Raw genomic sequence first — 227,864 nt, 5'->3', positions numbered from 1 at the left:
CCAGCGCCAACTGGCGGGTATAGGGGTGGAGCTGTTCAGAGAGCGTGCGGGCCGTATCGCCGGCTTCCATGACTTCGCCCCGACGAAGAATGGTGATGCGATCCGCCATCTCGGTGACCACGGCGAGGTCATGCGAGATCAGGAGCAGGCCCATGCCGCTCTCCGCGACAAGGTCGCGCAAGAGGGTGAGGATTTGCGCCTGCAGCACCACGTCGAGCGCCGTGGTCGGCTCGTCGGCGATCAGCAGCTTCGGCTTCAGCGCGCAGGCCATGGCAATGACGACGCGCTGGCGCTGGCCGCCGGACAGTTCGTGCGGATAGCGCGACAGCGGGAATTTTGCCGACGGCAAGCCAACCCGGTCGAGCGTTTTTCGCGCCCGCTCTTCCGCCTCGGCACGTGTTGCCTTGGCATGCCAGCGTATGCCTTCGGCGACCTGCTCGCCGATGGTCTTGAGCGGGTTCAGCGCGGTCATCGGTTCCTGGAACACCATGCCGATATCGTCACCGCGCAGGGCGCACATCTGATCCTCGCTTGCCGCAAGGATGTCGATACCGTCGAAGGTGACGCGCCCGCTGGCACGCGCGGCATATGGCAAGAGCCGCATGACGCTCAGAGCCGTCATCGATTTGCCGGAGCCGGATTCGCCGACCAGCCCCATTACCTCGCCGGGCGCGATGGAGAACTCGATGCTCCGGAGGATCGGCGTGTCGCCGATCGCCAGCGACAGATTGTCGATTTCCAGAAGGCTCATCGTTGCCGCCGCGATTTCGGATCGAGGATGTCGGCGATGCCGTCGCCCAAAAGGTTCAGCCCAAGCACGGTGATCACGATCGCCATGCCGGGAAAGATCGCCATCCAGGGCGCCACCACCATGCGGGTCTGGGCGTCGAACAGCATGCGGCCCCAGCTCGGCATCGGCGGTTGGGCGCCAAGGCCCAGATAGGAAAGCCCGGCCTCGGCCAATATGCCGAGCGCGAACTGGATAGTGCCTTGCACCAGGAGCAAGGTGGCGATGTTGGGCAGCACATGTTCGATGGTGATCAGCGCCTTGCCCTTGCCCGCGGCGCGGGCGGCGAGGATGAATTCGCGCGGCCAGATCGCCAAGGCGCCGGCGCGGGCGACGCGAGCAAAGACAGGGATGTTGAAGATGCCGATGGCGATGATGGCATTAACGGCGCCGGGGCCGAAGATGGCGGTGATCATGATGGCCGACAAAAGCGCAGGGAAGGCGAAGACCAGATCGTTGACGCGCATCAGCGCCTCGTCGACGAGGCCGCCGCGCGCCGCGGCGAAAGCACCGAGCGGCACGCCGATGCCCATGCCGATGCCGACCGCGACCAGCGCTACCGCGATCGAATTGCGGGCGCCGACCATGATCATCGACAGGATGTCGCGGCCGAAATGGTCGGTGCCGAACCAGTGCGCCCAGGACGGCGCCAGCGTCTTGTCGGATATCACCAGCCGGGTCACGTCATAGGGCGTCCAGAGATAGGAGAGGATCGCCACCGCCGCCACGAACAATGTGACGACGAAGCCGGCAAGAAACGAGCGGTTGCCGAACGCCTTGACGAGGATGCCGCCCAGCGTCTCTTCGGGGATGTCCGGATGCAACATCATTGCCGGCTTCGGAGGCGCGGATCGACGACGGCATAAGAGAGGTCGACGACGAGGTTGACGGCGATGACCGCGGCGACCAGCAGCATGACGACGCTTTCCACGACGATCAGGTCGCGCTGGGTGATCGCCTGGAACACCAGCCGGCCGAGGCCGGGCAGGTAGAAGACGTTCTCGATGATGATGGTGCCGGCGAGCAGGAAGGCGAATTGCAGGCCCAGAATGGTCAGCACCGGGATCATGGCGTTGCGCAGTGCGTGCCGCCACAGGACCGCGCGATAGGGCAGGCCCTTGGCGCGGGCGGTGCGGATATAGTCCTCGTTCAGCACCTCGATCAGTGCCGAACGGGTGACGCGTGCCAGGATCGCGGCCTGCGGCAATGCGAGCGCCACAGCCGGCAGCAGCAGTGATTTCAGCGCCGGCCAGGCACCGGCCCCCCAACCGGGAAAGCCGCCGGCCGGAACCAGCCGCAGCCAGACCGCGAAGAGATAGATCAGCATCAGCGCGAACCAGAAATTGGGAATGGCGACGCCGAGCTGCGCGGCGCCCATCGCCGTCGTGTCACCCATCCGCCCGCGATGGTTCGCTGAAAACAGGCCGACCGGGATGGCGATGAGGGTGGATAGGGCGAGCGCGATCAGCGCCAGCGGCAGCGAGACGACGAGACGCTCGCGCACGAGGTCGATGACCGGCACCGAATAGGTGTAGGAGCGGCCGAAATCCAGGCAGAGCAGGCCGCCGGCCCAGTGCAGGTAGCGCCAGGGCAGGGGCGCGTCGAGGCCCATCTGGTTGCGCAGCAGCTCAACCTGGTCGGCGCTGGCATTCATGCCCAGCATCAGCCGCGCCGGGTCGCCGGGCAGGATCTCCAGCACCGCGAAGACGACCATGGAGGCCAGCGCCAACGTGGCGGCGGCGATCGCGAGACGCCTGAGGAGGTAGGCGGTCATCGCTTGATCGGCCAACAGTCGAAATCGGCGCTGCCCCTCATCTGCCTGCCGGCATCTTCTCCCCGTATAGAGACGGGGAGAAGGACGCCTTCGCAAAGGATTTCGCCAATCTTCAGCGTTGCAGAAAGGGTGCCGAGGTTGCGGCCAGCCCCCTTCTCCCCGTCACTATACGGGGAGAAGTGCCCGGCAGGGCGATGAGGGGCGGCGCAAACCTGAAGCGATCGTCCTGCGGCTCGGGTCAGGCAGCTTGGCAGGGCAGAGGGGGGTGCGGAGCGCAAACGTCGCCTCTTGGCCAACGGCTTCACTCGTTCCACTTCACCTTGATGAGATCATTGGCCTGGATCGGCGCGTTTTCCCACAGGCCCTGCAGCTTGGCGTCCCAGACGCCGACCTTGGGCAGTTCGTAGAGGAAGCCGACCACGGCGTCGTCGGCCAAGATCTTCTGTGCCTGCCCCAGCAATTCCTTGCGCTTGGCTTCATCGGAGGTGACGTCCAGATCGGCGATCACCTTGTCGAAGGCCGGATTGTCGTAATTGAAGTAATAATCCTTACGCGCATAGATACCGATGTCGTTGGGCTCGGTATGGGAGACGATGGTCAGGTCGTAGTCCTTCTTGGTGAACACCTGGTCCAGCCACTGCGCCCATTCGACCGGGATGATCTCGAGGTTGATGCCGACGTCACGGAGCTGCGAGGCGATGATCTCGCCGCCGAGCCTGGCATAGGTGGGCGGCGGAAGCTTCAGCGTCGCCTTGAAGCCATTCTCCAGGCCTGCTTCCTTCAAGAGTTCCTTGGCCTTGGCGACATCGTGCGGATAGCGGCCGGTGAGGTCGACGTAGTCCTTGTTGGCCGGCGACATATGCGAGCCGATCGGCAGGCCGAGGCCGGCCGAGGCACCGTCGATGATCGCCTTGCGATCGAGCGCGTAGGAGATCGCCTGCCTGACCAGCAATTTGTCGAAGGGCGGCTTCTTGTTGTTGATCGACAGGATGGTTTCGCCTTCGGTCGAACCGATCACCACCTTGAAACGCGGATCGTCCTTGACCTGCGCGAGACTGTCGGGATCGAAGAATGGGAACGCCTGGATATCGCCGGAAAGCAATGCCGGTACGCTAGCAGCGGCATCGGGCACGATGCGGAACTCGACCTTGTCGAGGTAAGCCGGCGTGCCCCAATAGCTGTCGGATTTCACCAGCGTGATCGAGGATCCCTTGGCCCAGCTCTGGAATTTGAACGGGCCGGTCCCGACCGGCTTTTCCTTGTTGGCGTCAGCGGATTTCGGCGAGACGATGACAGCATCGCCCCAGCCCATATTGTAGAGGAAGGATCCCTGCGGGTTCTTCAACGTCACCTTGACCGTTGCCGGGTCGACCACGTCGACCGTATCGATGGCTGCGAACAGGGCTTTTTGCGCATTGACCGAATTGTCGGCGCGGGCGCGGTCGAGCGAGAATTTCACGTCGTCGGCGCTGAAGCCGGCGCCATCGTGGAATTTCACGCCGGTGTGCAGCTTGAAGGTGTAGGTCTTGCCGTCGTCGGAGATGGTCCAGCTTTCAGCCAAATCCGGCAGGACCTCGCCATTTGGCCCGATGCGGGTCAAGCCTTCGAACACGTTGGCGTAGAGAACCTCGTCGATTGCCGCGGCCGCGCCGGCGGTCGGATCGAGATGTGGCGGTTCGAGCGGGATGCCAATGACCAGATCGGTTCGCGCCGCCAGCGCGGGAGTGCCGACGGCCAGCGCCAGGACGGCGGCGGCCAGGATGGTTTTCCACAATTTCATGGTGCTACTCCCCGTGTGGTCAAACATGCGCTCAAACCGGGCGAATAGAAGCGTGATTTCGCACGGGAGTAAATTGCGTTTCGTGCCGCGCGGCGGCGTAGCCGGGAATGTTTTTCTCCGGACGGCCGCATTGATCGTTGGCTCTCGCCCGTGCGGCGCTATCGGGCGCCGCGCAGCAGCATGTTGAGCCCGAACGCCATCACCTTGGCCGATTCCACCATATCCGAGATCCCGACCCATTCGTCCGGCCGGTGGGCGAGATCGAGAATGCCCGGGCCATAGGCGATGCAATCATAGACATGGCCGATGCGGGCAATGTGCTTCTGGTCGTAGGTGCCGGGTGAAATGACGTAGTCGGGCTCGCGATCGAAGATCGCGTGGATGCCTTGCGCGATTGCCTTGACGACGGGAGCGTCGCGTTCGGTCATCAGCGGCAGCACCTCCATCAGGTCACGGATCTCGTAGTCGAACTTTTGCCGATCACGCTTCAGCCGCTCGAGAATGCCGGTCACCTCGCCCTTGACCGTGGCGATATCCTCTTCGAGCAGGAAGCGGCGGTCGATGGTCAGCCGGCAGGAATCGGGCACGTTGGGCGAGGGCAGGCCGGGCCGGAAATCCTCGGTCTGGCCGCCATGGATGGAGTTGATGTTCATGGTGGAACGCTTCGCCCCTTCGGGCACGACCGGCATGCGCGTCATCTTGCGGTCAAGCGCGGGGAACAATTCGTCCTCGAATGCCTGCAGCACGGCGCCCATATGGCGCACCGCATTGTCGCCGAGGAACGGCATCGAGCCATGCGCGATCTCGCCCTTGGTCTCGATCTCGGCCCACCAGACGCCGCGATGGCCAAGGCAGATGCGGTCCTTGTTCAGCGGTTCGGGAATGATGACGTGGTCGACCCTGGGTTTCGAGAAATAGCCGAGCCTCGCCAGATGCGCGACACCGCCGAAGCCGCCGGATTCCTCGTCGACCGTGCCTGATATCTCGATGGCACCGGGAAAATCGGGAAATACCTCCATGAAGGCTTCGGCCGCGATGATCGAGGAAGCCAGGCCGCCCTTCATGTCGCAGGCGCCGCGGCCATAGACCTTGCCGTCCCTGACGACGCCGGCGAAGGGATCGACGGTCCAGCCGTCGCCGGCCTCGACGACATCGATATGCGAGTTGAAGTGGACGCAGGCGCCGGGCGAGCGGCCCTCGAAGCGTGCGACGACGTTGACGCGCGGGTAGCGGTCGGTGTCGCCGGGCGTGCCTTCGGCGCGGATGAACTCGGTTTCGAAGCCGCTCTTCTTCAGCCGCGCGCCAAGAAATTCGGCGCATGGCCGGTACGCTTCGCCGGGGGGGTTGATGGTGGGAAAACGGATCAACTCGGCGGTCAGCGCGACGAGATCGTCGCGCCGGTCATCGATCGCTTGGAAGAGTCGCTCGTTCATGGCCCGAGTTGAGCAACGATCGGCGTCGTTTTGCAAGTCCGCTGGCAATTGGGCCGTTGCGGCGTGTCGTTACGGCAACTCTTGCGGGAATTCGTTCAAATTCGCTGCTTTGGATTGGCGAATTGGTCAAGGGTATATGTTATGCCGTTCACCTGTCATTAAAGAGATGAAAAACGACGTGAAGGCAGGCAAGGGGCAATCAAAGGGGTTTGATCGCATGAAAAAGACAGTTCTCATGGCAGCAGCACTTGTCACGATGCTGTTGGGTGTTTCGGTGCAGAGCTGGGCAGCCAGCCTCATTGCAAATATAGACGTGTCGTCGCAGACGATGACGGTCAGGTACGGCCAGGACGTTTACCGGTGGAGCGTGTCCACGGCTCGGTCCGGCTACTTCACGCCACGCGGCACCTACCGGCCGCAGCGAACGGCCCGGATGTGGTATTCGCGCAAATACGACATGTCGCCGATGCCTTATTCCGTGTTCTTCCACGGCGGCTATGCCATCCACGGAACGGGCGCGGTGAGGCAGCTCGGCCGACCGGCGTCGCATGGCTGCGTGCGGCTGCATACGGCCAATGCGGCGGCTTTCTACTCGATGGTGCGAGAAGTCGGCTTCGGCAACACGCGCATCGTCGTGAGGAACTGACTGCTAAGCCGGCCACTGTGCCGGAGGCGCATCGGACGGATTCAGGCTAGGCGCTTCGGGTCTTTGCCTTGCGTCGCTTGCGGCTGATGTCCCATCTCTTGTGGAACCACATCCACTGGCCGGGATCCTCGCGCACCCAGCGCTCGACCACGTCGTTGAGGAGCTGGGTGGTGGCGCGCACGTCGACACTGCCATCGGCGGTGCGGGGCAATGTCAGCTTCTCTTCTATCTCGAGCCTGAAGCGATTGCCCGGCAGCCTGACGCAGCGCGCCGGGTAGACGTCGCAATCATAATGACGGGCAAGTGTGCCGAGCACGCGATTGCTCTGGCAGGGGCGGCCGAAGAATGTCGTTTCCAGGCCGCCCGTGAACTTCTGGTCGACAAGGACCCCGATATTGCCGCCGTTTTCCAATACCGAGGCGAGCGCGAACGAAGCGCCCGCCATCGAGGGCAGCAACGATCCCATGGTCGCGCGGCGCGTCGAGAGGATGTAGTCAGCCAGGTACGGATTGTTGGGCGGGCGAAACAGCGCGGTGATATTCATGCCGAAAGTAGCCGCCGCCACCGGCAGCAATTCAAAATTGCCGAGATGTCCGGTGAAGACGATGTGCGGCTTCTTTTCGGCCGCGATCTCGACGAAATGGTCTACTCCCCTGACCTCGACACGGCCGGGACTGGTGGCGGCTGGATCGTAGTCGAACAAGGCGTCGAGAAAGATGTATTCGGCGGCGAGACGCGCCATGTTGCCCCACATGTCGGAGGCGATGGCCTGGATCTCGGCTTCGCTCTTGTGCGGATAGGCCTTGCGCAGATTCTCGACGGCCACATTATGGCGTCCGACCCATGGACCGATGCGGCGGGCGACGCGGTCGGCGAAATTCAGCGCGCTGTCGGGGGGCAGCAGGCGCAGCACCGAGATGATGATCATCGCAATGCGCGCGACCAGCCAGTGCTCGAACCGGCGCAATTGCCGGCCGTAGCGGAACATCAGGTCGCGGCGAAGCTTCTTCAACACAGAAGTCAGGGCCTAGACGACGCGTAGGATGATCTTGCCAAAGACGTCGCGGCCTTCCATGCGCTTCAGCGCGGCGTCGATGTCGTCGAAGCCGACTTCGGTATCGATGACGGGTGCGACCTGTCCCGCCGCCATCTTCTGCATGGCGTCAGCCATGTTCTCCATGCGGCAGCCGAAGGAGCCGAGCAGCTTCAACTGCTGCTGGAAGAGCTGCATCAGATTGACCTGCGCCGACACGCCGGACGTCGAGCCGCAGGTGACGAGCCGGCCACCGCGCTTCAGGCACAGCATCGAGCCGGCAAAGGTGTCGGCGCCGACATGTTCGAAGACGACGTCGACGCCCTTCTTCTTGGTCAGCTTGCGCACGACGCCCTCGAACCGGTCGTCACGGTAGTTGATGACATGATCGGCGCCGAGCGCCTTGGCCTTGTCTATCTTGTCGTTCGAGCCGACCGTGGTGATGACCGTGCAGCCCATCCGCTTCGCCAGTTGGATGGCGGCCGAGCCGATGCCGGATCCGCCGGCGTGGACAAGGATCGTCTCGCCGGGCTCGAGCCTGGCATTGTCGAACAGCATGTGTTCGACGGTGCCGAAAGTGACGGGGGCGACAGCCGCGCCGATCTCGCTCACGCCTGGAGGGACGGGGACCAGCAGGCGCGCCGGCAGGTTGATCTTCTCCTGCGCGAAGCCGTCGAGGTGGAAGCCATGAACGCCCGAGACGTGTTCGCAAAGATTGTCGCGGCCTTCGCGGCAGGCACGGCAAAGGCCGCAGGTGCGCGCGCCGTAGATCGAGACCAACTGTCCCGGCAGCAGGCCGGAAACGCCGGGACCGACGGTCTCGACCTCGCCGGAGGCTTCCGCGCCGACGACCAGCGGCAGCTTGCGCTTGGCGAAAGCCATGCCGCGCCAGCCCCAGACGTCAATGTGGTTCAGCGCCACTGCCTTGATGCGCAGCGTCACCTCGCCGAGCGCGGGCGGCGGCGGGGGCGGCAGGTCCACCGTTTCAAGACGGCGGTCCTCGATAAGTTGCAGTGCGCGCATGGAGCCTGTCGGTTCTGTTCTAGCGGAAGTGGCTCGCTTAGACCGGTTCCCGCGCCATGACAAGGCAAGTGTTCTGGCCGCCAAAGCCGAAGGAGTTCGAAAGCACGGTGCCAACCTGCGCATTGCGCTTCTTGTTGGGCACGACATCGAGCACGATCGCCGGATCGGGATTGTCGTAGTTGATGGTCGGCGGAATGACGCCTTCGCGCATGGTCATGAGAGAAAACGCCGCTTCCACCGCGCCGGCGGCGGACAGCGTATGGCCGATCATGGACTTGTTGGACGAGATCGGCATCGAGCCGATCCGCTCGCCGAACACCGTCGACAGCGACAGGTGCTCCATCTTGTCATTTTCCGGCGTCGAGGTGCCATGCGCGTTGACATAGTCGATCTCGTCCTCGCCCAGGCCGGCATCGGCGAGGGCGGCGCGCACCGCCGCGATGGCCGGCGAACCATCCGGCTTGGAGCGGGTGCGGTGGAAATCGTCCGCCTTTTCGCCGCAGCCGCGCAGAATGCCCAGAACGCTTGCTCCACGGGCGAGCGCTGCCTCCAGCGATTCCAGCACCAGAGCGCCGGAACCTTCGGCCAGCACGAAGCCGTCGCGGTCCTTGGAGAAGGGCTTAGAAGCCTTTTCCGGGATGTCGTTGTGGGTCGAAAGCGCCGACAGCAGCGAAAAACGGATCAGCGCCTCGGCGGTCGCCGAGCCGTCCGCGCCGATCGACAGCGCCCGGTCGCATTCGCCTCTGCGGATTGCCTCGACCCCAAGCTGGATGGCCGTTGCACCGGAGGCGCAAGCGGTCGACAGCGTGATCGGCAGGCCGCGCGTGCCGAAACGGTCGGCGAGCCGGTCGGCGATCGACCCGAACTGCGTGGTCTCGAATGTATCGAGCTCCTTCAAGCCGCGCGCCACCCGAAGCAGCCTTTCGGCACCGGCGTCGTGCTTGTCGGAATTATAGAGCGCGAACCGCTCATGCCAGTCGAGTTCGACCGGCGGCGAGGCCAGAAACAGCGGTCCGCCGAAGTCGCTGGAATTGAGGCCGGCTTCGGCAACGGCTTCCTGCGCGGCCGTCTCCGCCAGTTCGTATGTGAGGGGGCTGGCGCCCTTCGAGCTCGACGCAAGGAAATCGACCATGCCGGAAATGCGGGTGTTGAGGTGGTCGACAGGGAAGCGGGTGATCGGGTGGATGCCCGATCTGCCCGAGGTCAGCGCCGTCCAGTTGTCTGATTTGCCGGCTCCAAGGGAAGTAACCACGCCGATGCCTGTGACGGCAACGATCGGCCTGCCCATGTGATCTCTGAGATTGGCCATCCGGAAGCCCTAACCTTTGTCGTTGTATGTGGCTGGCCGCTCTATGCGGCGTTGACCAGCGCCATGCCCTCGAATTGGTGGTAGCCGATCGCCGTTGCAAGGACGCTTCTTGGAATGCCTTCGAACGGTTTCTCGGCAGCGGCATCGAAAACGGGGTAGGCGGCCTTACGGTCGACGGCGAGCGCCGCCAGCGCCACGGCGAAGGGAAACTGCGCTTCCTTCATGTGGCCGGTCAGCGTCGCGAAGCCGCGCACCGCGATCGCGGGATTGCTGTCGAACGCCGACTTCTCGGCAGCGGTAGCCGCGTGAGCGCCTGAGGCGCCAGACAGGGAAAGCAAGCCGCCATTCGGCACGGCGGTCTTCTTGAGCAGCGCGGCGATCTCGGAATCGAGCTCGCCCTGCCGCCGCCTGGCACGGCCGGAGACGACCGGGCCGAGCTCGGCATAGATCCTGCGCCCCCGGCTTGCCGCGTGTTCGCGCTGCTCCAGCACCAGGAAAGCGCCGCCGGATCCCGATACCACGCCGCCACCTTCGGCGCCTTGCCGCTGCCAGACGGGCTTCCAGGCGCCGCGATGCAGGTAGCCGGCAAGCTCATAGCCGAGCAACATATCGGAATGTTCGGTCTGGAAGGCGCCGCCCACCAGTATATGCGTCGACTGGCCGGAACGAATGCGCGCGGCAGCCGTCTCGACGGCGGCTACGCCGGCGCCTTCCTCGCCCATGAAGGTCCTGGACGATCCCGTCACCTTGTGGACGATGGAGATGTTGCCGGCGAGCAGATTGGAAAGCTGTGCCAGGAACAGGGTGGGGCGCAGTTCGGTGGTGAGCTTCTCGTTGAGCAGCACGTCACGGTCGTTGCGGCTTTCCGAGGCGGCCAGGATGGCGGCATCGACCGCTTCGTCGCGCTCGCCGCCGCCGGCGGCCACGACCATGTCCATGGTCGTGCAGAGCTCGTCATTGCCCTTGATGCCGGCATCGTCCAGCGCAAGACCCGCGGCATAGGTGCCGAGCCTCTGCCAGGTTTCCATCTGGCGCTGGTCGCCGCGCTTGGCGATCTGCAGGTTCCAGTCGATCTCCGGCAGCGGATGGACGGTGTAGGGCGCGAAACGCTCGGCTTCGAGCACCGGCTTCTGATCCGGCTGAGTGAGCTTGCGCCAGTGTTCATCGGGGCCTTCTCCCAACGAGGAGACAAGGCCAATGCCGGTGATGACGACGTCGCGGGGGCTCATGGATGATCGGGTACGGATCAGGCGGTCTTGGCGGCGACCAGTGCGTCGATCTTGGCGCACAGGTTCTTCATGACAAAGTAATCGTCCGTCGAAGCCTTGCCGTCATTGACTTCTTGGGTCCACTTTTCCAGCGGCACCTTAATACCGAATTCCTTGTCGATGGCGAAGACGATGTCGAGGAAATCGAGGCTGTCGATGCCGAGATCGTCGATCGTGTGGCTCTCGGGCGTGATGGTGTCGATGTCGATCTCGCTGGTGTCGGCAATGATCTTGGCGACTTTGTCGAACGTGGTGGACAAGGGCTTTTCCTTCGGTTGCGGGCGGAATCTGTCCGCATCTTGTTTGGGCGCTGTCTAATCGGTTTTTCCCGGCAGGAAAAGGCCTGATACGCCGGGCGCAGATGGGTAGCGTGCCCAAGAAACGCAAGACGGGCCGCCGGTCAACCCGGCGGCCCCTCCATGGCTGGCGACCGCGGATGATGTTGGCCTCATCGTCGCGGCCCTAGCGCGGCATCTTTTTTGGGTGGTATTTTGGCAACATTACCTCTGTCGCAAGTCCTCATCGCGTGGCTGCTCGCGGATGCGCCGGTCGGCCCCGATTTAGAACGTAACCCGGCCGAGCACACGCAGACCCTCGCCCTGCGGCTCGACGACAACGGCTTCGCCCTCGCGCGGCGAGACGCCGGTCAACGCAGCGATATTTTCCAGATGAGTGACCATGACCAGGTTGTCAGAGCCGGAATAGGCGCGGATTTCCTTCATGATCGCGGCGATCTGGGCCGCCTTTTGCGCCGCGTCGCCCTTCAGCAGGTCGAGCGGCGCGAAAGGCTCCGGCTCGGTCTCGAAGGCGATGCGCGCGGTGTCGAGGCAGCGGCAATAGCGGCTGGACAGCACGCGCTCGATCGGCGCGGCGCGGGCGGCAAGCAAGGCGCCGATCTTGCTCGACTGCTGCTTGCCGCGTGCGGACAGATTGACCTGGGTGGCGCAGCTGTCGATATCAAAATTGGCGGGATCGGTGGTGCCGGTGACCATGGCATGGCGCAAAAGCACGACATGGCCGCCATCGCGCAGCAGCGCCCAGCCGGCATCCGTCGCATGCGCTGCAGCCGGAACGCCAAACAGGAACAACGCCAAGGCAAATCGGATCATCGTAATCCTTCCAGAAGCCGGGCACCGGCCACCCGCATATAGGGATCGGAAAGCAGGTACAAAGACAAGCGAAAGGCCTGCGGTCTCCGCGGTCTCACTTCTCCTTCGTCATCCGCTGCTTCACCAGATCGGTCTTCCGGTCGTGAGCGGGATGGGAAAAGTCCAGCCGCCTTCGGCGATGCCCCGCTTGGCAGAACAAATTCGGGGTCGAAGAAATTCGGGCGCGATTGCACCGCGACCTTGGCTCGCCTATCCCTGGAAAAATGTCTCCGCTTACCGAAACCGTCCTTTTCGTCTTCAGCCTCGTGGCGCTCGGCTACCTCGCCGGGTTCACCGGTTATATGAAGCCGGCGAGCGGCGAGGGGATATCCGATTTCGCGGTCAGCGTTGCGATGCCGCTGCTGTTGTTCCAGACGATGGTGAATGCCGATTTCCACGGGGTGGCACCGTGGTCGCTATGGGGGGCCTATTTCGCGGCGGTGGCAATCACCTGGGCCGCCGGCCATGTCGTTACCACGCGGATATTCGGACGCGACGCACGCGCCGGTGTCGTCGGCGGCGTGTCGTCGGCCTATTCCAATGTTGTCCTGCTCGGCGCGCCGTTCATTCTCGGCATATTCGGGCGGGACGGATTCGAGGTGCTGTCGCTTCTGGTTTCCGTGCATCTGCCTGTCATGATGATGGCTTCGATCGTGCTGTTCGAGATGTTCGGCCGCGGCGGCGGCGAGCATGTGCATCCCGTGCGCGTCGTCCGCAACTTCCTGAGGCGGCTGTTCATCAATCAGCTGATCATCGGCATTCTTTTGGGTCTCGCATGGCGCTTCAGCGGCATCCCGCTGCCCGAACTGGTCATGCGGCTGGTGGACGCGCTGGCCGGCACCGCCGGGCCGGTGGCGCTGTTCGCCATGGGGCTCAGCCTGCGCCGCTTCGGCATATCAGGCAATGTCCGCCCGGCGCTGGCGCTATCAACACTGAAGCTGTTCCTGATGCCGGCGCTGGTTCTGATCTTCGTCTGGTTGCTCGGCCTGCCGCCCTTGACCGCCAAGGTAGCGGTCGTGGTGGCGGCGCTCCCATCCGGCATCAATTCCTATCTCATTGCCGTGCAGTTCAACACAGGCCAGGCGCTGGCTTCGAACCAGATGACCATCGCGACCGCGAGCGCGGTCGTCACCACTGCTTTCTGGCTGGCGGTGAGCGTGCACGTCTTCGGCTGACATGAATAAGACCAGGGTATGAGCCGCTCGGCGTGAGTCCGTTCGACGCGATGTCTCAGCGGTGAAATCAAACCTCGGCTCTCGCCTTGCACTGGCATAACCCCTATATGCCATCTTGCGATTGCTTGCGGGGCTTTCCCTAGGTTAAGAGCAATGGCCCCAGCGCACGGTGCGCTAATCGAAGACATCCAGATAGCGGCCCGTGAGCGCCGAACGGAGGCTAGACCATGCTTCAGAAAACCAGCCATTTCATGCGCCAGGCCAATCTCATCAACGGCGAATGGGTGCAGGCCGACAGCGGCCAGACGGTCGACGTCACCAATCCGGCAACCGGCCTCAAGATCGGCACCGTGCCCAAGGCAGGCAAGGTCGAGACCCGCCGCGCCATCGAAGCCGCCGACGAAGCTTTCAAGACCTGGCGCAAGACCACCGCGCTCGAGCGCTCGAAGCTGCTGCGCAAGCTGCACGATGCCATGATGGACAATCAGGACGTTCTGGCGGAGCTCCTGACCATTGAACAGGGCAAGTCGCTGTTCGAATCGAAGGGCGAGATCGGCTCGGCCGCCTCCTACATCCTGTGGTTCGCCGAGGAGGGCCGCCGCACCTATGGCGATGTCGTGCCGTCGCCATGGGCGGACCGCCGCATCCTGGTCACCAAGGAACCGGTCGGGGTCATCGCCGCCATCACGCCGTGGAATTTCCCGTCCTCGATGCTGGCCCGCAAGCTCGGACCGGCGCTCGCCGCGGGTTGCACCGCCGTGGTCAAGCCCGCCTCGCAGACGCCTTACTCCGGTCTCGCCTGGGGCGCGCTGGCCGAGGAAGTCGGCTTCCCCAAGGGCGTAGTCAACATCCTGACCGGTGCGGCCGGCGAAATTGGCGATGAGATCTGCGCCAATCCGCTGGTCAAGAAGATCACTTTTACCGGCTCGACCGAGGTCGGCAAGATCCTGATCCAGAAGTCGTCCGTCACCGTGAAGAAGGTGTCGATGGAGCTCGGCGGCAATGCGCCGTTCATCGTCTTCGACGACGCCGACATCGACCGCGCCGTCGCCGGTGCGATCACGGCCAAGTATCGCAATTCGGGCCAGACCTGCGTCTGTACGAACCGCTTCCTTGTCCAGGCCGGCGTCTATGACCGGTTCGTCGAGAAGCTGGCTGCCGCCAGCGACAAGCTGAAGGTCGGCTCCGGCCTGGAGGAGGGCGTGCAGCAGGGGCCGCTGATCGACGAGAAAGCGGTGGAGAAGGTCGAGGAACTGATCGCCGACGCGACTTCGAAGGGCGGCAAGATCGTCGCCGGCGGCAAGCGCCATGCGCTCGGCGGCTCGTTCTTCCAGCCGACCGTCATCGCCGATGCGACGCCCAAGATGCGCTTCATGAAGGAAGAGATTTTCGGGCCGGTGGCGCCCGTCTTCAGGTTCGAGACCGAGGAAGAGGCGATTGCGCTTGCCAATGACACCGAATTCGGCCTCGCCTGCTATTTCTACACCGGCGATCTCGGCCGCGCCTTCCGCGTCATGGAAGGGCTGAAATATGGCATGGTCGGCGTCAATGAAGGCCTGATCACCACGCCGGAAGCACCGTTCGGCGGCGTCAAGGAGTCCGGGCTCGGCAAGGAAGGCGGACATCAGGGTATCGAGGATTACCTCGACACCAAATATGTCTGCATCGGCGGCCTCGGCCTCTGATAGACTGTCGCCGGGACAGGCAGGCCTGTGATCTGCCTGCCCCGGCTACGAAACGGGCCGTCTGGATCAACTGACGTTTGCGGGCATGGCAATGAAGGACGGCGAGGTTTTCGGCACCACCCAGGCGGGCGACCCGATTCGCCGCTTCACCATCAGAGGCGGCGGACTTAGCGCCAATATCCTTGGGCTCGGCGCGATCATCCAGGACCTGCGCCTGGCCGGCCACGATGCGCCTCTCGTGCTCGGCTATGATAATCTATCATCCTATGAAACCGACACGGCTTTCTTCGGCGCGGTCGTCGGCCGCTATGCCAACCGCATCCGCGACGGCCGCTTCACCATCGCCGGCAAGCGCTACCAGACCGAGCGCAATTTTCTCGACAAGCACACGCTGCATGGAGGCTCGCAAGGCTTTTTCCATCGGCCGTGGACGGTTTCGCTGCACGGGCGGGACTTCGTCACGCTGACGCTGCACGATCCCGACGGCACGATGGGCTTTCCCGGGGCACTCGACGTCACCTGCACCTACCGGCTGAAGATCCCCGGTACGCTCAGCGTCGAGATATCAGCGACGTGCGAGGAGCCGACGCTGTGCAATCTCACGCAGCATTCCTACTTCAACCTCGATGATGGCGGGACGGGCGACATCCTCGATCACCGGATGATGCTCAATGCCGGCGCCTATCTGCCCGTGGATGGCGAAATGATTCCGACGGGCACGGTGAAGCCTGTCGACGGCACGCCCTTCGATTTCCGCCAGGCGCGGCCCCTGCGCATGGAGACCGAAGGCGAGCAGCTTGCCTACGACCAGAATTTCTGCCTCGCCTCGGCGCGTGGGCCGCTCAAGCAGGCGGCGTGGGTGCAAGGAGCGAGCTCCGGCGTCGAGATGGAACTGTGGACCACGGAGCCCGGCGTCCAGCTCTATACCGGCCAGTATGTGACGCCGCGCACGGGGCTGGAAGGGCGAAACCACAAAGCTTTCTGTGGTTTTTGCCTGGAGCCGCAAATATGGCCGGACGCACCGAACCGGCCCTATTTCCCGCAGGCGACACTGTGGCCGGGCTCGATCTACCATCACGTGACGGAATATCGGTTCCGGCTGCCCTGACCCTCAATCCGTTTCGAATGCCGCACGCAACGTCTCGAATGGCGCCAATGCGCCGCGAACCTGCACCACGCTGGCCGCGACACGGTGCGCGCGCTTTGTAGCCTCCGCAGGGGTGTGTCCGGCGAGACGCGCGGCGAGATAGCCGCCGTTGAAGGAATCGCCCGCGCCCGTGGTGTCGACGGGCGTGGCCACATGGATCGCCTGAACGTCCCGCAGCGTCCCGCTCTCGACGATCAGCGCCGGCTGTTCACCGTTCTTGACCACGACTTCGCCGACCAGTTGCCCGAGCCGCCCAGCCGTTGCCTGTGGCGCTTCATCGCCGAACAGCATCTGCTCGTCCGGGAAAGTCGGCAATGCGATGTCGGTGACGGCGAGCGCCTCCAGGATCGCGGCTTGCGCCTCCTCGCGATCGCGCCACAGCCGTGGCCGGTAGTTGGGATCGAAGGCGATCAGCGACCCCGCGGATCGCGCCTCGGCCACGGCCGATAGCAACGTGGCGCGCGCAGCGGAGTCCAGAATTCCCAAAGTGATTCCGGAAAAGTAGACAAGCGCCTGCTTTTCAAGGCTTTTTGCCAACGCAGCCGGATTGGAGGCAAGCTGCCTGGCAGCTGCATCGCCGCGCCAATAGGTGAAGGAGCGTTCCGCGCCGGTCAGCGTGATGGCATAGAGGCCGGGCCGCGCCCCCGGGATAACAGGGCTTTCGCCAATGCCGATGCCATTGTCCGCGAAGAAGCCGATCTGGTCTTGCGAGAAAGGATCGTCTCCGAAAGCCGAGACGTAGGTCGCTGGCCTTCCACTCAGCGCATGCAGGGCCCACAGCGTGTTGAACGTATCGCCGGCAAATCCCATGCGCCAGTTCGAACCCGTTTGGCCCGAAAGCTCGATCATGCATTCGCCGATCGAGGCGACACCTTTGCCGATCATGATCCATTCCCCTGTTACGATGCTGCTGTAGCTTTTTGGAGAGTAGAGCGCCATGCTTGGCAAGGGCGGTTTTTTCCGTCACCTGCGATTCCAACAGGTTTGGCGGGATGCGATCGGTGCGGCAAAACGTTATCCCCTGAAGAGGAACCGGCTTGGCTTCGATATGGCGTTATCTTTTGGCGGGTCTTGGTCTGGCAGCCTTGCTGGCTGGCATCCTGGCAGTGGTCTATCTGACCGCACCGCGAACCGCGCAGGTTGCCGGCCCGGATATCTCCCGAACCAAAAAGACCGAGAACGGATTGTTCATGGCGAGCTTCGCGCCGGAACGCGGCGTCGTCCGTCAAGGCGAACTGGAAGCCTGGCTGTTGACGTTGAAGACGATAGCCGGGACGCCGGTGGAAGGGGCCGCGATCGCGGTATCGGGAGGCATGCCGCAGCACCGCCACGGCCTGCCGACCAGCCCGCAAGCGACGGACTATCTCGGCGACGGGCGCTATCGCATCGAGGGAGTGAAATTCACCATGAGCGGCTGGTGGCAGCTGCATTTTGCCATCTCCGCGACGGCTGGGTCGGATACGGTCGTCTTCAACGTCGTGCTGTGAGCCGCAGATGAGGCGTCTTGCGCGCTTTTTCGTCTTGATGGCGATGGCCGTTCTTGCCGGCTGCGGCAAGCCGGACTTTTCCGATGCCGAGAAGAAGACCATCGCCTCGCTGGCGCTGTCGAGGCTGCCGGCGCTGAAACCCGACACCACCAACCGGTTCGCCGATGTCCCGGCCGCCGCTGCCCTTGGCTCGACGCTGTTCTTTGACGCCAGCATGAGCCGCGACGGCACGGTGTCCTGCTCGACCTGCCACAAGATCGACCGGCAGTTTCAGGACGGCCTGCCGCAGGCGGTTGGCGTCGGCCGCACGAACCGGCGTACCATGCCGCTCGCCGGCATCGCACGCGATCCCTGGTTTTTCTGGGACGGACGGCGCGACAGCCTGTGGGCGCAGGCGCTGACGCCGCTGGAGAACCCGCTGGAGCAGGCGGGAAACCGTGCCGCCTATGCGCATTACATCAAGGCGCGCTTCGGCGACCGCTATGAGCGCATCTTCGGCCCGCTGCCCGATCTGTCCGACATACCAGCCAATGCCAGTCCGCTCGGCAGCGATGCCGAGAAGGCTGCATGGAGCGCCATGAGCGACCAGCAGCGTGACGCGATAAACCGGGTGTTCGCCAACATCGGCAAGGCAATCGCTGCCTTCGAACGCTCGATCGAGCCGCCGCAGGCCCGCTTCGACCGGTTCGCGCTGGACCTGGCGACCGGCGCCGAGCCGAAAGGCGACGCCGCCTTCTCCCGGGAGGAAATCCTCGGCCTGAAACTGTTCATCGGCAAGGCCAATTGCGTGACCTGCCACAATGGGCCGCGCTTCACCGACAATGGGTTCCACAACACCGGCGTGCCGCCGGTCAACGGGCTGCCGCCGGATCGCGGCCGCGTCGACGCGGTACGCCAAGTTCAAGCCGACCCGTTCAACTGCTTCGGCGCCTATCGCGATGGCGATGTCGGCGCCTGCGGCGAATTGCGGTTCATGGTCAAGGATGCGCCGGAATTGGTGCGCGCCTACAAGACGCCTTCGCTTCGCGGCGCGGCGACGCGGCCGCCCTACATGCACGCCGGTCAGTTTGCGTCGCTCGACGAGGTGGTGGCGCATTATGCCAAGGCTGCCCCCAGTGTGGAGGGGACATCCGAAATTCATCCGCTGGCGCTGTCGGACCGCGAGCGCGCGGCGCTGGTGGCGTTTTTGAAGACCTTGGCGGAATGAACTATCGATCCTTCACAGTCTCCATCGCCACGAAGGTCGAGGTCTGGGCGACATGGGGCAGGGCGGAGATGCGCTCGCCCAGCACGCGGCGATAGGCGGCGATGTCGCGGGTGCGGACCTTCAGCAGATAATCGAAGCTCGACGCCATCATGTGGCACTGTTCGATCTCCGGAACGGCTTGGACAGAGCGGTTGAAAGCGTCCAGCGCGGCGGACCGGGTGTCGGACAGTTTCACCTGGACGAAGGCGACATGGCCTTCGCCCATGCGCTCGCGATCGATAATCGCCTGGTAGCCCCTGATATAGCCGTCCTTCTCCAGCCGCTTCACCCGCGCCTGCACCGGCGTCTTGGACAGGCCGACCTTGGCGGCGAGCTCCGACATGGAAAGCCTGCCGTCGCTTGCCAGCGCCGACAGGATGTTCCTGTCGATGCGGTCCAATTGGTCTTCCCTCATCGAAAATGCAGCCTTCTTCGGGTAGTTTGCGGTGATATGATAGATCGATCGAACTGCAATGTCGATTTCTTCAGACCGCCTGAAAATCGGGACTTGTGCTAGCTTGCGCCATTCGGTCCGGTGACCGCCGGCCCGCTCCCTTGTGCTTGCCAGTAGGACCCGCCATGCCAGCGCTCGACGCCATCCGCCAGCAAATCCGCGCCAACTATCTGCCCGACGAGGATCAGGCCGTGAAGCGGCTGGCCGAGGCGAGCGGCCTCTCGGCGGAGGATCGCCGGGCGATTTCGGCTCGTGCCGCCGATCTGGTGCGGGCAGTGCGCGGCTCGTCCGATCCACGGCTGATGGAGGTTTTCCTCTCCGCCTATGGCCTTTCCACCAAGGAGGGCGTGGCGCTGATGTGCCTGGCCGAAGCACTGCTGCGCGTGCCCGATACCGAGACGATGGACGACCTGATCGCCGACAAGATCGCGCCGCACGACTGGTCGGCGCATTCGGGCGGCTCGAGCTCCATCTTCGTCAATGCATCGACCTGGGCGCTGATGCTGACCGGCCGCGTGCTCGATGAAGGCGAGGGCGGCATCGAAGGCACGCTGCGCGCCATGGTGCGCCGGCTCGGCGAGCCCGTCATCCGCAAGGCGGTGGCGGCGGCTATGCGCGAGATGGGCGAGCAGTTCGTGCTCGGCCGCACCATCGCCGAAGCGGTGAAGCGCGGCCGGCCGATGACGCAGAAGGGTTATCTCTATTCCTTCGACATGCTGGGCGAGGCGGCCCGCACCGAGGCCGATGCGCTGCGCTACCACGAGGCGTATGCCGATGCCATCTCGTCACTCGATGCCGGTTCAAACGGGCCTGATATCCGCCACAACCACGGCATCTCGGTGAAGCTCTCGGCGCTGCATCCGCGCTACGAGGAAGCGCAGAAGGAAGAGATGCTGCCTGTCATGGCCGAGCGGCTCCTTTCGCTGGCGCTCGCGGCGCGCCATTCGCGCATGGGCCTCAATATCGATGCCGAGGAGGCCGATCGCCTCGACCTCTCGCTCGACGTCATCGAGCGCGTGCTTGCCGAGCCGGAGCTTGCAGGCTGGAACGGCTTTGGCGTCGTCGTCCAGGCCTATGGTCCGCGCGCTGCCTTCGTCATCGACTGGCTCTATGCGCTTGCCACGAAATACGATCGCACCATCATGGTGCGGCTGGTCAAGGGTGCCTATTGGGATACCGAGATCAAGCGGGCGCAGACGCTGGGGCTCGCCGGCTACCCCGTCTTCACCCGCAAGGTCAACACCGACGTTTCTTATCTCGCTTGCGCGAGAAAGCTTTTGTCGATGACCGATCGCATCTATCCGCAATTCGCCACCCACAATGCCCACACTGTCGCCGCCATCCTGTCGATGACGAAGAACCGTGAGAGCTTCGAGTTCCAGCGCCTGCACGGGATGGGCGAGGCGTTGCACGAGACGGTGCGTAAGGCCGAAGGCACGCGCTGCCGCATCTACGCGCCTGTCGGCGCGCATTCCGACCTGCTCGCCTATCTGGTGCGCCGGCTGCTGGAGAACGGCGCCAATTCATCTTTCGTCCACCAACTCACCGACGAGGATGTCGAGCCCGAAGACATCGCGCGCGACCCGCTAGAAGCGGTCGAGAGCCAAGGCCCCGCCGCCAATCCCGCGATCCCCCGGCCTGCCGTCATCTTCGGTGCAAGCCGCCGCAACTCGAAAGGGTTCGACATCACCGATCCGGTGACGTTGGCAGCAATCGAGAAGGAGAGGACAGCCTTCGCGGGCCCTAACCGCTGGCACGCCAAGCCGATCACGCGCGCGGCCGGCTATGGCGAGCAACGCCCGGTCGTCAATCCCGCCAGGCCTTCGGAAGTGGTGGGCACGGTCAGCGAAGCCACCGCCAAGCAGGCGGCAACCGCCGTGCGCATCGCCGTCGAAGCGCAGCCAGCCTGGGCAAAGCGTCCGGTTGCCGAGCGCGCGGCCATCCTCAATCGCGCCGCCGATCTCTACGAGGCCAATGCCGTCGAATTCTTCGCGCTGGCCACCCGCGAGGCCGGCAAATCGCTGGCCGACGGCGTCGCCGAAGTGCGCGAAGCGGTGGATTTCCTGCGCTATTACGCGGCCGAGGCGGCCAATGCCGAAGCGGGCACCGAGGCGCGCGGCGTCATTGTCTGCATCTCGCCGTGGAATTTCCCCCTCGCCATCTTCACGGGCCAGATCGCCGCAGCGCTCGTCACCGGCAATTCGGTAATTGCAAAGCCCGCAGAACAGACGCCGCTGATCGCTTTCCGAGCCGTCGAAATGCTGCGCGAGGCCGGCGTGCCGGAAGACGTCATCCAGCTTCTGCCGGGCGACGGCCCCTCGGTTGGCGGGCCACTGACATCAGATCCGCGCATTGCCGGCGTCTGCTTCACCGGCTCCACCGACGTCGCCAAGCTGATCGAGAAGCAACTGGCCGAGACAGCCGCGCCCGATGCCATGCTGATCGCCGAGACGGGCGGGCTGAATGCCATGATCGTCGATTCCACCGCGCTGCCCGAGCAGGCGGTGCGCGATATCCTCGCCTCCGCCTTCCAGAGTGCGGGCCAGCGCTGTTCGGCGCTGCGCGTCCTCTATGTGCAGAAGGATGTCGAGAAGAAGATGCTGGAGATGCTGAAGGGCGCCATGGAGGCGCTCAAGGTCGGCGATCCCTGGGCTATCTCGACGGATGTCGGTCCCGTCATCGACGACGAGGCGCAGGGTTCGATCCGCGATTACTGCACGACGATGGGTTTGCAGGGACGGCTGATCGCCAAGCTCGAAGCACCCAGGGATGGCCGCTTCGTCGCGCCGCATGTGTTTCGGGTCAAGGGTATCGAGGAGATGGAGCGCGAAGTGTTCGGGCCGGTGCTCCATGTCGCCAGTTTCGACGCCGATGAGATCGATGCGGTGATCGCCGCCATCAACCGCAAGGGCTACGGCCTGACGTTCGGTCTGCACACCCGCATCGAGGGTCGCGTGCAGCATTTCGTCGACGGGATCCATGCCGGCAACATCTATGTCAACCGCAACCAGATCGGCGCGGTCGTCGGCTCGCAGCCGTTCGGCGGCGAGGGGCTGTCCGGCACCGGGCCCAAAGCCGGCGGACCGCATTATCTCCGGCGCTTTCGCAAGGGACCGGAGGCAGGCACGCCTGTTGGCGACGGCCACAAGGTGACGGCGACCGAACTCGCCGACAATCTGCCCGATCCCGCGCTTGACGGCTGGTCGACGCGGCCGGACCGCATCGCCATCCTGCGCAAGCACCTGCGAGGCAAAGGTGCCGCGGCGATCGGTGCCGCCGCCGCAATCGATTTCGGCCAGGTCGACCTGCCCGGGCCGACCGGCGAGGCCAATACACTGTCATTGGCGCCGCGCGGCCGGGTGCTGTGCTTGGGACCGGACGGCGACACGCTGCTTGCGCAGACGATCCAGGCGCTCGCCGCCGGCAACGCGGTGCTGGCGGTGGCGCCAGGCGCGCCGGCGGCGCTTTCGGCGCTGACCGGCAAGGGCCTGCCGCTGGCGGCGATCGACGGCCGCCCCGATCCGGTTGAGGCGCGTTCGTTACGCGTCGACGTCGTCGCCTTCTCGGGGACGCCGGAGGCGGCGCGCATCGTGCGCAAGGTGATCGCCGAACGCTCAGGGCCGATCGTGCCGCTGGTCAGCGAAGTGCTCAACCCCGCGGCCTATGCGCATGAGCGGGCCGTCTGCGTCGACACGACCGCGGCGGGCGGCAATGCCAGCCTGCTTGCTGCCGCTTAAGGACGCCTTTCCGGCGGGCGAGGTCGTTTCAGGCGCCCTCGACGACCGAAAAACCCTCGAACTGGGGATGGCCGAGATAGTGGACCTTCGTCGTGCCGACATTCCTGTGGGCCGCGCGAAAATTCTCCGACTTGGTCCAGGCGACGAAATCGTCGTGGCTTGCCCAGACCGTGTGTGAGGCAAACAGCGTATAGCCTTCGGTCTCGTTGACTGGGCCGCGCAGCAGATGGAACTCCCGGAAGCCCTTCATTTCCGCAAGGCTGGAATCACGGTTTTTCCACACGGCCTCGAAATCGGCTTCCGAGCCGTTCTGCACCTTGAAGCGGTTCATGGCGATGTACATGGAGTTCCTTTCGATTTCCTGGACTTAGACGGGTGGTGCCGCAGGATGCCGCGTGCGGCCCCACGCCGTGCTCAGACCCCGAAGGCGATGCCGGTCTTGGCATCTGTCTTGAGTTTTCGCATGCAGGTGTTCGGCTCGACGCCGGTGCCGACGCATTCGGTCGCGCTGTTGATCAGCACGCGGCTGACCTTGGCGCAGTTGGTGCCAGCGAGATCGAAGCGCGTCACCTTGGTCTTGCCGGCCGGCAGGTCCTTGAAGTCGAGCACGGTCAGGCGGTCGACGACGCCGGCGTCGTTGAACAGCGCGATCTCGAACGCCGCCCTGGAAAGGTCGGCGCCGAGATTGTTGGTGACCACGAAGGTCAGGCGGCAGCCCTTTTCAGACGGTTGCGCGCCATTGAGTTCGAGGGAGAGAGCAGGCGCCGGCGCGGACTCTTGTGCCCACGCCGGAACCGCTGCAAGCGACATCGCCAGCGCCGAGGTCAGCAGACGAAGGGATGCCGTCAAGTTCGTCATCATCATCCTCCAAATCGCATCGTTGCCGCCAGCTTCAGCGTTATGCCCGGTTCATAGACCGCGACCGTGGTGCTGCCGTTCAACGGATTGGCGTATTTGACATCGAACAGATTGTCGGCGCGGAAATCAACCTTCAGATTGTCGGTCGCCTGGTAGCTGGCGAAAGCGTTGACCAGCGTATAGTCCTCGGCGATCAGGTTACCCTTGGGCTTGCCATTGTACTGCACCTCGCCGCCGACAGTGAGTTTGTCCTCGAGGAAGCGCAGGCCGAGCTGCACGGTGACCTGCGCGGACGGTATCGTGGCAAGGTCCGCCCGATCGCCTTCGTAGGATATGGTGTGACCATTGATGATGGAGGCGGAAAGTCCGGCGTAGCCCCATGCTGCATCATAAACGCCTTCGATCTCGAAGCCGTTGATCTTTGCCTTGGCGAAGTTCTGGTACTGGAAGCAGATCGGAATGCCCGGCCCGAAGGGGCAGCCGCTGGTCGGATCGAAGGCCGACAGCGTAACGCCGTCAATATAATCGTCGACGTCGTTGTTGAAATAGGCTGCCTTCAGCCGAAACGCGTCGCCGGATTCCAGAATGTCGTTCTGCTTGTAATTGACACCGAATTCGACGGTCTTGCCGGTTTCGGGCTTTAAATTGGGATTGGGCAGGAACGGGAAGCTGACACCCGCCGGATGGTTGCCGCTGATCAGGGTTTCGGTCAGCGAAGGCGACCGGTAGCCCTCCGCGTAGGTGCCGTAGAATTGCAGGCCGGCAAGGCCGGCGCTTTCGAAAGGCGAGACGCCGACGGTGATGCGCGGCGACAGGCGGTCGCCCGACGTTTCGTGCGTGTCGTCCTCGAGGCTGTAATTGTCATAGCGCAGCCCGGCAATGACTTCGAGCCAATCCCAGCTGAGCTTGTCCTGGACGTAGGCGCCAGAAACGTTGCGCTTGCCGGAAGGCGTGTAGAAGCTGTCGCCGCCTGCCGTGCCGCCAGTCTCGACGTCGTCATTCACCCAGTCGCCGCCATAGGTCAGTTCATGCGCGAGGCCGCCTGTCTCGAATCGCGACGTGTTCCAGATGTCGATGGCGGCTGTGCCGACATCGAAGGTCGACGTCGAACCTGCCGGCAACATCACGGGAAGGCCGGTGACGGGATCGAAGCGGCGCTGCGGAACAAGGCCGGTCAGGTCGAGATTGGTCTTGTTGTAGGAGGTGTTGACGTGGAGGTCGAGCCAGCTCCTGTCTTCGTCCGTGACATTGTAGCGAGCCGTGAAGGTGTTCGATTTCAGGTCGACGTCATTGACCGGCATGCCGCCGCTGATCTCGTTCCAGCCGTCGCTCGAACCGACCCAGCCGAGCTTCAGTTCGCTATTGTCGCTCGGGCGGATCGTGGTCTTTAGCAATCCGCTCAGCACGTCGAAGCCGGTGCCCTTGACGGTGTCGCCGTCGCCATCCTTGTAGTCGTCATAATTGCGGTAGACGATATTGCCCAGCGCATCCAAATTGTCGTTAAAGCGATAGGCGCCGGATGCGCTGGTGGTCCAGCCCTTGCCGTTGCTCTCGTAGCGTCCGGTGACGGAACCAGCCCATGTCTCGTCCGGCTTGAGGATGTCCTGGGCGTCCTTGGTGTCGAAGAAGACCACGCCGCCTATCGCGCCCGAACCATAGGTGTTGGCGACCGGACCACGGATGACGTCGACGGATTTGATAAGCTCGGGGTCGACGTAGAAGGTCGATTGGGTGCCATGGTCGGAACGCTGGAAGTTCTGCCGCGCGCCGTCGACGATGATCGCGACGCGGCCGAAATCCTGCAGGCCGCGGATATTGACGCTGGTGCTGACGCGCCTGGCATCGGCCTGCGCCGCGACGCCGGGCACGCCGAACAGCATTTCGTTCGGCGTCGTCGCCATGCGGCGATCGAGCTGTTCCTGGTCGATATGGCTGGCCGAGGCCAGCGATTGGATGGCCGTTTCTCCGGTGCGGCTAATGACCAGAACCTTGTCGAGCAGTGTTGCGCCCGCTGGCGCCGGCTTTTCCTGCTCAGCCTGCTTCGATTGATCGGCCTGCTCTCCCGCCGCCTGTGCTGATTGCTGAGCGTTGGCAGGTGGCACGTATAAGGCAATCGCCGCCACGCCCGCCAGCAAAGCCGCTGCACCGTTCGGCCCCGACCAGCCGCGCCGTTCCCAAATCGCTAACCCCATGTGCCCCAACTCCAAAGTTTCCAGGTTCGATGCGGGCTGGCCTGGGGCTGGCTGGCATTTGTGATCGTATTCGCGTCTTAAATCTTGACTAATTTAATCCGGTATTGCACTGACTAGTAAACATGATTATTCAAGTCAAGAATGAATCGGATTACGCAAAACGCCTAGCCAGACGCCCGGCACAGGAAAGGGACCGATCCACATGAACACGCACAATCCCAACGACTTCCGCTATCGCATCCGCCGTTCCGACGATGCCTCCGCCCGCTTCGACGGCGTTCCGCTGGCGGTGCGGACGCTGTCGAGCAACACGCTGTTCCAAGGTGAGCACGAGATCGGCATCGAGCATCACGGCGCGCTCTACCGGCTCAAGATCACCCGTCAGGGCAAGCTCATCCTCAACAAGTAAGCGTAAGGCAGCAGGACAATGGACCAGCGCGTAAAACCCACCCCGCACGAAATCCGGCGGGCGCGGACGGATAATCCGAAAACGCGCGAGCGCGATCTGGCCGCACAGCTTGGCATTTCGGAGGCTGAGTTGGTGGCCGCGCATTGCGGCGACGGTGTCGTTCGCGTCGAGCCACGCGTCAACGATCTTCTGACCGGCCTCGAAGTCGTCGGCGAGGTGATGGCGCTCACCCGCAACGAAAGCGCCGTGCATGAAAAGATCGGCGCCTACGACAAGGTCGTCACCGGCAATCACAATGCCATGGTGCTGGGCGAGAACATCGACCTGCGCATTTTCCCGAAAATATGGGCGCACGGCTTTGCCGTGGAAAAACGCGACGGCGACGACATCCGCCGCAGCCTGCAATTCTTCGACGCGGCGGGCGAGGCGGTGCACAAGGTGCATTTGCGGCCGGGGTCAAACCTCTATGCCTATCAGAAACTGGTCGCTTCGCTGGAATCGCCGAACCAGGAGCCACTGGTCGCCATTTCGGGGCCAGCCGCCGAGAACGAAGGCGAGGCGATGACAACGACCGCGAATCTCGACGATCTGCGCGATCGCTGGAGCCGGCTGACCGACGTGCATCAGTTCTTCGGCATGCTGAAGACGTTGAAGCTCAGCCGCCGCCAGGCGGTGCGCATGGTGGGCCAGGACTATGCATGGCTGCTCGACAATGATGCGGTGAGAGCCATGTTCAATCATGCCGCCGCGGGCGAGATGCCGATTATGTGCTTTGTGGGAAACCGCGGCTGCATCCAGATCCATTCAGGTCCGGTCAAGTCGATCAAGCCAATGGGGCCATGGATCAATGTGCTGGACGAGACCTTCCATCTGCACCTGCGCACCGACCACATTCATGAGGTCTGGGCCGTGCGCAAGCCGACCAGGGACGACCATGTCACGTCGCTGGAGGTCTACGACGCCGGCGGCAACATGATCATCCAGTTCTTCGGCAAGCGCCATGAAGGAGAGGGTGAGCGCGACGACTGGCGCTTCCTGGCCGAAAACCTGCCGCGCATTCCAAGCCCGACCGCAGCCTGAGGAAACGATGATGGGTCTTCTCACCGGATTGACGGCTGCGCGCGGATCGATGCTTGGCCCGATGCTCGGCTTTTCCCTTGCTTTCGGCGCGCTACAGCCGGCCGACGCCGGCGACGGTGTCTCCGTCTTCGCCGATCCCACAAGGATCGCGTCCATCGGCGGCTCGATCACCGAGATCGTCTATGCGCTCGGCGAGGAAAAGCATCTTGTGGCGCGCGATTCCACCAGCCGCTATCCGAAAGCCGCTCTCGACCTGCCGGATGTCGGCTACATGCGTCAGCTGTCGCCGGAGGGTGTGCTGTCGGTCAACCCTTCGGGCATGCTGGCGCTGCACGGTAGCGGCCCCAAGGAGGCGCTCGATGTGCTGAAGAAGACGAGCATCCCCTTCATCGAAGTGCCTGACCGGTACGACCGTGAAGGCATCCTCGAAAAGGTCCGCGTGGTCGGCAAGGCGCTCGGCGCCGACGCCAAGGCCGAAGCGCTGGCCAGGGAGATCGATGCCAAGCTGCAGGCGGCGGAAAAGCAGACGGCCTCGATCGAGGAGCGCAAGCGCGTTCTGTTCGTGCTGTCGATGCAGGGCGGCAAGATCATGGCGGCCGGCAGCGATACCGCTGCCAACGGCATCATCAAGCTGGCCGGCGGCGTCAACGCGATCGAAGGCTTCTCCGGCTACAAGCAACTGTCCGACGAGGCTGTTGTCACCGCCAGGCCGGACGCGATCCTGATGATGAGCAATGCCGGGCCGCCGGTATCGGACGATGAACTGTTCGGCAACGCATCGATCGCCTCGACGCCGGCCGGAACCGCGCGCAAGCTGATCCGCATCGACGGCGGCTATCTGCTCGGCTTCGGACCACGCACGGCCGACGCCGTCCACGACCTCGCCGCCGCGCTCTATGGCACGCAGATTACGGACTGAGCGGCATGGTCGACCAGTCGATCGCCGGGCCGGCGGAGAGGAAGATGGCCAGCGACGGTGACCGTTCCGGGCGCGCCCGTCTGGTCATCGCGCTCGCCTGCGTCGTGCTTGCGGCAGCGGTATTGCTGTCGCTGACCTCCGGCGCCTCGGATGCCTCCGCCGTCAAGGTCGTCGGCGACTGGCTGTTCGGCGCAGCACCTGGCGACGTGGCGATGAGCGCGCGAGATCGCCTCATCGTCTATGACATAAGGCTGCCGCGCGTCGTGCTCGGCGTGCTGATCGGGGCCGCCCTCGCGGTGTCCGGCGCGGTCATGCAGGGGCTGTTCCGCAATCCGCTTGCCGACCCCGGCCTTATCGGTGTTTCGGCGGGCTCCAGCCTCGGCGCGGCGGCCGTCATCGTGCTCGGCACGACCGTGCTGTCGCCGGTGACCGCCTCGTTCGGCGCGCTGACCCTTCCTCTGGCGGCCTTCGGCGGTGGTTTGTCGGTGACGTTGCTGCTCTACAAGGTCGCGACGCGGCAGGGCCGCACATCCGTCGCCACCATGCTGCTTGCCGGCCTGGCGCTGGCCGCACTTGCCATGGCGCTGACCGGTATCCTGATCTTCATGGCCGACGACCGGCAACTGCGCGACCTGACCTTCTGGCAACTCGGCTCGCTGGCCGGTGCGACATGGCAGAAGATCGGCTCTGTCGGCCCGGTCATCGTGCTTTCGCTGGCGGCGATGCCGTTCCTGGCTCGCGGCCTTAATGCGCTGGCGCTGGGCGAGGCGACCGCCGGCCATCTCGGCATCCCGGTGCAGCGGCTTAAGTACACGGCCATCGTCGGCGTCTCGGCGGCGGTCGGCGCCTCCGTCGCCGTCAGCGGCGGCATCGGTTTCATCGGCATCGTGGTGCCGCATCTGCTGCGCCTGCTGATCGGCCCCGACAATCGCTATCTGCTGCCGGGCTCGGCGCTGCTCGGCGCCTCGCTGCTGCTTTTGGCGGACGCGGTCGCGCGCACCATCGTGGCGCCCGCCGAACTGCCGATCGGCATCGTCACGGCGATCGCCGGAGCGCCGTTCTTCCTCTGGATCCTGCTGCGCAAGCGCGGCGTCATCGACCTGTAGGGGTGTTTCATGATCGAAGCGCGCGATGTTTCGGTGGCGATCGGCAGGAAAGGCATTGTCGCCGGCGTCGATTTCGAGGTCAGGCCGGGTGAGATTTCGGCCATTGTCGGCCCCAATGGGTCGGGCAAGACGACCTTCCTCAAGGCGCTGTCGGGGGAACTCGCGCATACCGGCCGGATTGCCATCAACGGCCGCGAGCTCTCGACGATAACGCCAGTCGAGGCGGCGACGCTGCGCGCGGTGCTGCCGCAGGCGACGACCTTGTCGTTTCCCTTTACTGTGCGCGAGATTGTCAGGCTCGGCCTTGTCGGAGGCCGCTCAGGTGTGCTGCCGGGCGAGGACGAACGCCTGCCGGAACGGGCGCTGGCGCGTGTCGACCTCGACGGTTTCGCCGGCCGCTTCTATCAGGAGCTTTCCGGCGGCGAGCAGCAGCGCGTTCAACTCGCCCGCGTGCTGTGCCAGGTCTGGGCGCCGGTGCTCGACGGCAAGCCGCGCTATCTGTTCCTGGACGAGCCGGTGTCCAGCCTCGACATCAAGCACCAGCTGATCATCATGAACATTGCTCGCGACTTCGCCAGAAGGGGCGGCGGCGTGGTTGCCATCCTGCACGACCTCAACCTGACGGCGATGTATGCCGACCGGATTTTCGTCATGCACCGCGGCCGGCTTGCCGCCACCGGTTCGCCGCGGGACGTGCTGAGCGACGATCTGATCGAAAGGGTGTTCGGTTGCCGCTTGAGGGTCGGAGTCCTGCCAGCCGGCAATATGCCGTTCGTGCTGCCTCAATCAGCGGCCTAGATTCTGGCAGCGGCCTGGATTCTGGACGTTCGCCGCAGGTCCAGCCTGCGGCAAACCGGATCAGGCCGCCGGTGCGCGGCGCTCTAGCAGGTCAATGCCGAGCAGGTTGCGCACGTTCGGACGCGCCGCCACGAGATCGGCGATCGTATAGCGGGCAAGGACCGCGAAGAAGGCGTTGAGCGCCTCGCGCAATGCCGAATTCAGCGCGCAACTGTCGACCAGAGGGCATTCCGCGGCGTCGTTCTCGAAGCACTCGGCCATGGCGAAGCTTTCCTCCGTCACGCGCACGACGTCGAACAGGTTGATCGATTCCGCGGCGCGGCCAAGCCTGACGCCGCCATTGCGGCCACGCACCGTCTCGACAAGGCCGTTCTCGACCAGTGGCTGGAGGATCTTGAACAGGAAAAGCTCCGACACCGAATAGGCGGCGGCGATCTCGGGGATGCGACTCAGCCGATCGGTATTGGCCGCGCAATACATCAGGATGCGCATGGCGTAATTGGTCTGGCGGGTAAGTCGCATCTTGTCCTCACAAAGCGCCGGCGAGCTGCGATCACGCCAGATTTTGAACTTTGCTGGTGCGGCTTTGCTCCGAGCTTTCGGATTCGCCACACTGGCCTCGGCGGAATATGGCCTATACCTTGGAATAATTCCAGACTAGCTTCGCCTAATAGCTGAATATTCCCGTCAACTTTGTGTGCGCAAGGCGGCAAGACGCGGGCCGAATCGGCTGTCACGCGCATTTTCTCGGGCGAAACACCAGAGCGGTCCAGTGATTGGCAGAATGGCCGACCGCCCTAACTCTTTGTTTTCACGCAATTCCCTGGGGAAAGCGCCAGGCGCTTTTCCAGAGAACAGCGTTACACACCTTTCCTGGAATGCTCTAAATAGATCAGAGATCGACGAGGAGCGGCTCTGACATGTCACAATCAGCCACGGCCCTGGCTTCCGGCGGATATGATGCCGACGCGCATGCCAAGATTGTAATGCTGCGGCGGACCAAATTCGTCGCCACGGCGGCACTTGCGCTTTGCGTCGCCGTGTTCGCCCTGGCCAAGTCCTTCGAGAGCACCTATCCCTGGCTCGGCTTCGTCGCCGCTTTTGCCGAGGCGGCGACCATTGGCGGCCTGGCCGACTGGTATGCGGTGGTCGCGCTGTTCAAGCGGCCTCTCGGTCTGCCGATCCCGCACACCGCGATCATTCCCGAGAACCAGAACCGTATCGCCGATAATCTCGGCCGTTTCATCGAAGCCAATTTCCTTGCCCCCGAGCCGGTGCGCGAAAAGTTGGCCGAGGTCGATTTCTCGGCGCTCGTAGCCGACTGGCTGGCCGATTCCGAACGTGCCGCGGGCCTGTCGCGTTTCGTCGTGCGCCTGGTTCCGCAGACGCTTGCCGCCGTCGAGCAATCGGGGCTGCGCGGCTTCGTCACCAGCCGGATGCTGGAGCAGATCGAAAAAGTGCCGCTGGCGCCGTTGGCGGCCGAATTGCTCTCGGCCCTGACCGACGATCGCCGTCACCAGAGGCTGTTCGATGAGTTCATCAAGGTGATCGGCCAGTTCCTCAACGATGAACAGGCGCTGACGACCATGCGCGAAAAGATCCGCGAGGAACTGCCGTCGCTGTTCAACCTGTTCAGGGCCGACGCCTATCTCCTGAAGAAGATCGTCGCCTCGGCCGGTTCGCTGCTCGACGAGGTGAGAGCCGATCCCGAGCACCCGATGCGCGCAGAATTCGATCGTTTCGCACAGGGCTTCGTCGAGCGGCTGAGAACGTCGAAGCAATATGCAAGGCGCGCCGAGAAGCTGAAGCGCGATTTCCTCGCCAGGCCGGAAGTCAAGGCGCTGGCCGGCGACATGTGGGAAAGCCTCAGCCTGTTCATCGAGCAGGATGCCAAGGCGCCGCGATCGATCATCCGCGCGCATCTTGCCAACATGTTCGTCGAGGTCGGCCGGCATCTGGCCGGAGACGCCAAGATCAGGGCCGACATGAACCAGGGATTCGTGGTGGCGCTGTCCTCTTTCGTCGAGAGCCAGAAGAGCGGCGTATCGAAATTCATCGCCGACCAGGTCAAGCGCTGGGACCTGGCGCAGCTGACGCGGTTGGTCGAGATGAATATCGGCCGGGACCTGCAATATATCCGCTTCAACGGCATGATCATTGGCGGTCTGGCTGGCATCGCGCTTTACACAGCTGAGCGGCTGTTTCTCGTCAATTGACGGGCGCACGCCATGCCCTATTCTCATGGACGGGCATCAGCAGTCGCGGCAACAGGGGAGCAGATGAGCATGGCCAAACAACCGGATTCCGATTCCTTCACGGACATGTTCGGCCGGTTCGGCCGTGACCTGAAACTGCCCAATGTCGATGTCGAGGCGATCCTCGCGCACCACCGCAAGAACCTTGAAGCGCTGGAGAAATCGGCGCGGGCAAGTGCCGCCGGCGCGTCGTCGCTGTTCTCCAGGCAACGCGAGATGCTGCAGGACACGCTGCGCGAAATTGCCGACATGACGCAAGGCTACAGAGCGCCCGGCACGCCGCAGGACCTGATGGCCAAACAGACTGAGTTCGCCAGGAAATCCTTCGAGACTACGTTGAAGAATGCCAGCGAAGTGGCCGAGCTGGTCAGGAAATCCGGCACCGAATCGGTCGACATCCTGCGCATGCGCATCAAAGAGGCGATGGAGGAAATCCGCGCCGGCTACGAGAAGAAGTAGCTTGCGTGACAAAGACCGGTTGCCTGCCAACCCTGCGCCAGGCGAAGTTTGTTCGGATGCTCTTTCATCGGCCGCTATGCCTTTACACCATGGGTACCCTCAAATGCCAAGGCCGGGCGAACACGGCTTGACGTAGAGTGATGCCAGGATTCGCATCGATCCCAAGGGGACCGAATCATGCAGGGCGAATTGACAGAGGCCGCCGGTTCGTGGTCCGGAAGCGTTGGAAGCTATCGGGAAAACAGGAATGACCGAAATACGGCCTAAGACGCCGCCGACCTACGAGCAGTTGAGGACGATGTCCGGGCAGGAGCTTGGCGTCTCGGAATGGACGACAGTCGACCAGAACCGTATCAACCAGTTCGCCGAATGCACCGGCGATCATCAATGGATCCATGTCGACCCCGAACGGGCGCGGCGGCAAAGCCCGTTCCGCACGACGATCGCCCATGGCTATCTGACGCTGTCGATCATCGGCGCGCTGGCGCTCGGCATGGGAATCGTGCCCGAGAACACGCAGGCCGCCTTCAACTACGGCTTCGACAAGGTGCGTTTCCTGGCGCCGGTCAAGGTGGGCGCACGCATCCGGCTGCGCACCACGCTGCTGTCCATGGAGGACAGGGGGCCGGGCCAATACCTGATGAAGGCCGCCAACACCGTCGAGATCGAGGGCGAGGAAAAGCCGGCGCTGACGGCCGAGACGCTGGTCATGCTCTATGAGCGCCGCAAGCGGGCAGGGGCCTGAGCGGCATTCGCCCAAGCCCCTGAATTGATCTTCGTCAGGCATTCTCCGCCCGCCGGCTCGGCAAAAGGCTGAGCGCCAGCGCCGCCACCGCCAGTGCCGTTGCCGTCTGGAAGGTCACCTGCATTCCGCTGGCCGCCGCCGCTGACGTCAGCATGCCTTGGCCGATGGCTTCGCGTCCTCCGGCCGATGCGGCGGCGAATATGGCGCCCATGACGGAGGCGCCCGTAATGAGGCCAAGGTTGCGCGACAGATTGAGCAGGCCGGAGATGACGCCGCGTTGACCGGCGCCGACGCTGCTCATGACGGCGGCGTTGTTCGCTGTCTGGAACAGGGCATAACCGAAGCAGGTCACGGTGATGGGGACGACATAGCTGGCGATGCCGAGTGTCGTTATCGCCAGGGACAGGAGGAACGTGCCCGTGGCAAGGCCGAGCAGGCCCGCGACCATCATCCTTTTGGCTCCGAAGCGATCGGCAAGGCGTCCGGCAAGCAACGCCGACAGCGCAGAGACCAGCGGGCCTGTCGAGAGCACCAGTCCGACGTTTGCCGCCTCCAGTCCGAGCCCGCGCGAGAGATAGAACGGCGCAACCACCAAAGTCGCCATCATCACGGTGGCAACGATCAGGTTCATGGCCAGGCTGGCGCTCAGCGAGAGATCACGGAAGGCGGAAAGCTCGACCGATGGGTTTTTCGCCATCCTTTGCGCAGTGGCGAACAGGAAGATGCCGATGCCAGCCGCGACCAGCAGGCCGAGATTGATGAGCCCGAAACTGCCTCTACCCAGTGTCATCGCCAGCGCGTAGGCCGCCAATGTCAGGGCCAACAGGCCCGTGCCCAAACCATCGAAGCCGGCTTGGCCGGTCCACGCCGTCCGGTTGCCGGCAGGCAAAGCACGCCAGGCCATTGCAAAGGTCAGGATGCCGAGCGGCACGTTGACCAGGAAGATCGAACGCCAGCCGAGAGCGGCGATCAGCAGGCCGCCTATGGAAGGGCCGAGCGTGGTGCCGATGGCCGACATGGCGCCGAGCAGGCCCATGGCGCTGCCGGTCCTGGCCTTGCTCACCGTCTCGGCGACAACGGCCAATGTCAGCGCCATCATCAGCGCCGCGCCAAGCCCTTGCACCGCCCGCGCCGCGATCAGCAGCCACAAAGCCGGCGAGAGGCCGCAGAGCACCGACGCCGATGTGAACAGCGCGATGCCGAAAAGCAGCAGCGGCCGCCGCCCGAGCATGTCGGCGAGGCGCCCGGCACTGACGATCAGGATGGTGATGGCGAGCAGATAGGCAATCACGACCCATTGCACCTGTTGGAACGAGGCATCGAATGCCTGCATCAGCGAGGGAAGGCCGACGCTGGCGATGCTGGTGCCGAGCGACGACAGCAGCGTGGCCAGCGACAGGCTCGCCAGCGCCCATCCAGCCGATGGGATTTTCTGTGCGACCGATGCGTGCTCGTTGCGATGTTGCTCAGTGACTGCCACGGCGATCTCCCTTTGTCGGCTTCAGGTAGAAGCTTCGAAGATCTAATCGTTTGCATGATGTGGCGGAACGCGCAGCATTTGCATTCTATTCGTGCGTTGCACGCCACATCAGCGGATTTCGTGCTAGGATCGAACCATGTCGCCGCCCGATCTCAACCTGCTCGTCGCCCTCGATGTCCTGCTGGACGAAGGCAGCGTGGCGCGTGCGGCGACGCGATTACGGCTCAGCCCCTCGGCGATGAGCCGCACGCTGGCGCGGTTGCGCGCGGCGACGGGAGATCCGCTGCTGGTGCGGGCCGGTCGCGGCCTTGTTCCAACGCCACGCGCGCAGGAACTGCGCCAGCAGGTCGGCCGTGTGGTTCAGGATGCTGAAACGCTGCTGCGCCCGGCGACGCTGCTTGATCTGCCGGGCCTGGAGAGGACCTTCACGCTGCGCACCAATGAAAGCTTCGTCGAGGAGTTCGGGCCGCGCCTGATCGCCCGCATCCAGGCCGATGCGCCGGGCGTGCGGCTGCGTTTCGCGCCGAAGTCGGACAAGGACATGGCGTCACTGCGCGAAGCGGCGATCGACCTGGAAGTAGGTGTGGCCGGCGAGACCGGGCCGGAGGTGCGCATCCAGGCGCTTTTTCGCGACCGTTTCGTCTGCGCGGTGCGCAGCGGCCATCCGCTCGGCCAGGGCGCGATGACGCCGGAACGCTATGCGGCTGGCTGCCACATCAATGTTTCGCGGCGGGGCCGCGAAAGGGGACCGATCGACGAGGCCTTGAGTCGGCTCGGATTACAGCGGACGGCCGTGTGCATGGCTTCCGGTTTTTCGGCCGCGCTCGCGATGGCGCGCGCCTCGGAGCTGATCGCCAGCGTGCCCGAGCGGCATACGCAAGGCGCGCGCGCCGACATGCAGACTTTTTCCCTGCCGGTCGACATTCCGGCGGTCACCATTTCCATGCTCTGGCATCCGCGGCTCGATGCCGATCCGGCGCAGCGCTGGCTGCGGAGTTGTGTGCGCGACATTTGCGTGAAGTCCTGATCGCGCAAGCCGCGCCGCAGCCGTCAGCGCGGCATGGCTGCCTCTAGCACCTTGAAAATCCGCTCGTCTTCGCATTGCGCAACGTTGAAGCGCAGGAATCGGCTGGCTGATTGCGACAGGCTGAACGCGTTCCCGGGCGCCAGCACGACATTGGCCGCAAGCGCGCGGCGGGCAACCTCGGCTGCGTCCACTGCATCCGGCAGGCTGCACCAGAGGAACAGACCGGCGGGCTGCTCGATCCAGGGTGTGATCCCGATCGCCTTCAGCCGAGCGCCTGTCTCGATCATGGCGCGTGAGAGCCGGGCGCGCAGCAGGTCCATGTGCTTGCGATAGCTGCCATCCCTGAGCAGGGTCAGCACCAATTCGGCCGCGAGCCGCCCGCCGCCGAAGGTGGTGGCGATCTTGAGGTCGGCCAGCCCTTCCATCCAGTCACGGGGCGCGGCGATGAAGCCGCAGCGTATCGAGGCCGAAAGCGTTTTGGAGAAACTACCGATATGGACGACACGCTCGAGACCGTCGAAAGCCGCGAGCCTTGGGGCAGGAGCGTGTTCGAAATCGGCGAAGATGTCGTCCTCGACGATGGTCAGGTCCGATTGATCGGCGAGCTTGAGCAGCCGGTGCGCGGTGACCGGCGACAGGATCGCGCCGGTCGGGTTGTGGATGGCGGAGTTGGTGATGTAGAGGCGCGGCCGATGCTCGGCCAGCGCCTGCGCGAACAAGTCGACATCCGGTCCCGATGGCGTATAGGGGACGCTGACGACCTTGGCCTGATGGGCACGCAACAGTGCGTGGAAATTGAAATAGCAGGGATCGTCGACCAGCACTGTATCGCCGGGTTCGAGCAGGAACCGGCACAGGAGGTCGATGGCCTGCGTGCCCGATTCCGTCAGCATGATCTGTTCGGGTGAAGCCTCGATGCCATGCGTGGCCATGCGCCGCGCCAGCAATTGGCGCAGCGGCGGCAGCCCGAGCGGCGTGCCGTAGTCGGCAAGGGCCACATCATCGGCGCGCGCCACGTTGCGCAGCGCGCGACGCAGCGCTGCCTGCGGCATCCACGAGGCGGGCAGCCAGCCGCAGCCGGGCTTCAGCATCTCATCGCCCGCTTCCAGCGACTGCCGCGAAACCCAGAGCGGATCGACGGCGCGATCGAGTCGGGGGCCGATCTCGGCCAGCGACAGCGGCGCCAGCGATCCGGCGGCATAGAAGCCGGAGCCTGGCCGGGAACGGATCGCGCCTTCCGCCGCCAGTCGCTCATAGGCCTCGACCACTGTCGATTTGGAAACCTGCATGGATTTCGCGAAGGCGCGGATCGAGGGCAATCGGGCGCCGGGCGTGAGGCTGCGCGCGGCAATTCGCTGGCGGATGGTGGACATGACGCCTTCGACAAGGGTTCCGCTGTTGTCGAATCTCGCTGATACGTTCATCTGTACCTTCCGGCAAACCATTACAGTTTTGTTGAATTGTACTGCATTGTCTCTGGTGACGCCATGGGTATGGGCCCGATAGAGGGCGCAACGGATGGAGTGCCTGCAATGGACAAGACGACGAGCGGCTGGGTGAGCGGATTCATCGGCGTGTTGATTTTCAGCGGCTCCTTGCCGGCAACGCGCGTGGCGGTGATGGATCTCGATCCGACATTCCTGACGTCGGCGCGCGCGGTGATAGCAGCTTTGCTTGGCCTCGCGCTGCTGCTCGTCTTCCGCGAGAAGCGCCCGGAACGTCATGACCTGATGTCGCTTGTCATCGTCGCGTTGGGTGTGGTGGTCGGCTTTCCCTTGCTGACAGCCTTGGCGCTGAAGCATGTCACCTCTGCTCATTCCATCATCTTCGTCGGCTTGCTGCCGCTGGCGACCGCGATCTTCGGCGTGCTGCGCGGGGGCGAGAGGCCGAGACCGGCCTTCTGGCTGTTCTCATGCCTCGGCAGCGCGTTGGTGGGTGGGTTTGCCCTTGCGCAAGGCATGACGGCCTCACCCGTTGGCGACGCACTGATGCTTGCCGCCATCATCGTGTGCGGCCTGGGCTACGCAGAAGGCGCCGCGCTGTCGCGCAGGCTGGGCGGCTGGCAAGTGATCTGCTGGGCGCTGGTGCTGTCACTGCCGGTCATGCTGGTGCTGACCGTGGTCACCCTGCCACCGTCCTTCGCCACGGTCGGGACCAATGCATGGATCGGGCTTGCCTATGTCTCGCTGTTCAGCATGCTGATCGGCTTCGTGTTCTGGTATCGCGGCCTCGCGCAAGGCGGCATCGCCGCCGTGGGGCAGTTGCAACTGCTGCAGCCCTTCTTTGGCCTCGCCCTGGCGGCGTCCCTGCTGCATGAACAGGTCAGCCCCCTGATGGTCGTCATCACGCTCGGCGTGGTGCTGTGCGTATTCGGCGCCAAAAAGTATGCCAGGCGGGATTTGCCACGGCCCGCAACCGGCGCCGCTGGCTAAAACTTCGTCACCACACCGATGCCGATGCCTTCGAAGCCGCCCATCGCCATCAGGGCGGCGGGCGCTTCCTCAAGGCTGATCTTCTTTCCGACCAGAAGCTCGGGTTTCAGCTTGCCGGTGCGGATCATCTCCATCATCGCGGGGTAGCGGTAGGCCTGCATGCCGTGGCTGCCGAGGATTTCGAGTTCGAACGCGATCACCTTGTCCATCGGCACCTGCGGGCGGGCGTGATCGCCCAGCATCAGGCCGACCTGCACATGGCGCCCGCGCCGGCGCAGATTGGCGATCGAATTGAACGAGGTCGTGGGATGACCGAGTGCATCCATGGACATATGCACGCCGCCATTGGTGATCTGCTTGACCGCCTTGACGACGTTCGGGGTCGTCGCCGCGTTGATGGTCGCCACCGCGCCGATCTTCCTGGCGAAGTCCAGCTTCTCTTCGGTGAGGTCGATGGCGATGACATTGGCACCCATGGCGCTGGCGATCATGATCGCCGACAGGCCGACACCGCCGCAGCCATGCACCGCCACCCATTCGCCCGGCGTCACCCGGCCCTGATCGACGATGGCGCGGAACGAGGTGACGAAGCGGCAGCCGAGGCTGGCGGCAGTGGTGAATTCCATTTCGTCGGGCAGGCGCACGAGGTTGGTGTCGGCGTGCTCGATGGCGACATATTCGGCGAACGAGCCCCAGGCGTTGAAGCCCGGCTGGGACTGGTGCTCGCAGACCTGGTGATTGCCGGACGTGCATTCGAAACAATGGCCGCAGCCGACGGCGAACGGGACGGTGACGCGCTCGCCAGCCTTCCAGCGGGTCACCTGCTTGCCGGCGGCTACCACGACGCCGGCCAGTTCGTGACCGGGGACATGCGGCAAGCGGATATCGGCGTCATGGCCCATCCAGCCGTGCCAATCGCTGCGGCACAGGCCTGTCGCCTCGACCTTGATGACGACGCCGTCCGGCGCCGGCTTCGGATCGGGAACGGTCTGGATCGTCGGCGCCTCGCCGAATTTTTCGAAGACGACGGCTTTCATCGGCAACTCCACCTTGCGCGCACTTCGGGAAACGATAGCCGATTCCCTGGCCGGTCAAGCGGAAATCGATTCCGCCAGACAAGTCGGCCGTTTGGGCATACGCCGATGGCGACGCTGCGCGTTGGCGAATGAAGGTTACTCGGCATCGATCTGGTTGTGCGGCGCGGCGTTCTGGAAGGCCGGCAGGGCCATGCAAGCGGCGTTGATGCGCGAGATCGTCGGGTAGGGCGCCATATCGACGCCGAAACGGGCATTGCTGGTGACTTGTGCCGCCAGGCAGATATCGGCCAGCCCCGGCGTGTCGCCGTGGCAGAACGTGCCGGTCTCGGGCGAAGCCCCCAACAGGTTTTCGAGTGGCTTGAAACCCTCTTTGACCCAGTGCCGGAACCAGTTGGCGACATCCTCGTCGCCGGCGCCGAACAGGGTTCGCAGCGCGGTCAGGATACGCAGATTGTTCACCGGATGGATATCGCAGGCAATCATCTGCGCCAGCATCCTGACGCGGGCGCGCCCAACTGCGTCCTTCGGCAGCAGAGGCGGTTCGGGCGTCGTCTCGTCGAGAAATTCGATGATCGCCAGCGATTGCGTCAGCAGGGTGCCGTCGCCCAGGATCAGCGCCGGCACCAGGCCCTGCGGGTTGACCGCGAGATAGGCCGGTTCGAGATGCTCGCCATGGCGCAGGTGATGCGGCACGTAGTCATAGGTCAGCCCCTTCATCTCAAGCGCAATCCGCACCCTGTAGGAGGTGGAGGAGCGGTAGTAGTTGTGAAGGACGATGTCGCTCACGCATTCACCGATTTGGCTGGCCGATGGTCACTTCGATCGTGCCGATGCCGTCGACGCCGCCGGTCATCGTCTCCCCAGGGTTGACCTTGCCGACGCCGGCCGGCGTGCCGGTGAAGATGAGGTCGCCTGGCTGCAATTCCATGCCTTCGCTGCAGATCGAGACGATGTCGGAGATCGGCCAGATCAACTCGGCGAGATCGGCGTCCTGCCGGATCTTGCCGTCGACAGCCAGCCAGATACGGCCCTGGCTCGGATGGCCGGATTTTTGCGCGGGAACCAGAGGACCGCACGGCGCGGAGAGGTCGAAAGCCTTCGACCAGTCCCAGGGCCGCGCCGCTTTCTTGGCTTCGTCCTGGAGATCGCGGCGGGTGAGGTCGATGCCGACGGCATAGCCCCAGACATAATCCAGCGCCTGGGCGCGCGGGATGCGGAAGCCCGGCTTGCCGATCGCGACCACCAGTTCGATCTCATGGTGCAGGTTGGTCGTCAGCGGCGGGTAGGGGATCGTAGCGCCGGAGTCTGCCACCGCATCGGCGGGCTTGGTGAAGAAGAAGGGTGGATCGCGCTCGTCATTGCCGAACTCCCTGATATGCGCGGCGTAGTTGCGCCCGACGCAGAAGATGCGGCGCACCGCAAATCGCTCGTTCGAGCCGGCCACCGCGACCGAGGGCGTTGGCGGAGCGGGGAGGACAAAGGCGGTCATGGTCTGTCTCTGCAGTTGGATGTCGGGCCGCGGGCACCTTCGGCCGAATTGAGAGGCCGGGCAAGGCGTCGCTTTTCATAAAGCATTGGCCGGCCGGCCGTATAAGGAATCCGGAGTTTCCATCACTTTCGCGGCGATGCATCGTCCGCTGGGATAGACTATTTGCCAATAAGTCGGCCATGGTCGCGGGATTATACTGCGGGCGGCAAACCGAAACGAGCCACATGACAGCAGCCACTGACAGCGCCCGGTTCCTGATCATCGACGATCATCCGCTGTTTCGCGAGGCGCTGCACAGCGCCGTGCAGATGGCCTACCCGGAGGTCGACACGGTGGAGGCGCGCTCGATCGCCGAGGCACTCGACCTGCTGGCCGGGACAAAGCCGTTCGACCTTGCCCTGCTCGATCTCAGCATGCCCGGGGTGCACGGCTTCGAGGGGTTGCTGCAGCTTCGGACCCGCTATCCGCGCCTGCCCGTGGTCATAGTATCCGGTTACGAGGAGCCCAAGATCATCTCCGAGGCGCTGTCCTACGGTGCTGCCGGCTTCATCCCGAAATCGGCGCGCAAGAGCGATCTGGCCAACGCCATACGCTCGGTGATGGAAGGTGCCATCTATGTTCCGGAAACTTATGAGGGCCGCCCGCCCGACGCCGACAGCACCGACCGCGCCGACATGGTGCAGCGCCTTTCGACATTGACGCCGCAGCAGTTGCGCGTGTTGCAGATGCTACGCCAGGGCCTGCTCAACAAGCAGATCGCCTATGAGCTGCAAGTGGGCGAGACCACAGTCAAGGCGCACGTCTCGGAGATCCTGCGCAAGCTCAACGTCTACAGCCGCACGCAAGCGGTGATCGAGGTTTCGAAGCTTGATAATGCGGAGCTTTTCAGGGATCAGGCGGGGTTTTGAGGGGCAGGTCTAAGCCAGCAGATGTGCCAGCAGCGCCCTTAGTTGCGCGGGCTTGAGCGGCTTGCGCATCAACTCGATGCCGCCGGCCCGCGCCGCCTTGGCGACGGCTTCGGAACTGTCGGCGGTGACGATCAGCGCCGGCACCGCGCGGCCGAGATAGCGGCGGACCTTCGATATGGTGGCGGTGCCGAGATCGCCGCCGTCGAGATGCTGGTCGGCTATGACGATGTCGGGCACCCAGTCCGTGTCGCCGAGCATGTCGAGCGCGTCGTCGGTCGAGGTCGCGGCGCGCACCAGGCATTGCCAGCGTTCGAGCAACGAGGTCATCGCCTGCAGCACCTCGACATCGTTCTCGACCAGCAGAACCTTGGTGCCGAACAAGCCGTAGCCGCGCGGCCGCTCCAGGCTTGCAGCGCTGGCGACGGCGTCCGCCGTGGCACCGATGCCGACGGGGACATCGATGTGAAAAATCGTGCCGCGACCGACCTTCGAGGAAAACGTCACGGGATGGCCGAGCGCGCCGGCGATGCGCCGCACGATGGCCAGCCCAAGGCCGAGGCCGCCGCCGGCGAGTTCGGCATTGGCAGGCATGATGCCGCGATGAAATTCCTCGAACACCGCCTCGCGCTGGTCGTCGGGAATGCCGCAGCCGGTGTCGGCGACATCGATGCGGATGGCATCGCCGCGGTGCCTGGTGCCGACAAGGACACCGCCCGAGCGGGTGTAGCCCAGCGCATTGGAGAGGATGTTCTGCAGGATGCGGCGCAGCAGCGTGCGATCGGAGCGAACCACGGCGTTGACGGCGCGGAATTTCAGCGACAGGCCCTTCAGTTCGGCCACAGGCTGGAAATCCGACCGCAGCGACGAGAACAGCGCCTCCAGGCTGACGTCGCCAATGTCGGGCTGGACCACACCCGCATCGAGCTTGGAGATGTCGAGCAGCGTGCGCAGCAGGTCCTCCATCGTCTCCAGCGAGCGCTCGACCTGCCGTACCAGTTTCCGGCCCTCGTCGCTGGTCTGCACTTCGGCAAGGGCGGAGACGGACAGATGCGCCGCATTCAACGGCTGCAGCACGTCGTGGCTGGCCGCCGCGAGAAAGCGGGTCTTGGACAGGTTCGCCTGCTCGGCATTTTCCTTGGCGGCGCTGAGGTCGATGTTCGATTGTTCCAGCCGCCGCAAGGTCGAGTGCAGTTCCTCGGTGCGAGCGCGTACCCTGCTTTCCAGTGAGATCGCGGTCTGGAACAGCGAGAAGGCGTTGCCTTGCTGGTCCATCGAGCGCTCGACGCGGCTGACCAGCGCAGCGTTGATCTTCTTCAGCCTGTCGGGATCGTCTATGTCCTTGAGGGGCACGGCAGCGCTCACTCGGCGGCCGGGCGCTCGCCGAAGGCGATGCCGGTGAAGGTCTGGTTGAGATGCATCGACCGGTATTGTTCGCCATAGGTGCCGAAGCCGATGACGTTGTTGACCCGGTAGAGTTCGGAAATCTCGCGAAAGACCTGGCGGTTGCGCGCATCCAGCCGGCGCAGGACACAGTCGAAGCCGATGATCATGTCGATGCCGCCAAGCCTCGCCTCGACGTCGAGCAGAGCCGCGCGGGTCGATTCCACCATGTCCTTGGGTTGGGCGATCGACAGCACGACACCATCGTCGATGGCGCAGAAGAACGACAGCGAGCCGTCCGCATGCATCTTCTGGATGGAGCGGCAGTAATATTCACCGCCTACCTTCACCACCACCGGATGCGAGGCGAAGCTCAGCGGCGTCAGCGTCTGCGCGACGATGCCGACCGAAGCGGCATATTCCTCGGCCGCATTGGTGGCATTGAACTCGCGCACGATGCGGTGATCGGGATCGGACGCGGTGACCACCAGCTTTTCGTCGGTGGGAACGAAATTGTCGGTCTTGAAGACATGGAAAGGGATTTCCGTGGCGACCAGCACGATGATGGCGCTGTCGGAGGTGACGTTGCCGTTGGAGATCAGGCTCGTCGTCTCGAATTTCAGGTCGTCACCGGCGGAACCGCCGAGCAGTGGTATGTCATCGAGGCCCCAATGGATGGCCGAACTCACCGCTTCCTCGGCATAGGACAGTCCGTCGATGAAACAGAGCGCGAAGGTGTTCCTGGTCCGCTCGCCGCCGATGCGCCCATGCAGCGTGCGTCGCAGATCCTCGACATCACCAGTGACCCTGTCCAAGCCCGATGACGAAAGGTTGTCGACCGTGGTGCTGACCGCGGTGAATGAACCCGAAGGGAGCAGCATGGCGAGGATATGGCCTTCCTCGAGGCCCTGCGGCGTGATTTCGCCGGCGGTCGAGCAGCCGGCGTAGTGTAGCGCCGGCGCATGGGCCGCGATTGCGCGCGAAAGGGCGCCGGCCTCGACAAGGCGCTGGGAAAAGAACAACAGGGCGAAGCCGGCCTCGATGGCGGCCGCCTCCGCCGCCACCGCGCGTGCGAAGACGTCCGGGTCGGGCTCGTCCGTGGTCAGCGCCGACAAACCGCATGCGTAGCGCGTCCGTGAAACGGTCAGCGACGTTCTCCCGCATTTCCTCCGACGCTGCCTGTGCGCGGCTGTTTATGTGCTTCTTGCGCGCCAACGTCGAAAGCCATTGTTGCCGCCAATCGGCATTTTGGCAATGGGGCGAGGGCAATGCGTGTTTCGCCCTGCCATGGCCGAAAGTACAATGATCCGGCTTTGCGCTGCGCTGTTTTTTACGGCTTGTGCGGTGTACGAATAACGCATGGCCGAAGCCCACACCGCGTCGGCAGCGTGATGACCAAGGTGATACCCAGGGAGGATTCATGTCGGACGTTTCGTTGATGGTGAACGGAAAACAGGTCCGCGGTGCGGCCGAGGACCGGACGCTGCTGGTTCACTTCTTGCGGGAGAATCTCGGCCTCACCGGCACCCATGTCGGTTGCGACACCTCGCAATGCGGCGCCTGCGTCGTCCATGTCGACGGCAAGGCGGTGAAGTCCTGTACGATGCTCGCGGTGCAGGCGTCCGGATCGAGCGTGGTGACGATCGAGGGACTTGCCAACGGTGCCGACCTGCATCCCGTGCAGGCGGCGTTCAAGGAGCATCACGGACTGCAATGCGGCTTCTGCACGCCGGGCATGATCATGACGGCGGCCGACATGATCAAGCGCCACCCCGAGGGCCTCGACGAAGCGACGGTGCGCGCAGAGCTCGAGGGCAACATCTGCCGCTGCACCGGCTACCACAACATCGTCAAGGCGATCCTCGCCGCATCGGAGGGGATGAGCGGCAAGGTCAGGCAAGCGGCGTGAGATGAACAGTACGGCAGTACGGACCAGAGCCAATTCCCCTACTGCCCTACTGCCTTACTCACCTACTGCCTTACAATTCGGGAGGAATTTCTGATGGGCATTGAAGGTGTTGGCGCTCGCGTGGCGCGCAAGGAAGACAAGCGGTTCATCACCGGCGCCGGTCGCTATGTCGACGACATGGTGGTACCCAGCATGAAGCATGCGGCCTTCGTGCGCAGCCCGCACGCGCATGCCCAGATCGTGAAGATCGACGTCGACAAAGCTCAAGCCATGCCGGGCGTCATCGGCGTGCTGACCGGCAAGGAGCTGAAGGCCGATGGCATCGGCAATCTCATCTGTGGCTGGATGATCCATTCCAAGGAGGGCTCCCCGATGAAGATGGGAGCCTGGTCGCCGCTGGCGGTCGACAAGGTTCGCTATGTCGGCGATGCAGTCGTCGTCGTGGTCGCCGACACCAAGGGGCAGGCGCGCGACGCCGCCGAAGCGGTCGAGATCACCTACAATGAACTCGAGGCGGTGGTGGATGCGACGAAGGCGCTCGAAAAGGGCGCTCCGCAACTCCATCCGGAAGCCGAAAACAATCTGATCTTCGACTGGGAGATCGGCGACGCCAAGGCGACCGACGCGGCGATCAAGGCGGCTTCCCACGTCACCCGCATGAAAATCGTCAACAACCGGCTGGTGCCCAACGCCATGGAGCCGCGGGCAGCGCTGGGCCACTACGACAGGGCGGAAGACCATTATACCTGCTGGACGACCTCGCAGAACCCGCATGTCGCGCGGCTGGTGATGAGCGCCTTCTACAACATTGCGCCGGAAAACAAATTGCGCGTCATCGCGCCCGATGTCGGCGGCGGTTTCGGCTCCAAGATCTACATCTATCCAGAAGAAATCGTCTGCCTGTGGGCGTCCAAGAAAACCGGCGTGCCGGTGAAATGGGTGGCCGACCGCACCGAGAGCTTCCTCTCCGATGCGCATGGCCGCGATCATGTCTCGACAGTGGAAATGGCCTTCGACAAGAACAACAGGATCACCGGTCTCAAGGTCGACACGTTGGCCAATCTCGGCGCCTACATGTCGCTGTTCTCGTCCTGCGTGCCGACCTATCTCTACGCGACGCTGCTGTCGGGCCAGTACGATATCCCGGCGATCCACGCCAATGTCCGCACGGTCTACACCAACACAGCACCGGTCGATGCCTATAGGGGGGCAGGGCGGCCCGAAGCCACCTATCTCATCGAGCGCACGATGGAGACCGCGGCGCGGGAACTCGGCGTCTCGCCGGCGGAGCTTCGGCGGACCAACTTCATCACCACGTTTCCGCACCAGACGCCGGTCATCATGAACTATGACGCCGGCGACTATGGCGCCTCGCTCGACGCGGCGATGGAGGCCGCCGACTATGCCGGCTTTGCCGGACGCAAGGCGGAGGCCGCCAGGAACGGCAAGCTGCGCGGCATCGGCATGAGCTGCTACATCGAAGCATGCGGCCTGGCGCCGTCGGCCGCGGTGGGCTCGCTCGGCGCCGGCGTCGGCCTTTGGGAATCGGCCGAGGTGCGCGTCAATGCCGCCGGCACCATCGAGGTGCTGACCGGCTCGCACAGCCATGGCCAGGGCCATGAGACGACCTTCGCGCAACTGGTCAACGAACGGTTTGGGGTGCCGATCGACAGCGTCTCGATCGTCCATGGCGACACTGACAAGGTGCAGATGGGTATGGGTACCTACGGCTCGCGCTCGGGCGCGGTCGGAATGTCGGCGATTGCCAAGGCGCTGGACAAGGTCGAGGCCAAGGCCAAGAAGATCGCGGCGCACCTGCTCGAGGCCGACGAGGGCGACATCGTCATCGAGAACGGCGCGCTGAAGGTCGCCGGCACCGACAAAAACGTGCCGTGGTTCCAGATGGCGCTGGCGGCCTATACCGCTCATAATTTGCCCGGTGGCATGGAGCCGGGATTGAAGGAGACGGCGTTTTACGACCCGTCCAATTTCACCTTTCCGGCCGGCTGCTACATCTGCGAGGTCGAGATCGATCCGGAGACCGGAACGACCGAGATTATCCAGTTCGTCGCGGCCGACGATTTCGGCAACATCATCAACCCGATGATCGTCGAGGGCCAGGTGCATGGCGGCATCGCGCAGGGCATCGGCCAGGCACTGCTCGAAGGCGCCCACTATGATGCCGACGGCCAGCTTCTGACAGCGAGCTACATGGACTACACCATGCCGCGCGCGGATGACCTGCCTTCGTTCAAGGTCTCGACCTCGAACACGCCGTGTCCGGGCAATCCGCTCGGCATCAAGGGCTGCGGCGAGGCCGGCGCTATCGGCTCGCCGCCGGCGGTGATCAACGCCATCACCGACGCCATAGGAATCTCTGACATCGCCATGCCGGCTTCGCCGTCTACGGTGTGGGCCGCGATCCGTGCGGCGAAGCATTGAAAGGAGAGTGAGTAGTGAATAGTGAGTAGTGAACAAAAACGCGGTTGCCGCGGCAATTGATCACCCGCTATTCACCAAATTACCGACCAATGCTACTCACTAATCACTACTGACTACTGACTATCCACTCTTCACCAGGGAGAGCCTCCAAATGTACGCAGTCAATTACCACCGCGCCGCCTCAGTCGCCGATGCCGCGAAGCTCGTCACGGGCGGCGACGCCAAGTTGCTGTCGGGCGGCATGACCCTGATCCCGGCCATGAAGACGCGGCTGGCGGCCCCTTCCGATGTCGTCGACCTGTCGCGGATCAAGGAGTTGCAAGGGGTGACAGTGTCCGGCAGGACGGTCACGATCGGCGCCGCCACCACGCATTTCGATGTTGCCAGCGACGACAAGTTAAAACACGCCTGCCCGGCGCTCGCGCATCTGGCATCGCTGATCGGCGATCCGGCAGTACGCTATAGGGGCACGATCGGCGGCTCGATCGCCAACAACGACCCGGCGGCCGATTATCCAGCGGCCATGCTGGCGCTAAATGCCACCATCGTTACCAACACGCGCCAGATCGCGGCCGACAAGTTCTTCGTGGGCCTGTTCGAGACGGCGCTGGAGGACGGCGAAATCCTCACGGCCGTCACCTTCACCGCGCCGGCAAAGGCAGCCTATAAAAAATTCCGCAATCCGGCCTCCCGCTACGCCATTGTCGGCGTGTTCGTGGCCAAGGGTGAGGACGGCGTCAGGGTGGCCGTGACCGGGGCCGGCGACGATGGCGTCTTCCGCTCGAAGGAGATCGAGGCCGCGCTCGCGAAGGACTTCGTGGCTTCGGCGCTCGACGGCGTCAAGGTGCCGGCGACCAAGCTGATGAGCGATATCCACGCTTCCGCCGACTACCGTGCCAATCTGGTCGCGGTCATGGCCAAGCGCGCGGTGGCCGCCGCCAACGCCTGATTCCTTCCTGCTCCTGTCAGGCAGGAGAGGGACTTCTCGCCCCTTTTCCGCAGACGGGCGCATTGTGGCAATCTCGCACTTGCACAAAGCAATATTGCACTGCACTATGCCGGCGATCAAACGCGAGCCGGGTTCGGAGTGTTCATCACGACCTGCGACCCTATTCGCATGTTTCAATGCGAAGGGAGCGGCATGACCGACATCTCCGCGACGCATGTTGTGCCGCCAAGATCCGTCGCCGACAGATCCGCCAGGACAAGACTGGCCTATCTCGACGGCTGGCGCGGACTTTCGATCGCGCTGGTGCTCATCGGCCATTTCTTTCCCGTTGCAGGGATCAATCTCGGCGTACTGGGCGTCGAATTCTTCTTCGTGCTCAGCGGCCGGCTGATGGCCGAGATCCTGTTCGTCGAGCGCTACCCGCTGAAGAAATTCTTCAAGCGCCGCTTCTCCCGCATCTATCCCGCGCTGCTGGTGTTCGTGATCGTTTCGATGATTGCGCTGTCGGGCACGTTCGTCGCCTTCAAATGGAAGGCGGCGCTGACGGCGCTGACATTCACCTACAACTATGCCGGAATTCTCGTGAACCGCGCCGGCGCGCTCGACCACATCTGGTCGCTCTGTGTCGAAGAGCATGCCTACATCATCCTGGCAGCGATCAGCGCACTTGTCGCAAGCCGTAGCCGCGTCATCCCGCTGCTCCTGGTGCTGGCGGTGCTGGCCATGGCAAACGGTGCGGTTTCGTACTGGTTCCTGCACATGGACTACGAGACCACATACTGGCGCACCGACGTGCATATTGCGTCGATCCTGCTGTCGGCCGCCATCTGCCTGCTGAAGACCGACGGCAAGCTGCCGGCCCTGTTGAAGGGCCCTTATGTGGCGGTGGCGGCGGCCATCGCGGCGGTGCTTCTGTTCATGGACCCGGTACCAACCCCGATCCACTATCTGGTCGCCGTGCCGCTCCTGGCGCTTGCCGTCAACGCTCTCGATTTCAGCACGAGATTGTTTTCTGGACTGCTGTCGTCCTGGCCTATGGCGACGCTGGGTCTATGGTCCTATTCGCTCTATCTGTGGCAGCAGCCATTCTACAAATTCGTCTATGAGCGAGGCAGCGACCCATGGCTGATGCTGGCTGGGGTCTTTGCCTGCGCGCTCTGCAGCTATTATGTCATCGAGCGGCCGTCGCGTGAGTGGCTGAACCGCAACTGGTGAGTGACGCCGCAGTGTCCCTCCCTTGCGTTGCCTAGCGGCCAAGGTCAGCCTCGCTCGATGCCGCCTGTACGGCAGCTTGTTTGGTAAGTTCGTCCTAATATAGCCAGGGGTTACCTGGCGATCTGCTTGCCGGATAGCCCAATGTCCTTAGACATTGGTATTATGGCAGCTATTCCTTGTTGTCCCGCCCCGTGCTCCGCCTAGTTTATTCGAATCGGAGCATTGCATGGGAGGATGGAATGGCAACGACCAGGGAAAACGCTGGCGGCTGGCTCGACCGCTCGCGCACGATCGCCGAGCCCGGTTTCAGCAGATGGATGGTGCCGCCGGCGGCGTTGTGCATTCATCTTTGCATCGGTCAGGCCTACGCGTTCAGCGTCTTTAACCTGCCGATGTCGAAACTGATCGGTATCACCGATTCGGCGCCCGACGACTGGAAGCTGACCGGACTCGGCTGGATTTTTTCGATCGCGATCCTGTTTCTTGGCCTCGCGGCAGCCTTCGGCGGCGGTTGGCTGGATCGCGTCGGCCCGCGCAAGGCGATGGTCGCGGCCGCCTGCTGTTTCGGCGGCGGTTTCATCGTGTCGGCGCTCGGCGTCACCTTGCATCAACTGTGGATCATCTATCTCGGCTACGGCGTCCTGGGCGGCATCGGCCTCGGGCTCGGTTACATCTCGCCGGTCAAGACGCTGATCACCTGGTTTCCCGACCGGCCGGGCATGGCGACCGGCATGGCGATCATGGGGTTTGGCGGCGGAGCCTTCATCGCTTCGCCGCTTTCGGTCTATCTGCTGAAGCTGTTTTCGACCCCGCAGCATATCGGTGTCGCCGAAACCTTCATCGTGCTGGGCATTGTCTACTTCATCTTCATGCTGATCGGCGCTGTCATCGTCAGGGTGCCGCCCGATGGCTGGCGTCCGGCCGGCTGGACGCCGCCGACGACACAAAACACGATGGTGACAACCGCCAACGTCCATCTCGACGACGCGTTGAAGACACCGCAGTTCTGGCTGTTGTGGGGCGTGCTGTGCCTCAACGTGACGGCCGGCATCGGCGTCCTCGGCCAAGCCTCCGCCATGAGCCAGGAGATGTTCCCGGGACGCATCACGCCGGCCGCCGCCGCCGGCTTCGTCGGCCTGCTATCGATCTTCAACATGCTCGGCCGCTTCTTCTGGGCGTCGACCAGCGACTATATCGGCCGCAAGACGACCTACGCGGTCTTCTTCGTGCTGGGCGTGATCCTTTATGCAGTGGTGCCGTGGACGGGCCAGTCGGGCAACGTGTTCCTGTTCGTGCTGTTCTATGGCGTCATCTTGAGCATGTATGGCGGCGGCTTTTCCACCATTCCGGCCTATCTGCGCGATGTCTTCGGCGTGCGGTATGTCGGTGCCATCCATGGCCGCCTGCTGACGGCGTGGTCAGTGGCGGGCGTGCTGGGGCCGGTCCTGGTCAACTACATCAGGCAGTACCAGATCGATGCAGGAGTAGCGAAGGCCGATGCCTACACGGTCACCATGTACATCATGGCCGGCCTGCTCGTCGTCGGTTTCCTGCTCAACCTGATGATGCGGCCGGTGGATGCACGGTTCCACATGAAGGCCGAACCGGCTGCAGCGTAAGGAGAGTGATCATGGCGCAAGACAACAGCAATTCTGTCAAATTGGTCCTTGCCTGGCTGCTGGTCGGCATCCCGCTGTTGTGGGGGTTCTGGACGACGCTGGTCAGTGCAGCGGCGTTGTTCCAGTAGTGGCAGAGACCTGGAAAGGAGCAGCGCTCAGGCGATGATCCGCCTGACGTAGTAGCGCACCGCCTTCTTGCCGCCATGGATCACCGCGTCGCCGACCTCGGTGAAGCCGAGCGCTGCATGGAAGGCGTCCGAAGCCAGGTTGGGCGGGTCGGCATTGACCTCGCATGTGACCAGTGCATGGCCGGCGCGCGTGGCGTGCTCGAACAGGTCTTGGTAGAGCAGGCGGGCATGGCCGCGGCCACGAGCTTGCGCCGCCACCACGACGCGATCGACATAGACGAAGCGCTCGTAGCGTTCGCGAAACCAGAGAAAATTCGGACTGTCGTACCGAGCCCCTTGATCGAAGGTCATGATGAAGGCTTCGAGCGCGCCGATGCGGCGCGCATAGAACGCCTCGCCAAGCAGGAAAGACAGGCGCTCGGGCTCAAGCCACGACAATTCGGCGGCATGCTCGTTGTTGAGCGCGAGTATGGCCGCTTCGTCGCTTTGCCTGACACGGCTGATCGGGGAGAGGGCGGTCATGCCTTGGCCGCCGCGATCGTCGCTGCCACAAGCGGCGTATCGGTGAGCGTATTGCGATACTCGCGGTCGAGATCGGAGCCACCCATGCCGACCTTGGGATTGCGGTAGCGCATGGCGCTGGGCACGTCCTTAAGGACGGCGAAATGCATTTCGGACAGTCCGGTCCTTTGCCGCACCTCGGCAATGTTGCCGAGATCGAGCCCGCCGCAGCCGAGAATGACGATGCGGTCGCCCCCCTGTCGCACCAGGTCCGCCAGCAGCGACAGGCCCTCCATCGCCGTGTCGCGTTGGCCGCTGGTCAGCACGCGGCCGACCTTGCAACGGATCAGCGCTTCCAAAGCCTCGGCCGGGTCGCGCGTCATGTCGAAAGCGCGGTGACACGTGACGTTAAGGCCGCCGGCGGCCTCCGTCAGTTCGCTCATGCGGCGCTCATCGATGGTGCCTTCGGCGGTGAGGCAGCCGAACACCACGCCGGGCACGCCGAGGTCGCGCAGGGCGGCTACGTCGGCCAGCATCGAACGGTACTCGGTTTCGCTGTAGAGAAAATCGCCGCCACGCGGCCGCACCATGACATGGAACGGCACAATCGCCTGGTCGAGCGCGGCGCGCACGGTTCCCAAGCTCGGCGTGATGCCGCCTTCGACGAGGCTGGCGCACAGTTCGACCCTGTCGGCGCCGCCGGCCTGTGCGGCCAGAAGGCCATCAATGCCCTCGACACAGATTTCGATCAGCGGCGGGCGGGCTTCTTCAGTCAAGGTGTGATCCTGTCCATGATGTTGTGAGAAGCCCGTAGCACCCGCGCGGCGGGCGCGAAAGCAGGAACGGCACGGCGCATTGGACCAGGGGGCATTTCCCTGCTTGACAGTCTTATAACTACATGGTTATGAGTTAACCCATAGCCATCGAGTTATTGATCGCGAGCGGTGGCTCGACGACGACTAAGAGGAGCACGGCATGACACAGACCAAATCGATCGTCGTTGAACGGCTGATTCCGCATTCGGCGGAGAAGATATGGCGTGCGCTGACAGTGCCCGAACTCGTCGCAGAATGGCTCATGCAGAATGACTTCGCGCCGCAAGAGGGGCATCGCTTCACGTTCCGCGCTTCACCGGTACCGGGCTGGTCCGGGGTGACGAACTGCGTCGTGCTGAAAGTCGAGGCGCCACGCCTGCTTGCCTATAGCTGGGGCGACGGAAGCGAATCCGACAGCGGACTGAAAACCGTGGTGACCTGGTCGCTCACGCCTGAGGGCGCGGCGACCCGGGTGCGGATGGAGCACTCGGGGTTCCGGCCGGCCGACGAGCGTGGATATGTCGGCATGGGAAGCGGCTGGCCGCGTATTCTTGAGCGACTTGAGCAGGTGGCTGCGAAGCAAGGCTGAGCGCCGACTCTCCTCGACCAACCGGTCGCCATGGCCGGCGAACCACAACAAGTCTCCCGGATGCGCCGCTTCCGGGCATGGCAAACCGCGCCATGTTCAAAGGTTTCAAACGGAGAAAGACCATGGAAGCCAGGCTCAAGAACCCCGTGATGCTCATCCCCGGCGCCCTGCAGGCGCTGCTGGCGCTGGACAAGTCGACCGAGGCGGCCGATTTGCCCTATGTGACGCGCAAGCTCGTCCATCTGCGCGCCAGCCAGATCAATGGCTGCTCGGTTTGCGTCGACATGCATGCGCGCGAACTCAAGAAGGCTGGCGAGAAGGACGAACGCATCTTTGCCTTGTCGGCCTGGCGGGAGACGCCGTACTTCACCGATGCCGAACGCGCCGCGCTTGCCCTTGCCGAAGCCGGCACAAGGCTGGCCGACAGAACGGATGCCGTGACGGACGAGGTATGGGACGAGGCCGCCCGGCACTATGACGAAAAGGCGCTTGCCGGGCTCGTCATCCAGATCGCCGTGATCAACGCCTTCAACCGGCTGAACGCCACGACACGCCAAATGGTCGGCGCCTGGGGCTAAGGCCGCGCGAAGGCGAGCCGTGCCACGGTGCAATGGCGGCTGGACTCGCGGTGCACCAAACCTGCTTGCCTAGCCCGGCCGGGTCGCGGCCGGCGGCAATTCGAACAGTTTGGCGCCATTTTCCTCGCCGCGTTCGACATAGCCGATGGTGCGAAACCATTTTGCGATTTCCGGTCCCGTGAGCCAACTGCGGGAGTGAATAGGGAGATTGCCGGCGAGCGCCTGGATCTGCCTGATATGCCGCCTGCAGAAACGCACGGTCGCGGCCCTGAAAAAGCCCTCGCGCGCCGCGAACAGCGTGTCCGCGGCGTCGCCATGCTCGTGCCAGGCGACGATTGCTACGGTCCCGTCGCTGTCGACAAGGGCATGGGCGCGGCCCTCCTTCAGGTTCATCATCAGATTGTCGTAGGCGACCTTGCTGTCCTTGCCCGCGGCGATGTATTCGTCGGACATCCGCTTGGACAAATGGCGAAACACGTCTTCCAGATCGCCGACCGTCGCTGTTCGTGCTCTCATTTCTGCTCCTTGAGCCCCGGCAGGGAGTTTGCTCCAGGAAAAGGCATTCACCAAGCAAAGGGATTTCGCGAAAAACCCAACGGGGGGAATCCGGTTCCGCCGGTAAGGCGGGCAACCGGCGTAGCATCGTCAGCCCGGTCGTGCGGAACCGGATGTGAAGAGCTGGGCCAACGCTTAACGCGGCGCGCTCCCGTGGCGAGACAGTTCGAGGAGCCGGAGCAGCGGTGGCTTACTGGCGCAAAACCGTGTTCTTGGTGCCTTCCTCGACCTGGTCGATCACCAGCAGCTTGACCGGGCCTTCACCGATATTGGTGGCCTGATGCCACTGCCCGATCATCTCGATGATGAAATCGCCAGTCTTGTAGGTGTTGCTGTTGCCGGTCTCGACATTGGTGACCTTCAACGTGCCGGCCTCGACATAGGCGTAGCGCGGGAACGGATGCTTGTGCACCGGCAAGGTCGCGCCCGGCGCTATGTCGTAGGTCGACACCAGCACCTGCACGTTCTTCTGCGGCAGCGTGATCGGCTGGCCGGAAGCGGTGGTCGTGCGCGAGGCGAGGGGTGTCACGACGACGGGTGTGCCGCTGCTGTCCAGCGCATGAGCGCCGGTCGCGAACGCCGCAGCCGCCAGCAGCAATGCCGATGCCAGGACTTTTCGCATGATTCCTCCCCAAACCGCCGCATCTATCGCGCCGCGAAGGCCGGTGCGCAAGCATGTCCCTGACGAATCTGATTGGACTCGCTGGCCTGGACGTGGCGGGCGACGTGTCAAATCGCTGCGGTAAGCTGGATCTCGACACGGATCTCGGGCAAGGCGAAGCTCGCCCCGACCGTGGCGCGTGCCGGGGGCTCCACGCCGTCGAGCCATGTGACCCAAGCCTTGTTCATCGCGTCGAAGTCTTCGACATCCCTCAACCAGATCTGCGCGACCAGCAGCTTCGATCTATCCGAACCGACGCTCGCCAGAAGGCGATCCGCCTTTTCCAATATCTCCTTCGTCTGGTCAGACGTGCCGGTTTTCTTGTCATCGGCCGTCAAGCCCGAGAGATAGGCCGTGCCGTTGTGAACGACGATACGGCTAAGCCGTTCGTTCTTGTCGAATCGTTCGATGTTCCCCATGGCGGAGGCCCCTGGTTGCGTTGGTCAAAAGCAGGCCGCCGTACGCAATCCAGCGGTCTGCTGAGCGGGATCAGACGTGCGCGACAGCGGAGCGCTGGGCGTGGGCCTGGAAGAAGCGTTGCGGACGAAACGTTTCCATTTCGTCATGGATTTTGCCGCGCACGACTTCGTCGGCGACCACCTTGCCCAATTGCGGGCCGATGGTCACACCACTGTGCGTTACGGCCATGTAGTGGCCGACGATATCCGGCATGGCGCCGGCACAGGTGTAGCCGTCCTCCGGGAACGGCCGGACCGTCGTGCGAATGGCTTCCACACCTGCGTCGCGGAGCGAAGACAGGACCTTGGTCGCCGCATCCAGGAGCGTCGCCGCCTCGTTCCCGGCAGGGCTGAGCACCTCCGGCTTCTCCAGGGTCATGTCCACCGAGACCTTATGGATCATGATGCGGCCCGCTCCGTCGGGACGGATATCCAGATCGTCGGCATGCAGCTGGCTGCGGAGCGTCAAGGCCACCGGCGGGGTGAAGGCGAGCACGCCTATGGTCGAGGAAAGTGGAATACCCTGGGCATCGCCGAGCCTCTCACTAGACCAGCCGCCGGTGCAGCTCACGACGGCATCCGCAGGGTGTCGGTCTCCGTTCGCCGTCCGAACTGCCCGTACGCGCCCGCTTTCGGTCTCGATCTCGGTCACGCGGGAACCGAGTTTGACCTGTGCTCCCCAGCGCTCCTTCGCCGCCCGCAAAAGCCAGGCCGAGTAGAGCACCGGATCGACCCAGCCTTCTTCCGGATAGTAGGAGATTGGACAATCACCGAAGGCAGAGACATCGATATCGGGCTCCATCTCGGCGACGCGCTTCTTCTCGATCCACTCGACGCCGTAGCCCCATTCCTTCATCTGCCTGAAGTTCTCGAAATAATCGTCCATCGACTCCGGCACTGTTCGCCAATCGAAACTGCCGGTCTGGGTGAACCAGGGAGCGACGCCGAAGTCGCGCTTGAGTTCAAGATGGGCGCGCATTCCCGAGACGTTCAGATCGAAATACGGCCGGGGCTGCTTGGTCGTCGCATTTGTCCAGGCAAAGCTTACCGCCGACGTGCCGCCTGCTATCCGTCCGGCCTCCAGCACGACGACGCTTGCTCCCGCCTTGGCGCATTCATAGGCGGCGGAACTGCCGACGATACCGGAACCGATGACCACGACACGCATAAAGATGACCTCCAAAAATTCCCGGGCTAATGACGTCATCCGATACGAGTAATCTCTGAAAGACGAATCGATGCAAATGCCGCTATATCGTTGAGAGATGTTGCTGGAGTTCTTGACAGTACTGCTGACGCCGCTCTTCTTAATTCGATCGGCGCCTGCGATGTGTTTGCAACCCCGCACAACATCCTCGGTTGCCTGAAAACATTGCAATGGGTGCCAACTGCGGTCAATTGAACTGGTCGCTGCCGTTCATGGCCAAAAGTTATGAACCAATGTCCCAGCCATCTGCGGCTGCCCAGGTCGGCCCATTAGCCCGCACGGGCAACTTCTCGTGCGAAGTTATCAAATTCGGGCGCAACCGTTTGCGAGAGCAATGCTACGCTTATCGGCGCATCGGGGATCGCGGAATGGAAGAGACTGCACGGTGAGTGGCGAGCCGGAATTCCTCCTGATCGACAAGAACGCGATCCGGGACATTTTGAGCCTATCCCTGGCTCTTGAAGCGACCGAGGCCGCACTGCGCAAAACATCGAGCGGCATGGCGCGCCAGCAGATCAGGCGCACACTCGATCTGCCGGGTGCGGCCGGGAGTTGTCTGTCGCTTATGTATGCTGCGCTGGATGACCGGCCGCTGTTCGGGGCGAAGGTGCTTTCCGTGTTTCCTGACAATTTCGCGCATGGGTTCGCGTCTCATCGCGGCGGTGTCTTCCTGTTCGACAAGGATCATGGACGGCCTGTAGCCTTGATCGACGGGGGAGAGCTTACGGCTTGGCGGACCGCGACGGCCAGTGCTGTCGCGACGAGGGCACTTTCGCGCGAAGACAGCACCTCGCTGACACTGTTCGGATATGGCGAGCAAGCGCGCCGGCATGTCGCGGCTATTGCGGACGTCCGGCCGATCCATGCGATCCATGTTTGGGGTCGCGACTTTGCAAAGGCGCAGCACTTCGCCGAGGAGCAGTCAGCCGCCGGATTCCAGGCGAAGGCACATCGCGACCCTGGCGAGGCCGTTCGCGAGGCCGACATCATCTGCACCACGACATCTTCCGAAAAGCCGGTGCTGTGCGGCCAATGGCTTCCGCCTGGTGTCCATATCAATGCGGTCGGGGCGAGCGTCGCTTCATGCCGCGAGCTCGACCTCGACTGTGTGCGCAGAGCGCAGATCTGGGTCGACTACCTGCCTATGGCGCTGACGGCCGCGGGAGAACTGATCGAGGCGATTGAAACCGGCGTGATCGGCGTCGATCATATCCGTGGCGAGGTCGGCGACGTGCTGGCAGGTGCGAAACCCGGCCGCACTGGCGACGATCAGATCACGCTTTTCCGGTCTCTCGGCGTTCCCGCGCAAGACATCGAGCTTGCCAATCTTGTCTATATCTCCGCCCGCAACGCCGGACTCGGCACCTCAATTGATTTCAGGTTGTGATGCCATGCTGAGCTGCCAACGAGATCTCTTCTCCATTCCCCGCGAGACAGCTTATCTGGATACCGCATACATGTCTCCGATCCCGACCGCCGCCGTCGCGGCCGGCGAGGCCGGCGTCAGGGTGAAAGCCGAACCCTGGAAAATGACCATCGCCTCTTATTACGACGAGGTGGAAGAGGCGCGGCAACTCGCCGCATCAATGGTGGGCGCCGATGCCGATGAGATCGCCATTGTGGCCGCCACCAGCTATGGCATGGCTATCGCAGCCGCCAACGTTTTGGTTGCGGCAGGTTCGGCCATCCTTCTGATGGAGAACGAACACACCTCGCACAGATATGTCTGGTATGACCTCGCGCAACGCGCCGGCGCCTGCGTTGATATCGTCCCGCAACCAGCCGACGGCGACTGGACCAGCGCGATCGTATCGGCAATCCAAGACTCGAGCCGTCCCATCGCGGTCGTTGCGGGGACGCTGGTGCATTGGTTCGAGGGCGTGGCGATCGACCTGGAGGCGGTGGCCGCCGCCACACGGGCAGCGGGCGCCAGTCTTGTCGTTGACGGAACCCAGTGGGTTGGCGCGATACCCTTCGATGTCCGGCGCGTCCGACCGGACTTTCTCGTCTTTGCCACCTACAAGTTCCTTCTGGGGCCATATCGCCTCGCATTCCTTTACGCCGACCGGCGTTGGCACACAGAGGGGCGCACTCTGGAGCATCATTCATGGAACCGGATGGGCGGGGACAAATCGGACTTCTACAAGGTGGCCGTGGCCGAGTTTCTTCCCGGCGCGCGGCGGTTCGACATGGGGGAACGCTCCGATTTCGCGGTCCTGCCCATCGCAATCGCCGCAATGAAGCTCATCCGCGGTTGGACCGTCGGGCGCGTGTTTGAGCGCCTGCGTCACCTTAATGAGCTTGTCTGGGCGCAGGCGGAAAGCAGAGGGCTGCCGGTCGCGCGTCCGCGACACCCAACGCCCCATATCGCGATCCTCGACATAGGGGGCCGTCTCGCGCCGAATGCGGCACAAGAGCTGAAGCGGGCTGACGTGCACGTCACGCTGCGCGGCACGAAGATGCGCGTGTCGCCGCATGTCTACAATGACGAAGCCGATATCGGCCGCCTGTTCGAATGCCTGCCGCTCCGCTAGAGGCTTTCAGCGGTGAATGAAAACAGTTCTGTCGGCCTGGCGGCGAGGACCCAGGGCGGTGATTCCTGCCTCTACGCCGTTCATAAAGCTTCGCGTCGTCTGGATGAGATGCTCGGTGAAGGCGTCCGCCGCCGTCGATGCAATGACACCCCAAGGCCGGTAGACGCTGAGGTTCAGATCGAGACGTGGCCGGAAATCCCTGATCTCGATCGGCAGGTCGCGTGCCAGCCACGCCGAAAGCCTGTCGACGACGCTCACGCCCGCCCCGGACGCGACAAGGGCGATGCACGCACTGGACAGGCTGGCCTCTATCTTCAACAGACGTCCCACTCCGCGTTCTTCGCACAAGGCATCGAGCTGCTGCCGCATCGGATCAGCGGAGCCCATCGAGATGAAGTCGAGACCGTCGAGATCTTCTGCCTGCACCACGTCGAGCTCGGCCAGACGGTGACCCGCCGGCATGACGCAAACCGGTGGGGTCGCTGTCAGCGCTCGCCTGACGATTGAAGAATTCTCGTCCGATGCCGTTACGCCTATTCCGATGTCGAGCTGATTGCGGCTCGCCCGCTGCACCACCGTGGCGGAGCTGCGGATATCCAGGGAAATCGACACGGATGGATGCTGTTTTGAGAAGCTCGTGATGATGGATGGCAGCAGCGTGGACCCGAAGGCCGGGAGCGCGCAGATATTCAACCTGCCACTTCGTAACTCGCGTATCTCCCTCGCGGCGCGCGAGATGCCGCGCGCGGACTCGAAAACGCGCTTCACCTCGGCATAGAGCATGTGCGCTTCAGGAGTGGGGATCAGCCGCTGCCGGCTTTTCCTGAACAGCTGGAAATCCGCCTTCTCGCTGAGTTGCTGGAGCATCTTGCTGACAGCCGGCTGCGTGATGTCAAGTGCGTCGGCCGCCTTGGTGGTTGTTCCATGCAGCATGACCGAAGCGAAGACCTCGATCTCGCGAGGCGTAAACTCTGCCTCCTTCGTGACGGTGTCCTTTTCGCCAAATTTCATGCCCGCTTACCTTGCCAGGCAGCTGATCGCTGTGCCGAAACAGCGAGCTGCGAGCGCCAAGATTAATGGGAAGGGCCGGATGTTCCAAGAGGCGCACGAAGGAAGTTTATTCCTGGAGGTTATGAACTTTCAGCGATTTGGCGGAACTGATTTCAGTTGCTTGTCAACATTTCAGCGAGATCGAGCAAACCGGCGTCCTGACCCGTACCTGCGGCCAGTTGCACCGACACCGGAAGCCCGTCAGGAACCGGCAAAGGAATAGCCAACGCCGGCATGCCAAGCATATTTGCCCAGCGGCGGAAGCGGCCGCCGGCCATTCCCCACGGCACCATTTCCCCATTCACCTCGGTGAGTTCGTCGGAAAGCCGCGGCGCCGATCCAGGCGCCGTAGGGATGGCAAGAGCGTCCAGGCCCGCGATTTTCTCCAGAAACCGGCCTCGCACGCCGTTACGGATTTCGATGGCGCTATCATAGGCGCCGGCATGGATGCGAATGCCGCCCTGCAGGAATAAGTGAACCGCGTCGCCGACCATGTCCGGCTTCTGCTCGATTGCATTGCGGTAGATTCGCGCGAACTCACATTGGAGGATTGTCAGTCCCGCGGCAACGAACGCCTCCCTGTCGTCGAAGGTGATCTCGACCGTGCGCACTTCAGGACGATCGAGCATGGTAGCCAACGCGATATCGACTGACGTGTCGACGTGAGCACCAAGCAGTTCGGGGCAGATGCCGATCGTGATGCCCGTTGTCGTTTTGCTGCCCCCGCTTGCCGACGGGGCGAGCCGTTTTCCGGCAAGCGCCTCGGTCATCAGGCGAACGTCCCTGACCGAGCGTGCAAGAACGCCGATGCAGTCCAGCGAAGGCGCTATGCTCATGACGCCCTGTACGGCGATCAGATCATTCGTCGGCTTGTAACCGAACAAGCCGGTTGCAGCAGCCGGGGATCGGTTTGACCCGCCGCTGTCCGTGCCAACCGCTGCCAGGCAAAAACCGGCCGCGACCGCTGCGGCCGACCCGCTGCTCGTGCCACCTGTCCCACGGTCCGGATCAAGCGGGTTGGCGACCTTGCCGAACCAAGGGTTGTCATGACCGCCGACGCACAGTTCGTGCAGGTTCGTCTTGCCGATGATGATGGCGCCGGCCGCCTGAAGATTGGCAATGCATGTTGCCGATTCCGTCGCGACGTGATCCCGAAACAACCGGGAGCCAGCCGTTGTCGGCCAATCCTTGACATCGATAACGTCTTTGAGCGCGATCGGCACGCCATGCAGCGGGCCGCGCCTGTGACCGGATCTGATTTCGCGCGTGGCCTGAAGCGCGGCGTCCAGGGCATCAGCTTCGGCCACGAATATCATCGCCTTGATGTGTTCATTCAGCTCCTGGATGCGCTCGAGGCAGCCCTCCATGATTTCCACGGGCGACAGGCCGGCAGCGATCTTTTCGCTCATCTCCTCGATGGACCGGCAAGGGCTGCTATTCATGTGACGACCTTAGAGCGAACGGGCCGCGGGCCGACTGCATTGCGGCCGGCCATCCCGGAACCGGCCGACGATGCCACATCAGAAATTTGGTGGACAGTCGCGAGCTTATTCCCGTGGACGCGGGACTATCGCTGAAAACTCATAGTCGCGATCAATGGCGGCGTCGTGAACCGTTCAATTCAGCCCTGTCCTCGCACGCGCGGATCAACGAGCGGCGATCGTTTGCCGGTCGCCGGACTGCGTCACTCGAAGGGGCTATCGCTGTCATAACTATTGGTGATGAACCGCACGGCAGGGGGCATTAGATCGAGATCATTTGAACTGTTAGCGTTTTCAAACACCGCCCTGAAAGAAGGTCGACTGAGCCGAATGGCCAAGTTCGCATCGCCGACATCCGAACCAGTCCACGATGCTCGATGCTGCCGGCTGGCCACGGGCCGACGTCGAAAGATCGGCAGATGCCCGGCTACCAGCATCATCATTGCGGAAGATACAAATCCACATAAACAAAAAGGGGAACAATCATGAAAAAGCTTGCACTCGCCTTGTCACTGATCGTGGCGGTATTTGGCGCCGCCAATTCATCGTCGGCGGCCGACGATGTCATCCGTTTCGGTGTCGCCGCGGAGCCATACCCGCCTTTCTCCGTCAAGGATGCCAGCGGCACCTGGCAGGGCTGGGAAATCGACCTGATGAATGCCGTTTGCAAAGAGATGAAGGCGAAATGTGAGATCGTCGATATCGCCTGGGACGGCATCATTCCCGCGCTGTTGGCCAAGAAGTTCGACGTCATCTGGAGCTCGATGTCGATCACGGACAAGCGCAAGGAGGTGATCGATTTCACCGACAAGTACTACTATTCGCCCAACGTGCTTGTCGGCGCCAAGGCGGATACGCGGCAGTTCGACGTGACCAAGCCGGAGACATTCAAGGGGATTGCGGTCGCGGCACAGAGTGCCAGCCTGCAGGCGACCTACATGCAGGATAAGTTCAACGGCATTGCCGAAGTGAAGATCTATCCAACACTCGATGACGAAATCGCGGACATCCAGGCCGGACGCGTGGATCTCATGGCTGCGGCAGGCATCCAGATCCAGGATTTCTTGAAGAAGCCGGAGGGCCAAGCTTATGAAATCAAGGTGACGCTGCCGCATGAGAAAATGTTTGGATACGGCGACGGCGGCGGCCTGCGCAAGGAAGACACCGCTCTGAGGGACCGCCTCAATGCAGCACTCAAGGCGGTGCGCGCCAGCGGCGAGTACGAGACGATCACCAAGCGCTATTTCGATTTCAACATTTACGGCGATTGATCATCTGGTTCAGGCCCGGGGGACGGCCGGCCCGGGGCGGCCGTCGCCATCTTCATTGAACTGGAACGCGCTGTATGAACTCGACCGTGTCTTGGGCAACCTTGCTCAGCTTCGGGGACAAGGGCTGGGGCGACGAATTGCTTCTTGGCGCTTGCCTGAGCCTTGGAATTTCGATCAGCGCCTATCTCGTGGGCCTGACCCTCGGCCTCATGGGTGCGGTGGCCAAGATCTCGAAGAACCGCGTGGCGGTCTCCGCAGCCGTTGCCTATACGACAATCATCCGGTCCGTACCGGACATTCTCATCATATTCCTCGTCTACTATACCGCGACGGACGCGTTGCGCTGGGCCGTGAGCCTGGCGGGACTGACTTCCGAATTCCAGGTCAATGGGTTTGTCGCCGCGACCCTGTCGCTTGGGATCGTTCAAGGCGGCTACAGCACGGAGGTCCTGCGCGGCGCGATCGTGGCCATCCCGCGAGGTCAGGTCGAGGCAGCCCATGCACTCGGTCTGACACGGCGCCAGACCTTCTTCCTGGTCACCGTGCCGCAAATGGTCCCCCTGGCCTTGCCGGGGCTTGGCAATTTGTGGCTGGTCGTCTTGAAGGAAAGCTCACTGGTCAGCCTGATCGGTTTTACCGAGCTCGTTCTCGCCGGCAAGATGGCTGCCGGCGCGACGCGCGATTACTTCATGTTCTATTGCGCGATCGCGTTCGTGTTCCTCGCCATGTCCGGCATATCGGCGATGCTTTTCCATGCCCTCGAAACAGCCACCGTCCGTGGCGGGAGGCGGGGCTAGCGTGACTGAGTTTGGAGCCTACCTTGCCAATCAGCTTCTGGCCGGCGTCGAGGTCACCATAATCCTGTTCCTCGGCTGTGCGGTGGTCGGCAATTTGCTTGCCATCCCGGTTGCACTGGCCCGGCTATCCAACAGCAAATGGCTGCGATATCCAGCGGTTGCGTTTATCCTCGCGTTCCGGGGGACCCCGCTCCTGGTCCAGCTTTACCTCTGCTACTTCGGTATCGGCCAAATTCTCTCGGGGATCCCCTCGATCCGCTACAGCCCGCTCTGGCCCATTTTGCGAGGCGCGGACTTCTATGCGTTTTTTACCCTTTCCCTGAACACCGCGGCCTACTGTGGCGAGATTTGGAGAGGGGCGATACAGGCCATTCCAGAAGGGCAGCGTGAGGCCGGCCAATCGCTTAGCCTGTCGAAAACACGGATCATGATTTCCGTCCTTCTCCCGCAGGCTTTCAGGTTGGCTTTGCCTGCGATCGGCGGCCAGAATATCCTGCTTTTGAAGGGGACCGCACTGGCGTCGACGATCACGGTGTTCGAACTCATGGGTGCGGCGAACCTCGTTCGCGCGCAGACATTTCGGGTCTACGAGCCTCTGTTCGCCGCCGCGCTCGGATATTTCCTGCTGGCGGCATTGATCACTATCGGCTTTGGTTTCTTCGAGAGACGGCTTGCTCGACGACATTGAGCGGAACGGATCGGCATATCGAGCCGCTGCGTGGAAGGCGACGTGACCTTCAGGCCACGCCGAATGCGCCATGGGATCGCGCCGCTTCGATGACCTCGCCAAATCCCATTTTGCCAGCAGCGGCTATTTCGTCGCGGAACTGATCCCACGCTGTCGGTGCCGTTGGCGCGCTTGACCGCGTCGGACAAAAAACTTCTCGGCCTCTGCATGAACCGCAGGGTATTTCTTTAGCGCCTCCTGGTAAGTGGCACCAAGCGGGCACGAGGTGTTCTCGCGTGCCCAAAATGGTCCAAAGTTCTTCAGGGGTTTTGCGCCTGTAGCCCCATCCGGCCTTGCCGCGCTTCTGAATGTGGTTCACGCCGATCGTCATAGCCCAGTGTACCCCGCAGTGTACCTCTGGGAGGCGGAAACCCTTGCAGTGCTTGGGTTTAAAGACATTTCTGGATTAAGTGGCTCCCCGGGCCGGATTCGAACCAGCGACCAACCGGTTAACAGCCGGTTGCTCTACCACTGAGCTACCGGGGAACAGAGGCTCTCATGCGAGTGGCGCAGCCTATAGCAAACCCTTTTCGGCTTTGCAAAGAACCATTTCGCATTTTTCCGAGACTTTTTCGCTCAGGCGTTTCTCGCAATCGGCGGCGTTCGTCCTCATATTAGCCGTCTTGCGAGGGGCGCGGAACCGAATGCGCGGTCGCGGCTTTCGTCAAGTGACATCCTCAAGCCACCAGACGGACCAGCCATTCGAGATGACTGCAGCAGAAGAAAACCAGGCACCGGCGCGAAAGATATCGGTCTTCGGGCGCAAGTTCACCATGCCGCGTTCGCGCGGCCTCAGGATTGCAATCGGCGTGCTTTTGACGATTGGCGGCATTCTGGGGTTCTTGCCGATTCTCGGTTTCTGGATGGTGCCGCTCGGACTTTTGGTGCTCTCCTACGAATTCGCCATGGTGCGCCGCCATCGGCGCCGGTTCGTCGTCTGGTGGGAACGGCGGCGCCGGCCGGATTGATCGGCCACGCCGGGGACCTTGCCCGGCTTCGTCGCGGCGGCCTTTGGGGCCCGAATCAAATCGCAGCGCTATCCTGCGTTCCAGTGCTCGCCTCCTCCGGGGCGTCCTGCTGGCCTGCTCTCAGATCCTCGCTGATTTCCTTCAGGACGGCGGAAGCCGAGGCAAGGCGCGCGCGGTCGCGCGGCGAAAGCCGGCCGGTGCCTTCTATCTTGAGGCAATCCATGGCGTAGCGCACCAGCTCCTCGCACCCCAGCAGCGGTGAGCTGTCCGCATTGTTGGTCGACTCGTCAGGTTTGGCCAGCCGCATGGCGCAGTCCTCCTCGGCCTCAACGCAGCCCGGTGCGCGGAGTTTCTCTCGATCATCCGCCATGCTTAACGGCTTGCTAACGCAGCTCGAACCGCCCTGTCTCGCATTTGGGGCGGGGTGCGGGGACTGGCGCAGGCGAAACCGTCGCGAATGCATTGTCGCCGCTTGACGGCTTTTTCGCCGCAACCTATTGGAACCGGGTGGAACGCCGGGAGTAACGAGGCCTCGTGGCGGAGTGGTTACGCAGAGGACTGCAAATCCTTGCACCCCGGTTCGATTCCGGGCGAGGCCTCCAATCTCCGGGCTCCCGCGCGTCAGCGCAGGGAGCTCGCCGTTCCCGTCTAAATGAACCGCGATGTGGCGCGGCAAGCGGATTGGTTGGGACATGAGCGCTGATTTCTCCGAGCTTCGCGTCAAGATGGTCGATGGCCAGATCCGCACCACCGACGTGACCAGCACGCCGCTGCTCGACGCCATGCTTTCCGTGCCGCGCGAGCTTTTCGTCGACGAACGCCAGCGCAATCTCGCCTACATCGACGAAGACATCCGCATCGCGGACGGCCCCGGCGGCGCGCGATATCTGATGGAGCCTTCGCCGCTGGCCAAGCTGATGCAACTGGCCGAGATCAGTCAGGCTGATTCGGTCCTCGATGTCGGCTGCGGCACCGGCTATGCCTCGGCCATCCTGTCGCGACTGGCGGGCTCCGTGGTGGCGCTTGAAAGTGATTCGGCGCTGTCCGAAACCGCAAAGTCGGTGCTCTCATCGCTGGGCTGCGGCAATGTGACCGTGGTCCAGGGCCCGCTGCCGCAGGGATATGCGGCCAAGGCGCCCTACGATGTCGTCTTCGTGGGCGGCAGCGTTGGCAAAGTGCCGGCGGCGCTGCTCGACCAGCTCGCCGAAGGCGGCCGCCTCGTCGCGGTCGAAGGGCAGGGCAATTCTGGCGTGGCGCGGCTTTTTTTCAAAGCAGGGGGGGTTGTAACCGGTAGACGGGCATTTAATGCGGCAATTAAGCCACTACCCGGGTTCGAACGTGAGCATGCTTTCGAATTCTGAATGATTTGGCCTTGCAGCAGAGGCTTTGTCATGGTCGCTTGCATTTGAACAATCGTTGCTGATCCCAATGGGGGCACTTTGGGCCGAGCGACAGGGAACATTCTGACACGCCGCTCCGGTTCTCTAAGGAGAAGCCGGTGCGGCGTGGTTCCCATGGAAAACGAATGAGGGTTTAATGGTGCCGTCTCTACGCAAGTCACTTTTCACCGCCGTCCTCGTTTCGGCGACCGCGCTTTCCCCGCTGGCCGCCTCGGCCGAAACCATCTCCGGCGCGCTTGCAAAGGCCTATCAATACAATTCCTCGCTGAATGCCTCCCGAGCCGGCGTACGCGTCACCGATGAGAGCGTGGCCATCGCCAAGTCCGGCTGGCGCCCGACCATCACCGGGACGGCCGACACGAATTATGTGAATACCCGTGCCAGCGGCGCCAACGTCAAGACGGGGTCGGCCAGTGTGGCCATCGTCATAAACCAGAGCCTGTTCGACGGCTTCCAGACGAGAAACAATGTGGCGGCAGCCGAATCGCGGGTCAAGGCATCCGTCGAAAGCCTGCGCAACACCGAGGAGAACACGTTGTTGAGCGCGGCCACGGCCTATATGGACGTGATTCGCGACCGGCAGATCGCGGTGCTGACGGAGCAGAATCTGCAGTTCCTGACCGAGCAGGCGCGCGCCGCGCGCTCACGGTTCGAGGTCGGCGAAGGCACGCGCACCGACGTTGCGCAGGCCGATGCGTCGCGCGCTTCCGCCGTGGCGTCGCTCAGCGCTGCCCGCGCGCAGGCGCTGGCAAGTGCGGCGAGCTATCACCAGATCGTCGGTGACGAGCCGGGCAAGCTCAGGCCTGCCTCGCCATTGGCCAGGCTGCTGCCGCCGAGCCTCGATTCGGCGATAGCCATCGCCTCGGCCGAGCATCCGGCGATCCTCGCCACCCAGCATCTGGTCGATGCGGCCGCGTTTTCGGTGAAGTCGTCCGAGGGCGCATTGCTGCCGCAGCTTTCCGCGTCGGCCGGCATTTCGGAGGATTATCTGCATCGCAATCCCGACCTCCAGGGGAGCAACGGCGGTTCGACCTCGGCCAACATCGGTGCGACACTGACGATCCCGATCTATTCGGGCGGCCGCACCTCGGCGGTCGTGCGACAGAACAAGGAATCGCTTGGCGAGGCCCGCATCCAGGTCGATGTCAGCCGCGACCAGGTGCGCCAGGCCGTCGCCTCGGCGTGGTCGCAATACACCGCCGCGCAGCAGAGCGTCGCCGCCAACAGGCAGGTGATCGACGCCGCTCAACTGGCGCTGAACGGTGTCATCGAGGAACGCAATGTCGGCCAGCGCACCACGCTGGACGTGCTCAACGCGCAGGCCACCGTCATCACCGCCAAGATCAACCAGGCAAATTCCGAGCACGACGTTGTGGTGGCGAGTTATGCCATCCTGTCGGCGATCGGCCGCCTCTCGGCCGAGCGCCTTGCGCTGCAGGCGACGAAGTACAGGCCTGAAGAGCACTACAATGCCGTCAAGGACAAGTGGATCGGCCTGCGCACGCCGGATGGCCGCTAAACTCCACAGATTCGAGTAGTTCTCTCGAAGCGACCCGGCGTTCGATCGAAACGCCGGGTCGCTTCGTTGTTTGCGCAACTGCGCCGGCAACCCGTCACATGCTTTTCGACGAATTGCGCTAATCTGTTGAAATCCCACATGTCCCCAGAATGGGGATTCTCGTACGGCGCTCCGTCGGTTACGCTGTCGCCATGATTCGAATCCGGCGTTTACCGGAGCGGAAGTCTGTAACAGGTCACAAGGGCGGCGGATGTGACGATGGCAACGGCAAGCAGCGCACAGCGCGAACCTTCCATGGAAGAGATACTGGCTTCCATCAGGAGGATCATCGAGGACAGCGACAGCGGCCGCAAGCAGCCGGACGATGCCGATGACTTGCGGCAGGATCTGAAGCCGGCGGGCGCCGCTCCCGACGTCGATGCGTTCCGCGCCGAATTGCATGCCGCTCCCGAGGTCAGGAAGCCGGTCACGCTGGCGGAGGTGCAGGCACAGACATCGGCGGCCGAACCAACGGTCGCGCGCATGGAAGCGCCGGAGCGAACCGATCCCGTGGCACCAAGGGCGTCGATGACGCTTGCCGAGGTGAGCGCCCGGATCGCCGCCGAGCCGCTGCCCGCCGAAAGGACCGCCAGGCCCGCGACGCCCGAGGCCGGCGCGGCAAGCGATGCCATCGTCGCCGATTGGCGCCGCGAGATCGCAGCGGTCGGCGAGCAGGCGAAGGCGATACCAGGCATTCGCAAGCCGGTTGTCCAGCCCGAAGCGCCGGTGGACGAGCCGATGCCGGAGCCGGCGTTCGAGCGGACCCCTTCGATCGCCGCCCCGGCGAGCACCGACGAGGCGCGCAAGGCGGCGGATGAAACGCCTGCGGCCCGTCCGGCAATCCTTTCCGAGCATACGGGCCGGCAGGTCGCCGCGGCCTTTGGCGAACTCTCCGACGCCTTTGCCAGCCGCAGCAAGAAGACATTCGACGAGATGGCCGAGGAGATGCTGCGGCCGATGCTGCAGGACTGGCTGGACAACAACCTGCCAACGCTGGTCGAGCGCCTGGTGCGCGAGGAGATCGAGCGCGTGGCGCGCGGCGCGTAATGATTTTCCCGGGTCGCCTTAGGTGGCTAGTTGGACACCGCTGCGCCTTCACCCTGGCGCAGGCACGGTAATCTCAGGATCGGCATGTCGAGGGAGGCGGTGGCCGCAATAATAGCTCCGATGATGGCGATTGCCACGACCACGCCGCTCCACGCTTCATATAGGCCCGACCCAAGCATAGAGCCCGCCAACCTCATTGTTCGAACATATCTCGGCAGTCATTTCGGGTCTTCTCCGGGTTGGACTAGGCCCATGCGGGCCAAATAGGTTTCGAGCTTCGCGGTTCGGTCTGCATCAAGAATCGCCATCACACCGATATATCCGTCCGGCCGGATCAGCACACACTCGCCCGGTGCCAGTGCATAAGCATCGCGAAGGTGTCCCCAGGCATCGATGACATCGCCTTGCGGGCCGATGTGGTGGACATGCAGCCCCTTGAGTGGCCCAACCGTCTCTCTCCCGGCTTGATGAACAAGCAGTGTCCAATGCGGCCCTTGCAGCAATTGGAACAGTCGCCATGGTTGCCCCGCCGCGCCCCTGATTTGGGCATCCGGCGCGCGGTCCCCCGCATGCGGGCCGCTGCCGCGTTCGGCCATTTCCCTGGAGAGCGGCGATTCCGGATAGGCGATATCGAGCTGGCGCACCTCGCGGCCGCGGTGCATTCCACCCTGTTTCTGGGCGTCGAGCAGCCGGGTCGAAAGGCCGAGAACCGATTCTGCGACCGGACGTCGTTCCTGCTCATAGGTGTCGAGCAGGCAATCATCCGCGCCGTCGAGGACGGCGGCAAGTTTCCAGCCCAGATTATAGGCATCCTGCACGCTGGTGTTCAGGCCCTGGCCGCCGGTTGGCGGATGGACATGAGCCGCATCGCCAACGAGGAATACCCGATCGACCCGGTAGCGATCGGCAAGCCGGGCGTTCATCAGGTAGGCCGACGCCCAGGCGACCGAATCCACCCGCACGTCGCCGCGGCCGGTCCGCTCATTAATCAAGCGCCCCAGCTGTTCTGCTGAGAGGTCCACTTCGCCGTCCAGCGGAATGGGTGCCTGAATCTGGAAGAGATCGGTTCCGGCGAGCGGGCAAATCGCGACCATTCGCTCCACGTCACCGTCGTTGAACTGGTGCCACGCATCGCGGTCCAGCCCGGTCAACAGCACATCCGCCACGACCGCACGCACGCCCAGCGTCTTGCCGGGGAAATTCAAGCCGAGCGCGCTGCGTACGAAGCTGCGCCCGCCGTCCGCCCCGACTAGATAGCGTGCGCGAACGGTTTGCTCGCCATTCGGCCCCGCAAGACGTGCCATGACACCGTTCTCACCTTGCTCGAACCCACCAACTCACATCCGTACTCGACCCTATGGCCTAGTTCTGCCAGCCGCTCTCGCATGATCCGCTCGGTGAGGAATTGCGGAATCATTAGCGCGATGGCGTAAGGCTCTGCCGGCGTCGGATCGGGGCGCTCGCCGGTGTCCTTTTCGATATAGCTGCCGTCATCGCCATACACGCGCATCGGCGGATAGACGCCGCCTGCGGCAACGACCCTGTCGAGAATGCCAAGATCTTCGAAAATCTCCTGTGTCCTCGGCTGGATGCCCTTGCCGCGCGAGCCACGGAAGGGTTCGCTCATCTTCTCAATGAGCTGGAAGGATATACCGCGCCGTGCAAGCTCGATCCCAAGCGTCAGGCCAGCCGCTCCCGCGCCGCAGATGAGCACATCTGCCGCAAAACCGTTTGTCATGTCGATCTCCTTGTGTGTAAAATGCACATAATGGAGAGTCGGAGTGGCGTCAATGAAAAACGTGAAAAATACACATATTGGGAGTCATCAGATTCGTGAACTCCACGGAGCGCTGATCGAGATTGCCAGCCTTATGAACCGGCCTCAGCGCGATGAGCAGATGGTAAAGGAGGCCGGAATTGCGCTCGACCGCGCATTGTTTCCTCTGCTGGTCGGGATAGAGCGGCTTGGGCCGATCGGGATAGTGGACCTCGCCGACCGGGCTGGCCGCGATTACACCACTGTCAGCCGTCAGGTGGCGAAGCTCGAAAGCCTTGGCCTGGCCGTGCGCCGGCAGAGCGAGACAGACCGCCGCGTGAATGAGGCTGTCGTCACGCCAAAGGGCAAGGCGATGACCGACAAGATCGACGCAGCACGAGAGAGAAACGCTCGCGCCGTTTTCGAAAGCTGGGACGCACACGACATCGACGAACTCGTGCGGCTCATGCGCAAGTTCGCCGAAGCTTTGAAAGAAAAACCAGAGGACTCCAGCGCGTCCTGAGACGTCGCACTATTCCTCGTTTCGTACGACCCGAGCTGGCATTTGGGATTGGGCGGCGTAGGCGTGCAATGCCTCTCCGGCTGGAGCCGGTGACAGTGCCGACGCCACCAGGGATTGTCGCATACGGGACAGACACTATCTGAACGGTGATCCTCTTTCTGTTGTGCCGGTTGCCGAGGCGGCCCCTACGGTTGACTCGGTCAAAGCCTTCCGATTTACACCGGACCAGCAAAAATCCGACAGCGCGGACCATTTTCCCATGCTTGAAAAGACCTACGACGCCAAAACCGTCGAACCGAAGATTGCCAAGGTGTGGGAAGAGGCCGACGCGTTTCGCGCCGGCGCCGGCGCCGAGGAGGGGGCCGAGGCCTTCACCATCGTCATCCCGCCGCCCAACGTCACCGGCTCGCTGCATATGGGCCACGCGCTCAACAACACGTTGCAGGATATTCTTGTTCGCTTCGAGCGCATGCGCGGCAAGAACGTGCTGTGGCAGCCGGGCATGGACCATGCCGGCATCGCCACGCAGATGGTGGTCGAGCGGCAGTTGATGGAAAAGCAGATCCATCGCCGCGACCTCACCCGTGAACAGTTCATCGAGAAAGTGTGGGAGTGGAAAGCCGAATCCGGGGGCGCGATCCTCAACCAGCTGAAGCGGCTCGGCGCCTCGGCCGACTGGTCGCGCGAACGCTTCACCATGGACGAAGGCCTGTCCAAGGCCGTGCTCGAAGTGTTCGTCACGCTCTACAAGGAAGGCCTGATCTACAAGGACAAGCGCCTTGTGAACTGGGATCCCAAGCTGCTCACCGCGATCTCCGATCTCGAGGTCGAGCAGCAGGAGGTCAACGGCAATCTCTGGCACTTCCGCTATCCCGTCGAAGGCGTGGCCTTCGATCCGGAAAACCCGAAGACCTTCATCATCGTGGCGACGACGCGCCCCGAGACGATGCTGGGCGATACGGCCGTCGCCGTGCATCCGGACGACGAGCGCTTCCGGCACCTGGTCGGCAAGAATGTCGTCCTGCCGATCGTCGGCCGCAAGATTCCCGTGGTGGCGGATGAGTATTCCGACCCCGAGAAGGGCTCTGGCGCGGTTAAGATAACGCCGGCGCATGACTTCAACGACTTCGAGGTCGGCAAGCGCCACAAGCTGCCGGCGATCAATATCCTCACCGTCGAGGCGGCGGTAAACCTCAGGGACAACGAGGATTTCCTCGCCGGGCTCGAGGTGACGCCGGAGCGCCAAGCCGTCTGGGATGAACTCAACGGCCTTGACCGCTTTGTCGCGCGCAAGAGGATCGTCGAATTGATGGAAGAAGGCGGCTTCCTCGACAAGGTCGAGCCGCATCGCCACGCCGTGCCGCATGGCGATCGCGGCGGCGTGCCGATCGAGCCGTTCCTGACCGAGCAGTGGTATGCAAACGCCGCCGAACTGGCCAAGCCGGCGATCGCCTCGGTGCGCGAGGGGCGTACCAAGATCATACCCGCGAATTGGGAAAAGACGTACTTCCAGTGGATGGAGAACATTGAACCCTGGTGCATCTCGCGCCAGCTTTGGTGGGGCCACCAGATTCCGGCATGGTATGGGCCGGACGGGCGCGTCTTCGTCGAGAAGACGGAGGAAGAGGCGCTGAGTGCCGCGATCGAATATTATCTGGCGCTCGAAGGACCCTGGAAGGCCTGGGTCGAGGACAAGCTCGAGAATTTCCAGCCGGGCGAAATCCTGACCCGTGACGAGGACGTGCTCGATACCTGGTTTTCCTCGGCGCTGTGGCCGTTCTCGACGCTGGGCTGGCCGGATGAGACGCCGGAGCTGAAAACCTACTACCAGACCGACGTGCTGGTGACCGGCTTCGACCTGATCTTCTTCTGGGTCGCGCGCATGATGATGATGGGCCTGCACTTCATGGACGAGGAGCCGTTCCACACCGTCTACATGCACGCGCTGGTGCGCGACAAGAACGGGCAGAAGATGTCGAAGTCGAAAGGCAATGTCGTCGACCCGCTCGACCTCATCGACGAATATGGCGCCGACGCGCTGCGCTTCACGCTGACGGTGATGGCGGCGCAGGGGCGTGACGTGAAGCTCGACCCGGCGCGCATTGCCGGCTACCGCAATTTCGGCACCAAGCTTTGGAACGCGACGCGCTTCGCCGAGATGAACGAAGTCGCGCGCAACGACGATTTCTGGCTGAACGACGCCAAGCTGGCGGTCAACCGCTGGATCCTGACCGAGCTGACGCGCGCCGCGCGAGAGGTCACGGACGGCATCACCTCATATCGCTTCAACGAGGCGGCGGGGGCGGCCTACCGCTTCGTCTGGAACCTGTTCTGCGACTGGTATCTGGAGCTGCTGAAGCCGGTGTTCATGGGCACGGACGAGGCGGCCAAGGCCGAAAGCCGCGCCTGCGTCGCCTTCGTGCTCGACGAAATCTACAAGCTCCTGCATCCGATGATGCCGTTCATGACCGAGGAACTTTGGGCGCAGACCGCGGGCGAGGGCAAGGAGCGCGCTTCGCTGCTTTGCCATGCCGCGTGGCCGTCGCCGGATTTCGAGGACGCTGAAGCGGCCGCCGACATCAACTGGCTGGTTGATCTCGTCTCCGGCATTCGTTCCGTGCGTTCGGAAATGAACGTGCCGCCGGCAGCCATCGCGCCGCTGATGGTGATCGGAGCCAACACGCTTACCCGCGAACGGCTGGAGCGCCACGCCGCCGCGATCAAGCGGCTGGCGCGCGTCGGCGACATCTCGCAGGTTGACGCCGCACCCAAGGGCTCGGCGCAGATCGTGCTCAACGAGGCAACGGTCTGCCTGCCGCTCGGCAGCCTGATCGATCTCGCCGCCGAGGCCGCGCGCTTGCAGAAAGAACTGGCCAAGGTGACCGAGGAGATCGCACGCCTGCACAAGAAGCTGTCGAACGAAAGATTCGTCGCCAGCGCGCCGGCCGAGATCGTGGAAGCCGAGCGTGAAAAGCTGGCCGAATACCGCGAGGCGCAGGGCAAGCTTTCGGTGGCGCTGGCCAGGGTTCGCGAAGCGGGTTGAGGGCAGATTCGGGAGACTTTAGGGCCCTCTAAAATGGGGTGGCTTTTTGCCTCGAAACCGGCATTCCGTAGCGTTAATGTTGACGTAAACGGAAGTTTTCGCCCCATTGTTGCCATAATGTAACAATGGGGCATTCGACTGCTCAAAACTGATTATTTTTGGCCTTTTTTGGCCGATTTTCTCCCGTTTTTCTGAGTGAGACACGCCCGGCGAACCGTTTTTCTGCCTCGCTGCGCTGGTCTGCATTTTGTCCGGAATGCGTCCGGTGGACATGTACATGTACGCCCCAAGAATTCGTTGTTGCACCGTTAACCCGAATTGGTTCTAGCTGGATGCACTGACTATTCGGGGAGGACATCCATGAACAATCTGCGTTTGAAAGCACTGCTGGGGGCAGGGTGCTTTTCGCTGGCTTTGCTGGGGACGGCAATGAGCTCGGCACATGCCGGCGGCCTGGAACGTGGCGGCTACGATATCGACCTGCTGTTTGATCCGGCGCCGTTCGCGACGGACGCGGAAGCGACCTATGTGATGCCGGACCGTAAGTACGAGAATGCGCGTGGTCCCGGCGGAGCCAATCTCGGCCTTGGTACCTCGGCCGACGGAGCCGAGGGCTATTGGGTACCGCGCATAGGAATGAAGGCCCAGGTTGTGCAGGGCGTCGACTGCATGGTCGATTATTCGCAGCCTTGGGGCGCGCATACCGCACCAGGTATGTGGAACGGAGCGCTTTCTAACGTCGAGACTGATATCAAGAGCAACAATTACGCCGGCACCTGTTCCTACAAGTTTGATGCTGGCAAGGGCCAGCTCCGCTTTATCGGCGGGTTGTTCTATCAGGACATTTCAGGCTTCAAGGAAAGCTTGGTCGGTTTTACTCCCCTCGGACAACCGCTGCTTGGTCGTGTCGATCTGGAGGCTAACGGTTGGGGCTGGCGCGCCGGCGTTGCCTACGAAATCCCTGATATCGCGCTCCGCGCCAGCTTGGTCTACAATTCGAAAGTCAAGCTAGACAACATTTCGGGCACACTCACCTTACCAGCTATTCTTGGAGGTTCTCGGCCGATCTATGGCGCAGAGGAGTCGATGCCGGATTCGCTGGAACTGAAACTGCAGTCCGGTATTGCGCCTGACTGGCTGGCCTTCGGCTCAATCAAGTGGGTCAACTGGAGCGTGCTGCAGAGCGTTCCGATCTGTCCAACAATTGCGCCTGGGGCGGCTTGCTTCACGAACGGCCCGGGTCAGGTGACGTCGCTCGACCTGATGTATCGTGACGGCTGGACCGTTTCAGGTGGTATCGGCCACAAGTTCAATGATCAATGGAGTGCCGCCGGTCAATTGACCTGGGATCGTGGCACCTCGCATGGCTATGGTGCGCAGACCGATACGTGGACCCTGGGCGGCGGCGTCGCCTATACGCCGCAGCCCAACATCGAAGTGCGGCTCGCTGGAGCGGTCGGCGTTTTGACCAGCGGCCACTCGGGGACATTGGCTGGTGAGAACGGCTATGTTGCAGGCGAGGATGCCAGCTATGATTTCGGGAATGATCTGATCACGGCGATCTCTGGTGGTGTGAAGATCAAGTTCTAAGTCTCTGTAAAATCAAATGAAAGGCCGGGCAATGCCCGGCCTTTTTCGTTCCGGGGCTGTGGCCGAGCCTGTCGGCCCCAGGGCTGCGTTGCAGATAAACCGCACCAGCTCCGCCTCGTGTCGTTGTGATGTTTTGGCAACACTTTCTGAACAACCCCTGCGCTAGAAGTCAGGCCGACGAAATTGCCCATTTCCCGCCATAAACCCGGCGCACCTCGATCTTGTCTCGGGACACGCGCCAAAAGGCTCGGCGATGGGAGCAGGCCGCACCGCCCTCTTGCGAGGAAGATGTGGGGCAAGGAAGAGTATGGACGCCAAAGTCATCTCCAAGGCTAAGCTCCCCAGCCGCTATGTGACCGTCGGTCCGGCGCGTGCGCCGCATCGCTCCTATCTCTATGCCATGGGCCTGTCGGCGGCCGAGATCGCACAGCCGCTGGTCGGCGTCGCCTCCTGCTGGAACGAAGCGGCGCCCTGCAACATTTCGCTGATGCGCCAGGCGCAAGTGGTCAAGAAGGGCGTCGCGGCCGCCAACGGCACGCCGCGCGAATTCTGCACCATCACCGTCACCGACGGCATCGCCATGGGCCACCAGGGCATGAAGTCGTCGCTGGTGTCGCGCGAGGTCATCGCCGATTCGGTCGAGCTCACCATGCGCGGCCATTGCTACGACGCGCTGGTCGGGCTCGCCGGCTGCGACAAGTCGCTGCCCGGCATGATGATGGCCATGGTGCGGCTCAACGTGCCGTCGATCTTCATCTATGGCGGCTCGATCCTGCCCGGCAGCTACCGCGGCCGCCAGATCACCGTGCAGGATGTGTTCGAAGCGGTCGGCCAGCACTCGGTCGGCACGATCGGCGATGCCGAACTGCTTGAAATCGAGCAGGCCGCCTGTCCCTCGGCCGGCTCCTGCGGCGCCCAGTTCACCGCCAACACGATGGCGACCGTGGCCGAGGCGATCGGTCTGGCACTGCCCTATTCCTGCGGCGCGCCGGCGCCTTATGAAATGCGCGATCGTTTCAACTTCGCCTCCGGCGAAAAGATCATGGAACTGATCGCCAGGAACATCCGGCCGCGCGACATCGTCACGCTGAAAGCACTGGAGAACGCGGCGACGGTGGTTTCGGCCACCGGCGGCTCGACCAATGCGGCGCTGCATTTGCCGGCCATAGCGCATGAGGCCGGCATCAAGTTCGACCTGTTCGATGTCGCCCGGATTTTCGAGAAGACGCCATACATCGCCGACCTCAAGCCCGGCGGCAAATATGTCGCCAAGGACATGTTCGAGGCCGGCGGCATTCCGCTGTTGATGAAGACGCTGCTCGACCACGGCTACCTGCATGGCGATTGCCTGACGGTCACTGGCCGCACTTTGGCCGAAAATATGGAGCATATTGCCTGGAATGAACACCAGGATGTGGTCCGCCCGGCCGACAGACCTATTACCCAAACCGGCGGTGTCGTGGGCTTGAAGGGAAACCTTGCCCCCGAAGGCGCGATCGTGAAGGTCGCGGGCATGACGGAGTTGAAGTTCTCCGGCCCAGCGCGCTGCTTCGATTCGGAAGAGGAATGTTTCGAAGCGGTGACGCATCGCAACTACCGGGAAGGCGAAGTTCTCGTCATCCGCTACGAAGGGCCGCGCGGCGGACCGGGCATGCGCGAGATGCTGTCGACGACGGCGGCACTCTACGGCCAGGGCATGGGTGGCAAGGTGGCGCTGATCACAGACGGCCGTTTCTCGGGCGCGACGCGCGGCTTCTGCATCGGCCATGTCGGGCCGGAGGCAGCCGTTGGCGGTCCGATCGGCCTCATCCGGGACGGCGATGTGATCTCTATAGATGCCGTGAACGGCACGATCGATGTGGCGTTGTCCGATAGGGAACTGGCTGCGAGGGCAAAGAGTTGGAAGGCGCGCACGACCGACTATCAGTCCGGCGCGATATGGAAATACGCACAGACGGTAGGTTCCGCCCGCGACGGCGCAGTCACCCATCCGGGCGGTGCGAAAGAAACACACTGCTATGCGGACATCTGAGTTGTTGAGGTCGTCTGTCCTTCCGGCACTGGTCGCGTTAGCGATCTTTGGCGCCGTCGGCCAGGCCATGGCCTTCGACGACAAGGTGTTCGACGACAAGACCGGCGTGAAGCCGCAGTCGAGCCCCTGGGCGGTGTTCCAGTTCGGTTTCTCCGCCTACAAGAACGGCCACAAGGAACAGGCCGCGGAGGCCTATAAATACGCCGCCGAGAACGGCCAGATCGGCGCTACCTGGAAGCTTGCCCGCATGTATGCCGAGGGTGACGGCGTGGCGCGCGACGATTACGAGGCGTTCAAGTTCTTCTCGGAGATCGTCGATCAGGACGTCGAGCCCGGCTCACCGGAAGAAAGCTACGTTTCCGACGCGCTGGTGGCGCTGGGCGACTATTTGCGCAAGGGCATTCCCGGCAGCCCGGTGACCGAGAACGAAGTGGCGGCCCAGGAATATTACATGCGCGCCGCCGCCAACTACCGCAACCCGAATGCCCAGTTCGAGATGGGGCAGATGTTCCTGAAGGGCGAGGGCGGCGTGAAGGCCAGCGTCAAGCAGGCCGGGCGCTGGTTCCAGCTCGCCGCCGAAAAAGGCCATGCCGGCGCGCAGGCGACGCTTGGCCATCTGTTGTTCCAGAGCGGCAAGATCGTGCGCGGCCTGGCGATGATGACGGCAGCACTCGAACGTGCGGCGCCCGCCGACCAGCCCTGGATCCGCGGCATGCAGGAGGAGGCCTTTGCCGCCGCCGGCGAAGCCGACCGCCGCACAGCGATCTCGCTCGCTGACGACATCCTGACCAAGGGCAACAGCGCCGATCAGTAAGGATGATCTCCCCACGAGGAGATCGCTAATCAGACATTAATTCTCGGTCGGCTCCGCCGGCACCATGCTGGGAGCCGGCGCCGAGATCGGCGTCATCCGCCGGTGCGGCGCCAGCCTGTCTTGCGGGCAGCTGTCCCCGACTTTCGTCCATGAGGTGTTGTTGAGCACCATCTCGCAGCGGGCGAGGTGGTTCTTGTCGGCGATCGTCAGACAGGCGACCTGGCCGACCGGGTAGGATTTTCCATTGGCAAGACATTCCTCGGCGGCGAAAGCCGCCGCAGGGACGGCGACAGCGAATGCCAGGCCGATCGGACAAAGGACAAGTCGTATGGTCATGGGAACCCCAGCCGCCATGATGATCTCCCATCATGCGCCTGATTGTGGCGATACGAGGTCCAGCGCGGGCCCGGGGTCTCCCTCAGGCCGGCAGCAAATCGAGATCGATGGCCACCGGCACGTGGTCGGACGGTTTTTCCCAGGCGCGCACATGCTTTTCGATCGAGGCCGATGAAAACCGGTTGGCGGCCTCGGGCGACAGCAGCAGGTGGTCGATGCGGATGCCGTTGTTCTTCTGCCAGGCGCCGGCCTGGTAGTCCCAGAAGGTGAAGGTGTCGCCCGCATCGGTGACCGAACGCACCGCTTCGGTGAAGCCGAGATTTTTCAACCTGCGGAACGCCTGCCGCGTCTGCGGCTGGAAGAGCGCATCATTCAGCCAGTTCTCCGGGAACTTCGCGTCGACAGGTTCGGGAATGACGTTGTAGTCACCGGCCAGCACCAGGGCTTCCTCCAGCCTCAGCCGCTCCTCGGCCCAGCGCTCCAGCCGTGCCATCCAGGACAGCTTGTAGGAGAATTTCCTCTCGTCATCGATCGGATTGCCGTTCGGCAGATAGAGCGAGGCGACGCGCAATGCGCCCTTGTCGGTCGAGAACACGCCTTCGATGAAGCGCGCATGCTCGTCGGCGTCGTCGCCGGGCAGACCTCTGATGACCTCGTCGAAGCGCAATTTCGACAGCAGGGCGACGCCGTTGAAACCCTTCTGGCCGTGGGTTTCCACATTGTAGCCAAGCGCCTCGATCTCGGCGCGCGGGAACTGCTCGTCGACCGTCTTGATCTCCTGCAGGCAGACGATGTCGGGGGCGCTTTCGGTCAGCCAATGGGTGAGATTGCCGATGCGGGCGCGAATGCCGTTGATGTTCCAGGTGACGATCTTCATGGCGGCCTCAATGTTCTTCCGGGGCAAGACGTTCGACCAGGCCGATCGTATTGCCTGCGGGATCCTTTAGAAAGGCCATCCACTCGCTTTCCCCCGCCGGACCGAACTGGCCCTCGGTGTCGCGATGAACAAGCGTTGGAGGCGCGGTGAAGGGAACGCCCGCAGCTTTCGCGCCGGCGTGGAAATCCTCGAGACCTGATATGTCGAGATAGACGGTTCCGGCCGGAATGCCGTCGGTGAACAGCAGCCGCACGCTGCCGGCCATGATGAAGGCGATGCCCGGCGGATCGTAACGCACATGCACGCTCATCCCGAGCACGTCGCACCAGAAGGCCAGAGTCGCGTCGAGGTCTCGCCCGGCCGAGAGCGCGACCTGACGAACCGCGCCAATGGCAGGCATGTTGTTCCTAAATGGAGAAGCTTGTGCCGCAGCCGCAGGAGGCGACCGCATTCGGGTTGCGGATCTGGAACGACTGGCCCATCAGGTCGTCGACGAAATCAATCACCGACCCGCCCATATAGACCAGCGACAGATCATCGATCAGAACCGTGGCGCCGTCCTTCTCGATGGCGACATCGTCGTCGTTGCGCGCGTCGACCAGATCGAACTTGTAGGAAAAGCCGGAGCAGCCGCCGCCTTCGACGGAAACGCGCAACGCCGTCTTGCCGGCCTCGTCCGACACAATCTTGGCGATCCGCCTTGCGGCGGCATCGGTCATCTCGACTTTCATGGCGGTCTTGGCATCCGCGCCCATGGGCGTCACCTTGCTTTCGGTTTCACATGATAGGTATGAAGCGCGAAGGGCCAAGTCAACCGGCCATAGTCTGGCGGCCATAGTCTAGCGGCCAAAGTCAGGCGGCCAAAGTCAGGCGGCATCGACCATGACCAACGAGTTGGGCGACATCGGATTCGGCTATAGGCCCCGCGCGGCCTATGCCAGCGATCCGGCGCGCTCGCGCGGGCGCCTGTTCGAAGAGGTCGAAAGCCCGACCCGTACGCCGTTCCAGCGCGACCGCGACCGCATCATCCATTCCACCGCGTTCCGCCGGCTGAAACACAAGACGCAGGTCTTCATCGCCCATGAAGGCGATCATTACCGTACCCGGCTGACCCATTCGATCGAGGTGGCGCAGATCGCACGCGCTCTGGCGCGGGCGCTGCGCGGCGACGAGGATCTGGCTGAAGCGGTGGCGCTGGTGCATGATTTCGGCCACACGCCCTTCGGCCACACCGGCGAGGACGCCCTCAACGAGAAGATGGCTGATTGGGGCGGCTTCGACCACAACGCGCAATCGCTTCGCATCGTGACAAGGCTGGAAGCGCGTTACGCCGAGTTCGACGGGCTGAATCTGACCTGGGAAACGCTGGAAGGCCTGGTCAAGCACAATGGTCCGCTGACCGATGCCAACGGCAAGGGCCTGAAGGGTCCGGTGCCGCAGGCGATCCGCGACTATTCGGAACTGCACGACCTCGAGCTCGACCGGTTCGCCGGCATCGAGGCGCAGTGTGCTGCCATCGCCGACGACATCGCCTACAACACGCACGACATCGACGACGGCCTGAGGGCGGGGCTGCTGACGCTGGACATGCTGAAGGCCGTCTCGCTGCCGGGCACAATCCTGGAGGGGGTGCGCGCGCGCTATCCCAATCTCGACGAGGTGCGCACCGGCCACGAGCTGATGCGGCGCCAGATTACGGCCATGGTCGAGGACGTGATCAGGTCGACCACCGCCAATCTGGAACGCACCGGGCCGCGGAGCGCCGATGCGGTGAGGGCGGCGGGCGAGACGATGGTGACCTTTTCCGCCGAAATGGCCGTCGCCGAGAAAGAGCTGAAGGCCTTTCTCTACAAGCACCTCTACCGGCACAAGGAAGTCATGCGCGTGCGCGCCGATGCGGAGCGGATCGTCAGGGACCTGTTCGACGTCTATTTCGCCGACCCGCGCGCTATGCCGGACGGCTGGCGCGAGGGGCTCGACCGGGCCGAGGATCGCATCAAGGCGCGCAGCGTGGCCGACTTCCTGGCGGGGATGACCGACACCTACGCGCTGAAGGAACACCGGCGTTTGTTTGACCATACGCCGGATTTGAGCTAGGGCGGGCTCGATTTTGCCGGCCAACAAGCCGGATTCCCTGCAAAGCCGCCAGAGTCATACCCATGAACATCTTCGCCGACTTCACCGCGCGAATCATAAAAGCCGTCGAAGCGCTTGATCTGAAAGACAGTGACGGTGTTTCGCCCGATCTGTCGCGCATCGCCGTCGAGCCGCCGCGCGATGCCAGCCATGGCGATCTCGCGACCAATGCGGCGATGGTGCTGGCCAAGCCCACCGGCCAGAACCCGCGGGTGCTGGCTGAGCGCCTGGCGCTCGCGCTGCGGGACGACAAGGATATCGCGGCCGCCGAGGTTGCTGGCCCGGGCTTCGTCAATTTGCGGCTCAAGGACGGTTTCTGGCAGGCACATCTCACGACGCTTCTGGGCGAGGGCCGCAATTACGGCCGCTCCAGCATCGGCGGCGGCAGGAAGGCCAATGTGGAATATGTATCGGCCAACCCGACGGGGCCAATGCATGTCGGCCATTGCCGTGGTGCCGTCGTTGGCGATGCGCTTGCCAATCTGATGGCCTTTGCCGGTTATGACGTGACCAAGGAATATGTCATCAACGACGCCGGCTCGCAGATCGACGTTCTCGGGCGCTCGGTGATGCTGCGTTATCGCGAAGCGCTTGGCGACGAGGTCGGCGAGATCCCGGCCGGGCTCTATCCAGGCGACTATCTGGTCCCGGTCGGGCAGGCGCTGGCCAAGGAATTCGGCCGGTCCTTGCTGCAGATGCCGGACGAAGAGGCGCTCGCCATCGTCAAGGACCGCACCATCGACGCGATGATGGCGATGATCCGCGAGGATCTGGCGCTGCTCAACGTGCATCATGACGTGTTCTTCTCCGAGCGCACGCTGCACGCCGACAATGCCAGGAAGATCCGCTCGGCGATAAACGACCTGACGCTGAAGGGCCATATCTACAAAGGCAAGCTGCCGCCGCCCAAGGGCGAGAGGCCGGACGACTGGGAAGATCGCGAACAGACCCTGTTCCGTTCGACGGCGGTCGGCGACGACATGGACCGGGCGCTGGTCAAGTCGGATGGCTCGTTCACCTATTTCGCCGCCGACGTCGCCTATCTCAAGGACAAGGTCGATCGCGGCTTCGTCGAACTGATCTACGTGCTCGGCGCCGATCATGGCGGCTATGTCAAGCGGCTGGAAGCGCTGGCGCGGGCGATCGCCGGCGACGAGGTGAAGCTCACGGTTCTTCTGTGCAACCTGGTAAAGCTGTTTCGCGATGGCGAGCCGGTGCGCATGTCCAAGCGGTCCGGCGATTTCGTGACGCTGCGCGAGGTTGTGGAGGAAGTCGGCCGCGACCCCATCCGCTTCATGATGCTCTATCGCAAGAACGATGCGCCGCTCGATTTCGACTTCGCCAAGGTGACCGAGCAGTCCAAGGACAATCCGGTGTTCTATGTGCAGTACGCTTCGGCGCGCTGCCATTCGGTATTCCGGCAGGCGAGCGAGCAGTTGGGAGAGGCCAATTTCGATCGCAACAGTCTGGCGGCTGCCGTGGCGTTGCTGACCGACGAAGGCGAGATCGGCCTGATCAGGAAACTCGCTGAATATCCACGGTTGATCGAGTCGGCGGCACTTGCGCTCGAGCCGCATCGGCTGGCATTCTACCTCTACGATCTGGCCTCAAGCTTCCACGGGCACTGGAACCGCGGCACCGATAATCCGGACTTACGTTTTGTTAAGGTTAACGACCGACAATTGACGCATGCCAGACTAGGGCTGGTGCAGGCTGTTTCGGATGTCTTGACGTCCGGCCTGACGCTGATCGGCGCCGCGGCGCCCACCGAAATGCGTTAGGTTTGACTAAAAAACCTGTCACCTTTTGCCCACATTGCGCTGGTAAGGGCCAACCCTGCGCGACGTCCATGGCGTCCGAATGAGTGCGAGTTCGGGAACAATAATGGCAGACAGAACCCAGCTGAGAATAGCCGACAACAACGACATCGCCAACGATGATCCGTTCGCGGAACTGACCAGGATCATGGGGTTCGACCCGCGCCAGCCGGTCAAGCCACAGGCGCCCGCCCAACCGAAAGCCGCCGCTGATCAGCAGGCGCAGGAGGTCGATTTCGACATCGATCTCGAAAAGGAGTTGATGGGCGACTTCGACTTTGCCGAAGGCAACGCCGCGACGGTCGCCGATGTTGATGAGCCGGCGTTCGACGCCGCCGTTACCGACGGCATGGATGACGAACTCGCCATGGCGTTCGACGACATGCAGCTCGACGATGAGCATGGTGCCGACGACGCTGTTGCCGAGGCCGCGCCAACCGTCGATGCCGCTTTCGATACGGATTTCGACGATGCGGTAGCCAGCTCTCTCGATGGCGTTTCGCCGCTCGATGACGATCTGCCCATGGCGGACGAGCTTGCGGCATCGCTCGATCAGGACTTCCGGCTTGATGACGCGACCGATGCGGCCGAGCCCGCCTTGGCCGCCGAAGTGGCGGAGCCTGTCGCGGAGCCTACCGTCGACCATGAATTCGACGATGGCTTTGCCCTTTCGCTCGAAGACGAACTGATGCTCGATGGTCACGTGGCGGAGCAGCAGCCTGAAGCGGCCGCGGCTCCGGTCGAGCCTCCCGTCGAGGCGGCGCTGAACGCGAACCATGCGGTTTCCGAAGAGGATTTTGGCGATCGCTTTGATGACGCCACGGCTTTCGACGACGGGCTGGCGGATATCGATTTCGATCTGGCTGCCGATCACTCGGTCGCGACCGATGCGCCCGTGGCTGCGGAGACGGATGCGCTTGACGCGCATGACGTGACCGCCGAGACGGCAGATGCGCACGAAATGGAGGACGTGTTCGCCGAGGCGACGGATGCGGAAGGCGAGGCGGCAGACCTGGCCGCCGATGAGCCGCTGGACGATGCTTTCGAGCAGGATTTCAACGACGCGCTTGCCGAAGCGACGGACGAGCCGGCCGCTGAGTCTGTGGCTGCCCCCGTTCATCCGGCCGCCCCGGCTATGGCCGAACCGGTGCATGCCGCCGCCGTCGAGCGTAGCCTTGAAGACGAGTTGAACGCGCTGTTGGGCGCCATGAGCGCGCGCCCGGCGCCGGTGGCCAAGGAGGAGGTCGCGGTTCAGCAGCCTGTCGCCGCGACCGCGAAACCCCACGAAGAACCGACGGCCGGTGACCTCGACTGGAACCTGGACGAACCTGCGGCGACGCAGCAGCATCAGGCGGTCTCGACCGCTGACGTCGATCTTGACGATCTCATGCTCGATGAGCTTCAGGACCAGGACCTCGGCGCGCATGCCACTGTCTCTGAAGACGATGATTTCGAAGCGGAACTCGCCGCAAGCATCGACCTGGCTGAAGGAATCGACCGGGATGAAGACCTCGCCGCGGATTCCGCCGCGCCGGAAACTTTCCGCGACGATCCCCTCGATTGGCTGACGACGCAGTCCACGCCGCCCGAGCCGGCCCGCTCGTGGAGCCGGGTTACGCCGGTCCCGCAGCCGCAACAGGCGAGTTTTACCGCCCAGCCGATGGCTTCGGCGGCCCCCATGGCGGCGCCGGCTGCCGCGATCCCGACCTATCGTGCGGCCGAGCCTGCCGCTTATGCGGCGCCGGCCGCCGCGCAGCGCGAGCAGTCCGCGTTCGATGACGAGATGCCTGACGTCGAGACCGTCGATGTGCCGGAGCGCGTCGTGGCGCTTCAGGATGATCTCGACATTCCGGAATTGCACTTCGAAGAGGACGAGCCGGCCGCGCCCGGCTACGACGATCTCGACGCCGAATTCTCCAATCTGCTGACCGAGATGAATACAGTGGATGTCGCTGCGGCTCCCGCAAACGCCAGCGCGCCCTATGCCGACGACTCCTACAATCCCGGCTTCAAGTCGGGATACGATGCCTTTGAACAGGGCTATGAGGCTCTCAAGCCGGGCTATGAGACGCTCAAGCCGGGCTATGAGGGGCTCAAGCCGGGCTATCAGCCCGAGGCGCGCACCTACGCGGCACGGCCAGCGGAAATGTCTGCCCGCGCGACAGCGCCGGCGGGTTATGCCGACGCCACCAATGGCTTCGACGTCGACGACTTGCCCGGCAGCCAGCCGGTTTCACAGGCCGACGATTTTGCCGTCGACGAGCTCGACTACGATCCCGAGCTGGACGAGGCGATGTCGGTTCCTGGTCTCGCCGAACGCGAGGCCGGCGGGTCGCCGCGCAGGCGCGGCCTGCTCATCGCCGCCATTGTCGGTGCAGTCGTTGTCACCGGAGGCCTCGGCGCCTTCGCGCTGTCTCCGGGCGGCCAGGGCGGCAGTGACGCCCCGGTCTTGGTCAAGGCGGATAACGCACCGATCAAGGTCAAGCCGGAAAATCCGGGCGGCGCCGTGGTGCCGAACCAGGACAACAAGGTCTACGACGCGGTCGCCAAGGGCGCCAAGCCCGCCGAGCCGGTCCAGCAGAAGCTCGTCACCAATGTCGAGGAACCGGTGGATGTGGCGGCGAAGGATCCGGCTCGCGCCGTCGATCTCTCGCCCGACCAGACCGCAGCCGACATGGCGGACGGCGACGGCGGCGATGCTCCGACTGCCGTTGCGGCGCCGGCCAACAACGCCGCGCCCGCAGCCAAGTCGGAGGACCGCATCGCGCAGGTTCTGCAGGATGTCGACAAGGGCGCAAATCCCGACGTCGTCGCCGTGGCGCCGCGCAAGGTTAGGACCATGGTGGTCAAATCGGACGGGTCGCTGGTGCCGCGTGAGGATCCGGCGCCCGCCGCACCGAAAGTGGCTGCCGTGGAGCCGGTCGATCCGGCGCCGCAACATGTCGCGCCGTCGGCTCAGGCCGATGCCGACCAGACCGGCACGGTGGCGCCGGACGCCGCGCAGGCGGACGACGAGCCAGCCCTGAAACCGGTGGCCGAGCCCAAGGCGGAAGCCAAGGCCCAGTCGGCCAACACGCCGGCCAAGGTTCCGGTCGCGCCGCAGCGCCCGTCCGACCAGCCGGTCGACGTGGTCGGCGAGGTCAAGCCCGATCAGGTTGCCTCCATCAGTCCCGCGGCGCCCTCGACCGGCGGCGGTTCGTGGTCGATGCAGATCGCCTCGCAGCCGACGGTCGAAAGCGCGCAGTCGACCTATCAGGATCTGCAGCGTCGCTATGGTGGCGTGCTTTCCGGCCGCACCGCCAACATCGTCAAGGCGGAGATCGCCGGCAAGGGGACTTTCTACCGCGTCCGCGTGCCCGCGCAGTCGCGCAACGATGCCATCAATCTGTGCACCAGCTACAAGGCTGCCGGCGGCAACTGCTTCGTGTCGAGGTAGTCATTCACCTCCCGTGTCGGAGGAGAGCAGTTTGAGAACCGGCGCGGCCTCAACGCCGCGCCGTTTTCTTTTTGCACTTTTCGACGTGATTCCCTTTGGCCGCGGAAGATTCTAGACTCGTCGGCATGACCGAATCAAAATCCATGATCCTCGGCTGTGCCGGGAAATCGCTCACCCGCGAAGAAATCAGTTTCTATCGCAATGAATGCCCGTGGGCCTTCATCCTGTTTGCCCGCAACATCAGCGAGACCGAGCAGATCCGCGATCTGGTCGCCGAGATGCGCGACTGCATCGGACGGCCGGACGCGCTGGTGTTCATCGACCAGGAAGGCGGCAGGGTGCAGCGGCTGCGGCCGCCGCTGGCGCCGAACTATCCAGCCGGCGGCGCGCTCGGTGCGCTGTGGCGCGACGACCATGACGCCGGAGCCCGTGCCGCCTGGCTGATGGCGCGGTTGCACGCTTTCGACCTTCTGCGCTACGGCATCACGGCGGATTGCCTGCCGGTGCTCGACGTGCCGATCGAAGGGGCGAGCGACGTCATCGGCGCGCGCGCCTATGGCAAGGAGCCGCGCCCGGTCATCGAACTCGGCCGCGCCGCGGCGGAAGGCCTGATGTCTGGCGGCGTGCTGCCGGTCATGAAGCATATTCCCGGCCATGGCCGGGCTTTCGCGGACACGCATTTCGAACTGCCTGTCGTCGACGCTTCGATGAGCGAGCTGCAGCGGCACGATTTTGCGCCGTTCAGGGAACTCAACCACCTGCCGATGGCCATGACCGCGCATGTCGTCTACAGCGCGATCGATCCGAAAAACCCGGCAACCACCTCCGGCAAGGTCATCGACGAGATCATTCGCCGCGAGATCGGCTTCGATGGGCTGCTGATGAGCGACGACACCTCGATGAAGGCACTTTCTGGGGATTTCCCGACAAAGGCGGCCTCGATCCTTGCGGCCGGCTGCGATCTGGTCCTTCACTGCAACGGCGTTTTCGAGGAGATGGCGGGCATCGCATCGCGAACCAAAGGGCTTGAGGGCAAGTCGCTTGAGCGCGCAAACCGGGCAATGACCTATATAGAAAAACGCGACGCGGCTGAAGAAACCGAGATACGCGCCGAATTCGCCACCTATTTCGATGCGGTGGCCTGACAGAGGGAAGAACGGGACGTGGCGGAAGCATTGGAAAGCAAGGCCGGGAAGGCCGCACCGATGGACCGCCTGTGGGCCGAAAGCGATGATACCCGGCTGACCGGCGATCCGTCGCTGGTCGTCGACGTCGCAGGATTCGAAGGCCCGCTCGATCTTCTGCTGCATCTTGCCCGCAACCAGAAGGTCGATCTCGCGCGCATTTCCATCCTGGCGCTGGCCGAGCAGTATTTGGCCTTCGTCGAGACGGCGAGGGCACTGAGACTTGAGCTCGCCGCGGACTATCTGGTGATGGCGGCGTGGCTCGCCTTCCTCAAATCGAAGCTTTTGATCCCGAAGCAGCCGGGCGAGGAAGGCGAAAGCGGCGAGGAACTGGCGGCGGTGCTGCAATTCCGGCTCAAGCGGCTGGAAGCCATGCGCGATGCATCGGCGCGGCTGGTCAACCGGAACCGGCTCGGCCGCGACGTGTTCGCGCGCGGCATGCCGGAAATGGTCATCATCGAGAAGCGCAATGCCTATTCGGCGTCGCTCTACGATCTGCTCACCGCCTATGCCCAGCAGCGCCAGAAGCAGGCAATCACCAATGTCACGATCGCCAGGCGCGGCGTCTGGTCGCTCAAGGACGCCCGCGATATCCTGACAAGGCTGATCGGCTCGCTGCAGGACTGGACGGCGCTCGACAGTTTTCTCGTCCGATATCTGTCCAGCCCGGAAGAGCGGCGCACCGCGATCGCCAGCTCGTTCGCGGCGACACTGGAACTGGTGCGTGAGGGCAAGATGGATGTGCGGCAGGACGAGGTGTTCGCGCCGATCTATCTGCGCGACCACCGCGCACCGGCAATCAAGGCAGTCGAGGTGGCATCATGAGCGAACGCGCCAACGCTTCGGTTGTCCCGTTCAAGATGGACAACGAACCGGAGGAGGGCGAGATCGACCAGGCTTCGGTTCAGAATCCGGCCCAGAATCCGGCGCAGAATCCCGCCGAGCGGCTGCATATGGCGGAGGCGGTGCGCATGGCCGAGGCGATCGTTTTCGCCAGTGCCGAGCCCGTCAGCGAAAAGCAGTTGGCCGCGCGCCTTCCCGATGGCATCAACATCGCGCTCGCGATGGCCGAGCTGCAGCAGATCTATGCGCGGCGCGGCGTCAACCTGGTGCGGGTCGGCGATGCCTGGGCGTTTCGCACCGCCGGCGATCTCGCCTTCCTGATGAGCCGCGACACCGTCCAGCAGCGCAAGCTGTCGCGCGCGGCGCTCGAAGTGCTGGCGATCATCGCCTATCACCAGCCGGTGACGCGCGCCGAGATCGAGGACATCAGAGGCGTCGAAACCTCGAAGGGCACGCTGGATACGCTCTTGGAGACGGAATGGGTACGCATGCGCGGCAGGCGCAAAACGCCCGGCCGTCCCGTGACCTATGGCACCACCGAAACCTTCCTCGACCATTTCGCGCTCGAGGAAATCCGCGATCTCCCCGGCATGGAGGAGTTGAAGGGTGCCGGCCTGCTTTCGGGCCGCATGCCTTCGAATTTCTCCATTCCGCAGCCGCCGGCGGACCCGGATGTACTGACCGAGGACGAGGATCCGCTGACGGATATCGATCTCGAGGAACTCGGCCTGCTGACGCCGCGCGTCACGGAAGATTGACCGCAAGCCTCTGTTCCTGGAGGCTTTCCCGGGCTAGATGCGCCGATTGGTAGCGGACCGCATTGCGGAAAATGCGTGACATCCGACACCCTTTCATAAACTCTGTCGCGGTTGTGTTTGAATCCCAACGCGAAAACGCATAGATCATCGCCAGGGAAACCATTCGAGAGAGAGTTGCTATGGGTTCATTTTCGATTTGGCACTGGATGATCGTGCTGGTCATCGTGCTTCTGGTGTTCGGCCGCGGCAAGATACCCGAGCTGATGGGCGACATGGCCAAGGGTATCAAGAGCTTCAAGAAGGGCATGGCCGACGACGACGTTGCCGACGACAAGCGTACCGTCGAACATCGCGCCGACGAAACCGTTTCGGCAGCGAAGGAAAAGGCCAGCAAGAGCTGAGCCAAGGGTTGTTGCTTTTGTGTGTGTCGTTGTCCCAGAACCGCTTCGCACTTTTGGGCGGCATGCATTAGTCGGAACGGATAGCCATGTTTGAAGTCGGCTGGACCGAAATGCTGGTGATCGCGATCGTTATGATCGTGGTCGTCGGGCCGAAGGATTTGCCCAACATGCTGCGCACCTTCGGCCGCACGACGGCGAAGCTGCGTGCCATGGCGGCCGATTTCCAGAAGCAGTTCAACGAGGCGCTGAAGGAAGCGGAGCTCGACGACGTCAAGAAATCGGTCGACGAGCTAAGGGGGCTCAGCCCGGTTGCCGAGATCAGGAAACAGCTCAATCCGTTCGAGCAGGCGGCCGCCGATGTACGTTCCGGCGTCGACGCGGCGATGAAGCCGAAGCCGGCCGTCGATACGGCAGCGCCCGCCGGCTCGGTGCCGCAGGCGGCCGAACCGTTGAAGAACGGCGCGACCACCATGCCGGGGCCCACTGAACCCGATACCGCGCCGGCCGCGCCGATCTTCCCAGTCATGACCGATGAATCGGTGGTGGCGTCTTCAGCGCCGACAGAGCTGGCGCCAAAGACACCTGCGGCAGGGAAAGCGGCCAAGCCCGCCAAGGCTTCGGCGAACGGCGCGAAAGCTTCCACGCCTGCGAAAGCGGCGACCGCCAAACCCGCGCCAGCACCCAAAGCGCCGGCGAAGCCCGTGGCGGCGTCAAAGGCTGCCAAACCGGCAGCAGCCAAGGCGGCGACGACCAAGGCCGAGGCGAAACCGGCTCCAGCGAAGAAGCCAGTGGCCAAAAAGACGGCGGGAGCCGCCAAGTGAGCGTTTCGGACAAGGAAAAGGACGAGATCGAGAAATCCTCGGCGCCGCTGATGGAGCATCTCATCGAGTTGCGCCGCCGGCTGATCTGGTCGCTCGGCGGCTTCTTCGCCGCGTTCCTGGTCTGCTTCTTCTTCGCCAAGAAGCTGTTCAACCTACTTGTGGTGCCATTCAAATGGGCGACGCAATGGGCGGGGCTCGACCCGCACAAGGTCGAGCTGATCTATACCGCGCCGCAGGAATTCTTCTTCACGCAGGTCAAGCTCGCCATGTTCGGCGGCATGGTGATCGCCTTTCCGCTGATCGCCACGCAGATCTACAAGTTCATCGCGCCCGGCCTCTACAAGAACGAACGCAACGCCTTCCTGCCGTTCCTGATCGCGTCGCCAATCCTGTTCCTGATGGGCGCCTCGCTGGTCTATTTCTTCTTCACGCCGATGGTGATGTGGTTTTTCCTCGCCATGCAGCAATCGGGCACCAACGACCAGGTGCAGATTTCGCTGCTGCCGAAGGTGTCGGAATATCTCAGCCTGATCATGACGCTGATCTTCTCCTTCGGCCTGGTATTCCAACTGCCGGTGGTGACCAGCCTGATGACGCGCGTCGGCATGCTGTCATCCAAGGCGCTGGCCGAGAAGCGCAAATGGGCGATCGTCATCGCCTTCGTCGTCGCGGCGGTGCTGACGCCGCCCGACCCGATGAGCCAGATCGGCCTCGCCATCCCGACCATCCTGCTCTACGAGGTCGCCATCTGGTCGGCGCGGATGATCGAACGCAGCCAGGAGCGCGAGCGCCTGGCGCGGGAGAAGCAGCAATCCGAGGAAGAGGTGGCGGAAAAGCCGGCAGACGCATCCTCCACATAGGGCAGGCGCGTCGCCCCTGCGGGCTGCCGGCCTCGGAATCGGTGCGCGGCCCGGTACCGATAGGAATTTTTTCTTGACTTGGTGCCCGCCGCTATGGTACATATTCGGTTATGGTGCTGATTTGCGCCAACGACCCGCCGCCGAGGCGGGTTTTTTATTTCTGGACTGTCGCGCTATCCCTCACCACTCGAAAGCGGGCTCGCGGCCCCTGCCGTCAGCAAGCCCGATCTTGCATCGATCAGAGATGCGGTTTACCCCCTCTGGCCTGAAACGCATCGCGAAACCGACGATGCGTTTCAGGCTATATTCTTGAGCATATCGTAGCGCAAACCGCCGCGCGCTTTGGCGGCAAGCTACCGCAGGAGCTTTCAGACCATGCTTGACATCAAATGGATTCGCGACAACCCGAAGGCCCTTGTCGAGGCGCTGGTCAAGCGCTCGTGGTCGGTCGAGGAAGCGCAGTCCACCGTCGATGACCTGATCGCCAGGGACGAGGCGCGGCGCGAACATGTTACCGAGCTGCAGACCAAGCAGGAACGCCGCAACGCCGCCTCGAAAGAGATCGGCAATGCCATGCGTTCGGGCGATGCCGCCCTTGCCGAAAAACTGAAAGCCGAAGTCGGTGAGATAAAAACCTTCATCCAGAACGGCGAGGCGCGCGAGCGCGAGCTCGACAAGGCGCTGAACGACGCGCTGGCGGTGCTGCCCAATGTGCCGCTCGACGATGTGCCGGTCGGCAAGGACGAGCACGACAACGTGGTCAAGCATATCGTCGGCAAGGTGCCGACCCGCCCGAACTGGGTGAAGGAGCATTTCGAGATCGGCGAAGCGCTCGGCATGATGGATTTCGAGCGTGCGGCAAAGCTGTCGGGCTCGCGCTTCACCGTGCTGAAGAGCGGGCTGGCGCGGATGGAACGCGCGATCGGCCAGTTCATGCTCGACCTGCACACGACCGAGCATGGCTATGAGGAAGTCATCCCGCCGCTGATGGTCAAGGACGATGTTCTTTTCGGCACCAACCAGCTGCCGAAGTTCGAGGAGGATCTGTTCTTCACGCCGCATGGAGATGGCAGGCTTGGCCTGATCCCCACCGCCGAAGTGCCGCTCACCAACCTCGTGCGCGAGGAGATCACCGCGCATGAGAAACTGCCGTTGCGCTACACCGCGCTGACGCCGTGCTTCCGCTCGGAGGCCGGCTCGGCAGGGCGCGACACGCGCGGCATGCTGCGCCAGCACCAGTTCTACAAGGTCGAGCTGGTGTCGATCACCGACCAGGAGTCCTCGCTCGCGGAGCATGAGCGGATGACCGAGTGTGCCGAGGAAGTGCTGAAGCGGCTCGAATTGCCGTTCCGCACCATGGTGCTGTGCACCGGCGACATGGGTTTTGGCGCGCGAAAAACCTATGACATCGAGGTGTGGCTGCCCGGCCAGAACGCCTATCGCGAAATCTCGTCCTGCTCTGTCTGCGGCGATTTCCAGGCCAGGCGCATGGACGCTCGCTACAAGGACAAGGACGGCAAGGGCAACCGCTTCGTCCATACGCTGAACGGCTCGGGCACCGCTGTCGGGCGCGCACTTATCGCCGTCATCGAAAACTACCAGAACGAGGATGGCAGCGTAACCATTCCTGAAGTGCTGCGGCCTTACATGGGCGGGCTGGAAAAGATCGAATCGAAATAATGCGTATTCTCCTGACCAATGACGACGGCATTCATGCCGAGGGCCTGGCGTCGCTCGAGCGCGTCGCGCGCACATTGTCCGATGATGTCTGGGTGGTGGCGCCGGAGCAGGACCAGTCCGGCTATGCGCACTCGCTGTCGATCTCGGAGCCGCTGCGGCTGAGGAAAATCGGCGAGAAGCACTTTGCCGTGCGCGGCACGCCGACCGACTGCGTCATCATGGGCGTGAAGAAGATTCTGCCCGGCGCGCCCGACCTGATCCTGTCGGGCATCAATTCCGGCGCCAACATCGCTGACGATGTCACCTATTCGGGAACCGTCGCCGGCGCGATGGAGGGCGCGTTGCTCGGCATACGCTCGATCGCGCTCAGCCAGGGCTACAGCACTATCGGCGAGGACCGCGTCGTTCCCTACGAGACCACCGAGGCGCTGGCGCCGGCGCTGCTCAAGAAACTCGTCGCGACGCCGCTGCCGGACGGCGTGCTGCTCAACGTCAATTTTCCGAACTGCCTGCCTGAAGAGGTCGCCGGCACGGTGGTCACCTCGCAGGGCAAGCTCGTACACAGCCTGTGGGTCGAGGAACGCCGCGACGGGCGCGGGCTGCCGTACTACTGGCTGCGCTTCGGCCGCGAACCCGTCGAGGGCAAGCAGGGCACCGACCTTTTTGCGCTGCGCAATCGCCTGGTGTCGGTGACGCCGTTGCAGCTCGACCTCACAGCGCATGAGATTCGTGACCAGCTGAGCAAGGCCCTTGCATGAACCTGCCGATCGATGACCGAGAAGGATTTGCCGCCTTCCTGCTGCGCCTGCGCGGCAGGGGGACCGTGCCGAAGGCGCTGATCGCGGCCTTCGAGGCGACACCGCGGCGCGGCTTCCTGGCCGCCCAATTCCATTCCATCGCCTGGTCGGACCGCATGCTGCCGATCGAATGCGGCGAAGCGATCGAGGGCGCGGACATGCAGGCGGCGGTGATCGCCGCACTCGCCATCGAAGTCGGGAATCGCGTGCTCGAGATCGGTACCGGCTCCGGTTATACGGCAGCGGTGATGTCGCGCCTGTCAGGCCGGGTTGTCACCATCGACCGCTACAAGACGCTGGTCGAACAGGCGCGGCAGCGCTTCGAGGCGCTCGGCATCGGCAACGTCATCGCGCGCCAGGTGGATGGTTCCTCCGGTTTGGCCGCAGAAGGCCCGTTCGACCGGATCGTCGCCTGGGCCGCCTTCGACAGCCTGCCGCGTTTCCTGCTCGACCAGTTGTCGAGCGGCGGCATCGTGATCGCGCCGATCGGACCGGAGGAGGGCGAGCAGGTGCTGGCCAAGCTCACCAAGGTCGGCAGCCGTTTCGAGCGCGAGGATATCGGCCTCGTGCGCCTGCAGCCGGTATTGCGCAGCCTGGCGGCCGTTATCTAGGGATTGTCCATGTCAGCCGGCCTGCAACGGCGGCTGCGCGTGCCTCTATATGGGCAGTCTGGGCGGCTTCAAATATTTTAAGAAATTTTGCGTCTGATTCTAAGGGGTTAACCGACCAGTAACATTAACGCGCTTTAATCCTGTCCAGTTGGTGCAGAGTTTGTGCGGGTTAGTGCGATGCAACTCAGTGTTTTGAAGGCAAACAGTCGCAATTTGGCGCGGGGCTGCGCTGTTCTCATGATCGCGGGTGCTGCGGCTGGGTGCAGCTCGCAAGTGTCGCGGTTCAACGGCGTCGACGACGTCTTCACCTCCTCGACAAACAATCAGCGCGCCATCATCAACAAGCAGGATGCCGTGCAGCAGCCCTATCCGGGGGATGTCGCGGCCGCGCCGCTCGATGGCAGCCACACGCAGTCGGTCAGCCGCTCCAGCCTCGAACCGGTGTCGACGCGGCCGCTGCCGCCACCGGTCGCCCAGGCGCAGCCCGCTCCCGCGCTGGCACCCGCCGCCAATCCGGTGCGTGTTGCATCGGCGCCCGCTCTGGTGCGCCCGGCACCGCATGTCGACCGGACGGCGACCGGCACGGTTGCTCCCGCGGCCAAGCCCTTCAAGGATGCCCAGCCCGACGCCAAGGCAGCCGGCACGGCGCATGCCACCGAAATCGTCGTCAGGGACGGTGAAACGATCTCCGGGCTGGCGCAGCACTACAAGGTGCCGGCCGACGTGATCATGAAGGTCAACGGGCTGAGCGCGACCAAGGGGCTGAAGACCGGCCAGAAGATCATCATTCCGGCCTACGCCTATTCCAGCAAGGCCGAGCCCAGGGTTGCCGACGCCAAGCCAGCCAACGGCAAGCGCGACGTGCCGGCCACCGCGCCGGAAAAGGTCGCCGTGCTGCCGCAGCAGCCGAAGCTCAAGGAGGGCAAGTCAGCCGCGCAGGTCGATGCTTCGGCCGCGGCGAACAAGCCGAAGGACAACAAGCCCGCGCCGCAAATGGCCGCCGCCGCGCCCAAGGCCGGCGCCGGCGGCACCTATACGGTGCAATCGGGCGATACGCTTTCCTCGATCGCCAGGAAGACCGGCGTCGGCGTTGTCGCCATCAAGCAGGCGAACGGCATGCAGGACGGCTTGCTGAAGATCGGCCAGACGCTGAAGGTGCCGGCCGGCGGAACGGCCACGGTGGCCGCCGCAAAGCCTGCGGCGGTAGACCCGGTGACGACAGCCACGACGCAGCCGACGGCCAAGACGACGCCGTCGCAAACGCTGGCTTCCTACACGCCGCCGAAGAAAGACGCCAAGGTCATCCAGCAGGCCGAGGATGACGACGCTGTGGCGCCGGACGCCACCGGCATAGGCAAGATGCGCTGGCCGGTGCGCGGCCGCGTCATTTCCGGCTTCGGTTCCGGCAAGGACGGCGTCGACATCGCCGTGCCGGCAGGCACGCCGGTCAAGGCGGCCGAGAATGGCGTCGTCATCTATGCCGGCGACGGCCTCAAGGAATTCGGCAATACGGTGCTGGTGCGGCACGAGAATGGCCTGGTCACCGTCTACGGTCACGCCAGCTCGATCGAGGTCCAGCGCGGCCAGAAGGTCAAGCGCGGCCAGGAGATCGCGCTGTCGGGCATGAGCGGCACGACGGACTCGCCGAAGCTGCATTTCGAAGTGCGCAAGAACTCGGCCCCGGTCGATCCCTCCGGCTATCTCGAATAGTCGGGGCTATTTCGAATAGAATAAAAAAAGCGATTTGCGGGCCGCCTGACCTCCAGTCCGGCCCGCCGGCTCAGCCCGCCCCGCAAGGAGCGGGCTTTTTCAGTTGGTTGCTGGATGCACGTCGTTGTTTTCATGCATGTCTAACCAGGATCAAATTTTGAGTGACATGCTGAACCAAAGAGCAGCCCTCAACCGCGCTAATGGCGCGGGGACACATCACGCCAAATAGCTTTTGGGAGTCTAGACGTTTGCCATTGGCGGGCGCCTGAGCAGCGCCCGGAACCGTCGTGCGCACCACGTCTCCGGTGCCGCAGTCGCTCCCTTGGCGGGGATCGGCGCAAGAGCCGTATTGCGACTCGCGTTATCGAAAATGGTTTATCTGCATTTTAACTAATGTAGAGGAAAGTCATTCTCGACGCTCTGCAAGGAGAGTGGAATGATTGAATCTGTCGAAGAGGATGAACTTCCGTCCGCCAGCCCAACGCATCGCTGGCAATCGCATGTACGAGCAACTGCTTTAATCGTTGCGCCGGTCATTTCGATCGCAAGTGCCGCTTTGGCCGGCTATTTCTCCTATGCGGTGATCAATACCAAGCCGCCCACAGACATGTCCGAGCTGGCCATTTCCATCCTGAAATCAGGTGATGCTTCACCAGAAATGCAGGCCTGGGCGACCGATACACTCGGGATACAAACCGATATTCCCATGGTTCTGGGAAGCATAAAGCCTGTGCGGGAATGAACACGATATAGAAACCGGCGTCCCCGGACGGGTCGGCCACGAAACTTTTGTGGCCGGCTCCTGCCGTCACTCGGTGAGCCGCGCCTAATCCTTCAACGGCTTGCCGAGCCGGCCTGCGAGGTCCTGCGTGAACTGCCAGGCGACGCGGCCCGAGCGGCTGCCGCGTGTCGTCGCCCATTCCAGCGCCTCGGCGCGCAACTGCCCGGGGTCGATGTCGAGCCCATGATGGCTGGCGTAGCCGTTGACCATTTCGAGATATTCGTCCTGCGAACATTTGTGGAAGCCGAGCCACAAGCCGAAGCGATCGGAGAGCGAAACCTTCTCCTCGACCGCCTCGGACGGATTGATGGCGGTGGAGCGCTCATTGTCGATCATGTCTCGCGGCAGAAGATGGCGGCGGTTCGACGTGGCGTAGAAAATGACATTGGCCGGGCGGCCTTCGACGCCGCCTTCGAGTGCTGCCTTCAACGATTTGTAGGAGGTATCGTCATGGTCGAAGGAGAGGTCGTCGCAAAACAGGATGAAGCGGTAAGGCGCGGCCTTCAGCAGCGTCATCAGCTTCGGCAGCGTATCGATGTCCTCCCGATGGATCTCTATCAGCTTGAGCGGGCGGTCGAGTTTCGGCGAGGCGTTGATTGCGGCATGCACGGCCTTGACCAGCGACGATTTGCCCATGCCGCGCGCGCCCCACAAAAGCACGTTGTTGGCGGCATAGCCGGAGGCGAAGCGTTCTGTGTTGTCGACGAGGATGTCGCGCACACGGTCGACGCCGCGGATCAGGCCGATGTCGACGCGGTTCACCTTGCGCACCGGCTCCAGGTAACCCGGATCCGCCTGCCAGACGAAGCAATCGGCTCCGCCAAGGTCGGTTTCGGGCACAGGCGGCGGGGCGAGGCGGCTGACCGCCTCGATCAGGCGGTCGAGTTTCTGGTTCAATGCGTCGATGCTGGTATCGGTCATCTCAGGTCTTTTGCTCTGGTTCCGCGAGGGAAGGTGTGGCCGGGTTCGATCCCGACGGTTTCGAAACTCGCTGCAACCGTTTGTTACAGCGCGATCTTTTGCGAAAACCCGCTCGCGCTTTTCGCGGTCATGCTCTAACACGGGCGAACAGGCCGGAAAAGCAGCCGATTTGCCCGGCCACGCAGTTGCATTGGCAACTTTACCGACTATATTCCGGCCAAATTTCGCGGGGCTGCCAAATCCACTGAGCCGTTTGGCGGCTGTTTTCAAAATTCAGGAGTACCTCGATGTTCGTGACACCGGCATATGCCCAAGGCATTGGGGCTTCTCCCGACATGTTCATCAGCATTTTGCCGTTCGTCCTGATCTTCGTGATCATGTATTTTCTCATCATCCGGCCGCAGCGCACGCAGCTGAAGAAGCGCGGCGAGATGCTGGCGGCCGTGCGCCGCGGCGACACGGTCGTCACCGGCGGCGGCTTCGTCGGCAAGGTGACCAAGGTGATCGACGACCATGAGCTCGAGATCGACCTCGGTGGCGGCACGAAGGTGACGGCGTTGCGCTCGACGATCGCCGACGTGCGCGTCAAGGGCGAGCCGGTAGCGAACCAGAACGCCAAGAAATAACCAAATTCCAGGCGGAGCGATCCGCGGACGGGGCCCTGACAAGCGACGGCATATGTCTCATTTTTGGCGCCTGAAGATGATGCTGACGTGGCTTGCCGTAGCCACGATGACCGTCTTCGACGCGTCCAACCTTTTCGCCGCCAGTCCGCATGCCATGCGGCCCGAGCGGCCTGCCGACAGTCCGGCAGTCGTTCGAGCAGGGCAAGACGGTTCGCATATCCTGCTCCATCTGGTGGTGGCGGATGTGATCGACGGCCGGCTGAAGATTGCGCGTGGCGATGTCCGGGCGCTTCTGATGGAGGCCAGGATCGGCTACACGGGGCTTGCTGTGTCGGGCAGGACCTTGCAGGTGCGCATCACGAATCCGGCTCAGCTTGAGGCGGCAAAGACAGCGCTCAAGACGGTAATGGATGTTGCCCCGGACAGCCGCGTTCAGGAAATGACGCTGGATTCCGGCAAAGCCGGCTTGCTCAAATTCACGCTGACGGATGCGGGTTTGAAGTATCAGACCTCTAACGCGATTTCTCAGTCGATTAAGGTCATCAAAAATCGTCTCCAAGATCTGCGTGTCGCCGGCACGGTGGCCCAACCAGCGGACCAAGACGGCATACTTGTTCAGACGTCAGACATCGCCGATCGGCAAACGCTGGAAAAAATTCTCACCCGGCCTGGTCGCCTGAGCTTCCATTTGGTTGACCTTTCGATGTCGGTGAACGATGCGATCAGCGGTTCCCCGCCTGTTGGCTCGCTGGTGGTGTATACGCAGGACGATCCGCCGGTTCCTTACCTGGTCGAGAATCGGGTCATCCTCTCAGATAAGGACGTGCTCGACGCCCGCCCAACTTACAGTGGGCAGCAAAATGACCAGCCGGTTGTCATAATCCGGTTTGACGCCAAAGGCGCGGCACGGTTCAAACAGGTTACAACGCAAAATGTGGGCAAGCCATTGGCTGTGATCCTGGATGACCACGTGATTTCAGCACCTGTCATTCGCGAGCCCATCGATGGTGGTTACGGTCAAGTCTCGGGCAATTTCACTGTCCGGGAAGCCAACACCATCGCCATGCTGTTGCGAACCGGCCCATTGCCGGCAAGATTGACAATCGCTGAAGAAGCACGATAGGGCCGGCCGTGCTCAGAATGAGAAACGGGCCCGCGAACCGAACCGATGGCGGAATGCTGCCGCTTGTACGCCTGAACGGATAAGAACTGATGCTTTATTTCTCGCGCTTCAAGATGATCCTGATCTGGCTGGCCGTGGCCGCCACAGTGGTCCTCGCCGCGCCCAATCTCATTCCCGCAAGCACGCTGGCGCAGCTTCCGAGCTGGGTGCCCAAGCGGCAGATGACGCTCGGCCTCGACCTGCAGGGCGGCTCGCACATCCTGCTCCAGATGGATCAGAACGATCTGGTCAAGGCGCAGCTGGAGACGACGCGTGACGAGATCAGGACGCTGCTGCGCGAGGCCAAGATCGGCTATACCGGCCTGGCGGGCACGGGCAGGACCGTACAGGTCCGCATACAGGACCCGAACCAGCTCGATGCGGCCAAGACGGCACTGAAGCCGCTGACCGATCCGGTCGCCGCCAGCCTGTTCACCGGCGGCTCCGTCCAGGAGATGGCGCTGGATGATTCCGAGCCCGGCCTGCTCAAATTCACCGTCACCGACGCCGGCATAAAATATCGCACGTCGGCTGCGTTGGCACAGTCGATCGAAGTCGTCGAACGCCGCGTCAACGAACTCGGCACCACCGAACCGATCGTGCAGCGGCAGGGCGACGACCGCATTCTGGTGCAGGTGCCCGGTTTGCAGGACCCGCAAAGGCTGAAGGAAATCATCGGCCAGACCGCCAAGCTGACCTTCCAGATGGTGGACCAGTCTATGCCGGTGCAGGATGCGCTGAAGGGCCGTCCGCCGGCCGGTTCATCGATCCTCTATTCGCAGGACGATCCGCCGGTTCCCTACCTGATCGAAAACCGCGTCATCGTTTCCGGCGAAGACCTCTCCAAAGCGACCGCAACCTACAACTCGCAGACCAACGAGCCGGTGGTTTCCTTCACCTTCAACTCGCGCGGCGCGACACGGTTCGGGCAGGCGACATCGCAGAATGTCGGCAAGCTGTTCGCCATCATCCTTGACAACCAGGTGATTTCGGCGCCGCAGATCCGCGAGCCGATCCTGGGCGGCAGCGGCCAGATCTCAGGCAATTTCACGGCCGAGAGCGCCAATGACCTCGCGGTCCTGCTGCGCGCAGGCGCGCTGCCGGCAAAGCTGACCGTGATCGAGGAGCGCACGGTGGGTCCGGGCCTCGGCCAAGATTCGATCCATGCCGGCAAGGTCGCCGGCATCATCGGCTCTATCCTTGTCGTCGCCTTCATGTTCGTCGCCTACGGCTTCCTCGGCTTCCTCGCCAACATCGCGCTGGCGGTGCACGTGGCGATGATCGTCGGACTGCTGTCGCTGCTTGGCGCGACACTGACCTTGCCAGGCATTGCCGGTATCGTGCTGACCATCGGCATGGCCGTCGATTCCAACGTGCTGATTTATGAGCGCATCCGCGAGGAGCGGCGCGCCGGACGCTCGGTGATCCAGGCGATCGACACCGGCTTCTCGAAGGCGCTGGCGACGATCGTCGATTCCAACGTCACCTCGCTGATCGCGACCGTGGTGCTGTTCTATCTCGGAACGGGGCCGGTGAAGGGCTTTGCCATCACCTACGCCATCGGCATCCTGACCACGGTGTTCACCGCCTTCACCTTTACCCGGCTGCTGGTGTCCATCTGGCTGCGCCGCGCGCGCCCGAAGGAATTGCCGCGGGCGCCGGTGACCTTCATTCCGCCCGGCACGAAGATCCCGTTCATGGGCATCCGCCGCTGGACCTTCGCGCTGTCGAGCCTGCTGTCGGTCCTGTCGGTGGTGCTGTTCATGACCGTCGACATCAATTACGGCATCGATTTCAAGGGCGGATCGCTGATCGAGGTGAAGTCCAAGAGCGGCAATGCCGATCTTGCCGACATCAGAGCCAGGCTCTCGGAACTGAATATCGGCGAAGTGCAGGTGCAGCAGTTCGGCGAGCCGAACGACGTGCTGATCCGTGTCGGCACGCAGGACGGCGGCGAGAATGCCGAGCAGACCGTCATCGACAAGGTGCGCGGCGAGTTGCAGGACAATTACGATTTCCGCCGCGTCGAGGTGGTGGGACCGACCGTGTCAGGAGAACTGGCCAAGCAAGGCACGATCGCCATGCTGGTCGCGCTGGTGGGTATCCTGATCTATGTCTGGTTCCGCTTCGAATGGCAGTTCGCGGTCGGCGCCATCGTGGCGACGGTCCATGACGTGGTCATGACCATAGGCTTCTTCGTTATAACCGGGCTGGAGTTCAACCAATCGTCGCTGGCGGCGATCCTGACCATCATCGGCTACTCGCTGAACGACACGATCGTGGTCTATGACCGCGTTCGCGAGGATCTCAGGAAATACAAGAAGATGCCGCTGCCGCAGCTCCTCAACAACGCCATCAACGAGACGCTGTCGCGAACGACGCTGACCTCGGTGACGACGATCCTGGCGCTCCTGGCACTGGTGCTGTTCGGCGGCGAGGTGATCCGCTCGTTCACGATGGCAATGCTGTTCGGCGTCATCTTCGGCACCTATTCGTCGATCTTCATCGCCGCGCCGCTGCTGATCCTATTCAAGCTGCGGCCGCAGGCCACGAGTTCGGACGAGGAAAAGCCGGTCGGCGGCGGCAAGGCGGTCGCGACCTGACGCGCGACCCGAAGGGCGGATCGGCAGGGATGGCCAAAGGTATCGTCATCCGCGAGGCGCATTTCCCCGGCCGCGCCCCTATCGAGGCGTATGGCAATGGCGGCTTCCGCTTCGCCGACATGTCGCATCGCGGTTCGCTTCTGTGCCTGCCGTCGGGTATCCATGGCTGGGAGCCGGCGGACCCATCTGCGCTGACGGTGGCGGATTTCGAACGGCTGCTGGCCCAGGCCGAGAAGATCGAAATCCTGCTGGTCGGCACGGGCAAGGATTTACGACCCTTGCCGGCGGGGCTTCGCGCCGCCTTGAAGACCGCGGGCATAGCCGCCGACCCGATGGCGACCGGTGCAGCGGTGCGGACATATAATGTCCTGCTCGCAGAGGATCGCGCGGTAGCCGCCGCGCTGATCGCCGTCGACTGACGTGGACCAAAAGGGCGAAATCGTCATGGGCGCCGTGCGCGCCGCCGACCATGACCGCTATCTCAGCGCGCTCTACGCGCCGACGGACAAGCGCGAAGCGCTGTTTTCGCTCTACGCCTTCAATGCCGAAATCGCGGGCATTCGGGATCGCATCCGCGAGGCCTTGCCGGGCGAGGTGCGGTTGCAATGGTGGCGCGATGTCATCGCAGCCGAAGGGTCCGAGACGGGCCATCCGATCGCGGATGCGCTGAAGGCCACGATTTCCAGGTACGGCCTGCCGAAACAGGCATTCGAGAATATGCTCGAGGCCCGCATCTTCGACCTCTATGACGACCCGATGCCGTCGCGAACCGATCTCGAAGGCTATTGCGGCGAAACGGCAGCCGCGCTTATTCAACTGGCGGCAATGGTGCTGGATCCAGGAGTGGCGCCACGTTTCGCCGAACTGGCCGGTAGGGCCGGTTGCGCGCAGGCGATTACGGGACTGTTGCTCCTGCTGCCGCTGCACCGCAGTCGCGGACAGTGTTTTGTTCCGGCCGATATCCTGGCCGCGGCGGGTTCGTCTCCGGAGGAATTCGTCACCGACGATGGTGGACCAGGTGCGCAGCGCGCCGTCGCCGCCATGATCGCGCTGGCGCGGGAGCATCTCTCGGTCTTCGAGAAAGGCGCATCGGATTTGCCGGCTTCACTGCGCCCGGCCTTTCTGCCGCTGGTCCTGTCGCGAGCCTACCTGACGAAAATGGAACGCGGTTCGCCGCTCGACGGCACGGTGCGACTCTCGACCATGCGCCGCCACTGGCTCATGCTGCGTCGCGCGATGGCGGGCTGGCCAGCAGTTTGACGTAAACGTCAATTGTGCTAAGGGATCGTTCAACCGGGAACTGTTGCCAAGACAACAGGCCGGCTGGAGGAGATGCCTGTCCATGAGCCTGCCCGTGCTGGTCGTGATCGTCGTATTCGGCATCGCGTTGTCGGTCGCCGCCGTTCATTTCACCGGCGGCAGCCGCAAGGCCAGGCTGGCCGATGCAGAGCAGGCGCGAGAGCGTTTTGCCGAGGATTTTCCGGATGAACCGGCGGCCGCCATCCACCTCACATCCGATGGCCGAACCGCGTTCCTGGAACTCGGGCGAGGGCGCCTTGGCATCGTCCATGCCATCGGAGATCGTTTCCTGACGCGTATCATCACGCCGCGCGATGTATTGGCGCGGAGTGACGATGGTGCCGGGACGATTGCGCTGCGCCTTGCCGATTTCACCTGGAAAGGCGGTCACTTCACCTTCGCTAACGCTGCCGACGCGCACGCTGTGCTAAGAGTTCTTCAGCCGCAGCATCCTAGTTCGACCAAGGAGGCCGCGTGATGGGCGATTACAATTTCCCGCAGGTTACCCAGCTCGCCATCCCGTTCTTCGTTGCCGCCATCCTGATCGAGCTGTGGCTGGTGCGCACCGGCCGGGCCAAGGGCTCGTTCGAGACGCACGACACGCTGACCAGCCTGATGATGGGCACCGGCAATGTCGTCGCCGGGCTGCTACTGGGCGTCGTCTCCTACTGGGCGCTGCTGTGGCTCTGGCAGTTCCGTTTCTTCAACCTCGGCCTGTCGATCTGGGTGTTCCTGGCGGCCTTCCTGCTCGATGATTTGCGCTACTACATCTACCACCGCATCGCGCATCGGGTGCGCTGGGTGTGGGCCGAGCACGTCAACCACCATTCCAGCCAGCACTACAATCTGTCGACGGCACTCAGGCAGAGCTGGACGGGCCTGTTCACCTTCATGTTCGTGCTGCAGGCGCCGCTGGTGCTGCTCGGCTTCCATCCGGCGGTGATTGCCTTCACCTTCGGCTTCAACCTTATCTGGCAGTTCTGGATCCACACCGAGACGATCGGCAAGATGTGGGGCTGGTTCGAATTCGTCTTCAACACGCCCTCGCACCACCGCGTCCACCACGCCACCAATCCGCGCTACCTTGACGCCAACTACGCCGGCACGTTGATCATCTGGGACCGCATGTTCGGCACCTTCGTCGAGGAGTTGGAAGAGGACCGCCCGCGCTACGGCATCGTGAAAAATCTTGGCACCTTCAATCCGCTGAAAGTGGCTTTCCACGAATGGATCGGCATGTTCAGGGATGCCTTCTCACCTGATCTGACCCTGAGCGACCGCCTGAACTACCTGATCAAGCCGCCCGGCTGGAGCCATGACGGCTCGCGCGAAACCTCCGAGAGCCTGAAAGCAGCCTATGTCAGGCGAAATCCGGGTGAGGCCGGCAAGCCGGGGCTGCGGCCGGCGCGTGCCGAGCCGGCCGAGTAGCTATTTCGTAGCCCTTTCTAGGAAAGGCCACTCGATCCGCCATCTCGCATCAATGTCTCGTAGTCGCGGCCACTGTAGAAGATGTTGACGATGCGAATGATGTCGCTCTCGATTATATAGGCTATGACGGCGGAGTGCTCGAACGGAACGGTTCGCAGTCCCGGCACGATGTCGTCGCGCAGGCGACCGCCACGAGCTGCGTTGCCGATGTCTTGACAACGGTCTTCAATTCGAAGCACGAATCTCAGCGCCGCGTTGGGGCTTCCGCCCGACTCAACTATGTATCTGAAAATGTTGGTAAGATCGTCTCTGGCACTTTCGCGATACTCGACCTCAAGCCGCCGAATCATCAATGCGGCTCGAATATTGCTCAGCGAATTTCTTAAGCTGGTCGCGAACCTCTTTTCCGGAAAGGTTCGGCCTTGTGTCCTCAATCGAAGATTTTACCCGCGCCCGGATCGACGCCATGCGTTCGGCATGCTCGTCCTCTTCGCGCTGGAAAGCGCGAAGTGCTGCGCGAATGACTTCGCTCGCCGAGCCGAAGGAACCGTCCTCGACTTTTTCGCGGATCATGCGCGCCATGGCGGGCGTGACGGTGACGGACAGTTTCTCGGCTGGTTCCAAGCGATGACTCCAATGATCGAGCGAGTAGGATACTATCCTACTTTCCGCGGCAAGCCAATCTGAAAGGCTATTCCGCCGCTTGAGCTTGCGCCGGCAGCCCCAGCCATTGCCGGCAATCACCCAGCGCACGCGACGTGATCGCGTGCCTTTTGGCGACCGTCTTGTCCTTGCCGCGCAGGCGCTTGCCTTCGATCTTCACCGCCTCGACAGGCGGGAACAGGCCGAAATTGACGTTCATCGGCTGGAAAGAGCGCTTTCCCGGCTCGTCGTCTGAAACAATGTGTCCGCCGGTGATGTGGTTGAGCAGCGCTCCGAACGCCGTGGTGAGTGGCGGCAGCGACGGCGCGTGGCCGAGCCGCTCGGCAGCGGCGAAGCGGCCGGCGAGCAGGCCGATGGCGGCGCTTTCAACATAGCCTTCGCAACCGGTGATCTGGCCGGCGAAACGCAGGCCCGGGCGCGACTTCAGCTGCAGCGAGGCGTCGAGCAAGGTCGGCGAGTTGATGTAGGTGTTGCGATGCAGGCCGCCGAGGCGGGCGAATTCGGCGTTCTCCAGACCAGGAATCGTGCGGAAAATGCGCACCTGCTCGGCGTGCTTCAATTTGGTCTGAAAGCCGACCATGTTGTAGAGTGTGCCCAGCGCATTGTCCTGCCGCAGTTGCACGACGGCGTAGGCCTTGACGGTTGGATTGTGCGCATTGGTCAGGCCCATCGGCTTCATCGGCCCGTAGCGCAGCGTCTCGACGCCACGCTCGGCCATGATCTCGATCGGCAGGCAGCCGTCGAAATAGGGCGTGCCTTCCCATTGCTTGAATTCTGTTTTCTGGCCCTCCACCAGTGCCTGCACGAAGGCAAGATACTGGTCCTTGTCCAAGGGACAGTTGATGTAGTCCTTGCCGGTGCCGCCGGGCCCGACCTTGTCGTAGCGGGACTGGAACCAGCAGGTGTCCATGTCGATCGTGTCGAAATGGATGATCGGCGCGATCGCATCGAAGAAGGCGAGCGCATCGGCGCCCGTCGCTTCGGCAATCGACTGTGCGAGCGAGGGCGCGGTCAGCGGGCCGGTGGCGATGATGGCCTGATCCCATTCGACCGGCGGCAAGCCGGGTACCTCCTCGCGCTGGATGGAGATCAGCGGATGTGCCTCGATCCTGGCCGTCACCGCGTCGGAAAATCCGTCGCGGTCCACGGCCAGCGCCCCGCCGGCCGGCACCTGGTTGGCGTCACCGGCGCTCATGATCAGCGAGCCGGCCAGCCGCATTTCGGCATGCAAAAGACCGACGGCGTTGTTCTCGGCGTCGTCGGAGCGGAAAGAATTGGAGCAAACGAGTTCGGCCAAGCCGTCGGTCTTGTGCGCCTCTGTGCCGCGAACGGGCCGCATTTCGTGCAGCACAACGGGAACGCCGGCTTGGGCTGCCTGCCATGCTGCTTCGGATCCGGCGAGGCCACCGCCGATGATGTGAATAGGTTTTTTGCTCATGAGCGCCGGAATAATCGCTTGGCGGGACGATTGCAATTGCCGCACCTGGAACATGCCGCGGCGGCGAAGGCGAAGGCTGCCCTGAAAACAACAACACCCGCCGGGGGAGGAGGTCCGGCGGGTGTCGTTTTGGGGGTCGACCCTCGGGAGGAGGTGAAGGCCGACCGTATTCGTCATCGCCGGGGAGGAGGTCGGCTTTGACGAAATTCCTTCGCCGTTTGAAAAGGGGCGAAGCCTCTGGAGCAAAATTCGTTTTGCTCCGGGGAAACAACGCCCGCCGCGGGAGGAGGTGCGGCGGGCGCCGTTTGGGTGGCCAACCTTCGGGAGGAGGTGAAGGTCGGGCCTATCCGTCATCGCCGGGGAGGAGGTCGGCTTTGACGAAATTCTTTTCGCCATTTTGAAGAGGGGCGAAGCCTCTGGAGCAAAACTCGTTTTGCTCCGAGAAACAACGCCCGCCGCGGGAGGAGGTGCGGCGGGCGCCGTTTTGGTGGTCAACCCTTGGGAGGAGGTAAGGGGTGACCGTATTCGTCAGGGTCGGGGAGGAGGTCGACCCTGGCGAAATTCCGTTGTTAGATCGCCTGGCGGGCGATGATCTTGATTTCGTCGCGGACGATGCCGAGATCGTGCAGCTGGCGGTTGGAAAGGCGACCCAGCTCGGTAACCGTCTCGCGATAAACGCGCCAGTTACGATAGTTGCGGATCAGGTTCATTGTCATGCTCTTCTCGAAACTGGTTCGGACCATTCGCGGTCCGAAGGATTAGACCGCCTTGCGAGCGACGTAAGGAATGTCGCTGCGGCTGATGCCGAGGTCGGTCAGTTCACGGTTGCTCAGGCGGCTCAGCTCGGAAACTGTGTCCCGGTAGCGGCGCCAGTTGCGGTAGTTGCGGATCAGGTTCATGGTATTTCTCGTTTCGTCTTTTCTTGCGGATCATTCCGTTTGTGTACAAACCATAAATAGGCGGGCCCATATCGATTTAAAAGCGCTATGGCTGCATGGCAGCAATGCAAATTGTGCAATGCAACATTAACAAGCCTTCGCGGACCTGACACAAAGAAGCCAGAATCAGAAAGTGCCGTGACGTCAACGGTTTGGCAGCTCCAGCTGAAAAACCGACCAAGCAGCAGGGGGAAGCATGGCGGGCTACGCGACACGGGTCAGGTCGGACATTGCGCGATGGCTTGAGGCCGGACTGATCGACGCCCCGACGGCCGATGCATTGCGGCGCGACGTCGAGATCAACGCGCGCCAGTCGTTGAGCTTCGGTTCGATCCTGGCGATGATGGCGGCGCTGCTGTTCGGCGCGGCCATCCTGATCTTCGTCGCCGCCAACTGGGAAGCCATCCCGCGGCTGGCGCGCGTTGCCGCGCTCTTTGCCGTGATCCTTGGCGGCTATGTCGGCGGTGCAGTGCTGAAAACCCGCGACCACGCGGCGATCGGCGAGGCGTTGTGGATCGTGGCGGCGGCGGCTTTCGGCGGTTCGATCGCGCTGATCGGCCAGATGTACCATCTGTCGGGCGACGAGGCCTCGGCCTTGATCGCCTGGGGCGCCGGCACCGCATTGGCGGCGGTGGCGCTGCGGTCCAACCCGCTGACCGTCGCCGCGGTCGGCATCGCCGACGCCTGGCTGCTCCTGAAAGGGTTCGACTATTTCAATCGCAGCGAATTTCCGCATCTCTTCCTCGTCATGGCGGCTGTGCTGTTTGCCGTCTCGTTCTGGACCCGCAGCCAGGCGGCGCGGCACCTGATCATCCTGTCGCTGCTCTTCTATCTTGTGCTGGTCGCCGTGGATCACGAGACGCTGCCGGTGGCGATCCCGCTGGTCATCGTATCGGTATTGTTGTTCGTGGCTTCCGTCTTCGCGCCGGAACCGGTCGACCGGATCGTGCAGCTTGGCGGCCGCTTGCCGCTGCATGCTCTGCTTGGCTTCCTCACTGGACTGGCCATCATCCAGTTCGAACTGGCCGGCGAAAGCAGCTACGACAGAGGCTTCGCCATTGCGGTCGTCGCGCTGGCCGGCATTGTTGCCGCCATTGTGCTCGCGGGGCGCGAGAGCCGTGGCCTGCGCTGGCTTGCCTATCTCGGCTTCGCCTTCGAACTCGCCATGATCTATGTCGTGACCTTGCAGTCGATGCTCGACACCGCCGGCTTCTTCCTTGCCGCGGCGGTGCTGCTTGGCATCCTGGCGATCGTCATCATCCGCGTGGAGAAACGCATGAAGGATCCGGCCACCGGAGGAGCCACGGCATGATGTCCGGGAAGAGGCTTGTCATCTCGGCGCTGGTGCTGGCGCTCGTCCAGATCGGCTTCCTGGGTTGGATCATCGCCGGCCGGGCGGCGATCCTGCGCAGCGGCAAGGAAGTGCTGCTGAAGATCGAGCCTGTCGATCCGCGCGACCTGCTGCGCGGCGACTATATCATCCTCGGCTACGACATCTCGCGCATACCGGTGAAGATGATCGCCAACATCCCGGCCGGAAAACTTTCCAGCGACGACACCTCGATCGTCGTCCGTCTGAAGAAGAACGCCGACGGCTACTGGACGCCGAGCGCCGCGTGGTTCGGCGCGGCGCCGACACCGACCGGTGCCGAGGAGGCCGATATTCGCGGTCATGTCGCCGGAGGCTGGGATCTTCGCGGCGAGGGACTGACGATCGCGCCGGATTACGGCATCGAACGGTTCTACCTGCCGGAAGGCGAGGGGATGGCAATCCAGAACGACATGCGGGTACGCCCGTTCGGGATCCGTCTTGCACTGGCCAGCGACGGCACCGCCCAGATCAAGGCGCTGGTGGACGGCGACAAGACGCTGTTTCAGGAGCCTCTATATTAAGGTGTGCAGGGGTGGGCTGCCATCCATAGCTTGAACGGGGAGGGCGGTGCGGCCTCGAAGGCTCAAGCCTTGGAAGCTTACGTCTAATCGACCTCAGGGGCGTCCTTTAGGCGCTAGCGTCTCGCCACTGGATTGTGTTGCGTGGTAGGTATATTCTCGACGCTGGCGGTGGCATTCAGAAAGATGGAAAGCCCATGGCGACCGGGTACTTGGATCACCAGTTGGAGTGTCCTTTTTGCGGCACGATAAGGCTGCGGATTCCTGCCGATGCCGAACCTTCGACGGGCATCCGGTGCGACGACTGCGGTCAGTATCTTGGCACATGGGACGAATTGCAGGATGATTTCCAGCGCCAAGGCGGTAACGATGGCATCTTCCGCCTCGACAAGGGACGTATCAAGAAGCTCGCCTAGGCAGTGTCCTGATTTCCTGCCAACGCCTGTGCGCTAGTGGACTATCCGATGCCATGCCGGCAGTGGTGCGCGTGAAGGGACTCGAACCCCCAAGCCTTGCGGCGGCAGGACCTAAACCTGCTGTGTCTACCAGTTCCACCACACGCGCCTCGGGCGGGCTGTAGCAGAGCCTCGGCGGCCTTGTCGAGGTCTTGGGAGTGAGGTGGAATACCGCATCGTCCTTTGAATATCGCGGCAGCCGCCAGCCGCGACCTGAGGGTCTGGCAATTCCGTCACGCCCGCACGGTCTGGCGATCCCATTAGCCATCATTCTGTCAATGTCAGGGCCGAAATGATGGTTATTCGCCTAAACGCGAAGATGGTTGAAAATTGGCCTCGCCTGTGACAAAAGGCGTGTCGAATGTGACGGGACGCGACGATCCGCTTCTGCAAAATGTGATAAGAAGTAGGAAAAACAAAGACTTATTCACATTTTGGAACGCAGTTTGGAAGAGTTTGAGCCGTATTTCAGGTCAAATCGCCAGGTTCCGTACCAAAAGCCATTCCCGGCAAGATTATACCGGCAGGCTGTGAACGGCAGAGAGCCGTTTGGCAGCCTCATTGGTGAAAACAAAGGTTTTACGATGCAGGTCACCGAAACACTCAATTCCGGTCTCAAGCGCGAGATCAAGATCACCGTGCCGGCTGGTGACATGGAAGCCAAGCTGATGGCGCGGCTGACGGACGCCAGGAACAAGGTTCGCATCAACGGCTTCCGTCCCGGCAAGGTGCCGGTGCAGCACCTGCGCAAGGTCTATGGCAAGTCGTTCATGGCCGAAGTGGTCAACGAGATCCTCAACGATTCGACCCGGTCGATCATTTCGGGCCGCGGCGAAAAAGCCGCCATGCAGCCCGAAGTCATCATGACCGAGGACGAGAAGGAAGCCGAGAAGATCCTGGCCGGCGGCGCCGACTTCGAATTCCGCCTTAACTACGAGATCATCCCGCCCATCGAGATCAAGGATTTTTCCGACATCAAGGTGACGCGCCAGGTGTTCGACGTCCCTGACGCGGAGATTGACGAGCAGGTCAAGCGCGTCGCCGAATCGGCGCGCAGCTACGAGCCGAAGACCGGCAAGGCGGCCGAAGGCGACCGCGTCACGATCGACTATGTCGGCAAGATCGACGGCGAGGCCTTTGCCGGCGGCGCCGGCACGGATCAGCCGCTGGTGCTTGGCTCCAAGGAATTCATTCCGGGCTTCGAGGATCAGCTCATCGGCGCCAAGGCCGGCGATGAAAAGCAGGTCACCGTGACCTTCCCGGAAAACTACCAGGCGGCGCATCTGGCCGGCAAGGAAGCGACTTTCGACGTCACGGTCAAAGAAGTGTCCAAGCCGGGCGAACTCGAAATCAACGATGAGACCGCCAAGAACCTCGGCCTGGAATCGCTGGAGCGCCTGCGCGATGTGGTGCGTGGCCAGATCGAGAGCCAGTTCGGCTCGATGACGCGCCAGAAGGTCAAGCGCCAGCTGCTCGACCAGCTTGACGCGGCTTACTCGTTCGAGGCGCCTTCGAGGCTTGTCGAGGCCGAGTTCAATAACATCTGGGCGCAGGTCAACCGCGATCTGGAAGCGGCCGGCCGCACCTTCGCCGATGAAGAGACGACCGAGGAAGAAGCGCGCGCCGAATATATGCGGCTCGCCGAGCGCCGCGTGCGCCTTGGTCTTGTGCTGGCCGAGATCGGCGAGAAGGCCGGGGTCACCGTGTCGGACGAGGAATTGCAGCGCGGTCTGTTCGAGCAGGTTCGTCGCTTCCCGGCCAACCAGCAGCAGGAAGCCTTCGAGTTCTACCGCAACAATCCCGAGGCGCTGAATGCGCTGCGCGCGCCGATGTTCGAGGAGAAGGTGGTCGATCACCTGCTCGGGCAGATCTCGGTCACCGACGTCAAGGTCAGCAAGGAAGAGCTGATGGCCGACGACGAGGAAGCCGAGACCGCGACCAAGGCGAAGCCGGCGAAGAAGGCCGCGTCGAAGAAGACTGAAGACAAGAAGAGCGATGACGCGGAAGAGCCGAAGAAGAAGGCAGCGCCGAAGAAAAAGGCCGCCAAGGACGCCGAGTAAATCCCGAGTTGATGGAACTGACGAAGGCCGCCCCTCGAGGCGGCCTTTTTCGTTGCGAAACTGCAACAGCCAATCCGTTTCGCGGACGGTGACCATTGTCGATACCAAGCATTGATCACTATCTGCGCTCCTGCTGCAAACCACAGGGTTGTTGGAGGGGCGGTTGAGCCTATTCTTCGAAACGCGACGCGTCGTCGCCTTGGCGATCGTCCTGGCCTTCGCCTGCGATTTCGCCCAGGCCGATGCCGGCACCTGGCGCATCGGCACGGACGATGACGGCCTTGTCACGGCTTCGGTCCATGCCACCAACAAGCTGATCACCGGCGGTGGCGCCCTGAGCTATAGCCCGATCCTGACCATCGCCTGCCGCCCGGACAGCCAACCGCGCTGGACCGAATGGTTGCAATTGAACGACACCGTCTCGGCCAATCGCAAGATCACCATGTCGGTCACCGTCGACGGCGACAACAAGTTCGACGAGAGCTGGTTGGTCGGCCCGCGCGGCCGCATGCTGGTGCGCGATGGCGCCGACGGCATAAAGCGCCTTACCGCCGCGAACCGGCTCCAGCTTTCGTGGCGCTTCGGGCTGCTGTCGGGGCGGGGCCACGCCGATTTCGATCTGACCGGATTTGATGAAGCGGTCAGCCAGCTCGCCGGCAGCTGCAACACTGCTATGCCTTGATCCGCTGCGGACAACCTAAACCTTTGTAGGTCGACCTCTTCTACCTGCCGGCCAGATTCCGTGGTATATAGAGGCCGCAATTTCATATGGGAGAAGTGGACAATCTGTTCTGCCGTACAAGGCGCTTCGCTGGCGATGCTGGCTTATACCAGATCGTCTCAGGCGCATTTGACGATCAGGGAGGAAAAAGTCATGCGCTTAGCCGCATTTTTCGCCGTCGTGTTTGTTGCAACCTTCGTCGCCAATCCATCGCAGGCTCAGGATACTGCGGCTGGCGAGAAGGTCTTCACCAAATGCAAGGCCTGCCACATTGCGGACGAGGACAAGAACAAGATCGGTCCATCGCTGCACGGCGTCATCGGCCGCACTGCCGGTACGCATCCCGGTTTCAAATATTCCGACGCCATGATTGCGGCCGGCAAATCCGGCGTCAAATGGGACGAACCAACACTGATGACCTATCTTCACGATCCCAAGGCTATGGTCAAAGGCACCAAGATGGCGTTTCCCGGCCTCAAGAACGATGCAGACGTGACCAACGTCATCGCCTATTTGAAAACGTTCTCCAAGTGACTTTCTCCTCCGCCATGCGTCTATCCTCTCGTTCGCCGTGATCTCGTCCGAACCCGAAGGGGCCGCGTAAGCAAAAACCGGGTTTCAATTTCGCTCACGCGTGCCTTCGGTTCGGGATCATGGCCTAGGTTTCTTGCTTCCATCGGTCTGAGATGTCGACTAGGGAAAGCCGCCTCAAGGATATCGTCATCCGCCTTCCGGAAGCGACGGCGGGTGATTTCTTCGCGCTTTTAAAACCGCGGGTCATGGCGCTTGCCGTATTCACTGCTTTCGTGGGCCTAATGACGGCGCCTGGCCCGACGAATCCGGTCATCGCGGTGATCGCCATCAGTGCGATTGCGATGGGAGCAGGCGCGGCCGGGGCGCTCAACATGTGGTACGACGCGGACATAGATGCGTTGATGTCTCGCACGTCCAAGCGGCCAATCCCGTCGGGCCGCGTCGCGCCAGGCGAAGCCCTCGGCTTCGGTCTGGTGCTTTCCGCACTTTCGGTGACGGTGCTCGGCGTGCTGGTGGGGTGGCTTGCCGCATCGCTGCTGGCATTCACCATCTTCTTCTACGTCGTCATCTATACGATCTGGCTGAAACGCTCGACACCGCAGAACATCGTCATAGGTGGCGCGGCAGGCGCTCTTCCTCCGGTGATCGGGTGGGCTGCTGCCACCGGCGCCATCGGCATTGAAAGCATCATTCTGTTCCTGATCATTTTCCTCTGGACACCACCGCATTTCTGGGCGCTAGCCCTGTTCAAGGTCGGAGAGTACGCCGCGGCGGGCGTCCCCATGATGCCGAACGTGGCTGGCCAACCCTCGACCAGAAAGCAAATCTTGGCCTATTCGCTGGTTCTGGCGCCAATCGGCGTGCTTCCCTGGGCCTTTGGATTCGCGAGCGGATATTACGGGACTGTCTCGACCGTCTTGGGTGCGGGATTCGTCTGGCGCGCCTGCAAGGTGCTCACCATCCCCGACAAGGAGATGAAGCAAGCAAAGGCGTTGTTTTCTTATTCGATTTTCTACCTGTTCGCGATCTTTGCAACGTTACTTGCCGACACTACTGTAATGCGTACGATCGCATCAGCTGGCCGTTGACGCCGGCGCAAAACATTACGTCGGCAGTGCGCAAAAACCCAGCAGCAGCAGAACAACGACGCCAAGGCCGAGTATGAGAACTGTCCTTCCGTCCATGACCCTTCACCTTCGACTTGAGGAGAATATCGAAGAAAGGCGTCCAGAGCTAGCCAGGCGACCGGGCCTTCTTACCCAACCTTCTTACAAAGCGCGACAAGTCGCTCGCATGAGAGTATATTGATCCTGGTGCAGGTCGCGGTTTGCGTGGCCAGTCATGCAGAACGGCAGCACCGTGAAACCGCGGCCTTACCAGACCTGTCTGGAGGAATGGTCATGGCAAGCTTTCACGTCATAGCAGGCGCCAGCGAGACGCTGGAGCACACCAGAATTCGCAAGATCGGTGTCACCGACCTTTTCGATGCGCTCAGGCGCGGCGTCGACGATTTCATGGTCAAACCGTCGCACATCATTTTTCTCTGCCTGATCTACCCGCTTGCGGGGGTCGTGCTTGCAGTCTGGACATCAGGCAATAACACGCTCCCATTGTTGTTTCCGCTCGTGTCCGGATTTGCGCTAATTGGTCCATTCGCCGCAATCGGCCTCTATGAGATCAGCCGGCGACGGGAAGCCGGGCTAGACGCCTCATGGAGGGCCGCCTTCGAGGTCAGGAATTCTCCGGCGCTGCCAGCCATCGCCGCGGTTGCGATCATGCTGCTTGCAATCTTCATCGCCTGGCTTTTGACTGCGCAGGCGTTTTACCAACACCTGTTCGGCCCCGCCCCACCGCAATCCTTCTCCAGCTTCATCAATGACATATTCGCCACAGGACGCGGCTGGACGCTCATCATCCTGGGGCACGCCATCGGCTTCGTCTTCGCTGCGATCGTGCTGTGCACGACGGTCGTCGCCTTCCCGTTGTTGCTCGAGCGAGATGTCGGCGCCTATGAAGCCATCCACACCTCGGTGCGCGTGGTGCTGGCGAACCCGATCGTGATGGCGGTATGGGGCCTGATTGTCGCCGTCGCCCTGATCATCGGCACGCTGCCAGTATTCGCGGGGTTGGCGATCGTGCTGCCGATCCTCGGTCACGCTACCTGGCATGTCTACCGCAAGGTCGTGGAACCGCCGCCGACGGCCGGACCGGCGCCTCGATGAACTCCCTGCCGCGCCGGCAAGGACCGGTGCGTGCAGGTTGATCAGAGCCCTTTCCGGCTTCAGTAAGCCGGATGGCTGAAGCGGGCCTGGTGGGCGCCCATAGTCAGGTTACGGAAATCCTTGCCGCTGACACGCACCAGCGTCCTGTGATCGCCGCCCTCGAAATAGATATCGGCGGCACTGCCAAGGCTTTCGTCAAGGACTACCGGCACATCGTAGGCCGCGCCGATCGGCGGAATGGCGCCGGTATCGCAATCGTCAAAGAGCGAAACCGCTTCATCTTCGGTGGCGAGTCCAAGACTCTTGTCCATGACCTTCTGCAACGCGCCGACCTCGATCCTATGTGTGCTGGGGACCACGGCCAGCGCATAACCCAGATAGTGGTGAACGAGCACCGATTTGGCCATTATGCTGCCGGGCACGTGCGCGGCTATAGCGGCCTGCCTGCTTGTGGCCGTGCGATGATGCGCGACAGTGTCGTAGGAAATCCCTTTCCGGTCGATATAGTCCTTCAGTTTGTTTGCGATTGTCATTTTGGGCGTCCCTTGCTGAGTTCGCGACGCAGGTCAAAACGCGGCAATCATTTCGCTTCCGTCGTTTCGGTATGAATAAAGATGGCCCAACCGTCGATTGTTTCAAGGCGAGGGTGGCGGCACCGGACCGCCCGCAGCATCGTCGGAATCCTGATCGGCCATCGACAAGGTCTGAACTCCGATTTGGCGTCAGGGCCCAGCCCCGAAAAACGCCATCCGGGTGAGAAGCGTGTAATCCGCTTCAAAGACCATCATCGCCACGAATACCAACACCAGCACGGGCGGCAGGATGATTGCGTATGTCAGCGCCAGCCGTTCCCAGGCCATGTGCATGAAAATGGCGACGATGAGCCCTGCCTTGAGGATCATGAAGATCAGGATCAGCGACCATCTGAGATAGCCGTGCAGACCGAAATAATCGATCAGATAGGAGCAGGTGCTGAGAATGAACAGCCATGCCCAGACCACCAGATAAAGCTTGATCGGGTGCTCCTGATGAACTTCTGCCGGGGGGGCGCCGGTCGTCGCCGCGTCATGAGTAGCGTGCAGCGTGTGTTGCCCGAGGCCGTTTGCGGTTGCTTCAGCCATATCTGCCTCTCACCAAAGATAGAAGAACGCGAAAATGAAGACCCAGACCAGGTCGACGAAATGCCAGTAGAGTCCCATGATCTCGACGTTCTCGTAGCGGCCCCTGCGGCTGGTAAAGAAGCCGGGCCGCCCAAAGTCAAAATCTCCACGCCACACCTTTCGCGCCACGATGATCAGGAAGATCACCCCGATTGTCACATGCGTGCCGTGGAAGCCGGTGATCATGAAAAAGGTTGACCCGAACTGGGCAGCGCCCCAGGGATTGCCCCAGGGCCGCACGCCTTCGGTGATCAGCTTGGTCCATTCGAAGGCTTGCATACCGACAAAGGTCGCACCGAGTGCTGCGGTCAGAAGCATCAGGATTGCCGTTTTGCGGCGGTCGCGGCGATAGCCGAAATTGACCGCCATGGCCATGGTTCCGCTGCTTGAGATCAGCACGAAAGTCATGATGGCAATAAGGATCAGCGGAATATCCGAGCCGCCGATACGAAGCGCAAAGACCTCGCTGGGATTGGGCCACGGCACGCGTGTCGAAATGCGCGCGGTCATATAGGAGAGCAGAAAGCAGCCGAAGATGAAGGTGTCGCTGAGCAGGAAGATCCACATCATGGCCTTGCCCCATGACACGTTCTTGAACGCCCGCTGATCCGAGGACCAGTCGGCGGCGATGCCTTGCCAGCCTGCGGGCCGCGGCTCTGTCTGAGCGATATGCGTGAGTGTCTCTGCCATCCGCCCGTTCCTCCTACGTCAGTAACCCCCGGCAAATATCGATGAAAGTCGCGGCCCAGCCGGCCAGAAGCGCGAAGATGGCAAGCCAGACGAAAAGCAGGAAATGCCAATACATGGCGCACAGCTCGACGCTGAGGCGAAGCCGCGCCGGCCTTGCCCCGTTCCAAGCGCCGACGGTTGTTCTGCCCAGGCCCACCAGTCCGCCCAGTATGTGCAGGCCATGCATTCCGGTAAGCAGGTAGAAGAAACTGTTGGCCGGATTGGAAGCCAGAAAGTAGCCATCGGCAGACAGCTCGCGCCAGGCCATAAACTGTCCAATCAGGAAGGAGAGCGCCGTAAACCCGGCGGTGGCAAGGCCGAGCTTAACCATGTCCATTTGACCCTTACGCGCCGCGAGCGAGGCGCATTGCAGCGCAATGCTGCTGAGGACCAGCATGCCGGTGTTGAACCAGAGCAGCCGCGGCAGCGGCAGCGCCTGCCAGTCCGACAGCGCCATGCGCATGAAGTAGGCGCTGGTGATCAGCGCGAACAGACAGCCGACGACCGCCAGGAAGACGCCGAGGCCGATCTTGGCGGTCGGTAGCGCCGATCCTTCCATACCAACAAAATCCCCGGCCATACCTTGCTCGAGCCATGGCTTGGTCATCAGCCGCTGGTGGGAAAGCCACCATCCGGCAAAACCGGCGATCACGAGCATGAAGACCAGAATGACGCTCATGCCGGCTCCTTGGAGGGACCGAAGGAGCCCGGTACGTTTTGCGGGATAAAGTCCTCCTTGGCGCCCGGTACGCTGTAGTCATAGGCCCAGCGATAGACGATCGGTAGGTCTTTGCCGAAATTGCCATGGGCCGGTGGTGTTTGCGGCGTCTGCCATTCGAGGGTCGTGGCCCGCCACGGGTTGCCGCCGGCCTCGCGGCCATGACGGATGCTCCAGATCAGATTGAACAGGAACACAATCTGGGCAAAGCCGACGATGAACGCCATGATGCTGATGAACGAGTTCAGATGGTGGGCCGATTCTGTCATCACCGTCATATCGGTCAGTTCATTGTAACGCCTGGGCACGCCCATCAGTCCGAGGTAGTGCATGGGAAAGAAAATCAGGTAGGCGCCGAGGAAGGTGACCCAGAAATGGAACCGGCCCAGCGCCTCGTTCAGCATCCGGCCGGTGACCTTCGGATACCAGTGGTAGATCGCACCGAAGATCACGATGATCGGCGCGACCCCCATGACCATATGGAAATGGGCAACGACGAACATCGTGTCCGACAGCGGGACGTCGACCACGACATTGCCAAGGAACAGCCCGGTCAACCCGCCATTGACGAAGGTGACGATGAAAGCCAGGGCAAATAGCATCGGTATGGTGAGGTGGATGTCGCCGCGCCACAACGTCAGCACCCAATTGTAGACCTTGATGGCGGTCGGAACCGCGATGATCAATGTCGTGGTGGCGAAGAAGAAACCGAAATAGGGATGCATGCCGCTGACATACATGTGGTGCGCCCAGACGACGAAGCTCAGCGCACCGATGCCGACGATGGCCCAGACCATCATGCGATAGCCAAAGATGTTCTTGCGCGCATGGGTGCTGATCAGGTCCGACACGATGCCGAAGGCCGGAAGGGCCACGATGTAGACTTCGGGATGGCCGAAGAACCAGAACAGATGCTGAAACAGGATCGGGCTGCCGCCATTATGCTGTAATTGCTCGCCCATTTCGACGATCGCCGGCATGAAGAAGCTGGTGCCGAGCGTCCGATCAAGCAGCATCATCACACAGGCGACGAATAGCGCCGGGAAGGCGAGCAGAGCCATGACGGTCGCGGTAAAGATGCCCCAGACAGTCAGCGGCAGACGCATCAGCGTCATGCCGCGCGTGCGGCCCTGCAACACCGTCACGACATAGTTCAGCCCGCCCATGGTGAAGCCGATGATGAACAGGATCAGTGAGACGAGCATCAGGATGATGCCCCAGTCCTGGCCCCCCGGTGTGCCGGTCATGATTGCCTGCGGCGGGTACAGCGTCCAGCCGGCCCCCGTCGGTCCGCCAGGCGCAAAGAAGCTCGACACCAAAACCAGCACGGCAAGCAGGTAGATCCAGTAGCTCAGCATGTTGACATAGGGAAAGACCATGTCGCGAGCCCCCACCATCAATGGGATCAGGTAGTTGCCGAAACCGCCGAGGAAGAGCGCCGTGAGCAGATAGATCACCATGATCATGCCGTGCATGGTGATGAACTGGTAGTAGGCTTCAGGCGTGATGAAGTCGAAGGTGCCGGGAAAGCCGAGTTGCAGCCGCATCAGCCAGGACAGCACCAGGGCGACCAGGCCAATTCCCGTTGCCGTCGCCGAATACTGGATGGCAATGACCTTGGCGTCCTGCGAGAAGACGTATTTCGTCCACCAACTGTGCGGATGATACAGTTCGACTTCCGCGACTTCGGCCGGCGGGATGGCATCTGCAGGGGTAATATCGACCATAGGAACACCTCCGTGTCCTTTTTAGCGAGACCCGACGGTTTCGAGCTTTGCTGCAATCCTCGAACTTGACACCGTCGTTGGACCCGGCGCCTGGCTTGCCGAGCCCGTCTGCTGGGGCGCCGACAATTGCGCAAACGTCTGTTGCTGGCCAAGCCACGCCAGATAATCCTCCTGCGTATCGACCATCACCACACCGTGCATCATCGGATGTCCTTGGCCGCAGAGTTCAGCGCACAGGACCTGGAAGGTTCCGGTTTTCGTTGGGGTGAACCAGAAGTAGGTGACCGAGCCCGGGATCATGTCCATTTTCGCGCGGAATTCCGGCACATAGAAATCATGCAGCACGTCGATCGAGCGAAGTAACATCTTGACCGGCTTGCCAACCGGCAGATGCAGATCGGCCGCTTCGACCACGACATCGTCCTGGCCATTGGAATCGCTGGTGATCACGCCCAACGGATTGTCAGCGGTGACGCCGCGGGTGTCGGATGTGCCGAGCTTGCCGTCCTTGCCGGGCAGGCGGAAACTCCATTGCCATTGCTGGCCGACAACTTCGACCACGGTTGCGTCGCTCGGAACGTTGACGAACCGGTTCCAGACGAACAGGCCGGGAACCAGCAAAGCCGTTACGCCGACCGCGGTGACAACCGTCAGCCAGGATTCGAGCCGCCTGTTCTCCGGTTCATACGCCGCCTGATTGCCTTCCCGATGACGGAAGCGGAAGACGCAATAGGCCATGAACAAAACCACGGCGGCAAAGACGACGCCGGTGATCCAGAAAGTTATGATGATGGTGTTGTCGATATAGTCCCAGTTCGAGGCAATCGGCGTCCACCACCATGGGCTCAGGAGGTGGAACAGCACCGAGCCCACAACTATCAAAACGAGTACAAGCGCGAAGGCCATGTCCCGTTCCTCCCGGCATTCCAGGGGCGCGAAGCCGTCTCCGGAAATGCCAAGTGCATCATAGCTTGATTTGGGGTCGCAATTCTAGAGCCGACTGTCTTGACGGGAAAAATCCCGCCTTGCCTGCGCCAACCCTTCGAGAGGAGCCGTCCATCACACACGGGGACGCGTTCGTCCGGCTGATGCGCCTGCGCCGGATCGTTTGGGCGAAGTCGACGGTGGGGTGTGCCAAGCCACGTCGGCAGGCCGAATTCGATCTTCGCGCCGACGAAGTTTCGTTTGTGCTATTTCAGCAGGCCGACCAGAACGTCGAAGGCGGCGTCGATGTCGGCGCGGACCGCGGCCTTGACCGCTTCCGCGTCCCGGTCGCGCAACGCAGCGAACATCTCCTGATGGTGCGTATTGGCGGTCGAATAGTTTCCGGAATCGTGCAGCATGTTGAAATAAGGACTGATCTGCAGCCACAAGTTCTCGATGATGTTGAGAATGTTCTCGGAGCCGGCCGCCCGGTAGATGGAGAAATGAAAGGCGTAGTTGGCGCGCAGATAGGACTTGACGTCTCCCGCCGCATTGGCCTGTTCGAGCGCGTCCAGATGCTGGCGCAGCCGGGCGATAGCTTGGTCGTCCATACGCTCGGCCGCCCATGCGGCGGCGATCGCTTCGATCTCGAAGCGGACGTTTCTCAGATCGACGAGGCGTGTGCGGCTGAGTGCGGGAATGCCGATCGAGCGGCCTGAAACCACCATCAGCGCGTTGGCGGCGGTCAGCCGCCGCAGGGCCTCCCTGACCGGCATCGGACTGACGCCGAAAGCATCGGCAAGGCTTTGCACCGTTACCATCTCGCCCGGCACGATGCTGCCGTCGAGGATCAATTCGGTGACATGGCGATAGACCCTGTCCTGCAAGGTCTCCTTGGACAGGGGCGCGATCTCGACACCCGGCTTTCTGAACGCCGCTCCAGCCATCTCCCCTCAACCTTCCCGCGCAAGCTGCGCCATAGCCCGTATCCGGAATGCAGGCTTCCGGCTGCGGCGTCAAGCACCCCCGCCGTCGCCTTGTCATGAGCATATTTCATCATTGATCTTTGATCAAATGGTGATACGGTTGCGATATCGGATGGCAAGGTCACGTCTCGTGCCCTTGGGAGGCATCCGATCGTTCGGATCGGGAGGAGTTTCATAATGGGTATCGGATTGAAAGCCCGGCGGCTTGCGCTGCTGGCCGGCATGGCTGCCTGTGCTTTTGGCATCTCCGCGGCCGAGGCCGCTGAAAAACACAAGATTTTTCTCAGCATGAGCTTCATCGGCAATGACTGGCAGGCCGAGGCGGCGAACATGGTCAAGGCGATGGCCTCGCACAAGAGCCTGGTCGACAAGGTCGACCTGCAGGTCCAGGTGGCCGGGCCGAATGCGCAGCGCCAGATCCAGCAGATCAACGCCATGGTGCAGGCGGGAGCGGAGGCGATCGTGATTTATCCGATCTCGCCGACGGCGCTGAACCAGGTCGTCAAGAACGCTTGCGAAAAGGGGGTCAAGGTCTTCGCCTACGACGCCGAGATCACCGAGCCCTGCGCTTACAATGTCCATATCGACCAGGAGGAGGCTGGCAGGGTGACAGCCGAATGGCTGGCCAAGAAGCTCAACGGCAAGGGCAACATCATCGCCGTGACCGGCGTTCCCGGCACCTCGGTCGACGAGCTGCGCACCAAGGCCGCCAAGGCGGTGTTCGCCAAATATCCGGACATCAAGATTGTCGGCGAAGCGGTCGGCATGTGGAGCCAGGCGGTGGCACGCACCGAACTCTCCAAGATTCTCGCCACGCGCAGCTGGGACGACATTAACGGGCTGTGGATGCAGGTAGGCTGCTTCACCGCCAATTCGATGCAGCTCGAGGCGGGCAGGAAGGCCAGCCAGCTTCTGCCTTGCGCCGGTGAAGGCTCCAATGGCGGCCGCATCCAGATGCTGCCGGAAGGGACGGAGGTCGAGGGTGCTGCTTCTCCCTATGCACCGCTCGGCGCGCCGCGCATTTCCTATGCCTCGCCGCCCTATTCCGGCGCGCTCGCCTTGAAGCTCGCCATCGAGGCGATCGAGGGCAAGGATGTGCCGAAAGCGACAATCCTGCCGCTGCCGATCGTCACCAACGAGACGAGCAAGCTTTGCAACGAGGGCACCTGGGCCGAAATGAAGGCCGGATGCAACACCTTCAAACCGTCGCTGGTTTCCAACCCCGGCTGGTTCGCGTCGATCTTCTCCGACCAGACGCCCGAGATCGGCCTCAACGCGGCGCTCGTCGGCCAGCCCGAGGAGTAGGCTTCAGCAATCCGTGCGCGTGGGGCACTGTGGGCTCCACGCGCCCGCAAGCATGGCATGCCGGAACCGGGAATGATGACTTCAACAACGCATGTGCCGGCTATTGCCGTCAACGGCATACGCAAGGCGTTTGGCGCGACGGTCGCGCTTGACGACGTCTCCTTCGCGATCTCGCCTGGCAGCGTGCACGCTTTGCTGGGTGAGAACGGCGCCGGCAAGTCGACGCTGGTCAAGCTCCTATCGGGACTGGTGCGGCCCGATCAGGGCCAGATCAGCATCCTTGGCGCGCCGGCCGCGCTCGGTTCGCCGCGCGCCGCGCATGAACGCGGGGTGCAGACGGCGTTCCAGGAGATGACGCTGGTCCGCGACCTCAGCGTTCTCGACAATATGCTGCTGCCCTATGCGCCATCCGGCCCGACCGGATTGATCAGGCGGTCGGCCGCGCGCAAGGCAGTCGGCCGGCACATTGCCGATCTCGGTTTTTCGGTCGATCTCGACGCCGAGGTGGCGACGCTCGATCTCGCGGTCCGCCAGAAGATCGAGATCGCGCGCGCCGTCTACCGCAAGCCGCGCATCCTGTTGCTGGACGAGCCGACCTCGACGCTTTCGGGCGGCGACGTCGAATGGCTGGGAACAATCATCGCGCGGCTCAAGGCCGCCGGAACGACGGTCGTGTTCATCACCCACCGCATGCGTGAGGTGCGGGCCTTCTGCGATACCTTGATCATCCTTCGGAATGGCCGCCACATCATCACCGCACCGGTGGCCGACATCTCGGATGAGGATGTGATCGAGAAGATCATCGGCCGCGCCCTCGCGCAGACCTTTCCGCCAAAGCCTGAGGGCGCGGCCGTCTTCGGTCCGCCGGTGCTCGGCGTGCGCGACCTCAAGGCGGGCAGAAAACTCGACGGCGCCAGTTTCGATTTGCGCAGGGGCGAAATCCTCGGCATCGCCGGACTTCAGGGCATGGGCCAGCTAGACCTGTTCCTCGCCTGCTTCGGCATGGCCGAGATCGAACGCGGCCACGTCATGGTCGACGGCCGCAAAGTGTGGCTCGGCTCACCGGCCGATGCGCTGAGGCCCAACATGGCGATCGGGCTGGTGCCGGAGGATCGCAAGACCGAAGGTCTGTTCCTGAAATTGTCGGGCCGGCAGAATGCATCCCTGCCGGTGGTCGGCCGCTTCACCCGGCTCGGCTTGATCCGCGAGGAGGAGGAAGCACGCGCGGTGCAGGCGGCCTTCTCGACGGTCGAGGTGGACAACCGAGCGCTGTGGACAAGGGCAGGCGCCTTTTCCGGCGGCAACCAGCAGAAGATCGCCATCGCCAAATGGCTGGTCGCCGAAAGCCGCATCCTGCTGCTCTTCGACCCGACCCGTGGCATCGATGTGGGCACCAAGCATGAGCTCTACGTGATGATGCGCAACTATGTGGCGGCGGGCGGCTCGATCCTGCTGCATTCGACCGAAATTCCCGAACTCGTCCATCAATGCGACCGCGTGCTCGTTCTCTATGACGGACGGCTGGTGGCCGAGCTCGCCGGCGACGAGATCACCGAGAGCGCGATCATGCGTCCGGCGCTGGGACATGGCGGCAATATGCTGGAGGCAGCACAGTGAGCGCGGTCGGTTCGTTAACAACCGGACAGGCCGGACCCTTGGTGCGCCTCCTGGCGCGGCATCGCGGCGCCATCATCGCGGCGATCGTCTTTGCAGTGCTGCTCGTCGTCGTCGACCTGATCAGCGCCGGGCGGCTCAGCTATTTCGACATCTCGTTCCTGTCGAGCGGCGGCGCCACCTCGGCGCTGGCGGCGATGGGCCAGACCATCGTCATCCTGTCCGGCGGCTTCGACCTGTCGGCGGGCGCCGTGGTTTCGCTGGTCAATGTGGTGCTGGCCACGTCGATGGATCCGATGGCGACCGGAACGAGCGTCTGGCTGTGGACGATGGCCGGCATTGGCGTCGGCATGCTCGTCGGGGCGTTCAACGGCTTCTTCATCGCGGTGCTGCGCATGCAGCCCATCGTCGTCACGCTGTCGACCATGTTCATCTTGCAAGGCATCACACTGCTGGTCATGGACAAGCCCGGCGGCTTCGTCTCGCCCGATCTCGGCGCCTTCTATCTCGGCGATGCGATCCCGGGCTGGTTGCCCATGCCGCTGGTCGTCATCGGCATGGTCCTGCTGGCATGGTTCTGGCTGAAAGGCACGCGGTTCGGCACGGCGCTTTACGCGGTCGGCAGCGATCCAGACGCCGCGTCCGCAGTCGGCGTGCGCGTCGCTCTCGTGCGCTTCCTCGTCTATGTCATCGCCGGTGGCTGCTACGGGCTTGCCGGTGTGTTCATCAGCGCCCAGACCGGCAGCGGCGATCCGCTGGTCGGCAATCCGCTGCTGTTGTCGATGTTCGCTGCCGTCGTGGTCGGCGGCACGCGGCTCGGCGGCGGGCAGGGTGGTCCGTTCGGCACCGTCTTCGGCGCCTATATCCTGATGATGGTCGTCAACGTCCTGCTCGTCCTCAACGTTTCGGCCTATTATTCGACCATCGCCGAGGGCACCATCCTGATCCTTGCCGTTCTCGCGGGCTCGCTGTCGCATGGCTCCGTGCTTGCCTACCAGGTCCGCGCCTTGCGCGCGCGGTTCGCCGCATGGCGCGCCGGCATGCTGCCGTCGCAACTCGACCCCACCGACCGCAGGCTGCGCATCGCCCACAAGCCCGCCGTTCCGGGACAGGCACCCGGCTTTCGCGTTCGCAATGCCGAGGCGCTGCGCTACGCGCTGCCGGCTTACGTCTGCCTGGCCGTCGTCATGATCGTCACCCAGATCTGGCTCGGCCGGGCCATCTTCAATCCCACCTACTGGAACTCGCTGTTCGTGCTGTCGAGTTTCCTTGCCGTGCTTGCGCTCGGGCAGGGCAGCGTCATACTCACCGGTGGACTCGACCTATCGGTGCCATGGACGATTGGCCTGTCGGGCATCCTCCTTGCCGGCATGGTCAACGGATCGGACGCGGCACTCGCCTATGCGCTGCCGGTGGTGCTCGCCATCGCCTGTCTTATCGGACTGGCGAACGGCATCGGCATCGTTTTCCTCGGCATCTCACCGATCGTCATGACGCTCGCCACCAACGGCATCCTGCAAGGTTTCGCGCTTCTCTATTCGCAAGGCACGCCGGCCGGCTTCTCCTCGCCCATGCTGCGCTGGTTCATGACCGGCAAGCTATGGGTGGTGACGCCGGTCGTGCCATTCATGATCGTCTTCGTGGTCTTTGCGGTGCTGCTGCTCGGCCGTACCGCCTTCGGCCGCAAGGTCTACGGCATCGGCAACAGCCTGCGCGCGGCCCAGCTCTCGGGCATCGCCGTCGGACGGACGCTGATTTTCGTCTACATGCTGTCGGCATTGTGCGCGGCGATCGTCGGCGTCATGCTAACCGGCTTTTCAGGCCAGGCCAGCCTTGGCATGGGTGACGACTATCTCCTGCCATCCATCGCCGTTGTCGTGGTCGGCGGTGCGCTGATCACCGGCGGGCGCGGCCACTATCTCGGCATGCTCGGCGGCGTGCTGCTTTTGACGGCGCTGCAGATGCTTCTGGCCGGCACGACGCTGCCCTACGCCACACGGGCGATCCTGTTCGGGCTGGTGGTGCTCGGCGCCGTCATGGCGCTGCGCGAAAGACGCATACAATGAAGGGAATGGAATCATGAGCACGAGCGCACCCAAATCGCCCGACGAATTCCTGGCGGGGCTCAAAGGGCAACGTGTCCTGGTCACGGCGGGCGCCGGCGGCATTGGCTTCGCCATTGCCGAAACGCTGTCGCGGCTCGGTGCCCGCATCGTCGTTTGCGATGTATCCGACGAAGCCCTGGCGGCCGCCCCCAAGAAGATGACGCTCGCCGCGGCGGTCAAGGCCGACGTGTCGCGTGACGACGATGTCGACCGGCTGTTCGAGGCGGTGAAGGAGAAGCTTGGCGGCCTCGACGCGCTGATCAACAATGCCGGCATTGCCGGGCCGACCGGCGGCGTCGACGAAATCGAGCCGGACGACTGGCGGCGCTGTCTCGACATCGGCCTGACCGGCCAGTTCCTGTGCGCACGGCGCGCCGTGCCGCTCATCAAGGGGGCCGGCGGCGGTTCGATCGTCTCGATGTCGTCGGCGGCCGGCCGCCACGGCTACGCGTTCCGCACGCCCTATTCTGCGGCCAAATTCGGCGTCATCGGTTTCACGCAGAGCCTTGCCAAGGAGCTTGGACCGCACGGCATCAGGGTCAACGCCATCCTGCCGGGCATCATAGAGGGGCCGCGCATCGAGGGCGTCATCTCGGCACGCGCCAAACAGGTCGGCATCAGCCACCAGGAGATGACCGAACGCTATTTGCAGAACATCTCGTTGCGCCGCATGACCAGCCCGTATGACGTGGCTTCGATGGTCGCATTCCTGCTGTCCGACGCGGGCATCAACATTTCAGGCCAGTCGCTCGGCGTCGACGGCAACGTCGAAACGCTTTGAGGAGCAAGCAATGGCCAAGGTTGCAATTGTCGGAAGCGGGTTCATTGGACGGGCTTGGGCGATCAGCTTCGCGCGTGCCGGCCATGACGTGCGCATGTGGGACCAGTCGCCGGTCGCGGGGGGTGGCGCGCGCGACTACATAGAAGGCGTGCTCGGCGATCTCGCTTCGAACGACCTGCTGCGTGGACAATCCGCGCACGCGGTGCTCGAGCGTATCTCCGTCGTGAGAGATATGGACGCCGCGCTGGCCGGCGCCGTGCATATCCAGGAGAACACGCCGGAAAATCTCGAAGTGAAGCGCGAGGTGTTTTCGCGGATCGATTCCCTCTCTGATCCGCAGGCGGTGATCGCCAGCTCCACCTCGGCGCTGTTGCCGTCGAAATTCACCGATCATCTCCCGGGGCGGCACCGCTGCCTGGTCGTGCATCCGATCAACCCGCCCTACCTCATTCCGGCGGCGGAGGTGGTGCCGGCGCCGTGGACGTGCGCCGAGACGCTTGAAAGGACGCGCGCCTTCCTCCTCGATGCCGGCCACGCGCCGCTGGTGATGAAGCGCGAGCTCGACGGCTTCATCATGAACCGGCTGCAAGGGGCGCTGCTCGAAGAAGCTTTCCGGCTTGTCGCCGACGGCTATGCCAGCGTCGAGGACGTCGATATCGGCATCCGTGATGGCTTGGCGCTGCGCTGGTCGTTCATGGGGCCCTTCGAGACCATCGATCTCAACGCGCCGGGCGGCGTGCGCGACTATGCCGAGCGCTACCAGGGCATCTATTCCAATATTTTCCCGCAGATGCTGCGTCGCGTCGACTGGGCGGGCGAGGTGATGGAAACCGTCGAGTCCGAGCGTAGCAGGCGCTTGCCCAGGGAGAAACTGGGCGATCGGCAGGTATGGCGGGATCGCCGGCTGATGGCGCTGGCGGCGCACAAGAAGAAATCGGATCAGGAGTTCGGACAATGAAAGAAACCAGCCGCAAGCCCGGCGCCACGGCGGCCAGGGGCAAGGTCATCATCACCTGCGCGGTGACGGGGGCGATCCACACGCCGACCATGTCGCCCTATTTGCCGATCACGCCGGACCAGATCGCCTCGGAGGCGATCGCCGCCGCGGAAGCCGGCGCCGCGATCCTGCATCTGCATGCCCGCGATCCGGAGACCGGCAAGCCCGACCAGACGCCGGAGGCCTTTGCCCGTTTCCTGCCGCGCGTCAAGCAAGGCACCAATGCCGCCATCAACATCACCACCGGCGGCAGCCCCTATATGAAGGTCGAGGAGCGGGTGCGCCCGGCCGCCCAGTTCAAGCCGGAGGTGGCCTCGCTCAATATGGGCTCGATCAATTTCGGGCTCTATCACCTCGCCGACAAATACGAGACCTTCACGTTCGACTGGGAAAAGCCGCATCTGGAAGCGACGCGCGACCTCGTCTTCCGCAACTCGTTCAAGGATATCGAGTACATCCTTGCCACCTGCTACGACAATGGCACGCGCTTCGAGTTCGAGTGCTACGACATCGCGCATCTCTACAATCTCGCCCATTTCGCCGACCGCGGGCTGGTGAAGCCGCCCTTCTTCGTACAGTCGGTGTTCGGTCTGCTGGGCGGCATCGGCACGCATCCCGAGGATGTCGCGCATATGAAGCGCACGGCGGACCGGCTGTTCGGCGACCAGTTCCGCTGGTCGGTGCTCGGCGCCGGCGCCAGTCAGTTACGCATCGCCGCGCAATCGGCAGCACTCGGCGGCAACATCCGGGTCGGGCTGGAGGACAGTCTGTGGGCCGGCAGGGGCAAGCTTGCCAAGTCGAATGCCGAGCAGGTCGTGCTGGCGCGCAAAATCATTGAGGGGCTCGGCATGGAGGTGGCGACGCCGGACGAAGCGCGCGAGATCCTGTCGCTGAAGGGCGGCGACAAGGTCGCTTTCTGACGCAGCCAATCGCTGCGCGAGCCAACAAAGAGGAGGACGGCATGAAGATCGAAGTCGTGGTGGACGTGAAGACCACGCTTGGCGAGGGACCGCTCTGGGACGTCGAGCAGGAGCGTCTCTACTGGATCGACAGTTTCGATGGGCGCGTGTTCCGCGCGACCGCCGACGGGCGCGAGATCCGCTGCTGGGACGTGCCGATGAAAATCGGCTCGATGGCGCTGCGCAAGGATGGCGGCGGCGCTGTCGTCTCGTTGCAGCGCGGTTTCCATCTGCTCGATTTCGCCACCGGCGAGGTGACGCTGATCCATGATCCGGAGCCGGACAAGCCGATGAACCGTCTCAACGACGGCAAGGTCGACCGGCGCGGCCGCTTCTTCGCCGGCTCGATGGACACTATGGAGGAGGGGCCGTCCGGCGGTCTCTATCGGCTCGACCCGGACTTTTCCGTCACCAGGATCGATTCCGGCATCATCTGCTCCAACGGTCCATGCTGGAGCCCCGACGACCGCACCTTCTATTTCGCCGACACCTGGACCGGTGAGATCTGGGCGTATGATTACGACATCGCGACCGGTGCGGCCAGCAACCGCCGCACCTTCGTTCGCGTCGACACCAGCCGCGGTGGTGCCGCCGACGGCTCGACCGTCGATGCCGAAGGCTGCCTGTGGAATGCGCTGGTCTATGATGGAAGGCTGGTGCGTTACGCGCCGGACGGCAGCATAGACCGTATCATCGAGATGCCGGTGAAGAAGATCACCAGCGCCATGTTCGGCGGACCGAAGCTCGACACGCTCTACGTCACCTCCATGGCCAAGCCGCCGCTGCCGCGTTTTCCCGGCGATGGCGTGCTGCGCGGCAGCCTGTTCGCAATCACCGGCCTTGGCGTGACCGGAGTTCCCGAGCCGAGGTTTGGTGGCTGACGGGCGGCCTCTTAGCCGCTCCCCCGACCTCTCCCGCAAACGCGGTCAGCTAGTTTTTACCGGCACCATTTCTCTACCGCTATGGCGATGGCCTTCGTGCAATCGACGAGATCGCGCACCGAAACGCGCTCGTTCGGCTGATGCGCCTGCGCCGGATCGCCAGGACCGAAGTTGACGGTCGGGGTGTTGCCCAGGCCGGTCGGCAGGCCGATGTCGCTGTGTGCGCCGAAGCCGCTCAGGGCCGGCGACAGGTCGGCTGCTTTGACGGCCTCCTGGAACAGGCCGACAAAGGGGTTGTCCGACGGGATCTCGGCGCAATCGGCATCGAGGATCCATTCGACACGGGCAGGGTGCTTTCGCAGATAAGGATCCGCCTGGCAGACATTGGCGATGTGCACTTCGATTTCGCGTTTGACGTTGCCGCCCAGCCTGAACTCGTCATGCTCGCTCGGCAGATACTGTGCGTCGATGATGATCTCGCCGCGTCCTGCCATGGAGGACGGGTGTTCGCCGGCATTGATCTGGGTGACGATGATCTGGTTGGGCAGGTCCATCAGCGGGTGGTTCTTCCTGGGATCGAACATCCAGCGCCGGTTGAGGATGTCGATGCCGTCGAGGATCTGCCGGCAAAGCTGGACGGCGTCGACCGGGCCGCTCGAATACCAGGCGTTCGGCGTCAGTTCGGCATGGCCGCCTATGCCGTCTATGATGATCTTGCCCCACAGAATGCCGTGACAAAGCGGTGCGATCCTGTTCGCCGTCGGTTCCGTCATGATGCCGGCGTCGGCGCGAAAGCCGCGATCGACCATGGCGAGCGACCCCATGCCGCCGATTTCCTCGTCGACGACGGTGGTGAAGACGACGTCTCCAGACAAGGGAACATTGAGCTCCTTCAGGATCTCGACGGCCATCAGCATGCAGGCGACGCCGCCCTTCATGTCGACCGTGCCGCGACCGTGCAGGTATCCGTCCTTCAGGACAGGCTGGAAGGGATCGGTGGTCCAGTGGCCGGCGGCACCCGGCGGCACGACGTCGATATGGCCGGTCAGCATGATGGATCGCCCGCCGCCGGTACCTTTCAAAACGCCGCCAAGGTTAGGCCGGCCCTCGAACGTCCTGCCCTTGTTGGCGCCGGCACGTCCCTTGTACTTTTCGTAGAGCGCAGGTCCGTCCGGATCCCAGAGATCGGTCGAGAAGCCGAGCGCCTTGAGGCGCTTTTGCAGGTAGAGCTGGCAATCGCGCTCGCCCGGGCCGGCCTCCTTCGGATTCGATTTCACGATCGAGGGGAAGGCGACGAGATCGCTCAGCGTCTTGACGATGCGCTCGGCGGCTGCCTCGACGCGCGCGGCGATGGTCTCTTCCATGGAAGGCATTGTTATCTCCAACGTTGGGAAAGTCGGTCGGCGAGAAGGACGAAAACCAGAAGGGCGCCGACAATCCCCACCTGCCAGACCGTGTTGATGTTCAATTGCAGAAGGCCGGTCTTCAGCGTGACCAGCAGCAGGACGGCCGCGAACACGCCGCCGACGCCACCGCGCCCGCCAGTGATGACGATGCCTCCCAGCATGGCCGCGGTCAGTGATTCCAGTTCGAGGTTCTGGCCGATATTGGGCCTGCCGCTGCCGAGCCAGGCGAGAGAGACGAGGCCGGCAGCACCGGCCAGTGCGCCGCTCAGCACGTAGAGAATGAAGCGTACGCGATCGACCGGAATGCCGACCAGTTTGGCCGAGCGCTCATTGAAGCCCATGGCATAGATCCAGCGCCCCCAGGCCGTCGAGAGCAGCACGAGACCGGCAAGCGCGAAGCAGGGGACGGCGAGCGTAAGGAAAGGCACGGGGATGCCCATGACCACGCCGCGCCCCCAAACGAGCAGCCAAGCGGGCACGCCGGACTGCGCCGCACCGCCGGTGGCGGCAAGCGCCAGGCCGGAATAGACGAAGAATGTTCCCAGCGTCGCGATGAAGGGGAGAAGGGCGAGCCCGTTCACCAGCCATCCGTTCAAGGCACCGAGCACGGCGCCGGCCAGGATGCAGACGACCGGCAACAGAAGGGGCGGCAACCCCAGCTTCAGGGAAAGCATGGCAATGATCGCCGAGAGCGAAACGGCGCCGCCAACGGACAGGTCGATGCCCGCGCCTCCGGCCAGGACGACCAGCGCCTGTCCAAGGCCGACCAGGGCCAGAATCGTCGAAAATTGCAAAATCGTGGTGACGGTGCCGAGATTGAAGACCGAAGGCTTGAGCGCCAGCAGGCCGACAATAACGACCAGCCAAAGGCCGCACAGCAGAGCCAAAGTGAGGGCGGGGCCCTGCAGGTTCCGGATCCTGTTCATGCGCGGGCTCGCAGGAATTGGGCAAGCGGCAGCCGGTTGGAGACGGCTTCGAAGCCGAGCACGCCGATGATGAGAACGCCGGTAACCACAGGCTGCCAAAGCGAGGGGACGCCGATCAGAAGCAATCCATTCTGGAGAATTCTCAGAAGCAGTACGCCGAAGACCGTGCCGATCAAGCTGCATCTGCCGCCCAATATGCTCGTGCCGCCGAGAATGACCGCGGCGATCGCATCGAGCGCCAGCGTGCTGCCGATCGTCATCTCCACGTTGCGGTAGGTGGCGACGTAAAACGCGGCGGCAATGCCAGTCAGGACGCCACTGATGACGAAGGTCATGAAGCGTACCTTGACCACGGGGATTCCGGACAGCCGCGCCTTTTCCTCGGAATTGCCGATCGCGAGCAGATGCGGGCCGTAGGGGGTTCGCCGCAATGCCAGCCAGACGACCAGATAGGCGATGGCAATGACGATGGCTGGGACCGGAATGCCGAGTACGGTGGTTGCGAGAAGATTAGTGAGGCTCGAGGGCAGGCCCGAGAGCCACTGCCCGCCGAGAAGGACAAAGACGGCGGTGCGGTAGACGCCAAGCAGGCCGAGCGTTCCCACGATTGCCGGAACGCGACCGAGGACGACGACGGTGGCCGTCACGCAGCCGAGCAGCGCACCGACCACCGGGCCAGCGATGAGCGCCAGCAGCGGATTGCCGTCGGCGCCAAGCACGCGGCCGATCGCTATTGCCGCCAGACCCATGACGATGCCGATCGAGACGTCGATGCCGCCCATGGCAAGCAGCAAGGTCATGCCAAGGCCTATCAGCAGCAGTTCGACGCTGTTGCGCAGGACCGTCGCCGCATTGCCTGGCGTCGCGTAGTGGGGCGATGCGACAGAAAAGATGACGATCGCCAGGAGACAGGCGGCAAGCAAGGACCACTCTCGCCCGTTCATGGCCAAAACGCCGTTTCCAAACTGTCGCACCGTGTTCATCCCAAGGCTCAGAAGTTGAACTTGTCGACATTGTCCTTGGTGAAGACCGCCGGCGGCCCGAGCAGCAGGATGCCCTTGGCGGCATCATAGGTGGCGGGCTTTTCGAGGCCGGCGATCTTGTTTTCCGCTTCGAAGCTCTTGCCGTCGATCAACTGCTTGCCGGCCCAGACCGTGAGATAGCCCAGCTGTTCGGGATCCCACAGCACGGTGAAGCCGAAGGCGCCGCTCTTCAGGTAGGATCGCGCCGTGTTCGGGCTGCAATAGCCCGTGCCTATGACGGAGCCGATCTTACCGGCGGTTTCGATGGCCTGGGCGACGCCCGGACAGGTCGAGGATGCGACGGCGATGATGGCCTTGATGTCGGGATTGGCGGCCATGAGATCGCCTGATATCTGCGCGGCGCGCTCGGCCGTGCCGCCAGCGAATTGCGGAGCGAGCAGTTTCAGCTTCGGATATTTGGCGGTGGCCTCTTTCTGCATGAAGCCGATCCAGGCGTTGAGATTGGACGCCGTCGCCTCGCCGGAGACGATGCCGATCGTGGCGTCCTCGCCGACGCGCTTCACCAACTCATCGATGATCGTCGTGCCGAGCCCTTCGTCGGTCGCCTGCGCCACATAGACGGCACGGCCGCTGTCGGGTGCATCGCTGTCGCTGGTGAAAAGCTTGATGCCCTTGGCCTTGGCGCTCTCGACGACGGGCGCGATGCTGGACGCATCCAGCACGCTGACCGAGATCGCCTGGACACCCTGGTCGATCAGGTTCTGCACGATCTGCAACTGATCGACCGGGTTGGTGTCGACGGGGCCGGAATAGATGAAATCGACGCCCAGGTCCTTCGCGGCGCGATTGCCGCCGGCTTCCATGGCATTGAAATAGGGTATGCCGATCAATTGCGGGACGAAGGCGACCTTGGGCTTGTCGGCGGCATGCGCCGCCGTGGCGACCACGAGTGACAGCACGGAAACGGCGAGCGCTTTTTTGAGTTGAGAAAGCATTGGTTTATCCTCTCTGGAATGGACGTGCATTTCAGTTTGATTTTTCAAGCGCCCGCACGTCGGGATGAGCGCCTGTTATGAGCGAAACGACTTCCTCGTGATTGGTCTCGGCCGCCAGCCGTTCGGCCACCTTGCGGCCGCGCCGGAACACCACGATGCGGTCGGCAACCTCGAACACTTCGGAAATGTTGTGGCTGATGAGGACGACGGCACAACCGCGCGCGGCAAGCCGCCGCGTCAGTGCCAGGACCTTGCGGGTTTCGGCGACGGCAAGGGCCGCCGTCGGCTCGTCCATGATGACCAGCCTGGCATTCAGATTGAGGGCCCGGCAGATGGCCACGGCCTGGCGCTGACCGCCGGACAGGCTGCCGACGGGTGCTTCCGGATCGGAAATATGCGCGTCGAGCTCTTTCAGCAGGCCGTCGACGCGCTGGCGCATTTCCTTGCGCTTCAGGAAGGGAATACCCAAAATGGAGCGTTTCAATTCGCGGCCGAGAAAGACGTTTTCGGCAATCGACAGGTTTTCCGAGAGCGCCAGTTCCTGAAAGATCGTCGCGATCCCCGACGACGCCGCATCCTTGGGCGAGGAGAAAGCCACCGGATTGCCCTCGATGAGAAGCTTTCCATCGCTGGGCGGATGGGCGCCCGCCAGGATCTTGATGAAGGTGGATTTGCCGGCGCCGTTGTCGCCGAGAAGCGCCAGCACCTCGCCGGAGCGGATTTCCAGGTCGACATCGGCAAGCGCAGTCAGGGCGCCGAAGCGCTTTGCGATATTTCTGGCGACAAGAAACGGTTCTGTCATGGCGGTTCCCCGGCGGTTGCTGGTCGGCTAGACGGCCTTGCTGACCCAGCGCAGCACGTTGGTCCAAAGACGCGCATAGCCCGGCCATTCCACGAAGCTGTTGGGCAGCCAATGCGGGCCGATATCCGACGTCCAGGCCAGCGTGCGGCCCTGGCCATGGCGGCCGGTGACCAGCAGCGGATGACCGCCGTGATCCTGCGGCAACCGTGCGAGGATTTCGACGTCATCGCGATCGCGAGCGACGACCTCGTTGGCGCCGAGCAGCAGCGGCCATTCGCCTTCGATGCCGGCAAAGATCGGGTGATCCTTGGGACCGGTGATTTCAGGCCGGAACCCTTCGGGAATCTCGAGCCGGTCGTCATAGGGGAGGCAGGTTACCGGCAGCGCCTCCTCGACGGCCGTGCGGTGCCAGCGCGCCTTGCCGTCGATGCCCTGGAAAGAGAAATAGCCGCCGATCATGACCATGCCACCACCGGCCTGCGTCCAGTCGCGCAGAAGCTTGAGCCGGTTGGGCACTGTCTTGCCGTGCAGCCAGACATCGGGGTGAAGCAGCAGCGAGTTCGCGCCGATGTCGGAGAGGATGATGGCCTTGTATTGCGACAGGCCCTCCGTGGTGAAAGGCAGCTTTTCGACGGCTTCATGGGCCGGCATGTAGTCGAGGTCGAATTCGCTGCTCTTCAAGGCATCGACCAGCGGCGTCGCGCCCAGGTGAAAGGTGACGCTGCCGAACTGATCGAACCCCTTGTAGTGGGTCGCCGAACTCATCCAGCTCTCGCCGACCAGAAGCACTCTTGTTTTCGCCATGACCAATACTCTCCTGGGTTCCCGTAAGTTGTTGGTTCAGCTTGCCAACATGGCGTTGTTCGCCAAAGCGGCAGCCTTCAAAGTCGCGAAATCCGCGATGTAGCCCTGTGCGCCTTCGACCGTGGTCGTCAGGCTCGCGCCGATCGCCGCATGGCGGGCGGCGTCGTCCAGCGACGCACCATGCAGCCAGAGGCTTAGGAATATGCCGGCGAAGCTGTCGCCGGCGCCCGTCGCATCGACGCGGTCGACAGGCAGTGCCGGCACCTCGATCTGCGGTCCGCCATTCGCCGGAAAGACGACCGCGCCAAACTCGCCGAGAGTGAGCACGACCGTTCCGCGCGGCTTGATGCGCGCCAGCATCAGCCGCACCTCTTCGATCATCGTCGCCATCCTCGAGCGAAAGTCGAAAATCTCCCGCATCATCACATCGTTGATGAAGGTCAGGTCGATGTGCCGGACCATCTGCGTGAAGGTTTCAGGCGTGCGTGCGCTCTTGGGCAGGCCGGCCGAATGCAGGCTCACCCTCCAGCCGGCCTGATGAAAGCGCGCGATGGAAGCGGTCATCGTTTCGTAGTGGAAGCCTTCGATGTGAAGACAGGCCGGGCGCGGTTCGGGCTGGATGTCCAGATTGGCGGTCAGATCGATCTCGCCGAGTTCGAACGGTTCACTGATGATCGTGCGGCTGCCATTGCGCTCGATGATCACGATGGCCTGCGAAAGGCGGTTGTTGGGCGTGTTGCGGATCGGCAATGCGTGGACGCCCAGTTTGGAAAGCGCGCCGAGCGCCCAGTCACTCTCCGGGTCTTCGCCGACCGCCGTCGCCAGTTCCACGTCGAGAGCGTAGGGCGCCCCAACACCGGCGGCGGCAACCGCGAGATTGGCCGCGGGCCCGCCCAGCGCCTTCTCGATATGGCTGGCTGTGATGCGGTCGTCGCGATGCGGCAGGACGTCGACGCGGCAGAGAAAGTCGACACTGACCCGGCCCGCGACCAGGAGCCTCGGCAGATGATCGAGATTCTTCGGCCTGTGGGGCGCGCGGCCCGGCAGCGAGCGCGCAAACGAACTCGGCCGGTACATCAGCGTGGCGATCGCCTTTTCGATGCGTTCGCGCGTGGCCTCCTTCAGGCCGGCGGTCCCATTGATGAAGTTCGACACCGTTCCGATGGAGACACCGGCGGCGCGTGCGACATCCGCTATGGTCGGGCGCTTGCGTTGCAATGGCAGGTTCCAATTGAAGCGTTTCAAACGGTATCAACGGAAAAGCCGCCCCTCAACGGAATTATGTTCTAAAAGGTCTGGAATCTGCGAGTGAATTTGGAAAACTATGGCGATATGGCCTCAATTTCGGGCCATTCGTTCCAGAATTGAACGATTTTCAAATTCTTGAGCCGAAAGACCGGGCCGGCGAATTGCCTGCTTTCATTCGGATAGCTTCGCCGAGCCGATGATCTAGATCAGCAGCAAGCCCTTCATGCTGGAATAGCCCTTGCGACCGATGATGATGTGGTCATGCACGGAAATGCCCAGCCGCTTGGCCGCGTCGATGATCTCCTTGGTCATCTCGATATCGGCACGCGATGGCGTCGGATCGCCCGACGGGTGGTTGTGCACCAGGATGATTGCCGTCGCCGACAGTTCGAGAGCGCGCTTGACCACCTCACGCGGATAGACGGGCGTATGGTCAACAGTGCCGGTCTGCTGCACCTCGTCGGCAATCAGCGTGTTCTTCTTGTCAAGGAACAGGATGCGGAACTGCTCGCGCGCCTCGAAGGCCATGGCTGACCGGCAATAGTCGAGAAGCTGCTGCCAAGAGGAGAGGATTTCGCGGCCATGGACCTCGCTGCGCGCCATGCGCTGGGCCGTCGCCGCAATGACCTTCAGGTCGAGCGCTACCACCGGGCCCACGCCCTTGACCTCCTGGAGGAGGCCGACGGGCGCGCCAAGCACCTCGGCCAGGGTACCGAAGCGGGAGAGCAGCGCCTTGGCGACCGGCTTGGTGTCGGCGCGCGGGATCAGGCGGAAGAGCAGGAGTTCCAGAAGCTCATAGTCGGGCAGGGCGTCGGGACCTGGCGAGGCGAAGCGTTCGCGCAAACGGTCGCGATGGCCGAGATAATGCGGCTTCTCCTCGATCCCCTTGGTCTTCGCGGCAGGCCCGGCTGTCCCAGGAGAGTGCATGGTCGCGGAAAGCTGCGCAGGCTTTTCTGCAAAGAAACTGCGCTCGTCGTCGTCACCTGACATCTCGTCTGCCCCCCAGCTCCCCGACCGCGAGCGCCGGGAGAACGAAACATTAGGCCGGCAGGCCGGGGCGGTCGAGCTTTTTGGGGGAGAGCGTGAAGATCTCGCAGCCGGTGTCAGTCACGCCGATCGTGTGTTCGTATTGCGCCGACAGCGAGCGGTCGCGTGTCACCGCGGTCCAGCCGTCCGACAGAACTTTCACATGCGGCCGGCCGAGGTTGATCATCGGCTCGACGGTGAAGATCATGCCGGGCCGCATCTCGACGCCCTCATTGGCGCTGCCATAATGCAGGATGTTGGGCGCGTCGTGGAACAACTGGCCGACGCCGTGGCCGCAGAAGTCGCGCACCACCGAGCAGCGCTCGCCCTCGGCATAGCTCTGGATGGCCGCGCCAATGACGCCGGTGCGGGCGCCAGGCCTGATCGCGGCAATGCCGCGCATCAGGCATTCGTGGGTGACTTCGAGCAGGCGTTCCGCCGCGCGTTTTATGGTGCCGACGGGGTACATGCGCGAGGAATCGCCGTGCCAGCCGTCGAGGATGTAGGTGACGTCGATGTTGACGATGTCGCCATCCTTCAGCGGCTTGTTGTCGGGGATGCCATGGCAGACGACATGATTGATCGAGGTGCAGGAAGACTTGGTGTAGCCGCGGTAGTTGAGCGTCGCCGGCAGCGCGCCATGATCCATGCCGAACTCGAAAACGAAACGATCTATGGTGTCGGTGGTGACGCCGGGCGCAACCATCGGCACCAGTTCGTCGAGGCAGCGCGCCGTGAGGTCGCATGCCTTGCGCATGCCGGCAAAACCTTCCTCGCCATAGAGGCGGATCTGGCCGGTGTTTCTGAGCGGTGCCGTGACGGCGTCGAGATAAGTGACCATTGGTGTCCGTCTTGCCGGTGTGGCTCTGCAAGGGAGCCGGCGTGAAAATCTCCCCAGATTTGGCACTTGAGGGCAAAAGGTTCAAGGAAGAACTGCCCGGACACGACCAAGCGGCAGGGATATTCGGCGCGCCCCGATGTCCTTGACGCCCTTGTTCCTTCCCTTTCAGTCGACCGTGCGGTAGGGCGAGGGAGGTTTTTGGAGATTTCATGAGCGTCGAGCACGCCAGATTGCCTGAAGCGCCGTTGAAGGCGGCCTGCTCATTGCTGATGAGCCTTGTGCTGCTGGCGATGCTGTCGCTTGGCCGGGCGGAGGTGCCCGTCTTTGCCGGAGCAGCCTCCGGTGTCGCCAGCGCCGGCGTGGAGCGGTCCGGCGAAGCGGCGGCGCTGCTGCGCATCACCGGCAAGGGGCAGGCGCTGGAAGTTCGTTCCGGCCGGCCGGCCCTGGTTAAGTTCGCCGGCGGCCATCCGGCCCTGCCGGCTCGGGACACCGTCTTTTCCTGGTTTGTTTCGGTTCCGCCGGCAGAGGTCGTCGCCGCCGACAGGGACGCCCGCACACCGTGGGCGACTGCCAATCAGCCGCGCGCGCCGCCATCGGTTCCGGCCTGAGCGGTTTCAACCGCTCCTTCACTCAAACCACTTCCTGTTCGCGCCTCGATCCGCGCGGCGGCTTCGGTCGCGCAGCGGTGCGTAGCGCGTCATTTCCGGATTGTTTCCATGCAACGTATCAAGACACTCAAGAGCCTTTCGCGCGCGGCCTGCGCCGCCATTTTCCTTTCCGTCCAGGCGCTCATCTGTATCGGAACCGTCTACTGGGCGCTGACGGAGACGCTCGGCCTTTCGGCGACAGGGGCACTTGTCCTTGGCGGGATTTTCGCTGTGCCGTCTGCTCTCGTGCTGCTTACGGCGGTGCGCATGGCCTTCGATGCGGAGACCGATCCCGCCAACCAGTAGCCGGACCGCCAAGGCGCCCGCGTTCGACAAGGCCGGGCGCCTTGGCGCTTGCTTGCGGCGGCTGCGGCAAAACGTCCATGACCGCGGAGACGCCACATTCCTGCGGTAGCGACCGGCCAGAGCAACTTTTTACGACGGATGGCGTTGCCGCTGGTGACGACAGTTCGGGAGATGGCGGATGGACAGACTGCAATTTGAGGTGCCGGTGCGTATCGCGCCCGGACCCGGCCTACCTGTCGAGGAGATCTACAGCGTCGAACAGGCCCTTGATTTTCTCCAGGCCTGGCCGCTGCGCCGGCAAGGCCCGATTTACCAGAAGGCCTTCAACGCCTGCTTCGGCGCCACCGTGGACGTGGTCAAGACCGAGGATGCCTGCCGGGCGTTCATGGCGTTCTGCCGGGTGACCGGGCTGATGGCCCGGGACATGATGGCGCCGCGCAAGCGCGGTGGCCAGGCGAGAGGGCTGCAAGCCTGAGGTGCGCTGCGCTCTTTCGTTCTCCTGGCCGAACGGCGCATCGATGCCGATGCCATTAAGCTTCCGTTTCCACTTTCGCGGCTACGCCATGCTTGTTCGGCAATGGTTGATTCGTTGCGTCAGTCTCGTGGTTCGGAAGATGTCCCCAGAAAAAATCCGTGCATTCCCGATCGACCGTCAGGCATTCCTGGTTCGGGAGGTGGCTGCCAGGCTCGACAGTTTGCATGGCGACAGCGCCACCTCGTTCTGGAGGGCCAAGGCGACGGAGTTGTTCGATCTCGTCGTCAGATCAGGCAGGGACAGGGCGGCGGCCAGCGACGAGGTGCGCAGGTTCTTCTTCGCCGTGCAAAAAGAGATATCGGCCGGCGCGGCCACTGAGCCGATGCCAATTCTTTCCGCCTGAAGTGCTCCGCAAGGCGTCCCACAGCCGGTCCATGCCACCGCTAGCGGAACAGATATTTTGAAACTTCGGGGTTGCCGCGTCGCCACATGACGTTGTCAAGGAAGTAGTGGTGCACGTTGATGAAGATCAGCACTATGAAGAAGAACAGCGACGAACCCAGGACTTCCTTGTCGTAAGGGATCAAGGCAGTCAGTGCCGCCGGGATCAGCCAGAAACCGAGACCGCCGAGGACCCCGCCGGCGACGACGAACCCCAGGACTCGCGTCCTGTAGATCGGACCAAGAACGGACAGGATTCTGGAGTCCGGAACCTTTTGTGCATCGGGACCGTCACGCTCGACATTGCTTTGATAGCGCCAGACCACGGCCAGGTACTGCAGCGAATGGAGAGCCGGCACCACGAGCAGCCACAGCGGGTTTATTCTCACGACCAAGATCCAAAGATATAGGGACGCGATATAAGCGACGACGCCGTTATACGGCAGGCTGCCGCCATTTTTACTCCAGCGATTGATCAGCATCACGACGGTGGCGGCCGTGGAAGCGGCCGCGGCCGACAGCGCAATCGTGTTGAGCCACGCAGGCGTAGCAAACGTATAATATTCCAAGCCGTAATATTTTGCTTGGCTGACCGCCGTGTTCGTCTGAAGCCATGCGAACAGCCATACGGCATAGCTGTTGACCAGCAAGATTTTCTTGTCCGGATTGGTGAAGAACCTGCGCTTCAACACGGCGTCCACCATCAACATGCCGTAGCCTTGCTTGACGTAGTGCCAGCCCACGAAAAAGAACATCGCGTTGGCTGCGTTTCCGAGCAGCCGGGCGTTCGCCGTTATCGAGCCGTAAGCAAAAAACCCGACCATGAGCAGGGGAACGACAATGCCGGCGAAAATGTAGCGGATCTGGAGGCCCCTGTCGTATCCCTCGCCGCGCACCTTGCTTCCAAAATTGCGATAGAAGAGTTGGTAAGAGTGGGCGAAATGCGGATAGTTTATCAAGTAGGCCAGGAAAAACATCGCCGCCGCAACAAGGCTGTCGTATTTGGTAGGCACGAAGTACAGGGCCGGCAAAATCAGGAATGCGCTGCCGCCAAGCATGAGGAAGTCGGCCAGCGGGCCAAAGAGATATCTTTGTGGCGGCGTCGCCGCAGGAGCTCGAGCATCCGCCGAAAGGTGAACTGCCATATTAGCATCCCCCTGGGAAAGCCGATTTAACCATCGAGCCTTGCCCTCGACAAGGTCGAGGCGGCGGAATGGTCAACACGTAAAATGACGTTTCGGAAGGGGGTGTTACCCTGTCCGGCGCAATAGCTCTTGACGCCGAAAGGAGCGGAGGGGACATCGAGTGAAGCTGGTACGCCCAAGGGGAATCGAACCCCTGTTACCGCCGTGAAAGGGCGGTGTCCTGACCGCTAGACGATGGGCGCGCTCAGATGAAAGCGGCTTATACTGGCGTTGTGCGCAACCGGCAACCCGTCAGGTGCCGGCTTGGACAACTTTTTTCCTGCCTGCCGAAGCGAGTGATTCACGCAGCGCCAGCGGCAATTTTTCTGGCGGCCGTCACCAGCCGCTGCGTGGATTTCCGGGCACTTTTCAGACGATTGCGGAAGCGGCCCGATGCAAATGCATGTCGCTCAAAAGTGAGCTCCGTTTCAGCGCGACGCGCTTTGGCGCGTCCAGCCGAACCGGCCCTGGTCAGCCTTCGCCACCGCTGCGCCGGCGGCAGCGCCAGTTCCAGTCGCGCTCGGGGCCGACGTCGACGTGGACCGATTCGGTGTGGCAGTAGGTGCCGACGCCGCCGCGGCCGGGCATCGTCCTGACGTAGCTCGCCAGCTCCCATTTCGAGACGCCCGGCACCTGGATGTCGGCGGCGGCGCAATACATGTGCAGCGAATTCTTGGCGCCGTTGGCACGGCGGTTGCGGGCGGGGTCGCGATAGCCGGAGGTGACGACCATCTTGCGGCCGTAGTGGCCTTCGATCGTTTTGAGCACGCGCACCAGCGAGGGCTTGAGGCACGCCACGTCGACACTCTCGTTCTGCTTCAAGAGCCCGTTGGGCGCCAGGCGCGCCATGCCGGCGGCGGAAGCTACCTGGTAGAGGCCGCCCGAACCTTCATCCTCGTTGAGGTCGACGTCGCTTTCGTCGTCGAGGCCGGATTTGCGCTTGATCTCGAACAGCGCCGTCTGGCGGACGCCCGGCAGGGCATCGCTGCCGGTGATGTGACCTGAGTCGTCGCCGAGCGAAGCCAGCTGCACCGGTTTCGCCGTGGAATCGGCCGAGGCCAGTGTAATGATCGGCCTTGCCGCCGCCGGGGCGGGCTTGGCCTGCACAGCCGGCTGTTCGCCTGCGCGCGTGTTGACCAGTGGAGCGGGCTTCGCCGAAGCCGGCGTGGCGCCAAACATCGAGGCCAGGAAACCCCTTTTCTTCGGCGCCTCCGCTTGCTGCGCCTCGCCAGCGGTCACATAGACCGGATTGTTCATCGCCGGTGTGGCGGCCTGCTTCGGCGCCGTCACGGCCGCGTCGGCGTCGGCGATCTTCTGCGCCGCCGCATCGGTCTGCTGCGCCGTCTGCGGCTGCTGCTCCAGCGATTGCGGCGTGTTTCCGGCAATCGTTTCAGCTTCAGCCGGCGCGGTGAGCGGGAAGGCCGCCTGCGGCTTGGTAATCGGCACGTAGGCGACCGTCTCGGGCAGCGCTGTGTCGCCTTCCGCCATCACGGTGGTCTGCGTGGTCGCCGTCTGCGACGACGAATCGCCGGCCACGATCGGCTTGTTTGTCGAGGCTGCGTTGATGTCCGACGCGGAGGCATTGTAGCCGGGCATGCCAACCGACATTGTGGGGTCGCCGGCCGAGGTGCAGGAGGCCAGGAGCACGGAGCAGAGCGCCGCCGCAATGGTGCGGCGTTCTCCCTTCGCGAGGCTCCACCCTGCTGATTTCAAAGTCAAATTCCCCCTCGATATCCGATCGGTATATCCTTGGCGCGGCGTCCGAACGGCTGCGTCGAGGTGCCCCTTGTCTCCGATCCGGAAACGAGACCTGTGTCAAATCAGCAAGCCTGGAAGTATTTTTGCGGCAATTGCCGAATTTAGGCGGCAAGATGGTTGACGACACCATTTCGCCCGCTTTTACGGGTCCGTCAACTCACCAGACATTACAGTCGGTTACACACGCACCTTGACATAGGTGCCGGGGGCATCACCAAAAGTTTTCATATGCTTGCCTGCTTTGCGGGCAGGCACGCGATTGTTGTCCTTAGCCTCTATCCAGCTCTGCCAGTGCGGCCACCAGGAGCCAGGATGGTCGGTGGCCCTTGCGATCCACTCGCCGAAGTCGCCCTCCGGCTTGCCGCCGGTCCAGTACTGGTACTTGCCCGATGCGGGCGGGTTGACGACGCCGGCGATATGACCGGAGCCCGCCATCACGTATTCGACCTCGCCACCGAAATATTTCGAGCCGAGGAAGACGGACAGCGCGGGAGCGATGTGGTCTTCCCTAGAGGCGAGGTTGTAGACGGGAATCTTGATGTCGGCGAGCGAAACGGTGCGTCCGGCAAGTTCCATCCTGCCGCGCGAGAGGTTGTTCTCGAGATAGCAGTTGCGCAAATAGAAGGAGTGGTTGGCCGCCGCCATGCGTGTCGAATCGGCATTCCAGTAAAGCAGGTCGAATGGCAGGGGATCCTTGCCGCGCATGTAGTTGTTGACGACATAGGGCCAGATCAGGTCGCCCGAGCGCAGCATGTTGAAGGCGGTCGCCATCTTGGTGCCGTCGAGATAGCCCTTTTCGTTCATCGCCTTTTCCACCGCCGCGACCTGTTCCTCGTCGACGAACACCTTGAGGTCGCCGGCATAGGTGAAATCGACCTGGGTGGTGAAGAAGGTCGCCGATTTGATGCGATCGTCACCCTCCTGCGCCAGCAGGGCAAGTGCCGCCGCCAGCAACGTGCCGCCGACGCAGTAGCCGATAGCGTTGACCTCTTTCTCGCCTGTGGCCTTCTCGATAGTGTCGAGGCCGTATTGCAGCCCCTCTCTTGTATAAGCCTCCCAGTTCTTCATGCCGTGGCGTTCATCAGGGTTGATCCAGGAGATGACGAACACGGTGTGGCCCTGTTCGATCGCCCAGCGGATGAAGGATTTCTGCGGGTTGAGGTCGAGTATGTAGAACTTGTTGATCCAGGGCGGGCAGATCAGCAGCGGCCGTTTCAGCACCGTCTCGGTGGCGGGATCGTATTGAATGATCTCGGCGACGTCGCTGCGGCCGACCACCTTGCCGGGGGTGGTGGCGATGTTGCGGCCGATCTCGAAGGGCGAGTAGTCGGCCTGACGCAGCTTCAGGTCGCCCTTGCCGGCGGCGATGTCCTCGGCCAGCATCTTCATGCCGCGCACAAGATTTTCGCCGTTCGAGGCGATGGTTTCGCGAAACAGTTCCGGATTGGTCAGGATGAAATTCGACGGCGAGATGGCGTTGGACACCTGCTTGACGTAGAAGCTCGCCTTGTGGCGGGTGTGGTCATCCAGGCCTTCGGCGTGCTCGACAAGATCAGCCGCCCAGCGCGAGGTGACGAGATAGGCCTGTTTCAAGAAATCGAAGAAGGCGTTGCGGCCCCATTCCGGATCCTGGAAACGCTTGTCGCCGCGCTCCGGCTTGACCGCGTCCTCGGTTCGCTCGGCATCGGGGCTGACGCGCTGGATGGCGTTCGCCCAAACCGTCATATAGCCGGCGAACAGCCGCGTCTGCGCTTCGAGCGCGCGTTGTGGGTCGGCAAGCCAGTATTCGCTGAGCTTGGAGAAGGTCTTCACCATGTCGACGACCGGTTCGGCGACATGGTCGCGCACTTCGCCCTTCTCGCGCGGCTCGGCCCAGGCGGAAGCCGCCTTGCCGGCCTGCTCGATCATGCGCGCCATGTTCAGGGCGAAGCGTTCCGGGTCCTTCACCAGATATTGCTCGACCGTCGAAGGTCCGCCATCTTCCGCTTTGCCCGAATCGGGTGTTTTGGACATGGTGCGCGGGGTTCCTCCCGAAGCGTTTTCTTGACATATTACCATGGGACATCCGACTGGGTCCAACCTCGCTCTACCCCGGCTGCCAAGGAAACAATATGACGATTAACATTGGCGAGACTGTTTTTTTCGGCGCCGGTCGTTTTTGCCGCATCGGTGCGGCAATTGCCCTGCTGTGCCTTGGGGCCTGCTCGAGCACCAATACCAGCGGCCCGGTGCCCATCGCCACATCAGCGGGACCGAAGGATACCGGCACCTTTCCGAACCTGAACATCCCGCCGAAAGTAGCGGCCAAACAGTTCACCGATGCCGAGAGGAATGCCAGGCTCGCGGAATTGAAGGGGGACGAAAGTGCGCAGGCAGCCAATGGCGGCGCCCCCAACGTCACCAATCAGGCGGCGCTGACGGACCTGGCCAGCAAGCATGGCGCGCAGACGCTGAAGCAGATCGAAGGCAAATGCGACCCCACCCTCGACCCTACCTGCAAATAAGTATATAGCGCGCGCCCAAGGCACTTGCCGACACGGCGCGCCTTGCCAAACGCCAAGTGATGTCTGGAACTGCCATGGAAGAGTTTCACAAGGTCCGCCGGCTTCCGCCCTATGTCTTCGAGCAGGTCAACCGGCTCAAGGCCAGCGCCCGCTCGCGCGGCGCCGACATCATCGACCTCGGCATGGGCAATCCGGACCTGCCGACGCCCAAGGCAATCGTCGACAAGTTGTGCGAAGTGGTGCGCGATCCGCGCACCCATCGCTATTCCTCCTCGCGCGGCATTCCGGGCCTGCGCCGCGCCCAGGCCGCTTACTATCAGCGCCGCTTCGGCGTGAAGCTTGATCCCGATACGCAAGTGGTGGCAACGCTGGGTTCGAAAGAGGGCTTCGCCAACATGGCGCAGGCGATCACCGCCCCTGGCGACGTGATCCTGTGCCCGAATCCAACCTACCCGATCCATGCTTTCGGCTTCATCATGTCGGGCGGCGTCATCCGGTCGCTGCAGGTGGAACCCGATGACGGTTTCATCCCGGCGGTCGAGCGCGGCATCCGCCATTCGATTCCGAAGCCGCTGGCGCTGATCCTCAACTACCCGTCGAACCCGACGGCGCTGGTCGCCTCGCTCGATTTTTACAAGGACGTGGTGGCGTTCGCGAAGAAGAACGACATCATCATCCTGTCGGACCTTGCCTATTCGGAGATCTATTTCGACGGCAATCCGCCGCCTTCGGTGCTGCAGGTGCCGGGCGCGATCGACGTTTGCGTCGAGTTCACCTCCATGTCGAAGACCTTCTCCATGCCCGGCTGGCGCATGGGCTTTGCGGTTGGCAACGAGCGGCTTATCTCGGCGCTGACCCGGGTGAAATCCTATCTCGATTACGGTGCGTTCACCCCGATCCAGGTGGCGGCCGCACACGCGCTCAACGGCGATGGCGCCGACATCGCCGAAGTGCGCGACATCTACCACAAGCGGCGCGACGTGATGGTGGATGCCTTCGGCCGCGCGGGCTGGACCATTCCGGCTCCGGCTGCGTCCATGTTCGCCTGGGCGCCGATTCCCGAGCCGTTCCGCCATCTCGGCTCGCTCGAATTCTCCAAGCTGCTCATCGAACATGCCGACGTTGCGGTGGCGCCAGGCGTCGGCTTCGGCGAACACGGCGATGATTTCGTGCGTGTCGCGCTGGTCGAGAACGAGCACCGGATCCGGCAGGCGGCGCGCAACATCAAGCGCTTCCTGGCGACCAGTGCCAAGCAACCCAACAATGTCGTGCCGCTTTCCGCCCATCGGTAAGCTTTCCGCACACAATTTCGTTTGATCTTTCGGGGGACATCGCCGGCCATGGCTGAAGCTCTGCGTGTTGGAATTGCCGGCCTCGGCACGGTCGGCGCCTCGGTGGCGCGCGTGCTGCGCGACAAGGCGGCGGAGCTGATACGGCAGTGTGGGCGCGACATCGTCGTGTCGGCGGTTTCGGCGCGTGATCCCAAGCGCGACCGCGGCGTCGATCTCAATGCCGCGAAATGGTTCGACGATCCGGTCAAGATGGCGCAGGCCGCCGAGATCGACGTTTTCGTCGAGCTGATCGGCGGCGACGAGGGGCCGGCGTTCGCGGCGGTCAGGGCGGCGCTCGAAGCCGGCCGCCATGTCGTTACCGCGAACAAGGCGCTGCTGGCCAAACATGGTGTCGTACTGGCCGAGATCGCCGAGAAGAAGGGCGTGCTGCTCAACTACGAGGCCGCGGTGGCGGGCGGCATTCCGGTTATCAAGACGATGCGCGAGGCGATGGCCGGCAACTCGGTCACCCGCGTCTTCGGTATTCTCAACGGTACCTGCAACTATGTCCTGACCCGGATGGAGGCCGAAGGCATCTCGTTCGACGCCTGCCTCAAGGACGCGCAGCGGCTGGGCTATGCCGAGGCCGACCCGACCTTCGACATCGAAGGCCATGACACCGCGCACAAACTGTCGATCCTGACCAGCTTGGCCTTCGGCACCAAGATCGCCGCCAACGACATCTACATGGAAGGCATCTCGAACATCACCCAGGCCGATATCCGTGCGGCCGGCGATCTCGGCTACCGGATCAAGCTACTTGGCGTTGCCCAGCGCACCGAGAGCGGCATCGAGCAGCGCGTGCATCCGACCATGGTGCCGACGGCCTCGGTGATCGCGCAGGTCCACGGCGTCATCAATGCGGTGGCGATCGAGACCGACATCCTCGGCGAACTGCTGCTCTCCGGCCCCGGCGCCGGCGGCAATGCCACCGCCTCGGCCGTCATCGGCGACATCGCCGATATCGCAAAGAGCCGTCCCGGCTTCCAGCACGGCCCGGTATTCGGCAGGCCGGCGAGGGAATTGAAGCCTTACAAGAAGGCGCAGATGCGCAGCCATGCCGGCGGCTACTTCATCCGGCTGACCGTGCATGACCGCATCGGCGTGTTCGCGGCCATCGCCAAGCGCATGGCCGACAACGATATCTCGCTGGAATCGATCGTCCAGCACGCGATCAGCGGCGAAGCGGCGGCGCAAAAGACGGTGATCCTCGTCACCCACGAGACCACCGAAGCTGCGGTGCGCAAGGCCGTGGACGGTATCACCAAGGATGGTCACCTGACCGACAAGCCGCAGGTCATCCGGATCGAACGGGCAGGATAGATATTTCCTTCCGTCGCCTACCACGGGATTGCTGCGACGATACTGTTGCGGCCGATGCCGCTGCTTGGCTCGCCGGAACCAATCCCGGCCAGCGCCGTTCTCCCGAGGTGCAAACCGAGGGAATGCCAATGGCCGAAACATCGAAATCCGACACCCCCCAGATCGACGACATCCAAAAGACGCTCGAAAAGCAGATCGCCGATCTGCGCAAGGAGATCACCAGGATCAACAAGAGCCTTTCGGAGCGAGGTGCGGAACTGGTTGACGAGGCCTCGGCTCAGGCATCCGATGTCTACGACAGCGCGGCGAGCCGTGCGTCGCGAACGGCTCAGCAGTTGCGCAGCCAGGCGCAGGCGGTCTCGGAGGTCGCGCGGGAAAATCCGGGCACGACGACGGCTGTGGTCGGCGTCATCGGGCTGCTGGGTTTTCTGGCCGGCCTCGCCGTTGGCCAATCGATGAATGACACCCAGCGCCGCTGGTATTGATCCGGTAACGACCGAACCGGGTTTGCCGGCTTACCTGTCCATCGAGCAATTTCCAGGGGAGCACCATGGCTTCTTCCGTCCTGATCGGTATTCTGATCACGTTCCTCGTGATCATTCTGGTGCTTTATCTCATTCAGCGATTGCCGCTGGATGCCAGGATGCGGCAGATCGCGCAGATCATCGTCATCATCATCGGCATCGTTTCGCTATTGAAATATCTGGCCGTGTTTTAGATCTCGATACCTACTTTGAAAGCGGCCCAAGTTCGCCGGAATCGTGCTATCCATAGTTTAATCGATTGATATTGCAGGCTTTTCGAGAAAACCTTCGAGAGGTCTTGCCGTTGTCATGCTCGTTTGACACAAGAGGCGCGCCTCCGGCGGGAGGCGGCATGCGAACGAGGATCGACCTGATGAACGTGGCCCACAACATTATCGCCGGACTTGACCGGATACTCACCATGGAACTGGTGCGCGTCACCGAACGCGCCGCCGTCGCGGCCGCCAGGCTGCGCGGACGGGGTGACGAAAAGGCCGCCGACCAGGTCGCGGTGGACGCCATGCGCCAGGAGCTCAATCGCCTCGCCATCAAGGGCACGGTGGTGATCGGCGAAGGCGAGCGGGACGAGGCGCCGATGCTCTATATCGGAGAGGAGGTCGGCACCGGCAAAGGCCCGGCGGTCGACATTGCGCTCGACCCGCTGGAAGGCACCACGATCTGCGCCAAGAACCTGCCCAACGCGCTGGCCGTGATCGCCATCGCCGAGAAGGGCAGCCTGCTGTTCGCGCCCGACGTCTACATGGACAAGATCGCCATCGGCCCGGGCTATGCCGAGGGCGTCATCGACATCGATGCCTCGCCGGCCGAAAACATAGCCAGCCTGGCACAGGCCAAGGGCGTCGCGGTGTCCGACGTTACCGCTTGCATCCTCGACCGTCCGCGCCATGGCAAGCTGATCGACGCCGTGCGCGCCACCGGGGCGGCAATCCGGCTGATCGGCGATGGCGACGTCGCCGGTGTCATCCACACCACCGATCCCGAGGAAACCGGCATCGACATCTATCTCGGCATTGGCGGCGCGCCGGAGGGCGTGCTGGCCGCCGCGGCGCTGCGCTGCACGGGTGGCCAGATGCAGGGCCGCTTGATCCTCGACACGCCCGAAAAGGTCGCCCGCGCCGGCAAGATGGGTATTGCCGACCCGAAGCGGGTCTACCGGGCCGAGGACATGGCGCGCGGCGATGTGTTGTTCGCGGCCACCGGCGTCACCGACGGCAACATGCTGGCAGGGGTCAAGTTCGGCCGCAACTACATCACAACGCACACGATCGTGCTGCGCTCGTCGTCGCGCACCGTGCGCGAGATCAAGGCCCGGCATCAGGACCTGGAAAAGTTTTGATGCATTCCTGACTGGCCGTCGCATATTGTGGGCAATGATCATCCGCAAACGTCGCCTCGCATGACGGGCGAGAGACGCCTTTTTCTCGATGTCCGACAGTCGGCCACCGGTGTTTCCTGGGAACATCGGCTGACCGAGCGGCAGGACATGGTCGCGCTTGCCATCGCACAGGGGCACGGCGTGCCCGATATCGTCGCGCGCGTGCTTGCCGGACGTGGCGTGACGGCGGAACAGGCGGAGCGCTTTCTCGACCCGACGATCCGCGACCTGCTGCCGGACCCGGCTTCGCTGACCGACATGGACAAGGCGGCCATTCGAATAGCCGCCGCGGTGATGGCCCGGGAGAAGGTGGCGATCTTCGGCGACTACGATGTCGATGGCGCCGCCTCGTCGGCCTTGCTCAAACGCTTCCTCGCGCATTTCTCGATATCGTCGGAAATCTACATTCCCGATCGTATCTTCGAGGGTTACGGTCCCAATCCCGAAGCCATGCGCGAGCTCATCTCGCGCGGCGCGACGCTGATCGTCACCGTCGATTGCGGCACCAACAGCGCGGCTTCCATCGACGCGGCCAATGCCGCCGGTGCCGATGTCGTGGTGCTCGACCATCATCAGGTCGGCGGCGCCTTGCCGGCGGCACACGCGGTGGTCAACCCCAACCGCGACGACGACCTTTCCGGGCAGGGCCATCTCTGCGCCGCCGGAGTGGTTTTTCTCGCGCTGGTGCAGACGGCCAAGGTCCTGCGCGGCCGGCTGGCCGACGCCACGCCGCCGGACCTGCTCTCGCTGCTCGATCTCGTGGCGCTGGCCACGGTCTGCGATGTGGTGCCGCTCACCGGCGTCAACCGTGCCTTCGTCGTCAAGGGCTTGCAAGTGGCGCGCCAGCAGAAGAACGAGGGAATGTCTGCGCTGGCGCGGGTCTCGCGCGTCGGCGAGCCGCTCAGCACCTTCCATCTGGCCTACCTGATCGGACCGCGCATAAACGCCGGCGGGCGCATCGGCGACGCCGCCCTCGGCAGCCGGCTGCTTGCGACCGACGATCCGGTCGAGGCCCGCACCATCGCCGAGACGCTCGATCGGCTCAACCAGGAGCGGCAGCTGATGGAACACGAGATGCTGGCCGCGGCGCGTGCCGAGGCCGATGCCGAGCTTGCCGGCGGCAGCGGGCCGGCCATCGTCGTTACCGCTAGCACCAACTGGCATCCCGGCATCGTCGGCCTGCTTGCCTCCAGGCTCAAGGACCATGCCCGACGGCCGGCCTTCGCCATCGCCTTCAACGCCACCGGCACCGGCACCGGTTCAGGTCGCTCGGTGTCGGGCTTCGATCTCGGCCGGCTGGTGCGCGAAGCCGCAGATGCCGGGCTGATCGTCAAGGGCGGCGGCCATGGCATGGCAGCCGGCATTACCGTCGAGCGCACGCGGCTCGGCGAGCTCAGGGCATTTTTCGAGGAGCGCGCAGCAGCCGACGTGTTCCGATTGCAAGACGAGGAAAGCCTGGCGATCGACGGCGCGCTTGCCGCCGAGGGTGCGACGCTGGCCTTGCTGGATGCGCTGGAAAAGGCCGGCCCGTTCGGTGCAGGGCATGTCGCGCCTGTTTTCGCGCTGCCTCGCCATCGGCTGGCCGACGCCCGGCTGGTCGGCACCAACCACATCCGCGCCGACCTCCAGTCGGGCAGTGGCGGTCGCATCCAGGCGATCGCCTTTCGTGCCGTCGACACGGTGCTCGGCGACTTCCTGTTCAAGAACCGTGGTAAGACGATCCACGTCGCCGGCTCATTGTCGGGCAATTACTGGAACGGCAATCGCAGCGTGCAGTTCCGCATCGTCGACGCGGCACGCGCCTGATGCGTCTTTGATCAGGCGAGAACCGTCTGAAGCCGGGTCAGTTCGCCGATCTGTGCCATCGTTGCCCTATAGCCGATCTGGATCGCCTCATCGGCGCGGTGGAATTCGGTCAGACCGATGTGGCTGAGCTTGGGCTGCAGCGACATGTCCGGCGGATCGCCGGCAAGCCTGGCGCGCGAGATTCGGTCTTGGATGATGTTGAAGGCCTCGACCATGACGCCGGTGATGCCAAGCCGCGTCTGATGTGCCCGGTGCTCAGGGTCGAATTGGCCACTGCGCGGCGCATCGTTCTCGACGACCAGTTCGCCGGCGCTATGCTTGATGACGGCGGCACGGCCGAACAGGTCGTAATGAAGGTTGACCGCGACAACCAGCGGCTGCTCATAGGCACGGCAGACCGACACCGGCACCGGATTGACCAAAGCTCCGTCGACCAGCACGCGACCATTGCAAGTCACCGGCTCGAACACGCCGGGCAAGGCATAGGAAGCGCGCATGGCTGTTATCAGCGAACCGTTCGACAGCCAAATCTCATGGCCGGTGCGGATTTCGGAAGCGACCGCGACGAACGGCTTGGACAAATCCTCAAAGCGAATGCCGGCCACATGCTCACGCAGGCGAGCATCCAGCTTCATGCCGCCGAACAGACCGCTGCCGCGCAGGTTTAGATCGAGCAGGCCGAAGATGCGCCGCCTGGTCAGGCTGCGGGCGAACTCTTCCAACTCGTCCAGTTTTCCGGCGAGGTAACAGCCGCCGACCAGCGCGCCGATCGAGGTGCCGGCAATCATCGAAACCTCGATGCCGGCTTCATCGAGCGCGCGCAGCACGCCGATATGCGCCCAGCCTCTTGCGCAACCGCCGCCCAGTGCAAGCGAGATGCCAGTTTTCTTTGGTGATGTTGTTTCGGCCGCGCCGCCGGACGAAGCGGGACCATTCGCCTCTCGTACGTCCGCTCTGTTACGCAATGACGCCCACTCGAGCATCATGATCTCCCTTGTCCCACAGCTAATATATAGGCGGGCCGTATCGAAATGGTGAATCTATGTGGTTGGCTGCGGGCAAAAGGTTCAAGCTGGTTATTCACGGGAGCTTCCGATACGTTTTTTCCGCATCGAACAAGGGCTCGCTGCCATCGTCGGCAAGCATCGCCTTGCCGTCGATCAGCCCCACCGTCCGATAGAAGCAGGAACGCCGGCCTGTGTGACAAGTTGCGTCGTGGCCTAGCACTTTGACGCGCAACCATATGGCGTCCTGGTCACAATCCGTGAGCACCTCGATGACATGCTGGAGATTGCCTGACGTTTCGCCCTTCTTCCACAGCGCATTGCGCGAACGCGACCAGTAGTGGGCGATACCTGTTTCAAGCGTCAACGCCAGAGCCTGCGCATTCATGTGCGCGACCATCAAAAGCACGCCGTCTGCCGCATCGGTGACGACGACGGTGACCAGGCCGGCGGCATCGAAGCGCGGTGAAAACACCGCGCCTTCTTCCAGCGATTTCTTGTCTGAGGGAGCCTTCGGAAATTCCAGTGCCGACATCGCCGGGCTATCTTCCTGTTTGACCATGATTATCCGAAAACCGGTAGCCACTTTCGGAATCATGGTCCCGACGATGCCGGGCGAGGCGGCTTACACCCCACCGCCACGCACCATGGTGACGAAACGAACCTGTTCTTCGGGAGTATCCTTGAACACGCCGGTGAAGGTCGAGGTCAGCGTGGTGGAGCCCTGCTTGCGGATGCCGCGCATGGCCATGCACATGTGCTCGGCCTCGATCATCACGGCAACGCCGCGCGGATTGAGCACATCCTGAATGACGCCGGCGATCTGCGCGGTCATGGCTTCCTGGGTCTGCAGGCGGTGGGCGAAGATATCGACCACGCGCGCGATCTTGGACAGGCCGACGACCTTGCCGTCCGGCAGATAGCCGACATGGGCCTTGCCGATGATCGGCACCATGTGATGTTCGCAATGCGAATGGAACTGGATGTCCTTGACGATGACAAGGTCGTCGTAACCTGCCACTTCCTCGAAGGTGCGGCCAAGCTCTTCGGCCGGGCACATGTCATAGCCGCCGAACATTTCCCGATAGGCCTTGGCCACCCGCTTGGGCGTGTCGACCAGCCCTTCGCGATCGGGGTTGTCGCCGGTCCAGCGCAAAAGCGTGCGTACCGCAGCCTCGACCTCGGCCTCGCTCGGCCGGTCGGTGACGGGCTTTTCCATGTAGGCCGACTGGGGCATGAACTTCTTGATAACGGCATCCATAAAGGCGTCTCCCGTAGTCCCTCTCTCAGGAGGAACGAGTTGAACGGACCACGACCTTTCGGCGTCGGAAACTCGCCCGGTTTCCAGCCCCGTAAGCGGCGTGAGCAAACTGCGGCAAAGACGTGGGCTTTTCGTCGCCTTGTCGATACCGGACTGCCACCATTATATATGGTCATGACGAGCGAAAGAAAGACGCGTCAGCGGCAAACGCTGTTCGCTTGGCGGCGACGGACTGGAAAATAATGATCAACGACGTCTACAATGCGAAAATTCTCGGTTTTGCCGGAAATATCACACGGATCGGCCGGCTCGATCATCCCGACGCCAGCGCGAGGGCACATTCCAAATTGTGCGGCTCTACCGTTACCGTCGATCTCAATATGGCGGACGGCGTGGTTACCGATTTCGCACATGACGTGAAGGCCTGCGCGCTCGGCCAGGCCTCGTCCTCCATCATGGCGCAGCATGTGGTTGGCGCTACGGCCGACGAATTGCGCGCGGTGCGCGAGACCATGCTGAAAATGCTGAAAGAGAACGGAGCGCCGCCGGAAGGCCGCTTCGCCGATCTCAAATATCTGGAACCGGTGCGCGACTACAAGGCGCGCCATGCCTCGACCATGTTGACCTTCGACGCGGTGGTCGACGCGATTGGTCAGATCGAGAAGAAGCGCGCCGAAGAAGCCGCCTGATAGCCCATTTGGCGGCCTATTGGAGCCGTCTGCTTTCGGCGAATTCGCTTCTCACCCAGTCGGCGAACGCGGCGGCTGGCTCGGGGAGATCGCGCAGGCTTCTGGCCACCAGCCAATAGGCGCCGGACGCGACGTCGATGTCGAACGGCTTGACCAACGTGCCGGAGGCGAGCTCTTCGCCGATCTGCAGGAGATCGCCCAGCGCCACGCCGTGTCCGAGCAGGGCGGCCTGCTTCGAAAGCGATGCATCCGCCAGCATGGGACCGCGCGCGGGCACGGCGTCGGCAGGCACACCAGCCGCCTCAAACCAGCGCGCCCAACCCTGTCGGTTTTCCTCATGCAACAGCGTATAGCGGCCAAGGTCGGCCGGCTTGTCGAGGGGAGGCCCCGCGGCAAGCAGCGCCGGCGACAGAACCGGTGAATCGACCGTCGAGGCAAGCTGCTCGGCCTCGCTGCGCGGCCACGAGGCAGCATGCGCACTGAAGCGTAACGCAAGTTCAGGCTGGTCGCCGCGAAACTCAATCAGCCTTGGATCGACTTCGAGCGCGACGTCGATGTCGGGCCGCAATTGGCGAAAACGGTTGAGCCGCGGCACCAGCCATACCGATGCCAGAGACGGCTCGACGCTGACGCGAACCACTGTCTGCGCGGGAGCCGCCACCAACTCGGAAAGCAGGGCGTCGATGGCGTCGAAACTCCTGACCAGCTGACTGAGCAGCTGGCGGCCCGCATCGGTCAGTTCGACGCGGCGATGGTGACGTTCGAACAGGGGCCGGCGCAGAAAGATCTCGAGCTCGCGGATCTGCCGGCTGATCGCTGCCTGCGAGACGAAAAGCTCCTCGGCCGCCCTGCTGAAACTCAGGTGCCGCCCGGCTGCTTCAAAGCTCCTCAAGGCCGTCAGCGGCAGTCGCCCACGCTTCATTCGCATAACCCAGGGTTATCCGAAGTGGAAATTATACTCGTTTGAAGGCGAAGGCCAGCGGCGGTCTACTCGTCGCCAAGGAGATACGGCCATGATCCAGTTGCTGGAGATTCTTGGCGATATGATGCGGATTGCAACCTTTCAGTGGCGTGACGAAAGAACCTGTCGAAAGCGTTACGAGGAGCAGTCTAGCCCCTGCCGATGGGCACCGCCGGCTGATCGGCAGCCACTTCGCCGCTTCCGCCCGTGAAAGCTCCGCAAGCAGGGGCGGGATTGCGTTCTCCCGATGAAGCCCACATCTATCGTGTGGAAAGACGGAGATCGCAGTGGGCGACCAGCATCGGCATACACATACAGCCGGGCCGCCGCGGCAAGGCCGGAACTGGTCCGGCCCGTGGCGCAAGACCCCCGGCCGGGTGTTGGGCACGTCGCTGGTGCGCCTCTATCAACTGACGCTGTCCAGCTTCATCGGCAATTCCTGCCGTCACCTGCCGACCTGCTCGGAATACGCGCATGAGGCGATCGCCCGCCATGGCCTTTGGGCCGGCGGCTGGATGGGATTTTTCAGGGTTCTGCGCTGCGGACCATTCGGCACCCATGGCGTCGACCTTGTTCCGGAGGTTCTGGCGGATCGGTATGTCTGGTTCACGCCGTGGCGATATTGGCGGATCGGCAGCAAACGCGACGAGGCGCGAAGCTGAGTGCCGGTCAGTTCTTCAAGGCAACCGTTTACGATCTGGTAGGGTTAACGGCAGCCTGCACAACAACTGCGAATTTGAGACAAAATCGAGACAAGAGACCTCGCTAAGCCGCTCGCCGAACCCCCTCTGGAGCGAGCATCCAATGCGCAATGTCGACCGTCTTCCCTTCATCCTTGCCGGAGTCCTGTTCCTGCTTGCCTGGCTTCTGGGATTTCCGATGCGCGCGCAGTCGGCGCCGCTCGGGGATGTGCAATGCACGCTGATCGCCGATGCGCAGAGCGGCAAGACGCTTTACCAAAACGGCGTCTGCGATCAGCGATTCAGCCCGGCCTCGACGTTCAAGGTGCCGCTGTCGCTGATCGGTTACGATGCCGGCATACTGAGCGACGAGCACACGCCGAGCTGGGACTACAAGCCTGAATTCAAGGCGGTCAAGCGGGACCACAAGACCGTCGATCCGACGATCTGGGAGCGGGACTCGGTGCTGTGGTATTCGCGCGAGATCACCCGCCGGCTTGGACCGGAGAGCTTTGCCGGCTACGTCTCGAAGTTCGGCTATGGCAATGCGGACGTTTCCGGCGATCCCGGCAAGAATGACGGCCTGACTCATTCCTGGGTGAACTCCTCGCTCAAGATCACGCCGGTCGAGCAGGTCGATTTCCTGCGTAAGCTCCTCGCCGGCAAGATGCCGGTCTCGGCCAAGGCTCACGACATGACGAAAGCCATCCTACCCAGCTTCAAGGCCGGCGACTGGACTGTCCAGGGCAAGACGGGCAGCACCAGGGTCGGCGAGGGCGGCAAGGACAGGCGTTCACTCGGCTGGTTCGTCGGCTGGGCGCAGAAAAACGGCCGCCAGATCGTGTTTGCCCGGCTCGTCGTCGATACGAAGCGGAGCGATATGCCGAAGGGGCTCGCGAGGCGCGCGGCCTTCCTGAAGGACCTGCCGCTGCTGATTAAATAGCCGAGGCTTTACGGCGGCGGCGTCTGCCCATAAAAGACTGCCGCCGCCGGACGCCTCCGGCTATCTGGCAGGCCGCAGCCTCGAACGGCTGACGACCTGCATTTCACCACCCGCGCTCGTTTGCGGGACTGGATAGGAGAATACCTGATGCTGAATGCCGTTTCCCTGACATTTCCCGATGGCTCCGTGCGCGACTACGATGCGGCGATGACCGGTGCAGGCCTTGCCGAATCGATCTCCAAGTCGCTGGCCAAGAAGGCCGTGGCCTATGCCATCGACGGTACCGTGCGCGATCTCTCCGATCCGCTCGGCAAGTCCGGCAAGATCGAGATCATCACCCGCGACGATCCGCGCGCGCTGGAACTCATCCGCCATGACGCGGCACATGTGCTGGCGGAGGCCGTGCAGGAGATATGGCCGGGAACGCAGGTGACCATCGGGCCGGTGATCGAGAACGGATTCTACTACGACTTCGCCCGCAACGAGCCGTTCACTCCGGACGACTTCCCGGTGATCGAGAAGAAGATGCGCGAGATCATTGCGCGCAACAAGCCGTTCACGAAGGAAGTCTGGTCGCGCGACAAGGCCAAAAAGGTCTTTGCCGACAAGGGCGAGCGCTACAAGCTGGAACTGATCGACGCCATTCCTGACGATCAGGATCTCAAGATCTACGCGCAAGGCGACTGGTTCGACCTTTGCCGCGGTCCACATATGGCCTCGACCGGGCAGATCGGCAATGCCTTCAAGCTGATGAAGGTGGCGGGCGCCTATTGGCGCGGAGATTCGAACAACCCGATGCTGACGCGCATCTACGGCACGGCGTGGGCTGATCAGGCGCAGCTCGACGCCTACCAGACAATGCTGGAGGAAGCCGAAAAGCGCGACCACAGGAAGCTCGGCCGCGAGATGGATTTGTTCCATTTCCAGGAAGAGGGGCCCGGTGTCGTCTTCTGGCATGCCAAGGGCTGGAAGATGTTCCAGAACCTGGTCAACTACATGCGCCGCCGCCTCGACGAGCAGGGCTACCAGGAGGTCAACGCACCGCAGGTGCTCGACAAGAGCCTGTGGGAGACGTCGGGCCATTGGGGCTGGTACCGCGACGCCATGTTCAAGGTCACGGTTGCCGGCGACGACACCGATGACGACCGCGTGTTCGCGCTGAAGCCGATGAACTGTCCTGGCCATGTGCAGATATTCAAGCACGGGTTGAAATCCTATCGCGACCTGCCGGTAAAGCTTGCGGAATTCGGCAATGTGCATCGCTATGAGCCGTCGGGCGCGCTACACGGGCTGATGCGCGTGCGCGGCTTCACGCAGGATGACGCGCATATTTTCTGCACCGAGGAGCAACTGGCGTCGGAGTGCCTGCGTATCAACGATCTGATTCTGTCGACCTACGCTGATTTCGGCTTCGACGAAATCAGCGTGAAGCTGTCGACCCGGCCGGACAAGCGCGTCGGCACCGACGAAGCCTGGGATCACGCCGAAGCGATCATGAGCGGCGTGCTGGAGACGATCAGAACGCGATCGGGCAACCGCATCAAGACCTCGATCAATCCTGGCGAGGGCGCCTTCTACGGGCCGAAGTTCGAATATGTGCTGAAGGATGCCATCGGCCGCGAATGGCAATGCGGCACCACGCAGGTCGACTTCAACCTGCCGGAGCGTTTCGGTGCCTTCTACATCGGCTCGGATTCCGAGAAGAAACAGCCTGTCATGGTGCACCGTGCCATCTGCGGCTCGATGGAGCGCTTCCTCGGCATCCTGATCGAGAACTATTCCGGCCATTTCCCGCTGTGGTTCGCGCCGCTGCAGGTAGTGGTGGCGACGATCACTTCGGACGCCGACGGCTATGCGAACGAAGTGGTGGCGAAGCTGAAAGCCGCGGGCTTGTCCGCCGAGGCGGATCTGCGCAACGAGAAGATCAACTATAAGGTCCGCGAGCACAGCCTAGCCAAGGTTCCGGTCATCCTCGTCTGCGGCAAGCGCGAGGCGGAAGAGCAGACGGTCAACATGCGCCGCCTCGGATCGCGCGACCAGGAGTCGCTGGGTCTCGCCCAAGCGGTCGCGCAGCTGACCGAAGAAGCGATCACGCCCGATCGCCGGCGCCAACGCGCCGCCTGATCAGACAGTATTTGAAGCCGAAATGGCGGTGGAGCAGTCCACCGCCATTTTTATACCCCGCCGTTCTCACATCCCGCCGTTTTCACATCCTTGTCACGGCAGTCTTGTAACAAGCCCTCATGCTCAAGCTGAAAATGCGCGAAAAACCGTTTCCCGAGCTTTCCTATGCCAATCCACGACAGCCGGTCCTGACGCGGTGGGTCATCCATTCCATCGAAGGCCTGTCCGGACGCGATCGGTTTGCAGCGCTTTATGATTTTTGGCGCCGCCAGGTGGTCCCGACCGGCGAGCGCGTGTTCAGTCGCATGCTCGAATTGATCGACGTGCGGGTGCGAACCCCCGACCAATGGCCCCCGAAGAACCTGCCCGACACGCCGCTGGTGATCGTCGCCAATCATCCCTTCGGCATCGGCGACGGCATTGCCGCGCTGTCGCTGGCCGAGCAGCTTGGGCGGCCGTTCCGGGTCATGATCCACAAGGATCTGCTCAAGATCAGCGAGATGGAGCCCTACTCGCTGCCGATCGACTTTTCCGAGACCAAGGACGCTCTGAAGAACAACATGGCGGTGCGTCACGAGGCTGTGCGGCTCTTGAAAGAACGTGTCACCATCGTGGTGTTTCCGGCCGGCGGCGTCGCCACCGCGCCGAAAGGTTTTGGCCAGGCACGCGATCTGCCATGGAAGATGTTTCCGGCCCGTCTCGTGCAGGATGCCAAGGCTTCCGTAGTGCCGATGCATTTCTCCGGCCAGAACGGCAGGCTGTTCCATCTGGTCAGCGGCCCCATGAACATGGCCGAGCGCGACGGGCGCGTGGCGAAGTTCGTCGGCAAGGCATCGCTGACGCTGCGCATTTCGTTGCTTATCCACGAGTTCGCCCGGCTTTCCGGCAAGTCGATCGACGTGCGTGTCGGCGATGTGCTGAACTGGAACGAACTGGAGCCCGTGCGCGACCGCAAGGCGCTGCTCGAGCGCCTCTATAAAGGCGTCTTCGATCTGGCGCCGCCGGTGCCTCGCCGCCGGATTCCATTCCTGCCGGCACGGGCCAAGCTGGCGGCCTAGGTCCATTTCGTCGACGATCCGAAGGGAACCGCCTCAGGCTTACCCGGGGTTTTGACTAATCCGCGCCTTCTTCCGGATCCATCGCGGCGGCTTCCGTCGCGAGAACCTCGATTTCCTGGTTCTGTCCGGCCACGACAGTGAAATCCTTTTGGTAGATCCGGTCGCGGTTCTTGGCGATGATCGTGTAGTCGCCTTCGGCCAGCACCATGGAGGCGAAGGCGCCGACGGTTTCCTTGATCGGATCGCCGGATTCGTTGAGCAGCGACCACGACGTGTCGGCGATCGCTTCGCCGCCCGCTTCACGCACCAGCTTCAAGGTAATCTCGGCGGCGTGATGCTCGACGGTGGCTTCGGTCAGCTTGCCGGCCTCGACGCGGATGTCGGAGCGGATGACGGCATTGACCGCGCCATAGGTCGAGACCACGTGGTAGATGCCGGCATTGAGACGCACGACGCTGTTGGGCTCGACGTCGGGAATGATCAGCGCGCGATCGCCATTGGGTTCGGCATTGCCCTCATAGATCGAGAAGCGCAGCTTCTTTGGCGGGATGCGCGCCCCTCCCGAAAGGACGGCATCGAGCTTCAGGCCGCCGGCATCGAGCACGAGGCTCTCGCGCTTGGCGTCCTTGCCGACGGTGATGCGCTTGGTGGCACCGGCCCGGCCGTAGGAAGCGTGAACCAGATAGCTGCCGGGTTCGAGCTGGAAGACCGCCGTGCCGCCATGGGCGGAAGCCACCATCGGCAATTTGCCGTTGACGGCCTCCGGCTTGAAGACGCGCCAGACGATACCGCGAGTGATATCGCCTCCCTTGTCGGTCAATTGCGCGGACAAGGTGATGGCGCCGCCGCCACCAAGCGCCAGCGATGTCTCGCCTTTCGGCGTCGCGTAGCTCGAAATTCCGGGAAGCTTCAGGTCGCTGACGCCATCCACATTCTGCGCCACGGCAAAGGAAACCGGCGCCATGAGCAGCAGGGTGCAGACCCAGATCAGGAAAAGACGCAAAGTCCCCTCAAACATGCCTTGCGTTGAAGCCCATGGCGGTGGCAATTTCAAGGCTTAAGAGTCCGACCGATACGACTCTCCAGCCTGGCGCGCCCGCGTCGATGCCCGAGCCGCCCCGCATTCCCATGGCGCGCTTCAGCTCAAAATCGAACTTAGGAGACTTGCGCCCATGGCGTCCCCGATCATCGACTTCCTGCTGACCCGCAATTCAGCGCCGATACCGGAGTTGAAGGAGCCCGCGCCCGGCGACGCCGAGATCGCCACGATGATCGCCGCCGCCACGCGCGTGCCCGATCATGGCCGGCTCGAGCCCTGGCGCTTCATTCTTTATCGCGGCGATGCCCGCATCGAGATCGGCAGGAAGCTGGCGGCCCTTGCCGAACAGCGGGAGGGACCTTTACCGGATGGCCGCCGCAACCAGGAGCTGGCGCGCTTCTCGCGCGCGCCGCTGGTGATCGGCGTCGTGTCGGTGCCGAAGGAAAATCCAAAAATCCCGCAATGGGAGATGTTCCTGTCCGGCGGCATGGCGGCGATGAACCTGATGATTGCCGCCAACGCACTGGGCTATGGCACCAACATGATCAGCAACTGGTATTCGGACGTGCCGGAGGGCAGGGCGATCTTGGGGCTGGCGCCGCAAGAGCGCGTAATCGGCTTCGTCCATATCGGCTCCTATGGCGGCCCGGCGCCGGAGCGGCCGCGCCCCGATCCGGCAAAGCTTTATGCGGACTATGCCGGGCCCTGGGCGGGCTAAGTGTTCTACGAGCCGTCAAAGGGGCACGGACTGCCGCACGATCCGTCGAAGGCGATCGTGGCGCCGCGCCCGATCGGCTGGATCTCGACCCTGAACGGGGCCGGCGAGATCAACCTCGCGCCCTATTCCTTCTTCAATGCCGTTTCGACAAGGCCCTTCATCGTCTGGTTTTCCTCCGAGGGCGAGAAGGACAGCGCCTCCTTCGCCCAGGAGACCAGCGAGTTCGTCGCCAATCTGGTCGGCCGCGATCTCGCCGAGAAGATGAACCGGACGTCGGTCGACGCGCCGCGCGGCGTCAACGAGTTCGTTTATGCCGATCTCGCCATGGCGCCGTCGCGTCTTGTCGCGCCGCCGCGCGTGGCGGCCGCACCCGCCGCACTCGAATGCAAGGTGACCGAAGTGTTCCGGCCAAAGGCCCTGGACGGAACGCCGACCAGCGCCGTCGTCGTGGCCGGCGAAGTGATCGGCGTGCATATTGACGATGCCTACCTGAAAGACGGCCTGTTCGATATCAGCAAGGCCGGCAATGTCGCTCGCCTCGGCTACATGGATTATGCCAGCGTCAACGAAGTGTTTTCGATGCGCCGGCCGCGTTGGGGCAAGGATTAGCCCGCAAGGGGGCCCAGTCACTGTGCTTTCCTGACGGCGAGCCGTCATCACGACGCGCCCTGAGCTTGATGACGCGGCATGACGAAACCTTCTGCACACCAGGACCGTTTCGTCCAGGCGCGGGATGGGCGATAGTCCGCTGAGGGTCGGCGGTAGTCTGTTGCTGGTAAATGCCGACGGCAAATATCATGGAAGGTTGATCATGGTCTCGAGATTGATCCTCCAGACGTTCGTGTGGTTCGGCGCAATGGGCGCGCTGCTTTTCCTGACAGCGGGTACGCTGACCTGGCCGGGAGCCTGGGTATATCTGGCGGTGATGACCGGGCTGAGCCTGACCCTTGGCGTGACGCTGGCCCGGCGCGATCCCGGGCTGATGAACGAACGGCTGAGCTCTCCCATCCAGAAGGACCAGACCGCGGCCGACAAGGTTCTGTTGAGCATACTCCTGCTCGGCATATTTGCCTGGCTGGCCTTCATGGGTTTCGACTACCGCTTCGGCTGGTCCGTCGTTCCGGTCTGGGTACAGGCGATCGGTGCGCTGGTTCTGCTGGTCGGACTATGGATCAGCTATCTGACGATGCTGGAGAATAGCTTCGCGGCGCCCGTCGTGAAGATCCAGGCGGAGCGCGGACAGCAAGTGATCACAACGGGTCCCTATAGCTATGTGCGCCATCCCATGTATGCCGGCGCCATCCTCTTCTTTGCCGGCACGGCTCTCCTGCTCGGCTCCTGGTGGGGGCTGGCACTGGTCGTCGTGTTCATCGTTCTCTTGGCCATCCGCACATTCATCGAGGAAAAAACGCTTCGCACCGGCCTGCGCGGCTATGACGACTATGCGGCCCATGTCCGCTACCGCCTGATCCCGTTGGTCTGGTAGCGGTCAGGCGGAGATTCCGGCTGCCCGGGCGCGTGCCAGAAGCCGCTCGGCCAGCCGCAGATGCGGCCGGTCATACATCTTGCCGTCGATGCCGACGACGCCGGGATTTCCCGCCGCCTGGAATGCCGCGACAATTGCCGCCGATTTTTGCACCGCTTCCACCGAGGGCGTGAAGGCGGCGTTTATGACCGGCACCTGATCAGGGTGGATCGCCATCTTGCCGGTGAAGCCGTCACGTTCGGCCTCCCTGCATTCGGCCTCGAAGGCCGCCATATCGCGGAAATTCGGGAAGACGGTGTCGATCGCCGCGACTTCCGCCGCGCCGGCGGCGAGAATGGTCATGGCGCGAGCGAAGCGGAATATTTCGGTGTAACGGCCATGCTGGTCGCGGGTGGTGCGCGCGCCGATCGCCGCCGACAGGTCTTCCGCGCCCCAGGTCAGCCCGGCAAGCCGCGCGCTTGCCCCGGCGTAGCTCGCCGCTGCCAGCACGGCCGCCGGTGTTTCGGTAATGATCGGCAGGATTTTTGTCGCGCCGTCGGCCAGGCCGTTCTCCGCTTCGCGCAGCCTGAGCTTTGCCGAGAGGTGCTGGACATCCTGGCCGCCAGCCGATTTGGGCAGTATGACGCCGTCGGGCGTTGCCGGAATGAGCGCCGCAAGGTCGTCGTCCGTCAGTCCGGTCGACAGGTCGTTGACCCTGACGTAGATCGCCGATCGTGTTTGCGCCCGGTGGTTGACGATGAATCGCGCCGCGATCTTTCGCGCCGATGCCTTGTTGTGGGGCGCCACCGAATCCTCGAGATCGACAATGAGCACGTCGGCGCCGGCGCCAAAGCCCTTCTCCAGCTTTCTCTCGGAATCGCCGGGAACGAACAGCAGCGAACGCATCAGGCTATCTTCTTCAGCATCATGGCGTGTCTCGTGCATTTGGCGACGAGGTCGCCGTTCTGGTTATAGGCCCGATGTTCGAACTCGACGATGCCGCGATCGGGCTTCGACCTGGATTCGCGCACCGAGACGACAGTGGTCTCGACGCGGATGGTGTCGCCATGGAAGACCGGATGCGGAAACACCGTTTCCTTCATGCCGAGATTGGCGACAGTCGTACCGACGGTGATGTCGTTGACCGAAATGCCGATCATCAGGCCGAGCGTGAACAGCGAGTTGACCAGCGGCTTGCCCCATTCGCTCCTGGCGGCGAAATCGAAGTCGATATGCAGCGGCTGCGGGTTCAGCGTCATCACCGAGAACATCATGTTGTCGCTCTCGGTGACGGTCTTGCGCAGCGTGTGCTGGAAGACATGGCCGACGACGAACTCCTCGAGATAAAGCCCAGCCATTTTCGGTCTCCTCCGCTGCTGGACGGTTGATAGGCGCTGTGTCCAGCGCTCGCAAGCCAGTTAACGAACATGGTGAACGCTTCATAAACCAATTCGTCCTAACGTCCGGCACGGGGTCGGAAACCTTCCGGCAAGGGGCGTAAGCAGGCGGTATGGTTGTTGTCTCGCATTTCCTGAAATGGATCTACACGGCCAGGGTGTCGGAGCGCGCCGCGGCGGCAAGCGCGCTGGCCCGCGCCTATGTCGATGCCGAATTGGCTTTCGAGGACCGCTGCGCCGCCGAAGCGGCGCTGACCTTGCTGCTCGACGATGCATCGTCGAAGGTGCGGCTGGCGATGGCCGAGGCGTTGTCCATGAGTCATCACGCACCGCCACAGATCATCAGCGCGCTTGCCTGCGACCAGCCGGAAGTCGCTGGCGTCGTGCTGACGCGATCGCCACTGCTTACCGACGCAGACCTGATCAATCGCGTGGCTTCAGGTCCGAAGGCGACGCAAAAACTGATCGCCGATCGGCCATTGGTCTCGATGGCGCTGTCGGCGGCTATCGCAGAGGTCGGCGAGGCGGAGGCCTGCGCCGTGCTTTTGGCCAACAGCGGCGCCGATATCGCTTCGTTGAGTTTCCGCCGCATGGCCGAGCGCCACGGCCATCTGCCGCTGGTGCGCGAGGCGCTTATATCGGATGCACGCCTGCCTGCCGACTGCCGGCACATGCTGCTCGTCAAGCTCGGTGAGATGCTCAAGACCTCGCCGCTGGTCATGGCCTTGATGGGAGCCGCCCGGGCCGACCGCGTCATGCGCGACGCCTGCGTTAAGGCCTGCGTGACGCTGATCGAGGGCACGCGCCAGGAAGAACATGCAGCACTGATCGAGCATCTCAGGCTACGCGGCGATCTCACCGCGAGCTTCGTCATCCGCACCATCGCGCATGGCAAGGTCGACTTCTTCGGCTCGGCGCTGGTCGCGCTCAGCCAGCAGTCCGCCCAAAGAGTGAGGGCGCTGCTGGCCGGCGGACACGACGTGGCCTTGCAGGCGCTGTTCCGCAGTGCCGGCCTGGCTGCCGCCACGCACGCGGTCATCTTGCGCGCGCTGAAAATCTGGCGAGAGGTCGCCAACGGCAAGCGCGTCGCCGGCGTGCAGGAAGTCAGCTGGCTGATGCTGAAGGAATTGGGCGGACAGTCCGCGGAAGGCGATCTCGCCGCGCTGATCAAGTCGATCCATCTCGCTGCGTTGCGTGAAAATGCGCGCGGCCATGCGCTGGCGATCGCAGCCGCTTAACTTAGCCTTTATCCCTGGCAAAAAAATCCGGGAAATCCTCCATCGCCGCCGCGACAATCCGTAGTGACGCCGCAATCTGGAGCATTTCACCAGTGGCGTTTCGCTGAGCGATGCCGGCGGCATACTGCCGGGCGACGGCAATGGTGGCTGTCTGCGGGTCGCCCGGGGCGCGGAAGAGCAGTTCGCGTGCCAGTCCACGCAGGAAGTTGGCGATCGAAAGCGTCGTCTCGGCCGGAACCGCGTGCGCCTGCTGCGCGGCACGCAGCCGCAGGATCTCCAGACCGACGGTGACGGCGGCGACACTGCCGCCCAGAACCGCTTCACCCTTCCTGCCGCTGGTCTGCACCAGCGGCATCAATTGGTTGATGCGGTCATAGGCGAGGCTCTCGAAGGCCGAACGCCTCGGCACGCGCTCGTGCAGGCAAAGCCGCGCCAGATCCTCGCGCATGGCCCGCACGATGCGGTGCGCCGCGAGCCATGGGTCGGCGGGCAGCACGATGATGAAGACGCCGATTGCCAAAAGGATGCCGACCAGGATCGAGGCCGAGCCGGCGAAGAACGGGCCCGGGTCGTAGGTCATCGCCTGGTGCGGGCTGAGGAAAGCAAGAAAATTGATGGCGAAGGCCGTCGCCACGCCGACATAGCGGGGATTGGCCATGGCGAGCGCCGCCGGCACCAGGATCGGTACGACGAACAGCATGAACCAGCCGAAACCAGGAAAAACGGGAAGCGCGATCTGGCCGACGAGAAAGGCAAAGGGCAGAGCCAACAGCGTTCCCTGGAAGAACCCCCAGGCTACCCGCACCGGATCGGGGCGGGCGGCAAACAAGCTCGACACGACGGCAACCAGAATGACCGTGCCGGCGGCTTCCGACCATCTCGTCGTCAGCCAGAAAGCGGCGACCAGCAGCGTTGCAAGTGCCGCGCGGACCGCGTTGCGGCTCGCCCCGTGATAGTCGCGATGTACAACCAGCGCCGGGGGGCTGCGTTCGCGTGAAGGCCGCGTGACGGGCGCACGCAAGGCATCGAGACCGCGCAGCGTCTGCTTCAGCGCTTCGGCGAAATCGGCGGCGATCGTGAGCCGGGTGACGGTGCCGACCCTGTCGCCGTCCTGGTCGGCCAAGGCGTCGGGCATTTGCTTCGCTTTGGCGCCGATCGCGTCGAGCCGTGCCAGCCAGGGCGCCGTATCGTCGAGCGCGCCCGGCGTCGCCGCCATTTCAGTGACGAGGGCTTGCAGCTCCGAGCGCACCGGAATGAGCGCCGCGTTCTTCGGTGCGGCGTGTGAATGCAGCGCGCGGGCCGCGGACAGGGCTGAAAGCAGTTGTCCAATGGTGCGCCGGACCGGATGGGCGCGCGGCGCGAAGCTCGGGGCCTCCAGCCTGGCATAGGCGCGCATCTCGGCGAGCGTCTGGGTGTCGGCGACCAGCTTCCGATGCAGGCCGGAAAGCATTGCCGTGTCGCCGCCGGAAAAGGCGCCGCCGGCATAGGTGGCAAGGTCGAGAATGCAGCGCTTCAGCCGCGAGATGATGGCCTCGCTGGCCAATTTGGGCAGGATCAGCCGACTGGTCAGGCCGGCGCAGACAATGCCGAGTACGATCTCGGCACAGCGCGCGACCGCGAGGTCGACGACGAGATGCGGCTGGCCAAACGCCGGCAAGCCGATGATCATGGCGGTGTAGCCGGCCAGCGCCGCCCCGTAGGCTTCCGGGTTACGCAGCAGCGACGAGACGAAGGTGCAGAGGCCGATCCATAGGGCAAGCACCGTCACCAGCACCCAGGGATTCGTGCCGAAGACAGTGGTGATGGCAATTGCGGCAACACCGCCCGCCAGCGTGCCGAGCAACCGATAAAAGCCTTTCGCCAACACCATGCCGGCGACCGGCTGGGCAACGATGAACACCGTCATCATCGCCCATTGCGGGTGATCGAGCTTGAGGGCGTAGGCGGCCATAAGCGCGATCAGGCCGGCCGAGACCGTGCGCAAGGCGAAGATCCAGTCCGACCGGGTCGGCTGTGTCAGCCCGGCAAGACCCGCTTCGAAATAGCCTTTCAGCCGTTGCCAGCTCACACGCGCGTCTCCGCAAGCCTTGATCGACCGGCCTGCGCTCAGATATCCAGCACTTCCGTTTCCGCGAATTCGGCGCGTTCCTGGATGAACCGGAAACGAGCCTCCGGCTTGGTGCCCATCAGCGCATCGATCGCGTCCTTGGTGGCGGCCTCGGCATCGATCACATCGACCCGGAGCAGCGTACGCTTCCTCGGGTCCATTGTGGTCTCCTTGAGCTGCGCGGCCATCATTTCGCCCAGGCCCTTGAAGCGACCGATCTCGACCTTGCCGCGCCCGGTGAACTCGGTGCGCAGCAATTCGTCCTTGTGCGCGTCGTCACGCGCATAGGCGACCTTGCCGCCCTGCCGGATCGAGTAGAGCGGCGGCACCGCCAGATAGAGATGTCCGCCGCGAACCAGGTTCGGCATCTCCTGGTAGAAGAAGGTGATCAGCAGCGAGGCGATGTGAGCGCCGTCGACGTCGGCGTCGGTCATGATGATGACGCGGTCGTAGCGAAGATCCTCGTCGCGGTATTTCGACCGCGTGCCGCAACCAAGCGCCTGGATCAGATCGGAAATCTGCTGGTTGGCGGCCAGCTTGTCGTTGCCGGCGCTGGCGACGTTGAGAATCTTGCCGCGCAGCGGCAGCACCGCCTGGCTGGCGCGGTCACGAGCCTGCTTGGCCGAGCCGCCGGCCGAATCGCCTTCGACGATGAAGAGTTCGGCGCCGGCGGCCGCATTCTGCGTGCAATCGGCAAGTTTGCCCGGCAGGCGCAGCTTGCGCACCGCGCTCTTGCGCGACACTTCCTTTTCCTGGCGTCGTCGTACCCGCTCGTCGGCGCGCGCAATCACCCATTCGAGCAGCTTCGAGGCTTCCTGCGGATTGTCGGCCAGCCAATGGTCGAAAGGGTCGCGAATCGCCGTCTCGACGATGCGGATCGCCTCGATCGTCGCCAGCCTGTCCTTGGTCTGGCCGACGAATTCAGGCTCGCGGATGAACACCGACAGCATGCCCGCCGCCGAGATCATGACATCCTCCGACGTGACGATCGAGGCGCGCTTGTTGCCGACGAGGTCGGCATAGGCGCGCAGGCCGCGCGTCAAGACGTTGCGGAAGCCCGCCTCGTGGGTGCCACCTTCGCCGGTCGGGATGGTGTTGCAGTAGGAGTTGATGAAGCCGTCGCCGCCGAACCAGGTCACCGCCCATTCCAGCGAGCCATGGCCGCCTTGCCTGTCGCTCTTGCCGGCGAAGATTTCGCGCGTTACCTGGAATTCGTCGCCGAGCGACGCTTTCAGATAGTCCTTGAGGCCGCCGGGAAAATGGAATTCGGCCTTGGCCGGAGTGGTGTCCTTTTCCTTGATCAGCGAAGGATCGCAGGTCCATCGGATTTCGACGCCGCCGAACAGATAGGCCTTCGAGCGTGTCATGCGGTAGAGCCGCGCTGGCTCGAACGCGGCGCCCTTGCCGAAAATCTGCTCGTCGGGATGGAAGCGGGTCCTGGTGCCGCGCCGGTTGTGAACTTCGCCAAGGTGCTCGAGGCCGCTGACCGGGATGCCGCGCGAGAAGCGCTGCCGGTAAAGTTGCCGTCCGCGCGCGACTTCGACTTCGAGATGATCCGACAGTGCGTTGACCACGGAGACGCCGACGCCGTGCAGGCCGCCCGAGGTTTCATAGACCTTGCTATCGAACTTGCCGCCCGAATGCAGTGTCGTCATGATCACTTCGAGCGCCGGCTTCTTGAACTTCGGATGCGGATCGACGGGAATGCCGCGGCCATTGTCGGTGACGGTGAGAAAGCCGTCAGCCGAAAGCTCGACATCGATGAATGTGGCATGGCCGGCAACCGCCTCGTCCATCGAGTTGTCGATAACCTCGGCGAACAGATGGTGCATGGCCTTGTCGTCGGTGCCGCCAATATACATGCCCGGACGGCGCCGCACCGGCTCCAGGCCTTCGAGTACCTCGATATCGGCGGCGCTGTAGCCCTCTGAGCCGTCACGAGACGCGGCCGCCGGACGCTTGGCTGCCGCCTGCACCAGCGGATCGGCCGGACGCGCCGGTGTGCGAACCGGTTGCGGCTGCTTCTCCAGATTGCCGAAAAGATCGTTGTTGTCGTCCATGCCTGCCATAGAGCCCAAGCTGCGAATCACCCGCCGATACTGCCACGCTTTTCAGCGCCAAGCGACGGAGGTTCCTGTTACGTTCGGGGATTAACCCCCTCTTATCCTAAAACCATTCGATAACCAAGCCGGCGGAAATCGGGCGGATAGCCAGCGAGAAGATTCCTGATTCTTTAACAATGCCGCCTAGCGTGAGCCAACATAACAAGAAACTACGGGCATCAGGGGTTTGGGCGTGAGGGGCAAGGCCATAACGATGATCGGCATCGCCGCCGTTTTCGGCGCGATTTCGATCTTTGCCGCCGATTTCTGGGTCAAGCGCCAGGCCAGGGCCGACGCCGAGGAGAAAACCGCGTCGATCACCGCTCCGGCCGCACCCAGGGTTGAATTCAAGACAATCGTGGTGGCGAATGCACCGTTGCGGTACGGCATGGATCTCGACCGCACGAAACTCAACGAAATCCCCTGGCCGCAGGATTCGCTGCCGCAGGGCGCCTTCGCCACCATCGATGGACTGCTTGGGGACGGCAGCCGCGTGGTGCTGTCGCCGATCGAGGTCAATGAACCGGTGCTGCTTACCAAGCTATCCGGCCCGAATGGCCGCGCCACGCTCTCCAACATGCTGACGCCCGGCATGCGGGCCGTCACCATCCGCACCGACGAGATCGCGGGCGTCGGCGGCTTCGTCACGCCGGGCGACCGGGTGGATGTCGTGCTGACGCGCGATGCCGGTGAAATCCAGGAAGTGGCCAAGAATGCGCAAGGCGCCGCCGGCTCGACCATCACCTCCGAGATCGTCGTTGCCGACGCGAAGGTGCTGAGCGTCGGGCAGGGCGCCGACGAGCGCCAAACAACCCCGCAGGTGGCCAATTCCATAACCATCGAGGTGACCACCGAAGGCGCGCAGAAAGTGGCGCTGGCCCGCACTGTCGGCACGCTGTCGCTGTCGCTTCGCTCCGCCAGCGAGGGCGGCGACGGCAAGGACGGTGTCACCACCATCTCCTCCTTTGGCGGATCGGTGGCGGGCAAGGCGCAGGCCGCGGCCGGCTCGCTGTTCGACGCCATGGCAAAGGAGCCTGAGAAGCCGAAATTCAAGACGGTCATCGTGACGCGTGGAACGACGGCCGAGGAATATCAGGTTCCTGCGCGGGACCAGAAATAGGAATATCAGGTTCCTGAGTGGAACCAGAGCAGGACCGGTGGGGACCGGACGGGACGGGAACAATGTTCAGGCAACTTCAATATCGAATGACAGGCCGGTTGCACGTCGCGCAGGCGATGGCGATGGCGGTGACGATGGCGGCGGCCGGCATCTTCGCCGGCCCGGCCAGGGCGGACAACGACATCGTCTATGTCTCGGCGACCAAGAACGCCTCGATCAAGGTCGCCAAGGGCAAGCCAAAGACGATCATGACGAGCGCGGCCTTCTACCAGATCGTCATCGGCGATCCGGAGATCGCCAACGTCAACCCGCTGACCGACAAATCCTTCTATGTGCTGGGCAATAATCTCGGCACCACCGGCATTGCCCTGTTCGACGAGAACAAGCAGCTCGTCGGCACCGTAGACATCGAAGTGACGCTCGATACCGACCAGTTGGCCGACACGATCCGCGCCAGCGTGCCCGACGCCAAGATCAAGGTCGGCTCCGCCAATGGCCGTGTCGTGCTGTCGGGCGAGGCGGATGACGCGGTCGCCGCCGAAAAGGCCAACAAGATCGCCACCCGCTTCTCCGGCAATGAGGAGGTGATCAATTCGGTCAACATCTCGTCCTCGCAGCAGGTCCAGCTCAATGTCCGCTTCGTCGAGATCAATCGTCAGGCCGGACAGGACCTCGGCGCCAAATACAGCGCCAATTTCGCTTATGGTATGGGCGGACGCGACGTTACGATTGCTCCCGGCACCATTGAGCCGGCGGGGACCGGCGAGATCATCGGCAGGCTTCTGTCGAACGGCGTTTCCATCGACATCGCCATCAAAGCACTGGAAGAGCGCGGCCTGGCTCGTCGGCTGGCCGAGCCGAACCTGATCGCCCGGTCCGGCGAGACGGCGAGCTTCCTGGCCGGCGGCGAGTTTCCGATCCCGGTTTCCGAAGACAACGGCAAGATTTCCGTCAGCTACAAGAAGTACGGCGTCAGCCTGGATTTCACGCCCACCGTTCTGAAGGACGGGCTGGTCAGCCTCGACATCGCGCCGGAAGTCTCCTCGATCGACGCGTCGGCTTCCTACAATATCGGCAGCATCTCGGTGCCCGGCTTCATCGTGCGCCGCGCCAGGACGTCGGTCGACCTGAAGAACGGCCAGAGCTTCATGATCGCGGGGCTGCTGCAGTCGCAGAACGACATCACCACCTCGCGCATACCGGGCCTCGGCAAGATGCCTGTGCTCGGGGCCCTGTTCTCGTCGAAATCCTACCAGCGGCGCGAGACGGACCTGGTGATCATCGTCACGCCTTACCTGGTCAAGCCGGTGGATCCATCGAAGAAAATGGCCGAGCCGACCGATGGCACGCAGCCTGCCAGCAATGTCGACTATTTTCTCAACAACACCGAGGAGGTGAGGGCGTCGGATACCAATCGCGCGCTGGCGCTGGCTGACGGCAGCGCCGCGCGTGCCGCTCCCGCCACCAAAGTCGGGCATTTCCTCGACCTGCCGAAGGACTGAAGCCATGCGTCTGGTCTTGAGCTCGAGCGTCGCCTTGCTGCTTGCCGGCTTCACCGCCGGATGCACGAGTGACGACTATGTGCGCAGCGAAGGCGTGACGAGCGGCGCCGGGGAGGCCCAGGCCGCCAACACCGTCATGCAGATGGTCGATCCCTGGAAATACGGCGTCCAGAACACCAGGCTTCTCGTGCCTGCCCAGCGCGGCAGCACGGAACCCGCCACCGCCGAGCAGGCGGCCAGCGCCAAGGCATCGCAAGCCAGCGCCGACAATTGATCCGAGATCACAGGCTGACAAGTAATGGCAAACGGCATCAAGACCAGGAAAATCCTGCTCATATCGACGGACAGAACCTTCGCGCAGGACACGCGGACGGCGTTTGCCGCCTCGGAGATCATCCAGCTCTCGACGGTGGAAAAGAACATCACCGAACTTCGCGGCGAGGTCCAGGAGGCCGATCTCGGCGCGATCATCGTCGATATGGACGCAGCGAAGCTTGAGGAGATCGATGCGCTGCAACGCGTCATGCGTCGGCTGGAAGGCAAGGCGCCGGTCGTGGTCGTCACCCAGGAATTCAACGCCGCCGCCGCGCGCATCCTCGTGCAGCTCAAGGTCGCGGATTTCCTGGTCAAGCCGATCACCACGGCCGATCTCGTACGTTCGGTGGTGCGTGCGCTGCAAGGGCCGGGGCGCGAGGAAAACACCGAGTCGCAGATCTATACCTTCATGCCCGCGGCAGGCGGCGTCGGCACCACGACGCTGGCTTTGCAGACCGCGTTCCAACTGCATCATTCAGTGACGCGCGGCGCCTCGACCTGCGTGGTGGACCTCAATTTCCAGCAGGGCGCCTGCGCCGAATATCTCGACCTGGAGCCACGTTTCGACATCACCGAAATCGAGAACCAGCCGGAGCGTCTCGACAGGCAATTGCTCGACGTGATGCTGTCGAAGCATGCCAGCGGACTTTGTGTTCTGGCCGCACCGACGCAGCCGGCGGAGATGCGCTCGTTCAAGACCGACGTCGTGGTGCGGATGCTGGACCTCGTCTCGGCCTATTTCGACAATGTCGTCATCGACATGCCGCGCACCTGGTTTCCGTGGACGGAGACGGTGCTGCTCGGCTCCAACAAGCTCTACATCGTCGCCGAAATGACGGTACCGTGCCTGCGCCACACGCAACGCCTGATCCAGGCGGTCTACGAGACCGCCGGCAAGGAAGTGAAGCCGAACGTCATCGTCAACCGTTTCGAGCAGAAGATGTTTGACAGCGGCATCAAGCAGGCGGACGTCCAGGAAATCCTCGGCGAGCATTTCGTCGGCGGCATCGCCAACAATTACCGGCTGGTGCGCGAGGCTGTCGATCGCGGCGTGCCGCTGCACGAGATCGATGCCAATGCCAACGTCGTCAACGACCTCAAGAGGATCATCCTTCCGGAGGAAGTGGCGGCGGCGCCGGGCAAATCGAAATCGCTGTTCGGCTTCGGCAAGAGCCTTTTGAAGAGGAAGGCCGGATGAGCAGCCGCTTTTCCACCTTGCAGAACCGCGATGCGCGTCCGCAGCGCTCCGCCGAGCCGACGGCGGTTGCGCACCACGCGGTCGTCATCCCGACGAGCCGGAAGGTCTTGCCGGCGAAAGCCGAAGCCGTGCCGGGCAAGAGTGCCAACAAGGTGCTGGATGCGCGCGTGCGCATCCACCGGTTGCTGCTCGAGGAGATCAATCTTGTCGCGCTGGAGCGGCTGCCCAGGGACGAGATGCGCCGGCAGGTGCATGATTTCGTGTCGGAAAAGACGCGCGAAGAGCGGATGGCGATCAACACCGTCGAACTCGATGCCCTGGTCGACGACATCGTCGACGAGATGGTCGGGCTCGGCCCGCTCGAGCCGCTGCTCAAGGACCCCGATATCAACGATATCCTGATCAACGGCCATCAGAACTGCTTCGTCGAAAAGAAGGGCAAGCTGCAGCAGGTCCACATTCCGTTCAAGGATGAGGCGCATCTGCTTAGAATCATAAACAAAATCGTTGCCGCGGTCGGCCGCCGCGTCGACGAATCGCAGCCGATGGTCGACGCCCGCATGCTGGATGGCTCGCGTTTCAACGCCGCCATCCGTCCGGTGGCGGTCGACGGGCCGCTGGTGTCGATCCGCAAATTTTCCAAGAACAAGCTCGGCCTGCACCGGCTGGTCGAATTCGGCGCCATCACCCAGAACATGGCCGAAGTGCTTGCTGCGGCAGTACATGCCCGCAAGACGACGATCATTTCGGGCGGCACCGGCACCGGCAAGACGACCATGCTCAACGCGCTGTCGGCCTTCATTCCCGAGGACGAGCGGCTGATCACCATAGAGGACGCGGCGGAGCTTCAGTTGCAGCAGCCGCATGTCGCGCGCATGGAGACGCGCCCCGCCAACATCGAAGGCCATGGCGAGCTCAAGCAGCGCGATCTCGTCAAGAACGCGCTGCGCATGCGGCCCGATCGCGTCATCCTCGGCGAGTGCCGCGGCGAGGAGGCCTTCGACATGCTGCAGGCCATGAACACCGGCCACGAAGGGTCGATGGCGACCATTCACGCCAACACGCCGCGCGATGCCATTTCGCGGCTCGAGCAGATGCTGGGCATGACCGGCATGCCGATGACGGTGCAATCGATCCGCAGCCAGATCGCCAGCGCCATCGACATCATCGTCCAGTTGACCCGGCTCTCCGACGGCAAGCGCAAGGTGACGAGCGTCGCCGAGGTGACGGGCATGGAAGGCGACGTCATCCAGATGCAGGAGATCTTCCGCTTCGTGCGCACCGGCATGGACGCCGACGGCACGATCCTCGGCCATTTCGAAGCGACCGGGATCCGGCCGCGCTTCCTGGAGGACCTGCGCGCCATGGGCATCGAGTTTCCCGGGCGCTATTTCGAACCCGGCCGGCCGCAGGAGTAACCAGGTGTTGGACGGATTCAGCGCGATCTATGTCGTCTATGCCGGGGCTGCATTGACCGGCATCATGATCGCCGAGGCCGTTTACCTGCTCTATGCCGGCCGCAGCGACAGGCGCACCGCCATCAACCGGCGCATGAAGCTGCAGGAAAACAGGATCAGCCAGGAACAGGTGCTGATCCAATTGCGCAAGGAGCGCGGTCTCGATGCGGGCACGTCGCTGTTCTCGCCTGACCGTTTTCGCGCCCTGCGCGCCCAGTCGGGCATGATCATGCCGCTGTCGAAGTTCCTGATGATCACTTCGGGGATGGCGCTGGCTGCGGCCCTTGCCGCCATCTGGTATGGCTTGCCGCTGCTGATGGGCGCCATTCTGTTTGTCGTGGTGGTGCCGGTGCTGCCGGTGATGGCGATGCGCTCAATGCGCAAGCGCAGGCTGAAGCGGTTCGGCATGCAGTTGCCGGAAGCGCTGGAACTGATTACGCGCGGCCTCAAGGCCGGCCATCCGGTACCGGTGGCCATCGCCATGGTGTCGCGCGAAATGCCCGACCCGATCGGCACCGAGTTCGGCGTGATTGCCGATGAGGTGACCTTTGGTTCGGATCTGGTTTCGGCGCTGAATTCGCTGTTCGACAGGGTCGGCCATGAGGATCTGCCGCTGTTCGTCACCGCCGTGTCGATCCAGACGAGTTCTGGCGGCAATCTGCGCGAAATCCTCGACGGACTGTCGACGACGATCCGCGAACGCGGCAAGCTGCGCCGCAAGGTGCGCGCCATTTCAACCGAAGGCCGTCTGTCGGCCTATATCCTGACGGCCGTGCCGGCGCTGCTGTTCACGACCATCATGGCATTCATGCCTGGATATTACAGCGACGTCTGGGGCGTGCCGAAGACGTGGTACATGGTTGGTGGCTCGGTCACCTGGCTGATGCTGGGCAATCTGATCATGTTCAAAATGTCGAACTTCAAATTCTGACATGCAGAAGGTCGTCGAATTCCTCGCCTCGCTCGCGCCGACCTCGCTGATGCCGGTGGCTGTCCTGCTGCTGGCCGTGGGCGCTGCCGCTTTTGCCTGGCCGATGGTGGTGGCAAAGGGCGATCGCAACGAAGTCAGGCGGAGGCTCAAGGTCGACGACGGTCCGGTGGCCGCCAGGCCGGAACCGGTCCAGAAGAAGAATACCGGCGTCGTTCGCGAGAAGGCGGTGAAGAAGGCGCAGGAATTCTACGCCAAGAGCGATCCCGAAAACGTCGCCCGCCTGCGTTTGAAACTCATCCAGGCGGGCTACATGGAGCCGCGCGCCGTCGGCATGTTCTTTCTCATCCGTTTCACGGCGATGGTGGGCATCGCGCTCGCCGTCTTCGTGCTCAACCGCTGGATGGCCAGCCCCGACGCCACGATGACCAGCCGCTGGGCCTTCGTCGTGCTGTCGGGCGTGGCCGGCTATTTCCTGCCAGGGCTGGTGCTGACCCAGAAGATACGGGAAAAGATGCGCGAATACCGCAACGGCTTCCCCGATTTCATGGACCTGATGATCGTCTGTTCGGATGCCGGCATGAGCATGGAAGCGGGCGTCGAGCGCGTCTCGAAGGAACTCGCAAAGACCTACCCGTCGCTCAGCCAGAATCTGCAGCTCGTGTCGCTGGAGCTGCGGGCCGGGCGCAGCCTCGACGATGCACTGAAGGCGCTCGCCGATCGCCTGAGCCTGGACGAGGTGCGCTCCTTCGCCACGCTGCTGCAACAGTCCAAGGAGCTTGGCACCAGCCTGTCGGGGGCGCTGCGCGTCTTTTCCGACGAGATGCGCCACAAGCGCATGTCGCTGGCCGAGGAAAAGGCGCATGCCTTGCCGGCCAAGATGTCGGTGCCGGTCGTGGTTTGCATCCTGCCGGTGGTGCTGATGATCGCGGTCATTCCGATCATCGTCAAAATGACCGGCCACTAGGATTTGCTGATATTCAGTGAGGCCGGCCTGAGCGACCTGCGAAGTCCGCAAATGAGTGAGAAGTCCATGCGAATGCTGTTGCTCGTCCTCGGCCTTGCCGCGGCCAGTCTGTCGCCCGCCTGGGCTGCGGCCGATGATTGCGGCGATGCCGCTGCCCTGGTGCAGCAGGCCTATCCCAACGCCCGCAAAAGCGCTGACGGTGCCTCGTTCACGCTCGAACCCCACACCAGCATCGCCCTGACGTCTGCATTTGGCGACCCGCCGGGGCTGGTCTGCAAGATATGGCCCGCCCATGAGGCCCTGCTGTTGGTCGGGGTGCCGCTGATGGACAGCTCGCAACCCAGCGACTACGCGCATGCCGGCGATATCGAGCTTCTGGTCATCGACAGGAAGAGCCGGCAGGTGCGCCAGCGCCTGCTGCAGCCCGGGCTGATGAATGATGATGCCATCGCCATCCGCAAGGTCGAACTCGATACCGGCCGGTATGCGCTGGCGCCCGATGTCTCCGCCTTCGGCCTGCGCATCGAAATGGCGAACAATTCGCTGCCTAACCCTTTCAGTGAAACCGACCTGCGGCTCTATGCCATCGACAACGATGCCCTGCGGATGGTTCTCGATGGCCTGGTCGTGGCCGGCAATGGCGGCGAGGGCGATACCAATTGCGCCGGATCCTTCCATACCAGTCAGGTGAGCCTGGCGATGAGCCCGGCCAAACATCATGGCTATCACGACATGGTGGTGGTCGAACGGATGGACACCGACAATCCGTTGCCCGACAACAATGGCGAGTGCCAGTCCCACCCCGGCAAGTCCGTGAGCCAAACCTACCGGCTGCACTATGACGGCAGCCGGTATACGGTTCCGGCGGGGCTCAAGGCCCTGGAACCGTGAGAACGCCGCTGGCCGTGATCGAGGCGTTGCGGCCTGGTGGTTAATAGCTGGTGTACCCAAGGCCTAATTTTGGCGGCGTTTCGGCACCTAAGTTTAATTGCTTCGGTATAGTGTGTTTCCTGAAGAACGACCCGGCAAAAACCGGGCGATGGGGCAGGGGCATGCGTCACAGTAATTTCACGGCAATGGCCGCGATGGCGGCCGTCTTGATGATGTCTGGTTGTACGACGAGTGGCGTCGACACCACCAAAACCACCGCCATTCAACCGGCCGCGAAGGACGTCAGCACATCCGATCTGGCGGAAGGCAAGGCGCAATTTCGCGACGCGAATTACGGTCTTGCCGAACAGCATTTCCGCACGGCCGTCGAGTTGAAGGCCGACAATCCGGAAGCCTGGATGGGCCTCGCCGCTTCCTATGACGAACTCGGCCGCTTCGACTTCGCCGATCGTGCCTACGATCAGTTGCTCAAGGTCGCCGGGCGCAAGCCGCAGATCGTCAACAATATGGGCTATTCGCAATTGCTGCGCGGCAACAGGAAAAAGGCAAGGGCGCTGCTGCTCGAAGCCAAGGCCGGCATGGCCGACCCCACGGTCGTCGATGCCAATCTTGCCCTCCTGAACAAGGGCTGACGGCTGTCTGGTGGCCATGATCGTCGCGAGGACGATTTTGGGACACTCGGCGTCGACGCTTTGTAAACCCTATCCGAAGGTCTCAGCCGAAAGATCAGTTGAAAATCATGTCTGATGGCTGTCGCTGACCTAGAATGCAGCGGTAAGGCCGACGCTCAGGGAACCCCCGTCAATATGCTGGATTTCAGTTCGCTCCTGCTCGCAGCGGCGCTGTCGGGCATCTGCCTCAGCATCACCATGTTCGCGATCTGGTTCGCCGCGCCCCGGGCCAGCTTCGTGCTGACGGTGGGGTGCGGCATTCTCGTGCTCGTTGTGCATGTCATCCTGTTCTGGCGATACACGAAGGAGCCTGATCCGCTGCTTTGCCAGGTCGCGCTTGCATTGCTCAGCCTCGGTTTCCTGGTCATCTGCCTCTCGGCCATGCAGTATCTCGGCGTGCCGGATTACCGGCGTGCCATTTTGCCGACATTGGCCGCCATGACGATCTGCGCGGCGGTGACTTCCCTCGGTCTCGACGGGGTAGGCTTCATCGTTACCTATGTAACGGTGACTGTGCTGCTCTCGGCGATCGGAACCATGTTCTGGCTCAACGGCAGTCATGATCGCAAAATCCTGCTGGTGGTTTCGTTCCTAGGCGGCACCTGTGCGGTGTCGTTTGCACTTTGCGCGGTCGTCCTGGTGGCCAAGGGGCAATGGACGCTCGGGGCAGCCCCCGATAACTGGGCCGAACGCCTGAATTCGGTCGTGGCCGTGGCCTGCATGACCGGTCTCGGCGCATTGACGCTTTCCCTGCATCACCTGCAGGCGCAGATCGAGCTGAAGGCCGAGACGATGACCGATCCGTTGACCGGGCTGATGAACCGCCGGGGATTGATGTCGCTCCATGGCGAACGGGCCTTCGGTCCGTTCATGGCTGTCGTCATGTTCGACCTCGATCATTTCAAGAAGACGAACGACATCTATGGTCACCCGGTGGGGGATCAGGTTCTGTGCCGCTTCGCCGCAGTCATCAGAAAATATGCCAGAACGGGCGTCGACGCCTTTCGTCTCGGCGGCGAGGAATTCGCGATCGTCATCTCCCGGGTGACCGAAGAGAGGGCTTACGAGCTCGCAAGCAAGATCGGCGTCGCCTTCGGCACCGAGATCGTTGCGACCTCCCACGGTCCCTTGCGCAGCACTGTCAGCGGAGGCATCGGCTTTGGCGGCGCCAACGGCAACAGCCTCGGCGAGGTGCTGGCCGAGGCGGACGCAGCGCTCTATGCCGCCAAGCGCGCGGGCCGCAATTGCGTCGTCAGCCACAAAAGGATGGGCAAGGCCGAGCCGATCAAGCCGGCCTTGCGCTCAGCATAGTTTGCGAGACTATTCGGCCGCGCCCAAATAGTCCGACAGCGGCGGGCATGAACAGACCAGGTTGCGGTCGCCGGCGACATTGTCGATGCGCGATACCGGCGGCCAGTATTTCGCCGCCATGTCGGGGTCTCCGGCGGGGTAGGCCGCTTCCAGGCGCGAATAGGGATGGCTCCACTGGCCGGCCAGCGCCTCCGCGGCGGTGTGCGGCGCATTGACCAGCGGATTGTCAGCCAGGGGCCACTCGCCCCTCGCAACCTTGGCCGCTTCGCCCGCGATGGCGATCATCGCCTCGCAGAAGCGGTCGAGCTCGCGCTTGGGCTCGGATTCGGTCGGCTCCACCATCAGCGTGCCGGCGACCGGGAACGACATGGTCGGCGCATGGAAACCGTAGTCGATCAACCGTTTGGCGATGTCCTCGACACCGATGCCGGCGCTCTCCTTGAGCACGCGGGTGTCGAGGATGCACTCATGGGCAACGCGGTCGCTCCTGCCCTTGTAAAGGAGCGGGAAGTGTGGGGCGAGCCGTGTCGCGATGTAGTTGGCCGAGACGATCGCCGTCTCGGTCGCCTGTTTGAGGCCGGAAGCGCCCATCATGCGGATGTACATCCAGGTGATGGGCAGGATGGAGGCGCTGCCGAAAGGGGCTGCGGCCACGGCATGCGCGGAGCCTTCGGTGACATGGCCCGGCAGATAGGGGTTCAGATGCGCCCTGACGCCGATCGGGCCGACACCCGGGCCGCCGCCGCCATGGGGGATGCAGAAGGTCTTGTGCAGATTCATGTGGCAGACGTCGGCGCCGATGTCGCCCGGGCGGGCGAGGCCGACCAGGGCGTTGAGGTTGGCGCCGTCGAAATAGACCTGGCCGCCATGCTCATGGATGAGGGCGCAGAGATGTCGCGCGCCCTCTTCATAGACGCCATGCGTCGAGGGATAGGTGAACATCAGCGCCGCGAGATTCCTGGAATGCTCGTTGGCCTTGGCCCTCATGTCGTCCATGTCGATATTGCCGTCCTCCAGGCAGCGAACGACGACCACGCTCATGCCGGCCATCGCCGCGCTCGCCGGATTGGTGCCGTGCGCGGAGGACGGGATCAGACAGACCGTGCGATGGCCCTCGCCGCGCGAGCGGTGATAGGCGCGGATGGCCAGCAATCCGGCATATTCGCCCTGGCTGCCGGCGTTGGGCTGGAGGCTTACCGCATCGAAGCCGGTAATCTCCGAAAGCCAGCCTTCCAGATCGTCGATCATGGCGCGGTAGCCTGCCGAGTGCGCGGCCGGCGCGAAGGGATGCATGTTGGCGATTTCAGGCCAACTCACAGGCATCATCTCGGCCGCGGCATTGAGCTTCATGGTGCAGGACCCCAGCGGGATCATCGCGCGGTCGAGGGCCAGGTCCTTGTCGGCCAGCCGGCGTAGGAAGCGCATCATCTCGGTTTCCGACTTGTTCTCGTGGAAGACGGGCTGGGTGAGAAACTCCTTGCCGCGCGGCTTGCCGGGCGTGGTGGCGGCGGCCTCCGCGCTTGGCTTGGCCCCAAACAAGGCGGCAATGGCTTCCAGGTCGGTTTCGTCAGAGGTCTCGTCGAAGGCGATGCCGACACGGTCGGCATCGACGACGCGCAGAAGCCGGCCGCCCTTTTCGGCGGCGGCGGCAATCTGCGCGGCCTTTCCCTTCGTCTCCACCGTCACCGTGTCGAAGCGGCTCGTGCCGATCACCGGCAAGCCTGCCGCCTTGAGCCCGGCTGCCAGGCGGCTGGCCAGCGCGTGGATGCGCCCGGCGATTGCCTGAAGGCCGGCGGGGCCGTGCCAGATGGCGTAGGCTGTCGCCATGTTGGCAAGCAGCGCCTGGGCGGTGCAGATGTTGGACGTTGCCTTGTCGCGGCGGATGTGCTGCTCGCGCGTCTGTAGGGCAAGCCTGTAGCCTGGACGGCCCTTGCTGTCGGTCGACTGGCCGACCAGGCGGCCGGGCATCAATCGGGTCAATTTGTCGGCAACCGCGCAGTAGGCGGCGTGCGGGCCTCCAAAGCCCATCGGCACGCCAAAGCGCTGCATCGGACCGACGGCAATGTCGGCGCCGAGCCTTGCCGGCGTGTCGGTCAGTGTCAGGCCGAGCGGGTCGGCGATGAAGACGACCAGAGCGCCGGCCGCGCGCGCCTTGTCGATGGCCGCCTTGTGATCACCATAGACGCCGAAAGTGTCCGGCCAGGAGACGAGCAGGGCGGCTGTGTTGTCGTCGATCGTCTCGCCGTCAATCTCGATGCCGAGCGGCTCGGCGCGGGTGCGCGCCACATCCAGCGTCTGCGGGTGCGGCGTGCCGGCGAGAGCCACCTTGGTGCGCTTGTCGCGGTGATGGCGCAATGCGATGCCGATCGCTTCGGCGACCGCTGTCGCTTCGTCGAGCAACGAAGCCGATGCCACAGGCAGGCCGGTCAATTCCGCAACCAAGGTCTGGAAATTGAACAGCATTTCCAGGCGGCCCTGGCTGATCTCCGCCTGGTAGGGCGTATAGGCCGTGTACCAGGCCGGGTTCTCGAACAGGTTGCGCTGGATGACCGGCGGCACGTGCACGCCGTGATATCCGGCGCCGATGAAGCTCTTCAGCACCGTGTTCCGGGCCATGGTCGCCGACAATTCGGCCAGCGCTTCGGCTTCGCTGGCCGGCGCGGGCAGGGACAGCGGCTGGTCGAGGCGGATCGATCTCGGCACAGCCTGGCTGATCAGCGTCTCGACCGAGGGCACGCCGATGACGGCCAGCATGGCTCTCACATCGGCAATGCCGGGTCCGATATGGCGGGCCGAGAAGGGGTAGGGTGCTGCGGTCATGTCAATGCGTCCTGATTTCAGCCGATATGGGCTTTGTAGGCGGCCTCATCCATGAGGCTGGCGAGCTGGCTTTCGTCGGCAAGCTTCATTTTCCATAGCCACCCGGCGCCGGTCGCCGCCGAATTGACCAGCGACGGATCGGACGACAGCGTTGCGTTGGCCTCGGTGATCTCGCCGTCGACCGGCGCGTAGACGTCGGAGGCCGCCTTGACGGATTCGACCACGACGGCGGTGTCGCCCTTGGCGAGCTTCTTGCCTGTTTCGGGCAGTTCGACGAAGACGAGGTCGCCCAGCTGCTCCTGCGCGTAGTCGGTGATGCCGACGGTGGCGATGCCGCCCTCGACGCTGAGCCACTCGTGATCGGCGGTGAAATAGGTCTTTGCCATCTGAAAATTATCCTTTGCGGTAGCGATGCGGGAGGAAGGGCAGGGAAGAAACGTCGACGGGAATCTTCGTTCCGCGCACGTCGGCGAAAACCCGAGTTCCGGGTTTCGCCAAGGGCGTCGGGACATAACCCATGGCGACGGGATGGCCGGCAGACGGGCCGAAACCGCCCGAGGTTACGTGGCCGGCGGGATTGCCGTCGGCGTCAAAGAGCGTGGCGCCGGCGCGCACCGGCTGGCGGGCATCCGGCCTCAGGCCGACGCGCTTCTGAGCGGAGCCGCGCTCGACGGCGGTGCGCAGCGCGTCGGCGCCGATAAACGTGCCGTTCGCGCGGATGTCCTTCGGGATGGCCCACATCAGCGCCGCGCTTGCCGGATCGGTTTGCGCGGTGATGTCCTGGCCGTGCAGGCAGAGGCCGGCTTCCAGCCGCAGGCTGTCACGGGCGGCAAGGCCGATCCACAGCACGCGCTCGTCTTCGAGCAGCTTCGCCACGAGACCGCGCGCGTCTGCCTCAGGCAGGCCGATCTCAAACCCGTCCTCGCCGGTGTAGCCGGACCGGCTCATGAACCAGTTCTTTCGCGGTTCGATGCCATGCATGAACAGCAGCGACCCGGTCTCGATACCGGCGCGCGAAAGTGCCGCCCAGGCCTCGGGACCCTGGATGGCGAGGAAGACCCGGTCGAGCGGTTCGACCTTGACATCGAAGCCGGTCGCAAGCTCGCGCAAATGCTTCTCGTCGGCGATCGCGTTGCCGGCATTCGCGACGACCATGAAGTTGGTATCGCCCAGCCGGGTGACGATCAGATCGTCCAGGATCCCCGCGGCCTCGTTCAGGAAAAATGTCAGCTTCGACTGTGAGATTTCGAGCGCGCCCGCATCGAGCGGACAGGCAAGGTTGAGCAGGGGAATCGCGCCCGGCCCGATGACCTTGAACAGTTTCATGTGCGAGATGTCGAACAGGCCCGCATGTTCGCGGGTGTGAAGATGCTCCTTCATGACGCCGGCCGGGTAGGTCAGCGGCATCGACCAGCCGACAAAGGCGCCAAAGCGCGCACCGGCAGCTGCGTGGATGTCTTCGAGAGGAAGGTGTTTGGTGTCGCCCGTCATGTGTTCTCCAGAGTCGCACGCAATCGGTCGCGAATGGCGACCAGTCCGTGCCCCTCTGTCTGAAGCCTGAGAGACTCGCGCCCCGTAACTCTGTCGGCAGCGCTTACACCTTCGGCGCGGGGGCAGGCCCCGACTTTCCAGAGTGTCTTTCCCGTCTACGGTTCTTTTGCCTGAGAGATTTCGGGCGATTTCCCCTTCGGCGACAGCTCTCGCTGCTCTCTCCCGCAAACAGGTAGGGCTCGCAAAAGCCCTCGACTCGTCATCCATAGCCCGTCAACGACGGATTGTCACCTGCATGCGACGTGCAAAATAAAATGGCGGCATCGTGCCGATTGCGATCAGATCCCGCCATACCAGTCGTAGCCATTGTCTTCCCAATAACCGCCCCGTCCGCCTCCTAAGGCGGCGAAGCCGTCGACCAGCTCGATCTTGTAGAGATATTTCGGCATCTTGTAGCCGAGCTGGCGCTCGACCCGGACACGCAGCGGCGCGCCGTTCTCGACCGGCAGCGGCTTGCCGTTGACGCCGTAGGCCAGGATCGTCTGCGGGTGGCGGGCGTCGATGAGGTCGATGCTGCCGTAATATTTGATGTCGCCCGAGAGGCTGCGGTCGATCGTGTCCAGGCAATGGAACATGACGTAGCGCGCCTCGGGTTTGACCACCGCCTGGTCGAGGACCAGCGACAGCGGCGTGCCGGTCCATTTGGCGATGCAGCTCCAGCCTTCGACACAATCATGGCGGGTGATCTGCGTTCGGCTCGGCATGTTCATGAGCTGCTCGCGGGTCAGCGACAGCGGCTTTTCGACCAGGCCCGAGACCTCCAGCCGCCAGTCGGCGAAGTTGTTGGCGAGCAGGGTCTTGTAGGTATCGTCGTCGGGTGACGTCACCCCGTTGGGGCGCATCGGCTGACGGATATCGGCTTCAGTAAATTCCGGCGCCAGCGAATCACGGCCCGCGAGCAGACGTTGCGCGCGGTGTGTGAGATCGTTGGCATTTTCGAGGAAGCTGCGCAGCCCGCCGCCCACGCCGAGTTGGCTGTCGAAGGCGTCGCAGCCTGAAAGCGCGATACCGGAAAGGCCAAGGCTGGCCGCGGTCAGGAATTTCCTGCGGTTGATCTCGAATTTTGCCATATCAGGCGCTCCTTTCGGAGGATTTTGCGTGATGGGCCGGCGGATCGGTCCGATACCATCCGGTGACGATCGAGCGCAGTTCGTTGATCGGGCCGGCGGCGACGATCATCAGAATATGGATGATGAAGAAGGCGACCAGCAGCACCATGACGGTGAAATGGACGGTGCGCGCCGTCTGCCGGCCGCCGAGCAGGTCGTTGAGGAACGGCAGCACCGAATTCATGCTTGGCGACATTGCGAGCCCCGTGAGGATCATCAGCGGCAACAGCACGAACAGCACGCCGCCATAGGCCATTTTCTGCAGCGTGTTGTATTCGCGCGTGTGGTGGAATTTCAGCCTGGCGTGATTGGCGATATCTTGCGGTAGGCGCCTGAGATCGTCCAGGCGAGGGGCGAGGTCACGTCTGATGTGGCCGTTGACCAGGCTGGCGACCAGCCACACAAGCAGCGTCGTCGTCAGTACCCAGGCGAAGAAGAAATGCACGACGCGTGCCGTGCCGAGGTCGTAGTATGACGGGATCGTCGCCCAGGACGGGAAAGCGCGGGGCGTCTCTTGTCCTGCCGGCCCAGACCAGCCGAGCACGCCGGTCGTGTCGAAGCGGTGTCCGAGGATTTCGGTATAGCCGCGCGGCCCGGCATTCGTATTCTCGGCGCCGATAGCGAAGACGGTGTTGTTGTAGTCGAAGCCGGACTGCTTGCCGAGATAGAGCTGCGGGCGGGCGTTGAAGATCTGGAGGCCGGAAAGCAGCATGAAGAAGAGCGAGATGGCCCACAGCCAGTGCGTCAGCCGCGTCCAGGCCGATTGCCGGTAGATTAATGTCGTGGCCTTCGTAGCGTCACTGTCCGCGCTGGCGGCGGGTTGGTTCATGGCAACCGATTCCATCTGGTCTCGCTTCCTGGCCGTTCCATCCGGCGCGGCCGCTGTCTGCATCATTCTCCTCCTGATACGTCGCCAGCCAAGCCGATGTTTCATAGATCACGAAAATATCAGATCGAAGCTCAAGGGCCGCCCAGGCTGACGGCAAGATTGACGGCGGCGGCGACGATGACCGTGTTGAAGAAGAACGACAGGATCGAATGAACAAGCACGACGCGGCGCATATGGGTTGTCGATATGTTGGTGTCGGCGGTCTGCGCCGTCATGCCGATGACCGTCGAGAAGTACAGAAAATCCCAGCCTTCCGGCCGTTTGTCGCCGGGGAACAGCAAGCCGCCGACCGGGATTTTCTTCTTGGTTCCGGCATCGACCAGGTCGCCGTCCATCCAGTACACATGCGCATAGTGCAATGCCGCCATGGCGTGGATGGTGAACCAGCCGAGGGGAATCGATAGCAGCGCGAAGCCGAGCTCCATCGCGTTCGAACTGCCTTTCTGGTTGATCAACTGGAACAGTGATGTGATGGCAACGCCGACCACGACCAACGTGACGGCGAAGATGACCAGCACAGGCTGGTCGGTGTCGCGCGCATTCTTGCTGAGATATGTGCCGGTGAATTTGGGCATCTGCGCGACAACCAGCGTGACATAGGCGGCAAAAAAGGCGTTGGCGCCGATCGAATAAGCGAGCGGCGCGTGAAGCAGCAACGCCAGCAGAAGCGCAAAGACGCCGACACAAGCCGACACCGCGAACAGCATGTGCCGGTGCATGGGCGTCCTGGACGGGATTTCGGCGGCCATGATGGTTCCGAATGGCGCTGGGCTTCTACTGCGGTGTGGCGGATTTTAGAGCGCGCCGCAAGATGCGGTCGAGTTCGCCGAGAAACCGCGAGCGGTCCTGCGGTGCGAAGCTGGCATTGTACCCCTTGCTTTCGCCGGTCTCGCGCAGATGCTGCTTCAAGTCGCGCATTGCCACCGCCATGCCGATCGTTTCCGGCGTGAAGGGACGTCCGGTCGGCCCCAATACATGGGCCCCGAGCGCCACCGTGCGTGCGGCCAGTGGAATGTCCGCGGTCACCACGATGTCGTTGGGTTTTGCGTTTTCCACGATCCAGTCGTCGGCGGCGTCGGCACCCTTGGACACGACGACATTGCGGATCATTGGGTCGCGGGAGGGGCGCAGGCCGCCATTGGAAACATAGGTGACGACGACGCCGTGGCGCTCGGCAACTTTTTCGACTTCGGCTTTGACCGGGCAAGCGTCTGCGTCGACGAGGATGGCGGGTGCGGGCATTGTCTCTCCAAATGAGCATGGGGCCGGCAACCCGTCCGGCCCCATGCCTCAAATCTCATGGTCGTCAGGCCGGAAGCGCTCCCGACCTCTTGGCGGTCCAGGTGGCGATATAGTCCATCAGGCCGGGGTTGAGGCAGTCATAAGGTTCGAGGCCGATCGATTTCAGTTGGCCGCGAATGCTGTCCATGCGGCTCGGGTCGACACCGGATTCGATGATCGAAGAAACAAAGGCGGTAAAGCCCGGCGGCGACCAGCCATCCTCCTCGAAGCGCTCGGGATGGATGAAGGACAAGCCCTTGAACGGATGGTCGCGCTCGACGGGTCCATGCATGTGGACGCCGCAGCCGGTGCAGGCATGGCGCTGGATCAACGCGCTCGGGTCCACCACCTTCAGCTTGTCGCCGTTCTCGGTGACGGTGACGTCGCCGGTGCCGGCTACGGCCACCACCGAGAACACCGCCCCTTCGGGCTTCCAGCATTTGGTGCAGCCGCAGGCGTGGTTGTGGGCGATCTGGCCCTTGACCTTCACCTTGACCGGATTGCTGGTACAGGCGCAGACCAGCGTGCCGCCGATAAAGCTCGCACTCTCCCTGGGCAGACCATTGTCGATTTTCGGATGCAGTTTTTCCGCCATGCTTTTCTCCTCCCATTTTTGACCACAGAGGTCGCGGGCCCGTTGCCCGCGGCGTGTGGCCGCCCTCAGTAAACCACGACACTCCTGATCGACTTGCCCTCATGCATGAGGTCGAACCCCTTGTTGATGTCCTCGAGCTTGAGCGTGTGGGTGATCATCGGGTCGATCTCGATCTTGCCGTCCATGTACCAGTCGACGATCCTGGGCACGTCGGTGCGGCCGCGCGCGCCGCCGAAGGCGGTGCCCATCCAGGTCCGCCCGGTGACCAGCTGGAAGGGCCGCGTCGAGATCTCCTGGCCGGCGCCCGCCACGCCGATGACCACCGACTTGCCCCAGCCGCGATGCGAAGCCTCCAGCGCCTGGCGCATCACCTTGGTGTTGCCGGTGCAGTCGAACGTGTAGTCGGCGCCGCCGATCTGGTCGGCGCCGCGCTTGGTCATGTTGACGAGATGGGGAACGATGTCGCCGTCGATCTCCTTCGGATTGACGAAATGCGTCATGCCGAAGCGCTCGCCCCAGGCTCGTCTGTCGTTGTTGAGATCGACGCCGATGATCATGTCGGCGCCGGCAAGTCTTAGGCCCTGGATGACGTTGAGCCCGATGCCGCCGAGGCCGAAGACCACCGCGGTCGCGCCTTGCTCGACCTTGGCGGTGTTGATGACCGCGCCTACGCCGGTGGTCACCCCGCAGCCGATGTAGCAGATCTTGTCGAAGGGCGCGTCGGGATTGACTTTGGCAACGGCGATCTCCGGCAGCACCGTAAAGTTGGAGAAGGTCGAGCAGCCCATATAGTGAAACAGTTTTTCGCCCCCGATCGAGAAGCGCGAGGTGCCGTCCGGCATCAGGCCCTGGCCCTGCGTGGCGCGGATGGCGGTGCACAGATTGGTCTTGCGCGACAAACACGACGGGCACTGGCGGCATTCGGGCGTATAGAGCGGGATCACATGGTCGCCCTTTTTGACCGAGGTGACGCCCTTGCCGACATCGACTACCACGCCGGCGCCCTCATGGCCGAGAATGGCCGGAAACAGGCCCTCGGGATCGGCACCCGACAGCGTGAACTCGTCGGTGTGGCAGATGCCGGTCGCCTTGATCTCGACCAGCACCTCGCCCTCGCGCGGGCCGTCGAGGTCGACCTCCATGATCTCAAGCGGCTTTCCGGCGGCAACGGCAACAGCGGCGCGGGTTTTCATCTGGCAATCCTCCATCGCGATTTTGCGCTCAGGCTTTCAGGTTTTGGCCTGCTCATCAACCGCCAGATGAGACGAAATATCGGCTTTCTTGACGCAGGTAGCACACCCTTGACCGCAGGCGTTCGCGCCACGCACACGGTACTTGAGACATGGCGACATAATCCATAGAACTGGACCGTCCGCCGGAGGGGAATTTGCCCGCATGTTCACCAAAATCCTGATCGCCAACCGTGGCGAGATAGCCTGCCGCGTCATCAAGACCGCGCGCAAGATGGGCATCGCCACGGTCGCTGTCTATTCCGACGCCGATCGCGATGCCGTGCATGTCGAGATGGCCGACGAGGCGGTGCATATCGGACCGTCGCCAGCCGCGCAGAGCTATCTCGTGCCCGAGAAAATCATCGCGGCGTGCAAGGCGACCGGCGCTCAGGCCGTGCATCCCGGCTATGGCTTCCTGTCCGAGCGCGCATCATTCTGCGAGGCGCTGGAGAAGGAGGGCATCGTCTTCATCGGGCCGAAGCCGAAGGCCATCAAGGCGATGGGCGACAAAATCGAATCGAAGAAATTCGCCAACGCCGCCAATGTTTCGACGGTTCCCGGCTGGCTCGGCGTCATCGAGAACGCCGACCACGCGGAGAAGATCGCCGGAGAGATCGGCTATCCCGTGATGATCAAGGCCTCGGCCGGTGGCGGCGGCAAGGGCATGCGCATCGCCTGGAACCAGGCCGAGGTGCGCGACGGCTTCGACCGCGCGCGCTCGGAGGCCAAGAGCTCGTTCGGCGACGACCGCGTCTTCATCGAGAAGTTCATCGTCGATCCACGCCACATCGAGATCCAGGTGCTGGCCGACGCGCATGGCAACGCGCTCTATCTCGGCGAGCGCGAATGCTCGATCCAGCGCCGCAACCAGAAGGTGGCCGAGGAGGCGCCATCGCCTTTCCTCGATGCCAGGACGCGCAAGGCCATGGGCGAGCAGTCGGTGGCGCTGGCCAGGGCCGTCGACTACCAGAGCGCCGGCACGGTGGAATTCATCGTCGACGCTGAGAAAAACTTCTATTTCCTTGAAATGAATACACGATTGCAGGTCGAGCATCCGGTGACCGAGCTTGTCACCGGTATCGATCTGGTCGAGCAGATGATCCGTGTGGCCGCCGGCGAGAAGCTCGCCTTGAAGCAAAGCGACGTGAAACTGAATGGCTGGGCGGTGGAGAGCCGGCTCTATGCCGAGGATCCGTATCGCAACTTCCTGCCGTCGATCGGCCGCCTGACGCGCTATCGACCGCCGCAGGAAGGGCAAGTCGGCGACGTCATCATCCGCAACGACACCGGCGTCACCGAGGGATCGGAGATTTCGATGTTCTACGACCCGATGATTGCCAAGCTGTGCACCTGGGCGCCGACCCGGCTGGAGGCAATCGACGCGATGTCCGAAGCGTTGGACAGTTTTGTCGTCGACGGCATCGAGCACAACATCCCTTTTCTGGCGGCGCTCATGCAGCATCCGCGCTGGCGGGAAGGGCGGATTTCGACCGGATTCATCGCAGAGGAATATCCCGACGGCTTTGCGCCGATCCTGCCCGACCATGACGACAAGGCCGTGTTGGCGGCGGTCGCCACCGTGGTCGAACTGCTGCGCCGCGACCGACTCGACCGGCTGGGCGGGCGCTTGGCGCCGCATTCGGGGGCACTCAAGCGGGACTGGGTGGTGAAGATTGGCAAGGACTATCTGTCCGCGTCCATCCTGGAGGGCATGATCTCCATTCCGATGGAAGTCAACTTGTCCATCGAGGGCGGCAAGCCGCTGACGGTTTCGTCGGCCTGGCGGCCGGGCGAACTGGTCTGGCGCGGCAGCGTCGGCGGGCACGAAATGGTGGCGCAACTGCGCCCGGCGCCAAACGGCCTTCGCATCGCGTGGAAAGGGCTTTCCGTGACGGCGCGCGCCATGCTGCCGCGCATTGCCGCGCTGGAAAGGCTGATGCCGGAAAAGCTGGCGCCCGACACGTCCAACCTGCTGCTTTGCCCCATGCCCGGCCTCGTCGTCTCGATCGCCGTCGCCGAAGGCCAGGAGGTCAAGGCCGGCGAGACTCTGGCCGTCGTCGAGGCGATGAAGATGGAGAACGTGCTGCGCGCCGAGCGCGATCTCGTGGTGGCGAAACTCAACGTCAAGCCGGGCGACAGCCTGGCCGTCGACGCGGTGATCATGGAATTCGCCTGAAGCGAGGGCGGGCGGAAGCCTGTGGCCGATGTTCGTTTGTGCTGGACTGGCATCGCCCGGTGCCGGACAATACATCTTGATCGACTCAAGTCCTTCGGGAAACGCGAAAAACCATGGCGGATGACAGACTTCCACGCGACCCCTTGCTGCGCGAAGCGGCAGTGAAGGCGGCGGCGCCAGAAGCGCCGGCGCGTCCTTTCGTGCATCTTCGCGTCCACTCGGCCTATTCGCTGCTGGAAGGCGCGCTCCAACTCGGCAAGATCGTCGGCCATGCGGTCAAGGACGAGTGTCCGGCAATCGCGGTCACCGACACCAACAATCTGTTCGGCGCGCTCGAATTCGCGCAGAAGGCGGTGAAGGACGGCATCCAGCCGATCATCGGCTGCCAGATCGCGCTCGCCTTTTCCGGCGAGAACGTCGACGGCCAGCGCGACCGCCGGCGGCAGGGGCCCGAGATGCGGCCAGTCGTGCTTATCGCGGCGACCGAGGCCGGCTATTCCAATCTGGTCAGGCTGGTAAGCCGCGTCTATCTGGAGACGCCGCCCGGCGAGGCGGTGCATCTGACCAGCGAGATGCTGGAGGGCCAGGCCGACGGGCTGATCTGCCTCAGCGGCGGTCCCCGCGGCCCTATCGGCGCGGCTCTGAAGGAGGATCGACGCGATCTCGCGGAGACCCGGCTGTCGACCCTGAAAGCCCTGTTCGGCGATCGGCTCTATGTCGAACTGGAACGAGTTTCCGGTTACGACCGGCTGATAGAACATTCCGCGATCGATCTCGCCTATGCCCACGAATTACCGCTCGTCGCCACCAACGAGGCGTTCTTCTCCTCGCGCGACGATTATGACGCGCATGATGCGCTGATCGCCATAGCGGAGGGCTCGGTCGTCGCCGTGGACAATCGCCGCCGGCTTTCACCGGATAACTTCCTGCGTAGCCAGGCTGAGATGGCAGCGTTGTTCGCCGATCTGCCGGAAGCGATCGACAACACGGTCGAGATCGCGTTGCGCTGCTCCTACTATCCGAAAACCCGCAGCCCGATCCTGCCGCGCTTTACCGGCGGCGACGCGTCGGACAAGGACGCAGCCGAGAAGGCCGAGGCCGCCGAACTTGCCCGCCAGGCGCGTGAAGGGCTGGAGGCCCGGCTTGCCGCGCACGGACCGACGCCGGGCTATACGGTCGAGCAATACCGCGAGAGGCTCGAGTTCGAGCTGGGCATCATCGAGAAGATGAAATTCCCAGGCTACTTCCTGATCGTTGCCGACTTCATCAAATGGGCCAAGTCGCAAGGCATTCCAGTCGGGCCGGGGCGCGGCTCGGGTGCGGGCTCGCTGGTCGCCTATTCCACCACCATCACCGACATCGATCCGCTGCGTTTCTCGCTGCTGTTCGAGCGCTTCCTCAATCCGGACCGCGTGTCGATGCCCGATTTCGACATCGACTTCTGCCAGGACCGCCGCGAAGAGGTGATCCGCTATGTCCAGCAGAAATATGGACGCGACCAGGTCGGCCAGATCATCACCTTTGGAACGCTGCAAGCCCGCGCCGTGCTGCGCGACGTCGGTCGCGTGCTGCAAATGCCTTACGGCCAGGTCGACAAGCTGTCCAAGATGGTGCCGCAGAACCCGGCCAATCCGGTAAAACTGGCGGACGCCATCGCCAACGAGCCGCGTTTTGCCGAGGAGGCCGAAAAGGAGCCGATCGTCCAGACGCTGCTCGACATGGCACAGAAGCTGGAAGGGCTTTATCGCCATGCGTCGACGCACGCCGCCGGCATCGTCATCGGCGACCGGCCGCTGTCGGAGCTGGTGCCGATGTACCGCGATCCTCGTTCGGACATGCCGGTCACCCAGTTCAACATGAAATATGTCGAGCAGGCCGGGCTGGTGAAGTTCGACTTTCTCGGCCTGAAGACGCTGACGGTGCTGGAGACGGCGGTGAAGCTGATACGCCGCCGCGGCATCGACATCGATCTTGCGACGATACCGCTCGACGACCCCGAGACCTACGCCATGCTGTCGCGCGGCGAAGTGGTCGGGGTGTTCCAGGTGGAAAGTGCCGGCATGCGCAAGGCGCTGATCGGCATGCGGCCCGACTGCATCGAGGACATCATCGCACTGGTCGCGCTCTACCGGCCGGGACCGATGGAGAACATACCGACCTACAACGCCAGGAAGCATGGCGAGGAGGAGATGGCGTCGATCCATCCCAAGATCGACCATCTGGTGAAGGAGACGCAAGGCGTCATCGTCTACCAGGAACAGGTGATGCAGATCGCGCAGGAATTGTCCGGCTATTCGCTGGGCGAAGCAGATCTTTTGCGCCGCGCCATGGGCAAGAAGATCCGCGCCGAGATGGACAAGCAGCGTGAGCGCTTCGTCTCGGGCGCCGTCGAACGCGGCGTGGCCAAGCCGCAGGCCGACTTCATCTTCGACCTGCTTGCCAAGTTCGCCGACTACGGCTTCAACAAGTCGCACGCGGCCGCATACGCCGTCGTCTCCTACCAGACCGCCTATCTCAAGGCGCATTATCCGGTCGAGTTCCTGGCGGCGTCGATGACGCTCGACATGGGAAACACCGACAAGCTCGCGGATTTCCGCCAGGATGCGCTGCGCCTCGGCATCGAGGTGGTGGCGCCGTCGGTGATATCAAGCTTTCGTCCCTTCGAGGTCGGGGAGAACCGCATCTACTATTCGATGGCCGCGCTCAAGGGCGTCGGGGACGCGGCGGTGGAGCATATCGTCGCCATGCGCGGCGAAAAGCCGTTCAAGAGCCTGGCCGATTTCTGCGAAAGGGTCGATCCGAAAATCGTCGGCAAGCGCGTCTTCGAAAGCCTGATCATGGCTGGAGCGCTGGACTGTTTCGGCCATGACCGCGCTGCGATGATGGCTGGCGTCGAGCGGATGATGGGGCTGGCATCGCTGGCGCAACAGAACGCCGTCTCTGGTCAAGCCGATATCTTCGGCGCATCCCTGGGGGCGCAGTCGCAGGCGCTCAACCTGCCGGTGACGGAACCGTGGCTCGCCGCCGACCGCCTGCACCGCGAATTCCAGGTGGTCGGTTTCTATCTCTCCGCCCATCCGCTGGACGAGTACAAGGCGGCGCTGCAGAAGATGCGGGTGCAGAACTGGGCGGAGTTTTCGGCCGCGGTCAAGCGCGGTGCCACCGCAGGGCGCCTCGCCGGCACCGTGACCACCAAGCAGGAGCGCAAGACGCGGACCGGCAACAAGATGGGCGTGGTGCAGTTCTCGGACACGTCCGGCCAGTATGAGGCGGTGCTGTTTTCCGAAGGATTGGCGCAGTATCGCGACATGCTGGAGCCGGGCCGCTCCGTGGTCATCACCGTGGCGGCGGAGGACAGGCCGGAGGGCGTCAACCTGCGCATCCAGACAGTGCAGTCGCTTGAGGACGAGGCCAGCCGCATCCAGAAGGCACTGCGCATCTTCGTCAGAAACGATGCGCCTGCCTCGATCATTCAGTCGCAGCTTACCCAGCGCGGTGAAAGTCAGGTGAGCATCATCGTTATCAAGGAAGAAGCGCAGGGCGAGGTGGAGATTGCCCTGCAGGGGGGCTACCGCGTCTCGCCGCAAATCGCCTCGGCGATGCGCGCCGTGCCAGGCGTGGTCGAAGTGGAGCTGGTGTGATCGCCACTTACGGGGACTGGTGGCAATCCGCCGGGCGGCATCCGCCGCTCAAGTCACCGCAATTGCCATGAAGACGAAAGACAGCGACGGATTGCAGGACCGTTCCGCAATGGCGCGGCTGCGCGACACGTTGCGCAAGCTCTACCACGGCCGCACGCCGGCGGCCTTTCGCTTTCAGCTGGTTGCGGTCATCATCGACGTGGCCATCATTGCCTTCTTCATCGCCACGCCCATCATCCAGCAGTCGGCCTCATTCCTGTGGCTCGACTATGCGGTGGCGGCTCTGGTCGCCGCCGACCTGGCTGCCAGGCTGCTTGCCTCGAACGACATGCTGCGGCTGATGAAGCAGCCGACCTCCTGGGTGGACATTTTCATCCTTTTGACGCTGCTGATGCCGACGGCGCTCGCCAATCTCGGCTTTCTGCGCATCCTGCGGCTGTGGTCGCTGTCACGCAGCGGTTCGCTCTGGCGGCATTTCGAGATGCAGGGCCTGCGGCCCTGGCGCGAAGCGAGCCACGCGGTGATCAACCTCTTGACGTTCCTCTTCGTGATCACCGGTTTCGTTTACACTTTCTTCTTCCGCAGCGGAGCGGGGCTGGAAAGCTACATCGACGCGCTTTACTTCACCGTCGCGACGGTGACCACGACCGGGTTCGGCGACATCGTGCTGCCGGGAATGGCGGGGAAACTGACGGCGATCGTGACCATGATCATCGGCATATCGCTGTTCGTCAGGCTGGCGCAGGCGATCTTCCGACCGGCCAAGGTGTTCTTTCCCTGTCCGCAATGCGGCCTGCAACGGCACGAGCCGGACGCCGTTCACTGCAAGGCCTGCGGCCACCTCCTCAACATACCCGACAGCGGTGATTGAGGGGCGATTGAGGCGCGCTACGATGCCGTCGCTTGCGCCGGCTTTGGCTGCCGGCGCTGCAGGTTGAGCATATTGCCCATCAGGATCAGCAATGCCCCGCCTGCGGTAAAAGCGTCGATCTGCTCCTTGTAGAGCAGCCAGCCGATCAATGCCGACAGCGGCACGCGCAGGAAATCCATCGGAGAAATGACGGTGGCATCGGCGTAGCTCAGCGCCCAGGCCATGCAGAAATGTGACGACATGCCAGTGAAGGCGATCAGCAGGATCCACGGCCACAGCTCGAGCGACGGGTTGCGCCATTCGTAGAGCGCCGGGATCAGGCCGAGCACCGACTGGATGATCAGCATCCAGAAGATGATTCGCACAACGCTGTCGGTCCGCGTCAGCGACTTGACCAGGACCAGCGAGATGCCGAAGCACATTGCCGCGCCCAGCACGACCAGATGTCCCGGATCGACCGAGCCGACGCCTGGGCGCACAATGATCACAACACCGATCAGCCCGAGCGCCACGGCCCCGAGCTTCGGCCGGGTGAGCCTTTCGCCGAGAAAGGTGACCGCAAGGATCGCCGTCCAGATCGGCGTCGTGAATTCGATCGAGATCAGCACCGCCAAAGGGATCAGCGTCAGGGCGTAGAGCCACGCCGCCTGGCCGGTATAGTGAACCACGTTGCGCGTGACATGGGCGAGGGGGCGCCCAGTGCGCATGGCGGCAAAGCCGCCATTTTGCATGACCAGCGGCAGCAGGATGAAAAAGCCGATCACCGAGCGCAGCTCCAGCACCTGGAAAACGTTGAGCTCGGCCGTGGTGGCGCGGCCCGCGACCGACATCGCCAGGAACGAGGCGATCGACAGCGCCATCCAGAACGCGGCCTTGGGGATGGAAGGGGTGGGTGCCATTTCCGCTATGTCGCAGGCCGTGGCTTTTGCCGCAACCGCTAGCAGCCGCATTCTTCTGGGCCAGCCGGATGTTGCAAAACAGTCATGTTGAAGGCGGAACCTGGCACGGCAGGGGGCGTTGAGTTCCGAATATCGGAAGTGCTTCGCAGGTGCCTTTCAATGTCGATAGGAGAATTTCGATGAGATCATTTGCGCAATTTGCGCTTGCTGGCTGCCTGTTGGTCACGGCAGGCGCGGCACATGCCGACGAGTCCAGATTTCTCCAGTCGTTCAAGGGCAATTTCACCGGCAAGGGCATCGTCAAGGTGACTACCGACGCGCCGACGGTGAATGTGTCCTGCACGTTCAGGTCAAACGCGACGTCGACCTCATTGTCGCTCGATGGCAATTGCCGAGGGCTTATCGTGGTGACGCGCGCCATCAGCGCGGACCTGAGGACTGCCGGAGCGAAATATAGCGGCACTTATGTCGGGTCTCGTACCGGGCCTGCGCAATTGAACGGCACCCGTTCGGGCAACGCGATCAATCTCGGCATCCGTTGGGCCAAGGAGGTCAATGGTGACCGAAAGGCGCAGATGAAGGTCGAGAAACGAGGCGAGAACGGCATGCGGCTGACGGTGATCGACACTGATCCGAAAACCGGCAAGAGCATGGTGACAAGCAGGATCGATCTGCAGCGCACCTAAATCTCGACAGCTGATATCCATTATCAGTCTTCCAGCGGCTCTGGCGGGTGGGTGTCGCGGCCCTTGCCGAACGTATAGCCGGTTTCCACCGCCTTGCGGCCGAACTTGTCGCGCAGCGCGTCGATGGCGCCTTCGGCCATGGCCCGCTTGCGCGACTGGATATCGACCAGATCGGGCGGATCGGCCTTGTCATCGGCGGAAAGATCGCTGACGCCTACGCCGAGCAGCCGGTATTTGGTGCCGTCGGTTTCCTTGCGCAGCAGCTCGACCCCGGTCGAAAAGATGCGGTCGGCGAGCCGGGTCGGGTCGCCGAGCTGGCGGTTGCGGGTGCGGATCTTGAAATCCTGCGTCTTCAGCTTGAGCACCACCGTGCGCCCGGCGATGCCGGATTTCTTCAATCGGGCCGAGACCTTTTCCGAAAGGCCCCGCAGCACCGAGACCAGCTCGTCCAGCGAAGCGATATCGGTGTCGAAAGTGGTTTCGGCCGATACGCTCTTGGCGTCCTGGTCGGGATCGACGCGGCGGACGTCCTCGCCGCGCGAGAGCCGGTAGAGCCGGTCGCCCATCACGCCATAGCGGCGCATGAGGTCGCCGCGGTCCATCTTTTGGAGCTGGCCGATGGTGCGGATGCCGTCCTGTTCGAGCGTGGCGTTGAATGCCTTGCCGACACCCCAGATCATGCTCACCGGCTGTGCGGCGAGGAAGCCCAAGGCTTCCGCTTCGCCGATGACCGAGAAGCCGCGCGGCTTGCGGAAATCCGACGCCACCTTGGCCAGGAACTTACAGTAGGACAGACCTGACGAAACGGTGATGCCGATCTCCTTCTCGACGGCCAGCGCGAAACGAGCCAGCACCACCGCCGGCGGCAGGCCGTGCAGCCGTTCGGTTCCGGCAAGGTCGAGAAACGCCTCGTCGATCGAGAGCGGCTCGACCAGCGGCGTCAGCGCCTGCATCATGGCGCGCACCTCGCGCCCGACGGGCACGTATTTTTCCATGTTGGGCGGGATAACCACCGCTTCGGGGCAAGCCTCGAGCGCCTTGAACATGGGCATGGCGGAACGCACGCCCCTTATTCGGGCGATGTAGCAGGCGGTGGAGACGACGCCGCGCTTGCCGCCGCCGATGATCAGCGGCTTGTCCTTCAGCGCCGGGTTGTCGCGTTTTTCGATTGCCGCATAGAAAGCGTCGCAGTCGATATGGGCCAGATGCAGCCGGTACAGCTCGGGATGACGGGCAAGCCTGGGGCTGCCGCATCGCTCGCAGCGCCTGGCGTCGCTGCGCTGAAAGGCCAGGCAGTCGCGGCAGAAACCGTGATCAGGATTATTGACAGGAGCCGCCATCGCTGCGAACATAAAGAGAACAAACACAATGGTACGACAGTGCAAGGCTAGCGACAAGCTTGGCCTGGGGAGAACGCATGAGCACGACCATAGTGCCGCTGGCGCCTGAGCTCTGGCCTGAATTCGAAGATCTCTTCGGCAAGCAGGGCGCCTGCTACGGCTGCTGGTGCACGCATTTCCGGCTGGCGCCGGCGGCTCGTCGCGAAAGCAGCCGCGAACGCAACAAAGACCACATCAGGGCGCGCATCGAAGCAGGCCCGCCACCGGGCATGCTGGCGTTCGAGGACGGCAAGGCAGTCGGCTGGATGCAGATCGGGCCGCGCGCCGACGTGCCCGAGTGGAACAACCGGGGCCGGGGCTCGGCTCCGGTCGATCCCGCGGACGCATCGGATCCGAGCGTCTGGGCAATTTCCTGTTTCTTCATCCGCGCCAAGGCACGGGGCCAGGGCATCAGCCATCGCCTGGTCGAAGGCGGCATCGATTTCGCCCGCAGGAACGGCGCGCGAATGGTGGAAGCCTGCCCGATAGACCTGTCGAAGGATTCACGCTCCATCGGGCTGTTCGTGGGCTCGTCGCGCGTGTTCGAGAAGGCCGGGTTCGAGCGGCTCCTGGAACGCAAGGCGGGCCGGCCGTTGATGCGGCTGGTGCTGGAGCCGAGCGCCTGAACTTCGCCGTCTTGCAGTTGTGACGGTCTTTCCCTACCAGAAGTAGGAGACGATTTTGCCTTTTCGACCAAACGGAGAATTCTACGTGAACCGGATGTTGCCAATCGCCTTTACCGCGCTTCTGCTCAGCGCGCCCGCTTTCGGCCAGAGCGTCGACAGCCAGGGTGCGAAGCAGCTATCCGAGAACCTGTCCCGCTATGTCGGCAAACAGGCCCTCGACAAGGGCATCCTGAAGGTCTCGGTCGAAGGCGGCGCCTACAAGATCATGTTCGATTTCAAGGCGCTCGCCGGCACCTTGCCCGACCAGAAGCTGTTGAAATTCGACTTTGCGCCCTACGCCCTGCTGGTCAAGCCGCGCAGCGACGGGACCTGGGATGTCTCGATGGATCTTTCGCACAGCGCCTCCTTCGAGTTCAACGGGCCGCAGGGGCTGCAGAGCACGCAATTTTCTATCAAGGACGGCAAGGGTTCCGGTGTCTACGACCCCAATCTGGCGGCCTTTACCAGCGGCACCAGTTCGATGGCGGGCATGACGATGGTGTCGCAAGATGCCAAGCAGCACATGGAAGTCAGCGCCGACGGCGGCACCGCGACCATGGCCGCCACCAAGGCTGCCAATGGCGGGGTCGATTTCGCGTTGTCGCAAAAAGTGTCGAACTTTGTCGAGGCGATCAAATTCGACGATCCCGAAAGCGGACTGAAATTCCCGGTCACCGTCAAATCACCGGAACTGTCGGTGGATGCCAAAGGCAAGGGCGTGCAGACCAAGCCGCTGCTCGATCTCCTGGCATTTGCCGTCGCCAATGAGAATGAAGCCACGCTGAAAGCCAACCAGGCGCAGCTCAAATCGCTTCTGCTCGCCGCGCTTCCTGTGTGGGAGCGCATCGACGGGACATACGGGTTCAAGAATTTCGCGGTCGAGAGCCCGGTCGGCACGTTCGGTGCGGCGCAGCTCAGCACCGCCTTCGGAATGGATGGCGTCGCCCAGAGCGGTACGATCGGCTACGGGGTCAAGGCATCTGGGTTGACCGTGCCGCAGCAGCTTCTGCCGAACTGGAGCATAGCGCTGCTGCCGACCGATATCGACCTGAACTTCGGCGGCGCCAATATCGATCTCGACAGCATGGCGAAGAAGGCAATCGAAGCCTTTGATCTTAACAAGAACCCGCCGCTGTCGGCCGAATTCGGAGAGCAGCTCAAAACCGACTTCATGGCCAAGACGCCGAAGGTCGTCATTGGCCATAGCACCATCAAGAACAAGGATACCGAAATCGCCTTGGAAGGCGAAATGACGTTTCCTGGCGAGAAGCCGGAAGCCAATGTGACGGTGGACGTCGCCGGCTTCGACAAGATCGTCGAAGGCCTGCAGGAAGCGGCGAAATCGGAACCGGAGGTGGCGCAGTACGTCCCTGTGGCCCTGATGGTGAAAGGGTTCGGCAAGACCTTGACGGACGGCCGTATGGAATGGGTCATCAACGCCAAGCCGGACGGTTCGGTCATTGTCAATGGCGTCATGCTGAAGCCGGCCGATACAGCCGAGGACGACAGCATTGACGATGGCGGCGACGAGACGGACCAGGCGGACCCGACACCGTAGCCACTCGGCTCACCAAAGCGCGTCGCCTTCGAACGGATTGGCGCGACGCGCCTCAAGCCTTCGTTTTATACTTGTCGCTCAGACCGGGCGGGCGACAAGAGTCAGACTTCGCTCGACCTGGCGATCGGGGCGCCGCCTTGGGATCGTCACTCATATGGAATGCTCGTGGTTATCGTCGCCCAGCGGCAGCGCGCGCAACGCCTTGCCGACGGAGGCCGGTGGCGTGCCGGTTTCCTCGGCAAAACGCAGCAATGTGGGTTCGTGGGCGAGAACGAACTGCAGCACACCGGCCAGAAATCCCGGCTCGCCGGCAGCTTTGCGGATCGAATGCGCCTCGATGCCGGTGATCGCCAGGAAGCGAGGCAGCAGTTCGGGATCAGAGGCGACGAAGGCCAGAGCCTTCACGGCAATGGTTTCGGCCTCTTCGCGCATTGACGCTGCGTTTGCCATCATTACCTTTCAGGGTATGCGGAATGTGAGTCTCTTCCGCAGTAATGGCAAGCGTCGCTTGCGGCAAGTCGTTACCTCTTCAGTGCGGGACCCGAGGTGGAAACGGAGCAGCTTTTCTCGCCGCAGGTTTCCGTTTCGTCAATCATATTGCCGTAGAGTCGACCAGGGTTTGGTGCGTCCCGGAAGGGCGCATAACGGCCGCGTTCGAGCGAAACAGCGGCCGGGACGGGATATCGATGCCTAAGAAGGTCATGATCGTCGAGGACAATGAGCTCAACATGAAGCTCTTTCGGGACCTCATCGAAGCAAGCGGTTACGAGACAGTTCGCACCCGCAACGGTCTGGAAGCGCTCGATCTGGCGCGTCAGCACCGGCCGGATCTCATTTTGATGGACATCCAGTTGCCTGAAGTGTCTGGGCTGGAGGTGACGAAATGGCTGAAGGAAGACGACGACCTGCACGTCATCCCGGTCATTGCCGTCACCGCCTTCGCGATGAAGGGCGACGAGGAGCGCATCCGCCAGGGCGGCTGCGAGGCTTATATCTCCAAGCCGATCTCGGTGCCGCGCTTCATCGAAACCATCAAGTCCTACCTGGGTGATTCCTGATGCACCTTGCCGCCAAAGCCGGAGCCTTGTGAAATGACCGCTCGGATTCTCGTCGTCGACGACATCCCTGCCAATGTCAGGCTGCTGGAGGTTCGGCTGCTGGCCGAATATTTCGAGGTGTTGACCGCCACCAACGGCCCGGATGCGATCGAGACCTGCGAGAACGGCAAGGTCGACGTCGTGCTGCTCGACGTCATGATGCCGGACATGGACGGCTTCGAGGTCTGCCGCCGCCTGAAGAGCGATCCGGCGACGTCGCATATTCCAGTGGTAATGATCACCGCACTCGACCAGGTTTCCGACAGGGTGCGCGGGCTTGAGGTCGGCGCCGACGATTTCCTGACCAAACCCGTCAACGACCTGCAACTGATGACGCGCGTCAAGAGCCTCGTCAGGCTGAAGTCGCTGACCGACGAGTTGCGGCTGCGCGCTTCGACCACGCGCAACATCGGCATCGAAGAGTTGCTCAGCCGCAATTTCGCCTCCGAGGACACGACGCCGAAAGTGCTTCTGATCGATGAGCGCAAATCGTCGATCGAGCGCGTCCAGAAGATGCTGCGCGACTGTGCTGACCTGGATGTCGCCAGCGATCCGCATGCCGGCTTCTTCCAGGCGGCGGAGACGCCCTATGAATGCGTGATGATCTCGACGAGCTTCGCCGATTTCGATCCGCTTCGGCTCTGCTCGCAACTGCGCTCGCTCGATCGCACACGCTTCCTGCCGATCATCCTGCTGGCGGAGGAGGGCGAGGAGGAGCGCATCATCCGTGGTCTCGAACTCGGCATCAACGACTATCTGATGCGGCCTATCGACCAGCAGGAACTGACGGCGCGGTTGCGCACCCAGGTGCGCCGCAAGCGCTACAACGACCAATTGCGCGCCAGCGTGACGCAGACGATCGAAATGGCGGTGACCGACGGGCTGACCGGGCTGCACAACCGCCGCTATCTCGACAGCCATCTCCAGACGCTGTTCGACCGCGCCGTGGCGCGGCGTCGGCCGCTGTCGGTGATGATCACCGACCTCGATCGCTTCAAGTCGATTAACGACACGCACGGCCATGACGGTGGCGACGAGGTGCTGCGGGAATTCGCGCGGCGGCTGCGCAAGAACGTGCGCGGCATCGATCTGGCCTGCCGGTTCGGCGGTGAGGAGTTCGTAGTGGTCATGCCTGACACCGATGGAGCGATCGCCGAAAAGGTGGCCGAACGCATCCGCGCCGAAATCGCCCAGATGCCGTTCGTCATCGGGCCTGACGGCAAGGCCATCGAGGTCACCGTCAGCGTCGGCGTGTCGTCGGTGCTGAAGGGGGTGGATACGGTGGCGGCGCTGATGAAACGCGCCGATCTGGCGCTCTATGAAGCCAAGAGCGGTGGCCGCAACCGCGTCGTCGCCAAGGCTGCCTGACGGACCGGGTAAGAGTATCCGTCAATCCGGCAAGGTTACCCATTTACCTTAATCCAAGCGATTCACGAGGCTTGGTTAAGAAACTGTTGATTTTCATAAGCTCTTGCGCAAATGTGCGGCCACAGACAGAGCGACGCCGGCACGAGGACAGACAGCCGGGTCGATCAAAAAATACCCCATGATGCTCAGGTCCGCCGCATCTCCTGGGTCCGTGGGGTCGGCCGGCCGGCGCTGGCACATAGTGGCCTCCTCGTACCGCTGCCAAACGCCGACCGGCCCCCTTTCAAAATAGCATCAGGATTCTGCGCCAAGCTCCGGATATGAGGAGCTTTTTGCGCACAGGATATCGACAGCATTTGGACTGTAAAAGGCGAGCCACGATGTGAAGAGCTGCGGCGCACGCTCTCTTGCCATCCGGCGGAGGGTGTTGCTCCTCACTTCATACATATGGCGCCCAAGGGGCTTGCTTCAAGCCCGGGTTCCTCCCGTAAAACCGCGGCCCTAGCCAATGGGAGCGGAGTGACGGGAATGCGTGCACCGACAGATGGATCGCGTCGAAATCATGCGGTGATTGTCGCCGGGGGCGGCCCGACAGGATTGATGCTGGCAGGCGAACTCGCATTGGCGGGCATCGACGTCGCCATTGTCGAGCGGCGCCCGACCCAGCAGCTGATTGGCTTGCGCGCGGGTGGCCTGCACGCACGCACAATCGAGGTGCTCGACCAGCGCGGGATCGCCGACCGGTTCCTCTGCCAGGGGCGATGCTTCCCGACCGTCGGCTTCCACATGATCCGTTTAGACATCAGCGACTTTCCCAGCCGGCACAACTATCTGCTGGCGCTGCGGCAAAACCACATCGAGCGGATATTGGCCGACTGGATCAGCGAATTGGGGGTGCCGATCCATCGCGGACAGGAAGTTGCGGATTTCATGCAGGACGACAGTGGCGTGGATGTGGGGCTTTCCGATGGCCGACGGATGAAGGCGCAGTACCTCGTCGGATGCGACGGTGGACGCAGCACGATCCGCAAGGCGGCGGGCATCGAATTCGCTGGATGGGATCCGACGATGAGCTGGATGATCGCCGAGGTCGAGATGTCGGAAGAACCGCCATTGGGCTTTCGCAGCGACGCCCACGGAACCCATGCGATAGGCAAGATCGAGGACGGCGACCGGTTGGGCATCGTGCTGACCGAGAAACGACTGATCATCGGTGGTGAACCGACATTGGACGATCTCCGCGAGGCGCTCACCGTTATCTATGGCACCGATTTCGGCGTCCACAGTCCGACCTGGCTCTCTCGTTTCACCGATATGACGCGCCAGGCTGCCGCTTACCGCGACAGACGTGTCCTGCTGGCCGGCGACGCTGCGCATATCCATCCCCCAATGGGCGGACAGGGCCTCAACATCGGCGTGCAGGACGCGGTCAACCTGGGTTGGAAGCTGGCCCAGGTCGTCAAACGGGCATCACCGGACAGTCTGCTCGACAGCTACCATGCCGAGCGCCATCCGGTCGCCGCCCGCGTGTTGCGCAACACGATGGCGCAGGTCGCGCTTCGCCGCATGGATGACCGCACCAAAGCCCTGGGCGACACCATCGCCGAACTGCTCGCCATGGATGAACCACGCAAACGAATCGCCGCAGAGATGTCCGGCCTGGGTGTCCACTACGACCTCGGGGAGGGGCACGCGCTGCTTGGGTGGCGAATACCCGACCTCGATCTGCTCACCGCCAGCGGGCCGGTGCGGCTGTTTACCTTGCTGCACCATGCCCGACCGGTGCTGATCAACCTCGGCACGCCCGGCAGACTTGCCATCAAGCCGTGGGCGGATCGGGTCCAGCAGGTCGACGCCGTGTACGACGCCGACTGGGAGCTGCCAGTTCTCGGGGCCGTCGCCGGGCCCGACGCGGTGCTGATCCGCCCCGACGGGTACGTGGCATGGGTTGGTTCCGGAAGCCAACAGGGACTGGCCGATGCGCTGACCACCTGGTTCGGGCCGCGCGTTGATGTGGCGTAGCAGGGTCGAGGCCGGCCTGGCGCATCGCCCGCAAACGCGTGCTTGTCATCCGTTGCGAGCTTTTACGGTTTTAGGTCTCCTGACATCCCGTTGACAGCAGGTACCATCTGTGCAGAAAATGGTTGGACCATTGGACCACTTGGAACGCGCGTGGATCAAAACAGCCTGCCACCTATTCAGACGACGGCGCGTGACGACGCCGTGCTGAAGGCGTTGGTAGGCTTTGTTCGTGCCGAGGCCCTCCAGCCGGGCGAGCGGCTGCCAACGGAACGCATCCTGGCCGAGCGGCTGAAGGTCAGCCGCAACACGGTGCGCGAGGCGCTGACGCGCTGGGAAGGGCTCGGCCTGGTCGAGCGCCGGCAAGGCAGCGGCACCTATCTCAAGGCAGCCGTTTCGCCGGACATGTTGCATCTGCCGCTGACGCTTGCGAGCGGCAACGACTTCACCAGCCTGATGCAGACGCTTGAAATCCGTCGCGCGCTGGAGGCGGAAGCCGCCGCCCTTTGCGCCGAACGCGCGAGCCAGACCGATATCGCCGAAATCGAGCGCAAGCTCGATATCATGGAGCAGGCGTTCCGCACGCGCGAGGGCATGTCTTCCGAAGAGGACTGGGAGTTCCACCAGGCGATCTACAGGGTTTCCGGCAACCCGCTGTTCGAGCAGATCATCGCCGCCATGCACGAATTGTTCCACCGCTTCTGGGAGCACCCGCTTGGCGTGCGCGACTTCGGCCACGCCAGCTTCCCCTATCATCGGACCATTTACGAGCGCATCGCCGCGCGCGACCCGCACGGCGCCCGCGCCGAGGCGCTCAAGCTGATCGCCACCGTCGAGGACGACCTCAAGCGCGGCGCGGCAAAACTCAAACTTTCGAGCCAGACATGAACGAACATCCCTCAGGTTTCGATCACGACTATCTTGCCGAGGCGGCGACGCTTCTGGCGCATGACGAGCCTTTCCCAGGTGGGGCGGTGGTGCCGCCGATCTACCAAACATCGCTGTTCACCTTCGCCAACTATGCCGAGATGGCCGACACCTTTGCTGGCAAACGAAAGCAGCCGATCTATTCGCGTGGCGACAATCCGACGGTGATGGAATTCGAAGCACGCGTCGCGGCCCTCGAAGGGGCAGAAGCCGCGCGCGGCTTTTCCAGCGGCATGGCGGCGATCAGCGCCACGGTGCTCGCCTTCGTCGGTGCCGGCGAGCGCATCGTTGCGGTGCGCAATTGCTACGGCGATGCCTACCGGCTGTTCGAGCGGCTTTTGCCGCGGCTCAACATCAGGGTCGACTATGTCGACGGCTCCGACCCGGATGCCGTCGCGGCGGCCCTTCCGGGCGCCAAGCTGCTTTATCTGGAAAGCCCGACTTCGATGATGTTCGAGCTGCAGGACCTGGCTCACCTGACCCGGCTGGCGAAGGAGCAGGGCATCGTCACCACGATCGACAATTCCTGGGCGACACCGGTGTTCCAGAAGCCGATCGCGCATGGCGTCGACCTGGTGCTGCATTCGGCTTCGAAATATCTCGGCGGCCACAGCGACACCGTCGCCGGCGTGGTGGCAGGCTCGGCCGCCCACATCAAGCACATCAACGAGCAGACCTATTCTTATCTCGGCGGCAAGCTTTCGCCCTTCGAGGCCTGGCTCTTGCTGCGCGGGCTGCGCACGCTGCCGCTGCGCCTGCCGCATCACATGAAGAGCGGGCTTGCCATCGCCGAGCGGCTGAAGGCGCATGGCAATGTCGAGCGCGTCAACCACCCCGCCTATTCGAACCATCCGGGCAAGGCGACGCTTGCTGGTTACGCGGGGTTGTTCTCCTTCGAGGTCACCGAGGATATCGACATCCCCGTCTTCGTCGATGCGTTGAAATATTTCCGCATCGGCGTGAGCTGGGGCGGCCATGAGAGCCTGGTCGTGCCGGCCAAGGCGTCGCTGGAGCAGACGCCGGGACTGAATTCGATGGCGCGCTTCGGCGTCAGCCCCCGAACAATCCGCTTCAATGTCGGATTGGAAAGTGTCGAGGACCTGTGGGCCGACGTGGCGCAGGCCTTCGAAAAAGCCAGAAAATAACGAGCCGCTTCAAAATGGGAGTCTTGAAGATGAAAAAACTGACCGTCATGCTTGCCACAGCCGCGGGATTGGCGATTTCCGCCGGAAACGCGCTGGCCGATTCGACCCTGAAAATGGTCGAAGTCATCACCAGCCCGCCGCGCACGGAGTTCCTGAAGAAGCAGATCGCCGAATTCGAAAAGGCCAATCCCGGCATCAAGGTCGAGCTGGTCTCGCTGCCCTGGGGCCAAGCTTTCGAAAAGTTCCTGACCATGGTGCAGGCAGGCGATACGCCCGACGTGGTCGAGATGCCGGAACGTTGGATGGGCCTCTACGCCAACAACGCCCAGCTCGAGGATCTCGGCCCGTACATGGCCAAGTGGGACGACGCCAAGACGCTCGGCGAGCGCGCCAAGCAGTTCGGCTCGACCGTCAATAACACCCAGTTCATGATCCCTTACGGCTACTATGTGAACGCGCTGTTCTGGAACAAGAAGCTGTTCAAGGAAGCCGGCCTCGACGGCCCGCCGGCCACGCTCGACGAGTTCGTCGCCGATTCCAAAAAGATCTCGGCGTTGCCCGGCAAATACGGCTACTGCCTGCGCGGCGGGCCCGGCGCCTTCAACGGCATGCACATGTTCATGAACATCGCCGCCGGCAAGGGCGGCTACTTCAACGAAGACGGCACCTCGACCATCAACGAGGAGGGCTCGGTCAAGGGCCTGCAGATGCTGGCCGACATGTACAAGCAGGGTCTGGCGCCCAAGGACGCGGTGAGCTGGGGCTTCAACGAAACCGTCACCGGCTTCTATTCCGGCACCTGCGCCATGCTCAACCAGGATCCCGACGCGCTGCTCGGCATCGCCGACAAGATGAGCGCCGACGACTTCGCCGTGGCGCCGCTGCCGGTCGGACCGAGCGGCAAATCCTATCCGACGCTCGGCTATGCCGGCTGGGCGATGTTCGCCAATTCGCAGCACAAGGACGACGCCTGGAAGCTGATGGCGACGCTGCTCTCGCCCAAGGACAATCTGGAATGGGCCAAGGAAGTCGGCGTCGTCCCGATCCACAACGGCGCCGACCAGGATCCGCATTTCAAGACCGAGCAGTTCAAGGGTTGGTTCACGGAGCTCAGCGACAGCGCCAAATATGAAATGGTGACGCCCCCGACGCATCTGGAGAACCTCGGCAATTTCGTCGACCAGGTGGCGATCAAGAATTTCCAGGAAGTGCTGCTGGGCCAAAAGGCGGCCAAGGAGGTTGCCGACCAATGGGCCGCCTTCCTGACCAAGGAACAGCAGGACTGGATGGCGAAGAACAAGAAGTAGTTTTTTCTTCCTTCTCCCCGTTCACGGGGAGAAGGTGGCCCGATAGGGCCGGATGAGGGGCGGCGCTACGTTCTGTCAGCCTGGCGCTGCCCCTCATCTGCCTGCCGGCATCTTCTCCCCGTATACGGGAGAAGGGTGCTGTCGCCTTCGCCGGCACCCACTCACCACTGTTGAGCCCAAATGACCTATGCCGTTTCCGAAATACGACCCGCCGGGAGGCCGCGCCGCAAGCGGCTGACGCACGCTGCCAGCGAACCCTGGCTTTATCTTAGCCCGGCGATCATCCTGCTGGTCGTGGTGCTTTTGGTGCCGCTGGTCATCGGCATCAGCTATTCGTTCCGTAAGTTTTCGGCCTTCAAGTCGGAATATGTCGGGCTCGGCCAGTACCAGGCGATGCTGTCGGATGCCGTGCTCGGCCAGGCGCTGGTCAATACGTTGTGGTGGACGCTCTCCAGCCTGTTCTTCCAGTTCTTCCTCGGCCTTGGCCTGGCGCTGCTGCTCGACAAGCCGTTTCGGGGCCGCAAGGTGGTGCAGGCGCTGGTGTTCCTGCCCTGGGCGGTGCCGTCCTTCCTGTCGGGCCTGACATGGGCATGGCTGTTCAATCCGATCATCGGGCCGCTGCCGCACTGGCTGTTCGCGCTGGGGCTGAAGGCCGAGCCGACAAACGTTCTCTCCGATCCCTCGACCGCCATGTGGGGGCCGATCGTCGCCAATGTCTGGTTCGGCATCCCGTTCTTTGCCATCACGTTGCTGGCGGCACTGAAATCCATTCCCTCGGAACTGCATGAGGCGGCAGCGATCGACGGCGCCTCGCCCTGGCAACGCTTCACCAAGGTGACGCTGCCGTTCCTGGCGCCGACCATCGCCATCACGGTGATGCTGCGTACCATCTGGATCGCCACTTTCGCCGACCTGATCTTCGTCATGACCGAGGGCGGGCCGGCCGGGTCGACCAACACGGTGCCGGTCTACATCTATGTCAGTGCCTTCAAGTCGCTGGACAAGGGCTACGCATCGGCGGTTGCCGTGCTGCTGCTCGTCCTGCTCATTGCCTATGCGATCGCGCTGATCGCCATCCGCCGCTCCCTGGTGAGGCACGTCTGATGATTGCGGGACGCTCATCTTCGCAGCGCTTCTTCGGCGGCGTCGGGCTCTATGCGGCCATCGCGGCCTATGTGATCTTCGCCCTGTTCCCGATCTTCTGGACGCTGAAGATATCGGTTACGCCGGAACGGCTTCTCTATTCCGAAGGCATCACCTTCTGGCCGTCGCAGATGACGTTGCAGAACTTCGTCACCGTGCTCGAGGCGACCGACTTTCCGCGCTATTTCCTCAACAGCGTCATCGTCTCGGTTTCGACGGCTGCCCTGGTGACTGTCATCGCGACGCTTGCCGGCTATGCCATGTCGCGCTTCACCTTTCGCGGCAAGGCGGCACTGGCGCTGATGCTGCTTTTGACCCAGACTTTCCCGCTAGTCATGGTCATTCCACCGATCTATCGCGTGATGGGCCAGATCGGCCTGATCAACAGCCTGACCGGGCTGATCATCATCTACACCGCCTTCAATACCGCGTTTGCAACCTTCCTGATGCAGTCCTTCTTCGACGGCATACCGAAGGACCTGGAGGAGGCGGCGATGATCGACGGCTGCACACGCGCGCAGGCGATGCGCCGGGTGATCGTGCCGCTGACGCTACCCGGCATGGGCGCCACGCTCGGCTTTGTCTTCACCGCTGCCTGGAGCGAACTCCTGTTCGCGCTGATGCTGATCTCCAGCGATGACAAGAAGACCTTCGCCGTCGGCCTGCTCACCTTCATCGGCAAGTTCGCCGTCGACTGGGGGCAGATGATGGCGGCGTCGATCCTGGCGCTGATCCCGGTCTGCATCTTCTTCGGCTTCCTGCAACGCTATCTCGTCACCGGCCTCACCGCCGGCGCCGTAAAGGGATAATCGATGGCTTCCGTTACGCTGGAAAAAGTCCGCAAAGACTATGGCGCCGTGCGTGTGCTGCACGCGGTCGACCTCGACATCGCCGACGGCGAGTTCGTCGTCCTCGTCGGTCCGTCCGGCTGCGGGAAATCGACGCTTCTGCGCATGATCGCCGGTCTGGAGGAGGTTTCCGATGGCGAGATCCGTATCGGCGAGCGGCTGGTCAACGACGTCGCGCCGAAGGACCGCGACATCGCCATGGTGTTCCAGTCCTACGCGCTCTATCCGCATATGGACGTGTCGAAGAACATGGGCTTCAGCCTGATGCTGAGGAAGGCGGAAAAGCAGGCGATCGACGCGCGGGTCGACGGCGCCGCCAGGCGGCTTGGGCTGGACAATTTTCTGCAACGCCTGCCGCGCCAGCTTTCCGGCGGCCAGCGCCAGCGCGTCGCCATGGGCCGGGCCATCGTGCGCGATCCCAAGGTCTTTCTTTTCGACGAGCCGCTTTCGAACCTCGACGCCAAGCTGCGCGTGCACATGCGCGCCGAGATCAAGGCGCTTCACCAGCAACTGAAGACCACATCGGTCTATGTCACGCATGACCAGATCGAAGCCATGACCATGGCTGATCGCATCGTCGTGATGCATGACGGCGTCGTCCAGCAGGTCGGCGCGCCGCTCGACCTCTATGACCGGCCGGCCAACATGTTCGTCGCCGGATTCATTGGCTCGCCCGGCATGAATTTCCTGCCGGCGAGTGTTGAGAAGGGCGGCAAGGCGGATGCAGTGCTGTCCGATGGCCAGAAACTGCGATTGCCGGATGGCCTGCCGCTCAGGGAAGGCGATGCGGTTACCGTCGGTTTGCGGCCGGAGCATATAAGGCTGGCGGATGACGGCCCGCTGCAAGGCGAAGTGGCGGTGGTCGAGCCGCTCGGCCTCTCGACGCAGTTCTACGTCAAGCTGGCCGGCCAGCAGCTTTGCGTGTTCGCCATGGGCCGCGCCGGCGTGAAGCCTGGCGAGACGGTGCGGCTATCGGCCGATCCGGCGGCGCTGCATGTTTTCGACCCGAAAAGCGCCGACCGGGTAGGGTAGGGGCGCGGCCGCCAAGCGGCCACTCTGTTGCCCGCTGGGCATATTCTAACCATACGGCCTTTTGGCGAGTCGAAACTTGCTTGACCCGGGCCAACCGCATTGCGGAGCCACATTAATAGAAACCTCCTCCTGCCGCCATCATGTGCGTCCTTTCATCAATCAGTTTGGTTCTTGAATCGCCGCAACGCGGCGGGGGGGAGATTTATAATGCCTGCGAATAACAACTCCGCCGACGCTCGTATCACTGAACCATGCCGCGAGAATGACCAGCCTAGGCCGGTGAACCGGTATGTCAGAAGACGGCTTCCGTCTGCCATCACGCTCGGAGACCGGAGAATTGCTTTCATACGCAGCGAAATCACGGAACAGATTCAGTCGCGAATTGACGCCTAGCGGACAGCGAGGGCAGCAGTATCAAGCCACGCTCTATCCCAGGGCGGCCGGCAAAGCAGCCTAAATCTCTTTGAACTCCACCGTCCGCGGCGGGATATGAGCTAGGCTCAGCCGTTTGGTATTCTTGATTTCTGGTCAACTGCCGCCCTACTTTGGGCCATCATCAGGGACCTAGACGAATGATCTCGGTTTGCGGATACATCGGGGCGGTGATCGGTTGGAAGGCGCTCGAAAATGCCGGCGACATCCTAGATAAGATCGGCGAGACGCTGTTTGGCGGACGTTATAAAGCGATCTACGAGGACGTCGCATCCAAGCTGCGCGCTCATACAGGCGCGGTTCCAGCAAACCACGATTTGGAGCACGCCATTCGACTCAGTGAACTCACCTCTTCACTCGTGATGGTGCGCATGTATGTCGATACGCAAGAGGCCGACCAGTTGCGGCTTGGCGGACGGCCGCCGGAGCGTCGCGCGAGGATTCAGTTCGCTAGTGCCGCGCGCCGCTATCTGCATAAGCAGATCGGATTGGGCGGGCCATTGAAGCTAGAATCCAACAAGGACGTTGTCGATGAAATAGAGACAAACTTGGACGGCGCGGTATCGGCTCGCGACTTTGCAGCGGTCCAGGCGAGTCTGGATGCAGCGTGCAAGCGCGTTCTGCGCGATCTCATCGCTGGAACGGAGCAGGGAAAGGACCAACTGGCCGTTCCTGCCGATTTCGCGTCATTTTTTCGTGGAAAGGCGACAGATGATGAGCCGGGCTGGGCTCTTATTTTCCTTGCCTTCATGCGGGAGGCATTGAAGCAAAATCACAAAGCGGAGGTCGCCTTCATCGCGTCTCGCCTTGGGTATTTGCGCAATTCGCTACCGAAACTCGAAGCCAAATTTGACCAATTTTTGCAGATAGCGAATTCGATAAAGAACGACACATCTAATATTAAAGATGATATATCTAAAATCCTAGAAATAGTTCAGAGACGTGAGTCTTACGTAATTGGTGGAATCCAATTTGAATTTCCTATTAAAATTGAAATAGCCATAAATGATCGTGGAGAGCTTATCATTTTCCACAGTCGGCCGTTTAACGATGATTTGTCTAAACTCGAATTCAATATGGACGAAAATCGACTCTCTCTAATCATGATTAAAGGATTCTCTTGTAATATACCAATACGATCTGAGTTATCAGTGTTTATGAGAAAGTCTACTCAGGCTTTAATGGTGCTTGTGAACGAGGAAGGTGGAAATCTAGTCGAGGGTGACTATGTGCCATTGCATGTCATGAAAAGGTACTTGGAACCACTTTCTTGTGGCTAGGGCAAAGCTGCGTAGAGACAAATTCTCTGGATCCTTGCTGAGGCGCCGTGGCTTTTGTCGTGGAGATTTATGCGGTGACGACGCGCACGCCTTTCGCGGTTTATGAGAGCCGCTCGACAAGGCCCCTGCCTCACGCGGGCTTTGTGACTATAGCAGCCCCATCGTTGGCCGTTATGCTGGGTTTGACTACCATCCAATGAAATCAATGCTTTAGGAACAAAAAACGCCGCCCGATGGGCGGCGTTTCGGCATTCTCTTGGAAAAACCAGATTACTTGATCTTGGTTTCCTTGAACTCGACGTGCTTCTTGGCGACCGGGTCGTATTTGCGGAACGACAGCTTGTCCGTCTTGGTGCGACTGTTTTTGCTGGTCACGTAGAAGAAACCGGTGTCGGCGGTCGACAGAAGCTTAATCTTGATGTTTGCGGCTTTGGCCATGGTATCAGTCCGTTTGTTCGTGGGGTTTTGGCCGCTGGAGCACGGGAAAACACCCGGACGCGGGAAACTTGCCGCGACACATAAAGAACGCGCCCGGAAAGTCAAGCCCGACGCGCCTTGCGGCCGTCACGGACGCCAATGCCTGTCGGCATTCATACGTGTTCCGCCTCCAGAACGATGGTTTTCTTCCAATCTCCCGTGGTGTTCCACCAGCGATTCGGATTGGCGCGGTCGTCCAACCCCTTGGAACGGCTGGCAAGGACCGGCTGAATGCGGATCACCGGCTCCTGGTAGCTGTGCGCTTGGAAGATCGCTTCGACGACGCGCGCCGCCAATTCCTGGTCATCGGGCAATTCGAACGAAACCTCGACCGTGCCGGGGCGCCGCCGCAATTCGGTCTCGGCGCCGGCGGCTGCGCCGTCAAGTGGCCGGTAGCGCTCGATGCCATGCGCCGACTGGTAGGCGTTGCGGTCATATTTACCCATGGCCAGCGGCGCCAGCGCCACCACGGCGTCCATGATGCGGTCGACATCCGCGGCCGGCGCCTGGAAAGTGACAAGCAGGAGCAGCGTCATCCGCAATGATGTGGTTTCAAAGCCGCTGTCGATCATCGGAGTCTCCTCAACTTCAGGTGTTTTGAGGTCTCCGTATAAACCGTGGCTGCTGACACGGTTCTGTCAGCAGCCAGTCATCCGGGGGTAGCCAGTTATGGGCCAGCCGGTAGTGGGCGATCGTGAATCCGGTTTGCGCGGTGGCGGCTTACAAGATCTTGCGGACCAACCTGACGCTGGCAAGAACCATGTAGGCGGCGAAGAACAGGCCGAGCGACCAGCCGAAGCCAGAGGGACCGAACGCATCCATGCCGATGCCTATCGCCTGCGGGCCGAGCACCATGCCGACGCCGTAGCACAGCACGAAGGCGGCATTGGCGGAAGCCAGTTCATGGCCGGAAAGCTGCGAGCCGAGATGGGCGAGGCCGATCGTGTACATGGCCGCGACCACGCCGCCCCAGACGAACAGAAGGCCCGCCATCAGGTGCCAGTTGCCGGCCAGATGCGGCATGAAGATCGTACCGGCGAGTCCGACAGTGGCGCAGGCCAGAAGCAGATAGCGGCGGTCCGAGACGCGATCGCTGATCATGCCGATCGGGATCTGCAAGAGCACGTTGCCGAGGCCGATCATGGTGAGCAGCAAGGCGGCGTCGGCTTCGGAATAGCCGATGCGGTTGCCATAGACCGGAAACAGGGCGAAACCGCCCGTTTCGACGGCTCCAAACACCAGTACGGCGGCGGTGGCGGTCGGCACCAGCCAGATATAACGCAGGAAATTGCTGGTCTCGCCGTCAGATACGATCGTCGGGCTCTCGTTACGCGCCGCCAGCACCGGGATCGCGGCCAGCGCCACCAATGCGATGATGACTCCGAAAGGCCTGAAGCCGGAACTGCCGAGATGGGCGAACAGCCACGGCCCCGCGGCAAAGCCGAGCGACAGCACGGTGGCGTAGATGCCGAGCACAAGACCTCGCCGATGCGGCGGCGCCGAGGTGCTGATCCAGAATTCCGACAGGATGAACAGCACCGTCAGCGCGATGTGCAGCACGACGCGCAGCGGAAACCACATCCAGAAATCGGGTGCGAAGTGGAAGCCGACGAAGGCCAGCGCACCGGCGGCAATCATGGCGATCATCGTCCAGGCAACGCCGAAGCGCATGGCGAGCGGCGTGGCCAACGGGGCGCCGGCGATCGAGGCCAGGCCGGCGACGGCTGTGTTGAGGCCGATCATCGAGGCCGAATGGCCGCGCGTTTCCAGGATGACGCTGAGCAGCGGCATGCCGAGGCCGATGGCGATGCCGACGACGCTGATCGACGAGATCGCCGCCACCATCGGCAGCCAGTGTACGCGCTCGTCGCCCTTTGGTTGGGTATCGACCGTCATGTTATGTCTGAATACTCGATGTTCTACAGAATTTCGCGGGTGAAGCGGTTGCGGACAAGCCGGTAGAAGGGCACGGGACCGCCCGGACGCAACAGCGGATCATGGGCGAGGCGGCTTTCCAGCTCGTCCAGGATCATCCGGGTGATGTCGGGAATGTCGGCTTCCCTGGCCTTGGCAAGCGGCAGCCAGACCAGTTCCTCGAGTTCGTTGGTCGGACCGCCGCCCGTCAGTTCGACGGCGACATCATCGCGCCAGGCGCAGAAGAAGCGGGTGTCGAAGCGGCGCACCCGGTTGGGCGGCGTGATGGCGCGCGCAATGAAGCGCAGCATGTCCAGGGCAGGTTGCACCCCATGTTCGGCAAAGCCTTGCCAATCAGACCTTGTCGTGGCGAAGGCGCCTTTGCGACCAATCAGCAGCCCGGCTTCCTCATAGGTCTCGCGGATGGCCGACAAGGCGATGGCGCGGGCACGCGCCTCGCTCGTGCGGCCGGGGCCGGCGATGAGCTTTGCTTCCTGCTCGGGATGCAGCGCGGTGGCGGTGGGGATGCGGCTGTCCGCCGGGTCGGTACGGCCGCCAGGAAAAACGAACTTGCCTGGCATGAAGGCGTGACGGGCATGACGGCGACCCATCAGGACCCGCGCGTCGTTGCCCTTGCCGTCGAGCAGGATCAGGGTCGCGGCATCGCGTGGACGAATCGCCCGGCCGCCATGCGTGGCCAGACCCTTGTCGATCCTGTCGACGTCCGCCTTGGTCATTCCTTCCATGCGCAGGACCTAGCGGAAACGTCTTGCATGCGAAAGTAGCCTTGACGGTTGGCACGTTGCGCCAGCCAGCACCTCAAGCACCGGGATGGGGTTCGGCCACGTCGTGTTCGCCAGCAAAACCGTGCATATAGAATGCCCATTGCAATCCGATGACGGCACCTTTCACCGGCTGCAGTAGGGCAACCGACAGCAGGATCGTCAAGGGTACCCAGATGGCGATGTGCTGCCAGGTGGAAAGGGTCGACGTCGCCTCCACGCCCATGAAGGCGCCGAGCACGATGTGGCCGACGATGACGATGACCAGATAGGCGGGCAGATCGTCGGCGCGGTGATGGTGTATCTCCTCGCCGCAGACGCTGCATGTCTCGACGGTCTTGGTGAAGCCGCGAAACAGCTTGCCTTCGCCGCAATGCGGGCAGCGGCCGAGCATGCCGCGCTTCATCGCCGTCCACAGCGGTCGCGCGACCCGGCCCGAGTGATGTTCACCGCCGAAAACCTGTTCTTCCGTGACTCTTGCCATCATCGTCTCCTGCCACGCGAGCCTGGGCGCGATTGTGACGCACGGGCGCGGCCCTTTGCCTTGTGAAACGACCTGACGGAGCCAGGCAGGGGCTTCGGGTCGGTCAACATCTCAAAGCGCATCGCGCCGGCCATCGGCGCCACCTCGACGAGACGGACCTCGACACGGTCCGCCAGCTGATAACCCTTGCCCGAGCGTTCTCCGTAGAGCGAGCGGGCCGTTTCGTCGTATATATAGTAATCGCCGCCCAGAGTTGACACGGGGATGAAACCATCCGCGCCATACTGCGGCAATTGGACAAATAGTCCCGATTTGGTGACGCCCGAAATGCGGGCGTCGAAACGGTCGTCGATGCGCTCGGCGAGATAAGCGGCGATCAGCCGGTCGACCGTGTCGCGTTCGGCCGCCATTGCACGGCGTTCTGTGCCGGAAATCAGCACCGAAACATCCTCGAGCCGCGCTTCCTCCTCCTGCGTCAGGCCCCCTGGGCCGAGGCCGAGTGCGGCGATAAGCCCGCGGTGCACGATGAGGTCGGCGTAACGGCGGATCGGCGAGGTGAAATGCGCGTAACGGTTCAGGTTGAGGCCGAAATGGCCGATGTTCTTGGGTGAATATTCGGCCTGGCTCTGCGAGCGCAGCACCACCTCGTTGACCAGACCTTCATTGTCGGCGCCGCGCACGCGCTCGAGAATGCCGTTGAACTGGGCGGGCCGCATCTGCGCACCGCGCGCCAGCGACAGGCCCAGGGTTTGCAGAAATTCGCGCAGCGATTCCTGCTTGGCCAGCGAGGGCGCGTCGTGGGTGCGGTACACCAGCGCCTGCTTCTTCGCCTCGAGTGTCTCGGCGGCGGCGACATTGGCCTGGATCATGAATTCTTCGATGAGCTTATGGGCATCGAGCCGTTCCGGCACGACGACGCGATCGACAGTGCCGTCGGGCTTCAGCAGGATCTTGCGCTCGGGCAGATCGAGTTCGAGCGGCTGGCGGCCATCGCGTCCGCGCTTGAGGACCGCATAGGCATCCCATAGCGGCTTCAGCACTGCGTCGAGGATCGGCCCGGTCTTGTCGTCCGGCACGCCGTCGATCGCCGCCTGCGCCTGCGGGTAGGCGAGCTTGGCCGCCGATTTCATCATGATGCGGTGGAAGGAATGCCTGACCTTGCGCCCGTCCGCCGAGAAGGTCATGCGCACTGCCAGTGCCGGGCGATCCTGGCCTTCGCGCAGCGAGCAGAGATCGTTGGAGATGCGCTCGGGCAGCATCGGCACGACGCGGTCGGGGAAATAGACCGAATTGCCGCGCTTCAGCGCTTCGCGGTCGAGTGCCGTGCCGTAGCGGACGTAAGCAGCCACGTCGGCGATGGCGACCGTGATGACCACGCCGCCGGGGTTCTTCTCATCGAGATCGGGCGTAGCGAACACCGCGTCGTCGTGGTCCTTGGCGTCGGCCGGGTCGATGGTGACCAGCGGCAGTTCGCGCCAGTCCTCGCGGTTGGCCATCGTCGCAGGCTTGACGGCTTCGGCTTCGGCGATGACATCGGCCGGGAAGACATGCGGAATGTCATGTGCGTGGATGGCGATCATCGAGACCGCCTTTTCGCTGGTCAGCGAGCCCAGCACGTTGAGCACTTTTGCTCTCGGCAAGCCATAGCGCGAGGCCCGGGCGGGCTCGACCTCGACGAGATCGCCGTTCTTGGCTCCGTTCTGGAATTCCTTGTCGACGATCAGTTCGGGTTGCCGGCGCTCCACCGGCTCGATGCGGAAACTGCCGTCCTGAAGCACCCGAAAGACGCCGAGAACGGCATCTGTGCGCTTCTCGAATATCTTCATCACCCGCCCTGTGTAGGCCGGGCCGCCCAAGGCGACGTTCGTGTCGTCTGCGGGAAAGGTCTTGGCCAGCACGCGGTCGCCAATGCCAGGCGCCGGTCCGCCGCCACTGCGCGACAGGCGGATGGAAACGATGGGGGGCGGTCCATTGGCGGTGTGTTCGGTGGGACGCGCCAGCAGCACGCCGTTGGCGTCGCGGTCGAAAATATCGAGCACCGTGACATGGGGCAGGGCGCCAACGCGGGCCAGGCGCTTACGCTCCTTGGTCAGGACGCCTTCGTCCTGCAGGTCGCGCAGGAGATCCTTCAGCCAAATGCGGTCCGGGCCGCGCAGCGCGAACGCCTTGGCGATGTCGCGTTTTCCAGCGCGATCCGGATTTTCGGCGATGTAGCGCAGGATTTCGTCACGCGAGGGCCTGTAATCGCCCTTGACCTTGGCCGTTGTGTCGGCGGTGCGCGGGTCGCCGTGGGTTGTTGCGGAGATCCTGCGCGCCACGCCGTTCTATCCCTTTTTCCTGGCGGCAGGCTTCTTGGCCGCCGTCTTCTTGGTAGCGGGGGCCTTGGCCGCCGCCGCTTTGCGGAAAGGCTTCTTGCCGCCGCCCTTGGCTTCCTTCTCGGCGATCAGCGCCAGCGCATCCTCCATCGTCACCGATTGCGGATCCTTGCCCTTGGGCAGCGTGGCATTGACCTTGCCGAAATTGACATAAGGCCCGTATTTGCCGTCGCGCACGACGATCTTGCCGCCGCCGTCGGGATGATCGCCAAGCTCCTTGAGGGCTGCCGCAGTGCCGCCATTGCGGCCGCCCTTGCCCTTCAACTGCTTCTCGGCGATCACCGAAACAGCGCGGTTGAGCCCGATCGAGAATACATCCTCGATGCTGTCGAGATTGGCGTAGGTGCCGTCATGCAGCACGAAAGGCCCGTAGCGGCCAAGCCCGGCCGAGATCATCTTGCCGGTTTCCGGGTGCTTGCCGACATCGCGCGGCAGGGAAAGCAGGGCAAGCGCCTTCTCATGGTCGATCGAATCGGGCGTCCAGCCCTTGGGCAAGCTGGAACGCTTGGCTTCCTTGCCGTCGCCACGCTGGATATAGGGACCGAAGCGGCCGCTACGCAGCGTGATCTCCTCAGCCGTGTAGGGATCCTTGCCGAGCACCTTGGTGCCGTCTTCGCCGCCGCCATTCTCGCCATTGGGATTGGCCGCGTCGCCGAGCTGGCGGGTGAAGGAGCATTCGGGATAGTTCGAGCAGCCGACGAAGGCGCCGAACTTGCCGAGCTTGAGCGACAAATTGCCGGTGCCGCATTTGGGGCAGATGCGCGGATTGGAGCCGTCCTCCCGGGCAGGGAAAACCAGCGGCGCCAGTTCCTCGTTCAGCGCATCGAGCACATCGGTGACGCGTAGTTCCTTGATGTCGGCCACGGCGCCGGAAAAATCCTTCCAGAAATCGCGCAGAACGTCCTTCCAGGCGAGCTTGCCGTCGGAGATCTCGTCGAGCTTTTCCTCAAGCGATGCGGTAAAGTCATATTCGACATAACGCTCGAAGAAGCTTTCCAGGAAGGCCGACAGCAGCCGGCCCTTTGCCTGCGGCACAAGCCGGCGCTTGTCGATGGTGACGTAGTCGCGGTCCTCGAGCGTCTTCAGGATCGCCGTGTAGGTCGACGGCCGGCCGATGCCGAGCTCCTCCAGCTTCTTGATCAGCGAAGCTTCGGAATAACGCGGCGGCGGTTCGGTCGTGTGCTGGGTGGCGTTGATCGCCTGGCGGGCAAGCTGCTCGCCGGCGCGGATTTCGGGCAGGCGGCGGTTTTCCTCGTCCTCGGAATCATCGTCCTTCTGGTCGGTATAGGCGGCGATGAAACCGTCGAAGCGCACGACTGAACCGACGGCGCGCAACTCGGCCGTGCGCGCGCCGTTGACCGCCTCGATCTCGACCGTGGTGCGTTCGATCTCCGCCGGCTGCATCTGGCTGGCGATGGCGCGCTTCCAGATCAATTCATAGAGCCGCATCTGGTCGGCATCGAGATATTGCCTGACCGATGCCGGCGTGCGCATGAAGTCGGTCGGGCGGATCGCTTCGTGCGCTTCCTGGGCGTTCTTGGCCTTGGTCGTGTACAGGCGCGGCTTTTCCGGCAGGTATTTGGGGCCGAATTCCTTGGCGATGGCATCGCGTGCCGCGTCGATCGCCTCGGGCGCCATCTGCACGCCGTCGGTTCGCATATAGGTGATCAGGCCGGTGGTCTCGCCGCCGATCTCCATTCCCTCATAGAGGCGCTGCGCCACCTGCATCGTGCGGTTGGCCGAAAAGCCGAGGCCCGACGAGGCGGCCTGCTGCAATGTCGAGGTGGTGAAGGGCGGGCCTGGATTGCGCTTGGTGGGTTTTGCCTCGACGGACAGCGCCTTGAAGGCCGCGCCCTCGAGCATGGCCTTGATGTCGTCGGCCTGCGCCTTGTTGGCGATGTCGAGCTTTTGCAATTTCTTGCGCTCGAAAGCGGTCAGGCGCGCCTCGAAATTTTCGTTGCGCGGCGTGCCGAGGATGGCAGCGATCTGCCAGTATTCCTCGCGGATGAAGCGTTCGATCTCGGATTCGCGGTCGCAGACCAGCCGCAAGGCGACCGACTGCACGCGGCCGGCGGAACGGGCTCCGGGGAGCTTGCGCCACAGTACCGGCGAGAGAGTGAAGCCGACGAGATAGTCGAGCGCCCGGCGGGCGAGATAGGCGTCGACCAGCGGCGCATCGATCTGGCGCGGATTGGCCATCGCCTCGAGCACCGAGCTCTTGGTGATGGCGTTGAAGACGACGCGGCTGACCGGCTTGTCCTTCAGCGCGCGCTTCTGCCGCAAGACTTCCAGAACGTGCCAGGAAATGGCCTCGCCCTCGCGGTCCGGGTCGGTGGCGAGGATCAGGCCGTCGGCGTCCTTGACCGCCTTGGCGATGTCGGCGAGGCGCTTGCCGGATGCCGTGTCGACCGCCCAGGACATGGCGAAATCCTCGTCCGGTCGCACCGAGCCATCCTTGGCCGGCAAATCACGGACATGGCCGAACGAGGCCAGGACCTTGTAGTTCTTGCCGAGGTATTTGTTGATTGTCTTCGCCTTGGCCGGCGATTCGACGACGACGACGTCCATGAGGGCTCATATCAGCTGTGATGCGGCAGAAGAATTCCGCTGCGCGCGACGAAATCTCGGTTCTGTTCGTCGCTCACATGGCCGCGCTTTTGCATCCGGTCAAGGGGAAGCGGCCAAATTGCAAGAGTGCCGGCAGCAATACACTCTAAGAGTGTATGGAGAAGATCACATTGTTGAGGGGTAACTAAGACAAATGGCTGGAGCGGTGAGGAGCGGCTCAAATTGGCGCCGATGAGTCGCCGGCGACCCTGTGTATTGAGCCAAATGCCGCGCCAGCGCGTCTGGTGCGGGCTGCCAGGCGTTGGAGGCACGCCCGGCAGCAACGTCGAAGTTAAGGTGGCAGCCTTAGTCGGCCTTGACGATATGCCAGACGCCGCCGACGCCATCACCCGACACATCGCCGGCCTTCTTGTCCTTGATGAATGTGTAGACGGGCTTGCCGTCATAGGCCCACATCTTGGTGCCGTCGGTACGGTCGACTACGGTCCATTCATCGTCCGCCTTGGCGCCGGCCTCGGCCTTCAGCGGCGGCCAGTTTGTGGCGCATTTGTCATAGCAGTTGGTCTTGCCCTTCTCGTCCTTGTCATAGGTATAGAGCGTCATGCCGTTGGCATCAGTGTAGATC

The 227,864-nt window shown here is 63.0% G+C and carries 212 protein-coding genes, 4 tRNA genes, 1 pseudogene and 1 riboswitch (1 of these 218 running past the window's edge); of the genes and pseudogenes, 122 read left to right on the top strand and 95 right to left on the bottom strand.

The window, feature by feature from the left end; genetic code table 11:
• From FJ979_RS01100 to FJ979_RS01075, 5 genes are all read right to left on the bottom strand, one after another.
• Positions 1–751 carry the start of a dipeptide ABC transporter ATP-binding protein gene (locus FJ979_RS01100; protein ID WP_140579798.1) on the bottom strand. The gene continues 872 nt to the left of window position 1, outside the view, so only the first 751 of its 1,623 coding nucleotides appear in the window; its start codon is at positions 749–751; its stop codon lies beyond the left edge, outside the window.
• Complete coding sequence (locus FJ979_RS01095) at positions 748–1,617, bottom strand: ABC transporter permease (RefSeq protein ID WP_140579797.1); 870 nt, start codon at positions 1,615–1,617, stop codon at positions 748–750. The genes FJ979_RS01100 and FJ979_RS01095 overlap by 4 nt, the downstream gene beginning before the upstream one ends.
• Positions 1,614–2,561: an ABC transporter permease gene (locus tag FJ979_RS01090; protein WP_140579796.1), complete on the bottom strand. Its 948-nt coding sequence runs from the start codon at positions 2,559–2,561 to the stop codon at positions 1,614–1,616. The genes FJ979_RS01095 and FJ979_RS01090 overlap by 4 nt, the downstream gene beginning before the upstream one ends.
• A gap of 301 nt (positions 2,562–2,862) precedes the next feature.
• Positions 2,863–4,341, bottom strand: a complete 1,479-nt coding sequence (locus FJ979_RS01080; RefSeq protein ID WP_140559638.1) for an ABC transporter substrate-binding protein — start codon at positions 4,339–4,341, stop codon at positions 2,863–2,865.
• A gap of 158 nt (positions 4,342–4,499) precedes the next feature.
• Positions 4,500–5,774 (bottom strand): acetylornithine deacetylase/succinyl-diaminopimelate desuccinylase family protein, encoded by a 1,275-nt coding sequence (locus FJ979_RS01075; RefSeq protein WP_140521077.1) that lies wholly within the window; start codon positions 5,772–5,774, stop codon positions 4,500–4,502.
• Between the two features lie 217 nt (positions 5,775–5,991).
• Here FJ979_RS01075 and FJ979_RS01070 point away from each other — a divergent pair, with 217 nt between their 5' ends.
• A complete protein-coding gene (locus tag FJ979_RS01070; protein ID WP_140555076.1) occupies positions 5,992–6,420 on the top strand; it encodes a L,D-transpeptidase in 429 nt (142 codons plus the stop codon).
• A gap of 46 nt (positions 6,421–6,466) precedes the next feature.
• Here FJ979_RS01070 and FJ979_RS01065 read toward each other — a convergent pair whose 3' ends face one another.
• The 6 genes from FJ979_RS01065 to FJ979_RS01040 form a co-directional block, all read right to left on the bottom strand.
• On the bottom strand, positions 6,467–7,435 hold the full coding sequence (locus FJ979_RS01065; RefSeq protein WP_224519172.1) for a lipid A biosynthesis lauroyl acyltransferase: 969 nt from the start codon (positions 7,433–7,435) through the stop codon (positions 6,467–6,469).
• Positions 7,436–7,447: 12 nt separating this feature from the next.
• Positions 7,448–8,476 (bottom strand): zinc-binding dehydrogenase, encoded by a 1,029-nt coding sequence (locus tag FJ979_RS01060; protein ID WP_140517233.1) that lies wholly within the window; start codon positions 8,474–8,476, stop codon positions 7,448–7,450.
• 37 nt (positions 8,477–8,513) lie between these two features.
• On the bottom strand, positions 8,514–9,785 hold the full coding sequence (locus FJ979_RS01055; protein ID WP_140495696.1) for a beta-ketoacyl-ACP synthase: 1,272 nt from the start codon (positions 9,783–9,785) through the stop codon (positions 8,514–8,516).
• A gap of 41 nt (positions 9,786–9,826) precedes the next feature.
• A complete protein-coding gene (locus FJ979_RS01050; RefSeq protein ID WP_140579795.1) occupies positions 9,827–11,014 on the bottom strand; it encodes a beta-ketoacyl-ACP synthase in 1,188 nt (395 codons plus the stop codon).
• Positions 11,015–11,031: 17 nt separating this feature from the next.
• Positions 11,032–11,313 carry an acyl carrier protein gene (locus FJ979_RS01045; protein WP_010909964.1) on the bottom strand — a complete coding sequence of 94 codons (282 nt, stop codon included), beginning with the start codon at positions 11,311–11,313 and terminating at the stop codon, positions 11,032–11,034.
• 300 nt (positions 11,314–11,613) lie between these two features.
• Positions 11,614–12,162 carry a histidine phosphatase family protein gene (locus FJ979_RS01040; RefSeq protein ID WP_140579794.1) on the bottom strand — a complete coding sequence of 183 codons (549 nt, stop codon included), beginning with the start codon at positions 12,160–12,162 and terminating at the stop codon, positions 11,614–11,616.
• Between the two features lie 263 nt (positions 12,163–12,425).
• Between FJ979_RS01040 and FJ979_RS01035 the strand changes: the two genes are divergently transcribed.
• The 3 genes from FJ979_RS01035 to FJ979_RS01025 all read left to right on the top strand — a co-directional run bounded on the left by FJ979_RS01035 (position 12,426) and on the right by FJ979_RS01025 (position 16,169).
• The gene (locus FJ979_RS01035) at positions 12,426–13,376 is read left to right on the top strand and encodes an AEC family transporter (RefSeq protein WP_140579793.1); all 951 of its coding nucleotides are present in this window, start codon (positions 12,426–12,428) and stop codon (positions 13,374–13,376) included.
• Positions 13,377–13,603: 227 nt separating this feature from the next.
• Entirely contained in the window at positions 13,604–15,061 is a 1,458-nt protein-coding gene (locus FJ979_RS01030) for an NAD-dependent succinate-semialdehyde dehydrogenase (RefSeq protein ID WP_140495700.1), read from the top strand.
• A gap of 85 nt (positions 15,062–15,146) precedes the next feature.
• Positions 15,147–16,169, top strand: coding sequence for an aldose epimerase family protein (locus FJ979_RS01025; protein WP_140579792.1), 1,023 nt, complete (start codon positions 15,147–15,149; stop codon positions 16,167–16,169).
• A gap of 3 nt (positions 16,170–16,172) precedes the next feature.
• Here the strand turns inward: FJ979_RS01025 and FJ979_RS01020 are convergent, their stop codons facing one another.
• Positions 16,173–17,093 carry a sugar kinase gene (locus FJ979_RS01020; protein ID WP_140579791.1) on the bottom strand — a complete coding sequence of 307 codons (921 nt, stop codon included), beginning with the start codon at positions 17,091–17,093 and terminating at the stop codon, positions 16,173–16,175.
• A 152-nt stretch (positions 17,094–17,245) separates the two neighbouring features.
• Here FJ979_RS01020 and FJ979_RS01015 point away from each other — a divergent pair, with 152 nt between their 5' ends.
• Together FJ979_RS01015 and FJ979_RS01010 are read left to right on the top strand one after the other, a co-directional pair.
• Positions 17,246–17,695, top strand: coding sequence for a FixH family protein (locus tag FJ979_RS01015; RefSeq protein WP_140495703.1), 450 nt, complete (start codon positions 17,246–17,248; stop codon positions 17,693–17,695).
• A 7-nt stretch (positions 17,696–17,702) separates the two neighbouring features.
• Complete coding sequence (locus tag FJ979_RS01010; RefSeq protein WP_140521070.1) at positions 17,703–18,902, top strand: cytochrome c peroxidase; 1,200 nt, start codon at positions 17,703–17,705, stop codon at positions 18,900–18,902.
• Between the two features lies 1 nt (position 18,903).
• On the opposite strand, the gene FJ979_RS01005 is transcribed toward FJ979_RS01010, so the two are convergent.
• Positions 18,904–19,356: an Lrp/AsnC ligand binding domain-containing protein gene (locus tag FJ979_RS01005; protein WP_140517216.1), complete on the bottom strand. Its 453-nt coding sequence runs from the start codon at positions 19,354–19,356 to the stop codon at positions 18,904–18,906.
• Positions 19,357–19,520: 164 nt separating this feature from the next.
• Here FJ979_RS01005 and putA point away from each other — a divergent pair, with 164 nt between their 5' ends.
• The gene (gene putA, locus FJ979_RS01000) at positions 19,521–23,132 is read left to right on the top strand and encodes a bifunctional proline dehydrogenase/L-glutamate gamma-semialdehyde dehydrogenase PutA (protein ID WP_140579790.1); all 3,612 of its coding nucleotides are present in this window, start codon (positions 19,521–19,523) and stop codon (positions 23,130–23,132) included.
• A gap of 28 nt (positions 23,133–23,160) precedes the next feature.
• Here the strand turns inward: putA and FJ979_RS00995 are convergent, their stop codons facing one another.
• The 3 genes from FJ979_RS00995 to FJ979_RS00985 form a co-directional block, all read right to left on the bottom strand.
• Positions 23,161–23,475, bottom strand: coding sequence for an antibiotic biosynthesis monooxygenase (locus FJ979_RS00995; RefSeq protein ID WP_023763446.1), 315 nt, complete (start codon positions 23,473–23,475; stop codon positions 23,161–23,163).
• 71 nt (positions 23,476–23,546) lie between these two features.
• Positions 23,547–23,990 carry a hypothetical protein gene (locus tag FJ979_RS00990; RefSeq protein WP_140495707.1) on the bottom strand — a complete coding sequence of 148 codons (444 nt, stop codon included), beginning with the start codon at positions 23,988–23,990 and terminating at the stop codon, positions 23,547–23,549.
• A 2-nt stretch (positions 23,991–23,992) separates the two neighbouring features.
• Positions 23,993–26,182 carry a TonB-dependent hemoglobin/transferrin/lactoferrin family receptor gene (locus tag FJ979_RS00985; protein ID WP_140579789.1) on the bottom strand — a complete coding sequence of 730 codons (2,190 nt, stop codon included), beginning with the start codon at positions 26,180–26,182 and terminating at the stop codon, positions 23,993–23,995.
• A 202-nt stretch (positions 26,183–26,384) separates the two neighbouring features.
• Between FJ979_RS00985 and hemP the strand changes: the two genes are divergently transcribed.
• From hemP to FJ979_RS00960, 5 genes are read left to right on the top strand one after another with little or no spacing between them, the layout of a single operon-like run.
• Positions 26,385–26,591, top strand: coding sequence for a hemin uptake protein HemP (gene hemP / locus FJ979_RS00980; RefSeq protein WP_140555090.1), 207 nt, complete (start codon positions 26,385–26,387; stop codon positions 26,589–26,591).
• 18 nt (positions 26,592–26,609) lie between these two features.
• Positions 26,610–27,671, top strand: a complete 1,062-nt coding sequence (locus FJ979_RS00975) for a hemin-degrading factor (RefSeq protein WP_140579788.1) — start codon at positions 26,610–26,612, stop codon at positions 27,669–27,671.
• Between the two features lie 10 nt (positions 27,672–27,681).
• A complete protein-coding gene (locus FJ979_RS00970) occupies positions 27,682–28,590 on the top strand; it encodes a hemin ABC transporter substrate-binding protein (RefSeq protein WP_140559650.1) in 909 nt (302 codons plus the stop codon).
• A 5-nt stretch (positions 28,591–28,595) separates the two neighbouring features.
• Entirely contained in the window at positions 28,596–29,696 is a 1,101-nt protein-coding gene (locus FJ979_RS00965) for an iron ABC transporter permease (protein WP_140579787.1), read from the top strand.
• 9 nt (positions 29,697–29,705) lie between these two features.
• A complete protein-coding gene (locus FJ979_RS00960; RefSeq protein ID WP_140495712.1) occupies positions 29,706–30,494 on the top strand; it encodes a heme ABC transporter ATP-binding protein in 789 nt (262 codons plus the stop codon).
• A 60-nt stretch (positions 30,495–30,554) separates the two neighbouring features.
• Here the strand turns inward: FJ979_RS00960 and rirA are convergent, their stop codons facing one another.
• Positions 30,555–31,016: an iron-responsive transcriptional regulator RirA gene (rirA, locus tag FJ979_RS00955; RefSeq protein WP_140495713.1), complete on the bottom strand. Its 462-nt coding sequence runs from the start codon at positions 31,014–31,016 to the stop codon at positions 30,555–30,557.
• 398 nt (positions 31,017–31,414) lie between these two features.
• Here rirA and FJ979_RS00950 point away from each other — a divergent pair, with 398 nt between their 5' ends.
• From FJ979_RS00950 to FJ979_RS00940, 3 genes are all read left to right on the top strand, one after another.
• Positions 31,415–32,710: a DUF445 domain-containing protein gene (locus FJ979_RS00950; RefSeq protein WP_140579786.1), complete on the top strand. Its 1,296-nt coding sequence runs from the start codon at positions 31,415–31,417 to the stop codon at positions 32,708–32,710.
• 69 nt (positions 32,711–32,779) lie between these two features.
• Positions 32,780–33,208: a phasin family protein gene (locus FJ979_RS00945; protein WP_140495715.1), complete on the top strand. Its 429-nt coding sequence runs from the start codon at positions 32,780–32,782 to the stop codon at positions 33,206–33,208.
• Positions 33,209–33,455: 247 nt separating this feature from the next.
• Complete coding sequence (locus FJ979_RS00940) at positions 33,456–33,953, top strand: MaoC family dehydratase (RefSeq protein WP_140495716.1); 498 nt, start codon at positions 33,456–33,458, stop codon at positions 33,951–33,953.
• Positions 33,954–33,987: 34 nt separating this feature from the next.
• Here the strand turns inward: FJ979_RS00940 and FJ979_RS00935 are convergent, their stop codons facing one another.
• Positions 33,988–35,433, bottom strand: a complete 1,446-nt coding sequence (locus FJ979_RS00935) for an MFS transporter (protein ID WP_140579785.1) — start codon at positions 35,431–35,433, stop codon at positions 33,988–33,990.
• 136 nt (positions 35,434–35,569) lie between these two features.
• Here FJ979_RS00935 and FJ979_RS00930 point away from each other — a divergent pair, with 136 nt between their 5' ends.
• Complete coding sequence (locus FJ979_RS00930; protein ID WP_140579784.1) at positions 35,570–36,460, top strand: LysR family transcriptional regulator; 891 nt, start codon at positions 35,570–35,572, stop codon at positions 36,458–36,460.
• A gap of 23 nt (positions 36,461–36,483) precedes the next feature.
• Here the strand turns inward: FJ979_RS00930 and FJ979_RS00925 are convergent, their stop codons facing one another.
• Entirely contained in the window at positions 36,484–37,884 is a 1,401-nt protein-coding gene (locus FJ979_RS00925; RefSeq protein WP_140579783.1) for a PLP-dependent aminotransferase family protein, read from the bottom strand.
• A gap of 108 nt (positions 37,885–37,992) precedes the next feature.
• Here FJ979_RS00925 and FJ979_RS00920 point away from each other — a divergent pair, with 108 nt between their 5' ends.
• Positions 37,993–38,892, top strand: a complete 900-nt coding sequence (locus FJ979_RS00920; RefSeq protein ID WP_140579782.1) for a DMT family transporter — start codon at positions 37,993–37,995, stop codon at positions 38,890–38,892.
• Here the strand turns inward: FJ979_RS00920 and FJ979_RS00915 are convergent.
• The 3 genes from FJ979_RS00915 to FJ979_RS00905 all read right to left on the bottom strand — a co-directional run bounded on the left by FJ979_RS00915 (position 38,889) and on the right by FJ979_RS00905 (position 41,418).
• Positions 38,889–39,929, bottom strand: coding sequence for a zinc-dependent alcohol dehydrogenase family protein (locus FJ979_RS00915; RefSeq protein WP_140579781.1), 1,041 nt, complete (start codon positions 39,927–39,929; stop codon positions 38,889–38,891). The two genes, FJ979_RS00920 and FJ979_RS00915, sit on opposite strands and share 4 nt — an antisense overlap.
• Before the next feature lie 135 nt (positions 39,930–40,064).
• Positions 40,065–40,715 (bottom strand): maleylacetoacetate isomerase, encoded by a 651-nt coding sequence (maiA, locus tag FJ979_RS00910; RefSeq protein ID WP_140559657.1) that lies wholly within the window; start codon positions 40,713–40,715, stop codon positions 40,065–40,067.
• 4 nt (positions 40,716–40,719) lie between these two features.
• Positions 40,720–41,418, bottom strand: a complete 699-nt coding sequence (locus tag FJ979_RS00905) for a fumarylacetoacetate hydrolase family protein (protein ID WP_140559658.1) — start codon at positions 41,416–41,418, stop codon at positions 40,720–40,722.
• 224 nt (positions 41,419–41,642) lie between these two features.
• On the opposite strand from FJ979_RS00905, the gene FJ979_RS00900 reads away from it, so the two are divergent.
• Positions 41,643–42,326: a response regulator transcription factor gene (locus tag FJ979_RS00900; protein ID WP_140495724.1), complete on the top strand. Its 684-nt coding sequence runs from the start codon at positions 41,643–41,645 to the stop codon at positions 42,324–42,326.
• A 9-nt stretch (positions 42,327–42,335) separates the two neighbouring features.
• On the opposite strand, the gene FJ979_RS00895 is transcribed toward FJ979_RS00900, so the two are convergent.
• Together FJ979_RS00895 and FJ979_RS00890 are read right to left on the bottom strand one after the other, a co-directional pair.
• Positions 42,336–43,676, bottom strand: coding sequence for a hybrid sensor histidine kinase/response regulator (locus FJ979_RS00895; protein WP_140495725.1), 1,341 nt, complete (start codon positions 43,674–43,676; stop codon positions 42,336–42,338).
• Between the two features lie 8 nt (positions 43,677–43,684).
• Complete coding sequence (locus FJ979_RS00890; RefSeq protein WP_140495726.1) at positions 43,685–44,821, bottom strand: FIST signal transduction protein; 1,137 nt, start codon at positions 44,819–44,821, stop codon at positions 43,685–43,687.
• A 305-nt stretch (positions 44,822–45,126) separates the two neighbouring features.
• On the opposite strand from FJ979_RS00890, the gene FJ979_RS00885 reads away from it, so the two are divergent.
• The 5 genes from FJ979_RS00885 to FJ979_RS00865 all read left to right on the top strand — a co-directional run bounded on the left by FJ979_RS00885 (position 45,127) and on the right by FJ979_RS00865 (position 51,840).
• Entirely contained in the window at positions 45,127–45,615 is a 489-nt protein-coding gene (locus tag FJ979_RS00885) for a (2Fe-2S)-binding protein (protein WP_140521053.1), read from the top strand.
• A gap of 93 nt (positions 45,616–45,708) precedes the next feature.
• Complete coding sequence (locus FJ979_RS00880; RefSeq protein ID WP_140579780.1) at positions 45,709–48,057, top strand: xanthine dehydrogenase family protein molybdopterin-binding subunit; 2,349 nt, start codon at positions 45,709–45,711, stop codon at positions 48,055–48,057.
• Positions 48,058–48,208: 151 nt separating this feature from the next.
• Positions 48,209–49,006 carry a xanthine dehydrogenase family protein subunit M gene (locus FJ979_RS00875; RefSeq protein WP_140579779.1) on the top strand — a complete coding sequence of 266 codons (798 nt, stop codon included), beginning with the start codon at positions 48,209–48,211 and terminating at the stop codon, positions 49,004–49,006.
• Positions 49,007–49,198: 192 nt separating this feature from the next.
• Positions 49,199–50,221 carry an acyltransferase gene (locus FJ979_RS00870; protein WP_140517169.1) on the top strand — a complete coding sequence of 341 codons (1,023 nt, stop codon included), beginning with the start codon at positions 49,199–49,201 and terminating at the stop codon, positions 50,219–50,221.
• Positions 50,222–50,460: 239 nt separating this feature from the next.
• Positions 50,461–51,840 (top strand): OFA family MFS transporter, encoded by a 1,380-nt coding sequence (locus tag FJ979_RS00865; RefSeq protein ID WP_140495731.1) that lies wholly within the window; start codon positions 50,461–50,463, stop codon positions 51,838–51,840.
• Between the two features lie 155 nt (positions 51,841–51,995).
• Here the strand turns inward: FJ979_RS00865 and FJ979_RS00855 are convergent, their stop codons facing one another.
• Both FJ979_RS00855 and FJ979_RS00850 read right to left on the bottom strand, forming a co-directional pair.
• On the bottom strand, positions 51,996–52,490 hold the full coding sequence (locus FJ979_RS00855; protein ID WP_140579778.1) for a GNAT family N-acetyltransferase: 495 nt from the start codon (positions 52,488–52,490) through the stop codon (positions 51,996–51,998).
• On the bottom strand, positions 52,487–53,245 hold the full coding sequence (locus FJ979_RS00850) for a copper homeostasis protein CutC (protein WP_140555124.1): 759 nt from the start codon (positions 53,243–53,245) through the stop codon (positions 52,487–52,489). Before FJ979_RS00850 ends, FJ979_RS00855 begins: the two co-directional genes overlap by 4 nt.
• Positions 53,246–53,444: 199 nt before the next feature.
• On the opposite strand from FJ979_RS00850, the gene FJ979_RS00845 reads away from it, so the two are divergent.
• Both FJ979_RS00845 and FJ979_RS00840 read left to right on the top strand, forming a co-directional pair.
• Entirely contained in the window at positions 53,445–53,873 is a 429-nt protein-coding gene (locus FJ979_RS00845) for an SRPBCC domain-containing protein (protein WP_140495735.1), read from the top strand.
• A 122-nt stretch (positions 53,874–53,995) separates the two neighbouring features.
• Positions 53,996–54,451 carry a carboxymuconolactone decarboxylase family protein gene (locus tag FJ979_RS00840; protein WP_140495736.1) on the top strand — a complete coding sequence of 152 codons (456 nt, stop codon included), beginning with the start codon at positions 53,996–53,998 and terminating at the stop codon, positions 54,449–54,451.
• A gap of 69 nt (positions 54,452–54,520) precedes the next feature.
• Here the strand turns inward: FJ979_RS00840 and FJ979_RS00835 are convergent, their stop codons facing one another.
• From FJ979_RS00835 to FJ979_RS00820, 4 genes are all read right to left on the bottom strand, one after another.
• A complete protein-coding gene (locus FJ979_RS00835) occupies positions 54,521–54,967 on the bottom strand; it encodes a hypothetical protein (RefSeq protein ID WP_140495737.1) in 447 nt (148 codons plus the stop codon).
• Positions 54,968–55,196: 229 nt separating this feature from the next.
• Entirely contained in the window at positions 55,197–55,628 is a 432-nt protein-coding gene (locus FJ979_RS00830; RefSeq protein WP_140495738.1) for a cupin domain-containing protein, read from the bottom strand.
• Positions 55,629–55,735: 107 nt separating this feature from the next.
• A complete protein-coding gene (locus FJ979_RS00825) occupies positions 55,736–56,086 on the bottom strand; it encodes a RidA family protein (protein ID WP_140555125.1) in 351 nt (116 codons plus the stop codon).
• A 70-nt stretch (positions 56,087–56,156) separates the two neighbouring features.
• Positions 56,157–57,503 carry an FAD-binding oxidoreductase gene (locus FJ979_RS00820; protein WP_224684679.1) on the bottom strand — a complete coding sequence of 449 codons (1,347 nt, stop codon included), beginning with the start codon at positions 57,501–57,503 and terminating at the stop codon, positions 56,157–56,159.
• 214 nt (positions 57,504–57,717) lie between these two features.
• On the opposite strand from FJ979_RS00820, the gene FJ979_RS00815 reads away from it, so the two are divergent.
• Entirely contained in the window at positions 57,718–58,719 is a 1,002-nt protein-coding gene (locus FJ979_RS00815) for an ornithine cyclodeaminase family protein (RefSeq protein ID WP_181168528.1), read from the top strand.
• Positions 58,720–58,840: 121 nt separating this feature from the next.
• The gene (locus tag FJ979_RS00810) at positions 58,841–59,866 is read left to right on the top strand and encodes an aminotransferase class V-fold PLP-dependent enzyme (RefSeq protein ID WP_246675552.1); all 1,026 of its coding nucleotides are present in this window, start codon (positions 58,841–58,843) and stop codon (positions 59,864–59,866) included.
• Between the two features lie 6 nt (positions 59,867–59,872).
• Here the strand turns inward: FJ979_RS00810 and FJ979_RS00805 are convergent, their stop codons facing one another.
• Together FJ979_RS00805 and FJ979_RS00800 are read right to left on the bottom strand one after the other, a co-directional pair.
• A complete protein-coding gene (locus tag FJ979_RS00805) occupies positions 59,873–60,877 on the bottom strand; it encodes a LysR substrate-binding domain-containing protein (protein WP_140495740.1) in 1,005 nt (334 codons plus the stop codon).
• A gap of 152 nt (positions 60,878–61,029) precedes the next feature.
• Positions 61,030–62,325, bottom strand: a complete 1,296-nt coding sequence (locus FJ979_RS00800; RefSeq protein WP_181181768.1) for an amidase — start codon at positions 62,323–62,325, stop codon at positions 61,030–61,032.
• Between the two features lie 557 nt (positions 62,326–62,882).
• Between FJ979_RS00800 and FJ979_RS00795 the strand changes: the two genes are divergently transcribed.
• From FJ979_RS00795 to FJ979_RS00785, 3 genes are all read left to right on the top strand, one after another.
• Positions 62,883–63,668, top strand: coding sequence for a transporter substrate-binding domain-containing protein (locus FJ979_RS00795; RefSeq protein ID WP_140495742.1), 786 nt, complete (start codon positions 62,883–62,885; stop codon positions 63,666–63,668).
• Between the two features lie 74 nt (positions 63,669–63,742).
• Positions 63,743–64,465 (top strand): ABC transporter permease subunit, encoded by a 723-nt coding sequence (locus tag FJ979_RS00790; RefSeq protein WP_140495743.1) that lies wholly within the window; start codon positions 63,743–63,745, stop codon positions 64,463–64,465.
• A 1-nt stretch (position 64,466) separates the two neighbouring features.
• Positions 64,467–65,153: an ABC transporter permease subunit gene (locus tag FJ979_RS00785; protein WP_140579775.1), complete on the top strand. Its 687-nt coding sequence runs from the start codon at positions 64,467–64,469 to the stop codon at positions 65,151–65,153.
• A 450-nt stretch (positions 65,154–65,603) separates the two neighbouring features.
• Here FJ979_RS00785 and FJ979_RS00780 read toward each other — a convergent pair.
• A tRNA-Asn gene (locus FJ979_RS00780) sits at positions 65,604–65,678 on the bottom strand.
• Between the two features lie 221 nt (positions 65,679–65,899).
• On the opposite strand from FJ979_RS00780, the gene FJ979_RS00775 reads away from it, so the two are divergent.
• On the top strand, positions 65,900–66,160 hold the full coding sequence (locus FJ979_RS00775; RefSeq protein ID WP_140495745.1) for a hypothetical protein: 261 nt from the start codon (positions 65,900–65,902) through the stop codon (positions 66,158–66,160).
• A 55-nt stretch (positions 66,161–66,215) separates the two neighbouring features.
• Here the strand turns inward: FJ979_RS00775 and FJ979_RS00770 are convergent, their stop codons facing one another.
• Complete coding sequence (locus tag FJ979_RS00770) at positions 66,216–66,467, bottom strand: hypothetical protein (protein ID WP_140579773.1); 252 nt, start codon at positions 66,465–66,467, stop codon at positions 66,216–66,218.
• 221 nt (positions 66,468–66,688) lie between these two features.
• On the opposite strand from FJ979_RS00770, the gene FJ979_RS00765 reads away from it, so the two are divergent.
• The 4 genes from FJ979_RS00765 to FJ979_RS00750 all read left to right on the top strand — a co-directional run bounded on the left by FJ979_RS00765 (position 66,689) and on the right by FJ979_RS00750 (position 70,165).
• Positions 66,689–66,762 (top strand) — tRNA-Cys (locus FJ979_RS00765).
• Positions 66,763–66,852: 90 nt separating this feature from the next.
• A complete protein-coding gene (locus FJ979_RS00760) occupies positions 66,853–67,521 on the top strand; it encodes a protein-L-isoaspartate O-methyltransferase (RefSeq protein ID WP_140579771.1) in 669 nt (222 codons plus the stop codon).
• A 178-nt stretch (positions 67,522–67,699) separates the two neighbouring features.
• Complete coding sequence (locus tag FJ979_RS00755; RefSeq protein ID WP_140495878.1) at positions 67,700–69,079, top strand: TolC family outer membrane protein; 1,380 nt, start codon at positions 67,700–67,702, stop codon at positions 69,077–69,079.
• Between the two features lie 258 nt (positions 69,080–69,337).
• Entirely contained in the window at positions 69,338–70,165 is an 828-nt protein-coding gene (locus tag FJ979_RS00750) for a PopZ family protein (protein WP_140579769.1), read from the top strand.
• 218 nt (positions 70,166–70,383) lie between these two features.
• On the opposite strand, the pseudogene FJ979_RS00745 reads toward FJ979_RS00750, so the two are convergent.
• A pseudogene (locus FJ979_RS00745) lies at positions 70,384–71,903 on the bottom strand (FAD-dependent oxidoreductase).
• A 43-nt stretch (positions 71,904–71,946) separates the two neighbouring features.
• Here FJ979_RS00745 and FJ979_RS00740 point away from each other — a divergent pair.
• From FJ979_RS00740 to FJ979_RS00720, 5 genes are all read left to right on the top strand, one after another.
• Positions 71,947–72,444: a MarR family winged helix-turn-helix transcriptional regulator gene (locus FJ979_RS00740; protein WP_140495751.1), complete on the top strand. Its 498-nt coding sequence runs from the start codon at positions 71,947–71,949 to the stop codon at positions 72,442–72,444.
• A gap of 259 nt (positions 72,445–72,703) precedes the next feature.
• Positions 72,704–75,487: a valine--tRNA ligase gene (locus FJ979_RS00735; RefSeq protein WP_140495752.1), complete on the top strand. Its 2,784-nt coding sequence runs from the start codon at positions 72,704–72,706 to the stop codon at positions 75,485–75,487.
• A gap of 360 nt (positions 75,488–75,847) precedes the next feature.
• A complete protein-coding gene (locus FJ979_RS00730) occupies positions 75,848–77,077 on the top strand; it encodes an OmpP1/FadL family transporter (RefSeq protein WP_140495753.1) in 1,230 nt (409 codons plus the stop codon).
• 307 nt (positions 77,078–77,384) lie between these two features.
• Positions 77,385–79,109, top strand: coding sequence for a dihydroxy-acid dehydratase (gene ilvD / locus FJ979_RS00725; protein ID WP_140495754.1), 1,725 nt, complete (start codon positions 77,385–77,387; stop codon positions 79,107–79,109).
• A complete protein-coding gene (locus tag FJ979_RS00720) occupies positions 79,096–79,923 on the top strand; it encodes a tetratricopeptide repeat protein (protein WP_140517142.1) in 828 nt (275 codons plus the stop codon). The genes ilvD and FJ979_RS00720 overlap by 14 nt, the downstream gene beginning before the upstream one ends.
• Positions 79,924–79,959: 36 nt before the next feature.
• On the opposite strand, the gene FJ979_RS00715 is transcribed toward FJ979_RS00720, so the two are convergent.
• From FJ979_RS00715 to erpA, 4 genes are all read right to left on the bottom strand, one after another.
• Positions 79,960–80,277: a hypothetical protein gene (locus FJ979_RS00715; protein WP_140579767.1), complete on the bottom strand. Its 318-nt coding sequence runs from the start codon at positions 80,275–80,277 to the stop codon at positions 79,960–79,962.
• A 64-nt stretch (positions 80,278–80,341) separates the two neighbouring features.
• Positions 80,342–81,136, bottom strand: coding sequence for an exodeoxyribonuclease III (gene xth, locus FJ979_RS00710; RefSeq protein WP_140495757.1), 795 nt, complete (start codon positions 81,134–81,136; stop codon positions 80,342–80,344).
• Between the two features lie 7 nt (positions 81,137–81,143).
• Positions 81,144–81,536: a VOC family protein gene (locus FJ979_RS00705; RefSeq protein WP_140495758.1), complete on the bottom strand. Its 393-nt coding sequence runs from the start codon at positions 81,534–81,536 to the stop codon at positions 81,144–81,146.
• Positions 81,537–81,543: 7 nt separating this feature from the next.
• The gene (erpA, locus tag FJ979_RS00700; RefSeq protein WP_140495759.1) at positions 81,544–81,891 is read right to left on the bottom strand and encodes an iron-sulfur cluster insertion protein ErpA; all 348 of its coding nucleotides are present in this window, start codon (positions 81,889–81,891) and stop codon (positions 81,544–81,546) included.
• Positions 81,892–82,018: 127 nt separating this feature from the next.
• Between erpA and FJ979_RS00695 the strand changes: the two genes are divergently transcribed.
• The 14 genes from FJ979_RS00695 to FJ979_RS00630 all read left to right on the top strand — a co-directional run bounded on the left by FJ979_RS00695 (position 82,019) and on the right by FJ979_RS00630 (position 98,932).
• Entirely contained in the window at positions 82,019–83,233 is a 1,215-nt protein-coding gene (locus tag FJ979_RS00695) for a deoxyguanosinetriphosphate triphosphohydrolase (RefSeq protein WP_140521038.1), read from the top strand.
• Between the two features lie 62 nt (positions 83,234–83,295).
• Positions 83,296–85,053: an arginine--tRNA ligase gene (gene argS / locus FJ979_RS00690; RefSeq protein WP_140521037.1), complete on the top strand. Its 1,758-nt coding sequence runs from the start codon at positions 83,296–83,298 to the stop codon at positions 85,051–85,053.
• Positions 85,054–85,156: 103 nt separating this feature from the next.
• Entirely contained in the window at positions 85,157–88,525 is a 3,369-nt protein-coding gene (locus tag FJ979_RS00685) for an SPOR domain-containing protein (protein WP_140579765.1), read from the top strand.
• A 125-nt stretch (positions 88,526–88,650) separates the two neighbouring features.
• Positions 88,651–89,670, top strand: coding sequence for a beta-N-acetylhexosaminidase (nagZ, locus tag FJ979_RS00680; RefSeq protein ID WP_140517130.1), 1,020 nt, complete (start codon positions 88,651–88,653; stop codon positions 89,668–89,670).
• A gap of 60 nt (positions 89,671–89,730) precedes the next feature.
• On the top strand, positions 89,731–90,534 hold the full coding sequence (locus FJ979_RS00675) for a ScpA family protein (protein ID WP_140564220.1): 804 nt from the start codon (positions 89,731–89,733) through the stop codon (positions 90,532–90,534).
• Positions 90,531–91,310 (top strand): SMC-Scp complex subunit ScpB, encoded by a 780-nt coding sequence (gene scpB / locus FJ979_RS00670; protein ID WP_140521034.1) that lies wholly within the window; start codon positions 90,531–90,533, stop codon positions 91,308–91,310. Before FJ979_RS00675 ends, scpB begins: the two co-directional genes overlap by 4 nt.
• A 179-nt stretch (positions 91,311–91,489) precedes the next feature.
• Positions 91,490–91,711, top strand: coding sequence for a twin-arginine translocase TatA/TatE family subunit (locus FJ979_RS00665; protein WP_015317533.1), 222 nt, complete (start codon positions 91,490–91,492; stop codon positions 91,709–91,711).
• Positions 91,712–91,797: 86 nt separating this feature from the next.
• Positions 91,798–92,532: a Sec-independent protein translocase protein TatB gene (gene tatB / locus FJ979_RS00660; RefSeq protein ID WP_140495765.1), complete on the top strand. Its 735-nt coding sequence runs from the start codon at positions 91,798–91,800 to the stop codon at positions 92,530–92,532.
• Positions 92,529–93,392 (top strand): twin-arginine translocase subunit TatC, encoded by an 864-nt coding sequence (gene tatC, locus FJ979_RS00655; protein WP_140495766.1) that lies wholly within the window; start codon positions 92,529–92,531, stop codon positions 93,390–93,392. Before tatB ends, tatC begins: the two co-directional genes overlap by 4 nt.
• Positions 93,393–93,767: 375 nt before the next feature.
• A complete protein-coding gene (serS, locus tag FJ979_RS00650; RefSeq protein WP_140564097.1) occupies positions 93,768–95,072 on the top strand; it encodes a serine--tRNA ligase in 1,305 nt (434 codons plus the stop codon).
• Positions 95,072–95,830: a 5'/3'-nucleotidase SurE gene (gene surE / locus FJ979_RS00645; protein ID WP_140495768.1), complete on the top strand. Its 759-nt coding sequence runs from the start codon at positions 95,072–95,074 to the stop codon at positions 95,828–95,830. Before serS ends, surE begins: the two co-directional genes overlap by 1 nt.
• Positions 95,827–96,480 carry a protein-L-isoaspartate(D-aspartate) O-methyltransferase gene (locus FJ979_RS00640; RefSeq protein ID WP_140495769.1) on the top strand — a complete coding sequence of 218 codons (654 nt, stop codon included), beginning with the start codon at positions 95,827–95,829 and terminating at the stop codon, positions 96,478–96,480. The genes surE and FJ979_RS00640 overlap by 4 nt, the downstream gene beginning before the upstream one ends.
• Before the next feature lie 177 nt (positions 96,481–96,657).
• Positions 96,658–98,190 (top strand): LysM peptidoglycan-binding domain-containing M23 family metallopeptidase, encoded by a 1,533-nt coding sequence (locus FJ979_RS00635; protein ID WP_140579763.1) that lies wholly within the window; start codon positions 96,658–96,660, stop codon positions 98,188–98,190.
• A 436-nt stretch (positions 98,191–98,626) separates the two neighbouring features.
• Positions 98,627–98,932, top strand: coding sequence for a hypothetical protein (locus FJ979_RS00630; RefSeq protein WP_140521031.1), 306 nt, complete (start codon positions 98,627–98,629; stop codon positions 98,930–98,932).
• 84 nt (positions 98,933–99,016) lie between these two features.
• Here FJ979_RS00630 and FJ979_RS00625 read toward each other — a convergent pair whose 3' ends face one another.
• Entirely contained in the window at positions 99,017–99,892 is an 876-nt protein-coding gene (locus FJ979_RS00625; RefSeq protein WP_140561514.1) for an ATP-binding protein, read from the bottom strand.
• Positions 99,893–100,179: 287 nt separating this feature from the next.
• Here FJ979_RS00625 and yajC point away from each other — a divergent pair, with 287 nt between their 5' ends.
• From yajC to FJ979_RS00590, 7 genes are all read left to right on the top strand, one after another.
• Positions 100,180–100,518 carry a preprotein translocase subunit YajC gene (yajC, locus tag FJ979_RS00620; protein WP_140495773.1) on the top strand — a complete coding sequence of 113 codons (339 nt, stop codon included), beginning with the start codon at positions 100,180–100,182 and terminating at the stop codon, positions 100,516–100,518.
• A 76-nt stretch (positions 100,519–100,594) separates the two neighbouring features.
• Complete coding sequence (locus FJ979_RS00615; RefSeq protein ID WP_140579761.1) at positions 100,595–101,641, top strand: hypothetical protein; 1,047 nt, start codon at positions 100,595–100,597, stop codon at positions 101,639–101,641.
• Between the two features lie 89 nt (positions 101,642–101,730).
• The gene (gene secDF, locus FJ979_RS00610) at positions 101,731–104,283 is read left to right on the top strand and encodes a protein translocase subunit SecDF (protein ID WP_140495775.1); all 2,553 of its coding nucleotides are present in this window, start codon (positions 101,731–101,733) and stop codon (positions 104,281–104,283) included.
• Between the two features lie 29 nt (positions 104,284–104,312).
• The gene (locus FJ979_RS00605; RefSeq protein WP_140495776.1) at positions 104,313–104,702 is read left to right on the top strand and encodes an Mth938-like domain-containing protein; all 390 of its coding nucleotides are present in this window, start codon (positions 104,313–104,315) and stop codon (positions 104,700–104,702) included.
• Between the two features lie 25 nt (positions 104,703–104,727).
• Positions 104,728–105,543: a phytoene/squalene synthase family protein gene (locus tag FJ979_RS00600; RefSeq protein ID WP_140564094.1), complete on the top strand. Its 816-nt coding sequence runs from the start codon at positions 104,728–104,730 to the stop codon at positions 105,541–105,543.
• Positions 105,544–105,637: 94 nt separating this feature from the next.
• Positions 105,638–106,060, top strand: a complete 423-nt coding sequence (locus FJ979_RS00595; RefSeq protein ID WP_348640411.1) for a type II secretion system protein — start codon at positions 105,638–105,640, stop codon at positions 106,058–106,060.
• Complete coding sequence (locus FJ979_RS00590; RefSeq protein WP_181181767.1) at positions 106,060–107,010, top strand: sterol desaturase family protein; 951 nt, start codon at positions 106,060–106,062, stop codon at positions 107,008–107,010. Before FJ979_RS00595 ends, FJ979_RS00590 begins: the two co-directional genes overlap by 1 nt.
• Positions 107,011–107,027: 17 nt before the next feature.
• Here FJ979_RS00590 and FJ979_RS00585 read toward each other — a convergent pair whose 3' ends face one another.
• The 5 genes from FJ979_RS00585 to FJ979_RS00565 all read right to left on the bottom strand — a co-directional run bounded on the left by FJ979_RS00585 (position 107,028) and on the right by FJ979_RS00565 (position 110,010).
• The gene (locus FJ979_RS00585) at positions 107,028–107,360 is read right to left on the bottom strand and encodes a type II toxin-antitoxin system RelE/ParE family toxin (protein ID WP_181181766.1); all 333 of its coding nucleotides are present in this window, start codon (positions 107,358–107,360) and stop codon (positions 107,028–107,030) included.
• Entirely contained in the window at positions 107,344–107,634 is a 291-nt protein-coding gene (locus FJ979_RS00580; RefSeq protein ID WP_140517110.1) for a type II toxin-antitoxin system ParD family antitoxin, read from the bottom strand. The genes FJ979_RS00585 and FJ979_RS00580 overlap by 17 nt, the downstream gene beginning before the upstream one ends.
• Positions 107,635–107,701: 67 nt before the next feature.
• Positions 107,702–109,111 (bottom strand): methylenetetrahydrofolate--tRNA-(uracil(54)-C(5))-methyltransferase (FADH(2)-oxidizing) TrmFO, encoded by a 1,410-nt coding sequence (gene trmFO, locus FJ979_RS00575; RefSeq protein ID WP_140579757.1) that lies wholly within the window; start codon positions 109,109–109,111, stop codon positions 107,702–107,704.
• A 569-nt stretch (positions 109,112–109,680) separates the two neighbouring features.
• On the bottom strand, positions 109,681–109,821 hold the full coding sequence (locus tag FJ979_RS00570) for a DUF1127 domain-containing protein (RefSeq protein ID WP_013531314.1): 141 nt from the start codon (positions 109,819–109,821) through the stop codon (positions 109,681–109,683).
• Between the two features lie 48 nt (positions 109,822–109,869).
• A complete protein-coding gene (locus tag FJ979_RS00565) occupies positions 109,870–110,010 on the bottom strand; it encodes a DUF1127 domain-containing protein (RefSeq protein ID WP_013531315.1) in 141 nt (46 codons plus the stop codon).
• 235 nt (positions 110,011–110,245) lie between these two features.
• On the opposite strand from FJ979_RS00565, the gene FJ979_RS00560 reads away from it, so the two are divergent.
• The 3 genes from FJ979_RS00560 (at position 110,246) to FJ979_RS00550 (ending at position 112,355) form a co-directional block, all read left to right on the top strand.
• On the top strand, positions 110,246–111,361 hold the full coding sequence (locus FJ979_RS00560; RefSeq protein WP_140579755.1) for a DUF2157 domain-containing protein: 1,116 nt from the start codon (positions 110,246–110,248) through the stop codon (positions 111,359–111,361).
• Entirely contained in the window at positions 111,358–111,942 is a 585-nt protein-coding gene (locus FJ979_RS00555) for a GDYXXLXY domain-containing protein (protein ID WP_140579753.1), read from the top strand. Before FJ979_RS00560 ends, FJ979_RS00555 begins: the two co-directional genes overlap by 4 nt.
• A gap of 194 nt (positions 111,943–112,136) precedes the next feature.
• Positions 112,137–112,355 (top strand): hypothetical protein, encoded by a 219-nt coding sequence (locus FJ979_RS00550; protein ID WP_140495784.1) that lies wholly within the window; start codon positions 112,137–112,139, stop codon positions 112,353–112,355.
• A gap of 63 nt (positions 112,356–112,418) precedes the next feature.
• Here FJ979_RS00550 and FJ979_RS00545 read toward each other — a convergent pair.
• Positions 112,419–112,503: transfer RNA gene (locus FJ979_RS00545), tRNA-Leu, on the bottom strand.
• A gap of 475 nt (positions 112,504–112,978) precedes the next feature.
• On the opposite strand from FJ979_RS00545, the gene tig reads away from it, so the two are divergent.
• From tig to FJ979_RS00520, 5 genes are all read left to right on the top strand, one after another.
• Positions 112,979–114,454, top strand: coding sequence for a trigger factor (gene tig / locus FJ979_RS00540; RefSeq protein ID WP_140495785.1), 1,476 nt, complete (start codon positions 112,979–112,981; stop codon positions 114,452–114,454).
• 163 nt (positions 114,455–114,617) lie between these two features.
• Positions 114,618–115,136 carry a hypothetical protein gene (locus FJ979_RS00535; protein WP_140495786.1) on the top strand — a complete coding sequence of 173 codons (519 nt, stop codon included), beginning with the start codon at positions 114,618–114,620 and terminating at the stop codon, positions 115,134–115,136.
• A gap of 192 nt (positions 115,137–115,328) precedes the next feature.
• Positions 115,329–115,709, top strand: a complete 381-nt coding sequence (locus FJ979_RS00530; RefSeq protein ID WP_140495787.1) for a cytochrome c family protein — start codon at positions 115,329–115,331, stop codon at positions 115,707–115,709.
• A gap of 152 nt (positions 115,710–115,861) precedes the next feature.
• Complete coding sequence (locus tag FJ979_RS00525; protein ID WP_140521023.1) at positions 115,862–116,797, top strand: heme o synthase; 936 nt, start codon at positions 115,862–115,864, stop codon at positions 116,795–116,797.
• Positions 116,798–117,109: 312 nt separating this feature from the next.
• A complete protein-coding gene (locus tag FJ979_RS00520) occupies positions 117,110–117,931 on the top strand; it encodes a DUF2189 domain-containing protein (protein ID WP_140495789.1) in 822 nt (273 codons plus the stop codon).
• 59 nt (positions 117,932–117,990) lie between these two features.
• Here the strand turns inward: FJ979_RS00520 and FJ979_RS00515 are convergent, their stop codons facing one another.
• The 7 genes from FJ979_RS00515 to FJ979_RS00485 all read right to left on the bottom strand — a co-directional run bounded on the left by FJ979_RS00515 (position 117,991) and on the right by FJ979_RS00485 (position 124,136).
• On the bottom strand, positions 117,991–118,464 hold the full coding sequence (locus FJ979_RS00515) for an aminoacyl-tRNA deacylase (RefSeq protein WP_140579751.1): 474 nt from the start codon (positions 118,462–118,464) through the stop codon (positions 117,991–117,993).
• Between the two features lie 189 nt (positions 118,465–118,653).
• Positions 118,654–119,052, bottom strand: a complete 399-nt coding sequence (locus FJ979_RS00510; RefSeq protein ID WP_140495791.1) for a cytochrome C oxidase subunit IV family protein — start codon at positions 119,050–119,052, stop codon at positions 118,654–118,656.
• Positions 119,053–119,061: 9 nt separating this feature from the next.
• A complete protein-coding gene (locus FJ979_RS00505) occupies positions 119,062–119,781 on the bottom strand; it encodes a heme-copper oxidase subunit III family protein (protein ID WP_140495792.1) in 720 nt (239 codons plus the stop codon).
• A gap of 13 nt (positions 119,782–119,794) precedes the next feature.
• Positions 119,795–120,499, bottom strand: coding sequence for a cytochrome c oxidase subunit 3 (locus FJ979_RS00500; RefSeq protein ID WP_140495793.1), 705 nt, complete (start codon positions 120,497–120,499; stop codon positions 119,795–119,797).
• Positions 120,496–122,265 carry a cytochrome c oxidase subunit I gene (gene ctaD / locus FJ979_RS00495; RefSeq protein ID WP_140495794.1) on the bottom strand — a complete coding sequence of 590 codons (1,770 nt, stop codon included), beginning with the start codon at positions 122,263–122,265 and terminating at the stop codon, positions 120,496–120,498. The genes FJ979_RS00500 and ctaD overlap by 4 nt, the downstream gene beginning before the upstream one ends.
• Positions 122,266–122,286: 21 nt before the next feature.
• Positions 122,287–123,171, bottom strand: coding sequence for a cytochrome c oxidase subunit II (coxB, locus tag FJ979_RS00490; protein ID WP_140521021.1), 885 nt, complete (start codon positions 123,169–123,171; stop codon positions 122,287–122,289).
• Positions 123,172–123,455: 284 nt separating this feature from the next.
• The gene (locus FJ979_RS00485; RefSeq protein WP_140521020.1) at positions 123,456–124,136 is read right to left on the bottom strand and encodes a GntR family transcriptional regulator; all 681 of its coding nucleotides are present in this window, start codon (positions 124,134–124,136) and stop codon (positions 123,456–123,458) included.
• Between the two features lie 216 nt (positions 124,137–124,352).
• Here FJ979_RS00485 and FJ979_RS00480 point away from each other — a divergent pair, with 216 nt between their 5' ends.
• From FJ979_RS00480 to FJ979_RS00450, 7 genes are all read left to right on the top strand, one after another.
• Entirely contained in the window at positions 124,353–125,480 is a 1,128-nt protein-coding gene (locus FJ979_RS00480; RefSeq protein WP_140495797.1) for a sugar ABC transporter substrate-binding protein, read from the top strand.
• Between the two features lie 75 nt (positions 125,481–125,555).
• Positions 125,556–127,097, top strand: coding sequence for a sugar ABC transporter ATP-binding protein (locus tag FJ979_RS00475; protein ID WP_140580055.1), 1,542 nt, complete (start codon positions 125,556–125,558; stop codon positions 127,095–127,097).
• On the top strand, positions 127,094–129,160 hold the full coding sequence (locus FJ979_RS00470) for an ABC transporter permease (protein ID WP_140579749.1): 2,067 nt from the start codon (positions 127,094–127,096) through the stop codon (positions 129,158–129,160). Before FJ979_RS00475 ends, FJ979_RS00470 begins: the two co-directional genes overlap by 4 nt.
• Before the next feature lie 13 nt (positions 129,161–129,173).
• Complete coding sequence (locus FJ979_RS00465) at positions 129,174–129,980, top strand: SDR family oxidoreductase (protein WP_140579747.1); 807 nt, start codon at positions 129,174–129,176, stop codon at positions 129,978–129,980.
• Between the two features lie 10 nt (positions 129,981–129,990).
• Entirely contained in the window at positions 129,991–130,938 is a 948-nt protein-coding gene (locus FJ979_RS00460) for a 3-hydroxyacyl-CoA dehydrogenase (protein WP_140579745.1), read from the top strand.
• On the top strand, positions 130,935–131,897 hold the full coding sequence (locus tag FJ979_RS00455) for a 3-keto-5-aminohexanoate cleavage protein (protein ID WP_140579743.1): 963 nt from the start codon (positions 130,935–130,937) through the stop codon (positions 131,895–131,897). Before FJ979_RS00460 ends, FJ979_RS00455 begins: the two co-directional genes overlap by 4 nt.
• 41 nt (positions 131,898–131,938) lie before the next feature.
• Complete coding sequence (locus tag FJ979_RS00450; protein WP_140579741.1) at positions 131,939–132,817, top strand: SMP-30/gluconolactonase/LRE family protein; 879 nt, start codon at positions 131,939–131,941, stop codon at positions 132,815–132,817.
• Positions 132,818–132,873: 56 nt separating this feature from the next.
• On the opposite strand, the gene FJ979_RS00445 is transcribed toward FJ979_RS00450, so the two are convergent.
• The 9 genes from FJ979_RS00445 to map form a co-directional block, all read right to left on the bottom strand.
• Positions 132,874–134,190 (bottom strand): ArgE/DapE family deacylase, encoded by a 1,317-nt coding sequence (locus FJ979_RS00445; RefSeq protein WP_140579739.1) that lies wholly within the window; start codon positions 134,188–134,190, stop codon positions 132,874–132,876.
• A gap of 2 nt (positions 134,191–134,192) precedes the next feature.
• Positions 134,193–135,149 (bottom strand): ABC transporter permease, encoded by a 957-nt coding sequence (locus FJ979_RS00440; protein WP_140579737.1) that lies wholly within the window; start codon positions 135,147–135,149, stop codon positions 134,193–134,195.
• Positions 135,146–136,132, bottom strand: a complete 987-nt coding sequence (locus tag FJ979_RS00435) for an ABC transporter permease (RefSeq protein ID WP_181168523.1) — start codon at positions 136,130–136,132, stop codon at positions 135,146–135,148. Before FJ979_RS00435 ends, FJ979_RS00440 begins: the two co-directional genes overlap by 4 nt.
• An 8-nt stretch (positions 136,133–136,140) precedes the next feature.
• Complete coding sequence (locus FJ979_RS00430; RefSeq protein WP_140495805.1) at positions 136,141–137,127, bottom strand: autoinducer 2 ABC transporter substrate-binding protein; 987 nt, start codon at positions 137,125–137,127, stop codon at positions 136,141–136,143.
• A gap of 31 nt (positions 137,128–137,158) precedes the next feature.
• Positions 137,159–137,929, bottom strand: coding sequence for an ATP-binding cassette domain-containing protein (locus FJ979_RS00425; RefSeq protein ID WP_140495806.1), 771 nt, complete (start codon positions 137,927–137,929; stop codon positions 137,159–137,161).
• Between the two features lie 27 nt (positions 137,930–137,956).
• Positions 137,957–138,733, bottom strand: coding sequence for a glutamine amidotransferase (locus FJ979_RS00420; RefSeq protein WP_140495807.1), 777 nt, complete (start codon positions 138,731–138,733; stop codon positions 137,957–137,959).
• Positions 138,734–138,769: 36 nt separating this feature from the next.
• Positions 138,770–139,951, bottom strand: coding sequence for a PfkB family carbohydrate kinase (locus FJ979_RS00415; protein ID WP_140521013.1), 1,182 nt, complete (start codon positions 139,949–139,951; stop codon positions 138,770–138,772).
• Between the two features lie 231 nt (positions 139,952–140,182).
• The gene (gene radC, locus FJ979_RS00410; RefSeq protein ID WP_140579735.1) at positions 140,183–140,971 is read right to left on the bottom strand and encodes a DNA repair protein RadC; all 789 of its coding nucleotides are present in this window, start codon (positions 140,969–140,971) and stop codon (positions 140,183–140,185) included.
• A 49-nt stretch (positions 140,972–141,020) separates the two neighbouring features.
• Entirely contained in the window at positions 141,021–141,848 is an 828-nt protein-coding gene (map, locus tag FJ979_RS00405) for a type I methionyl aminopeptidase (RefSeq protein WP_140579733.1), read from the bottom strand.
• Positions 141,849–142,057: 209 nt separating this feature from the next.
• Between map and FJ979_RS00400 the strand changes: the two genes are divergently transcribed.
• From FJ979_RS00400 to FJ979_RS00385, 4 genes are all read left to right on the top strand, one after another.
• A complete protein-coding gene (locus FJ979_RS00400) occupies positions 142,058–142,456 on the top strand; it encodes a hypothetical protein (RefSeq protein ID WP_140521011.1) in 399 nt (132 codons plus the stop codon).
• A 108-nt stretch (positions 142,457–142,564) separates the two neighbouring features.
• Positions 142,565–142,801, top strand: a complete 237-nt coding sequence (locus FJ979_RS00395) for a hypothetical protein (protein ID WP_140547213.1) — start codon at positions 142,565–142,567, stop codon at positions 142,799–142,801.
• A 178-nt stretch (positions 142,802–142,979) separates the two neighbouring features.
• Complete coding sequence (locus tag FJ979_RS00390) at positions 142,980–143,276, top strand: DUF982 domain-containing protein (protein ID WP_140517077.1); 297 nt, start codon at positions 142,980–142,982, stop codon at positions 143,274–143,276.
• 1 nt (position 143,277) lies between these two features.
• Positions 143,278–143,679, top strand: a complete 402-nt coding sequence (locus FJ979_RS00385; RefSeq protein WP_224646992.1) for a DUF6074 family protein — start codon at positions 143,278–143,280, stop codon at positions 143,677–143,679.
• A 40-nt stretch (positions 143,680–143,719) separates the two neighbouring features.
• Here FJ979_RS00385 and FJ979_RS00380 read toward each other — a convergent pair whose 3' ends face one another.
• The 4 genes from FJ979_RS00380 to phaC form a co-directional block, all read right to left on the bottom strand.
• Entirely contained in the window at positions 143,720–144,862 is a 1,143-nt protein-coding gene (locus FJ979_RS00380; protein WP_140555339.1) for a hypothetical protein, read from the bottom strand.
• Between the two features lie 167 nt (positions 144,863–145,029).
• Positions 145,030–145,104, bottom strand: a tRNA-Glu gene (locus tag FJ979_RS00375).
• Positions 145,105–145,372: 268 nt separating this feature from the next.
• The gene (locus tag FJ979_RS00370; protein ID WP_140579731.1) at positions 145,373–146,620 is read right to left on the bottom strand and encodes a YcbK family protein; all 1,248 of its coding nucleotides are present in this window, start codon (positions 146,618–146,620) and stop codon (positions 145,373–145,375) included.
• Between the two features lie 216 nt (positions 146,621–146,836).
• Positions 146,837–148,672: a class I poly(R)-hydroxyalkanoic acid synthase gene (gene phaC, locus FJ979_RS00365; protein ID WP_140521007.1), complete on the bottom strand. Its 1,836-nt coding sequence runs from the start codon at positions 148,670–148,672 to the stop codon at positions 146,837–146,839.
• A 98-nt stretch (positions 148,673–148,770) separates the two neighbouring features.
• On the opposite strand from phaC, the gene FJ979_RS00360 reads away from it, so the two are divergent.
• The 7 genes from FJ979_RS00360 (at position 148,771) to recJ (ending at position 155,543) form a co-directional block, all read left to right on the top strand.
• The gene (locus tag FJ979_RS00360; protein ID WP_140495819.1) at positions 148,771–149,163 is read left to right on the top strand and encodes a hypothetical protein; all 393 of its coding nucleotides are present in this window, start codon (positions 148,771–148,773) and stop codon (positions 149,161–149,163) included.
• A 74-nt stretch (positions 149,164–149,237) separates the two neighbouring features.
• Positions 149,238–150,455, top strand: a complete 1,218-nt coding sequence (locus tag FJ979_RS00355; protein WP_140495820.1) for an LL-diaminopimelate aminotransferase — start codon at positions 149,238–149,240, stop codon at positions 150,453–150,455.
• A 48-nt stretch (positions 150,456–150,503) separates the two neighbouring features.
• Positions 150,504–151,817 carry a homoserine dehydrogenase gene (locus FJ979_RS00350; RefSeq protein WP_140579729.1) on the top strand — a complete coding sequence of 438 codons (1,314 nt, stop codon included), beginning with the start codon at positions 150,504–150,506 and terminating at the stop codon, positions 151,815–151,817.
• A 128-nt stretch (positions 151,818–151,945) separates the two neighbouring features.
• Positions 151,946–152,302, top strand: a complete 357-nt coding sequence (locus tag FJ979_RS00345; RefSeq protein WP_140517065.1) for a hypothetical protein — start codon at positions 151,946–151,948, stop codon at positions 152,300–152,302.
• 65 nt (positions 152,303–152,367) lie between these two features.
• Positions 152,368–152,535, top strand: a complete 168-nt coding sequence (locus FJ979_RS00340) for a Thivi_2564 family membrane protein (RefSeq protein WP_140495823.1) — start codon at positions 152,368–152,370, stop codon at positions 152,533–152,535.
• 179 nt (positions 152,536–152,714) lie between these two features.
• The gene (gene glpX / locus FJ979_RS00335; RefSeq protein WP_140580053.1) at positions 152,715–153,698 is read left to right on the top strand and encodes a class II fructose-bisphosphatase; all 984 of its coding nucleotides are present in this window, start codon (positions 152,715–152,717) and stop codon (positions 153,696–153,698) included.
• Between the two features lie 60 nt (positions 153,699–153,758).
• The gene (gene recJ / locus FJ979_RS00330) at positions 153,759–155,543 is read left to right on the top strand and encodes a single-stranded-DNA-specific exonuclease RecJ (RefSeq protein WP_140495824.1); all 1,785 of its coding nucleotides are present in this window, start codon (positions 153,759–153,761) and stop codon (positions 155,541–155,543) included.
• Positions 155,544–155,554: 11 nt separating this feature from the next.
• Here recJ and FJ979_RS00325 read toward each other — a convergent pair whose 3' ends face one another.
• The 3 genes from FJ979_RS00325 to folE all read right to left on the bottom strand — a co-directional run bounded on the left by FJ979_RS00325 (position 155,555) and on the right by folE (position 157,808).
• The gene (locus FJ979_RS00325; protein ID WP_140495825.1) at positions 155,555–156,526 is read right to left on the bottom strand and encodes a patatin family protein; all 972 of its coding nucleotides are present in this window, start codon (positions 156,524–156,526) and stop codon (positions 155,555–155,557) included.
• 97 nt (positions 156,527–156,623) lie between these two features.
• Entirely contained in the window at positions 156,624–157,082 is a 459-nt protein-coding gene (gene hisI / locus FJ979_RS00320; RefSeq protein ID WP_140521255.1) for a phosphoribosyl-AMP cyclohydrolase, read from the bottom strand.
• 90 nt (positions 157,083–157,172) lie between these two features.
• Positions 157,173–157,808, bottom strand: coding sequence for a GTP cyclohydrolase I FolE (gene folE / locus FJ979_RS00315; protein ID WP_140517057.1), 636 nt, complete (start codon positions 157,806–157,808; stop codon positions 157,173–157,175).
• Positions 157,809–158,050: 242 nt separating this feature from the next.
• Here folE and FJ979_RS00310 point away from each other — a divergent pair, with 242 nt between their 5' ends.
• Positions 158,051–158,497, top strand: coding sequence for an iron-sulfur cluster assembly scaffold protein (locus FJ979_RS00310; protein WP_140495827.1), 447 nt, complete (start codon positions 158,051–158,053; stop codon positions 158,495–158,497).
• Between the two features lie 16 nt (positions 158,498–158,513).
• On the opposite strand, the gene FJ979_RS00305 is transcribed toward FJ979_RS00310, so the two are convergent.
• Positions 158,514–159,419: a LysR substrate-binding domain-containing protein gene (locus tag FJ979_RS00305; RefSeq protein ID WP_140579727.1), complete on the bottom strand. Its 906-nt coding sequence runs from the start codon at positions 159,417–159,419 to the stop codon at positions 158,514–158,516.
• 326 nt (positions 159,420–159,745) lie between these two features.
• Between FJ979_RS00305 and yidD the strand changes: the two genes are divergently transcribed.
• From yidD to FJ979_RS00285, 4 genes are all read left to right on the top strand, one after another.
• The gene (yidD, locus tag FJ979_RS00300; RefSeq protein WP_140579725.1) at positions 159,746–160,120 is read left to right on the top strand and encodes a membrane protein insertion efficiency factor YidD; all 375 of its coding nucleotides are present in this window, start codon (positions 159,746–159,748) and stop codon (positions 160,118–160,120) included.
• A gap of 142 nt (positions 160,121–160,262) precedes the next feature.
• Complete coding sequence (gene blaOXA / locus FJ979_RS00295; protein ID WP_140579723.1) at positions 160,263–161,081, top strand: class D beta-lactamase; 819 nt, start codon at positions 160,263–160,265, stop codon at positions 161,079–161,081.
• Positions 161,082–161,228: 147 nt separating this feature from the next.
• The gene (gene thrS / locus FJ979_RS00290; RefSeq protein ID WP_140555350.1) at positions 161,229–163,205 is read left to right on the top strand and encodes a threonine--tRNA ligase; all 1,977 of its coding nucleotides are present in this window, start codon (positions 161,229–161,231) and stop codon (positions 163,203–163,205) included.
• Positions 163,206–163,324: 119 nt separating this feature from the next.
• Positions 163,325–164,263, top strand: coding sequence for a GNAT family N-acetyltransferase (locus tag FJ979_RS00285; protein ID WP_140579721.1), 939 nt, complete (start codon positions 163,325–163,327; stop codon positions 164,261–164,263).
• Positions 164,264–164,318: 55 nt separating this feature from the next.
• On the opposite strand, the gene FJ979_RS00280 is transcribed toward FJ979_RS00285, so the two are convergent.
• Positions 164,319–165,281, bottom strand: a complete 963-nt coding sequence (locus FJ979_RS00280) for a hypothetical protein (protein ID WP_140495833.1) — start codon at positions 165,279–165,281, stop codon at positions 164,319–164,321.
• A 154-nt stretch (positions 165,282–165,435) separates the two neighbouring features.
• Here FJ979_RS00280 and FJ979_RS00275 point away from each other — a divergent pair, with 154 nt between their 5' ends.
• From FJ979_RS00275 to FJ979_RS00265, 3 genes are all read left to right on the top strand, one after another.
• A complete protein-coding gene (locus FJ979_RS00275; protein ID WP_140520997.1) occupies positions 165,436–166,020 on the top strand; it encodes a nitroreductase in 585 nt (194 codons plus the stop codon).
• The gene (locus tag FJ979_RS00270; RefSeq protein ID WP_140520996.1) at positions 166,021–166,629 is read left to right on the top strand and encodes a flavin reductase family protein; all 609 of its coding nucleotides are present in this window, start codon (positions 166,021–166,023) and stop codon (positions 166,627–166,629) included.
• A 202-nt stretch (positions 166,630–166,831) separates the two neighbouring features.
• Positions 166,832–167,506, top strand: coding sequence for an isoprenylcysteine carboxylmethyltransferase family protein (locus FJ979_RS00265; protein ID WP_140495836.1), 675 nt, complete (start codon positions 166,832–166,834; stop codon positions 167,504–167,506).
• A gap of 3 nt (positions 167,507–167,509) precedes the next feature.
• Here the strand turns inward: FJ979_RS00265 and FJ979_RS00260 are convergent, their stop codons facing one another.
• Complete coding sequence (locus FJ979_RS00260; RefSeq protein ID WP_140579719.1) at positions 167,510–168,391, bottom strand: CoA ester lyase; 882 nt, start codon at positions 168,389–168,391, stop codon at positions 167,510–167,512.
• Positions 168,391–168,843, bottom strand: coding sequence for a MaoC family dehydratase (locus FJ979_RS00255; RefSeq protein WP_140517043.1), 453 nt, complete (start codon positions 168,841–168,843; stop codon positions 168,391–168,393). The genes FJ979_RS00260 and FJ979_RS00255 overlap by 1 nt, the downstream gene beginning before the upstream one ends.
• Before the next feature lie 152 nt (positions 168,844–168,995).
• Here FJ979_RS00255 and FJ979_RS00250 point away from each other — a divergent pair, with 152 nt between their 5' ends.
• A complete protein-coding gene (locus FJ979_RS00250) occupies positions 168,996–170,120 on the top strand; it encodes a DUF2336 domain-containing protein (protein ID WP_140579717.1) in 1,125 nt (374 codons plus the stop codon).
• 1 nt (position 170,121) lies between these two features.
• Here the strand turns inward: FJ979_RS00250 and FJ979_RS00245 are convergent, their stop codons facing one another.
• Together FJ979_RS00245 and parE are read right to left on the bottom strand one after the other, a co-directional pair.
• Complete coding sequence (locus FJ979_RS00245; RefSeq protein WP_140579715.1) at positions 170,122–172,188, bottom strand: FUSC family protein; 2,067 nt, start codon at positions 172,186–172,188, stop codon at positions 170,122–170,124.
• A gap of 38 nt (positions 172,189–172,226) precedes the next feature.
• Positions 172,227–174,287 carry a DNA topoisomerase IV subunit B gene (gene parE / locus FJ979_RS00240; protein WP_140517037.1) on the bottom strand — a complete coding sequence of 687 codons (2,061 nt, stop codon included), beginning with the start codon at positions 174,285–174,287 and terminating at the stop codon, positions 172,227–172,229.
• A gap of 235 nt (positions 174,288–174,522) precedes the next feature.
• Between parE and cpaB the strand changes: the two genes are divergently transcribed.
• The 10 genes from cpaB (at position 174,523) to FJ979_RS00190 (ending at position 184,689) form a co-directional block, all read left to right on the top strand.
• Positions 174,523–175,449, top strand: coding sequence for a Flp pilus assembly protein CpaB (cpaB, locus tag FJ979_RS00235; protein ID WP_246679266.1), 927 nt, complete (start codon positions 174,523–174,525; stop codon positions 175,447–175,449).
• A gap of 116 nt (positions 175,450–175,565) precedes the next feature.
• On the top strand, positions 175,566–176,951 hold the full coding sequence (locus FJ979_RS00230; RefSeq protein ID WP_181168530.1) for a type II and III secretion system protein family protein: 1,386 nt from the start codon (positions 175,566–175,568) through the stop codon (positions 176,949–176,951).
• 4 nt (positions 176,952–176,955) lie between these two features.
• The gene (locus FJ979_RS00225) at positions 176,956–177,225 is read left to right on the top strand and encodes a hypothetical protein (RefSeq protein WP_140495845.1); all 270 of its coding nucleotides are present in this window, start codon (positions 176,956–176,958) and stop codon (positions 177,223–177,225) included.
• Positions 177,226–177,249: 24 nt separating this feature from the next.
• Positions 177,250–178,464, top strand: a complete 1,215-nt coding sequence (locus tag FJ979_RS00220) for a response regulator (protein ID WP_140561477.1) — start codon at positions 177,250–177,252, stop codon at positions 178,462–178,464.
• Positions 178,461–179,882, top strand: a complete 1,422-nt coding sequence (locus tag FJ979_RS00215; protein WP_140517029.1) for a CpaF family protein — start codon at positions 178,461–178,463, stop codon at positions 179,880–179,882. Before FJ979_RS00220 ends, FJ979_RS00215 begins: the two co-directional genes overlap by 4 nt.
• A gap of 4 nt (positions 179,883–179,886) precedes the next feature.
• Positions 179,887–180,852, top strand: a complete 966-nt coding sequence (locus FJ979_RS00210) for a type II secretion system F family protein (protein WP_140495848.1) — start codon at positions 179,887–179,889, stop codon at positions 180,850–180,852.
• A gap of 1 nt (position 180,853) precedes the next feature.
• Entirely contained in the window at positions 180,854–181,816 is a 963-nt protein-coding gene (locus tag FJ979_RS00205; protein ID WP_140564047.1) for a type II secretion system F family protein, read from the top strand.
• A 72-nt stretch (positions 181,817–181,888) separates the two neighbouring features.
• Positions 181,889–182,707 (top strand): hypothetical protein, encoded by an 819-nt coding sequence (locus FJ979_RS00200; RefSeq protein WP_246679265.1) that lies wholly within the window; start codon positions 181,889–181,891, stop codon positions 182,705–182,707.
• Between the two features lie 161 nt (positions 182,708–182,868).
• Positions 182,869–183,339, top strand: coding sequence for a tetratricopeptide repeat protein (locus tag FJ979_RS00195; RefSeq protein ID WP_140579711.1), 471 nt, complete (start codon positions 182,869–182,871; stop codon positions 183,337–183,339).
• 174 nt (positions 183,340–183,513) lie between these two features.
• Positions 183,514–184,689 (top strand): diguanylate cyclase, encoded by a 1,176-nt coding sequence (locus FJ979_RS00190; RefSeq protein ID WP_140579709.1) that lies wholly within the window; start codon positions 183,514–183,516, stop codon positions 184,687–184,689.
• Positions 184,690–184,698: 9 nt separating this feature from the next.
• Here the strand turns inward: FJ979_RS00190 and gcvP are convergent, their stop codons facing one another.
• The 9 genes from gcvP to FJ979_RS00145 all read right to left on the bottom strand — a co-directional run bounded on the left by gcvP (position 184,699) and on the right by FJ979_RS00145 (position 194,127).
• The gene (gene gcvP, locus FJ979_RS00185; RefSeq protein ID WP_140579707.1) at positions 184,699–187,509 is read right to left on the bottom strand and encodes an aminomethyl-transferring glycine dehydrogenase; all 2,811 of its coding nucleotides are present in this window, start codon (positions 187,507–187,509) and stop codon (positions 184,699–184,701) included.
• Between the two features lie 17 nt (positions 187,510–187,526).
• Positions 187,527–187,895 carry a glycine cleavage system protein GcvH gene (gene gcvH, locus FJ979_RS00180; protein WP_140495853.1) on the bottom strand — a complete coding sequence of 123 codons (369 nt, stop codon included), beginning with the start codon at positions 187,893–187,895 and terminating at the stop codon, positions 187,527–187,529.
• A 7-nt stretch (positions 187,896–187,902) separates the two neighbouring features.
• Positions 187,903–189,000 carry a glycine cleavage system aminomethyltransferase GcvT gene (gene gcvT / locus FJ979_RS00175; RefSeq protein WP_140555362.1) on the bottom strand — a complete coding sequence of 366 codons (1,098 nt, stop codon included), beginning with the start codon at positions 188,998–189,000 and terminating at the stop codon, positions 187,903–187,905.
• 148 nt (positions 189,001–189,148) lie between these two features.
• A riboswitch (glycine riboswitch) is annotated at positions 189,149–189,235 on the bottom strand.
• A gap of 103 nt (positions 189,236–189,338) precedes the next feature.
• Positions 189,339–190,130, bottom strand: coding sequence for a molybdopterin-binding protein (locus FJ979_RS00170; RefSeq protein WP_140579705.1), 792 nt, complete (start codon positions 190,128–190,130; stop codon positions 189,339–189,341).
• Position 190,131: 1 nt separating this feature from the next.
• Entirely contained in the window at positions 190,132–191,013 is an 882-nt protein-coding gene (locus FJ979_RS00165) for a cytochrome b/b6 domain-containing protein (protein WP_140580050.1), read from the bottom strand.
• Between the two features lie 116 nt (positions 191,014–191,129).
• Positions 191,130–191,807: a DUF1345 domain-containing protein gene (locus FJ979_RS00160; protein WP_140579703.1), complete on the bottom strand. Its 678-nt coding sequence runs from the start codon at positions 191,805–191,807 to the stop codon at positions 191,130–191,132.
• A 25-nt stretch (positions 191,808–191,832) separates the two neighbouring features.
• Entirely contained in the window at positions 191,833–192,300 is a 468-nt protein-coding gene (locus FJ979_RS00155; protein ID WP_140495857.1) for a YaiI/YqxD family protein, read from the bottom strand.
• A 64-nt stretch (positions 192,301–192,364) separates the two neighbouring features.
• Positions 192,365–192,934 carry an S-(hydroxymethyl)glutathione synthase gene (gene gfa / locus FJ979_RS00150; protein WP_140495858.1) on the bottom strand — a complete coding sequence of 190 codons (570 nt, stop codon included), beginning with the start codon at positions 192,932–192,934 and terminating at the stop codon, positions 192,365–192,367.
• Positions 192,935–192,999: 65 nt separating this feature from the next.
• Positions 193,000–194,127 carry an S-(hydroxymethyl)glutathione dehydrogenase/class III alcohol dehydrogenase gene (locus tag FJ979_RS00145; protein ID WP_140579701.1) on the bottom strand — a complete coding sequence of 376 codons (1,128 nt, stop codon included), beginning with the start codon at positions 194,125–194,127 and terminating at the stop codon, positions 193,000–193,002.
• Positions 194,128–194,329: 202 nt separating this feature from the next.
• Here FJ979_RS00145 and FJ979_RS00140 point away from each other — a divergent pair, with 202 nt between their 5' ends.
• From FJ979_RS00140 to FJ979_RS00130, 3 genes are all read left to right on the top strand, one after another.
• Complete coding sequence (locus FJ979_RS00140; protein ID WP_140579699.1) at positions 194,330–196,342, top strand: acetyl/propionyl/methylcrotonyl-CoA carboxylase subunit alpha; 2,013 nt, start codon at positions 194,330–194,332, stop codon at positions 196,340–196,342.
• 113 nt (positions 196,343–196,455) lie between these two features.
• Positions 196,456–199,983: a DNA polymerase III subunit alpha gene (gene dnaE / locus FJ979_RS00135; RefSeq protein WP_140579696.1), complete on the top strand. Its 3,528-nt coding sequence runs from the start codon at positions 196,456–196,458 to the stop codon at positions 199,981–199,983.
• 67 nt (positions 199,984–200,050) lie between these two features.
• Positions 200,051–200,854 carry a potassium channel family protein gene (locus tag FJ979_RS00130; protein WP_140579694.1) on the top strand — a complete coding sequence of 268 codons (804 nt, stop codon included), beginning with the start codon at positions 200,051–200,053 and terminating at the stop codon, positions 200,852–200,854.
• Positions 200,855–200,871: 17 nt separating this feature from the next.
• On the opposite strand, the gene FJ979_RS00125 is transcribed toward FJ979_RS00130, so the two are convergent.
• On the bottom strand, positions 200,872–201,753 hold the full coding sequence (locus tag FJ979_RS00125; protein ID WP_140579692.1) for a DMT family transporter: 882 nt from the start codon (positions 201,751–201,753) through the stop codon (positions 200,872–200,874).
• Positions 201,754–201,932: 179 nt separating this feature from the next.
• On the opposite strand from FJ979_RS00125, the gene FJ979_RS00120 reads away from it, so the two are divergent.
• The gene (locus FJ979_RS00120) at positions 201,933–202,439 is read left to right on the top strand and encodes a hypothetical protein (RefSeq protein ID WP_140501529.1); all 507 of its coding nucleotides are present in this window, start codon (positions 201,933–201,935) and stop codon (positions 202,437–202,439) included.
• 23 nt (positions 202,440–202,462) lie between these two features.
• Here the strand turns inward: FJ979_RS00120 and FJ979_RS00115 are convergent, their stop codons facing one another.
• A complete protein-coding gene (locus tag FJ979_RS00115) occupies positions 202,463–203,791 on the bottom strand; it encodes a DNA polymerase IV (protein WP_140579690.1) in 1,329 nt (442 codons plus the stop codon).
• Between the two features lie 65 nt (positions 203,792–203,856).
• Between FJ979_RS00115 and FJ979_RS00110 the strand changes: the two genes are divergently transcribed.
• Entirely contained in the window at positions 203,857–204,444 is a 588-nt protein-coding gene (locus FJ979_RS00110; RefSeq protein ID WP_140579688.1) for a GNAT family N-acetyltransferase, read from the top strand.
• Positions 204,445–204,538: 94 nt separating this feature from the next.
• Complete coding sequence (locus FJ979_RS00105) at positions 204,539–206,041, top strand: hypothetical protein (RefSeq protein WP_140580049.1); 1,503 nt, start codon at positions 204,539–204,541, stop codon at positions 206,039–206,041.
• Positions 206,042–206,191: 150 nt separating this feature from the next.
• Here FJ979_RS00105 and FJ979_RS00100 read toward each other — a convergent pair whose 3' ends face one another.
• Positions 206,192–206,491 carry a DUF3572 domain-containing protein gene (locus tag FJ979_RS00100; protein WP_140501536.1) on the bottom strand — a complete coding sequence of 100 codons (300 nt, stop codon included), beginning with the start codon at positions 206,489–206,491 and terminating at the stop codon, positions 206,192–206,194.
• A gap of 236 nt (positions 206,492–206,727) precedes the next feature.
• Here FJ979_RS00100 and FJ979_RS00095 point away from each other — a divergent pair, with 236 nt between their 5' ends.
• The 10 genes from FJ979_RS00095 to FJ979_RS00045 all read left to right on the top strand — a co-directional run bounded on the left by FJ979_RS00095 (position 206,728) and on the right by FJ979_RS00045 (position 218,639).
• Complete coding sequence (locus tag FJ979_RS00095) at positions 206,728–207,099, top strand: response regulator (protein ID WP_140501538.1); 372 nt, start codon at positions 206,728–206,730, stop codon at positions 207,097–207,099.
• A 33-nt stretch (positions 207,100–207,132) separates the two neighbouring features.
• The gene (locus FJ979_RS00090; protein ID WP_140562440.1) at positions 207,133–208,506 is read left to right on the top strand and encodes a PleD family two-component system response regulator; all 1,374 of its coding nucleotides are present in this window, start codon (positions 207,133–207,135) and stop codon (positions 208,504–208,506) included.
• Between the two features lie 528 nt (positions 208,507–209,034).
• Entirely contained in the window at positions 209,035–210,528 is a 1,494-nt protein-coding gene (locus tag FJ979_RS00080; RefSeq protein WP_140579686.1) for an FAD-dependent monooxygenase, read from the top strand.
• 150 nt (positions 210,529–210,678) lie between these two features.
• A complete protein-coding gene (locus FJ979_RS00075; RefSeq protein WP_140579684.1) occupies positions 210,679–211,413 on the top strand; it encodes a FadR/GntR family transcriptional regulator in 735 nt (244 codons plus the stop codon).
• Positions 211,410–212,597: a PLP-dependent transferase gene (locus FJ979_RS00070; protein ID WP_140579682.1), complete on the top strand. Its 1,188-nt coding sequence runs from the start codon at positions 211,410–211,412 to the stop codon at positions 212,595–212,597. The genes FJ979_RS00075 and FJ979_RS00070 overlap by 4 nt, the downstream gene beginning before the upstream one ends.
• A 29-nt stretch (positions 212,598–212,626) precedes the next feature.
• Positions 212,627–213,904, top strand: coding sequence for a sugar ABC transporter substrate-binding protein (locus FJ979_RS00065; protein WP_140579680.1), 1,278 nt, complete (start codon positions 212,627–212,629; stop codon positions 213,902–213,904).
• 180 nt (positions 213,905–214,084) lie between these two features.
• The gene (locus FJ979_RS00060; protein WP_140501550.1) at positions 214,085–215,008 is read left to right on the top strand and encodes a sugar ABC transporter permease; all 924 of its coding nucleotides are present in this window, start codon (positions 214,085–214,087) and stop codon (positions 215,006–215,008) included.
• Positions 215,008–215,856: a carbohydrate ABC transporter permease gene (locus FJ979_RS00055; RefSeq protein ID WP_140501552.1), complete on the top strand. Its 849-nt coding sequence runs from the start codon at positions 215,008–215,010 to the stop codon at positions 215,854–215,856. The genes FJ979_RS00060 and FJ979_RS00055 overlap by 1 nt, the downstream gene beginning before the upstream one ends.
• A gap of 3 nt (positions 215,857–215,859) precedes the next feature.
• The gene (gene ugpC / locus FJ979_RS00050; RefSeq protein ID WP_140579678.1) at positions 215,860–216,927 is read left to right on the top strand and encodes a sn-glycerol-3-phosphate ABC transporter ATP-binding protein UgpC; all 1,068 of its coding nucleotides are present in this window, start codon (positions 215,860–215,862) and stop codon (positions 216,925–216,927) included.
• 572 nt (positions 216,928–217,499) lie between these two features.
• The gene (locus FJ979_RS00045) at positions 217,500–218,639 is read left to right on the top strand and encodes a hypothetical protein (RefSeq protein ID WP_140579676.1); all 1,140 of its coding nucleotides are present in this window, start codon (positions 217,500–217,502) and stop codon (positions 218,637–218,639) included.
• Between the two features lie 270 nt (positions 218,640–218,909).
• On the opposite strand, the gene rpmG is transcribed toward FJ979_RS00045, so the two are convergent.
• The 8 genes from rpmG to FJ979_RS00005 form a co-directional block, all read right to left on the bottom strand.
• Positions 218,910–219,077: a 50S ribosomal protein L33 gene (gene rpmG / locus FJ979_RS00040; protein ID WP_006201775.1), complete on the bottom strand. Its 168-nt coding sequence runs from the start codon at positions 219,075–219,077 to the stop codon at positions 218,910–218,912.
• Positions 219,078–219,229: 152 nt separating this feature from the next.
• Positions 219,230–219,688, bottom strand: coding sequence for a hypothetical protein (locus tag FJ979_RS00035; RefSeq protein WP_140501560.1), 459 nt, complete (start codon positions 219,686–219,688; stop codon positions 219,230–219,232).
• Positions 219,689–219,836: 148 nt separating this feature from the next.
• Complete coding sequence (locus FJ979_RS00030) at positions 219,837–221,012, bottom strand: MFS transporter (protein WP_140501562.1); 1,176 nt, start codon at positions 221,010–221,012, stop codon at positions 219,837–219,839.
• A 23-nt stretch (positions 221,013–221,035) separates the two neighbouring features.
• Positions 221,036–221,776: an NUDIX domain-containing protein gene (locus FJ979_RS00025; RefSeq protein ID WP_140518285.1), complete on the bottom strand. Its 741-nt coding sequence runs from the start codon at positions 221,774–221,776 to the stop codon at positions 221,036–221,038.
• 73 nt (positions 221,777–221,849) lie between these two features.
• Positions 221,850–222,296, bottom strand: coding sequence for a DUF983 domain-containing protein (locus tag FJ979_RS00020; RefSeq protein ID WP_140501566.1), 447 nt, complete (start codon positions 222,294–222,296; stop codon positions 221,850–221,852).
• Positions 222,296–224,614 carry a ribonuclease R gene (rnr, locus tag FJ979_RS00015; RefSeq protein WP_140579674.1) on the bottom strand — a complete coding sequence of 773 codons (2,319 nt, stop codon included), beginning with the start codon at positions 224,612–224,614 and terminating at the stop codon, positions 222,296–222,298. Before rnr ends, FJ979_RS00020 begins: the two co-directional genes overlap by 1 nt.
• 6 nt (positions 224,615–224,620) lie before the next feature.
• Positions 224,621–227,239 carry a type I DNA topoisomerase gene (gene topA / locus FJ979_RS00010; protein WP_140579673.1) on the bottom strand — a complete coding sequence of 873 codons (2,619 nt, stop codon included), beginning with the start codon at positions 227,237–227,239 and terminating at the stop codon, positions 224,621–224,623.
• A gap of 345 nt (positions 227,240–227,584) precedes the next feature.
• Positions 227,585–227,864 (bottom strand): hypothetical protein (locus FJ979_RS00005; RefSeq protein WP_140528014.1); only part of this gene is annotated, 280 nt, incomplete at its 5' end.

It is taken from the genome of Mesorhizobium sp. B1-1-6 (assembly GCF_006443035.1).
Lineage (GTDB): Bacteria > Pseudomonadota > Alphaproteobacteria > Rhizobiales > Rhizobiaceae > Mesorhizobium.
Note: the sequence above shows the minus strand (reverse complement) of the source record. Positions and strands in the feature narration are given on the sequence as shown.

Excerpts from the sequence above, each read along its gene's own strand:
- FJ979_RS01095 (WP_140579797.1), bottom strand. The coding sequence starts at position 1,617 with ATGATGTTGCATCCGGACATCCCCGAAGAGACGCTGGGCGGCATCCTC.
- FJ979_RS01090 (WP_140579796.1), bottom strand. The coding sequence starts at position 2,561 with ATGACCGCCTACCTCCTCAGGCGTCTCGCGATCGCCGCCGCCACGTTG.
- FJ979_RS01080 (WP_140559638.1), bottom strand. The coding sequence starts at position 4,341 with ATGAAATTGTGGAAAACCATCCTGGCCGCCGCCGTCCTGGCGCTGGCC.
- FJ979_RS01075 (WP_140521077.1), bottom strand. The coding sequence starts at position 5,774 with ATGAACGAGCGACTCTTCCAAGCGATCGATGACCGGCGCGACGATCTC.
- FJ979_RS01070 (WP_140555076.1), top strand. The coding sequence starts at position 5,992 with ATGAAAAAGACAGTTCTCATGGCAGCAGCACTTGTCACGATGCTGTTG.
- FJ979_RS01060 (WP_140517233.1), bottom strand. The coding sequence starts at position 8,476 with ATGCGCGCACTGCAACTTATCGAGGACCGCCGTCTTGAAACGGTGGAC.
- FJ979_RS01055 (WP_140495696.1), bottom strand. The coding sequence starts at position 9,785 with ATGGCCAATCTCAGAGATCACATGGGCAGGCCGATCGTTGCCGTCACA.
- FJ979_RS01050 (WP_140579795.1), bottom strand. The coding sequence starts at position 11,014 with ATGAGCCCCCGCGACGTCGTCATCACCGGCATTGGCCTTGTCTCCTCG.
- FJ979_RS01040 (WP_140579794.1), bottom strand. The coding sequence starts at position 12,162 with ATGATCCGATTTGCCTTGGCGTTGTTCCTGTTTGGCGTTCCGGCTGCA.
- FJ979_RS01035 (WP_140579793.1), top strand. The coding sequence starts at position 12,426 with ATGTCTCCGCTTACCGAAACCGTCCTTTTCGTCTTCAGCCTCGTGGCG.
- FJ979_RS01030 (WP_140495700.1), top strand. The coding sequence starts at position 13,604 with ATGCTTCAGAAAACCAGCCATTTCATGCGCCAGGCCAATCTCATCAAC.
- FJ979_RS01025 (WP_140579792.1), top strand. The coding sequence starts at position 15,147 with ATGGCAATGAAGGACGGCGAGGTTTTCGGCACCACCCAGGCGGGCGAC.
- FJ979_RS01020 (WP_140579791.1), bottom strand. The coding sequence starts at position 17,093 with ATGATCGGCAAAGGTGTCGCCTCGATCGGCGAATGCATGATCGAGCTT.
- FJ979_RS01010 (WP_140521070.1), top strand. The coding sequence starts at position 17,703 with ATGAGGCGTCTTGCGCGCTTTTTCGTCTTGATGGCGATGGCCGTTCTT.
- FJ979_RS01005 (WP_140517216.1), bottom strand. The coding sequence starts at position 19,356 with ATGAGGGAAGACCAATTGGACCGCATCGACAGGAACATCCTGTCGGCG.
- putA (WP_140579790.1), top strand. The coding sequence starts at position 19,521 with ATGCCAGCGCTCGACGCCATCCGCCAGCAAATCCGCGCCAACTATCTG.
- FJ979_RS00995 (WP_023763446.1), bottom strand. The coding sequence starts at position 23,475 with ATGTACATCGCCATGAACCGCTTCAAGGTGCAGAACGGCTCGGAAGCC.
- FJ979_RS00990 (WP_140495707.1), bottom strand. The coding sequence starts at position 23,990 with ATGACGAACTTGACGGCATCCCTTCGTCTGCTGACCTCGGCGCTGGCG.
- FJ979_RS00985 (WP_140579789.1), bottom strand. The coding sequence starts at position 26,182 with ATGGGGTTAGCGATTTGGGAACGGCGCGGCTGGTCGGGGCCGAACGGT.
- hemP (WP_140555090.1), top strand. The coding sequence starts at position 26,385 with ATGAACACGCACAATCCCAACGACTTCCGCTATCGCATCCGCCGTTCC.
- FJ979_RS00975 (WP_140579788.1), top strand. The coding sequence starts at position 26,610 with ATGGACCAGCGCGTAAAACCCACCCCGCACGAAATCCGGCGGGCGCGG.
- FJ979_RS00970 (WP_140559650.1), top strand. The coding sequence starts at position 27,682 with ATGGGTCTTCTCACCGGATTGACGGCTGCGCGCGGATCGATGCTTGGC.
- FJ979_RS00965 (WP_140579787.1), top strand. The coding sequence starts at position 28,596 with ATGGTCGACCAGTCGATCGCCGGGCCGGCGGAGAGGAAGATGGCCAGC.
- FJ979_RS00960 (WP_140495712.1), top strand. The coding sequence starts at position 29,706 with ATGATCGAAGCGCGCGATGTTTCGGTGGCGATCGGCAGGAAAGGCATT.
- rirA (WP_140495713.1), bottom strand. The coding sequence starts at position 31,016 with ATGCGACTTACCCGCCAGACCAATTACGCCATGCGCATCCTGATGTAT.
- FJ979_RS00950 (WP_140579786.1), top strand. The coding sequence starts at position 31,415 with ATGTCACAATCAGCCACGGCCCTGGCTTCCGGCGGATATGATGCCGAC.
- FJ979_RS00945 (WP_140495715.1), top strand. The coding sequence starts at position 32,780 with ATGGCCAAACAACCGGATTCCGATTCCTTCACGGACATGTTCGGCCGG.
- FJ979_RS00940 (WP_140495716.1), top strand. The coding sequence starts at position 33,456 with ATGACCGAAATACGGCCTAAGACGCCGCCGACCTACGAGCAGTTGAGG.
- FJ979_RS00930 (WP_140579784.1), top strand. The coding sequence starts at position 35,570 with ATGTCGCCGCCCGATCTCAACCTGCTCGTCGCCCTCGATGTCCTGCTG.
- FJ979_RS00925 (WP_140579783.1), bottom strand. The coding sequence starts at position 37,884 with ATGAACGTATCAGCGAGATTCGACAACAGCGGAACCCTTGTCGAAGGC.
- FJ979_RS00920 (WP_140579782.1), top strand. The coding sequence starts at position 37,993 with ATGGACAAGACGACGAGCGGCTGGGTGAGCGGATTCATCGGCGTGTTG.
- FJ979_RS00915 (WP_140579781.1), bottom strand. The coding sequence starts at position 39,929 with ATGAAAGCCGTCGTCTTCGAAAAATTCGGCGAGGCGCCGACGATCCAG.
- FJ979_RS00905 (WP_140559658.1), bottom strand. The coding sequence starts at position 41,418 with ATGACCGCCTTTGTCCTCCCCGCTCCGCCAACGCCCTCGGTCGCGGTG.
- FJ979_RS00900 (WP_140495724.1), top strand. The coding sequence starts at position 41,643 with ATGACAGCAGCCACTGACAGCGCCCGGTTCCTGATCATCGACGATCAT.
- FJ979_RS00885 (WP_140521053.1), top strand. The coding sequence starts at position 45,127 with ATGTCGGACGTTTCGTTGATGGTGAACGGAAAACAGGTCCGCGGTGCG.
- FJ979_RS00880 (WP_140579780.1), top strand. The coding sequence starts at position 45,709 with ATGGGCATTGAAGGTGTTGGCGCTCGCGTGGCGCGCAAGGAAGACAAG.
- FJ979_RS00875 (WP_140579779.1), top strand. The coding sequence starts at position 48,209 with ATGTACGCAGTCAATTACCACCGCGCCGCCTCAGTCGCCGATGCCGCG.
- FJ979_RS00870 (WP_140517169.1), top strand. The coding sequence starts at position 49,199 with ATGACCGACATCTCCGCGACGCATGTTGTGCCGCCAAGATCCGTCGCC.
- FJ979_RS00865 (WP_140495731.1), top strand. The coding sequence starts at position 50,461 with ATGGCAACGACCAGGGAAAACGCTGGCGGCTGGCTCGACCGCTCGCGC.
- FJ979_RS00855 (WP_140579778.1), bottom strand. The coding sequence starts at position 52,490 with ATGACCGCCCTCTCCCCGATCAGCCGTGTCAGGCAAAGCGACGAAGCG.
- FJ979_RS00845 (WP_140495735.1), top strand. The coding sequence starts at position 53,445 with ATGACACAGACCAAATCGATCGTCGTTGAACGGCTGATTCCGCATTCG.
- FJ979_RS00840 (WP_140495736.1), top strand. The coding sequence starts at position 53,996 with ATGGAAGCCAGGCTCAAGAACCCCGTGATGCTCATCCCCGGCGCCCTG.
- FJ979_RS00835 (WP_140495737.1), bottom strand. The coding sequence starts at position 54,967 with ATGAGAGCACGAACAGCGACGGTCGGCGATCTGGAAGACGTGTTTCGC.
- FJ979_RS00830 (WP_140495738.1), bottom strand. The coding sequence starts at position 55,628 with ATGCGAAAAGTCCTGGCATCGGCATTGCTGCTGGCGGCTGCGGCGTTC.
- FJ979_RS00825 (WP_140555125.1), bottom strand. The coding sequence starts at position 56,086 with ATGGGGAACATCGAACGATTCGACAAGAACGAACGGCTTAGCCGTATC.
- FJ979_RS00805 (WP_140495740.1), bottom strand. The coding sequence starts at position 60,877 with ATGAAATTTGGCGAAAAGGACACCGTCACGAAGGAGGCAGAGTTTACG.
- FJ979_RS00800 (WP_181181768.1), bottom strand. The coding sequence starts at position 62,325 with ATGAGCGAAAAGATCGCTGCCGGCCTGTCGCCCGTGGAAATCATGGAG.
- FJ979_RS00795 (WP_140495742.1), top strand. The coding sequence starts at position 62,883 with ATGAAAAAGCTTGCACTCGCCTTGTCACTGATCGTGGCGGTATTTGGC.
- FJ979_RS00790 (WP_140495743.1), top strand. The coding sequence starts at position 63,743 with ATGAACTCGACCGTGTCTTGGGCAACCTTGCTCAGCTTCGGGGACAAG.
- FJ979_RS00775 (WP_140495745.1), top strand. The coding sequence starts at position 65,900 with ATGACTGCAGCAGAAGAAAACCAGGCACCGGCGCGAAAGATATCGGTC.
- FJ979_RS00770 (WP_140579773.1), bottom strand. The coding sequence starts at position 66,467 with ATGCGGCTGGCCAAACCTGACGAGTCGACCAACAATGCGGACAGCTCA.
- FJ979_RS00760 (WP_140579771.1), top strand. The coding sequence starts at position 66,853 with ATGAGCGCTGATTTCTCCGAGCTTCGCGTCAAGATGGTCGATGGCCAG.
- FJ979_RS00750 (WP_140579769.1), top strand. The coding sequence starts at position 69,338 with ATGGCAACGGCAAGCAGCGCACAGCGCGAACCTTCCATGGAAGAGATA.
- FJ979_RS00735 (WP_140495752.1), top strand. The coding sequence starts at position 72,704 with ATGCTTGAAAAGACCTACGACGCCAAAACCGTCGAACCGAAGATTGCC.
- FJ979_RS00730 (WP_140495753.1), top strand. The coding sequence starts at position 75,848 with ATGAACAATCTGCGTTTGAAAGCACTGCTGGGGGCAGGGTGCTTTTCG.
- ilvD (WP_140495754.1), top strand. The coding sequence starts at position 77,385 with ATGGACGCCAAAGTCATCTCCAAGGCTAAGCTCCCCAGCCGCTATGTG.
- FJ979_RS00720 (WP_140517142.1), top strand. The coding sequence starts at position 79,096 with ATGCGGACATCTGAGTTGTTGAGGTCGTCTGTCCTTCCGGCACTGGTC.
- FJ979_RS00715 (WP_140579767.1), bottom strand. The coding sequence starts at position 80,277 with ATGGCGGCTGGGGTTCCCATGACCATACGACTTGTCCTTTGTCCGATC.
- xth (WP_140495757.1), bottom strand. The coding sequence starts at position 81,136 with ATGAAGATCGTCACCTGGAACATCAACGGCATTCGCGCCCGCATCGGC.
- FJ979_RS00705 (WP_140495758.1), bottom strand. The coding sequence starts at position 81,536 with ATGCCTGCCATTGGCGCGGTTCGTCAGGTCGCGCTCTCGGCCGGGCGA.
- erpA (WP_140495759.1), bottom strand. The coding sequence starts at position 81,891 with ATGGGCGCGGATGCCAAGACCGCCATGAAAGTCGAGATGACCGATGCC.
- FJ979_RS00695 (WP_140521038.1), top strand. The coding sequence starts at position 82,019 with ATGACCAACGAGTTGGGCGACATCGGATTCGGCTATAGGCCCCGCGCG.
- argS (WP_140521037.1), top strand. The coding sequence starts at position 83,296 with ATGAACATCTTCGCCGACTTCACCGCGCGAATCATAAAAGCCGTCGAA.
- FJ979_RS00685 (WP_140579765.1), top strand. The coding sequence starts at position 85,157 with ATGGCAGACAGAACCCAGCTGAGAATAGCCGACAACAACGACATCGCC.
- nagZ (WP_140517130.1), top strand. The coding sequence starts at position 88,651 with ATGACCGAATCAAAATCCATGATCCTCGGCTGTGCCGGGAAATCGCTC.
- FJ979_RS00675 (WP_140564220.1), top strand. The coding sequence starts at position 89,731 with ATGGACCGCCTGTGGGCCGAAAGCGATGATACCCGGCTGACCGGCGAT.
- scpB (WP_140521034.1), top strand. The coding sequence starts at position 90,531 with ATGAGCGAACGCGCCAACGCTTCGGTTGTCCCGTTCAAGATGGACAAC.
- FJ979_RS00665 (WP_015317533.1), top strand. The coding sequence starts at position 91,490 with ATGGGTTCATTTTCGATTTGGCACTGGATGATCGTGCTGGTCATCGTG.
- tatB (WP_140495765.1), top strand. The coding sequence starts at position 91,798 with ATGTTTGAAGTCGGCTGGACCGAAATGCTGGTGATCGCGATCGTTATG.
- serS (WP_140564097.1), top strand. The coding sequence starts at position 93,768 with ATGCTTGACATCAAATGGATTCGCGACAACCCGAAGGCCCTTGTCGAG.
- surE (WP_140495768.1), top strand. The coding sequence starts at position 95,072 with ATGCGTATTCTCCTGACCAATGACGACGGCATTCATGCCGAGGGCCTG.
- FJ979_RS00640 (WP_140495769.1), top strand. The coding sequence starts at position 95,827 with ATGAACCTGCCGATCGATGACCGAGAAGGATTTGCCGCCTTCCTGCTG.
- FJ979_RS00635 (WP_140579763.1), top strand. The coding sequence starts at position 96,658 with ATGCAACTCAGTGTTTTGAAGGCAAACAGTCGCAATTTGGCGCGGGGC.
- FJ979_RS00630 (WP_140521031.1), top strand. The coding sequence starts at position 98,627 with ATGATTGAATCTGTCGAAGAGGATGAACTTCCGTCCGCCAGCCCAACG.
- FJ979_RS00625 (WP_140561514.1), bottom strand. The coding sequence starts at position 99,892 with ATGACCGATACCAGCATCGACGCATTGAACCAGAAACTCGACCGCCTG.
- yajC (WP_140495773.1), top strand. The coding sequence starts at position 100,180 with ATGTTCGTGACACCGGCATATGCCCAAGGCATTGGGGCTTCTCCCGAC.
- FJ979_RS00615 (WP_140579761.1), top strand. The coding sequence starts at position 100,595 with ATGATGCTGACGTGGCTTGCCGTAGCCACGATGACCGTCTTCGACGCG.
- secDF (WP_140495775.1), top strand. The coding sequence starts at position 101,731 with ATGCTTTATTTCTCGCGCTTCAAGATGATCCTGATCTGGCTGGCCGTG.
- FJ979_RS00605 (WP_140495776.1), top strand. The coding sequence starts at position 104,313 with ATGGCCAAAGGTATCGTCATCCGCGAGGCGCATTTCCCCGGCCGCGCC.
- FJ979_RS00600 (WP_140564094.1), top strand. The coding sequence starts at position 104,728 with ATGGGCGCCGTGCGCGCCGCCGACCATGACCGCTATCTCAGCGCGCTC.
- FJ979_RS00590 (WP_181181767.1), top strand. The coding sequence starts at position 106,060 with ATGGGCGATTACAATTTCCCGCAGGTTACCCAGCTCGCCATCCCGTTC.
- FJ979_RS00585 (WP_181181766.1), bottom strand. The coding sequence starts at position 107,360 with ATGATTCGGCGGCTTGAGGTCGAGTATCGCGAAAGTGCCAGAGACGAT.
- trmFO (WP_140579757.1), bottom strand. The coding sequence starts at position 109,111 with ATGAGCAAAAAACCTATTCACATCATCGGCGGTGGCCTCGCCGGATCC.
- FJ979_RS00570 (WP_013531314.1), bottom strand. The coding sequence starts at position 109,821 with ATGAACCTGATCCGCAACTATCGTAACTGGCGCGTTTATCGCGAGACG.
- FJ979_RS00565 (WP_013531315.1), bottom strand. The coding sequence starts at position 110,010 with ATGAACCTGATCCGCAACTACCGCAACTGGCGCCGCTACCGGGACACA.
- FJ979_RS00560 (WP_140579755.1), top strand. The coding sequence starts at position 110,246 with ATGGCGGGCTACGCGACACGGGTCAGGTCGGACATTGCGCGATGGCTT.
- FJ979_RS00555 (WP_140579753.1), top strand. The coding sequence starts at position 111,358 with ATGATGTCCGGGAAGAGGCTTGTCATCTCGGCGCTGGTGCTGGCGCTC.
- FJ979_RS00550 (WP_140495784.1), top strand. The coding sequence starts at position 112,137 with ATGGCGACCGGGTACTTGGATCACCAGTTGGAGTGTCCTTTTTGCGGC.
- tig (WP_140495785.1), top strand. The coding sequence starts at position 112,979 with ATGCAGGTCACCGAAACACTCAATTCCGGTCTCAAGCGCGAGATCAAG.
- FJ979_RS00530 (WP_140495787.1), top strand. The coding sequence starts at position 115,329 with ATGCGCTTAGCCGCATTTTTCGCCGTCGTGTTTGTTGCAACCTTCGTC.
- FJ979_RS00525 (WP_140521023.1), top strand. The coding sequence starts at position 115,862 with ATGTCGACTAGGGAAAGCCGCCTCAAGGATATCGTCATCCGCCTTCCG.
- FJ979_RS00520 (WP_140495789.1), top strand. The coding sequence starts at position 117,110 with ATGGCAAGCTTTCACGTCATAGCAGGCGCCAGCGAGACGCTGGAGCAC.
- FJ979_RS00515 (WP_140579751.1), bottom strand. The coding sequence starts at position 118,464 with ATGACAATCGCAAACAAACTGAAGGACTATATCGACCGGAAAGGGATT.
- FJ979_RS00510 (WP_140495791.1), bottom strand. The coding sequence starts at position 119,052 with ATGGCTGAAGCAACCGCAAACGGCCTCGGGCAACACACGCTGCACGCT.
- FJ979_RS00505 (WP_140495792.1), bottom strand. The coding sequence starts at position 119,781 with ATGGCAGAGACACTCACGCATATCGCTCAGACAGAGCCGCGGCCCGCA.
- FJ979_RS00500 (WP_140495793.1), bottom strand. The coding sequence starts at position 120,499 with ATGAGCGTCATTCTGGTCTTCATGCTCGTGATCGCCGGTTTTGCCGGA.
- ctaD (WP_140495794.1), bottom strand. The coding sequence starts at position 122,265 with ATGGTCGATATTACCCCTGCAGATGCCATCCCGCCGGCCGAAGTCGCG.
- coxB (WP_140521021.1), bottom strand. The coding sequence starts at position 123,171 with ATGGCCTTCGCGCTTGTACTCGTTTTGATAGTTGTGGGCTCGGTGCTG.
- FJ979_RS00485 (WP_140521020.1), bottom strand. The coding sequence starts at position 124,136 with ATGGCTGGAGCGGCGTTCAGAAAGCCGGGTGTCGAGATCGCGCCCCTG.
- FJ979_RS00480 (WP_140495797.1), top strand. The coding sequence starts at position 124,353 with ATGGGTATCGGATTGAAAGCCCGGCGGCTTGCGCTGCTGGCCGGCATG.
- FJ979_RS00475 (WP_140580055.1), top strand. The coding sequence starts at position 125,556 with ATGACTTCAACAACGCATGTGCCGGCTATTGCCGTCAACGGCATACGC.
- FJ979_RS00465 (WP_140579747.1), top strand. The coding sequence starts at position 129,174 with ATGAGCACGAGCGCACCCAAATCGCCCGACGAATTCCTGGCGGGGCTC.
- FJ979_RS00460 (WP_140579745.1), top strand. The coding sequence starts at position 129,991 with ATGGCCAAGGTTGCAATTGTCGGAAGCGGGTTCATTGGACGGGCTTGG.
- FJ979_RS00455 (WP_140579743.1), top strand. The coding sequence starts at position 130,935 with ATGAAAGAAACCAGCCGCAAGCCCGGCGCCACGGCGGCCAGGGGCAAG.
- FJ979_RS00450 (WP_140579741.1), top strand. The coding sequence starts at position 131,939 with ATGAAGATCGAAGTCGTGGTGGACGTGAAGACCACGCTTGGCGAGGGA.
- FJ979_RS00445 (WP_140579739.1), bottom strand. The coding sequence starts at position 134,190 with ATGCCTTCCATGGAAGAGACCATCGCCGCGCGCGTCGAGGCAGCCGCC.
- FJ979_RS00440 (WP_140579737.1), bottom strand. The coding sequence starts at position 135,149 with ATGAACAGGATCCGGAACCTGCAGGGCCCCGCCCTCACTTTGGCTCTG.
- FJ979_RS00435 (WP_181168523.1), bottom strand. The coding sequence starts at position 136,132 with ATGAACACGGTGCGACAGTTTGGAAACGGCGTTTTGGCCATGAACGGG.
- FJ979_RS00430 (WP_140495805.1), bottom strand. The coding sequence starts at position 137,127 with ATGCTTTCTCAACTCAAAAAAGCGCTCGCCGTTTCCGTGCTGTCACTC.
- FJ979_RS00425 (WP_140495806.1), bottom strand. The coding sequence starts at position 137,929 with ATGACAGAACCGTTTCTTGTCGCCAGAAATATCGCAAAGCGCTTCGGC.
- FJ979_RS00420 (WP_140495807.1), bottom strand. The coding sequence starts at position 138,733 with ATGGCGAAAACAAGAGTGCTTCTGGTCGGCGAGAGCTGGATGAGTTCG.
- radC (WP_140579735.1), bottom strand. The coding sequence starts at position 140,971 with ATGTCAGGTGACGACGACGAGCGCAGTTTCTTTGCAGAAAAGCCTGCG.
- map (WP_140579733.1), bottom strand. The coding sequence starts at position 141,848 with ATGGTCACTTATCTCGACGCCGTCACGGCACCGCTCAGAAACACCGGC.
- FJ979_RS00400 (WP_140521011.1), top strand. The coding sequence starts at position 142,058 with ATGAGCGTCGAGCACGCCAGATTGCCTGAAGCGCCGTTGAAGGCGGCC.
- FJ979_RS00395 (WP_140547213.1), top strand. The coding sequence starts at position 142,565 with ATGCAACGTATCAAGACACTCAAGAGCCTTTCGCGCGCGGCCTGCGCC.
- FJ979_RS00390 (WP_140517077.1), top strand. The coding sequence starts at position 142,980 with ATGGACAGACTGCAATTTGAGGTGCCGGTGCGTATCGCGCCCGGACCC.
- FJ979_RS00380 (WP_140555339.1), bottom strand. The coding sequence starts at position 144,862 with ATGGCAGTTCACCTTTCGGCGGATGCTCGAGCTCCTGCGGCGACGCCG.
- phaC (WP_140521007.1), bottom strand. The coding sequence starts at position 148,672 with ATGTCCAAAACACCCGATTCGGGCAAAGCGGAAGATGGCGGACCTTCG.
- FJ979_RS00360 (WP_140495819.1), top strand. The coding sequence starts at position 148,771 with ATGACGATTAACATTGGCGAGACTGTTTTTTTCGGCGCCGGTCGTTTT.
- FJ979_RS00355 (WP_140495820.1), top strand. The coding sequence starts at position 149,238 with ATGGAAGAGTTTCACAAGGTCCGCCGGCTTCCGCCCTATGTCTTCGAG.
- FJ979_RS00350 (WP_140579729.1), top strand. The coding sequence starts at position 150,504 with ATGGCTGAAGCTCTGCGTGTTGGAATTGCCGGCCTCGGCACGGTCGGC.
- FJ979_RS00345 (WP_140517065.1), top strand. The coding sequence starts at position 151,946 with ATGGCCGAAACATCGAAATCCGACACCCCCCAGATCGACGACATCCAA.
- FJ979_RS00340 (WP_140495823.1), top strand. The coding sequence starts at position 152,368 with ATGGCTTCTTCCGTCCTGATCGGTATTCTGATCACGTTCCTCGTGATC.
- glpX (WP_140580053.1), top strand. The coding sequence starts at position 152,715 with ATGAACGTGGCCCACAACATTATCGCCGGACTTGACCGGATACTCACC.
- recJ (WP_140495824.1), top strand. The coding sequence starts at position 153,759 with ATGACGGGCGAGAGACGCCTTTTTCTCGATGTCCGACAGTCGGCCACC.
- FJ979_RS00325 (WP_140495825.1), bottom strand. The coding sequence starts at position 156,526 with ATGCTCGAGTGGGCGTCATTGCGTAACAGAGCGGACGTACGAGAGGCG.
- hisI (WP_140521255.1), bottom strand. The coding sequence starts at position 157,082 with ATGTCGGCACTGGAATTTCCGAAGGCTCCCTCAGACAAGAAATCGCTG.
- folE (WP_140517057.1), bottom strand. The coding sequence starts at position 157,808 with ATGGATGCCGTTATCAAGAAGTTCATGCCCCAGTCGGCCTACATGGAA.
- FJ979_RS00310 (WP_140495827.1), top strand. The coding sequence starts at position 158,051 with ATGATCAACGACGTCTACAATGCGAAAATTCTCGGTTTTGCCGGAAAT.
- FJ979_RS00305 (WP_140579727.1), bottom strand. The coding sequence starts at position 159,419 with ATGAAGCGTGGGCGACTGCCGCTGACGGCCTTGAGGAGCTTTGAAGCA.
- blaOXA (WP_140579723.1), top strand. The coding sequence starts at position 160,263 with ATGCGCAATGTCGACCGTCTTCCCTTCATCCTTGCCGGAGTCCTGTTC.
- thrS (WP_140555350.1), top strand. The coding sequence starts at position 161,229 with ATGCTGAATGCCGTTTCCCTGACATTTCCCGATGGCTCCGTGCGCGAC.
- FJ979_RS00285 (WP_140579721.1), top strand. The coding sequence starts at position 163,325 with ATGCTCAAGCTGAAAATGCGCGAAAAACCGTTTCCCGAGCTTTCCTAT.
- FJ979_RS00280 (WP_140495833.1), bottom strand. The coding sequence starts at position 165,281 with ATGTTTGAGGGGACTTTGCGTCTTTTCCTGATCTGGGTCTGCACCCTG.
- FJ979_RS00275 (WP_140520997.1), top strand. The coding sequence starts at position 165,436 with ATGGCGTCCCCGATCATCGACTTCCTGCTGACCCGCAATTCAGCGCCG.
- FJ979_RS00265 (WP_140495836.1), top strand. The coding sequence starts at position 166,832 with ATGGTCTCGAGATTGATCCTCCAGACGTTCGTGTGGTTCGGCGCAATG.
- FJ979_RS00260 (WP_140579719.1), bottom strand. The coding sequence starts at position 168,391 with ATGCGTTCGCTGCTGTTCGTTCCCGGCGATTCCGAGAGAAAGCTGGAG.
- FJ979_RS00255 (WP_140517043.1), bottom strand. The coding sequence starts at position 168,843 with ATGGCTGGGCTTTATCTCGAGGAGTTCGTCGTCGGCCATGTCTTCCAG.
- FJ979_RS00250 (WP_140579717.1), top strand. The coding sequence starts at position 168,996 with ATGGTTGTTGTCTCGCATTTCCTGAAATGGATCTACACGGCCAGGGTG.
- parE (WP_140517037.1), bottom strand. The coding sequence starts at position 174,287 with ATGGACGACAACAACGATCTTTTCGGCAATCTGGAGAAGCAGCCGCAA.
- FJ979_RS00230 (WP_181168530.1), top strand. The coding sequence starts at position 175,566 with ATGGCGATGGCGGTGACGATGGCGGCGGCCGGCATCTTCGCCGGCCCG.
- FJ979_RS00225 (WP_140495845.1), top strand. The coding sequence starts at position 176,956 with ATGCGTCTGGTCTTGAGCTCGAGCGTCGCCTTGCTGCTTGCCGGCTTC.
- FJ979_RS00220 (WP_140561477.1), top strand. The coding sequence starts at position 177,250 with ATGGCAAACGGCATCAAGACCAGGAAAATCCTGCTCATATCGACGGAC.
- FJ979_RS00215 (WP_140517029.1), top strand. The coding sequence starts at position 178,461 with ATGAGCAGCCGCTTTTCCACCTTGCAGAACCGCGATGCGCGTCCGCAG.
- FJ979_RS00205 (WP_140564047.1), top strand. The coding sequence starts at position 180,854 with ATGCAGAAGGTCGTCGAATTCCTCGCCTCGCTCGCGCCGACCTCGCTG.
- FJ979_RS00200 (WP_246679265.1), top strand. The coding sequence starts at position 181,889 with ATGCTGTTGCTCGTCCTCGGCCTTGCCGCGGCCAGTCTGTCGCCCGCC.
- FJ979_RS00195 (WP_140579711.1), top strand. The coding sequence starts at position 182,869 with ATGCGTCACAGTAATTTCACGGCAATGGCCGCGATGGCGGCCGTCTTG.
- FJ979_RS00190 (WP_140579709.1), top strand. The coding sequence starts at position 183,514 with ATGCTGGATTTCAGTTCGCTCCTGCTCGCAGCGGCGCTGTCGGGCATC.
- gcvP (WP_140579707.1), bottom strand. The coding sequence starts at position 187,509 with ATGACCGCAGCACCCTACCCCTTCTCGGCCCGCCATATCGGACCCGGC.
- gcvH (WP_140495853.1), bottom strand. The coding sequence starts at position 187,895 with ATGGCAAAGACCTATTTCACCGCCGATCACGAGTGGCTCAGCGTCGAG.
- gcvT (WP_140555362.1), bottom strand. The coding sequence starts at position 189,000 with ATGACGGGCGACACCAAACACCTTCCTCTCGAAGACATCCACGCAGCT.
- FJ979_RS00170 (WP_140579705.1), bottom strand. The coding sequence starts at position 190,130 with ATGGCAAAATTCGAGATCAACCGCAGGAAATTCCTGACCGCGGCCAGC.
- FJ979_RS00165 (WP_140580050.1), bottom strand. The coding sequence starts at position 191,013 with ATGGAATCGGTTGCCATGAACCAACCCGCCGCCAGCGCGGACAGTGAC.
- FJ979_RS00160 (WP_140579703.1), bottom strand. The coding sequence starts at position 191,807 with ATGGCCGCCGAAATCCCGTCCAGGACGCCCATGCACCGGCACATGCTG.
- FJ979_RS00155 (WP_140495857.1), bottom strand. The coding sequence starts at position 192,300 with ATGCCCGCACCCGCCATCCTCGTCGACGCAGACGCTTGCCCGGTCAAA.
- gfa (WP_140495858.1), bottom strand. The coding sequence starts at position 192,934 with ATGGCGGAAAAACTGCATCCGAAAATCGACAATGGTCTGCCCAGGGAG.
- FJ979_RS00145 (WP_140579701.1), bottom strand. The coding sequence starts at position 194,127 with ATGAAAACCCGCGCCGCTGTTGCCGTTGCCGCCGGAAAGCCGCTTGAG.
- FJ979_RS00140 (WP_140579699.1), top strand. The coding sequence starts at position 194,330 with ATGTTCACCAAAATCCTGATCGCCAACCGTGGCGAGATAGCCTGCCGC.
- dnaE (WP_140579696.1), top strand. The coding sequence starts at position 196,456 with ATGGCGGATGACAGACTTCCACGCGACCCCTTGCTGCGCGAAGCGGCA.
- FJ979_RS00130 (WP_140579694.1), top strand. The coding sequence starts at position 200,051 with ATGAAGACGAAAGACAGCGACGGATTGCAGGACCGTTCCGCAATGGCG.
- FJ979_RS00125 (WP_140579692.1), bottom strand. The coding sequence starts at position 201,753 with ATGGCACCCACCCCTTCCATCCCCAAGGCCGCGTTCTGGATGGCGCTG.
- FJ979_RS00120 (WP_140501529.1), top strand. The coding sequence starts at position 201,933 with ATGAGATCATTTGCGCAATTTGCGCTTGCTGGCTGCCTGTTGGTCACG.
- FJ979_RS00115 (WP_140579690.1), bottom strand. The coding sequence starts at position 203,791 with ATGTTCGCAGCGATGGCGGCTCCTGTCAATAATCCTGATCACGGTTTC.
- FJ979_RS00110 (WP_140579688.1), top strand. The coding sequence starts at position 203,857 with ATGAGCACGACCATAGTGCCGCTGGCGCCTGAGCTCTGGCCTGAATTC.
- FJ979_RS00105 (WP_140580049.1), top strand. The coding sequence starts at position 204,539 with ATGTTGCCAATCGCCTTTACCGCGCTTCTGCTCAGCGCGCCCGCTTTC.
- FJ979_RS00100 (WP_140501536.1), bottom strand. The coding sequence starts at position 206,491 with ATGGCAAACGCAGCGTCAATGCGCGAAGAGGCCGAAACCATTGCCGTG.
- FJ979_RS00095 (WP_140501538.1), top strand. The coding sequence starts at position 206,728 with ATGCCTAAGAAGGTCATGATCGTCGAGGACAATGAGCTCAACATGAAG.
- FJ979_RS00090 (WP_140562440.1), top strand. The coding sequence starts at position 207,133 with ATGACCGCTCGGATTCTCGTCGTCGACGACATCCCTGCCAATGTCAGG.
- FJ979_RS00080 (WP_140579686.1), top strand. The coding sequence starts at position 209,035 with ATGCGTGCACCGACAGATGGATCGCGTCGAAATCATGCGGTGATTGTC.
- FJ979_RS00070 (WP_140579682.1), top strand. The coding sequence starts at position 211,410 with ATGAACGAACATCCCTCAGGTTTCGATCACGACTATCTTGCCGAGGCG.
- FJ979_RS00065 (WP_140579680.1), top strand. The coding sequence starts at position 212,627 with ATGAAAAAACTGACCGTCATGCTTGCCACAGCCGCGGGATTGGCGATT.
- FJ979_RS00060 (WP_140501550.1), top strand. The coding sequence starts at position 214,085 with ATGACCTATGCCGTTTCCGAAATACGACCCGCCGGGAGGCCGCGCCGC.
- FJ979_RS00055 (WP_140501552.1), top strand. The coding sequence starts at position 215,008 with ATGATTGCGGGACGCTCATCTTCGCAGCGCTTCTTCGGCGGCGTCGGG.
- ugpC (WP_140579678.1), top strand. The coding sequence starts at position 215,860 with ATGGCTTCCGTTACGCTGGAAAAAGTCCGCAAAGACTATGGCGCCGTG.
- FJ979_RS00045 (WP_140579676.1), top strand. The coding sequence starts at position 217,500 with ATGATCTCGGTTTGCGGATACATCGGGGCGGTGATCGGTTGGAAGGCG.
- rpmG (WP_006201775.1), bottom strand. The coding sequence starts at position 219,077 with ATGGCCAAAGCCGCAAACATCAAGATTAAGCTTCTGTCGACCGCCGAC.
- FJ979_RS00035 (WP_140501560.1), bottom strand. The coding sequence starts at position 219,688 with ATGATCGACAGCGGCTTTGAAACCACATCATTGCGGATGACGCTGCTC.
- FJ979_RS00030 (WP_140501562.1), bottom strand. The coding sequence starts at position 221,012 with ATGACGGTCGATACCCAACCAAAGGGCGACGAGCGCGTACACTGGCTG.
- FJ979_RS00025 (WP_140518285.1), bottom strand. The coding sequence starts at position 221,776 with ATGGAAGGAATGACCAAGGCGGACGTCGACAGGATCGACAAGGGTCTG.
- FJ979_RS00020 (WP_140501566.1), bottom strand. The coding sequence starts at position 222,296 with ATGGCAAGAGTCACGGAAGAACAGGTTTTCGGCGGTGAACATCACTCG.
- topA (WP_140579673.1), bottom strand. The coding sequence starts at position 227,239 with ATGGACGTCGTCGTCGTCGAATCGCCGGCCAAGGCGAAGACAATCAAC.